Genomic DNA, 226,234 nt, shown 5'->3' with positions numbered 1-226,234 from the left:
CATCCTGAGCCAGGGCCGCGCCCGGCCGCATGAAATCCTGTCGGTGACGTTCACCAACAAGGCCGCGCGCGAGATGAAGCTGCGGCTCGGCCAGATGCTCGGGCAGGCCGTCGAAGGCATGCCGTGGCTCGGCACCTTCCACTCGATCGGCGGACGCATCCTGCGCATCCACGCCGAACTGGTGCAGCTCAAATCCAATTTCACGGTGCTCGACGTCGACGATCAGGTGCGGCTCTTGAAGCAATTGCTGCAGGCCGAGAACATCGACGACAAGCGCTGGCCGGCGCGCATGCTGGCCGGCCTGATCGACGGCTGGAAGAACCGTGGGCTGGCGCCCGGCCAGGTGCCGTCAGGCGAAGCCGCGATGTTCGGCAATGGCAAGGGCGGCAAGCTCTACGCCAGCTATCAGGAGCGGCTGAAGATTCTCAACGCCGCCGACTTCGGCGATCTCTTGCTGGAGAACATCCGGCTGTTCCGCGAAAACCCTGACGTGCTCAGGCAATACCAGAACCGCTTCAAGTTCATTCTGGTCGACGAATATCAGGACACCAACGTTGCGCAGTATCTGTGGCTGCGGCTGCTGTCGCAGGCGCCGTCGCGGCCGGGCGCGCCGCTGTCGGCGATCATTCCGGGGGATATCGAACCCGCCGTCATTCCGGGGCACGCCGAAGGCGTGAACTCCGATGTGCAATTGCACATCGAAGAATCTCGAGATAATGAGGATTCACTTCGAGATTCCGGATCTGCGCTTTCAGCGCATCCCGGAATGACGACGGCAGCGGCCGCTGCGCCTAGCGCTCCACCCAAAAACATCTGCTGCGTCGGCGACGACGACCAGTCGATCTATGGCTGGCGCGGCGCGGAGGTCGACAACATCCTGCGCTTCGAGCATGATTTTCCGGGCGCCAAGGTGATCCGCCTGGAGCGCAATTACCGCTCCACCGGCCACATCCTCGCCGCCGCCTCGCACCTCATCGCGCATAATGAGGGCCGGCTCGGCAAGACGCTCCGCACCGAAGACGTCGACGGCGAGAAGGTCACGGTCACAGGTTCCTGGGATTCGGAAGAGGAAGCCCGCGCCATCGGCGAAGAGATCGAGGAGCTGCAACGGGCCGGCGAGAACCTCAACGAGATCGCGATCCTGGTGCGGGCGTCGTTCCAGATGCGCGAGTTCGAAGATCGCTTCGTCACGCTCGGCCTGCCCTATCGCGTGATCGGCGGTCCGCGGTTCTATGAGCGCGCCGAAATCCGAGACGCGCTGGCCTATTTGCGCGTGATCAATTCGCCCGCCGACGATCTCGCTTTCGAGCGGATCGTCAACGTCCCGAAGCGCGGGCTCGGCGACGCCACCGTGCAGTTGCTGCACGACCATGCCCGCAAGCGCCGCATGCCGTTGTTCGAGGCGGCGCGTGCGGTGGTCGAAACCGATGAATTGAAGCCGAAGGCACGCGGCGCCTTGCGCGACCTCATCCTGCAATTCGACCGCTGGCGCGCCCAGCGCGAGGTGACGGCGCACACCGAGCTCGCCGAAATCGTGCTCGACGAGAGCGGCTATACCGAGATGTGGCAGAAGGACCGCTCGGCGGACGCCGCGGGCCGGCTGGACAACCTGAAGGAACTGGTACGCTCGATGGAGGAGTTCGAGAACCTGCAAGGCTTCCTCGAACACATCTCGCTGGTGATGGACCGCGACGGCGACGCCGGCGACGAGGCGGTGTCGCTGATGACGCTGCATTCGGCCAAGGGGCTTGAATTCGACAACGTCTTCCTGCCCGGCTGGGAAGAGGGCCTGTTTCCGAGCCAGCGCACGCTCGACGAACAGGGCCGCGCCGGTCTCGAAGAGGAGCGCCGCCTCGCCCATGTCGGGCTGACCCGCGCCCGCCGCCGCGCAAAACTCTATTTCGCTACCAACCGGCGCATTCACGGCACCTGGTCGACCACGATCCCGTCGCGCTTCCTCGACGAATTGCCGGCGGCCAATGTCGAGATCACCGAATCGAAAGGCGGCTCCGGCTGGGGCGGCGCCGGCGGCTACGGCCCCTCGCGCTTCGACAATGTCGAATCCTTCGGCTCCAGCTATGCGACGCCAGGCTGGCAGCGCGCCCAGGCCAACCGCAATCGCGGTCAGGCAGGCCGCGGCGGGCAGGCCCGCGGCGGTTTCGAGGAAAGCCAGTCCTCGTTTTCAGGCGGCTTCTCGCGCAACAAGCGCGGCCCGCTGGTGATCGAAGGCGAGTTGGTTGCCAAATCCACCGGCACCGTTTCGGAATTCTCGCTCGACGACCGCGTGTTTCATCAGAAGTTCGGCTACGGCCACGTCGTGAAGATCGACGGCAACAAGCTGACGATCGCGTTCGAAAAGGCCGGCGAGAAAAAGGTGGTGGATAGTTTTGTGGAGCGAGTGTAGGACGCCCTGGGGCAGCTAAGGGCAACTTTACTGATTTGCCGCTGCAGGTCGCCAGTACGCCGAAAAGCAGCAAATTTTTCCACGCGAGATTGCACAAGCAGCATCGCGTTCCTATCTCCCGGTTCCCACCCCCTCCCCGCCTCGACCCGGCCGAAGCGCCGCTTCGATGCTGGCCACATTCCGTTTCAAACTGCCATGCTCGCGCAACCTCCCATCATATCGGTCTCCAATCTCTCAAAGACCTACGGCTCCGGCTTCAAGGCGCTGAAGGGCATCAATCTGGACATCAAGCGTGGCGAGATCTTCGCGCTGCTCGGGCCGAACGGCGCGGGCAAGACCACGCTGATCAGCATCATCTGCGGCATCGCCAATTTGAGCGAAGGCAGCGTGACGGTGGGCGGGCATGACATCAACAAGGATTATCGCGCTGCGCGCTCGCTGATCGGCCTGGTGCCGCAGGAACTGCACACCGACTCGTTTGAAACCGTGTGGGCGACCGTCAGCTTCAGCCGCGGCCTGTTCGGCAAACCGAAGAACCCTGCCCACATCGAAAAGGTGCTGAAGGATCTGTCGCTGTGGGACAAGAAGGATTCCAAGATCATCACGCTCTCCGGCGGCATGAAGCGCCGCGTGATGATCGCGAAGGCGCTGTCGCACGAGCCGCAGATCCTGTTTCTGGACGAGCCGACCGCAGGCGTCGACGTCGAGCTGCGCAAGGGCATGTGGGACGTGGTGCGCGGCTTGCAGGCCGCCGGCGTCACCATCATCCTGACCACGCATTACATCCAGGAAGCCGAGGAGATGGCAGACCGCATCGGCGTCATTAATAAGGGCGAGATCATCCTGGTCGAGGACAAGGCCGGGCTGATGCAGAAGCTCGGCAAGAAGCATCTAAAGCTCTATCTGCAGGGCAAGGTCGATGCGCTCCCCGCCTCGCTTGCCGCCTACAACCTCGAACTAACGGACGGCGGCCGAGCCGTGATCTACGACTACGACACCAAGGGCGAGCGCACCGGGATCACCAGCCTGCTCAGCGACCTCCGCAACGCCGGCATCCATATCTCGGATCTCGACACCACGCAATCTTCCCTCGAAGACATCTTCGTCAGCCTGGTGAGGGCGCCATGAATTATCGTGCGATCCGCGCCATCTATCTTTTCGAAATGGCCCGCACCTGGCGCACGCTGCTGCAGAGCATCGTCTCGCCGGTGGTTTCCACCTCGCTTTATTTCGTGGTGTTCGGCGCCGCAATCGGCTCGCGCATCACCGAAGTCGAAGGCGTCAGCTACGGCACCTTCATCGTGCCGGGTCTCGTCATGCTGTCGGTGCTGACGCAGAGCATCGCCAACGCCTCGTTCGGCATCTACTTCCCGAAATTCGTCGGTACCATCTACGAAATATTGTCGGCGCCGGTTTCCTATATCGAGATCGTGATCGGCTATGTCGGCGCGGCCGCGACCAAGTCCATCATTCTTGGCGTGATCATCATGGCGACCGCGGCGCTGTTCGTGCCGCTGCACATCCACCATCCCTGGTGGATGCTGACCTTCCTGGTGCTCACGGCGGTGACGTTCAGCCTGTTCGGCTTTATCATCGGCATCTGGGCTGACGGCTTCGAGAAGCTGCAGATGATCCCGATGCTGGTGGTGACGCCGCTGACCTTTCTCGGCGGCAGCTTCTACTCGGTCAACATGCTGCCGTCGGGCTGGCGCACCGTCACGCTGCTCAATCCGGTCGTATACCTGATCTCGGGCTTCCGTTGGAGCTTTTACGAGATCGCCGACGTCGGCGTGGGCTTGAGCCTCGGCATGACGCTCGGCTTCCTGGCCATCTGCATGGTGCTGGTGTGGTGGATCTTCCGGACCGGCTACCGGCTGAAGAATTGACGGCCAGCGTCATTCCGGGGCGTGCGAAGCACGAACCCGGAATCTCGAGATTCCGGGTTCGGCTCTACGAGCCGCCCCGCAATGACGACCGCCGTTGCCGCTCGCGAAAATGTCAGCACTTTGCCGCCGATTGCGCCGTCCTGCCGCCTTGTTTGCGCCGCCGGAGGCGTTAACGATTGCGGACGCAGGCCACTGGAACCAGTACCGGTTTCCGGGCATATTCGATGCCGGGGACGGAGAGCCGGCTTTTTAGTACAGGGCCCGGAGGCCAAATGTAAAATGCGTTCCTTCCTCATTGCTGTCACCGCCCTGACGCTGTCTGCATCGGGCGCCGTCCAAGCCAAAGTTGCCATCACCGTCGACAAGGATAACCAGCAGATGACCGTCGCCGTCGACGGCGTCGAGCGCTATCGGTGGCCGGTCTCGTCGGGCATCCCCTCTTATGAGACGCCAAACGGCAGCTTCCGCGCTTTCCGCATGGAAGAGGATCACTACTCCAAGGAATTCGACGACGCACCGATGCCGCACTCGATCTTCTTCACGAAGATCGGTCACGCCATTCACGGCACCGATTCCGTCAACCGTCTCGGCAGCCCGGCTTCGCATGGCTGCGTGCGACTGTCGCGCGAGAATGCCGCGAAGCTCTGGGATCTGGTGAAGCAGGAAGGCGTTCTCAACACCACGGTGACATTGACCGGCTCGTCCCAAGTGGCGCTGGCGCGCAATCCGCGTCGCGGCAATACGGCCGTCGCGCGCCGCGCCCCGCTGCCCCAGTATGAACAGCAATACGACTCGGCGGCCGGCGACCCGGTCGTGATCACGCCGCAACAACAGCGCATGGCGCCGCAAGCGCGGGCCGATGACGGCTATATCTATCCCGCCGATGGTTCTTCGACCGAAACGCGCTATCCGGCCCCGCCGAGCCGCCGCGTCTACGACACGCAGGCCTATCAGCAGCAGCAATATTACGACAACCGCGGCTATGCGCCGGCGCCGCAGGGCTACTACTATCAGCCGCGGCAACAGTACTATCAGCCGCGTGGGATGTTCGGTCAGAACTAGCCAGATGAAATTGGTGCGGTCGCAGAAGGATCTGCGGCCGAGATTTCAGCCGTCCGTCGCGCTCGCCAGCAGGCGCTCGCGTTGCGCGGTCAGCTGCGACATCAGGAGAACGGCGGAAAGCCCGATCAGCACGCCACCGATCGCGGCCGATACGGGAGTGAAATTGGCCATGACGGATCTCCGGTCATTGCAGCACACTCCATCATAGGCGCGCTTCGCCCGGCTGCAACTCGCCTATTCCTCGCCTTTTCTAAGCCGCCGCCAGACGGCGCCCAGCACGTTGGAGTAATCGTCGGTCCAGACCCGCTGGTTGTCTGCGGCTTCCGTCAGGGCCCACTGGTCCGACGACGCCAGCTTGCCGACATCGGTCTCTTCGCGCGCCGAAACCACGACCGAGGTCGAGAAGATGTATTCATTGTCGCGGCCGGAATCCTCGCTATAGACCCAGCTCTTCAGATCATTGGCGTCGGCGATGCCGACAACGACACTCGACAGTTCCAGGTGCCGGTTGGAGACGTGCATCACGACCGCGCCCTGCGGCGCCAGCTTGGACTTGTAGATCTCCATCGCCTCTTCGGTCGCCAGATGAATCGGAATCGCATCCGACGAATAGGCATCGACGATGATCAGATCGTAGACGCCGTCGGGCTCGCGCGCGAAGGTCAGCCGCGCATCGCCGATCACCGGCTCCAGGTTCGGCTCGCAGACCTGGATGTAGGTGAAATATTTCGGATCGCGCGCCGTATCGACCATGGTCTGATCGATCTCGAAGAACTTCCATTCCTCGCCGGGCTCCGCGGCGCAGGCCAGCGTGCCGGAGCCAAGGCCGATGACGGCGACCCGCAGCGGCGCGCCCTTGCGCTCGCGGATCGCAGTGATGGCCTGACCGATGCCGCCGTCCTTGTGGTAGTAGGTGATCGGCTCCGGCTGGCCGGTGACCGGCGTGCCGTCGTCGTTCTTGAACTTCTCGGCGCCGTGGATCGTGGTGCCGTGCATCAGCACGTGATACTGGCCGTTTGACGTCACCAGGATCTTGTGGACGCCGAAAAAGCTGCGCACGGTCTCCACCCGTCCATCGTCGGACGGGTAGGCGCGCAGCAGCACCAGTGCCACCACCACGGTTGCAAAGATCTTCCAGCGGCTGGCGTTGAGCGCCAGCGCCAAAAGCGCGGAGAGCCCGCCAACCCCGCCGATCACCCAGACCCTGTTGGTGTCGAGCCAGTTGAACGTCTTGCCCGTCGACCAGGCCGGCGCGATCAACGCCAGCGCCAGCGCGGCGAGGAATGGCCAGTACCATTGGCTCCAGCGCGGCAGTCGTTCGCCGCCGGCCGGGCGGCACAACGCCGCGAGCGCCAGCAGGATCGGATATTCGGCGACCCATGAGAAGGTGAACGGCGCGATCAGGCCGGCGAACAATCCGCCGACCATGCCGCCGAATGACAGCGCGACATAGAAGCCGGTGAGATATTTCGCTGCCGGACGCGTCCGCGCCAGTTCGCCGTGGCAGGCCATCGCGATCACGAAAAAGCAGAGCTGATGGCCGCCGAGCGTCAGCAGCAGATTCTGCTCGCCACCGACCGCGAGCAGCACCACGACGCCGGCGATCGCCAGCGGTTGCACCAGCAGCATCCATTTATGCGGCAACAGCGGGCGCGACTGGAACACCAGCACCCAGGTCAAGAGATAGAGCGACAGCGGCAGCACCCAGAGCAAGGGCGCCGCGGCGACGTCGGTGGAAATATGCGCGGTCACCGCGATCAACAGCCCCGACGGCACGGCGGCGAGGAATATCCAGCGGGCGCGCAGCAGCCAGGACGGCGCCGGCGCGTCGCTGTCGGCGGCCGACATGTTCAACTGCGCCGCCTTCGCCGGCGAGCGCAACAGCAACACGCCGCAGGTCGCGATCAGCACGACCAGCAGGCCATAGACGCCGGTCCAGATCAGGTTCTGCATGCGCAGCGTGAACATCGGCTCCAGCAAAACCGGATAGGACAACAGCGCCAGGAAGCTGCCGACATTCGAGGAAGCGTAGAGGAAGTATGGATCGGGCCCGTTCGGGTGGCCGGTACGGACGAACCAGGCCTGCAGCAGCGGATTGTTGGCGGCGAGCGCGAAGAACGGCAAGCCGATCGACACCGCGAACAGGCCGAGCAGCCAGAGCGCATAGCCCGATGTCGGCGGATCGCCCCACCCGCTCGCAATCGACAGCGGCAGCGTCAGCATCGCAGCCGCTAGCAGCACGAGGTGAACCGCCACGGGAATCGTGCGGTTGCGGGCCTGCATCAGAAAATGCGCATAGGCGTAGCCGCCGAGCAATAGCGACTGGAAGAACACCATCGCCACCGACCAGACGGCCGGCGAGCCGCCAAGCCGCGGCAGCACCATTTTTGTGAACAATGGTTGCACCGAGAACAGTAGCAGCGCGCTGACGAAAATCGCGGCGGTGTAGACGACCAGCACCAGCCGGTTTCGCGAGGCAGACGGCTCAGAAGTCATGAAAGCTCCGGCTTGGACCCGTCGAGGGGCCGGCGGGATTCCGGCAGATTTATGCCGGAAAGGCGAATTGGAACATATGGCGACATGACGGGCAATGCGGGATAAGGAAGGTCATTCTGGGGCGATGCGAAGCATCGAACCAGGGTATGCAAATGCATACCCGAGAATCTCGAGATTCCGGGTCTGGTCCTTCTGACCATCCCGGAATGACGAATCCCCTCTAATCAAACCTTCTTGAAGCGGACATGAACGAAACCGAAATCGTTATCATCGGTGCGGGGCATAACGGGCTCACCTGCGCGGCCTATCTCGCGATGGCCGGCTTGCGGGTCAAGTTAGTCGAGCGCCGCAAGGCGGTCGGCGGCGCCGCGGTGACCGAGGAATTTCATCCCGGTTTCCGCAACTCAGTGGCCGCCTATACCGTCAGCCTGCTCAACCCGCAGATCATCGCCGACCTGAGGCTTGCCGAACACGGCCTGCGCATCGTCGAGCGCCGCGCGCAGAACTTCCTGCCCGCCCCCGACGGCAGCTATCTGCTGACCGGCGAGGGCCGCACCCGGCCGTCGGTCGAGAAACTAAGCCGGCGCGATGCCGGCGCGATCGATACGTTCTCGCGCGAATTGGAAGCCATCGCCGACGTGCTGCGGCAATTCGTGCTGCGCGCGCCGCCGAACATCGTCGAGGGATTTGGCATCGGCGCGATCCGTGAAGCCTTCAATGCGCTGGGCAGTGCGAGCATCCTGCGCAAGCTCTCACTGGAGCAGCAACGCAGCCTGCTCGACCTGTTCACGCGCTCGGCCGGCGAGATGCTGGACGAGCGCTTCGAGAGTGATCTGGTGAAGGCGCTGTTCGGCTTCGATGCCATCGTCGGCAATTACGCCAGCCCCTACGCTGCCGGCTCCGCCTATGTGATGCTGCACCATGCCTTCGGCGAGGTGAACGGCAAGAAGGGCGTGTGGGGCCACGCGATCGGCGGCATGGGCGCGATCACGCAAGCCATGGCGCGTGCGGCGCGCGGGCATGGCGCCGAGATCGAAACGGAAGCCGGCGTGCGCGAGGTGACCGTCGAGGGCGATCGCGCTACGGGCGTCATCCTCGACAATGGCGAGACCATCCGCGCGAAATACGTCGTCTCGGGCGTCAATCCGAAACTGCTCTATACGCGGCTGGTGCCGTCGGGCGCGCTGGCGCCGGAATTCCTCGCGCGCATCGGGCGCTGGCGCAACGGCTCCGGCACTTTTCGCATGAATGTCGCGCTCAGCGCGCTGCCTTCCTTCACCGCACTGCCCGGCGCCGGCGATCATCTCACCGCCGGCATCATCCTTGCGCCAAGCCTCACCTACATGGACCGCGCCTGGCAGGATGCGCGCAGCCATGGCTGGAGCCGCGAGCCGGTGGTGGAAGTGCTGATCCCCTCCACGCTCGACGATTCCCTTGCTCCCGAGGGGCAGCATGTCGCGAGCCTGTTCTGCCAGCACGTTGCGCCGGAATTGCCAGAAGGAAAGTCGTGGGACGACCATCGCGAGGAGGTCGCCGATCTCATGGTCGCGACGGTGGATAAATTCGCACCCGGCTTCGCAGCGAGCGTGATCGGCCGCCAGGTGCTGTCGCCGCTCGATCTCGAGCGGCAGTTCGGCCTGCTCGGCGGCGACATTTTTCACGGGGCGCTAACGCTCAACCAATTGTTTTCAGCGCGGCCGATGCTGGGCCATGCCGACTACCGCGGGCCGCTGAAAGGCCTCTATCACTGCGGCTCGGGCGCACATCCCGGCGGCGGCGTCACCGGCGCTCCCGGCCACAACGCGGCGCGCGTGATCCTGGGCGATCATCGCGCGCTGTTCGGACAAGGCCGATAAGGCACGCCCGTCGATCAAGCTCTCAAATCAAAGGGCGCTGGCTTCGAGCGGAAAGCGAGATGGCTTGAACGGGACTTTGACCAAGTTCCCATCGCCCAGCTTCGACACGCGAATGCGGATCGGATGCAGGTCATGTGCAAAACCGGTGGATAATGGCGGGAAAAGGCTGTGGATTAATTGTCGAAAACACGGTGCAGCGATTGTGGAAAAAGCCGGTATCTCCCGGCGCATAACCGGATCAGCAATGCTCTCCCGGGCTGGGGATGGCCGGTGGATATTTCACCGCATCAGCTCTGGCCCAAAACGACAGGGACCGAGCGTTTGGCGCGCCCGGTCCCGAAATGCCCCCGAAGCGGGCAATTACTTCAGCGAGCTGCTGATGGTGTTAAAGTTGGTGCTGAGCTGGCTACCGACACCGTTCACGGCGGTGATGATTGCGATCGCGATGCCCGCAGCGATCAGGCCATACTCGATGGCCGTGGCTCCGGATTCGTCCTTGAAGAATGACTTAATGATAGACATGGCTGGTTCCGACCTGGGTTTGTGGATTCTGGAACCCAGGGTTCCCCTGCGGCTCCTATCCGGGAACCTACGAATCCGAATCTAAGGTTGTGCTAACGGCTGGAGCCCAACTTTTCCGGATATTGCGAGATGAAATTTGCTCAAATTTGAACGAAACGCCGCTTTGCTGCAGCTAGGTCCTCCTGCTTTTCTCCAGGTCGCTCAATGACTTCCACCGCCCCCACGTACCGCGTCAGCTTTGCCATCGGCGACGAGCACACAGCCAAAGGCGTTGTCGATGTGCTGACCGAGATTTTTTTTGAAGGCCAGGCCGCGGTCGCCGCGTTCGAACGGCCCGACGGCGGGTGGGATGTCACGGTGCATTTTGCGGAAGCCCCCGATCTACCGCTGGTGCGTGAACTGGTGGCCAATGCCGCCGGCGCTGATATCGCCGCGGGCATCGCCTTCGATACGATCGAGGCCAAGGACTGGGTCAAGGCCAGCCTCCAGGACCTTGTTCCCGTGCCGGCCGGGCGCTTCGTGGTCCACGGCCAGCATGACCGCGAGCGGATCCCGGCCAACAAGCTAGGCATCGAGATCGAGGCGGCGCTGGCCTTCGGCACCGGCCATCACGGCACCACGCGCGGCTGCCTGCTGCTGCTCGATCACGTCCTGAAGGCCTGGCGCCCGCGCCGCGTGCTCGATCTCGGCACCGGCACCGGCGTGCTGGCGATTGCGGCGGCCAAGGCGCTGCATGAAAGGATATTGGCGAGCGATATCGATCCGCCCTCGGTGCAGGTCGCCCGCGACAATGCCAGGCTGAACGTATCGCGGCATCTGGTCCGGGCGGTCCGCGCCACCGGATTCGCGGCGCCGCAATTCGCTCAAGCCGCGCCGTTCGATCTGGTGCTGGCGAATATTCTCGCCAACCCATTGCGGCAGTTGGCACGGCCGATGGCGCGGCATCTGGCGCCGTCGGCGCTGGTCATTCTCTCGGGGCTGTTGACGCATCAGGCGCCCGCCGTCATCGCCGCCTATCGCGCCCGCGGGCTGGTGCCGGTCCGGCATCTGCGCATCGAAGGCTGGAGCAGCCTCCTGCTGCGCAAAGTGAACTGAAATGCTAATCGGCTGGTCTGTGGCGGTTGCGGGCGATGACGCCCTTCTCTCGCTTCAGCGACCGCTTGACGCGCGCTTCCGCGAACCGGTCGAGGATCTGGACGATGACACCGCGCTGCTTCTTGTTGGCGACCGGCGGGACCGGGCCGCGCTTGGCCGGCGGCGAAATCTTCTCAAACGTGAAAGCAGGCATGGTGAATCCCCTCGTCGTTGAGTTGAAACACTCCCTAGAGCTTCTCCCGGTACTTTTTGAGCTGAACGGCTACGCCGCAAATTGCTCCGTCCGACTAGCGCGGATGGACATATTGGAGCACAGATTATGCCAAATTGTGGCCGATAGCTCCGCATTGCGGACCGCTCCGCCCAACCCTAAAGTGACCAGGCGATGTTCGAAGCCCATTTCCAGACATTCGAAGAGCCCGAAGGTGGCGTGGCGCTGACCGCGCGACTGGCCCGCTTCCGCGAGGAACTGGCCCGGCGGAAGCTGACCGGCTTTGTGATTCCGCGGGCCGATCAGCAGCAAAACGAATATGTCCCGGCCTCCGAAGAGCGGCTGGCGTGGCTGACCGGCTTCACCGGTTCGGCCGGCGTGGCGATCGTGCTGAGGCGCGAGGCCGCCGTTTTCGTCGATGGCCGCTATACGCTGCAGGCCGCCAAGCAGGTCGACCGCAAGGCCTGGCATATCGAGCCGCTGGCCGATCCGCCGCCGGAGCACTGGCTGACCAAGCATCTCGTGGCCGGCGACCGCCTCGGTTTTGATCCGTGGCTGCATACTTCGGCGGCAGCCGAGCGTCTGGCCGCCGCCTGCACCAAGGCAGGCGCGGAGCTGATTGCGGTCGAATCCAACCCGCTGGATTCAATCTGGACCGAGCGCCCGGCCCCGCCGCTCGGCCGCGTCGTCACCCACGGGGTGCAGTTTTCCGGCGAGATAGAGGCCGAGAAACTCAAGCGCATCCGGCTGGAGATCAACAAGCTCGGCGTCGATGCGCTGGTGCTGTCGGACAGCCACGCGGTGGCCTGGACCTTCAACATCCGCGGCGCCGACGTCTCGCACACGCCGCTGCCTTTGTCCTACGCGCTGGTGCCCAAGGACGGCCGCCCCCTCATCTTCATCGACCACCGCAAACTGTCCAACCTGACGCGCGACCATCTCGAACAATCCGCCGATGTCCGCGAGCCCGAGGCGCTGGTGTCAGATCTGACCGAGCTCGCCCGCGGCGGCGCGGCGATCGCGCTCGACAGCGCCACCGCAGCGGACGCGCTGAGCCGCCTGATCGCCGGCGCCGGCGGAAAACCGGTGCGCGGCAACGATCCGGTGAGCCTTTTGAAGGCAGTGAAGAACATCACCGAGATCGAGGGCACGCGTACCGCGCACCAGCGCGACGCGGTGGCGCTGACGCGCTTCCTAGCCTGGATCGACCGCGAGGCACCCTCCGGGGCGCTCACCGAGATCGACACCGTCGAGGCGCTGGAAACCTTTCGACGGCAGACCTGCGCACTGAAGGATGTGTCGTTTCCCACGATCGCCGGCACCGGACCGAACGGCGCCATCGTGCATTACCGCGTCACCCGCAAGAGTAACCGGCGGATTTCGCCCGGCGATCTCCTGCTGATCGATTCCGGCGCGCAGTACGAAGACGGCACCACCGACGTCACCCGCACGATCGCGATCGGCAACCCCACCGACGAAATGCGTGACCGCTTCACCCGCGTGCTGCGCGGGCACATCGCGATCGCGCGCGCGATCTTTCCTGACGGCACCACCGGCGCACAGCTCGACAGCTTTGCGCGGCAATTCCTCTGGCAGGCCGGCCTCGATTTCGAGCACGGCACCGGTCACGGCGTCGGCAGCTACCTTTCTGTGCACGAAGGCCCGGCGCGGATTTCGAAACTCGGCACCACGCCGCTGAAGCGCGGCATGATCCTGTCCAACGAGCCCGGCTACTACAAGGCCGACGCCTACGGCATCCGGATCGAGAACCTCGAACTGGTCGTCGGCACCGACATCGCCGGCGCCGAGAAGCCGGTGAATGCGTTCGAGACGCTGACCCTGGCGCCGATCGACCGCCGCCTGATCGCCGTGGGCATGCTGAGCGCAGCCGAGCTGAAGTGGCTCAACGACTATCATGAGCGCGTCAACCGCGCGGTGCGCCCGCACCTCGACGACAGCGCCACGAAACTGTGGCTGGACGAGGCGACGGCAGCGCTGCTGCCGGTTTGATCATTGTTGCCCTCATGCGTTGTCGTCGTCCCCCGCGAAAGCGGGGGACCCGGTACGTCGTGGCCGTCCACTAAAGCGACGCGGCGCGGGCTCCGGACACAAATCGCGAAAACAACCCCATGCAAAGTAGAATCCGGCGGTGCAGCCTCGTGCCCGCCTCCCCAATTCAGCATGGCCGCATGCCAAAACGTCCCCTGTTCGCGCTAGGCCATCTGGTTAAAAGTTCGATCCAAGCAAAACAGGATCTGAACTGAATGCACGGCGTCGTGGGCAAGCCGCCCGACGCGGCGGCGAATGCTGCCGCGATCTCGAAGATCATGCTGCTGATGCTGGTTGCGATGACCGGCGTGGCGCCGATCTCGCTTTACATGCTGGTGCCGGCGCTTCCCGTGCTGGCGACGACGTTCGGCGGCGACATCTCCGTCGCGCAGATGACGGTGTCGCTCTACATGGTCGGCATCGCCTGTTCGCAGCTCATCATGGGGCCATTGTCGGACAAGTTCGGCCGCCGCCCGGTGCTGCTCGCAGGCCTTGCCCTGATGGTGGCGGCGAGCGTCGGATGCTCGCTGGCGCAAACGCTGCCGCAGTTGATCGCCGCGCGCTTCCTGCAGGCGTTGGGCGGCGCGACCGGCATGGTGGTGAGCCGCGCCATCATCCGCGACCTCTACAGCCGCGACCGCATCAGCTCCATGCTCAGCCTCGTGATCGCCGTCATGATGATGGCGCAGATGCTCAGCGCCCTGGTCGGCGGCCTCCTGGAGACCGCATTCGGCTGGCGCGCGATCTTCTATTTCATCACTGCGGCCTCGCTCAGCGTCGCGGTGCTGATCGCCCTTGCGCTGCCCGAGACGCGCCGCAAACGCAGCGCGAGCAGCAGCTTTCGCCACGACGTCGGCAGCCTGATCAGGAACCGCGCCTTCATCGGCTACATGCTGTGCCAGGTGCTGGCGTCGCAGATCATTTTCATGTTCGCCGGCGGCGGCCCCTACATCGTGGTGACGCAGATGGGCCGCACCACGGCCGAATATGGTGCATGGTTCGCGACGACAGGCTTTGCATACCTGATCGGCAATGTGTGCTGCGTCCGCTTCGCGCCGCGCCAATCGCTGGAGCGGCTGATCTGGTTCGGCCTGGCGCTGCAATTCGCCGGCGCCCTGTTGAACCTGATCTTCAGCATCACCGGGACCAACCAGGCGCCGCTTTGGCTGTTCGGTACCCAGATGATCGTGATGGTCGCCAACGCCTTCGTGATGAACAACGCCGCGGCCGGCGCCATCAGCGTCCGCCCCGAGGCCGCCGGCACCGCTTCGGGCGCGATGGGCTTCCTGCAGCAGGGCATCGGCGCGCTGGTCTCGCAATTCGGCGCCTATCTCGGCGGCCACTCCACCACCACGCTGCCGCTGACCGCGGCGATCTTCGCGCTGTCGATCGCCTGTGCGTCGACCATGTTCTTCATCGTGCCGCGGCGAACGGTCAGCGAGGAACTGATGAAGAAGGCGGAGGAGGAAGAATCGGGGATGCTGTAGGAACTTCAAGCAGCAGCGCTCTGCTGCAGGTCACTTTCTTATGCCGTAATGGACTGGCATGCTCGCGTTCACGGCCGGATATGGCCTGCCGAGCGTACATCATGCCTGAATTTCTCAAGATCGCTGCGCTCGCCGGCCTGCTTGTACTTTCGTCCAAGCCGGTCATGGCGATTGATCAGACCTCCGTTACACCGGCGGAGTTCGATTGTTGGGAGCCGGAGCGCATTTTCAAGCAATGCGCGGCGAAGGGCCCCGACGGGCGGCCGCGCCTGAAGCGATCCTATTTGGCTCGACTTCGGTATGACTCTGATGGGCTGGCTTCCGTCTTGTTAATACATCGGACCGACACAAAGCAAAGCCAATGGTTCTATGTTCGACGCGGCCTCGCCCCGGTGCCTGTTGAATCAATGGACAACGGCCCGGACTATTTCAACGATGGTCTCGCGCGCTCGCGGGTCGGAGGCAAGATTGGATACATCGATCGCAAACTCAACCTCGTGATTCCGGCGACGTACGACGGAGCCTACCCATTCGAGGACGGAGTTGCCGTTGTCTGCACGGCTTGCACTCTTGTCTCTGAAAGTGAGCACAGCGAGCATAGCTGGTACGAGGGCGGGCAATGGGGACGCATTGACCGCAAGGGACGTGTGGTTTCGCCCTTCCGGCCTTGGCAGAAAGGTCAGCGCCTCGAATTCAACTGACGGCCGCATCGATAGCTCACCGGAAGGGCGAGGACGTCGACAGGATGCGAAGATTGTGGCTTCGGCGGAACCGTATAGGTGGAACCCGGTGTTTTGAGGCGTCCCACGTCACGGCGATCAATAGGAACATTCGTCGGTTCTCCGCCTTGGTTGCGCGAGCGCCGGGCCGGCAGCGCCGGTCGCGCACTTCTCAGTTGCCTGGCTGAAGACCATAGCCTGCAACGCATACAGGGCATCGAATGATCGGCCCTATCCGGAAGGAGAGACGATATGGCAAGTGCCGAAGAACGACTGATGGAGTGGTTGCGCGACGCACACGCAGCAGAGGTACAGGCCGAGACCATGTTGAGCGGCATGGCCCGGCGGATCGAGAATTATCCGGAGCTGAAGGCGCGGATCGAGCAGCACATAGGCGAGACGCAGCGGCAGGCTGAACGCGTTCGCAAGTGCATCGAGCGGAGGGGGGAGGACACGTCCACAATCAAAGATGCCGGCGGCAAGATGCTCGGGCTCGGCCAGGCGATGAGCGGCCTGTTTGTGGGCGACGAGGTCATGAAGGGTTCCATCGCGTGCTCCGCTTTCGAAGCGATGGAAATTGCGTCCTACCGTATCCTGGTCGATACCGCGAGGCAGGTGGGCGATGAGGAGACGGCCCAGACCTGCGAACAGATTTTGCGGGAAGAGGAGGCGATGGCAAGCTGGCTGGAGCAGAATCTTCCAGTTCTGACTCAGCAATACTTGGCCCGAGAACAAACACCCGGCGCCCGCGCTACGAGCTGACAGGTGCCGCAAGACAGCTCGACCGGCTCCGCAGGCGCGGGGTCAGTGGAATTTCTGCGTCGAGCCGTACGAGGGATCGGATTTCGGCGGCCCGCTGAAACCAGCCCACCGTCTGGAGCCGCAGCGGGCAGGCGCGCCTGGAAACATCATTCAGTGAGCGAGGTCGGCCGGGCATGATCGGGTGTGCCGTCGTGAACAGATCTCGCCAGCACTGGTTAGGAACGTCAAGCGCCGACCCGTGTTGTGGGAGCAGTGATGTGCACCTTTCGGTGCGACCGAACACCCCGAGAAGCTGATGTCAAAGCCCCTCAAACGAAATGTGCTGTTCGCGGCGGCGTTCCTGATTCCAGCCACACTGTTCACTCTGATCGCCGCCTCGGACCCTCTGCCACCAGACGCAACCTACCGACCGCTTCCGACGCGTCCGTTTTCTGCTGTGAAAGCGGATGATGAGGCGCAGAAGCCGCGGGTCATGCTGCGCCAAGCTGACTTGCTCAACCGCCGCTACGACATGTCGGACCGTCCGATTGCAGGCGTCATGATGTCGGCCGCGCGCAAGGCAGTACAGGGTGGCGTCCGGGTCAAGCTGCCGGCGGGGGTTACCTGGGAGAGCCTCGCGGAAATGAGCCCGGACGAGATTCGTCAAAGGGGACTTATGCCGGAGGGCTTTTTGCCGCTTCCCCACGTAAAGCAGGCAACCGGCGGCCAGGTCATTCCCGATCGACACATAGACGAAATCCGCAGACAAGAGGCGCGTGATCTGCGGCGCTTCGATGTCAACTTCGATCTTCCCGATCATCTGACGCCCGAATTTCCGCCACCGGTCTTCCTCACAACCCAGCCGCACCTCGGCGATGTCTCGCGCGGCCAATTGCTGACGATCAAGAATTTTTACGAGTTTATGAACGGGATCATCACTCCGGTCCAAATGGAAGGCTTGCGCCTCCTACTCACGCCATTTCCCCAGGAAGAATTCAACCAAACCGAAGATCGAAAAGTGGCAGAGCAGAGCACCGGGATCAGCTGTCTCGATTGCCATGCCAACTTCCATACGAACGCAGCCTTTCATCTCACCCCCGACGTTCGTCCGCAGGCGGCCCGATTTCGGCTGGATACCACCAGTCTTCGTGGAGTGTTCAACCAGCAAGTCCACGGCTCCAAGCGCTCGCTGAGATCCGTCGAGGACTTCACCGAGTTCGAGCAGCGGACAGCTTATTTCAATGGTGACCATGTCAGCGCGACACGAAAAGGCGTGCACCTGCCAGATCGCACCAACCAAGTCGCGATGATGGCTCAGATGCAGAATATTATCGATTTTCCGCCCGCGCCCAAGCTCGACCCGTTTGGACGCCTCGATCGCACGAAGGCAACGGAACAAGAACTCGCCGGCGAACAAGTATTCTTCGGGAAGGCGCGCTGCGCCGAGTGTCACGTTTCGCAGACTTCGTTCATGGACAATAGCATGCACGATCTGAAGCTGGAGCGCTTTTATCAGATCGGTAATACGAGCAATGATTTCGTGATATTGCCGGATGGTCCAATCAAGACATTTACGTTGCGAGGCATCAAGGACTCGCCGCCTTACCTCCACGATGGTCGGCTTATGACACTGGCGGATACCGTCGAGTTCTTCAATCTGGTACTCGGTCTGAAACTCACACAGCAGGAAAAGGAAGCGTTAGTTGCCTACATGCTGACCCTATGAGGCACGTGTGGGCGACAGGGAAGTTTGATGGTGGCGCTACGGAGACAGCAATGCGGCTTCTGGCTTTGGGATCGACATTGACGATACTGCTCGTATCGTCAGCTTTCGCGCAGATCGGCAACCCGGCGGGGGCCGATCCCGGTACCCGCCAAGCCGCACCCGGAGTGCCTGCGCCGCACCAGACCAATACGCAAGACCAGCTGTTCGCGCAGCAGGTTGGCAGCGGTGGCATGGCCGAGGTCGTGCTCGGAAGGCTTGCCGATCGAAAAGCACAAAATCGCGCGGTGAAGGAATTCGGACAGCTGATGGTCCAGGACCATGGCAAAGCCAACGACAAGCTTGCAGCGCTCGCCAAATCGGCCGATATCCCTCTGCCGAACGAGCCGGATCCCGAGCACAAAGCCGTACAGGCCCGACTTGAGGGGCTAAATGGTGCGGCTTTTGATGTCGCCTATCTGGCGGCCCAGGTGCAGGACCACCAGAAGACTGCGCAGCTGCTACAGTGGGAGATCAACTCGGGCCAAGATGCGCAGCTTCAGCGTTTCGCATCTGAGACGCTGCCAATCGTGCTGAAGCATCTGCGAATGGCCCAGGACCTTGCGGCGCAGACTGCGGGTCAAACACCTCGCGAGTTCGCGCCTGCTACAACGGGAATGGATCATGGCGATGGATCTCGCCGTGTCCGCCAGTGATCGCTGGTCACCCATATGCGGTGACGACGATCCAGCTACGCCCCGATCAGCTTCAGCCACTCATCCTCCGTCAGCACCGGTACGCCGTGTTTCTTGGCTTCCGCGAGCTTTGATCCGGCGCCCGGCCCGGCGACGACGTAGTCCGTCTTCTTCGACACCGAGCCAGCGGCCTTGGCGCCGAGCCGCTCGGCGGTCGCCTTGGCTTCGTCGCGCGTCATCTTTTCCAGCGAGCCGGTGAACACTACGGTCTTGCCGGCGACGGCCGAATTGCTCTTGGGCTTTTCGGCATCGATGATCTCGTTGAGCTCCTTGACCAGCCGCTCGACGATGCCGCGGTTGTGGCTTTCGCCGAAATAGGCCGCGACGCTCTTGATTACGGTATCGCCGATCTGGTCGAGTGCATCCATCTCCGCGATCGCATCCTCGTCGCCCTTGGCGACCTTGAGGCAGGCGTCGTGGAAGGCGTCCCACGAACCATAGCCGCGCGCCAGCGCCAGCGCGGTGGTCTCGCCGACATGGCGCATGCCGAGCGCATAGATGAATCGCTCCAGCGCAATGCGGCGGCGGTTCTCGATCGCGGCAAACAGGTTGCGCACCGAGGTTTCGCCATAGCCTTCGATGTCTTCGAGCTTCAGCCTGGCGTTGCGCTTGGGCAGCGTAAAGATATCGGCGGGCTCCCTCACCCATTCGCGGTCGAAGAAATACTGCAACTGCTTCTCGCCGAGCCCATCAATATCGAAGGCGCGGCGCGACACGAACAGCTTGAGATGCTCGATCTTCTGGAACGGACAGGCGAACTCGCCGGTGCAGCGGGCGCGCGAGCCCTCCTCGCCGGTTGCCGTCTCCTCGCGCACGACGTCGGTGTGCAGAGGGCACGGGCACTTCTTCGGGAAGTGAAACTCCTTCGCGCCTTTCGGCCGCTTGTCGATGATGACGTCGACGACCTGCGGAATCACGTCGCCGGCGCGCTGGATCACGACGGTGTCGCCGATCCTGATGTCGCGGCCCTCGCGCAACTGCTCGCCCTTGTTACCGATGCCCTTGATGTAGTCCTCGTTGTGCAGCGTGACGTTCTGCACGATCACGCCGCCGACGCCGACCGGCTCGAGCTTGCCGACGGGGGTGAACGAGCCGGTACGGCCGACCTGGATCTCGATATCGCGCAGCACGGTCATGGCGCGTTCGGCCGGGAATTTGTGCGCGATCGCCCAGCGCGGCGTGCGCGACACGAAGCCGAGCCGCTCCTGCCAGTCGATCCGGTCGATCTTGTAGACGACGCCGTCGATGTCGTAGTCGAGCTCGCCGCGCTGCTCCTCGATCTTGTGATGGAACGCAATCAAGTGCTCGACGGAGTGACAGAGCTTGGTCAGCGGATTGGTCTTGAAGCCGCAGCGCTCGAACCAGTGGATCATGCCGGTTTGCGTAGCTTCCGGCATCGCACTCATCTGGCCCCAGGAATAGGCGAAGAATCCGAGTGGCCGCGATGCCGTGATGGATGGATCCTTCTGGCGCAGTGAACCGGCCGCTGAATTGCGCGGGTTTGCAAAAATCGTATCGCCCGCGGCCTTCTGGCGCTCGTTCAGTGCGAGGAAGGCCTTCTTGGTCATGTAGACCTCGCCGCGCACTTCGCAGATATCAGGCACGTTGCGGCCCTTCAGCTTCTGCGGCACGTCCTCGAGCGTGCGAATGTTCGCGGTGACATCCTCGCCTTCCGTGCCATCACCACGGGTGGCGGCGGTGACGAGTTCGCCGCCCTCGTATCGCAGTGACATCGAGAGTCCGTCGATCTTCGGCTCGGCGGAAAAGTTGATCTTGTCATCCGGCAGCTTCAGAAATCGCGTGATGCGGCCGACGAAGTCGAGCACGTCCTGTTCGGCAAAGGCGTTGTCGAGCGACAGCATCGGCACCGCATGCCGGACCTTCCTGAAGCGCCCCGACGGCGCGGCGCCGACTTTCTGCGATGGCGATTCCGAGGTGACGAACTCGGGAAACCGCTTCTCGATGGCGTTGTAGCGCGCCCGCAGCGCGTCGTACTCGGCATCGCTGATGCTCGGGGCATCTTCCTGGTAATAGCGCTTATCGTGGCCTTCAAGCTCCAGTGCCAGCCGCATATGCTCGACCTTGGCCTGCGCCTTGGTGAGCTTGGCAACATCGGTGGGGGTTTTTGTCTTGGATTTTGCTATCATGCTGGAAACTAAGTCCCCGTCATTCCGGGGCGCGCGAAGCGCGAACCCGGAATCTCGAGATTCCAGGTTCGATGCTGCGCATCGCCCCGGAATGACTGGTTGTTAATAGGCAATCTGCGACAATCATGAGCTACTACGTCTATATCATCGCAAGCCGCAGAGATGGAGCAATCTACGTCGGCGTGACCAATGACATTGTGCGCCGGATCTACGAACACCGAACGAAGGCCGAGCCCGGTTTCACATCGAAATACAATATCACACGGCTGGTTTGGTCCGAAATCTACGACGACCCGATCTCGGCGATTTCCCGCGAGAAAGAGCTGAAGAAGTGGAGGCGAAGCTGGAAGGTCCAGTTGATCGAGAAGGACAATCCGCAGTGGAATGACTTGTATGAGTCGATCTGCACCTGAGTTTCGTCATTCCGGGGCGGTCCGTTAGGACCGAACCCGGAAGCTCGAGATTCTCAGGGCGCAAGGGCGCCCCATAGTTCGCGCTACGCGCGCCCCGGAATGACCGCTAGGAAGCCGCTCTTAACAGCCGTTCCGCCGCCGCCCTGGCCTCCGCCGTTATCTCCGCGCCGGCCAGCATGCGGGCGATTTCCTCGCGGCGGTGGTCGGCGGCAAGTGCGTTGACGCGGGTGGCGACGCGCTTGCCCTTGTCGAGGGCGTCCTTGGAAATCAGCAAATGCTGGTCGGCGCGCGCGGCGACCTGCGGCGCGTGGGTTACGGCCATCACCTGGACCTGGCCCGCCAACCGCGAAAGCCGCGATCCGATCGCGTCCGCCACCGCGCCGCCGACGCCGGTATCGATTTCGTCGAACACCAGCGTCGGCGCCGAACCGCGGTCGGCCAGCACGACCTTCAACGCCAGCAGGAAACGCGACAGTTCGCCGCCGGAGGCGACCTTCATCAGCGGTCCCGGCTTGGTGCCGGGATTGGTCTGCACCCAGAACTCGACGCGGTCGATGCCCTGCGGCCCCGGCGCGTTCGGGTCGCTTACGATCTGCGTCATGAACTTTGCGCGCTCGAGCTTCAGCGGCGCGAGCTCGGCATTGACCGCCTTGTTGAGCTTCTCGGCGGACTTGGCCCGGGCCGCGGACAGCTTCGCCGCCGCCGCGCCGTAGCGCTGGTCGGCCTCGGCAGAAGCGGCTTCCAGCTTCTTCAACTGTTCCGCACCGGCATCGATCAGCGCCACGTCGGAAGCAAATTTGGCGGCGAGCGCCGCCAGCCCGTCGACCGGCGTCGAATATTTGCGCGAGGCGGCGCGAAGCGCAAACAGACGCTCCTCGATGCGCTCCAGCTCGGCGGGATCGAAATCGGCCGCGACCAGGGCGGCGCTGAGATGCTGGTCGGCCTCTTCCAGCGCGTTGATCGCGATGTCGATCGCCTTCACCGCCGGCTCAACCAGCGCGGGTGAATTGGCGGCGCGGCGTTCGAGGCGGCGCACCGCGGCCGCCAGCGCCGGCACCGGCGAGTTGTTGCCGCCGACCGCCTCCTGCGCCTCGCGCAGGTCGCTGGCGATCTTCTCGCCCTGCATCATGGTGGTGCGGCGTTCGGCAAGCGCTGTCTCCTCGCCGTCCTTCGGCTTCAGCGCCTTGAGCTCGTCGGCGGCGTGACGCAAATAGTCCGCCTCGCGCGCGGCGCGTTCCATGCTGGCGCGGTGCTCGTCGAGCGCCTGATTGGCGGTGCGCCGCGCCTCCCACAGCGCTTCCAGCGCCGCGACTTCCTTCTCCAACCCGGCAAACGCATCGAGCAATTGGCGGTGCGTCGAGGCATCGACCAGTGCGCGCTCGTCATGCTGGCCGTGGATTTCTACCAGCGTCGCGCCGACGGCTTTGAGCGTTTGCACGCTGATCGACTGGTCGTTGATGAAGGCGCGGGTGCGGCCGTCGGCAAGCTGCACGCGACGCAGGATCATTTCGCCGCTATCGTCGAGGCCGTTCTCGGAGAGGATTTTTGTCGCGGGGTGGCCCTTGGGAACGTCGAACGTGGCGGTCACCTGGCCCTGCTCCGCGCCGTGGCGGACGAGGCCGGCATCGCCACGGCCGCCGAGCGCCAGCGCGAAGGCATCGAGCAGGATGGATTTGCCCGCGCCGGTTTCGCCGGTCAGCACCGCGAGGCCGCGGGAGAATTCGATATCGAGCCGTTCGATCAGGACGATGTCGCGGATCGACAGACGCGCCAGCATGCGAAGTAAATTCCTAGTGGTCCGGTTCTAACATTTGCTCCCCGCCCTGGGAGCCACCATTGCGAATGTTAGAATCAAAAGGACCACTAGCAAATACCGAGCTGGTAGTGGAGCTTTACGGATCTGCATTCGCCTCACGAAGTCGCGGCATGGCCCAAGCGAATGTCGAATCCGCCTGGGTTATCCAAGACCCAGCTTCTTGAAGGCCCTGGAAATGTAGGAACCCTTGTTCTCGCTGGGCTCGAGACCGCCCGACTTTACAAGATTATAGGCGTCCTTGTACCAGCGGCTGTCAGGAAAGTTGTGCCCAAGCACAGCCGCCGCCGTCTGCGCCTCGCCGACGATTCCGATCGACATATAGGCTTCCGTGAGCCGCGCCAGCGCTTCCTCGACGTGCCGCGTGGTCTGGTAGCGGGTGACCACGGTCTTGAAGCGGTTGATGGCGGCGGTGTAGTCGCGCCGCTCCATGTAGTAGCGGCCGACATCCATTTCCTTGCCGGCGAGCTGGTCGCGCGCGCCTTCGAGCTTGGCCTTGGCGGAGTTGGCGTATTCGGAGGTCGGGTATTTGCGAATCACCTCTTCCAGCGCCGCGATCGCCTTTTCGGTGCGGCCCTGGTCGCGGGAGATGTCCGGGATCTGGTCGTAATGCGAGGCCGCGATCAGATATTGCGCGTAGGCTGCGTCGGGACTGCCGGGATGCAGCGTGACGTAGCGGGTCGCCGCGCCGATGCAGCTATCATAGTCGCCCTGGTTATAGAAGGAATACGCCGACATCAGGAGCGATTTGCGCGCCCAGTCCGAATAAGGATGCTGGCGATCGACTTCCTCGAATTTCTTCGCCGCCGCCTTGTTATCCTTGCGCTGGTTCATCAGGTACAAGCCCTCATTGTAGAGCTTGTCCGCGGGCTCTTCGTTGAAGGTGTCGTCCTTCTGGGTGAACTTGTCCCAGAGCGCGCCCGTGCCGCAACCGCTCAAGGGGATGGCGAGCGCAATCAGGCCTGCCGCCAGCCGCAGCGATCGCCCCGCGCGAGCGAGACCGGACGCCCCGAGTGAATTGCGTGATTCAAGCGTCATACGCTGTGCCGACATGGAATCTGTGACCTGACGCCCTGTAATGCGACTGATGAGTGAGCCCGCCCGTCCGTGAACCGCAGTCATGGACGTCATATTCCCGATGCCCAATGCGTTTGGTGCCCAATTTGCGTTTGGTGCCCAATTTCTTCAGGGCCCGTGGCGCGTGTGGTGCAACCGCGGGCTTCTGTAGCCGAAAAATGCTCCTTGACCAACCGAATACGCAGCCAATTCGCCCGGATTAAGGCGGCGGAACGGCCGTTGTTACCGATTGTGGTTACTACGGAAAACGCGCCGATGCGGCGCAAAACGGGTCAGAAATGAAGGATAAAGCTGGATATTGCAAAGGCAAAGTCAGGAGACGTCCGGACCATAGGCCGGGGCGATCAAGCCGCCCACCATGCCCGCGCCAGCCTCGACATAACCGCGGGGACGGCGTGCCGGTTCAGCCTCGACCACCCGCCAGGCGCTGCGATCGGCCAACAGCGCGGTCAGCACGGCGTGGTTCAGCTTGTGGCCGGGGCGGATCGAGCGATAGGCGCCGAGCAGCGGCAAGCCGGCCAGCGTGAGGTCGCCGATGGCATCGAGCACCTTGTGGCGAACGCATTCATCGCTGTAGCGCAGCCCTTCCGGGTTGAGCAGACGGTCCTCGTCGAACACCACCGAATTCTCGAACGACGCGCCGAGCGCGAAGCCCGCGCTCCACAGCCGCGCGGTGTCACTCATGAAGCCGAAGGTGCGCGCGCGCGAAACCTCGCGGCGGAAGCTTTCCGGGCTCAGATCGAGCGAATAATTCTGGCGGCCGATTGCAGGCGCGGCGAAGTCGATTTCGACTTCGACGCGGAACCCGCCCGCATGCGGACGCAGTTCGCCAAAGCTGTCGCCAATCGCAACCTGCACCGGCTTGAGGATTTGAATGAAGCGGCGGGAAGCCGACTGGGTGATGATGCCGGCCTGATCAATCGCAGCGACGAAGGCCGCCGCACTGCCGTCCATGATCGGAACTTCGGGACCATCGACTTCGATGATGGCGTTGTCGACACCCATGCCGCGCAAGGCAGCGAGAACGTGTTCGGAGGTAGAAACCAGCGGGCCTTCGCGGTCGCCGAGAACGGTCTGGAAATCGGTCGCGGTGACGGATGCGGCGACGGCGGGAATTTCGCGGTCGGTCTCATCAAGGCCGGTACGGACAAAAACAAGACCCGCATTCACAGGTGCCGGTCCGATGGTCAGGCTCACAGGTAAACCGGAATGAACGCCAACACCCGTGACGGTGGCTTGCGACCGAAGCGTGGTTTGGCGGCTGAATTTCATCGATAACTGCCCACTACCCGACTTAACCTAAAGACGGAACCGGCCGTGTGCGCCGATTCGCGTTCTAGGCATCCCCAAGTCATGGCAGACCATAGTCTTTGCCCTAACGCGCACAACTCACGCTTCTTTACGGATTGTTACCCTATCTCTGCCGCATTCGCGCCAAGGGTTAACCCAATTCCGGCATGGCGGGAGGCGTTCTTAGCCGTAACAGCTGATCACGGAGTGGATAATTAATGATTTAAAATCAGTTGGTTGACCGACCTTCCGAACCTGGCCCCGCCTCAAAGGAAAGGGCCCCGGCTGGTCCAGCCGGGGCCCTTTGGCTCAGGTCGATTGTAACAAAACCTCAGTTGGCCTGACGCCGGAGGAAGGCCGGGATATCAAGATGGTCGTCGCCCTGTGGCGCCGGGGCAACAGGTGCCGGGCGGCCATGAACGTCCAAACCCTGCGGCGCCGAACGCTTTGCATATTCCGATACCGGCTCGTGATTCGCCATTTGCTGGGCGACCGTGCGCTGCGGCTTGCGTTCCGGCAGCGGCGGCAGTGGCGCCATCGCCGGACCGGACGCCCGCGCGGCGATCGGCGGCTCGTTCTCCTCGTCGCGGCGGCCGAGGCCGACATTGGCCAGCCGCTGCAGCAGCGACAGCCGGGTCTTCTGCGGATGCTCCTCTTCGGGCTCACCACGCGCCTGCCGGATCTCGGCCTGCGCCGGCATCGGAAGTTCCTCGAACTTCGGCATCCGCGGCGTGCGGACCGGCGGGCGTTCGGCCGCTTGCGGGATGAAGGTTTCAGGCATCGCCGGCTCGGGCTCGATGCGGGCGGCCTCCTTGTCCGGGAACAGGGTCGGCTTCTGGGCGATCGGGCGAACCGTAACGTCGCCATAGGACGCCGGCTGGATCGGCGCCTGTTGCGGGGGTTCGACGGCGGCGGCGATCGCGGCGAGCGCCGCACGCTCGACATTTCCGCGCTGCGCCTGCGCAGCGGCGGGCGTCGGTGCCGCAGCGGCCACCTGCGGCGCCGACGCCGGCTCGAGCTTCTGGACGCGCTCGGCCAGGCGCGCATTGTCGGCGCGCAGGCGAGCCGTCAATTCAGCCAGACGCGAGTCCGGCGACGCCGTGGCGGCGGGTGCGGTGGCAGGTGCGGCGGCAGCAACCGGCGCAGGCTGGTTGCCGCGCGCGATCTGCGACTGATCGATGCCGGTCGCAACGACGGAGACGCGGATGATGCCGTCGAGCGATTCATCGAAAGTGGCGCCGACGATGATGTTGGCGTCCTGGTCGACTTCCTCACGAATCCGCGTGGCGGCTTCGTCGACTTCGAACAGCGTCAGGTCCTTGCCGCCGGTGATCGAAATCAGCAGACCCTTGGCGCCCTTCATCGAGCTATCGTCGATCAGCGGGTTGGCGATCGCGGCTTCGGCTGCGGTCAGCGCGCGCTTGTCGCCGGTCGCCTCGCCGGTGCCCATCATCGCCTTGCCCATTTCGCGCATCACCGCGCGGACATCGGCGAAGTCGAGGTTGATCAGGCCTTCCTTGACCATGAGATCGGTGATGCAGGCGACGCCCGAGTAGAGCACTTGATCGGCCATCGCGAAGGCGTCGGCGAAGGTGGTCTTTTCGTTGGCGACCCGGAACAGGTTCTGGTTCGGGATGATCAGGAGCGTGTCGACCACCTTGTGCAGCTCGGCAATGCCGGATTCGGCGGTGCGCATGCGGCGCTGGCCTTCAAAGTGGAACGGCTTGGTCACGACGCCAACGGTGAGGATGCCCATGTCGCGCGCGGTCTTGGCGATCACCGGGGCTGCGCCGGTGCCGGTGCCGCCGCCCATGCCGGCGGTGACGAACACCATGTTGGCGCCCGAGAGATGGTCGCGAAGCTCGTCGATGACCTCCTGCGCCGCCGCCGCGCCGACATCAGGCTGCGACCCTGCGCCGAGGCCCTGCGTGACCGCCGTGCCCATCTGCACGATGCGTTGGGCCTTCGACATGGTCAGCGCCTGCGCGTCGGTGTTGGCGACGACGAAGTCGACTCCCTGCAACCCGGCAGTGATCATGTTATTGACGGCATTGCCGCCTGCTCCACCGACACCGAAGACGGTAATCCGCGGTTTCAGCTCGCTGATGTCAGGGGGTGTCAGATTGAGTGCCATGATTGCCTCTCGATTACGACGCGCGCGTTGGTTCGCCCCGGCCGGTGGCCGCGGGATCTGGTGAAAATCGCTTGTTTGCAAGACCGGTCATCAGAAGCCCTCGCGAAGCCATCGTCCGACCCTTCCAAAATAACCGTCCGTCCCTGTCTTGAGTTGCCGCGTATGCCGCGGTTCGACGTGTTCAAGATGAGCGTATTGCGGATAGACCAGGAGGCCGGTCGGCACCGCGAACGAGGCGCTCTTGGCCTCGTTGGGCAGCCGGCCGAACCCGAGCGGACGGCCGATCCGGACCGGCCGGTTGAGAATGCGGGTGGCGAGCTCCACGGTGCCGGTGAGCTGGGACGCCCCGCCGCTCAAAACAACCCGCGCCCTCGGCTCTGCCGCAAAGGGGGAATCCGCGAGTCGGTCCCGGACCATTTCAAAAATCTCCTCGGCACGATGCCGGACGATGTTGGCAATCGTGGCGCGCGAGACGATCTGCGGCGCATCATGTTCTTCGCCCGCAGTCGGTACAGACATCAACTCGCGCGCGTCGGACCCGCCGGTCAGCACGGTGCCATATAACGTCTTGATTCGCTCGGCATCAGCAATGCATGCGCCGACGCCGCGGGCAAGGTCCATCGTCACATGCTGACCGCCGAGCGCAAATCCGCTCGCATGCACGAAACGGCCGCCCGAATAGGTCGCGATTGTAGTCGACCCGGCCCCCATTTCGACCACGGCCGCGCCGAGATCGGCCTCGTCGTCGGTCAGCACGGACAGGCCTGCTACATAAGGACTCGCCGCCATGGCCTCGACATTGAGGTGGCAGCGCTCGACTACCAGCATCAGGTTGCGGGCGACGGTGGCGTCCGCCGTCACCACCTGCATGTCGACGCCGAACTGCCGGGCCACCATGCCGCGCGGATCGCGGATCCCCTTGACGCCGTCCAGCGCGTAGCCGACCGGCAGTGCGTGCAGCACCGTGCGCCCCTCGCCGGTGGCGTGGCGCATGCCGGTGGAGGTCACCCGGGTGACGTCTTCAGCGGTGACCGAGCCGCCTCTGATATCGGCGGCGGCCTCGACAAGCTGGCCTTGCAGCCGCCCGCCGGAAACCGACAGCAATATTGATTCAACGCGGACCTTGGCCATGCGCTCGGCCAGCGCCACCGCCTGGCGCACCGCCTGCTCGCATTCGGCGAGATCGACCACGGAGCCTGCCTTGACGCCGCGCGATTGGATCTGGCTGTAGCCGATCAATTCCACCGCGTGGGTACGTCCGCGCAGCGCCTCGCTCGGCGGCGAGGGCTTCAGCCGCGCGATCATGCAGGCGATCTTGCTGGTGCCGATGTCGAGCGACGCCACCAGCGCCGTACGCTTGTGATCGACGGGCCGCGTCTTCGGGGTCTGGTTGCGATCGAGGCCGGTCATGCGTCACCGGCCTTTTTCTTCGGCTTCTTTTCCTTGAACAGTTCCTCGCGGGCCTTTGCCGCGTCCTCCGACAATTGCACCGTCAGGCGGTCCGGCAGGCGCATGTCGACGGCAACGATATCGCGCGAGAACAGCCGGTCCTCCTTGTCGAGCTTGCTCAACATCGCAAGTGCGTTGCCGACGTCGTTCTCCGGCAGGCGAATGTCGAGGCCGTCATTCAGCCGCAAATTCCAGCGCCGTTCGCCGACGAAAATCGCAGCTTTGGTCACCGAGCGGACCTGCGGATAGCGATCGAGCAGCGCGAGGAAATCACGCGCCTTGACGTCGGCCCCTTTGCCCACCACCAGCGGCAGCGTCGCGAAGCGGCGCGATACATAAGGCTCCAGTATTGCGCCGTCCTCGGAGATCACTGACAACTGGCCGGCCTGCTGCCACAGCGCGAAAGCCGTGCGCTCGACGATGTCGATCTGCAACTGGCCGGGATAAAGCTTCAGGATGGTCGCATCAGCGATCCAAGGATTGGCCTTGAGCCTGTCCCGCACCGTGACCGCGTCGAGAAACAACAGCGAGGAGCGGCCATTGATGCCGCCGATCGCGAGCACCTCGTCCTGACTCAATTGCTTGCGGCCGTTGATGATGACTTCGGTAATGCGGAATCCCGCCGAGTTGGCCAGCGCATTGCGCGTGTCGCTGAGCGCTGCCGTGAATGCGTCGAGGTGACCGCCCTTGACGATGCCAAAGCCGGCACTGCCGAGCAGCATCAGGAAGGTCAGGGCGACGCCGAGACGATTCGGAAGGTAACGTTCGACCAGGAGGACCAGGCGATTCGACGGCTCGCGATCGATCACGGGTCTTGCCGGGACCCGGGCGCGGCGGCCCAGCCGCTCGCGCAGCAACACGACCGCTCCAATAGCAGCCGCTTTCAGGTCAGCCTGGGGCCCCGGCGATCTCGCCGACCCCATGAGGCGTCCTGCACCATCCATTGCACGAGCCTATTCAAGTGTTGTTCCCGCAAAGCTTTTTTGCGAGTCCTGGCTCAAATGACCTCTCGGCCGTGCCGGACTTAAGTGCTGACCTGAAGTCGGAACAGGTACACCCCGGCAGCCAAGCGCCACATGCGCCGCCAGCGTTAACCTTCGGACTTACTGGTAAACAAAGTGTAAAACCGTCGCCCCGACGGCGAGATTTGATACGTGTTTTGAGTAGTTTGCCGCTCAACTGTTAGGATTTTGAAACAATTTTCGGGATCAGGGGCTGGTTCCCGGTTAACAGGGCAGCCGATCAAACCCGTTCCCGGCTCCGCCGCTCCGCCAACGCGATCTGGTCGCGCAGAAAGTCCGCAAATTCGATCCCCTGCACCTTCAGCGCCTTGGGATAGAGCGATGCCGCCGTCAGGCCCGGCAGGGTATTGGTTTCCAGGTAGACCGGCCCCTTCGCCGAGATGATGAAATCGGTCCGGGAATAGCCGGTGCAGGACAGCGCTTTGTGCGCTCGCAGCGCCTGATCCTTCAGGAGCGCACTGATTTCCGGAGAAAAGCGCCCGGGGCAGATCTCCTGCGTCGATTTGAGCAGGTATTTGGCCGTGTAGTCGAAGGTGCCCTCTCCGGGGACGATCTCGATCGGCGGAAGCGACATCAGCGTGCCATCCGATTGCTCCAGCACGCCACAGGTTGCTTCCGTGCCCGCGATGTACGGCTCGATCAGATATTCTTCGGTTTTAGCGGCGTTGCGGACCGCAACGAGGTCCTGCTTCGCGTTGACAAAGATCAGGCCGTAGCTTGAACCATCCCGCGCCGGCTTTGCAATCAGCCTGCCGTATTCGGCAAAGGCCGCGTCGAGATTGTCCAGCTCGATATCTTCCGGCGTAGCGACGCCCGCAATCGCCGCAAAGCGCTTGGCCGCCGCCTTGTCGAAGGCGAGGTTTGACGACGCCGAGCCGGAGCCGGTGAAGGGAATCCCACGCAGTTCGCACATCGCCTGCAGCTCGCCGTTCTCGGCGCGGCCGCCGTGCAATCCGAGTACAAGCACGCGGTCCTCGGCTTTGGCCTTGTCCAGCGCCTTGTTCAGCTCGATGCAGCGGCCAGCCGGCTTGAATTCATCCTCGAACGGGCGCGCGTGCTCCAGCAGCAGGGTCGAGTTGATCTCATGCACGGTGTCCGCCACGGACCAGAACCAGAGATCGGCTTCCGGCAGGGCCCGGTGCAGCGCCTGCGCGCTTGCCACCGAAACCAGACGCTCCTTGTTGGTGCCGCCGAAGAGAATGGTCGTTCGCATTGGCCTCTACCTATCCGTCATTCCGCTATCGGTCATTCCGGCATGCTCCCAAGGAGCAGACCCGGAATCTCGAGATTCTCTGATGTGCAATAGCACATCATAGTTCGATGCTTCGCATCGGCCCGGAACGACGACTAGACCGGAATCCCGATCCGCTTGATTTCCCAGTGTAGCTCTATGCCAGAATTCGCTTTAACCCGCTCGCGCACGGTTTCGCCCAAGATTTCAATATCATGCCCGCTGGCGTTGCCGGTGTTGATGAGGAAATTGCAGTGCATTTCCGAGACCTGCGCTCCTCCCACACGCAGGCCCCGGCAGCCGGCAGCGTCGATCAGTTTCCACGCGCTGTTGCCGGGCGGATTCTTGAAGGTCGACCCCCCGGTTTTTTCGCGGATCGGCTGCGCGGTCTCGCGATGATTCTGAACTTCATTCATCCGTGCGCGGATGGTTTCGGGCGCTGCAGCGGCGCCTTGAAAACGCGCGGAGGTGAAAACGATCGCCGGGTCGACGCCGCTGTTGCGGTAGACGAACTTCATGTCGGCATTGCTGAAAACACGCCTGGTGCCGTCGCGGCCGATACCGGTTGCTTCGACCAGGACATCCTTGGTCTCGCGCCCATTGGCGCCGGCATTCATCCGCAGTGCGCCGCCGATGGTGCCGGGAATGCCGAAGAAGAATTCCATGCCGCCGATGCCGGCCGCGGCGGCGGTCTCCGCCACCCGCTTGTCGAGCGCGGCTGTCCCTGCGCTGACGACATCGCCGGAAGCCGAGGTCTCGCCAAATGCCCGCGGCGACAGGCGAATCACCACGCCCGGCATCCCGCCGTCACGCACGATCAAGTTGGAGCCGACGCCGACCACGTAAGTCGGCAACTCCTTCGGAAGCAGCTTTAAGAAATAGGCGAGATCGTCTTCATCTGCCGGCGTGAACAGCACCTGCGCCGGCCCGCCGACGCGAAACCAGGTCAATTCGGCAAGCGACTGGTTCGCCAAGAGCCGCCCACGCAGCTCCGGCATCGCGGCCTTGAGGTCAGGCGTGAGGTCGGGGAATGTCAAGAATGCTCTCTCATTTCGTCATGGCCGAGCTTGTCCCGGCCATCCACGTCTTGCAGACTATCCGCATGGCAGGTGGCTATGTTTACATTCTGACCAACCGACCGAATGGCATCCTGTATGTCGGGGTGACGAGCGATCTGGTCCGTCGGGTGTTTGAACATCGGTCGGGATTCGTAGACGGTTTCACAAAACGATATGGCCTGAAGCGATTGGTCTATTTCGAATGATTCGACGACATCCGAGACGCTATCCAGCGCGAACACAGTATCAAACATTGGCCCCGCGGCTGGAAGGTTCGCAAGATTGTCGCCATGAATCCGGATTGGGACGACCTTTTTGATACAATCGCGACTTAAGGACGTGGATGGCCGGGACAAGCCCGGCCATGACGAGACTGAGGGCGAAATGCTCATCACCCCAGCGCCTTCAGTTCGCCAGGCAGCGCGTAGGCCCATTGCGTGATGTTGCCGGCCCCCAGGCAGACGACGAGATCGCCTGGATTGGCGATACCGCGCACGACCTTGGCCAGCTCCCCCGAACTCGGCAGCGGGATCACCTCGCGATGGCCATGCGCGCGCAGGCCGAGGACAAAATGGTCACGGTCGATCCCTTCGATCGGCGTCTCGCCGGCCGGATAAACCTCGGCCACAATAACGGCGTCGGCATCGTTGAAGCATGTGCAGAATTCCTCGAACAGCGATTGCAGCCGGGTAAAGCGGTGCGGCTGCACCACGGCGATGATCTTGCCGCCATATGAATCCCGTGCAGCCTTCAGCACCGCCGCGATCTCGACCGGGTGATGGCCATAGTCATCAATGACGGTGACGCCGTTCCACTCGCCGGTGCGGGTGAAGCGCCGCTTGACCCCCCCGAAGCCCGCGATCGCCTGGCGGATCGCGTCGTCGGAAATGCCAAGCTCGTGCGCGACGGCGATGGCGGCCGTGGCATTCGAGGCGTTGTGACGCCCGGGCATCGGCAAGGTGATGTCTGATATCTCGTGGCTGGCGTCGGTCTTGCGATTGCGGATCGCGACCTTGAATTTCGATCCGCCGGCGATCGGCGTCAGCTCCATCAGCCGCGCGTCGGCCTGCGGGTTCTCGCCATAGGTGATGATGCGGCGATCCTCGATCCGCCCGACGATGCTCTGCACCACCGGATGATCGATGCACATCACCGCAAAGCCGTAGAACGGCACGTTCTCGACGAAATTGCGGAACGCGTCCTGGATCGCCTCGAAGGTCTTGAAATGATCGAGATGCTCGGGATCGACGTTGGTGACGATAGCGACGTCAGTCGGCAGTTTCAAAAATGTGCCGTCGCTTTCGTCGGCTTCCACCACCATCCAGTCGCCGGCGCCCAGCCGCGCATTGGTGCCGTAGGCGTTGATGATGCCGCCATTGATCACGGTCGGGTCGAGGTTGCCGCCGTCCAGCAGCGCCGCGACCATCGACGTCGTGGTGGTCTTGCCATGGGTGCCGGCAATCGCGACACAGCTTTTCAGCCGCATCAGCTCGGCAAGCATTTCGGCGCGGCGCACCACCGGGATGCGCTGCGCGCGCGCCGCCATCAGTTCCGGATTGTCGCGCTTGATCGCGGTGGAGACCACGACGACGTCAGCGCCGTCGACATTCTCGGCCTTGTGGCCAACCGAGACCTTGACGCCCTTCTCCCGCAGCCGCGCGACATTGCCGCTTTCGGAAGCGTCCGAGCCCTGCACGGTGTAGCCGAGATTGACGAGCACCTCGGCGATGCCGCTCATGCCGATGCCGCCGATCCCGACGAAGTGAATGGGTCCGATCTCGCGCGGCAGTCTCATGGGTATGTCCTTGGCCGTCATCGCCCGCCTTGTGCGCGATTGCGCACAGGCGCGGGGCGATCCAGTATTTCGCGAAGCCAGTATTCGTAAGAGCCAAGGCTCAAATCAGGCGCCGCAGTATACTGGATGCCCCGCTTTCGCGGCGCATGACAAGGGGCAATTTTGCGAACAATCGCCTAGATTCCGGCCGTTTTCATCACCAGGTCGGCCAGCCGTTCGGCGGCATCGAGCCGGCCTACCCTGCGGGCGGCCTCTGCCATCGCGGTCAGCCGCGCCGGCTCGGTGGCGAAAGCGGAGATTTCGGCCGCCAGCCGGTCGGGTGTGAATTCGGTCTGCGCAATCCGTATAGCCCCGTCCACCTTGGCCAGCACGCCGGCATTGGCGAACTGGTCCTGATCGATCGCGCCGGGCAGCGGCACCAGGATCGAGGGCCGGCCAATCGCGGCGAGTTCCGCGACCGTGCCGGCTCCGGAGCGCGAGACCACCAGATGGCTGGACGCCAGCCGGGCCGGCAGATCGGCAAAGAACGGCGCGAGCTCGGCCTTGATCTGGAGGCGATCGTAGACCGCCCAGACCCGCGCCATGTCTTCCTCGCGCACCTGTTGCGTCAGGACCAGGCGTCTCCAAAGCACCGGCTCGAGCCGCTCGATCGCGCCCGGTACGATGTCGCTCATCACCCGCGCGCCCTGGCTGCCGCCGACCACCAGCAAGCGCAGCGTTCCATTCGGTTCAGGCGCAGCAAACGGCACCGCGGCGGCGGCAAGGATCGCCGGCCGCATCGGCGTTCCGACCGTCGTGGCCTTTCCTGCGAGGGCCGGATCGCGATCCAGCACGCCCGGCAACGAGGTCGCAATTGCATTGACGCGGCCGGAGAGAAAACGGTTGGCGCGGCCGAGCACCGCATTGGCGTCGTGAATGATGCCGGGCACGCCGAGCAGCCTTGCCGCGATCAGCGGCGGCAGCGTCGGGTAGCCGCCGAAGCCAACCACGGCGGCAGGCTTCAGCCGCCGCACGAGGTTAATTGCCACGCCTGTTCCATAGCCGAGCGTCATGACAGTGCGCGCCAGCGATAACGGATTGCGCCCGCGCACCGTCTCGCTCGGCACAACGTCGATGTTGTCAGTGGTGAACAGGCCGCTGTAGCGCAGCGCGCGGGCATCGGTCGCCAGCCGCACGCGGAGGCCGCGTTTGATCAGTTCGACACCAAGCGCTTCGGCCGGAAACAGATGACCGCCGGTGCCGCCGGCGGCCAGCAGAATGAGAGGGGAATTGTCCATCGAGGCCTTTTACAGGCAATCAGCCGTCATTGCGAGCGGAGCGAAGCAATCCATACCTCGGCACGGGGATAGATGGATTGCTTCGTCGCGTTGCTCCTCGCAATGACAAGGAGATGGCATCGCTATTAAGCGTAACCGCGCGCAACGCCGGCCTCGTTCATCGATTCCACCTCGGTGCGCGGGCGCTGTCGCGTCAGCGCCAGCATCATGCCGACGCCATAGGCGAGCGAGATGATCGACGAGCCGCCATAGGAGATGAAGGGCAGCGTCATGCCCTTGGCGGGGATCAGTTGCAAATTGACCGCCATGTTGATGGCAGCCTGCACGCCGAACAGGATGGCAAGTCCCGAAGCCGCAAAGCGCGCGAACATGTCTTCGTTGGCATAGGCGCGGGTCAGCGTGCGGAGCACGATGAATGCGAACAGGGCGACCAGCGCCAGACACAGAATGATGCCGAACTCTTCCGCCGCCACTGCGAACACGAAGTCGGTATGGCTGTCCGGCAGGCTGCGCTTGGCGATGCCCTCGCCGGGGCCGAGCCCGAACCAGCCGCCGTTCCAGAACGCTTCCATCGCCATGTCGACCTGGAAGGTATCGCCGGAGGCCGGGTTCATGAAGCGCTTGATGCGGCCGGCGACATGCGGAACCAGCAGATAGGCGCTGAACAATCCGGCAGCCGCGGCGCCGGCAAGGCCGGCCACCCAGATCATCCGCATGCCGGCGATGAAGAACAGCGTCCCCCATACCATCAGGATCAGCATGGTCTGACCGAAATCCGGCTCCATCACCAGAAGTGACACCAGCGTCAATAGCAGCACCATTGCCATCGAAGTCGCCGGCATTTCCGGCCGCCTGGTGGATTCCGCAAACAACCATGCCGCCATCACGACGAAGGCGGGCTTGGCGGATTCGGAGGCCTGAATGTTGACGCCGAGCAGCGTGATCCAGCGCCGCGATCCCTTCACTTCCGCGCCAAATGCCAGCGTCGCCACGATGAGGATGATGCTCACCACAAAGACCAGCAGCGCCAGCCGGCGGATCTGCTTGGGCGAGAGGAACGACACCCCGATCAGCACCAGAAGCGACGGCAGCAGGAACAGCATGTGCCGGCTGAAGAAGTGAAACGGATCGAGCCCGATCCGGGTCGCCACCGGCGGGCTCGCCGCCAGCGACAGGATCACCCCGCCCAGCATCAGCGCCATGATCGCGCCGAGCAGCAGCTTGTCCACGGTCCACCACCAGTCCGAAAACGGCGTGCGTTGATCACGGGCAAGCATGGACGTCCCCAAATGGCAGAGGTGACGCCCATTGGTGGCGCAGGATGGTTTATGGGGGGTTAATGGGAGGGATAACTTTTGAAATAGCGCGCGGTCGTGCCTCACAACAGATCGTCATACCCGCGAAGGCGGGTATCCAGTAGCAGGGGCCTATCGGATCTATCGCTGATGTCTTTGGAATACTGGATCACCCGCCCCTGTGCGCAATTGCGCACAAGGCGGGTGACGACAGTCCGTGGATGGCTGGAGCGAAGCGATACTCATTATTTCATTTTTGCATCGGCCGCGATCATTTCTCGTCCATTGGTGGTCACGATCGTCAGCCGCACGTGCTCGCCGCTGCCGCCGGCGGGAATCTTCGCCGCAACGCGGTTTCCGCTTTTCATGTCGGGTATCACCGTCTCGTCGAACAATGTCGCATGGCCGTGTTTCAACGCTACGCGCAACGGCGTGGCCGGTTCGATGCTGAAGAACTGAAGTTTTACTTCGGAGGCCGTGGCCGAGAGATTAATCAGGATATTCTCATTCGCATCCGTCACATTGCTCATGCCGACGGTCGGACTGTAGGTCTCCCTAACAGATACTTCACCCCGCGCGGGAAGCCTGGCCCGGTGGAAGAACTGGTCCGACACGCCCGCCCACAATTCAATGTAAGGCCGCGCTTCGCTCGGCTCGTTGCGCGCGTCGGTTTCGTGCGTGAACGACGGAAATCCCCACGTCCACATCTTCAGACCCGGCGTGACTTTATTGTCCGCGATGCGAATGATCCCTTCCTCATTGTCGTGGTTGATCACGCCCCAGAAGTTTCCGCCCTGCATATCGGGCGCCGCATAGGCGATGCCCATCGTCGGCCAGCTCTTGAAATAGCGCAATTTCACAAAACGGCTCCTGCCCGCACCTAGGCTCTCCTCGCCTTCGGACAGATTCTTCGACCAAGCGGGCGTGGTGTAGGCCTCAATCGGCGCGATGATTTCGGCGCCGCCGGTCGCTTTGGGAGTCTTCGCGTCCGACCCCGGCGCGAGCGTCGTGCACGTCCAGTACTCGTAGTCCACGGTTTTGTCGCGCGGGTTTCTCAGAACCACCCGTGTATCGAGCGCGGCGCGATCGGCTTTCAGCGTGACATAGTAGGTCGCTTCGATGCCTGTCGCCCCCTTGAGGAACTGGCTTGGCGCCGCGGAATACGCGAAGTCATCCTTGAGCGACATGGACACGGTCACTTCGCCGGCACTCTCCTCCTCTACCCTGAAATTCCAGGGCTTGAGCCACGTCTTGCCGTGCTCGGGATCCGGGAAGGTGGGGAAGATGCCGCCATACACCATCAACCAGTCGTAATAAAAGACACCGGCCTCCATCCCGTATGGCACGCCTATTTCGGTCCGATAAAGCTGTTCGTGGCCGGTCGGCTTGTAGATGATGGAGAGAATGCGCCCGCCAAATTCGGGGACGAGCGTCGCCTTCAGATAGCGATTCTCGAGCACGTAGGTCTTGAACGTGCGATCGACAATGGTCTTCTTGTCGAGCGATCCGCTGACGAACCCGTTATCCGCAGCGGTCGCGTACTTGACGGTGCTCCATGAAATCGTCGACTCGCTGAGAGATACGCTGTCGGATGCCAGCGCTGCCATGCCTGCGACGGCATGAAGCGCAAAGATCGCCGAATGGACTGCAATCGCAAAACGAACAGGCTTACGTGAGGGAGGATGAATTGCCATTTGCGACGCCCTCGAATGGCAGGAGCGAAGCTGATGGGTTTCGCTGCGCTCTACCCATCCTACAATTAAACCACGGGCTTCTCACCCGGCATTACCATCTGCGCCTTCTGCAACGCCACGATCAATTGTTCCAATTCCTGCCTGCCAAAAAAGACTTCAACATCGCCGCGTCGTTTGAGAGACAATGTAAGTCCGGCGATCTCACCTTGCACACGGACCACGGCTACAGCTTCATCTCCACAATCGCGGTCTTTAAAACAGATTGTTGCAACTTCCACCGCAACTCCCCTACCTGTCACGTCCTCGATGACGGATCAGTGACCGCCTTCCTTCACACCACCGGCTTCACGCCCGGCATGGCCGTGACCAGATCGCGAAACTTGGCGCCACGGATTTCGAAATTGCGGTACTGGTCGAACGAGGCGCAGGCGGGCGACAGCAGCACCACCGGATCGGCGATCCCAGAGGCTTCCGCATCGCGTGCGGCATTGGCGACCGCGACATCGAGCGTTTCGGAAATCTCGTGCGGCACGCGATCGCCGAGCGTACCGGCGAACTCCTGCGCGGCCTCGCCGATCAGGTAGGCCTTGCGGATCCGCGGGAAGTATTCGGTGAGGCCGGTGATGCCGCCCTGCTTCGGCTTGCCGCCGGCGATCCAGAAGATGTCGGCGAAGGACGACAGCGCGTGCGCGGCGGCGTCCGCGTTGGTGCCCTTGGAATCGTTGACGAACAGCACGTTGCCGCGCCGACCGACCTGCTCCATGCGATGCGCGAGCCCAGGAAAGCTGCGCAGGCCGTTTTGCAAAACTTCGGTGGAGATGCCCATCGCCAACGCGCAGGCCGCGGCGCAGGCTGCGTTCTGCGCATTGTGCAGCCCGCGCAGCGAACCGATGCCGCCCAGCCGTGCAACCTCGCGGCGCGCACCGCCGGAGGCCTGCACGATGGTCTCGCGCTCGACATAGATGCCGTCAGGCAGCGGGTTCTTGACGGAGATCCGCACCACGCGTTTTCCCGCCTGGTCGAGCCGGTCGGCGATGTTGCGGCACCAGCCATCGTCGACGCCGACGATCGAGGTGCCCTGCGGCTGGACGCCGGCAACCAGCCGCGCCTTCACGGCGGCATAGTTTTCCAGCGTGCCGTGGCGGTCGATATGGTCTTCGCTGACATTGAGCAGGATGCCGACGGACGGATCGAGCGAGGGCGCCAGGTCGATCTGGTAGGACGACATCTCGACGACATGCACGCGCCCCATCCGCGGCGGCTCCAGCGACAGGATTGCGGTGCCGATATTGCCGCCCATCTGGGTGTCGTAGCCCGCAACCTTCATCAGATGCGCGATCAGGGCCGTGGTGGTCGACTTGCCGTTGGTGCCGGTGATGGCAACGAACGGCGCGTCCGGTGCGTGGCGGCGGCGCTCCCTGCAGAACAGTTCGATGTCGCCGATCACCTCACAGCCGGCCTGCCGCGCCATCAGCGCCGACCAATGCGGCGCCGGATGGGTCAGCGGCGCGCCCGGGGTGAGAATCAGCGCGGAAAAATTCGCCCAGGACACGGTGCGCAAATCGGCCGTGGTAAAGCCGGCCTGTGCCGCCTTGGCGACATTTTCGGCGTTATCGTCGCCCGCGATCACCTCCGCCCCGCCCGCTTTCAGCGCGTAGCAGCTCGCAAGGCCGGAACCACCTAGGCCGAACACCGCGACCGTCTTGTCGGCGAATGAAGTGACGGGGATCATGATGCCTCCGCGGTCATTCCGGAAATCGCGCAGCGATTATCCGGAATCTCGAGATTCCGGATTGCCGCTTCGCGGCCTCCGGAATGACAGCCGTAGGATTGCATCATCATCACCGCAGCTTCAGCGTGGAGAGGCCGGCCAGCGCCAGCATCACCGAAATGATCCAGAACCGGATCACGATCTGCGGCTCGGTCCAGCCCTTCTGCTCGAAATGATGGTGCAGCGGCGCCATCCGGAACACACGCTTGCCCGTCAGCTTGAACGAGGTCACCTGCACGATCACGGAGACGGCCTCCAGCACGAACAATCCGCCGATCACGGCCAGCACGATCTCGTGCTTGACCGCGACCGCCGTCGCCCCGAGCATGCCGCCGAGCGCGAGCGAGCCGGTGTCGCCCATGAAGATCGAGGCCGGCGGCGCATTGAACCAGAGGAACCCGAGGCCGGCGCCGAGCACGGCGCCGCACAGCACCGCGAGCTCACCGGTGCCGGCGACATATCTGATCTGCAGGTAGTCGGAGAACACCGCGTTGCCGGTCAAATACGAGATCATGCCAAAGCTCGCGGCAGCGATCATGACCGGCACGATCGCAAGCCCGTCGAGACCGTCGGTCAGGTTCACCGCATTGCCGGCGCCGACGATGACGAACGCGCCGAAGATCACGAAGAACCAGCCGAAATTGATCACGACGTCCTTGAGGAAAGGGATCGCCAGCGACGTCGATGTCGCGTCGCGGCCGAGCCGCACCAGCGCATAGCAGGCGGCGAGCGCGAGCACCGCTTCGATCAGGAGCCGCAGCTTGCCGGCGAAGCCGCTGTGGCTCTGCTTCGTCACCTTCAGATAGTCGTCGTAGAATCCGACAAAGCCGAAGCCGAGCGTTACCGCGAGCACGATCCAGACATAGGGGTTGAGCGGATTGGCCCACAGCAGCGTCGCCACCACGACGCCGGAGAGGATCATCAGCCCGCCCATCGTCGGCGTGCCTTTCTTGGAGATCAGATGCGATTGCGGGCCGTCGGTGCGGATCGGTTGGCCCTTGCCTTGGCGGAGGCGCAGATGATCGATGATCCACGGCCCGAACAGGAACACGAACAGCGCGCCCGTCACCATCGCCCCGCCAGTGCGGAAGGTGATGTAGCGAAACACGTTGAGCACGCCGCGGAAGATGCCAAAACCGGGGACGGTGTTGGAAAGCTCGATCAGCCAGTAAAACATCCAAAAGGCCCTGTCACGCGGCGTGGTTGCGCCGTCTTTGGCGGAAGCGCTCCGCAAACGCCTTGATAATCGTTTTCATGCTCAAACCAAGCAAATCTTGGTCACGCATGGCATGTATGGGGTATTGACGAATCGCGTCTCACGGCAGCAACGCCCGCCGGGTGCGGCAGTTTAGGCCTTTGCCTGCAAGGCGGCCAGCAGCCTCGGCACAAACTTGTTCACCCAGAACATCTTTTTGCTGCCCTTGATCACGACCACGTCGCCGTCTCGCAGCAATGCGGCGATTTGTTGGGGATCGAGCGTAGCGGGGTCTTCATGCCAGCCGAGCGCCCGCGCCGCCGGCACGAGGTCGTATAGATGGCGCATCAAGGGACCGACGCAGTAGATGCCGTCGATGCCCGGCAGGTCACCAGCGAGTTTTGTGTGATAGGCGGGCGCATCGGCGCCCAGTTCCAGCATGTCGCCGAGAATGGCGATGCGCCGGCCTGCTTTCACCGGCCGCGCCTTCAGGCTGCCGAGCGCGGCCACCATACTGGCGGGGTTGCCGTTAAAGCTGTCGTCGATCACGGTGATGCCGCGGGCCACCTGCTCCACGCCGCGGCCGGTCATGATGCCGACATGGTTTAGCTCTTTGGCCAGCGCCGCGGGATCGAGCCCGGCGGCATGGATCGACGCCAGTGCCGCCAGCGCATTCTGCAGGCGATGTGGCGCGCCGGGCGTCAGGCTGAAATCGATTTCGCGGCCATTCACCTGCGCGGCGACGTTCCAGGTCTCGCCTTCCGCCGCATGATTCAGTTCCCGCACCTCTGACGCCTCGCCGAAGCGAACGACCTTGCCGTTCCATTCCGGCGCCGCGACATCGTCAGGCAACACCAGCACGCCTTGATCAGGCAGGCCTCTTCTAAGTAAGCCTTGCGCGATGCTGACCTTCTCGCGCCGGATCGCTTCCAGGCTGCCGAGCTTTTCCAGATGCACCGGCTGCACGTTCACCACCAGCGCCACCGTCGGCTTGGTCAGATCGCTCAGCCGCGCGATCTCGCCGGTCTGGTTCATGCCCATCTCGACGACCCACACGCTGGCGCGCGGGCTCGCATTGCACAGCGTCAGCGGCACGCCCCAGAAATTGTTGAAGCTGCTCGGGCTGGCATAAGCATTCGGGTACGCGGCAAGGAATTCCTTGGTGCTGGTCTTGCCGGCGCTGCCGGTCAGGCCGATCACCGGACCCGTGAACCGCGCCCGCGCGGCGCGCGCGAGGCCCCACAGGCCGTCGATCAGCGTGTCCTTGACGATCAGCTGCGGAATAGTTACGCCGGCAATCTGATGCGGAACGATCATCGCCACCGCGCCGGCGGCTTCCGCCTTGTCGGCAAATTCCCAGCCGTCGCGCGCGCTGGCGAAACTCGAGATGAAGCCGCCGCTCGGCGTGCCGCTCAACGCCACGAACAGGCTTCCAGGCTTCACCAGCCGGCTATCCTGCGTGACGAAATCGATCGGCGTGTCGGGATACTCACCTGACAGACCGAGCGCGCGCGCAACTTCGGCAATCGTCCACAATGGCGTCGCGCTCATGCCACCCTCGCTGCGAGCGCGGCTGCTACCGCTTCATGATCGCTGAACGGCAGAACCTTGTCGCCGACGATCTGGCCGGTCTCGTGCCCCTTGCCCGCGATCAGAAGCGCATCGCCCTCCTGCAGCGCTGCGATCCCTGCCCTGATAGCCTCGGCGCGATCGCCGATATCGGTTGCACCCTTCGCTGCAGCCAGAATGGCGGCGCGGATCGTGGCTGGATTTTCGCTGCGCGGATTGTCATCGGTGATGATGACGTGATCGGCATTCTCGGCCGCAATCGCGCCCATGATCGGACGCTTGCCGGCATCACGGTCGCCGCCGGCACCGAAGATGACGACTAGTTTGCGCTTGGCATAGGGGCGCAGCGCCTGCAGCGCCTTCGCCAGCGCGTCCGGCTTGTGCGCGTAGTCGACGAAGATGGGCGCGCCATTATGTTCGCCGACGCGCTCCAGTCGTCCCTTGGCGCCTTCGAGATGTTCAAGCGCGGCGAACACGGCATCCGGCTCGCTGCCGGTGCCGATCGCAAGCCCCGCCGCGACCAGCGCATTCTCGATCTGGAATTCGCCGACCAACGGCAGCTTGACCGTGGTGTTGCGGCCGCGATGCGCGAGCGCAAGATTTTGCGCAAATCCTTCGACGGTCGCGCCGACGAGGCGGATGCCCTCGCCCGCGCCATCGGCATTGCGGCCGACGGCGATGACCCGCAAGCCGCGCGCCGGCGCCGCGTCGATCACCTGCTGCGAGACATCATGATCGGCCGAGATCACCGCCGCGCCATCGGGGACGATCAGATCGCGGAACAGCCGCAGCTTGGCTGCAAGGTAATGCGCCTCATCCGGATGGTAGTCCATATGGTCGCGCGAGAGATTGGTGAAGCCGCCGGCGGCGATGCGCACGCCGTCGAGCCGGAACTGGTCGAGCCCGTGCGAGGAGGCTTCAAACGCGAGATGCGTGACGCCGTCGCCAGTGATCTCGTCGAGTTGCTTGTGCAGCGCAATCGGGTCCGGCGTCGTCAGCGAGCCATAGACCGTGCGCTTTTGCGACACCAGACCGATGGTGCCGATGCTGGCGGAGGCATGGCCGAGCCGCTCCCAGATCTGGCGCGTGAAGGCAGCGACGGACGTCTTGCCGCTGGTACCGGTGACGGCTGCGATCGTTGCAGGCTGGCGTGGATAGAATCTGGCCGCCGCCAGCGCCAGCGCGCGGCGCGGGTTCGGCGTGACGACAAAGGGAACGCGGATGGCCGAAGAGGCATGTTCGCCGGCTGCCGCGACCGCGCCCGCCTGAACCGCGGACTCGATGAAGCGCGAGCCATCGGTTTTGGTCCCCGCGAGCGCGAAGAACAAATCACCGGGCTTCACCGCGCGGCTGTCGACCGCCAAGCCCTTCACATCGACAACTTCCGCCTGCGGTTCGATCGCAGCGTCGTCGCTGAAGAGGTCGCGAAGTTTCATCTTGTTCCAGTCCGGCCCGGCGCAGTCTGGCGCGTCTATATTGAGAGCATGATCTTGTCGGAAAACCGGTCTCCACTTTTCCGGATCATGCCCGTCCTACGCCTTACTGGGTTGTCCTCGATGCCGCAAGAATAAGGCGGTCGGACGGCGGCAGGTCGAAGCGGGGCTCGACGCCAAGGAGCGGGGCGATGCGGGCAATCACCTTGCCGCCGGTCGGCACCGCGTTCCAGCCCGAGGTGATGAAGCCATGGGTTTCCGGCAGCGCCTTCGGCTCGTCCAGCATGACCAGCAACTGGAATTGCGGATTGTCGGCCGGGATGATCGCCGTGAAAGAGTTGAGCACCTGTTTCTTGGAATAGCGGCCGTTCACCACCTTTTCCGAGGTGCCGGTCTTGCCGCCGATATAGTAGCCCTTCACGTCAGCCTTCTTGGCGGTTCCAACCTCGGCGTTCAGCCGCATCAGGTAGCGCATCTTCTCGGAGGTTTCGGTTCTCAGCACCTTCTTGGCGATCGCCCGCGCCTCCTCCTCCGACCGCTTGAGGAAGGTCGGAGGAATCAGGAAGCCGCCGTTGATGCAGGCGTTGATGCCCATCACCGCCTGCAGCGGCGCCACCGCGATGCCGTGACCGAACGACGCCGTGATGGTGTTGAGCTCGGTCCAGCGCTTCGGCACGATCGGGGAAGCGCTTTCCGGCAATTCGGTGCGCAGGCGGTCCATCTGGCCGAGCTTCTTGAGGAAGGCCTTGTGGGCCTCGACGCCCTGGGACAGCGCGATCTTGGCGGCGCCGACGTTCGAGGAGAACGTGAACACTTCCGCCAGCGTGATCGAGCGGCCGACCGGATGGGTATCGTGAATGGTGAACTTGCCGAACTTCAGCGCGCCGCGCCCGTCATAGAGCGTGTTGAGGTTGGCCTTCCCCGAATCCAGCGCCATTGCCAGCGTCAGCGCCTTGAAGGTCGAGCCCATCTCGAACACGCCCGTCGTCAGGCGGTTGATGCGGTCGGGATCGTGCGCCTCCTTCGGATTGTTCGGATCGAAATCCGGCAGCGACACCAGGGCCACGATCTCACCGGTCTTGACGTTGGAGACGAGGCCGGAAGCCGCCTTGGCCTTGTACTTCTCCTTGGCCTTCAACAGTTCGTCGCGCAGCGCGTGCTCGACGCGCAGGTCGATCGACAGTTCCACCGGCTTCTGCAGCCGATCGGTGGCAAAGCCCGCGCGATGCAGGTCGGCCAGACCATTATTGTCCAGCCACTTCTCCATCCCGGCGATGCCCTGGTTGTCGATGTTGACGAGCCCGATGAGATGCGCGACCGCGGCGCCGGTCGGATAGACGCGCTTGTTCTCGCGCAGGAAGCCGATTCCGGGAATGCCGAGCTTGTGGATGTCGTGCTGCTGCTTTGGCGAGATCTCGCGCTTCAGCCAGACAAAACCCTTGCGCGACGACAGCCGCGCCCGCGCCTCCGCCGTGTCGAGGTCCGGCAGTGCCGCGGTCAGGAGCTCGATCGCCTCGTCCTTGTCGATGATGCGGCGGGGCTCGCCGAACAGGCTCGGCGCCTTGACGTCGGTGGCGAGCACCTCGCCGTTGCGGTCGACGATATCGGGCCGCGCGGTCGCGATTGCATCCTGCGAGGCGGTGCGGCGTGCGCCATGGCTGTCGGCGCCGACCGCGAACATCACCAGGCGTCCGGCCAGCACCGCATAGATCGCGGCGAACAGCAGGATCGCTAATCCCACCCGCGCCCGCGCCTTGGCAACACGGTCGACATTCCGGCCGTAGAGCAGGCTGCGGATCAGCCGCTGCCGCCACGATTCCGCGGGCTTTCTGGTGTTGGCAAGCGCCCGGCCGGTCATTGCTGATCTCCCGCGGGGGTCACCGACCCGGTCGTGGGCGGTGCATCGGCGGCAGCCTCGATGGTGTTGATCATCGCGCCGATCGGATCGGGCGCCCCCGGCCTTGCAAAGGCCGGCGGCCGTTCCGGCAGATTCTTCAACTGGTCATACTGGGTGGCAACGAGAGGCTTTAGCCCGAGGTGACGGTCGGCCAGCCCTTGCAGCCGCAGCGGCGCATCGAGCTTGGCCCATTCCGCGCGCAGCGCCGCGATGGCGTCGCGCTGCTCGCGGATCTCCGCGTTCAGCCGCAGCACACGCTCGACGCGCGAGGTCGATTCCATCTTGATCCGGTAGACGTAAGCCGCCGCGAACACCAGCACGCCAATGACGAGGAAGTGGATGACCCGCATGGTCAGCCTCCCCCCATCACATCGGCGAGGACAGGCCAGGCCGGCAGCCGGCCTGGCGGATGCGCCGGCGCCGCAGTGCGCTCCGCGGCGCGCAGCTTTGCCGAGCGCGCACGCGGATTGGTTGACACCTCGGCCTCGCTTGGCGCGACCGGGCGCTTGGTCAGGATCTGAAAGCTCGGCGGAACTTGTGCGACTTCGGGCAAGTGCCGCGAGCCGCCCACGGCCTTGCCGCGCGCATTGAGGAAATCCTTGACGATGCGATCTTCCAGCGAATGGAACGACACAACCGCGAGCCGCCCGCCGGGCTTGAGCACGCGCTCGGCCGCCGAAAGCGCCAGATGCAGTTCGTCGAGCTCGGCGTTGACGAAGATTCGCAAGGCCTGGAACGTGCGCGTCGCCGGATGAATTTCGTTCGGCTTGGAGCGCACCACCCTGCCGACGATATCGGCGAGCGCCTGCGTCGTCGTGATCGGGGCCTCTTTCCGTGCGGCCACGATCGCGCGCGCGACGCTGCGGGAATGACGCTCTTCGCCGAAGACGTAGATGATGCGGGCGAGATCAGCCTCCGAGGCCTTCGCCACGACGTCGGCCGCAGTCGGACCGTCATGGCCCATCCGCATGTCGAGCGGACCGCCAAGACGGAACGAGAAGCCGCGCTCGGGCTGATCGAGCTGCATCGAAGAAACGCCGACATCCATCACGACGCCATCGACCAGAGGCGCGCCTTGCGCCGCGCAGATTTCTGCGAGGTTGGAGAATCGGTCCTCGACCAGGGTCAGGCGGCCATCGGACTGCTCGACCAGGTCGAACCCGCCGGTAATCGCCGTCCGGTCGCGGTCGATGCCGATGACCCGGGTTCCCGCGACGGCGAGGATCGCGCGGCTGTAGCCGCCGGCGCCGAAGGTGGCGTCGACATAGATGCCGCCGTCCCGCGGGTCGAGCATCTCGACCGCCTCGCGGCCGAGCACCGGGATGTGGCGCGGCGCAGCCGGACTCATGCGCCATCTCCCGGCATTTCCCAGCCGATGATGCGAAAACTGGACGCGAAGGAGCCCATGGCGCCTCAAATCTCTGCGCTTCGCCGGGTTTGTCCGGCCAACAGGACGCGGCTCGGCACGATTGCCGTTTCCGGCCCGGCCTCGCGCCCGCTCATCTCCAGACGGAATTTGCTGGGTTGCCATGGCACTTCGAGCGCGAAAGAGGGCTTCGGCCGTCCCCAACCCGGTTCGGCTCTTCACTACTTAGTAACGGCACTTAGCGTTAAGAAAGCGTTGACGATCACTCGCGGGTTTTGCGCGCTTTCTAGTCACTGAAAAATGGTGGTGCGCCCCGCACACAGTTCACCAAAATGCGAGGCGGAACCCGGCCGCCAGATTGCGCGCATATGAGGTAAATGAATAGTAAATGATATTGCCACGCAAAACACGATGCCGCCGCTTTCCCGCCCAGTTTGGGTTCAAAAAATGGCTTCAGGATCGTTCACATCTGCTGGTATTGATTCGAGGCGTCAACGCGCCCTCCCGGTTCCCAGGGCCAACGCCGATATGAAAAGCTTTACCCCAGATTCCTCGATTGCGTCCGACGTCATTGCCTCGCCGAACTTTGGCGACCGCAACAACGGCCGCGTCGCCGACATGATCCTGCTGCACTACACCGGCATGCCGGATGTGGAAGGAGCGATCGCCCAGCTCTGCACGCCCGGCACCGACGTCTCAGCCCATTACATCGTGCTGGAGGACGGCCGCATCGTGCAGTGCGTGCCGGAAGCCAAGCGCGCCTGGCATGCTGGAGTATCCTGCTGGGCCGGCGAGGAAGACATCAATTCCTGCTCGATCGGGGTCGAGATCATCAATCGCGGCCACGACTGGGGCTATCCGGATTTCCCCTCGCGCCAGATCGCCGCGGTGATCGCGCTGTGCCGCGGCATCATGCTGCGCCGCAAGGTCCCTGCGCATCGCGTGCTCGCGCATTCCGACGTCGCTCCAGCGCGCAAGAAGGATCCCGGCGAAAAATTCCCATGGCATTTGCTGGCGAATTCCGGTGTCGGCCATTGGGTGCAGCCGGCGCCGATCGTGCGCGGCGAATCGCTCAAGCTCGGCAGCATCAGCGCTGACGTCGCCAGCCTGCAGGCGGCGCTCGCCAAATACGGCTACAACATCCCGACCCACGGCAAGTTCGACGGCCCGACCATGGAAGTCGTCACCGCGTTCCAGCGCCACTTCCGCCCTGCGCGTGTCGACGGCATCGCCGACCACTCGACCATCAGCACGCTGCACGCGCTGCTGACAAGCCTGCCGGCGGAGGCGACGACGGCGGTTGCGGCGAGGTAAGCTATTACTCTCCACCGTCATTGCGAGCGAAGCGAAGCAATCCACCTTCCCCGAGCAGAGAGATGGATTGCTTCGTCGCTTCGCTCCTCGCAATGACGGCTAAACTCCATCCATCTCCGCGATCCTTCGCGCATAGAGCCGCCGCAACGGCCCGAGCTGCGTCGCCTCTGTCGCCTTCAAATACGCCTCGCGCGCGGCGTCGCGACGGCCGAGCCGGCGCAGCAGATCGGCGCGCACGGCCGGCAGCAATTCATAGCCCTTCAGCCCGCCCCGTGCCTCCAATGCATTGACCAGATCCAGCGCCCGCGCCGGCCCGTCGACCATCGACACCGCCGCGGCGTGGTTGAGCTCGATCACCGGCGACGGATTGATCCGCAGCAGCACTTCATAGAGGCCGGCGATCTGCCGCCAATCGGTGTCGTTGTAACTGGACGCACGCGCATGCAGCGCGGCTATCGCCGCCTGCACCGCATAGGATTGCGGCCGCCCCGGCATTCGCAGCGCCTCTTCCACCAGCAGCAAGCCTTCCGCTATTTGTCGCCGATCCCAAAGTGTCCGATCCTGTTCTTCCAGCAGCACGATGTCGCCGCCGGCGGTCTCGCGTCCGGCGCGGCGGGCATCATGCAGCAGCATCAGGGCGAGCAGCCCCTTGATCTCGCCGCGTCCGGGCATCAGCGCATCGAGCAGCCGAGCCAGCCGGATCGCTTCGCGCGCCAGGTCAGGCCGCATCAGATCTTCGCCTGAGGTAGCCGCGTAGCCTTCGGTGAACACCAGATAGATTACGGCGAGCACGCCATTGAGCCGCGGCTGCAGCGCGTCGCGTTCGGGAACTTCATAGGAGATGCCGGCGAGGCGGATCTTCTGCTTGGCGCGCAAGAGGCGCTGCGCCATCGCGTCTTCGCTCGCGAGGAACGCGCGCGCGACCTCGGCTGTCGTCAGTCCGCATACCGTGCGTAGCGTCAGCGCAACCTGCACCTCGGCGGCAAAGGACGGATGGCAGCAGGTAAAGATCAGCCGCAGCATGTCGTCGTCGAGCGTGCTGTCGGCCGGCTCGCACGGAACCGAGGCGTTGAGCAGCAGCTCGTGCGTTAGCTCCTCACGTTTGCCGCGGAACGCGGCGTTGCGCCTGACGCGATCGACCGCCTTGTTGCGCCCGACATTGACTAGCCAGGCGCGCGGATTGGACGGCGGACCGCCGGCGGGCCAGCGTTCCAGCGCCACCGCCACCGCATCCTGCAGCGCATCTTCCGCCAGATCGAAATCCCCGACGAGACGGATCAGCGTGGCCAGCGCGCGGCCCGCCTCGTCGCGGAATATTTTTTCGATCTCGGTGGGTGTCATTGTGCCCCGCGAGGTTGCATCCGTCGTTCCGGAGCGCACGCGCCCTCGCGCGAGCGAACCCGGAACCTCGAGATTCCGGGTTCGTCCTTCGGACGCCCCGGAATGACGATGCGGAAAGGCCTAGTCATAAACCCAGATCGGCCGCACCTCGATCGATCCCAATCTGGCGCTGGGAATGCGCGCGGCAATCGCGAGCGCGGCGTCGAGGTCCGGAGCATCGATCAGGTAATAGCCGCCGAGCTGCTCGCGGGTCTCCGCGAACGGACCATCGGTGGTCAGCGTCTTGCCGTCGCGCACCCGTACGGTGGTGGCTGTCGTCGTTGGCCGCAGGCGGTCGCCCGCCTTGAAGTTGCCGCTCTGGATGATGGACTGGGTAAACGCGCCATATTCCTCCATCATCTTCTGGCTCGTCGCGGGATCGATCTTGGCGTACTCGACCTCGTTCTGATAGATCAACAACAGATACTGCATTTCAAAACTCCTCATGATCGGCTGGATCGCCGACACCAGTCGAACGGGCCTTCCACAAAACGACATCGTCAGGATAATTTATTTTGAGTGGGAACTGTGGGCGGGCAACCGGCGCACGTCGCGCCCCACGGCAAGGAAGCAATCAAGCCTTCCCGCCCGCCGCGGCGAGCCGACGCTTCAAGTCCCTGACCTCCTCAAATCGCTTGGTCACGTCGCGCATGACCGCCACGGTACCCGCGACCTCTTGCCGGTCGTTTCGCAGCAGCACGATGGTGAACTCGACCGAGATGCGCTGGCGGTCCTTGGTCAGCGCTGGCACCGACAGCAAATCGCCGTGGCCGTAACGGCTGGTTCCCGTCGCCATCGTGTGGCGAAATCCTTCCCAATGCCGGGCACGCAAATTCTCGGGAATGATGATGTCGAGCGGTTGCCCGGCAGCCTCGTTCGCCGTGAAGCCAAAGATTCGCTCCGCGCCGGGATTCCAGAACGTGATGCGCCCGTCGCGATCGGTCGCAACGATCGCGTCGGAGGCGCTGCGCAGCAAGGCTTCACCAAGGCCGCCAGGCATGTTCATCGCATATCACTCGCTATCGTCCTGCAAGGCATCAAACGCCGCGATCCTGCCCACGTCAAAGCCCGCCTCAAAGCTCATGTCAAAGTTGCCCACGGAACCCGATTAACCATCGCTTTCACTTGACGCAGGCCGTCGAAGTCCCCATTCGTAAGGTGTCAGTCGGCCGGACGGCCGCTCCCGCAACGGTCGAAAGGCCGCGGGGGAGGAAAGTCCGGGCTCCATCGACATGCGGTGCCGGATAACGTCCGGCGGGGGGAACCCCAGGGAAAGTGCCACAGAGAACGAACCGCTCCCCACCCGAAAGGGAGGGGCAGTAAGGGTGAAAAGGTGCGGTAAGAGCGCACCGCGTTTCCGGCAACGGAAGCGGCATGGCAAACCCCACCGGGAGCAAAACCGAATAGGGACGGCAACGCGGGCAGTTCGCGAAAGCGATAACGCCGCAGGGCGATGTCAGGCCCGTCGTCCGGGTAGGTTGCTCGAGGCGATGCGCAAGCATAGTCCCAGAGGAATGGCCGTCACGTATCATTCGCAAGAATGGTGCCCTACAGAACCCGGCTTACAGGCTGGCTGATATCTTGTGCGAAAGCGTTTTCGAAGAAAACGCGTCTTGCTGAAATGAGGGGCTCGGCGCAAACACGCCGGGCCCCTCGCCATTTGATGTGCCGCTACGTCATTCCGGGGCGCACGCGCAGCGGGCGAACCCGGAATCACGGCGGAGAGATTACGCCGCGATCTTCTGCAGCAGCGCCATCAACGCTTCCGGCGCGGTGACGTTCGGCGCATGGCTGGCGTCGATCTCGTAGTAGCTCCAGGCGGGATCGCTCTTCGTCATCTTCGCAAAACGGCCGAACGTGTCGGCCGGCGTGATGCGGGTGGCGTAGATGTAGCTGCGCGGCAGGGTCAGCGGGGCCGACAGCTTCAGCTTCTGCGCAAAACATTCGATCGGCATGTCGACACGACGCGCGTTGAGCCACGCGACGTCGGCGGGCGAAGTATCCGGCGGCGTCGGGTTCGGCGGCACGCGCCAGCCATCGCCGCTCCTGGCCAGCTCCTGCATCCGCGCGCGAGCGACCTCGTTGAGGTCGAGCAGCGACTGGCCGTCCTGCGGCACGAAGGCGTCGATATAGATGAGCTGTTTGACCTTGTCGCGGGCGCGATCGGCAACGCCGGTCGCAACCATGCCGCCATAGCTGTGCCCGATCAGCACGAGATCGCGCAGGTCTTCATACTTGATGACGTTCAGCATGTCCTCAATATGCGTATCGAGGCTGATCGCCGGATGCGCCAGATGCGCGCGCTCGCCAAGGCCGGTGTAGGTCGGCGTGACCAGGCGATGCCCGGCCGCCTGCATCAGCGGATGCATCTTCTTCCAGGCCCAGCCCGCAGACCACGCGCCGTGACAGACCAGGAAGGTTTTCGAGGCTGCGCTCATCGGCCGTTTCCACCAGGTTATTGTTGAAGGCTCCGATTGCGATAGTACCTGCCTGCCGCCTCGTGTAAACGTCGGCGCAAATCTAGACGTCGTCATTCCGGGATGGTCCGAAGGACCAGACCTCAGATGCGCAATTGCGCATCGGGGAATCTCGAGATTCCGGGTTCGATGCTGCGCATCGGGGAATCTCGAGATTCCGGGTTCGATGCTGCGCATCGCCCCGGAATGACGAGGGAATATAATGACGGGGGAATATTAAGAGTGGACGCATCCACCTACGCCATCCTGTTGGCCGGCGCGCTCGCCGGCGGTTTTGTCTCAGGCCTCTCCGGTTTCGGCACGGCGCTGATGGCGCTGGGGATCTGGCTTTATATCGTGCCGCCGGCGATTGCCGTACCACTGGTGCTGATCTGCTCGGTCAGCTCGCAGATCTCGACGCTGCCGTCGATGTGGAAGGTGATCGACTTCAAGCTGGCCCTGCCCTTTGTCGTCGGCGGTCTTGTCGGCATGCCGATCGGCGTGCTGCTGGTGGCGCGCGCCGATCCGCAAACCTTCAAGCTGAGCGTTGGCGTCATGCTGCTGGTGTTTCCGACCGCGCTCTATCTTATCCGCAAGCCGATGGCGTTCCGGTTCGGCGGCCGCATGGCAGATGCCTGCGTCGGGTTTGCCGGCGGCATTCTCGGCGGCCTCGCCGGCCTGTCGGGCCCGCTGCCGACGCTGTGGGCCAGCATCCGCGGCTGGACCAAGGACCAGCGCCGCGGCGTGTTCCAGGTCTTCAACGGCAGCGTGCTCGGCGCGGCCCTCATCGTGCAGATCGTCAGCGGCTTCATCGATTGGGCCGTGTTCTGGTTTGCCATGCTGGCATTGCCCGGCACGCTGATCGGTGCCCGCCTCGGCATGCGCACCTATCACGCCCTGAACGACCGCAATTTCTATGACGTCGTGCTGGCGCTGCTGTTTCTTTCGGGCGTAGGCCTGGTGTGGAGCAGCATTGCTCCGAGATAGAAGCCGCATAGCCGCCATGTGCTCCGAGTAGATTGCTGTACGCTCCCCGGCAAAGCAGCTAACCAATGCCGTCATGGGCTCCCCTTCGTCGCGCGAACGTCTCGGTCTGTTGCTGGGCTTCATCGGCATGGCGATCTTCGGCGGCACGCTGCCGGCGACGCGGATCGCGGTTGCGGAAATTGATCCGATTGCACTGACTGCGCTGCGCACCGCGATCGCCGGGCTGTGCTCGCTGGCGCTCCTGCTCGCGTTGCGCCGTCCGCTGCCGCCCCGCGCGCTGCGGCCGCAACTCGTCATCGCGATGCTCTGCGTCGCCGTCCTGTTCCCGCTTTTGATGTCGATGGGGATGCGGCGGGTCGACGCCTCCCACGGCGGCGTAGTGCTGGGCGTGCTCCCGATCGCAACCGCGCTCGTCGCCGTCGCCATCACCCATGAGCGGCCGCGGCCGCTATTCTGGATCGCCTCCGTCGCAGGCGCCGCGCTGGTGATCGGGTTCTCGTTAAGGGAAGGCGGCGGCGCGTTCTCGACCGGAGATCTGCTGCTGTTTGCGGCGGTGGGCGTATCCGCGATCGGTTATGCGTTCTCGGGCCGGCTCGCATCACATATGCCGGGCTGGGAGGTCATTAGCTGGATTCTTGTCATCGGCCTGCCGCTCTCAATTCCCGCCGCCGCGCTGACCATGCCGCATGACGTCGGCCAGATTGCGCTCAAGCCATGGCTCGGGCTGCTCTATGTCGCGCTGTTCTCGCAATGGATCGGCTTCTTCGCCTGGAACGCCGGGCTGGCGATGGGCGGCATCGCGCGGGTCTCGCAGGTACAGCTCCTGCAGCCCTTCGTCACCTTTGTGCTTGCGGCCTACTTCAATGGCGAGACCATCACGCTGCAGATCCTGCTGTTCGCCGTCGCCGTCGTAGTAACGGTCGCGATCTCGACGCGGACGCGCGCCACCGCCGCGCCCTCAGAGCCGCGGCGTCGCGAGCCGCCTCAGTTGGCGGCATCCTGATCGATCAGCCCTCTCGATGCCGGAAAATATCTTCCGACATCGATCGGATCCGCAAGAATGCGCTTTACCCCTATTCCGCCGCCGAGATGCGGCCGAACTCGGTCGCCTGCAGTTCGAACAGCCCGCGATAGATGCCGCCGGGCCGCGCCGTCAGCGCCGCGTGCGTGCCTTGCTCGACGATCTCGCCGCGGTCGAATACCAGGATACGGTCGAGGCTGCGCACCGTCGACAGCCGGTGCGCGATCACGATCGAGGTGCGGCCTTTCATCAGCCGCTCCATCGCCTGCTGAATCAGGTTTTCCGATTCCGAATCAAGGCTCGACGTCGCCTCGTCCAGGATCAGCACCGGCGCGTCCGCGAGGAAGGCGCGCGCCAGCGCGACGCGCTGCCGCTCGCCGCCCGACAGCTTGACGCCGCGTTCGCCCACCAGCGTGCCGTAGCCCTTCGGCAGCCGCAGGATAAAGTCGTGGGCGTTGGCCAGCCTCGCCGCCTGCTCGATCGCCGCCATGCTGGCGCCGGGCCGGCCATAGGCGATGTTCTCCGCCAGCGTGCGGTGAAACAGGATCGGCTCCTGCTGCACGATCGCGATCTGGCTGCGCAGCGAGTGCTGCGTGGCTTTCGCGATATCCTGACCGTCGATCAGGATCTTTCCGCCGCCGATATCGTAGAGCCGCTGCACCAGCTTGACGAAGGTGGTCTTGCCGGAGCCGGAACGGCCGACCAGGCCGACCCGTTCGCCGGCGCGGATATCGACCGACAGGCCGTCATACAGCGGCGCGTGATGGCCGCCGTAATGGAACGTCACCTCGTCGAACACGATGCGGCCGCCCTGGATATCGATCGGCTTCGCATCCGGTGCGTCGGCAATGCCGATCGGCTCGGCATGAATCGCGACCAGCTCCTCCATGTCATTCACCGAGCGCTGCAGGTTGTTGATGTGCATGCCGACGTCGCGCAGGTAAGCGTGGATGATGTAATAGCTGGTCAGCACATAGGTAACGTCGCCCGGCGTGGCGCGGCCGGCGATCCACAACAGGATTGCCCCGCCGATCACTGAGGCGCGAAAGCACAGCAACACCCCCAGTTGCGCTGTCGAGGTGTAGTTGTAGCGATACCACGTCCGCCGCACGCGCGTGCGCCATCGTCCGATGACGTCGGCCAGCCGCGCATCCTCGCGCGTTTCCGCGCCGAAGGATTTCACCACGGCGTTGCAGGTCAAGGCGTCCGCCAGCGTACCGCCGACCTTGGTGTCCCAGGCGTTGGAGACGCGTGCGGCCGGCGCGATGTAGTTTACCGAGAATGCCATCGTCATCGAGACATAGATGACTGTGCCGACCGCGATGACCGCGCCGAGCACCGGCCAGTGCAGCCCGAGCAGGATCATCGAGCCGACCAGCACCAATAGCGACGGTAACAGCGCCATCAGGATGGTGTCGTTGAGCAGGTCGAGCGCCCACATGCCGCGCGTGATCTTGCGCACGGTGGAGCCGGCAAACGAGTTAGCGTGCCAGTCGGTCGAGAAGCGCTGCACGCGCGCGAACGCGTCGCGTGAGACGTCCGACATCGTCGTCAGCGTGAACGGCACGATCGCCTGCAAGCCGGTCAGCCGCAGGATCATCGATGTGAGGCCGAGCGCCACGATGGCGCCGAAGGCGGTGAACGCGGCATGCCGCGCGGCCAGATCGGCGGTGCCGCGCGTCAAGGCGTCGACCAGTCGGCCGGAGAAGACCGGCATGAACAGGTCGGCGGCGGTCGCGCCGAGCAGGCCGCCGGCAACGATGGCGGCGCGGCCGGGCTGTTGCAGCCAGTGGCGGAACACGAACGGAATCACCACACGTATCGCCGCGGGGTTGTCTTTATCAGCGGTCATGGCGTCATCCGGCTGCGCATGCGCACACGCCGGCTCCATTAGAGGTTGACGCGGGGGCGGCCTCGGGCCGAACGCAAGCGTCGTGAGAGATCGATTAAGTCGTTGGGAAGCTTGAAGATCGGCGCATCACGCCCGATCAGGGCCGGCGGTGCTCGCGCTCAGCGACGCGATCGAAAACCCACCACGAGCATCGAACGCGAGGATGCGATCTGCGCATACATCGAAATCATGCAAATCTCCCCGGTTCGAGCGACAATGCGCACCTTATAAATGCATCGCGGGTGATTTGCAACATGACAAGGGCGTGATGTACGCGTCGCGCCTGTCAATGCGCATCACCCTCCGCCACAGTCGCGGACGACTTCCTGAGGGTCAGCACCAGCAGGCTGAGGCCGAAATAGAACACGGCCAGCATGAAGAACGCGTCGCCATAGCCCATCACCACGGCCTGGCGGTGCACGATCTGCGACAACTGCTTCATCGCCATCAGCGCGGAATCGCCCATGCCCTGCAGGCGCTGGGTGAGCATGTTGAGCGTCTCGACCGCAGTGGTGTTGCCCCAGGTAACGCGGTCGTGCAGGCGCGAGATGTGGAGGTCGGTGCGCTCGTTCAGCACCTGGTTGATGATGGCGAGGCCCACTGCGCCGCCGAGATTGCGCGTCAGGTTGAACAGGCCCGACGCGTTCTTCACCCGCTCCGGCGCCAGCGTGCCGAGCGCCATCGTGTTGGTCGGCACTATCACCAGCATCAAGCCGGCGCCGCGCAAAATCTGCGGCAGCAGCAATTCGTAAAAATCATACTCTTTCGTGATCCAGGTCATCTGATACGAGCCGAGCGCGAACAGCACCAGACCGATCGCGATCAGATAGCGCGCGTCGTATTTCGCCATCAGCCGCCCCACGATCGGAGCGGTGAGGAACATGGCGACACCGGAGACGAACATGGTCTCGCCGATCATCAGAGGACTGTAGCCGCGCACTTCGGCGAGGTAGCGCGGATACATGTAGGTGAGGCCGTAAAGGCCAATGCCGACGCAGAACGAGATCAGGCAGCAGATGCTGAAATTGCGGTCAGTGAAGGTCCTGAGGTCAACGATTGGCTCTCTCACGCTGAGCACGCGCCAGAAGAACGCGATCGCCGAGATCGCACAGATCGCCGCGCAGACCGCCACCGACGTATCTTCCAGCCATTGCGACTGCGGCCCCTCTTCCAGCACATATTCGAGCGTGCCGAGAAAGCCGGCCATGAACAACAGCCCCCACCAGTCGAAATGCTCGAGCAGGGCGAAATTCGGCCGATCGAAATCACACAGCGCGAGCACGCCGATGGTGATGCCGATGCCGGGAACAATATTGATGAAGAACAGCCAGTGCCACGACATCGTGTCTGTAATGAATCCGCCGACCGTCGGCCCGATGGTCGGCGCCAGCGTTGCGACCAGGCCGATGATCGGAGCGACGATATGGATTTTCGAACGCGGGAACACCGTATAGGCGGACGCGAACACGGTCGGGATCATGCCCGCGCCCAAAAATCCCTGGATCGCGCGCCAGACGATCATCTGCTCGATGGTCGAGGCAAAACCGCAGAAGAAGCTGGCGATGGTGAAGCCGGAAGCGGAGATCGCAAATAGCAAACGTGTGCCGAACGCGCGCGACAGGAAGCCGGATAGCGGGATCGCGATCACTTCGGCGATCAGGTACGAGGTCTGCACCCATGACACTTCGCTGGGACTGGCGGAAAGGCCGGCCTGAATCTGCTGCAGCGACGCCGAGACGACCTGGATGTCCAGGATCGACATGAACATCCCGAACACCATGAAGAGAAACGCAAACAGCCGCCGCGGCGGGATGCGCTCATCGGCCGCGGCATTCATCGTCGAAGGCGATGTGGTGGTGGCGTCGGCCATGATCTACTCGGGAACGGGCGCGTGTTGCCCGTGCTTTGAGAAAAGCTATTTTGGTTGGACAGTCCCCGGCGCATCGAGGTCGGCCTCGCTGTCGGCGTCGCCCGCGCCCTCGCGGGTGTCGACAGTGGTATAGACCGACATGCCGGCGCGCAGCAGGTTCTGTCTCGCGACTTCCTTCGGCACACGAATGCGAACCGGCAGCCGCTGCACGATCTTGGTGAAATTGCCGGTGGCGTTATCCGGCGGCAGCAGCGTGAACACCGAGCCCGCCGCCGGCGAAATGCTGTCGACGACGCCGGCAAACTTGCGGTGGCCATAGGCATCGACCGAGATCTTCACCGGCTGGCCGGGGCGGATCCGCTTGAGCTGGGTTTCCTTGTAGTTGGCGTCGATAAAGACGTCGTCGAGCGGCACGATATTGGCAAGCCGCTGCCCGGCCTGGATGAAATCACCGGCATTGACGAGACGGTTGGAGAAGGTGCCGTCGATCGGCGCCCGCACCGAGGTGAAGGCGAGGTCGCGCTCCGACTTGGCGAGCTGGGTCTGCAATTCCGCGAGCTGCGCGCGCGCCTCGGCTTGCTGCGCTTTCGTCACCTCGACATTGTCGCGTGCCGCATCATAAGCCGCCTGCGCCGACCTCACCGCGGCAATCCCCTGGTCGCGGCTGGCTTCGGAAACCTCGAAGGTGGCGCGCGAGGCAAAGCCCTTGGTGCTCAGCGCCTGCTGTCGTTCAAAATCGAGATCGGCGCGCTTCAGCGCCGCTTCCGCCGAGGTGAGCTGCGCTTTGGTCTGCTCGACCGCGCTTTCCAGCGCCGTGACCTGGCGGCCGATGCGGCCGATGGTGGCCTGCTGGGTCGCGATCCTGCTGCGCGCGGCGTCTACCGCGATGCGATAATCGCCGTCGTCGATCCTGAAAATCACCTCGCCGGCGCGAACCAGCGAATTGTCGCGCGGCAGGATGGCCGCGACATGGCCGGACACCCGCGCGCCGAGCATGGTGTTGTTGGAACGGACATAGGCATCGTCGGTCGAAACGTAGAAGCGGCCGACGAAGACGAAATAGGCGCTGTAACCGATCGCCGCCAGAGCGAGCAGTCCGAGCGCGCCCATCATGACGAATTTGCGCTTCCCCGGTTTCGCCGTCGCCGTGTCGGCAGTCGGCGCTACAGGCTGCTCGGTTGCCGGGGCGGTGGGCGCCTCCGCAGGGCGGCGCCTTATTTCCTCTGCAACGGAGGTGCGCGGCTGGGCCGAGACTTCGGCTTCATCCTCCGCCGTTTCCGGCCCGGCGTGAAGAATACGCGCGGCCTGTTCTCTCGCTCCGGCCATCACTGGCCTCCCCATACAATGTCGTGGCGCCGGCAAAGCCTCGCAGGATCACCATCGAGACAAAATGTAGCATTGACCGAACGGTTCGGTCAACATACCGTCCAATAATATACATCATAAAGCGAAAATAGATGCCTGCCTGCATCATGGGTTGAATTGTCTTGCGAGAAGATAAACCAATGGTTGCATCCAAATCAAATACGGTTCACCCCTTCGGCGAGCAGGACAGTTCGAAGCGCCGCCAGATTTTGGACGGCGCGCGAAAGGTGTTCATGGATCTGGGCTTTGATGGCGCCAGCATGAACGAGATCGCGCGCGCCGCCGGCGTGTCCAAGGGCACGCTCTATGTCTATTTCGCCGACAAGAGCCGGCTGTTCGAAGCCATCGTCGAGGATGAGGCGCTCGAAAAGAGCAAGATCGCCTACAATCTCGATCCCAAGCGCAATGTCGAAACCACGCTGCGGGAATTCGGCCGGGCTTATATCGGCTCGATGTGCCGGCCGGGCGGCGGCTCGTCGATCCGCACGGTGATGGCGATCGCTGAGCGGATGCCCGAGGTCGGACGGCGGTTCTACGAGAACGTGCTCGCGAAGACGATCAACCGTCTCGCCGAATACCTGCAGGCCCGCATCGCGCCGGACGATCTGGCGATCGAAGATAGCGTGCTTGCCGCCGCGCAGTTCATGCAGATGTGCCAGGCGACGCTGTTTCTGCCGTTTGTGTTCCAGGCCGAACCCGCGCCATCGGCGGCGCGCATCGCGCACGTGGTCGACAGCGCGACACAGATATTTCTGGCGACGTATCGGGCGAAGCCGAAGTAGCTGCCTTCCACACCTTTCCTGATCACGTTGGCGCCGAACAACCGATCAAGCAGCCGGCGGGGCATCGTCCGTCATGCGACATCGCATGCAACCGTTTGCCGCGGCCGGCTAGGAACAAATCATGTCGTCCCGAGTCAGGAACCTCATCAATTCCAGGAGGTTCAAATGGGACTTTTCACGAAAGACATCAAAACCATGGAAGACATGTTCCTGCACGGTCTGCAGGACATCTATTACGCCGAGCACCAGATCACCAAGGCATTGCCGAAGATGATCGAGAAGGCCACCAACCGCGATCTGGCGGCCGGCCTCAAATCCCACCTCGAGGAGACCAACACCCAGATCGAGCGCCTGCAGAAGGTATTCCACAAGCTCGGCAAGGAACCGGAGGCAGCGGATTGTCCGGCGATCGATGGCTTGATCAAGGAAGCCGACACGATCACGGCAGAAATCGAGGACAACGCCGTGCTTGACGCCGCCATCATTGCGGGAGCGCAGTCAGTCGAACACTACGAGATCGCCCGCTACGGCACGCTCATCGCATGGGCCGAAGAGCTCGGCCACGGCGACGTCGTGCGCTTCCTGACGACGAACCTCAACGAAGAGAAGGCAGCCAATACCAAGCTGAACACGATCGCACTGCGCAAGGGCGTCAACAGGAAGGCTGTGGCCTAGGAACCAACATTCCGAGTGGGCCATTATCCTCCTCGGCGGGAGACCGGGGATGATGTCTGTAAGACGTGCTCTTCTGTGGCTGGTCAGCATGCCGCTGCCCATCATCCTTCTGCTCGCACTCTTCTTCCTGCACCCCGGCTAACGCGTTCGTCAGCCGCGCTCGCGCCATGGAGCGGTGTCGGACAACCTGCTAGAACGGCAGCCGGCAAACGCTATCCCACGGGTATATCGATGACGGCAGGCTGCCCATCGCTGATCGCTCTCTATCGCAAACTGCGCGAAGCTTGGTCGGCGGAGACGGGCGGAAAGTGGCGGCCCGACAATCCCGCGGCCGGACAATGCTCCGTGACGGCGCTGGTGGTCCAGGACGAACTGGGTGGCGAGATACTGAAAACAGACGTCGACGGCGCCTGGCATTTCTACAATCAGATCGACGGGCGGCGCGTCGATTTCACCATGAGCCAGTTCGACAGCCCGATCGGCTATGACGACCTGCCGAGCAACAGGCAGGACGCATTCAGCGACACCTCCGCAGCGCAATACGAACTGCTTCTCGGGCGGATACGATCAGGTTCGTGACCTCGCGAAAGCTGTGGCTCGTGCCCCGGACGCGAGCGACCACCGTGAAGGATGTTGACGCCAAATGACCCGCATCGTCTTCGTTGTCGCTTTGCTCTTCACCGCGCGGTGGCAAGCAGCCGAGATTGTCGAGGTGAAAGATCGTGGTCCGGTCGACCTCGCGCCGTTCAACTGCCAGGACGTCACCCGCAGCAGTGTCATCAGTCGCGTATGCTACGACCGCGAAGGCCGGCGCATGCTGGTGCAGCGCCGGGCGGCCTACCAGCAATATTGCGACGTGCCGAAGGACACCATCGATGCGTTTGTGAACGCGCCTTCTATGGGCCGCTACTTCAACGCAACCATTGAAACGGCCGGCCGCGAAGGCAATCGGCCCTACGACTGCCGGCCCGGCAAAGTGCCGTCATATCAGTGACGTCGCGCCTGCCATTGTGGCCCGCGCTTTCCTCGCGCCTCCGTGATTTGACAGTTCATCTAACTTTGTCAAATTTGTCAAATGGGCCCGCGTACCCGCATTCTCGATGCCGCGATGCTGGTGTTCCGCCGGCACGGCTTCCGGCGCTCGTCGATCGAGCAGGCCGCCGAGGCCGCCGGCCTGACGCGGCAGGCGCTTTATCATCACTTCAAGTCCAAGGAAGCGCTGTTTCGTGCCGTCATCGAGCGGCTGCATGAGGAAGCGCTCGCTGCCGAAATCGCCGCCGCGGCCGCTGCGGAAAAGGCCGGCGGCAGCCTTGCCGACATTCTCGTCGCTTCGGTCTCCGCCAAGCTCAGGCAGTTGGCCGCGTCGCTCGACGGCTCGCCCCATGTCGAGGAGCTGTTCTCCGAACATCTGCTGCAGGCCCGCGACCTCTACCAGAAATATGCGACCGCCTATGCAGAGCAGCTGGCCGCGACCATCACGCGCGTCTGCCGCAAGCAGGGACTTGTTCTCAACGCCGGCATGACGCCGCGCGAGCTCGCGCGCTGCGTCGAGATGGCGGTCAACGGCACCAAATCCGCCTACCCCGCGATGCAGCCGGTCGACGCCTTTCTGAAGGATCTGGAAACCATGCTGCGCACGCTGATTGCCGGCGCCATTGCTCCTGCGAAACAGCCGCGCGCGGTCAAGCCGAAGCCGGTCAGGAAATCCGCCCGCAAACCTGGAGATCGCAGATGAGCACCATGACGATCAACGGCAAGCTCGCTCCCCTCCCCGACGACCCCGATGCGCTTTTGGTCGATGTCGTGCGCAACGCGCTCGACCTCACCGGCACCAAGCTCGTCTGCGGCGCCGGCGTCTGCGGCGCTTGCACGGTGCTGGTTGACGGCGAGCCCGCTGTGAGCTGCCTGATGCCGGCTCGATCAGCCGCGAACAGGAACATAACGACGGTCGAAGGCATCGGCGCGGCCCGGCTGCATCCGGTGCAGCAGGCCTTCATGGCGCATGACGCCCTGCAATGCGGCTTCTGCACGCCGGGCTTCATCATCGAGGCCGCGGCGTTTCACGACGCCTGGCGCGCAGCCAAGGGAACGGCGATGCCATCGCGCGAGGAAATCGGCGCGGCGTTGTCGGGCCATCTCTGCCGCTGCGGCGCCTATGACGGCATCTTCCGCGCCGTGGCGGATGCCTGTGCCGGCCGCTTCGACGGCGGCGACATTCTGCCGTCGCGCATGGAAGCGCGCGACAAGGTCACGGGATCGGCGAAATATACCGTCGACATCCATCATGACGGCCAGCTCGAGGGCGTGATCCTGCGCTCGTCATTCGCACATGCGCGCATCAGCGAACTGGATCTGGCGCCGGCGCGCGCGATGCCGGGTGTGGGTGCGGCGATCTCGCTGCTCGGCGACGACCGCATCGTCCGCTATGTCGGCCAACCCATCGCCGCCGTCGCCGCGACGGACCGCAAGACCGCGCTCGCCGCCATCGCCGCCATCAGGCCGACCGGCGAGCGGCTGCCGTCGGTAATCGGGCTCGATGAAGCGCGCCGGGCCGATGCGCCGATCGTGTTCGAAAGATCCGCGCGCAAGAAGGCCGGCGACGTCTCCGAGGGCGGCGGTTCGCCGGCCCCCTGGAAGGGCAATGTCCGCGGGCCGACGGCAGCCTTTTCCAAAAAGCCCCGGAAAGTGCGGAACTGGGTCGGGGACGCGCGCGCCGCGAACAATCCATTGCTGGTGGAAAGAACCTTTCGCACCGGCACGCAACAGCATGCCTGCCTCGAGCCGCATGCCGCGGTCGCGCGCTTCGACGGCGACCGACTCACCGTGCATGTTTCAACGCAGGCCGTGTTTCATCTGATGGAGCTGATCGCCAAACGCTACAAGCTCGACCACGACAAGGTGCGCGTGATTGCGGATCATGTCGGCGGCGGCTTTGGCTCGAAGGCTGCGCTCGGCGTGGAAACGACCACCGCGATCGAACTGGCGCGTGAGGCCAAGGCGCCGGTGCGAGTTGCCTACGACCGGCATGAGGAGCTTTCGGTCACCGGTTATCGGCCGGCGGCCGAGATGAAGATCGCGCTGCTGCCGTCGGATGAGGGCGAACTGAAAGCACTGTCGCTGACCGCCTATGCCGACACGGGAGCCGCGACCAACTCGACCATCGCCGCACTCGGCCGCCTGATCTATCCGGCGGAAGCAAAGGAGCTCGCCGATTTCGACGTGATCAGCAATTTGCCGGCCGGCGCTCCGTTCCGCGGCCCCGGCGGCCCGCCGATGGCGTTTGCGCTGGAACAGGCGATCGATGAGGCAGCGCTGCGCATGAACGTCGATCCGATTGCGCTGCGTAAGCGCTGGGATCCCGATCCCAACCGCCAGCGTCTCTATGATTGGGCCTCGAGCCTTGACGTCTGGCGCAACCGGGAGCCTCCCGCGTCGCAGGGCGGCCGTTATCGCCGCGGCATTGGTGTGGCCACCGGCTACTGGCTTTATCTTTGGCAGCCGGGCTCGAAGGTGGAGGTGGCGGTGAAGGGCGGACGGCTGATTGCCAGCACCGCGACGCAGGACATCGGCACCGGCACCCGCACCGTGATCGCCAATACGGTCGCGCGCGAATTCGGGCTGGAGCCGCATGAGATCGAGGTCCGCATCGGCGATTCAAAGCTGCCGGAAGGGCCGGGCTCGGGCGGCAGCCGGGTCACCGCGTCGGTGGTCCCGCCGATGCTGCTCGCGATCGGGCAGTTGAAGACTGCGATCCAGCAGAACGCGAAGCGGAAACCGGCCCCCGGCTCCAACGCGCCATGGCGCGAAATGCTCGCGGCATCGCCCGACCTCTCCGCTTCTGCCGTGCGGCCGGAAGATTCCAGGCCGATGGCGCCGGGAATCCAGTCGCCGCTCAAGCAGGCCGGTTTCATGGGCTGGATCTTCGGCTGGATGATGCGGCGCTTCTCCAACCTTGCGATCGGCGCCGGCGTGCCAAGCTCGGTGCAAATCGTCGAGGTCGAAGTCGACACCTGGCTCGGCCATGTCCGCGTCGTCAACGTCCACACCGGCATCGCGATCGGCAAGATCGTTGCACCCGCGCTGGCGCGAAGCCAGGCCACCGGCGCGGTCATCCAGGGCATCGGCTACGCGCTCTATGAAGCGCGCGAGATCGACACCCGCACCGGCGATGTGCTCAGCGGCGGCATGGAGGACTATCGCATTCCCGGCATCGCCGACACGCCGGTGATCGATGTGCATTTCGACCAGGACGGATTCGATCACGTGCTCGGCGGTGGCGTCGGCATCGGCGAGGTTGCAACGGTGCCGACCTCGCCCGCAGTCGCCAACGCGATTCACCACGCCACCGGCGTTCGGCTGACCGAACTGCCGATCCGTCCCGACCGTCTCATCGCCGCACTCAAAGGGAGGGCCGCCGCATGACACAGACAGCCATGCAAGCCGGCGAATTCCGCGCCGCCGGCACCGATCTCTCCGAGCGGCGCCGCAGCGGCGTCTCGACCGGGCCGCTGATCGATATTGCCGCCGAGCCTGATATGATCGGGATGCATTGGGCTGCCGACGGCAGCTTGCGCCTCGGCGCCTTCTCGACCATTGCCGCCATTGCCGCCGATCAGCGTATCGCCGCGGCGTATCCGGGCATTGCGGCCTCCGCGCAAGGCCTGGCGACGCCGCAGATCCGTCACCTCGCCACGCTTGGCGGCAATCTCGCGCAGCGTTCGCGCTGCTGGTACTTCCGCAACCCTCACATCGCTTGCCTGAAGAAAGGGGGGTCGGATTGTCCGGCGCGATCGGGCAATCATCTCTATCATGTCGCGTTCGACCTCGGCCCCTGCGTCGCGCCGCATCCCTCGACCATGGCGGCAGCGCTGCTGGCCTATGACGGGACGATAGCTACCGACCGCAGAAGTGCACTGACGGTCGGCGACCTCCTCGGCGACGGATCCAACGGCGCCGCCGACAACGCGCTGCAACCGGGTGAGATGATCAAGAGCGTCGAACTTCCGCCTCCGCTGCAGGGCGAGCGCGCACTGTACAGACGCGCGATCAGCCGCACCCATGCCGAATGGCCGCTGGTCGAAGTCTGCGCGCGTGCCGTAGTGAAGGATGGCACGTTCCAGTTCGTCCGCCTCGCCGCCGGCGGCATCGCGCCGGTGCCGCTGCGGCTCGCCGCGGTGGAAGCGGCTTTGCAGGGCAAGACAGCAAGCGAAGCGACCATCGCTAACGCCGCCGAACAAGCGGTTGTTGGCGCCAAGCCGCTGCCGATGACGGCATACAAGCTCGATCTGCTGAAGGGCGTGGTGAAAGATGCGCTGGAGCGGCTGGCGGCATGATGTCGTAGGGTGGATTAGTTAGTAATCCTCTCTACGAATTGGAGCGTCCTAATGATCCTCGAACTCGTCTTCCTCGTTGACCTTGCTGCGGCCCCCGAACCAGCGCGAGATCGACTTCTTGGCGAGTGATCCTGTCGAATAGGGGTCGCGTGATGCGTAGGGGCTGCGCTGGGCGCGCGCGGCGACCTGCTCGCCCGACACCGCCGCCGGCTGGCAGATGGTGCGGCGCGAGGGACGGCGCATCAGGTCGACGTGAATGTGGTCCTCGTGGTGGGAGTTGGAGCCCGGCGCCAGCACGGTGTTGAACTGCTGACAGGCGGCCGCCTGCACGTCGCGCAGAAAGCCCTGCTCTTCCGGCATGCCGCGCCAGCCGCCCCTCACAGTCACGCGCCGGCCGTCGGCGAGCGTGAAGGCGGCGATGTCGAGCGCGTTGCCGAAGGCGTGCTCGGAAATATGCGCGTGCGGATTGCCGTTCATGCCGCGGCAGGAATAGGCGGAGATCTGCTTGATCTCGACGACGCGCACGCCGAACCAGCGCATCGCCGCCGGCTGCACGGAATCGGTAAGCCAGCGGTCGAGCGCGGAGACGATCGGGCATGCCAGCGTCGCCGCCGGCTTCATCGAGACCTGCCCGAAGGCGCTGACCGAATTGCCCTGCGCGGGCCCGAGCCGCGGCGCAGCCGGCGATGGCGAATAGGACGGCTGCGAATACGGTGCAGAAGAAGGCGCAGCGTGACGATCGCGCGGCGGATAGGAAGGTACCGCTACGTAGCCGCCACTCCGCGATCCCGGCGTCCCTTCCGGCGGCAGATCGATGTCATCGTCTTGCGAAGCGACGCCCGGCGCGGACAGCGAGATCGGGCCGTTCGACGGCGTGGCGTAGCTCGGCTGGCGCGGCGCCGGATCCGGATAGGTTCCCGAATAGCTTCCGGAGTTGCCCTGATGATTCCCTTGGTAGTTTCCCTGATAATTTCCTTGGGGCGGAGCCGCTACCGGCGCGCGCGCGATCGGCCAGCGCGGCTGATTGCCGATATTGCCGGGCGGCCGCAGGCTTTCGTCGGCAAAGCCGAAGCTGCTGATATTTTCACCGAGCGCCGCCACCTTCAGCGGGTATTCCGCACCGCACACGCCGGGACCGGAGATCGGATCAATCCGGACCACTTCCGGGCTCTCTTTGACCGCGCCCGACTTCAGGCAAGCGAGTTCGGCCTCGGCGCGCCACGGTTCGCGCTCGGCGGACTGAAAAAATCCGCGGCCACAACCGGCTAGCGAGACGAGGACGAAGGAGCCGACGAGATACAAACGAACTCCGCGCGTCATCGCCCGCAGGTTCAACTAATTTATTTAAGGACTCTTCAACATGTTGATTTAACGAATTTTTTACCATGTTGACGCGGCTTGCAGCCTGTGGAGAGCGGGCGGCACGACAGCAACACTTACTTTTTTAGGTCGGGAACGCTTTGCTAGCGTCGAAGTTAGTTGCGGGCACGACGTGAACCCAGGGAGCTTTCCCAATGGATTTCGTAAGTCCTCTCGTGAGCAGACTTAGCGTTGTAGCCGCGTATGTTGCATTAGCTTTCGTCGGCGCGATTGTGCTCGGCGTGTTCTAGACTTCCCGTGCAGACATGAATCCAGAGCGCCCGGTGGGCCACGTCACCGGGCGTTTTCTACGAGCGCCGCCCGGCGGACGCCTGCCACGACGTGACCAGGCTGTCGGCGCGGCGGTGATGCGGCTTCAGATGTTGCCGGAGCAGTAGAAGCGCAGCAGCGCACAGCGCCCATGCGGCGCTTCGCCGGACTCCCGTGATCTGCATCACAGAACGCGGCGCCGCTCCCGCATAGGGTCTTGCCCACGTTCACAAGCCGCTCGGGAGGTTCTCATGAAAAAACTCTACATCGTCGCCGCATTGTTGATGGCCACGACGTCGGCGAATGCCGGCGGAATCACCTTCCAGATCAATGGCGAGCGCATCCGTGTTGAATCGCCGCGCAACTGCAATGCCCTTTCCTGCATCAAGATCACCGCGCCCGGCTATAACGGCACGCTCGGCAATGTCGATCTCAAGGGCATGGGATCGAAGAGCAAGGACGACGATGACTCCGTCGCGACCGCCCCGGCGAAACCGGCAACACCGGGTCCAGCTCAAGCCGCCGCGCCGCAGCCCGCGGCTGCACCAGCGCCCGCTCCAACGACCACCGCAGCCGCAACGCCGGCACAAACCGAAGCCGCGCCTCCCCCGCCTCCTCCGCCCGCCCCGCTCGCCGCTGCGCCCGCGCCTGCGCCGCAGCCGGCTCGGGCGGCCGCCGCCGCGCCTGCTTCCGATCCGAACTCGCCGCTCGGCGTCTGGGCGACGGAAGAGAACAAGGGCAACGTGCGCATCGAGGAATGCGGCGCCAATCTGTGCGGCTATTCCGTCAACTCCGGCGAACGCATCCTGATCAACATGAAGCCGCAGGGCGGCAAGTGGACTGGCCGGATTCATGATCCCACTACCGGCCGCAATTACGACTCGACCATCGCGTTGAAGGGCAGTGATACGCTCAAGGTTCAGGGCTGCGCCTTCGGCGGCATGTTCTGCGGCGGCCAGACCTGGAAACGCGTGAGCTGACGGTCTTTCCCGAGAGGTTCCTCCCGAGACGTTCCTCCCGAGACTTGGGCCCCGTGAGATTTCACGGGGCCTCTTTTTCTTTTCGTGCGGCGTCAAATGGCTCGGCGGAGCCGGCCACGCGATCCGACGCGCTTCGCCCAGACCTCGTCAGATCATTGCTATCGACTTACCGCGCGGAAACAGCTCGACACTCGGCGGCCATGTTCATCCCGCATTCAGCCGGACGGCGCTGAAATCGCGGCCCCCGCCTTCTGCTCTCCCCGTGAACGGAAATACACTCCCCGATGTCGCGCCATCTTTGCTTCGCGCTCGCGCTGCTGGCCTGCGGCACGATGATCGGCGGCGAGCAGGTTTTCGCAGGCGCTTCAGAGCCGCCGCAACTGGCGCAGGCGCAGACCGATTCTTCGCAGCCCGCCGCGCCGGCGACGCCGACGCCTGACGCGACCGCGACCGCTGGAGACGCGCAGGCGGCGGAGGAGCCGATCGGCAACGTCGCGACCGTGACCGGCAACGCCAGCGTGATTCGCAACGACACGAGCACGCCGCTCAAGGTGAAGGACGACATCTACCTCAACGACGTCGTGCAGACCGGCGCCAATGCGGCGCTCGGCATCACTTTCATCGACAACACCACGTTCAATCTCAAGGCTAACACCAGGATCACCATCGACAATTACGTCTACGAGGATGGCGGCAAGAGCAACGCGGCGATCTTCGACGTCGCCAAGGGCACCGCGGCCTTCGTCGCCGCTTCGGTCGCCAAGACCGGCGACATGAAGATCACGACGCCGACGGCAACGCTGGGCATTCGCGGCACCACCGGCCTCGTCGAGGTGCCGGAAGGCGCCGCCGCCCGCACGCCGGGCAATGTCGCGGTCAAGCTCTATCCCGACGCCGACGGACGGGTCGGCCGCATCGAGGTCAATGACCGCGCCGGTGCGCCACTCGGCTTTCTCACGCAAGGCGCCAGCGGCTTCACCATCCGCGCAGGCATAGGCGCGCGCCTTGCCGCGGTGCCGCTGGTGATCTCGCAGGCGGTGATGGTGCGCGACCAGGGCTTTGTGCACCAGCTTCATTCGACGCAGTCACTCGGCCGTCAGGTAGTGCTTCAGCAGCGCGAATTCCGCCGCGCCAATCCCGGCCTCGTCAATCCGAACCGTCCGATCCGGCAGTTGCAGCCCGGCCAACCGCGGCCGAATGGTCTGCCCGGACCGGTCAGGCCCGGCCAACAGCAGCCTGATCAGCTGAACCGTCCAAATCAGCAATCGCCCGGTCAGCCGCGGCAGAACGGTCTGCCCGGTCAACCCGGTCAGCCGCCACTGCCGACCGCGCCGAACCGTCAGGGGCAGCAGCCCGGTCAGCTCAATCGTCCGGGACAGCCGCAAGCGCCGGGGCGATTGAATCGGCCCGGTCAGCAAGGGCCGGACACGCCGAACCGGCGGGGACAACCGCAACCGGGCGCGCCCAACCAACCCGCCCTGCCGCCACGCGCGGGACAAGCGCAGCAGCCCCCTGTGCCGGCGCAGCCAGCCGCGCCGCGGGAACGGCCGCTACCGAACCGGTTCGGCGGCCCCGGACTGCAGCGCGCCCCGGGCACTCAGGGCGCTCCCGCTCTGCAGCGGCCGGGACTGCCCGCGGCGCCGCGGCGGCCCGCGCCTGCGCCACAACGCGGCAAACCGCCGAAGGATCAGCGCTAGAAAACTGTGCATCGCGCTCCGGACAAGAGCTAGCGAAACAGGCGAAGCAGGTTGCGAAGGAAGCCCGTGCGCTCGGCCTTCTGCATTTCGACAGGCTCCGCCGCCTCCGGCAACGCCGCGCCTGCGATACCGTTTGCCGCGGCAAGCGCGATCGGGCCAACCTGCTGCAGAAACGCGCGCTCATAGCCGCGCGACAGCCGGTCGACCGCTTGCTGAAGTGGCAGCCACTCCACCGCCTTGACGTCGCGCATCAGTCCGCGCGCGGGTGCGTGTTGCGCCTCCATGCGCCAGTAGTGCACCACCTTGGCGCCGCCGCGCGATTCATAGGCCAGCGTGCCCAAAAACTCGTGCACGGCGACGTCGTGGCCGGTCTCTTCCATTACCTCGCGTTCGGCGGCCGCGCGCGGCGTTTCGCCGTCGTCGAGCTTGCCCTTGGGCAGGACCCATTCATTGCGCTTGCGTAAGCGCACCACGGCGATCAGCGGCGGGTTCGCCTGCCGCAGCACAATGCCTCCCGCTGCCAAAACAGGCACCCTCGCCATCTCTCTTCCCGCACTTTCACGACCGCGAGCATATAGAGATTATGGCCGGGATAATCGAGATTGAATGTTCAAGGCTTCCGCAGCAGGGGCTCGCCGGCGCGGATGCGGACGCCTTCCGCGACACGGTCTGCGAATTCGAAATGCTCCGGCGCCAGCACGATGATGGTCGAGCCATGCTCGAACCAGCCGAGCTCGTCGCCCTTGCGCACAGCCGCATCGCAGGCAAACTCCAATGGCCCCCTGCTCTGCGCATTGAGGGTGCGATCGAGGAAATGCAGCCGGATGCTGGCGACCAGAATGGCCGCGACCGGCACCAGCGTTAGCCGCTCGCCCGTCGGCAGCCGCGCCTGCAGCACCGCCCGCTCGTTCTTGCAGAACAGACGCTCGACCCGCTTCAGCGCGATCGGGTTGACGTTCCAGACGTCGCCATGGATGAACGTCACCTTTTCGATGCTCATGTCATAGGGCGCGTGGAAGCGGTGATACATGCTCGATGTCAGCCTGAGCGTCAGGAAGTGGCCGTTACGATGGCTCTCGACCAGCGCCGGATCGCCGAGCAGGTCCAGCAATGAATACGGCGCGCCCTTGATCTGGAATAGCTCGGTATCGGCGATCTTGCCGAACGCGCCGATGATGCCGTCGGACGGACTGGCCACCACGCGCGGATCGGGATCGACCGGCCGCAGGCCCGGACGCAGCTCGCGCGTAAAACATTCATGCAGGCTCTTGAATTCGGTCTTCTTCGCCTCCGACAGGTCGAGATCAGAAAACAGCCGCCAGCACAGAAGCGACAAATCGCGCACCAATGGATTCTCGATCTTGCTGAACCAGCCCATGAAGCGCGTCAGCGCCGCCCGCGGGACGCGGTTGGTCAACAGGAAATTGAGGTCCTCCTGCTCGGTGAAGCGGGCGATCAGGCGCCGGACTGTCATCAATCTGTCAGCAGGATTGGCTAGCGCTTCAGGCATGGATTCGTCCCTTCCGATTCTTTCGCTGTCCGCCGCTGCGGTCGCTAGCGCCGCGGCAGTATTTCCCAAATTGCAGGCGCGGCTGGCGCTGTCGCGCGCCAAGCACCGTTCGCTGACTGGACATTCCAAGATGTCCAAGATGGTCGCGCGGCTGGTGCCGCATTATGAGTTCGATATCGACGATTTCTTCGCCTCCGACGGCGCGCCCAGCGACGTCGCGATGCAGCGTCAGGACGCTTTCTTCCGCCTCGCCTGCCTCTACGAGGAGCGCTATGCCAAGGGCAGGCAAATGACGGCCGAGGCGGCCGAGCACATCTCGGACCTGCAGTTCACCGAAAGCTACCGCGTTCCGTTTCAGTACAGCCGCCTGGTTCGGGAAAATCTCGGCACCGGCGCTTTCATGCAGTCTTCCGCCGGTGTCACCGTCACGGACGTCGACGGCAACGTGTTCTACGACCTGACCGGTTCCTACGGTGTCAACATTTTCGGCAACGATTTCTACAAGGAGTGCATCACGGAAGCCGAAAAGCGCGCCGGCGCGCTCGGGCCTGTGCTCGGCCCCTATCATCCCGTCATCACCGAGAACGTGCGGCGGCTGTGCGAGATCTCCGGCCTCGACGAAGTCTCGTTCCATATGTCCGGGACCGAAGCCGTCATGCAGGCGGTGCGGCTCGCGCGTTACCACACCCGCCGCACCCATCTCGTTCGTTTCGCCGGCGCCTATCACGGCTGGTGGGGCGACGTGCAGCCCGGCGTTGGCAATCCGGTATCGCCGCACGAGACCTACACGCTGGCCGACATGTCGGAGCCGACGCTGCATGTGTTGCGCACGCGCAAGGACATCGCCTGCGTGCTGGTCAATCCCCTGCAGGCGCTGCATCCGAACGCCAACGCACCTGGCGATTCCGCGCTGGTCGATAGTTCCCGCAAGGGTGCGTTCGATCGCGGGGCCTACACCGAGTGGCTGAAGAAGCTGCGCCAGGTTTGCACCGAGCGCGGCATCGTGTTGATCTTCGACGAGGTCTTTGTCGGCTTTCGGCTGGCCGCCGGCGGCGCGCAGGAATATTTCGGCGTCCGTGCCGACATGGTCACCTACGGCAAGAGCCTTGCCGGCGGCCTCCCCGTCGGCGTGGTCTGCGGGCGCAAGGATTTGATGCGGCGCTTCCGCGATGACCGTCCGGCCGATGTCTGCTTCGCCCGCGGCACCTTCAATTCGCACCCCTACGTGATGACGGCGATGGATGAATTCCTCAGCCGTCTCGCCAGCCCGAATTTCAACGCCGTCTATCACGGGCTCGATGAGACCTGGAATGGCCGCGCCAAGGCGTTGAACGGTCGACTGGCCGCCGAGGATCTGCCCGTGCGCGTCAGCAATTTCTCCTCGATCTGGATGGTGCAATATACCGAGCCGTCCCGCTACAACTGGATGCTTCAATACTACCTGCGCGCCGAGGGGCTGGCGCTGAGCTGGGTCGGCACCGGCCGCCTGATCTTCAGCCTCAACTATACGGATGCGGATTTCGCCGAAGTCGCCGACCGCTTTGTCGCGGCAGCCACGAAGATGAAGCGCGATGGCTGGTGGTGGCATGATGCTGCGCTGACCAACAAGACGATCAAGCGGCGGATATTGAAAGAGATGCTGCGGAAGCGGTTTGGCGGAGCCGACCATTAGCGGCGCAATCGCCAAATGCCCGTCATCCTTGCCTCTCTCCGCCTCATTGCGAGGAGCGAAGCAACGAAGCAATCCGTCTACCCCAGTGCTGAGAGGTGGATCGCTTCGCTTCGCTCGCAATGACGTCGATACGACGACGCAAGCGCCCTCCATCGTCATGGCCGGGCTTGTCCCGGCCATCCACGTCTTTGCTATACTCGACATTGCTCGTTGCTGACGGGCTTAAGAACGTGGATGCCCGGGACAAGCCCGGGCATGACGGCGACCATTTTCGGCCACTCACGCCGGCTTGACGTGCTTCTCGAGGCCGGGATCGATCAGTTCGCCCTTCATGAGGTACAGCGGCGCCTTGTAGTACAGCTTCAGGTCGCTGAAGGGATCGGTGAGGATCTTCGTCATCCAGACGAGGCCGGTTTCGACGTCGCGGATGAAGAACAGATGGACCGTGCGGAACAACAATCCGCCGATGCCGACCGCCAACCACACCTTGGCAACCTGCCGCATGAAGTCGGCGTTGGTGGTCCAGGGCTCGACCAGCCCGAACAGCGTCGGACTAAAGTACAGCACCACGGGCGACAGCGCCCAGATCGTCATCAGCACGACCTTGCGCTGCAGATTGTAGCCGACCTTGATCTCTTCCTTATGCTCATGCGTCGCCTGGTTGACATGGTCATAGCCCTTCGGCTCGAAGAAGAAGTGACCGGCCTGCCGCGTCGTCATCGACACCAGCCAGCCGACCAGCGCCGACACCACGGGATCGAAGAACAACATCACATAGGCGAACAGGAAGCTCATTGCGCTGACGAAGTGCAGCGACTGGTTGATGCGGCTGTGATGATAATAGCGATGATCGTCCCAGCGCTGGGTTCGCAGTTCCTGCAGGAAATTCTTGATCATTCTTTACCCCCTCATTCTTTCGGGTGTGACGTTATCGAGATTCGATGTCCGGCATGTGACATCATGAAGTTGACATGTGACAAAGCGCAGCGACGCGATGACGCAATCGGCAACGCTCGCGCGTCAGGCCGCCGCGGCGACGTCGGCTTTACGGAAGCGCACCAGGGAGAAATGTCCGAGCGGCGGGATCAGGCGACGCTCCGCCAGCTCCATGCCGCGCGCACCCGCCAGCCACTGCGCGTATCGCGACCAGGCGAATTCGGCGGTGCGGAAGCCGAGCGGACGGACCACCGGCTGCAGCCGCTGCTCGATGAAGCGCCGCATGCCGGCATCGGCGCTGACGCGGGTCAGGATGATCAGCTCGCCGCCCGGCCGCAGCACGCGGGCGAATTCGTCGAGCGCCTTTTCGGGGTTCGGCACCGCGGTGACGACATATTGCGCCATCACCACGTCGAAGGAATCATCGGGGAATTCGAGGCTTTCGGCGTCCATCACCGCAAGGCCCTCGATATTCTTCAGGCCGAGCTCGTCGACGCGCTTCTTCGCCTTCTGCAGCATCGCTTCCGAAATATCGGTGCCGAAGATGCGCAGATGCGGCGCGTAGAGCGGCAGCGAAATCCCGGTGCCGACACCGACCTCGAGCACGCGGCCGCCGATCTTGTTGGTTGCCGCAATCGCCGCCTTGCGGCCTTTCGAAAACACGCCCCCGAACACGAGGTCGTAAACCGGCGCCCAGCGGTCATAGGCCTGCTCGACCGTTTCGCGGTCGAAATCGAGCTGCCTCGCACCGTCAAGCTTGATGATATCTGCCATGGTTGGTTCTGCCTTCTCGTCTCACGCAAAAGCCTATCTTGAAGATCGAATTTCCCTGCTCAGCCCTGCACGGCGCTGGTAGCGGGCACCCCGAGCACCGGCCGCAGCGTGCGGCTCGGCTGCAGTGCCGTCAGATTGCCGATGAACTGCCGCGCGCTGTTTTCCCAGGAGCGCGAAAGCGCAAAATTCCGGCAGGCCTCGCGCGACATGGTGAGTGCGCGCAGGCACGCGCTGCGCAGGTCAGTATCGATTGCGCCGATCGGATGATCGGCGATGACGTCCTTCGGGCCGGTGACCGGGAATGCCGCGACCGGCGTTCCGCACGCCAATGCCTCGAGCTGCACGACGCCGAACGTGTCGGTCAGGCTCGGAAACACGAAGACATCGGCGGCGGCAAGATGCGCGGTCAGGTCGGCACCCTTTTTCTCGCCGAGGAAGATCGCATCAAGATATTGCCGTTCGAGCTGCGCCTTCTGCGGTCCGTCGCCGACGACGACTTTCGAGCCCGGCAGGTCGAGCGACAGAAACGCTTCGAGGTTCTTTTCCACCGCGACGCGGCCCATGGTCATGAAGATCGGCCGCGGCAGGTCCAGGGTCGCGGGGCCATCCGGGTTGAACAGCTCGGTGTCGACGCCGCGCGTCCAGAAGCCGAGCTTGCGGAAGCCGCGCGCGGAAAGTTCCTGCCGCAGGGAATCGGTCGCGACCATGGTCGTGGAAGCCGCGGCATGAAAGTGCCGCAGCACCGCGTAGCCGACGCTGGCCGGCAGCCCGGTGCGGACCTCGATATATTCGGGAAACCGCGTCGTATAGGAGGTGGTGAACGCGAGCTTGCGGCGGCGGCAATAGGCACGCACCATCCAGCCGATCGGCCCCTCGGTTGCGATATGAATGGCGTCCGGCGCGGCCGCCTCGATCCGGCGCGCAATCTCGCGCCGGTTCGGCAGCGCGATGCGCAGTCCCGGATAGGTCGGCAGCGCCATCGATGGAAATCCGTCCGGGGTGAGGAAGGCGATATCGGCGCCGAGCGCAGCGGCGCTGCGCGAAAGCGAGGTCAGCGTGCGGACGACGCCGTTCACCTGCGGATGCCACGCATCGGTCGCAATCAAGATCTTCATGTCCCGGACCCGAGATTAATGATTCTCAAATCCGACGTTGGGACATGGATATTTCAGGCGTATGACGTCATCGTTCTGTAAGGTTGTTTTTTAAACCCATCTCCACGCTTTTCAGGTAACGTGACAGAACGATGTCAAACGCGAACGACAATCCTGCGCGATCCCGCCGGCGGCGGAGGCGGCAGAGCTATGCTTTGCTGATCCTTGCCGTCGGCATGCTCGCGTTTGGCGTTGCCGCCGGCACGCTGTATTACGTGCTGCGGCCGACCACGCTGCGGATTGCGGTGGGCCCTGCCGGCAGCGAAGACCAGAAACTGGTCCAGCTGATGGCGCAGACCTTTGCCCGCGAGGGCAACTCGGTACGGCTGGCGCCGATCACGACGGAAGGCGCGGTGGAAAGCATCGCGCTGTTCACGGACGGCAAGGCCGATCTTGCGGTGGCGCGCGGCGACCTCAACCTGCCGGCCAATGCCGAGTCGGTCGCCATCCTGCGCAAGAATGTCGTCGTGCTGTGGGCGCCTTCCGGCCTTCCCGCCAAGGGCTCGAAGAAGCAGCCCACGCCGAAGATCAAGAGCCTCGATGAACTGTCCGGCCACCGCGTCGGCGTGATCGGGCGGACGCAGGCCAATGTCGCGCTGCTGCGCGCGATCCTGAAAGAGTCCGGCATCAATCCCGACAAGGTCACGATAAGCCAGTTCGCCACCAACCAGATCGGCGAAATGGCGAAAGATCAATCGGTCGATGCCTTCATGGCGGTCGGCCCGCTCAAGAGCAAGATCACGGTGGACGCGATCGCGGCAACCGCTGCGGCCCGCGGCGAGCCGAAATTCCTGCCGATCGAGGTTGCGGACGCGATCGCCAAGAAAAACCCGATCTATGAATCCGAGGAAATTCCCGCCAGCATCTTCGGCTCTTCGCCGCAGCGGCCGGAAGACAAGGTCGATACGGTGGCCATCAACCACCTGATCATCGCGCCAAAGTCGTTGTCGGACACGGCGGTCGCCGCCTTCGCCCGCCAGCTCTTCACCAATCGCCAGCAATTGGCGCGTGAATTGCCGACCGCCTCGCAGATCGAAAAACCGGATACCGACAAGGACGCAGCGTTACCGGCGCATGCGGGCGCGGCGGCCTATATCGACGGCAACGAGCGAACGTTCCTTGAAAAATATACCGACTACATCTGGTTCGCGATCCTGATCCTTTCGGGCCTCGGATCGGCCGGCGCCTGGTTCAGGCACTACTGGAACAGGGACGATCGTGAGAAGTACATCGCCCACCGCGATCATCTGCTTGAGCTGATTGCGCGGGCAAGGAGGGCCGAGACGCCGGAAGAGCTCGCGGAAATGCAAAGCGCGGCCGACGGCATGTTGCGCGAAACCCTCGATTGCTATGACGACGGTACCGTCGAGGAAGGCGACCTGTCAGTGATCGCGCTCGCCCTCGAACAATTCCACCATGCGATCGCCGACCGCCGCGCCGTGCTCGCCGGCGCCACCGCTCCAGACGCGCCGCGGATACGCGCCGGCCAGGGCTGATCGGTTGTCGGGACAGGCGAAGTCAACGAAACCTTAACGAAACAATTCCCTAACGCCACGAAACCATTTTGGCGATTTCGTGCAAATGTCCTGAAACGGTTCATCGGTAGAGGTTTCCCCAACGACGCGCCGAATGGGTGCGACAAACAGGGGGACGACCATGTCCAATTCATCGAGACTGACCCGCCTCGCGGCTGCCGCCTTCGGGGCGCTGGCGATCGGCGCGACCGCCTTTTCCGCGCCCGCCGCTGCGGCCCCATTGCCGCTGTTTCCGTTTTTCCTGCCGCAGATCGAGACGACCCCGCCGCCGGTCGCGGCTGCGCCGCAGGAAGAAGAGCGCTTCGAGCTGCCGGCCCGCCTGCGCCGCCAGGTCGTGCACTACGATACCCGCGAGGCGCCGGGCACGGTCATCATCGATACCCCGAACACCTATCTCTATCTCGTGCTCGGCAACGGCCAGGCGATGCGCTATGGCATCGGCATCGGCCGCGACGGCTTCACCTGGTCAGGCACCCAGACGATCACCCGGAAGGCCGAATGGCCGGACTGGACTCCGCCCCCGGAAATGATCGCCCGCCAGCCCTATCTGCCGCGCCACATGACCGGCGGCCCGGGCAACCCGCTCGGCGCCCGCGCGATGTATCTCGGCGGCACCATCTACCGCATCCACGGTACCAACGCGCCGGAGACCATCGGCACCCGCGTGTCCTCGGGCTGCCTGCGCCTCACCAATGAAGACGTCATCGATCTGTATTCGCGGGTCAGCGTCGGAACCAAGGTGATCGTGCTGCCGATGACGGATCGCCGCGCCGATCTCGGCCGCACCATCCGCTAAGGCATAAGATTTTCAAAACTAAGATTTTCAAAACGCGAGGAACGGCCCCGGCATTCGCCGGGGCTGTCTTGTATTGACTTGATGTCGTCGCCTCACTGCGCGGTGGCGTCCGCCTCGCCGCCCCTGTAAAACCTTGTGGGGCGATTCATTGGGGTCCGCGGGGACGATGCGTCTGCCGGTGCGAGTCAGGACGATGGCGATCGCGCTTGCGGTGCTCGTCATCTCGTTTGTCGTCAGCCTGAAGGTGTTGGACTTCGTGGCGCCGCGCGCCACGAATCGGCCGCCCGCGCTCGCCGAATTGCCGCCGCTGCCGCCGGCAACGCGCGCATCCACAGTGGTGGCGCCGATTGCGGTGGCGCTCTCGGCAATCCGCGACGCCGCCGATCGCGGTGCGCCACGTTCGTTCGCCGGCAAGGCGGACAATCCGATTTCGCAGATCCTGCAGAACGCCGATATCGGCTGGACCGCCTCGCGCGGGCCGATCAGCACAACCGGCGCGCAGGACGTGCTGTCGCTGGCGACGCCGCTGACGGGCACGCTGAACGTCACCGGCTCGCTGTCGGCCAAGGCGACCGGCGCGGTCGGCGATGCGCTCGCCGGCCTGCTCGGCGGCAACGTCGCCAAGCAGATCGGCAGCGTGAACATCAAGAATCTCAATGCCAGCGCCGAGATCAGGGGCAACGTCGTCATCACCTCAAAGCCGAGGATCACCGAGAACTGGCGCATCGATCCGAACCTCGCAGGCCAGGTCAATCTCGGCGACACCAGCCTCAGCGTCGCGGGCGCGCGCGTCAACGTGCCCGCGCAGGTGAAGCCGCTGATCGATCAGAACGTCGCCGAGCAGATCGCGCTGGTGCAGGCGCGCATGAAGAACGATCCGACGTTCGAACGGAACGCCCGCGCGCAATGGATCAAGGCCTGCCGCTCGATCCCGCTGCAGGGCGCGACCGCGGGCTCGACCATGCCGGCGCTGTGGCTCGAGTTGCGTCCGACGCGAGCAATTGCCGCGCAGCCGCGGGTTGATGCCTCAAACCTGATACTGACCCTGGGCATCGAGGCGGAAACCCGGATCACGCCGGTCGAAACAAAACCGTCCTGCCCGTTCCCCGCTACCATCGCGGTTCTGCCGCCGACGCCGGGCAAGGTCGCGATCGGCGTTCCCATCGACCTGCCCTTTACGGAGATCACAGGGATCGTGGAGGCGCAGTTCGCCGGAAAGACCTTTCCGGAAGACGGTTCGGGCGCGGTCGACGTCACCGTCAAGCACGTCAGCATCGCCGCATCCGGCGACCGCCTGCTGATTTCGCTCCTGGTGAGCGCCAAGGAGAAGAAGAGTTTCCTCGGCCTCGGTGGCGAAGCCAACGTGCATATCTGGGGAAGGCCGGTGCTCGATCAGGCGCAGCAGACACTGCGGCTCGCCGATATCGAACTCGCCGTCGAGTCGGAGGCTGCCTTCGGACTGCTGGGCGCCGCGGCGCGCGCGGCGATGCCGCATTTGCAGAAGACGCTGGCGGAAAAGGCGACGATCGATCTCAAGCCGTTCGCCAGCAACGCGCAGCAGAAGATTGCCGCCGCTGTGGCCGATTTTCAGAAGAACGAGGACGGGCTGCGCGTCTCGGCAGAGATCAGCAAGCTCCGGCTCGCCGGCATCGCCTTCGACTCCAAGACGCTGCGCGTGATCGCCGAAGCCGAAGGCGCGATCAACGTCTACGTGACCGCGCTGCCGGCGCTGTGATGCCTGCACGCCTCTCTCCCCGTCAATTGCGAGCAAAGCGAAGCAATCCATGTATCTCGCTGGAGAGATGGATTGCTTCGTTGCGGAGCCTGTCATCGGGCGCGCATTCGCGCGACCCGTTGGCGCAATGACGACTTAAGACCCTTCGAACTTGAACGACAGGCTCAGCTTGGCGCGGTAGGCTTCGACCTTGCCGCTGGCGTCGAGTTGCAGATCCAGTTTCATCACCTCGGCGACGCGCAGATCGCGCAGCGTCTCTCCCGCGCGGCTGACCGCGCCGGCAGCGGCCTTTTCCCAGGATTCCGTGCTGGTGCCGATCACCTCGATGACCTTGTAAACGCTGTCAGCCATGTCGTCCTCCCGTTGATGCAAGGGTATTTCAAGGCAGGAGGCAGGGGCTCCTGCCGCCTACAAACTAACATCGCCACGCGCGCGCTGATAGGATGCGCCGCACCATTGCGCAGAGAGGCCTCGCGCAAAATCAAATGGCCGGACGGCATCACGCCGTCCGGCCATTTTGAGGAAGTCTGGTCGCTGAGGCCGTGACTTCACTCGGTCGAGTACTTGAACTCCGGCATCGCCTTCAACTGATCCTTGGTCGCGCTGAACACGGCGTGATCGGGATACCACGGGTTCTTCTTGGTGGCAGGCGCCGCCGGTGCGGTCGCGGCACCCGTCGTCGTGCCTGTGCCTGTCGTAGGCCGTGCGCCGCCGGTTGCGGGCTGCGTCGAGGCACCGGTATAGGCAACCGGCTCATCGACGAATTTCAGCTTGTCGAACGATACCGCAACCAGATGCTCGCCGACGCCGAGGAAGCCGCCGACGCCGATCACGGCGGCTTTGATGTCGCCGTTCTTGTCGGTCAGGAGATCATTGATCGACCCGAGGCTTTCGTTGCTGTCGTTGTACACATTCAGGCCGACCAGCTTCGAAGTCCGCCAGTTGCCCTTGAACGACGAGGTATCGGACGCCGCCGCAGGTGCGGCCGTGGTGGCGCGGTCTGTCGTTGCCGACGGAGTTTGCGCGAACGCGACACTCGCCAGCAGCGCGGAAGCCGCGACGCTGGCAACGGCATATTTGGTTAACATATCGGTTCTCCTCAGTTCAGAAACGCCTTGGGAGAACCCGTCACTTCAACAAGTGTTCCATACATTCCGCACGGAACAGGGCATCCGCGCCGCGGTCAGAAGCCGCCCCAATAGGGCGGCATGCCGTAGTAGCGATGCAGCTCGACCTCTTTCGCACGATCGCCCCAGTCGAAATCCTTGTCGGCTCGGAATGACGGCGCGCGCTTCAGCTCTTCATCGTCGATGTTGATTTCGTAGGCTTCGAACTTCGTGTTGTAGCGAAGCCGTCCCCACGGCAGCGGAATAAGATTGGCTCCGATGCCGAGGAAGCCGCCAAAACTCAAGATTGCATAGGAGACTTTACCGGTGATCTTGTCGATCATCAGCCGTTCGATGTGGCCAACCATGTCCCCGTTCGGCCGGCGCACCGCAGTCCCCTCGACGCGGTCGCTCGCGATCAGCGGATGTGGCGTGGCCATGACCTCGCTTGCCATAGCACCCTCCACACGTGGATGAAGGAATCAACGTGGCAGCGGGCGGCTGGTTCCGCTCTGTGGCAACCAGCCTGTCCTATTCGGAAATCACGAAATGCGCAACGCGACCGGCCGAACCCCCACCCGACTCGAACCAATAATGCGGTGGGCAGCAAATGCTGCAGCCTCGAATGAAACTGTGGCCTTCAGGCCGCGAGCGCGTCGGGATCGGCTTCCTCGTAGATTGCGATCGCCTCGAAGCGATAGTCGCAGGCGCGGCAGAACCAGAGGAAGGATGTGCGTCCCGGACTGCTCTCGACCCAATCTGGTCTCGGGATCGGCTTGCCGCACTGGGCACAGGGATTCCCGCGAGGCAGATAGCTGGAGTCGAGTCGAGCCATGGCGCATCTCCCTAGACTTCGGACGTCGTAACGACGTCTCGCTTTTTGAAATGTTGTTGAATGAGACAGATTTGCTGTCGAAATGGATTGGTTTTTGTCCCGGCGTCTTCTTTACACCTTGACTGCGTCTTTTGCACGACATTCCTTGCGCGTCCGCATGACGCAGATTCGCGTCGCTCGACGCGATGCATCGCACGCACAACGTAAGCGTCACGCCGGACGTGTTCGTTAGGACGTGCAGCGGCCGCGGACATCTCGCCGCGATGTCGTCCGTTTTTCGCCACATCTTGGCCCGCCGGTGGAACTAATCGAAAGCGCCCACCGCTCACGTCTCCATCCCACCGGGATCATTTTTATGAAAAGTTTTTCGAAATTCGTCTGGCTCGCCGCCATGGCAGCGTTGCTGGTCTCGCCTTCGGCAATGGCGCAGAGCCGCGCTCAATATGAGAGCATGGTCGCAAGCCATGCACGCGCCAACAACGTCCCGGAAGCGCTGGTGCACCGGGTGATCGTGCGCGAGAGCAAGTATCATCCGAATCTCGTCGGGCGTGGCGGCACGATTGGTTTGATGCAGATCAAGCTGCCGACCGCACGCGGTCTCGGCTATACCGGCGACGCCGCGGGCCTGCGCGATCCAGACACCAACCTCGCCTGGGGTATCAAATATCTTGCCGGCGCCTACCGCGCCGCCAACGGCGATCACGGCCGCGCCATGCGTTATTATGCGAGCGGCTATTATTATGCCGCAAAGCGCCAGCGGCCCGAAAAGCCCCTGCAGATCGCCCCCGTGCTGGCCAGCGATGCGCCGCCGAAAATCGTCGGTGCGCCGACCGCGAGAGCGAAAACACCCGCCGACGCGAATGCGCTACACGCTACAGAATAGCTAAATCTCTTGTCCCGGACGCGGAGCAGGTCGTCCGGAGCACGAGATCGACGCAAGTTCCGCAAACCCGCGTTGACACGCGGGCACATCTGCCTACATTAGCCCTGTTCCGAGGGGTGCTCCGACGAGGAGCTGAGATACCGCAAGCTTGGGCAATTCAGCCTGGGACCGCGGTGACCCTTTGAACCTGATCCGGGTCATGCCGGCGAAGGGACAGGGATGTACCAGAAGTCAGATCTGCGGCGGGATTCTCCCGTTTCCATCATCGGCGCGGGCATTGCCGGCGCATGGCAGGCCCTGCTGTTCGCGCGGGCCGGCCATGCCGTCACTCTGTATGAGCGCAGTGACGCCGATATGACGCTCTCCACCAGCCACTGGGCCGGCGGCATGCTCGCCCCCTATTGCGAGGCCGAGGCCTCGGAGCCGGTGATCGGCCGGCTCGGCCTCCGCTCGCTCGATCTGTGGCGCGAACTTTTTCCCGATACCCCGTTCAATGGCTCGCTGGTGGTGGCGCATGCCCGCGACCGGGCCGATTTCGAGCGCTTTGCAAAGCTCACCACCGGCCACATCAGGTTAGATGCCGGCGGCGTCGGCCAGCTCGAACCGTCGCTGGATGGCCGCTTCCATGACGGTCTGTTCTATGCCGACGAGGGCCATGTCGAGCCGCGCAAGGTGCTGCCCGAACTGCATGCGCGCATCAAGGCGGCGGGCGGCACGATCAAGTTCGACTGCGACGCCGCTGCGGAAGATCTCGACGGCATCGTGATCGACTGCCGCGGGCTGGCGGCGCGCGACGAGCAAAGCAAGCTGCGCGGCGTCAAGGGCGAGATGATCATCATTGAGACGGATGAAGTCGAGCTGTCGCGCCCGGTGCGGCTGATCCATCCGCGCTGGCCGCTTTACGTGATCCCGCGTGGCGACAACAAATTCATGCTGGGCGCGACCTCGATCGAGGCCGAGGACACCGGCGTCAGCGTTCGCTCGGCGCTGGAGCTGCTCGGCGCGGCTTACGCCGTGCATCCGGCATTCGCCGAAGCGCGCATCGTCGAATTCGGCTCGGGCCTTCGCCCCGCCTTCCCCGACAATCTGCCGCGGATCACGATCGGCAAGAACAAGATCGCGGTCAACGGGCTTTACCGCCACGGCTTCCTGCTGGCGCCGGCGCTGGCCGAATTGACGCTCAGATACGTGCAGCGCGGCGCGATCGACAATGAGGTGATGCGATGCGTGTGACCGTCAACGGCGAAGCGCGCGAGATCGCCGCGGTCAGCGTCGACGGGCTGCTCGCCGAACTCGACTACGAAGGCACGCATTTCGCGATCGCGCTGAATTACGACGTCGTGCCGAAAAGCCGCTGGGCGGAAACCATGCTGAAAGCCGGCGACGAAATCGAGATCATCACGCCACGGCAGGGAGGGTGAAGGTGATGATCACGCCGCACACTCCGCTGTCATCGCCCGGCTCGACCCGGCGATCCAGTACGCCGCGGCCGATCGGTTTGATCGAGATGCCTCTGGAATACTGGATCCCCGCTTTCGCGGGGATGACAAGATCATTTGAGGAGATACCGTCCGCATGCTGAACTTCTACGGCAAGACCTTCTCCTCCCGCCTCCTGATCGGCACGGCGCTGTATCCATCGCCGGCGATCATGCAGAACGCGATCCGCGCATCGGGGGCCAACATCGTCACGGTGTCGCTGCGGCGCGAGGCTGCCGGCGGCAAGACAGGCGATGCGTTCTGGTCGCTGATCCGCGAGCTCGATGTGACGGTGCTGCCGAACACCGCCGGCTGCCGCAGCGTGCGCGAGGCGGTGACCACGGCAAAGCTCGCGCGCGAGCTATTCGCCACGCCCTGGATCAAGCTGGAGGTGATCGCCGACAACGACACGCTGCAGCCCGACGTGGTCGGCCTGGTCGAAGCCGCCGGCATCCTGATCAAGGACGGCTTTGAAGTATTCCCCTATTGCACCGAGGATCTTTCGGTCGCGATGCGGCTGATCGATGCCGGGTGCAAGGTGGTGATGCCATGGGCCGCGCCGATCGGAAGTGCAAAAGGCATCACCAACCGCGATGCGCTCAAGCTGATGCGCGAGCGGCTGCCTGACGTGACGCTGGTGGTCGACGCCGGCCTCGGCGCGCCCTCGCACGCGGCCCACGCCCTCGAACTCGGCTACGACGCCGTGCTGCTCAACACGGCGGTCGCCAAAGCCACCGATCCGGTCGCGATGGCGACCGCGTTCCGCCTCGGCGTCGAAGCCGGCCGCACCGCCTACGAAGCCGGCCTGATGGAAGCCCGCGACTTCGCCTCGCCCTCAACCCCTGTGATCGGGACCCCGTTCTGGCATGCCGTATCCTGACCGATTCTATCCCGTCGTCGACAGCGTCGCCTGGGTGGCGCGGCTGGCGCTGCTCGGCGCCGGCACCATCCAGTTGCGCGCCAAGAACCTCGACGACGCCGAGGCGCTGCAGATCGTGACCGACGCGCTCGAAGTCATCAAGGGCACCGAGGCCAAGCTCGTCGTCAATGATTACTGGCGCGCCGCGATCGTCGCCGGCGCCAAACATGTGCATCTCGGCCAGGAAGACCTCGTCGGCGCCGACCTCGCCGAAATCCGCAAAGCCGGATTGACGCTCGGCATCTCCACTCACGACGACGAGGAGCTGGCGACCGCGCTGGCAGCCAAGCCGGACTATGTCGCGCTCGGCCCGATTTTTCCGACCACGCTGAAGTCGATGCGCTTCGCGCCGCAGGGCATTCCAAAGATCACCGAATGGAAAAAGCGCATCGGTGACATCCCGCTGGTTGCGATCGGCGGCATCAAGTTCGAGCAGGCCGCCGAGATCTATGCGGCGGGTGCCGACTCCATCGCCGTCGTCAGCGACGTCACCCAGAACGCCGATCCGGATGCGCGGGTGCGGCAGTGGCTCGGCCAAACCGCAGAGGCAGCGTGATGCACAACTCTCTCCCCGTCATTGCGAGCGAAGCGAAGCAATCCATTGGCGCCGCGAATTCGGCGGCAGTGGATTGCTTCGTCGCTTCGCTCCTCGCAATGACGGAAGAAATTTCCACCGGCGTCATTCCGGAGCGCGCGCAAGCGCGAATCCGGAATCTCGCTCAATAACCTCGAGGTTCCGGATCGGTCCGCTTGGCGGTCCGTCCGGAACGACGCCCATAACACGGAGGATACGGTATGAACATTCGCTCCAATCCCGACACCACCCTGCCCGCCGTCACCACCGGCCCGCTGCCCTCCTCGCGAAAAATCTTCGCCACGCCGGAAGCCGCGCCCGACCTGCGCGTGCCGCTGCGCGAGATCATTCTTTCGGAAGGCGCCGGCGAGCCGAACCTGCCGGTCTACGACACCTCCGGCCCCTATACCGACCCGTCCGTCGTGATCGATGTCAACGCCGGTCTTCCCCGCAACCGTCTTGCCTGGGTCAAGGAGCGCGGCGGCGTCGAGGAATATGAGGGTCGTGAGATCAAGCCCGAAGACAACGGCAATGTCGGCGCGTCGCACGCCGCAAAGGCCTTTACCGCGCATCACAAGCCGATCCGCGGCCTCGACGGCCACAAGATCACCCAGCTCGAATTCGCCCGCGCAGGCATCATCACCAAGGAGATGATCTATGTCGCCGAGCGCGAGAACCTTGGCCGGAAGGCCCAGCTTGAGCGCGCGGAAGCCGCATTGGCGGATGGCGAAAGCTTTGGCGCTGCGGTGCCGGCCTTCATCACGCCGGAGTTTGTCCGCAGCGAGATCGCGCGCGGACGCGCCATCATCCCGTCCAACATCAACCACGCCGAACTCGAGCCGATGATCATCGGCCGCAACTTCCTGACCAAGATCAACGCCAACATCGGCAACTCCGCCGTCACCTCCTCGGTGGAAGAGGAAGTCGACAAGATGGTGTGGGCGATCCGCTGGGGCGCCGACACCGTGATGGACCTCTCGACCGGGCGTAACATCCACACCACGCGGGAATGGATCTTGCGCAACTCGCCGGTGCCGATCGGCACCGTGCCGATCTACCAGGCGCTGGAGAAGTGCGAAGGCGATCCCGTCAAGCTGACCTGGGAGCTCTACAAGGACACGCTGATCGAGCAATGCGAACAGGGCGTCGACTATTTTACGATCCATGCCGGCGTGCGCCTGCCCTACATCCACCTCACCGCCAACCGCGTCACCGGCATCGTGTCGCGCGGCGGCTCGATCATGGCGAAGTGGTGCCTGGCGCATCACAAGGAAAGCTTCCTCTATACCCACTTCGAGGAGATCTGCGACCTCATGCGCAAGTATGACGTCTCGTTCTCGCTCGGCGACGGCCTGCGCCCCGGCTCGATTGCGGATGCCAACGACCGCGCACAGTTCGCCGAACTAGAAACGCTCGGCGAGTTGACAAAGATCGCGTGGGACAAGGGCTGCCAGGTGATGATCGAAGGTCCCGGCCATGTGCCGATGCACAAGATCAAGATCAACATGGACAAGCAGCTCAAGGAGTGCGGCGAAGCGCCATTCTACACGCTTGGGCCGCTGACCACCGACATCGCGCCGGGCTACGACCACATCACCTCAGGCATCGGCGCGGCCATGATCGGCTGGTTCGGCTGCGCCATGCTCTGCTATGTCACGCCGAAGGAGCATCTCGGCCTGCCCGACCGCAACGACGTGAAAACCGGCGTCATCACCTACAAGATCGCCGCCCACGCCGCCGATCTCGCCAAGGGCCACCCCGCCGCGCAACTGCGCGACGACGCGCTGTCGCGCGCAAGGTTCGACTTCCGCTGGACCGACCAGTTCAACCTCGGCCTCGATCCCGATACAGCCCGCCTCTTCCACGATGAGACGCTGCCGAAGGAAGCCCACAAAGTCGCCCACTTCTGCTCGATGTGCGGCCCAAAGTTCTGCTCGATGAAGATCACGCAGGACGTGCGGGATTATGCGGCAACGCTGAACGATCCGGCAAGCGTCGGCATGTCGGTGAGCGGGACCATCGAGGATGGGATGAAGCAGATGTCGGAGAAGTTCAAGGAGATGGGGAGCAGCGTGTATCTGGATGCGGAGAAGGTGAAGGAGAGCAATCGGGTGTTGTGAGCGCTACCCACTCACCGAAACCGCAATGACCGACAGTCTGACCGGTGTCTGGGACGGCACCTTTGTTCAGCGGCAGATCGGAATGGTCACGTTTCTTGCAACGCTCATCGAAACCGGTGGCGCGCTCACAGGAAACGTGACCGAACCGTGCACGGTGCCTGGCTGCCCGATCGGCACCCACAACGCCTCGATTGCCGGTCATCGATCCGGCAGCGCCGTCTCCTTCTTCAAGCATTACGACCCGCCGGGTAATGGCTATGACACCGTCTCCTATGAAGGCACGGTCAACGCCGACGCCACGGAAATCGACGGACGCTGGAAACTGCCGGGCACGGCGGCCTCGGGGACGTTTCTGATGGTGCGATCGGGCAAGCCGGCGGAGGCGGTCGCGGCGGAAGAGCGGGCGAAGGAGCCGACGCGGTAGCGTGTGGCGCTAACCCGTAGAGCTTAGCGCATTCCGCTGCGTTGAGGCATGGGTTGCTTCGCTCTCGCTAAAGCTTCGGCGACAAGTCGCAGCGCGGATAGCGAAACGAACGCGCCAGCGACGCGAGCTCGCCTGCTATCTGCCTGCTGTTGGGCATACACCTCTAGCTGTGGCAAGGCTCCACCAAAACTTTTCCGCGCCCATTAACCTTCCGTTAACCATTCGCGCCCACGCTTCCCGACGGCAGGGGGAGTGTGATTCCTGATGTTTCTGCTCCGCGTTCCGGAGCAGGCGTCGATCGGGAGGTGTTGATGCCCCGGGAGTATGAAGACGTCTACCTTGGCATGGACTGTGTGCCCATGCCCGAGATACCGCTGTCGGTCTCTCAGATACCCTCACCCCATGAGATCGTGCCAATGCTGATCGGCTCGACCGTCGAGGCGATCGAGCGCGAGCTCGTGCTGCAGACGCTGGCGCGCTGCCACGGCAACCGCACCCACGCCGCGCGCGTGCTCGGACTTTCGGTGCGCACGATGCGGAACAAGATCCGGCAGTATGCGACTGATGGCACCGACGTGCCTGGACGTGGCTAGCTAGCGCCGGGGTTAAGCAAAGCGACCTTGCCGCGCCGTAGTTCGAAGAGCGAAGGCGGAAGCGTGCCCACCATCATGAGCACGTTGTGAGGTGGCGGGCACGGTGCTTTGCGCCTTTGCCCACCCGATTACTGTGCCAGCCAAGCCGTCATTGCGAGCGGAGCGAAGCAATCCATGCTTCGGCAGGCGGCGCTATGGATTGCTTCGCTCCGCTCGCAATGACGACGTGGAGGCAGCGACTGCGACAAAACGACTTGCCGGGCAAATCACTTCTGATTTTCAGAAATCGTGTCAAGCCCAGGAATCGATAAGAATCAAAAATATTCCGCTTTCGTTCTCACCCAAATCAGCCGCATAACCCCGGCCATCTCACGGCGACGGAGGGGCGTCGGCCATCGTCACGAACGCGCGGTGAGATGCGATGGACGCGGAAGGCGCGATAGACGTTGCGCGCTGGAGGCGTACGGCGAAGTCGTGTGGTTCTGGCGTCGCGGTGCTGGCGTTAAGTTACGCGGAAATCTCTGCGTAACGACGGAGGCAAAAAAGCCGTCCTCCGGGGAGATCACGTATAAGCCGTAAAGCCATTGCGCAGGGAAGGCCGGGATGCTCCCGCCGAACCTGTATGCTCGTGTGCGCGTTCCTTATGCGCACCTGCACACGAGACCGCGGGTGCGGCGCGCACCCGGTCTTCCCTGCGCCCTCCATGTCAAGGAGGGACAACAGAAGATGCAAACCTCGGACGCAATGCGCCGCGAGAATGCAAACACACAGTCAAATGCGAATACACACTCAATCGTCATCACCCGCGAAAGCGAAAGCGGGTGATCCAGTATTCCAGAGACTGCAGTGACTGAATCGATAGGCCGCGGCGTACTGGATCCCCGCCTTCGGGGATGACGACGTTGTTGCAGCCCCGCACTCGATCGGGCGTTGTAATGCTGCCATTCAAAATTCGAATGTCCGCGCCGCGTCAGGAATATTTTTGTTCACTCGCGCTGACTGAAATGGCGATGACTTATTTTCGACGCAGGAAAAGCCAACAGAAGGGTTGATATCGCGGGCATCGCAATAAAGATAAGAACCGTGGCGGGGGAAGGACTAACGTGGGTGAACTGCTGGGCTCGATAGCCTTTTCGTTGATCGTCATCGCCGTGATCGCGGGCGCGTGGGCCTGGATTTCGTCGCTGTTCAGGAAGGGGGCGATGGCGCTGCTCGGCTTCGATGGGGTCTGCGTCCAGCAGTTCGAGACCGTGCTGCTCTACCGCAACGGGCGTTTCGAAAAAGCCTTGCCCCCCGGCCGCCACCGTATCCGCGCCGGCAGCCGTCAACTGGCGCGGATCGATTTGCGCCCCGAAGTGTTTCGCTTCACGCAAGGCGCCGTTTCCGCAGACCGCTTTGCGGTCAACCTCGTCTATGTTGTCCGCTCCCAGATTGTCGATCCCAGGGCCTCGTTCGAAAGCACGCAGAACTACCGGGACGAGATCTGCATCCGCCTGCAATCGATCGTGAAGGCGGTGTGCAGCCGCAAACCCCGTCTCGAAATCCAGATGGATCACCAGACCTTCAGCAACAGCGTCCAGAAAGCCGCCAATCAGGTGCTTCGCTCGATCGGTTGCGAATGCCTGACCTTCGAGCTGCTGCAGGCGGACCCCGGGGGGCCCATCGTGGAGCTGGACAACCGCCGCATGGGATTTGCCGCGGGCCTGATGAAGGAAGTCTGAGTCAACTTATCCGGCACCGGCAGAGAGATTGTCTATGCTGCGCCGCTGCCGATTTCGAATAAATCATCCTATGCCCGCGCAGACGCCGCTGCGCGACGCCCACCGCACGGCCGACGCCGTGCGCAGCTCGTCTGCGCAAGCCGAATGGCTCGGGCATTGCGTAAATCGGCGCAATGCCCAACTCTTCCCCTATCGTCATCGACCCGGACATCCCAGACATGAGCCAGACCAAACTGTTCGAGCCTTTCAAGCTTGGCCCGATCGCGCTGCCGAACCGCCTCGTGATGGCGCCCTTGACCCGCAACCGCGCGGTGCCGCCCGGCATGGTGCCGAGCCCGCTTGCGGTCGACTATTACGGCCAGCGCGCCTCCGCCGGACTATTGATCACCGAGGCGAGCCAGGTTTCGCAGCAGGGCCAGGGCTATCAGGATACGCCCGGCATCTATTCGAAGGAGCAGGTCGAGGGCTGGCGCAAGATCACCGACCGCGTGCATGAAAAGGGCGGGCGCATCTTCATCCAGATCTGGCATGTCGGCCGCGTCTCGCACACAGCGCTGCAACCCGGTGGCGGCAAGCCGGTGGCGCCAAGCGCGATCCGCGCCAGGGGCAAGACCTTCGTGAACGGCACCTTCACCGAAATTTCCGAGCCACGCGCGCTTGAGCTTTCGGAAATTCCAGGCATCATCGACGACTTCAAGCGCGGCACCGAGAACGCGCTGGCGGCCGGCTTCGACGGCGTCGAGATCCATGGCGCCAACGGCTATCTGCTCGACCAGTTCGCCAAGGACGGCACCAACAAGCGCACCGATGTTTACGGTGGAGGAATCGAGAACCGCGCGAAGCTGATGCTGGAGGTCTCGAAGGCGGTGGCCGCGGTCGCTGGACCCGAGCGCACCGGCATCCGCATCTCGCCGGTGACGCCGGCCAATGACGTTTCCGACTCCAATCCGCAGCCGCTGTTCGATTACATCGTGGACGGGCTCGACGCGCTGAAGCTGACCTACATCCATGTCATCGAAGGCGCCACCGGCGGCCCGCGCGACAACGCGCGGTTCGACTACGCGTCCTTGCGCAAACGCTTCAGCGGAGCCTACGTCGCCAACAACGGCTATGATTTCGACCTCGCGACGAAAGTGCTCGAAGCCGGCGCGGCCGATCTGATCGCCTTCGGCAAGCCGTTCATCTCCAACCCCGACCTGGTCGAGCGGCTGAAGCAGGGCGCGCCTTTAAACGAATGGGATAAGGCAACGTTCTACGGCGGCGGCGCCAAGGGATATACGGATTACCCGACGTTGGCGGCGGCACAGGCGGCGGAATGATCTCGCCGCTGCCGTCATTCCGGGATGGTCCGAACGACCAGACCCGGAATCTCGAGATTCTCAGGTGCGCGAGGGCGCACCGTAGTTCGATGCTTCGCATCGCCCCGGAATGACGGAAAGAAAAAAGGCCGGGATCGCTCCCGGCCTCTCGTTTTCCCTCGTCATGCCCCGCGATGGCGACGGCGGGGCATCCAGTACCCACGGCCATCAGCGATAGAGCCGAAAAGCCGCGGCGTACTGGATCGTCCGGTCAAGCCGGACAACGACGGCGGCGGATCACTTCGCCTCGGCCCGCTTCGGCGGGGTGGCCGGCCACGACTTGATCAGCGCGTCGTAGTCCACCGTCTCGCCCTTCGGCTTCTCGTTGGCGAGCTTGCGGGCCGGCGCGATGGTCTTGTCTTTCTCGGCCTTGGCGAACCAGAACTCGGCCGACTCCTTCTTGTTCAGCTTCGGCCCGCAGGCGCCCTGCACGCCGCTCTTCTCGAGACGTTCGAGCACGGAGTCCTGGGCTGCGGCCAGCGCATCCATCGCCTGCTGCGGCGTCTTTGCACCGGACGACGCATCGCCGATGTTCTGCCACCACAATTGCGCGAGCTTCGGATAGTCAGGCACGTTGTTGCCGGTCGGGGTCCACTGCACGCGCGCCGGCGAGCGGTAGAACTCGATCAGGCCACCGAGCTTGGGCGCACGCTCGGTGAACGACTTGTCCCAGATGTCGGATTCACGCACGAAGGTGAGGCCGACATGGCTCTTCTTCAAGCTGACGGTCTTGGAATTGATGAACTGCAGATAGAGCCAGGCCGCCTTGCGGCGATCGGGCGGGGTCGACTTCAGAAGCGTGGCGGAGCCGGCGTCCTGGTAGCCGAGCTTCATGCCCTCTTTCCAGTACGAGCCGTGCGGCGACGGCGCCATGCGCCACTTCGGCGTGCCGTCGGCGTTGACGACCGCAATGCCGGGCTTCACCATGTCGGCGGTGAAGGCGGTGTACCAGAAGATCTGCTGGGCGATGTTGCCCTGCGCTGGCACCGGGCCTGCTTCGGAGAAGGTCATGCCCTGCGCCTGCGGCGGGGCATACTTCTTCAGCCAGTCGAGATATTTGCTGATCGCGTACACCGACGCCGGACCGTTGGTGTCGCCGCCGCGCTCGACGGAGGAGCCCACGGGGCGGCAGCCTTCCATGCGGATGCCCCATTCGTCGACCGGCAGGCCGTTCGGGATGCCCTTGTCGCCGTTGCCGGCCATCGACAGCCAGGCGTCGGTGAACCGCCAGCCGAGCGAGGGATCCTTCTTGCCATAGTCCATGTGACCATAGACCTTGACGCCGTTGATCTCCTTGATGTCGTTGGTGAAGAACTCGGCGATGTCCTCATAGGCCGACCAGTTCACGGGAACGCCGAGCTCGTAGCCGTACTTGGCCTTGAACTTGGCCTTGTACTCCGGATTGGAGAACCAGTCGTAGCGGAACCAATAGAGGTTCGCGAACTGCTGGTCGGGAAGCTGGTAAAGCTTGCCGTCCGGGCCGGTGGTGAAGGATTTACCGATGAAGTCGTTGACGTCGAGCTGCGGGTTGGTGACGTCCTTGCCCTCGCCCGTCATGTAGTCCGACAGGATCACGGTCTGGCCGTAGCGGAAGTGGGTGCCGATCAGGTCGGAGTCGTTGATCCAGCCGTCATAGACGTTCTTGCCGGACTGCATCTGGGTCTGCAGCTTCTCGACCACGTCGCCTTCCTGGATCAGGTCGTGCTTGACCTTGATGCCGGTGATCTCGGTGAAGGCCTTCGCGAGCGTGCGCGATTCATATTCATGCGTCGTGATGGTTTCCGACACGATGTTGATTTCCATGCCCTTGAAGGGCTCGGCCGCCTTGGCGAACCATTGCAGCTCCTTCATCTGGTCGTCCTTCGACAAGGTCGAAGGCTGGAATTCGCTGTCGATCCATCGTTGATTGACGGCGTCGTCCGCACGCGCAGGCGCGGCAATGGCCACGGAAGCCGCGATCAGCGCGGCCGCGCTGGTCATCGTCAGAAAGCTCTCCTTGGTCAACGGACCGTTCTTTGTTCTCAAGCGTCGCATGTTGGATCCTCCGGTTGCAGCGACAAACACATATTCAGGCCCGGGTTGATCCCGGATCTGCTCTTCTTCACTCGTCAGACGGTGCGGAAAATCGCAACGGCCGAGACGAGCGAAATCACGGTTGCGAGCCACAGGCTCGATACTTCAACGCCCTCCCCGATCGGAAGCGTCAGAAGCGGATCGGTGCCGACAAAGGCAATCCACAGCAAATGAATGACGGCTGACAGCACCAGCGAAATGAACAGCCGGTCGCCGCGCGTGGTCGGAATTCGCAGCACGCCGACGCGTTCGGCCTCGGGGTAGGCAACTCCAAGCCATGTCATCACCCCGAGCGTCAGCGCCAGCATCACGAAGAAGATCGCAGTCGGCAGCGTCCAGGCCATCCATGCGATGTTTTCCATGGCTACACCCTGCCCAGCGCAAAGCCGCGCGCGATATAGTTGCGGACGAACCAGATCACCAGCGCGCCGGGGATGATGGTCAGCACGCCGGCCGCCGCCAAAAGGCCCCAATCCATGCCCGCCGCCGAGACAGTCCGTGTCATGATCGCGGAGATCGGCTTGGCGCTGACCGACGTCAACGTGCGCGCCAGCAAGAGTTCGACCCAGGAGAACATGAAGCAGAAGAAGGCGGCGACGCCGATACCGCTTGCGATCAGTGGCACGAGGATCTTGATGAAGAATCGCGGGAACGAATAGCCGTCGAGGAACGCGGTCTCGTCGATCTCGCGCGGCACGCCGGAGACGAAGCCTTCGAGGATCCACACCGCCAGCGGCACGTTGAAGATGCAGTGCGCCAGCGCGACCGCCCATGGCGTATCGAACAGGTTGATCGCCGAATAGAGATTGAAGAACGGCAGCGCGAACACCGCGGCCGGCGCCATGCGGTTCGACAGCAGCCAGAAGAACAGATGCTTGTCGCCGAGGAAGCGGTAGCGCGAGAAGCCGTAAGCCGCCGGCAGCGCTACCGCGATCGAGATGACGGTGTTGATGATCACGTATTTCAGCGAATTGATGTAGCCGGAATACCAGCTCTCGTCGGTGAAGATCCGCTTGTAGTTTTCCAGCGTCGGCTGGTGCGGCCACAGCGTCATCGTGGTGACGATCTCGCTGTTGGTCTTGAAGCTCATGTTGACGAGCCAGTAGATCGGCAACAGTAGGAAGATCAGGAATAGCGAGATGATCAGGCGGCGTCCGGGAATCGAATGCATCAGGCGCCTCCCTGCTTGGCTGGGCACTCGGCACCGGCATTGGTCATCACGGTGTAGAACACCCAGCATACGATCAGGATGATCAGGTTGTAGACCAGCGAAAGCGCGGCGGCCTTGCCGAGGTCGAACTGCCCGAGCGCAATCTTGACCAGTTCGATCGAGACGAAGGTGGTCGAGTTACCGGGCCCGCCGCCGGTCACCACGAACGGCTCGGTGTAGATCATGAAGCTGTCCATGAAGCGCAGCAGCACAGCGATCAAGAGCACGCGGTTCATCTTCGGCAGCTGGATCGCCTTGAACACCGCCCAGCGCGAGGCGCCGTCGATCTGCGCGGCCTGGTAATACGCGTCGGGTATAGACTTCAGCCCGGCGTAGCACAGCAGCGCAACGAGGCTGGTCCAGTGCCAGACGTCCATCACGATCACGGTGGCCCAGGCATCGAACTCGTTCGAGACGTAGTTGTAGTCGAAGCCGAGACTGTTGAGCGTATAGCCGAGCAGGCCGATGTCGGGCCGGCCAAAAATCTGCCAGATCGTGCCGACCACGTTCCACGGGATCAGCAGCGGCAGCGCCAGGATGACGAGACAGACAGCGACGCTCCAGCCCTCGCGCGGCATCGACAGCGCCACCACGATGCCGAGCGGCACCTCGATCGACAGGATGATGGCGGAGAACAACAGGTTGCGGCCGAGCGAAGCCAGGAAGCGGCCACCGAGGTCGGTCGAGGGATCGAGCAGCTCCTTGAACCAGCCGACGCCGTTCCAGAAGAACTGGTTGTTGCCGAACGTGTCCTGCATCGAATAGTTCACGACCGTCATCAGCGGCAGGATCGCGGAGAACGCGACCACTGCGAATACAGGCAGTACCAGGAACCAGGCTTTTTGATTGATGGTCTTGTCCATCAGGCAACCCCCTCGACCAGACGGCTGTCGGCATAGACGTGAACATGGGCGGGATCGAACACGAGCCCGACCATGTTGTCGGGCACGGAGAAGCCTGGCGGCACGCGCGCGGCAAATTTGGCATCGCCGACGCGCACGCGGGCGAAGCGGGCGCGACCGAGATCGTCGATGCGCTCGATCGTAGCCGACAGCAGGCCAGATGCCGGTGCTGCGATGTTGACGAATTCCGGCCGGACGCCGACTTCGATCTTCGCGCCCGCCGGCAGCACACCGTAATTGCGGTGCAGTCCGATGATATGGCCGTCGATCCGCGCCTCGTGCCCGCTCACCACGGCCGGCACGATGTTCATGCCGGGCGAGCCGATGAAATAACCCACGAAGGTGTGCGCGGGCTTGTCGAACAGTTCGGCCGGCGTGCCGCTCTGCACGACGCGGCCGTCATGCATGACGACCACCGTATCGGCAAAGGTCAAGGCCTCGGTCTGGTCATGGGTGACATAGATCATCGTGAGATCAAGCTCGCGGTGCAGCGCCTTCAGCTTCGAGCGCAACTGCCACTTCAGTTCGGGATCGATCACGGTCAGCGGCTCGTCGAACAGCACAGCGGCCACATCGGAGCGGACGAGGCCGCGGCCGAGCGAAATCTTCTGCTTGGCGTCGGCGGTCAGGCGCGTCGCCTTGCGGTCGAGATAGAATGTGAGGTCGAGCAAATCGGCGATCTGCCTCACCCGCGCTTCGACCTCGGCCTTCGGCACGCCGCGGTTCTGCAGCGGGAATGCGAGGTTCTGCCCGACCGTCATGGTGTCGTAGATTACTGGAAACTGGAACACCTGCGCGATATTGCGCTTCTGGGTTGACAGCGGTGTGATGTCGGCGCCGTCAAACAGGATCTTTCCGCGCGACGGCGTGACGATCCCCGAAATCAGGTTGAGCAGCGTAGTCTTGCCGCAGCCGGAAGGACCGAGCAGCGCATAGGCGCCACCCTGCCGCCAGGTCATGGTCACCGGCTTCAGCGCAAAGGATTCAGGCGCGGCATCATTGCCGCCGTAGGAGTGCGCGAGATCAACGAGGTCAATGCGGGCCATGTCGCATCTCCCTCACATGCTTTTATTTTTCGACGGCGCGGCGACCAGACGGCCGGCGGCGTCAAACACGAAGATATTGTCGGGATCGAGCACCGCATCGAGCAGATGTCCCGGCTCATATTCATGCACGCCCGGGAGCACGGCGACCCAGTTGGAGGCACCGCGATTAAGATGCACGAAGCTCTCCGAACCGGTGATCTCGGTCACGGTGACGGTGGCGTGAAACGCGTGACGGCCAGCGATGCCGTTGGCCACTTCGAGCTGATGGGCGCGGAAACCGACGCGATAAGGTCCATCGGCGAGCGACGCGTAGAGGCCGGTGGCCGGCGCCTGAATGCCGCTGGCATATTGCACGGAGCCGTTCTTCTTTTCGATGCCGACGATGTTGAGCGGCGGATCGGAGAACACCTGCGCCACTCGCAGCGTATCGGGCTGGCGATAGACGTTCGAGGTACCGCCCGCCTGCAAGACCTGGCCTTCCCACATGCAGACGGTGTTCCCGCCGAGCAGCAATGCCTCCGAAGGTTCGGTCGTCGCGTAGACGAAGATCGCGCCCGATGCCTCAAAGATGCGCGGCAGTTCGGCGCGCAACTCCTCGCGCAGCTTGTAATCGAGGTTGGCGAGCGGCTCATCAAGCAGCACCAGGTCGGCACCCTTGACCAGCGCACGCGCGATCGCGGTGCGCTGCTGCTGGCCGCCGGAGAGCTGCAGTGGCGTCCGCTTCAGATAAGGCTCGAGCCGCAGAAGCTTGGCGGCTTCTTGCACGCGCCGGTCGATCTCCTCGCGCGGCCTGCCTTGCACGCGCAACGGCGAGGCAATGTTCTCGTAGACCGTCAGCGACGGGTAGTTGATGAACTGCTGATAGACCATCGCAACCGAGCGCTGCCGCACGTCGGCGCCGGTGACGTCGCTGCCGTCGACTAGCACGCGGCCGGTTGTTGGCTTATCGAGGCCGGCCAGGAGCCGCATGATCGAGGTCTTGCCCGACAGCGTCGGGCCGAGCAGCACACTCAGCGTGCCGCGTTCGAGCGTCAGCGAGACATCGCGAATCGTCGGGATGCCGTCAACCGTTCGCGTGACATGTTCGAGCGTCACGCTCATGGCCGCCCTCCGGCTTCACGCAGCGGACGTTTATCCGAAGCGCGATGGGCTTTGATCCATTCGTCGAGCGCGGCGATTTCGTCGGCCGAGAGGCGCAGGCCGAGCTTGGACCTTCGCCACACGACGTCCTCCGCGGTATGGGCCCATTCATTCAACATCAGGTACTGGACTTCACTTTCGGTCAGGGTAGCGCCAAACGGCTGGCCAAGATCGGCCAATGATTTCGCATTGCCGAGCAATTTTGTCGCACGCGTGCCGTAGGCATGCGCGAGCCGGTTGGCATGCGCCGAGCTCAGGAACGGATATTTCCGCATCAATTCCGCCGTCAGTGCGGTGATCGCCGAAACATCCATGTCGCCGCCGGGCAGCGGAGCCTTGCCGGTCCAGCGTTCTTTCTCCTTTGCGCTGTGCAGATAGGGTGCGAGCCGCTCCAGCGCTTCTTCCGCCAGGCGCCGATAGGTCGTGATCTTGCCGCCATAGATCGACAATAGTGGCGCGCCGCCCGGCGTATCGAGTTCGAACACGTAATCGCGCGTCGCGGCCTTGGCTTCACTGGCGCCGTCGTCATAGAGCGGACGCACGCCGGAATAGGTCCAGACCACGTCCTTGGGCAGCACCGGCCTTTTCAGATACTCGCTGGCGGAGGCGCAGAGGTACTGGATCTCCTCGTCCGAGGCTTTCACCTCGGCCGGGTCGCCGTCGTAATCGCGATCGGTGGTGCCGATCAGGGTGAAGTCGTCCTGGTATGGAATGACGAAAATGATGCGGCCGTCGGCGTTCTGGAACATGTAGGCGCGGTCGTGCTCATAGAGCTTGCGCACCACGATGTGGGAGCCCTGGACCAGCCGCACCTTTGCCCGTGCGTTGACGCCCGAGCCGGAGGACAGCACCTGCTCGACCCATGGCCCGCCGGCGTTGACCAGTGTGCGGGCCTGGATGGTGGTCCGCGTCCCGCTGATCGTGTTCTCGACCGTGACGTGCCAGATGCCCTCGACCTGTCTGATCTCGACCGCGCGCGAGCGGGTATGGATTTCGGCGCCGCGATCGGCGGCGTCGCGTGCGGTAAGGACGACAAGACGCGCGTCATCGACGAAGCAATCGGAATATTCGAAACCGCGTTTGTAGCGGTTGGCGATCAATGGTTTGCCCACCTCGTCATGGATCAGATCCACCGAACGCGTCGGCGGCAGCAGATGACGGCCGCCGATATGGTCGTACAGGAACAACCCTAACCTGAGAAGCCATGCCGGACGCAAGCCCGAGTGGTGCGGCAAAACGAAACGCAGCGGACGGATGATGTGCGGCGCGATCTGCCAGAGTATTTCACGCTCGATCAGCGCCTCGCGGACCAGCCTGAACTCGTAATATTCGAGATAGCGCAGCCCGCCATGCACCAGTTTGGTCGACCAGGATGATGTCCCGCTCGCCAAGTCATTCATTTCGCAAAGGAAAACGGAGTTGCCCCGGCCCGCCGCATCGCGCGCGATGCCGCAGCCATTGATGCCGCCTCCGATAATGGCGAGGTCAAATACCCTGTCCAACGAAACGCATCCCCCGGGCGATCGCCTCTTCATTTCGGCGACTTCGCTTTCGGATGGGGAGTTAATCAGAACCAAAAACGAAAGCAAGTCGAAAGCGAAACGAAGGTTGGAACCGATTGGCAGGGCGGAATGCAAACGCAGAAGTTGCGAAAATCCATGCAGCAACTCTTGGACTCGCTGTGTCACACAGGCGCGATCAGGCTGCGGCAACCGCCTCGATTTCGAGAAGCCAAGCCTCGTCAAAAATCCCGGTTACGACAACCGTTAGCGCGGTTTCCCGATCGCCGAGAATTTCGTTTCGCACGGCGCGGTTGAGGGTCCTGTAGCGGCGATCAGAGAGATACGTTCGATGCATGACCAGATTGTCGAGGGTCATGCCGGCCGCCTTGAGCTGCGCCTCGACGTTACTCCAGGCAAGCCTGCACTGTGATTCAAAATCCTCGGGCACGTGGCCGTCAGCCGCGACCGGAATTTGGCCGCTGATGAAAAGCATGCGTGTGTAGCCGCTGACCTCAAGCGCCTGGCTATAGCCGGTCGTCGGTACGAGAGCTGTTTCGGCATTGATGCGTCGGATTTGCACTCGGTTCTCCTCCATTCCCAGACCTCATCTCGTGCATTGTCGCGCGCTTTTCACGCAAACGATTTTTCCTCGATGGTCGAGTTAGACTTTCTAATCTGCGCGCAATCAACCCGCATGAATGAATCCAGTGAGCTAGAGACTGCGCCCGCTCAACGGACGACGGACCTCCGAGGCCGCGGGTCACCATCTCAGCTTCAAGCTGGTGCGCAGGAGCTTTCAGTAATGCCGGGCGCCATCAGCCAGCAGATCAAACAACTTGAGCAGGTGTTGGGGTCCCGCTGTTTTTCTGAAACAAGGTTGCTGCTCGGCCCGCTCGCCCGATGCACGCTACTTGAGCTGCACCACGGTCGAAGCCGCTTCGTCACCGGGCTCGTCGACATCCGCCGCCGGCTTCTCCATTGCCTCAATCACCTCGATGCCGCGATGGCTGCAGATGCTGGCGAGGCCTGCCGGCAACGGCGCGTCGGTCACAAAGGTCTGGATTTGGCTGAGATGCGCGATGCGTACCGGCGCACTGCGCCGGAGTTTCGTCGAATCCGCGACCAGCATGACGCTGCGGGCGTTGGCGATGATTGCCTGCGCCGCCTGCACCTCGCGATAGTCGAAGTCCAGCAGAGCGCCCTCCTCATCGATCGCGGACGCGCCGATGATGGCGTAATCGACCTTGAACTGGCCGATCAGGCTGATCGCGGTCGAGCCAATCACGGCGCCGTCAGCGCGGCGCACCGCGCCACCGGCCACGATCACCTCGATACGCGGATGCCGGTAGAGCAGCATGGCGACGTTGAGATTGTTGGTGATGACGAGCAGGTCCTCATGCGAGGTCAGCGCACTCGCGACCTCTTCGGTCGTGGTGCCGATGTTGATGAACAGCGAGCAGCCGTTCGGAATCCGTGACGCCGCGGCGATCCCGATCGCCCGTTTCTCCTCCGCCGCAACGAAGCGCCGCGCTTCATAGGCGAGATTCTCGACGCCGGAGGCGATGATGGCGCCGCCATGGATGCGGGTCAGCGAGCGCTGGTCGCAAAGGTCATTGAGGTCCTTGCGAATGGTCTGCGCCGAGACCTCGAACCGCTTGGCGAGATCCTCCACCATCACCCGGCCAAAGGCGCGGGCGATATTGAGGATTTCGGTCTGGCGGTGGGACAGTCCGGCCACGGCTGGCACCCTTGCGGTATGGACTTGGGGCACAAAGTCGCCTTTATCGTGCGGCTGATTGGGGCCGCGGTCAACGAGGGAGATCGGCCGTCCGGCCGGCTGATGCCAGGAAACAACGAATCCTGGTTAAGGCAGCCGCCCCGAAGCCGAACGCGCGGCGCTCGACAAAGCAGTTTGTCGCTGCAACACTGAGGTCACAACCAGAAACGAATGGAGGAAACCATGAACATCGATCGGCGTCAGCTCGCCCTGCCCATGCTTGCACTCGGGCTCACACTTGCGCTCACGAGCGTCGTCCCCGTTTTTGCCGGTGCGGACGAGGATGCCATCGCGAAGAACGTCGAAGCTTTCCGTGCGGCGCAGGCGGCTGGCAACGCCGAGGGCATCGCCTCCCTCTGCGCGGATGAGCTGAGCTACAGCCACTCGAACGCCAAGGTCGATACCAAGGCGTCGCTGCTCGACGGCATCGCCAAGGCCAACTACAAATGGACCTCGCTCGAATACAAGGATCCCACGATCCGTGTTGTCGGCCCGACCGCCATCGTGCGCTTCAACTTCGTCGGCGAGCAGGAGTTTACCGACGGCAAGAAGACGCCGCAGAACCTGCACATCCTGATGAATTGGCAGAAACAGGGCTCGGACTGGAAACTGCTGTCGCGGGCGGCCACCAAGCTCTGAACTACCGGAAACCGGCGCTGGCCGTTATGCCGCCTGTGCCATCCCGCTGGCGAGCTGTCTCGCGGCCCGTTCGGCCTCGCGTGCATTACGAAATATCTGCCCTTCCAGCCGGTTGAAACGGTGCGAGGCGGCAAAGAACCGATAGCCGCCGCCGGGAGCGCGCACGATGATCCCTGCCGGCTGCGAGCCGACTTCAATGATGTAGGTATCGGACATGGCCCTGCCTTTGATTTCGTCGGGCTTCCAACGGGTTGCGCGGCAAATTGTTCCTGCCTCGTGGTTGCGCCATAAGGCCAAACTATGTCAAAGCTTGATCGCGGAACACGCTGGCGAATCGTTCAAATGGCTGGAGAACTGACATGATGCCGAAATTCGCGCTCTCGATGCTGGTTGCCCTTGCGGTTTGCGCGCCGTTCCAGGAGGCGGCGGCCCAGGAAAGCACACTCGGGGGCGCGCTGTTCGGCGGCGCGGCGGGCGCCATTGTCGGTGGCGCGCTCGGTGGCGGCCGGGGCGCGGCTGTCGGCGCGATCGTGGGCGCGACGACGGGGGCCGCGATCGGCGCCCAGGGCGAGCCGCGGCCGGGCGGTTATCGCTGGTATCAGGGCGGCTGCTACATGGAACAGCCCGAGGGCTGGGTTGCGGTTTCCCCGCGCTATTGCGGTGTACAGGCGCAATACGCGCCTCCGCCGCCCCGGTACTATGACGACACGCCGCGCTGCATGCGCTCGCCGAGCTATGACCCGCGCCGCGGCACGTTCATCGGCCGCGACGGCTACGAGCGCCCCTGCCCATAAGGTTCACAGCGTTTTCGAGCGAAGCATGCTCTCGGACTTACTCCGGGGGTGGATACCGGTTCGCATCAAGAAACCGCGTCAAACAAAAAACCTGGGGGTCCAGTTCTGATTCAATCAGAACCGGCACTAGGTCTTGATCACGCCGTCCGGGATGACCGGCTGCGGACGACCGTTGTCATCGATCGAGACGTAGGTGAAGTTGCCATCAGTCACCAGGATCGACTGCAACTCCTTGCGGCGCACGACCCATGCTTCGAGATGCACCGTGATCGAGGTGCGCCCGACCCGCACCAGATTGGCGTAGACCGACACGAGATCGCCGACATAGACGGCCTTGCGGAAATTCATCGCCTCGATTGCGACCGTCACCGTGCGCGACTTGGCGATCTTGGAGGCGAATACGCCGCCGCCGATATCCATCTGGCTCAAGAGCCAGCCGCCAAAAATGTCGCCGTTGGCGTTGGTATCGGCCGGCATCGCCAGCGTGCGGATGCAAAGGTCACCATGTGGCTCGGTCTCGGTGTTGACCGGCGCATGCAGGTGGATTTCGCTCACTTGAAATTCTCCCAGCCGGCATCCGGCGTAAACCGGCCGCCGAATTTGTCGGTCAGGGCATCCAGCGTCGAGACCACGTTCTCCACGCCGCGGGTTCGCGCATAGTTGAGCGGACCGCCGCGGAACGGCGCGTAGCCGGTGCCGAAGATCATGGCGCCGTCGACCACGTCGGCATTGTCGACGATTCCCTCGCGCAGGCACGCGACGCAGACATTCGACATCGGCAGGATCAGCCGGTCGATCATTTCCGCTGACGGCTCCGAGATCGCGGTCATGCCGCCGGTATCGGCCTTGCCGTCCTTCCAGATGTAGAAGCCCTTGCCGGTCTTGCGGCCGAGTTCGCCCTTGGCGACCTTCTCGCGCAACCAGGCTGGCGTTGACGGCAGCGCATCGCCGAATTTCGAGCGCAGCATGTCGCCGACGTCGAGGCAGATATCGAGGCCGACCTGGTCGGCCAGTTCGATCGGGCCCATCGGCATGCCAAACTTTTTCGCAGCGGCGTCAATGACCAGCTTGTCGATCTTCTCGTCCAGCATCAGCATCGCTTCGAGCATGTAGGGCGTCAGCGCGCGGTTGACGACGAAGCCGGGCGACGACTTCACCGGCAACGGCAGGCGGTCGATGGCGCCGACGAAGGCGAGCGCCTGCTTCAGGAGCTGCGCGTCCGTGCCGTCATGGTTGACGACCTCGACGAGCTGCAGCCGCGAGACCGGATTGAAGAAGTGGAGTCCCAGCAGCCGCTCGGGCTTCGAGAGGGTCGTGCGTAGATCCTGCAGCGGAATGCTCGACGTGTTGGTGGCGAGGATCGCGCCCGGCTTCATCTTCGGCTCAAGCCCGGCATAGACCTTCTGCTTCAGCTCCAGCTTTTCCGGCACCGCCTCGATGATGAGATCGGCATTCCGGACGCCTTCGGCCTGCATGTCCGGCATCAGCCGGTCCAGCGCATCGCGCACGGCGGTGCGCTTGCGCAGGATCTTGCCGTAGAGGTCGGCGGCGCGCTTGATCGCGCCGGCGATCGGCTCCGGCTTCATGTCGGCGAGCGTCACCCGCAGGTCCTGAGCGGCGCACCATGCGGCGATGTCGCCGCCCATCGCACCTGCACCGATGACGTGTACATGCTCGATCTTGTTGCCGCTGCCGGCCAGCTTCTTCATCTGCTCGCGCAGGAAGAACACGCGGATCAGGTTTTGCGCGGTCGGCGTCACCATCAGCCGCGCGAACGACGCCTTTTCGGCGTTGAGCATCGCGTGACGGTCGCCGCCGTGCTTTTCCCAGAGATCGATCAGCGCGTAAGGCGCGGGATAATGTTCCTCCCGCGCAGCCTTGGCGGCTTCGCTCCGCATCCGCCCGGCGAGGAAGCTCCTGACCGGGCCGAGGCTGGCAATATTGTTGAGCAGCCCGGGCCGCGCGCGCTGGAGACGTCCGGACACGGCATTTTTGACGGCATTGCGCACGTGGCGCTCCTGCGTCACGGCATCGACCAGCCCGAGCGATTTTGCGCGGCGCGCATCGATGGTCTTGCCGGTCAGCATCAGCGGCATCGCCTGCATCGGACTAACGAGCTGCGTGAAGCGCACGGTGCCGCCAAGACCGGGATGCAGGCCGAGCATCACCTCGGGGAAACCGAACCGCGCGTCCTCGATCGCAATCCGCATCTGGCAGGCCAGCGCCACTTCAAGCCCGCCGCCGAGGCAGAAGCCATGGATCACGGCGACGCTCGGAACCCGCAAGGCTTCGAGCCGATCGATCACGGTATGGGCGCGGCCGATCTCGATCTCCACCGCCGCCGCATCGGTCGCGCCGCGAAAGGCGTTGATGTCGGCACCGGCGATGAAGCCGGACTTCTTGGCGGAGCGGATGACGAGCCCTGTAGGGCGCTGGGTTTCCAATTCCGACAGCACCGTGTCGAGCTCTTCGATCAGGTCGGCCGAAAGCGTGTTGGCGCTGGTGCCTTCGCGGTCGAACAGAAGCCAGGCGACGCCGTCGCTGTCGCGGGTCAGCTTGAAGTTCTTATAGGGGTCTGTGGCACCCGGCGTGGGCCCGAGTTCGAGCACGCGATCGCCGAGAACATTCATAATCCGGCTATCCATGCTCACACCGTCTCTATCAGCATCGCGCCGCCCTGCCCGCCGCCGATACATTCGGTGGCGATGCCGCGCCTGGTGCCCAACCGTTTCATGGCGTTGACGAGGTGCAGCACGATGCGGTTGCCGCTGCAGCCGACGGGATGGCCAAGGCTGATCGCACCGCCGTCGACATTCAATTTGCTCTGGTCAAGTTCGCCGGCCGCGCCGTCGAGGCCGAGAATCTCCTTGCAGAATTTTTCGTCGTTCCAGGCGGCAAGGCAGCCGAGCACCTGTGTCGCAAAAGCCTCGTTCAATTCCCAGGTCTCGACATCGGAAAGCGTCAGCTCGTTTCGCTTGAGCAACTCCGTTGCCGACAGCACCGGTCCCAGCCCCATGATGCCGGGATCGAGCGCCGACCACTGGCTGTCGAGAATGACCGCCTTCGGCGCCAGACCGTGTTTGGCAACGGCTTCTTCGGAGGCGAGGATCACCCAGGACGCGCCGTCGGTGATCTGCGAGGAATTCCCCGCGGTGACCTTGCCCCAGGGGCGTTCGAACACCGGCTTCAGTTTTGCCAGCGACTCCGGCGTCGAATCCGGCCGCACGCCGTCGTCGTGATCGTAGAATTTGCCGTCGCGCGCGAACGCGGTCTCGACCTCGCCCTTGAGCCAGCCTTCGGACTGCGCTTTCGCCAGCCGCTTGTGGCTTTCGGCGGCATAGGCGTCCGACTGCGCGCGCGTGACGCCGAAGAGATGGCCGACCACCTCGGCGGTCTGGCCCATATTGAGTTCAGTGATGGGATCGGTCAGCCCGCGCTCCAGCCCGATGATCGGTTTGAAATAGCCGGGCTTTACCTTCAGCGCCGCCATGATCTTGGCGCCGATGCCTTTGGCGCCGGCGAGGCCGGCAAACCAGCGGACACCCTGTTGCGGCCAGACCAGCGGCGCATGGCTCAGCGCTTCGGCGCCGCCGGCCAGGATCAGATCGGAGACGCCCTCGCGGATATAGCGGTAAGCCGTATCGATCGACTGCATGCCGGAGCCGCAGTTTATCTGCATCGTGAAGGCGACCATCTTCTCGCCCATGCCGAGCCGCAGCGCCGCGACGCGGGCCGGATTCATCTCGTCGGCAATGACGTTGACGCAGCCGAGGATGACCTGATCGAAGGCTGTTGGCGCAAAAGGCTGCCGTGCCAGCAGCGGCCGGCCGCATTGCACCGCGAGATCGACCGGGGTGAACGGGCCTGGCCCGGAGCGCGCCTTCAGGAACGGTGTCCGGCTGCCGTCGACAATAAAGACCGGTCGCGCCATCAGCTTGCCGCCCTCTGCTCACCCAGTTCCTGGAAGAACTGATGCACGTCGGCGCCCCTCCTGTAAATCGGCGACAATGCTTCGGCTGCGAAATCGTCGACCTCGATCACTTTGGCAACGGCCTCATGCGCGGCCTGAAGCTTCTCGCCATCGGCTCGGGTGATGACACCCTTTTTCACCGCTTCCTTCCAGTCATGCAGGCGCGCGGCGCGCATCTGTTTTGCGACGTCCTCCGCTGCCGTGACCAGAAGGAACGCCTTCTCCAGGCGGGCAATGCCGCCATCATCGTCGACCGCGGATAGATCCGCGGTCAACCGGTCACGCGCCGCCGATGGCTCCAGAACGAGCTGCGCGCATTGATGCACGATGCGGTCGGACGGGCCGGTCACCTTGGCGCCAAACGGCTGGATCAGGAATTTCAGGATCACCGCCACGAACCGGTTCGGCAGATTGGCGAGGATTTCGGCAAAACGATTTTCGATGGTGCGGAAACCACTTGCCATGCACCATTCAAGCGCGGCGAAGTCTTCGCGCTGCCGCCCCTCGTCCTGCCAGCGCTTCAGTGCGGCCGACAACAGGTAGAGCTCCGACAGAATGTCGCCGAACCGGGCCGAGAGCATCTCCTTGCGCTTGAGCGCGCCGCCGAGTGTCAGCAGCGCCATGTCGGCGCAGAGCGCAAACGCCGAAGCGTAGCGCGAGAGCTGGCGGTAGAACCGCGTCGCCTCGCCCGCATCGGGCGCGGGCGCAAACAGTCCACCGGTCCAGCTTCTGCCCCAGGCGCGGAACATGGTCTTGAAGCTGTGACCAACATGCGCCCAGAACGCCTTATCGAACGCGTCCAGCCCTTTAGCGCGGTCGGCTTCACCCAGCGCATTCATTTCATCGAGCAGGAATGGATGCGCGCGGATCGCGCCTTGGCCGAACACAATGAGATTTCGCGTGAGGATGTTCGCACCCTCGACGGTGATGCCGACCGGCACCGCGCGATAGAGGCTGCCCATGTAATTCTGGGGACCGTCGATCACGGCCTTGCCGCCATGGATGTCCATGGCGTCGTCGATCACGGTCCGCATCCGCTCGGTGGCGTGCAGCTTCATGATGCCGGAAATGACGGCCGGATGGTGCCCCTGATTGAGCGCGGCGCACGTCAGCCGCCGTGCGGCATCGAGCAGGTAGGCGGTGCCGGCGATACGGGCGAGCGGCTCCTCGATGCCCTCGAACTTGCCGATGGAAATGCCGAACTGCTCGCGGATGCGGGCATAGGCGCCAGTGGTGCGCGCCGCATAGGCCGCGCCGGCGGCCGACAATGACGGCAGCGAGATGCCGCGGCCGGCGGCAAGCGCCGTCATCAGCATCTTCCAGCCCTCGCCCAGCCGCTCCTGTCCGCCGATGATGTAATCCATCGGGATGAAGACGTCGCGGCCCCAGTTCGGGCCGTTCTGGAACACCTGCATCGCGGGCAGATGCCTGCGTCCGATCTCGACGCCGGGCAGATGGGTCGGGATCAGGGCAACGGTGATGCCGAGCTCTTCCTGCTCGCCGACGAGATGATCGGGATCATAAGCCTTGAAGGCGAGACCGAGCAGCGTCGCGACCGGACCGAGCGTGATGTAGCGCTTGTGCCAGTTCAGCCGCAGGCCGATCACGTCGCGGCCCTCGAAATTGCCCCTGCAGATGATGCCGGTGTCGACCATCGAGGCGGCATCCGAGCCCGCTTCCGGACTGGTCAGGCCGAAGCAGGGAATATCGCGGCCATCGGCAAGGCGCGGCAGCCATTGTCGCTGCTGCTCCTTGGTGCCGAAACGCATCAGGAGTTCGCCGGGTCCCAGCGAGTTCGGCACCATCACGGTGACGGCAGCGGTCAGCGAGCGCGAGGAAAGCTTGCGCACCACTTCCGAATGCGCATAAGGCGAGAAACCAAGCCCGCCAAACTCCTTCGGGATGATCATGCCGAAGAACTTGTGTTGCTTGATGAAAGCCCATGCCTCCGGCGGCAGATCGCGCCATTCCCAATTGATCTTCCATTCGTCGAGCATGGCGCAAAGCTCATCGACAGGACCGTTCAGGAACGCTTTTTCCTCGTCGGTCAGTGCTGCCGGCGCCGTCGCCAGCAATTTCGACCAGTCCGGATTGCCGGTGAAGAGGTCGGCATCCCACCAGACGTCGCCCGCCTCCAGCGCCTCGCGCTCGGTATCGGACATCGCAGGCATTGCGCCGCGCGCAAAAGCGAAGAGCGGCTTGCTGATGAAATCGCGGCGGAAGCTCATGGCGACCTCCTCATGATCGGGCGCGGCGTCACGCCTCACCTGTGCCAAACGCGGGTTCATTGTAGCTGAAAAGCGCGGAATTCGGGGCAGTTCGCGCCGGAAAATGAAGCGAAATTGATAAACCAGGAGATAACGGCGGAGCTCCGAACCCGTTCCAGTAACCCTGCATTATCCAGCGCTGGAGACGGCGGACGTCAGGAGATAATCCTGCGGTGCCGCCGGTCCCAACCGGCGGGCGCGCTGGTCCGACGAATCACGCCTGTGGCGTCGTCGTTCGTTGGGGACGAACACCGCGAACACTTCCTTGACACGAACCGCAGGCGTCACGTCGCGGGTGAAGCGAAGCTCCGCGGTCGACCGGGTTTCCTCGACGCGAGGGGCGTAAAGCGCACTGTCATAGAGTGATCCATCAAACCGCAAACTGCTCTCATCGTCGGTGAGGTACGCGTTCGAGATAAACAGGAATACGAGCAGCGTCGAACCTACGACGGTAAAATATTTGAATATGGGCATGAGTATCCAAACCTTCCTTCTTGCGAAGAAGGCTGGACGGTCCGCAATGAAACTAGAGTTTAAGCGCGCCCAGCTTTTGTCGGAGCAGTTGGCTGGCGGTTGCCGATTTGTGACAAATTTTAATGAATCGCTTCGGCGTCATTGCACGGCTCGCTAAGCGAGAGCGCTGCATCCATTCTGACATCAGCCGCTGCGGTCTGACGGATTCCGGGTCTGCGCCCAAGCGGGCGCATCCCGGAATGACGTAGAGAGAAGCAGCGCCTCAGCCGGGCCCCGCGCCTTGCGTGGCGGTGTACACGGCGTAAAGCGACTGGCTCGCGGCCATGAACAGGCGGTTACGCTTGGGGCCTCCAAAGGCGACGTTGCCGCACACCTCAGGCAGACGGATACGGCCGAGCAGCTTGCCCTCCGGCGACCACACCGTCACGCCGCTATAGCCGACCGCACGGCCTGCATTGCTCGAAGACCAGAGATTACCATTGACGTCGCAGCGCAAGCCGTCCGGTCCGCATTTCACGCCATCGATCACGCAATCGGTGAAGCGCTTGTGGCCGGTGAGCTTGTTGTCGGTCCCGACGTCGAACACAAAGATATCGCCCTTGCCGCCCGGACCGGTATCGCCCGGCCCCTTCCCGGTGGAGGCGACATACAGCTTCTTGTAGTCGGGCGAGAAGCAGAGGCCGTTGGGATCGGGCACCTGCTCTTCCGTCACTACGAGATCGACACGGCCGGAGGGATCGATGCGATAGCAGCTGGTCGGCAATTCGCGCCTGCCCGGCACGAAGCCGGCGGGCTGGCCGATCCGCGGATTGAGCTTGCCGGCGGAATTGCTCGGGCCACCGGCAACATCAGGCTCGCCCTCATAGAGCATGCCGCCATAGGGCGGATCGGTGAACCAGTAGCTGCCGTCCGGGTGCGCGACGACGTCGTTCGGCGAGTTCAGCCGCTTGCCATTGTAGGAGTCGGCCAGCACAGTGGCGGTGCCGTCATGCTCATAGCGTACCACGCGGCGGGTGAGATGTTCGCAGGAGAGCTGTCGTCCCTGGAAGTCGAACGAGTTGCCGTTCGAGTTATTGGACGGCGTGCGGAAGACGCTGACGCGACCGTCGTCCTCCGACCATCGCATCTGCCTGTTGTTGGGGATGTCGCTCCACAGGAGATAGCGCCCCTGCGAGCTCCAGGCCGGGCCTTCCGCCCACAACAGGCCGGTATAAAGCCGCTTGATCGCGGTGTTGGGTTGGGCGAGGTCGTTGAAGGACGGATCGACGGCGATGATGTCGGGGTCCCAGAAATAGGTGGTCGGTGCGCCGCGCGGACTGAAATCGCGCGGCGGACTGGTCACTGTGGACGGCGGCGCCACTGGACCGGTCTGGGCGAGCCCGCCGCTGACCCCCGCGACGGTTGCGCCGGCCGCGACCGCAAGACCCTGGACAAGGGTTCGTCGTGAAATCGCGAGTTCCGGATCGCGCTGCTGTTCTGGATCGCGCCGCTCCTGGCGTGTCATCGCTTCCTCCCAATATGTTCGCCGGCCGTTGATCCGGCCTGGCAACCTAAGGTTAACCAAGTCCACACCTGGTTACGAGAGCTGCTTTCTGTTCAAGCTCCCGGGCCCAAGCTTGCAGTCGAAAATGGCATTACCTCGTCCAACCCATAACTGACGAGAGGATCCGCCATGATGGCGGTTGGGACGATTGCCCACGTAGCGGCAGAGTGGGCGGCATGCTACTCGTTCATGAGTTCGCCGAGTTCTCCGGCAATCCGCGTGTCCATGGGCAAGGTTAAACAATGAGAACATTCACTCAAGCGTCATTGCGTTGCACCGCGGCATCGTACGCCGCCCGGCTGTTCGCTGCGGCTCTCTCTCTGGCGATCTCGACCGACATGGCAGCCGCCAATCAGGCGGTCGACATCCGCGCTCCTTCTCCGAGCAAGCTCGAGCGTATCACCGAATTTTTCAACAATGAGGTGGCGACGGGGAAGCTGCCCGGCGCAGTCGTATTGATCCAGCAACACGGCAAGCCGGTCTACCTGAAATGCTTCGGCGTCCAGGATGTCGCGACCAAGGCGCCGATGACATCAGATACGATCTTTGCGCTGCACTCGATGACAAAGCCGATCACCAGCGTTGCGGCGATGATGTTGATCGACGCGGGCAAGCTCTCGCTCGCCGACTCCGCCTCCAAGTTTCTTCCGGCGTTTGCGGACGCGAAGGTGGTTGTCGGCTCTGAAATTCTTGACGGCAAGAACGTCCTAACGCTGGTCCCGGCAGATCGGCCGGTGACCATTATGGATCTGTTGCGTCATACGTCAGGCATCACGTACGATTATATCGGCGGCCAGCTGATCATGAAGGCCTATAAGGATTCTGGCCTTTTCGACGGCAAGTACGACAACAAGGTGTTTGCAGAACGCATTGCCAGATTGCCTCTGGCAAGACAGCCCGGCACGCTTTGGCGATACGGCCATTCCACCGACGTGATCGGCCGCATCATCGAGATCGTATCCGGACAGACGCTCTATCAGTTCGAGAAGCAGCACATCTTCGACCCGCTCGGCATGGCCAGCACCAAATATGTGCTCGAAGGCGCCGACGAACGCGCACGCATGGCGGAGCCGCTGCCCAGCGATACCATCCTGAAGGCTGCGGAGGCTGAACGGCGGGCTCATCCGGAATGGGAGTCCGGCGGCGGCGGGCTGGTCTCGACGCTGAACGACTATGCCCGTTTTGCCCAGATGATCCTCAATGGCGGGCAGTTCGACGGCAAACGCTATCTTAGCCCGGCAGCCTTCAAGGCGATGACCTCAGATCATGTCGGGCCGGGTTCCGGCGTTGCGCGGGATTATTTCTATTTTCCCGGCGACGGCTTCGGCTACGGGTATGGCCTTGCGGTGCGCACCGATCCGGGCAACGCCGTACCGCCGCCGCCGGGCTCGATCGGCGAGCTCAAATGGGACAGCGGCAGCGGCACCTATTTCGGTGTCGATCCGAAGCTGGACATGATCTACATCCTGCTGGAGCAGACCCAGAACGAACGCGGACGCATCACACCCGCGTTCAAGAAGCTGGTTTACGACGCGTTTGCCACAGACCAATGATCTGGTAGCAACCGCGCTACGTCAAACCTTCGTCGGGAATATTCAACACCGTACCGCAGGCCTTGCAGTGAACCGCATCGCTGTCATGGCGTTGTAATCCGCAGGTGGGACAAGCAAACCGCACCTTGTTGGGCGAGAGCAGCGCGCGGGCGAGATTGAAGAACAGTGTTACACCAAAAATCATGATGACAACCGAGATCAAGCGGCCGGTCGTTCCGGGCAAGGTGATGTCGCCGAAGCCGGTCGTCGTCAGCGCGGTGACGGTGAAATAGAGCGCGTCGGCATAGTTCGATATCTGAGGGTTACGGAATTTTTGGGTCTCATAGACGATCGCAGTCATCACGAAGATGAAGACCGCCAGATTGGTCACCGCGAAGATGACTTCCTCGTTGCGCCGGAAGAACGAAATGTCCTGGCGCAGCCGCGCCAGCATCTGATAGTCGCGCAGCAGCCGCAGCGTTCGCAGGATCCGCAGAAAACCACCGGCCTCTCCGGCCAGCGGCGCCAGGAACGAAATGATCGCGACGACGTCCGTCCATGTAGAGAAGCGAGTGAACTCCAGCATTCGATGGCGGCTGACGAGCAGCCGCGCGGAAAAATCCGCCAGGATCACGATGCCGAACAGAACATCGAGTATTTCAGTGATATCATTGGAGGGGAAAAACGACGTCGCGATGATGAATAGGACGGTTACGATATCGAACGTTAGTAGTGCGTAGCGAAAACGGACGCCTTCCGGCGTTGCACCCTCGTAGAGCTGTCGGACATTGTTCTGGAGCGAGGCAAATGACATGGCGCATATTCACCGCTCACATGCGTCGTTGCAAATGATGTTGGTGGCGACCAGGAAAAATTGCGTGCCAGCCCTCCTCCCACCCGAGACGTCACTTCCTGTTGGCCGCCTCGCGCTCGATGAAAGCAACCTCCACGCCCTTCTTCAGTAGCCTGGCCAGCTTGTCGGCGTCCCAATTGGTGAGGCGCACGCAGCCGTGGGATTCCGCCTTGCTTATTTTCGACGGATTGGCCGTGCCGTGAATGCCATAGCCTTCCGCGGAAAGTCCGATCCACTGCGTTCCGACGGGGTTGTTCGGCCCGGGCTTGATCGTGAAGGTACGCCTGGATCTGACTTCCTTGAATCGATAATCCGGGTTGTAGCGGTAGTACGGGTTGGCATCGATCGAGATCACCTTTAGCACGCCGCTCGGCGTCGGTTTTTCGTCGCTTCCGACGGTTGCGGGAAAGAAGGCGATCAGGTCGGAATTCGCGAACGCCTTGACGGTCTGGGAGCTCTTGTCCACCTCGACACGGGTTGCAATTGGTTTCGTCTCTTTCGCGATCACATTGATAACCGATATCGTCTGGTCGGCCTGGTCGAATTTCTTGCCGGGGTTGAGGGCTGTGATCAGCTCCTCGCTCATGTGAAATTTTTCGGCGATGGCCTCACGCGAGCTGGTGTAGTTGAGCGCCTTCAGCCCCTTCATGTCTTCCATCCTGGCGGGCAGCTTCTTCAGGAACGGCCCCTTCACGTCTGCCGCTGCGATCTTGTAGTCGACGACGATGGCATCCGCGCTGGTCGCGATCAAAGCGCTCCAGACCTCCGGCGTCAGCGGGTGCTTGTTGACGATGAGACCTTTGGCTTCGGCGAACGCCCGCAAGGCCTTCTGGGCGTTCTCCCCGAGCTTGCCGTCGATCTCGCCGGGCGAGAAATTAGCGCGGTCGAGCAGAACCTGGGCTTTGATGACGACAGGATCAATCTTGTCGTCGGCCGGCGGCTTGCCCTTGAACTCCGCGTTGTTGATGGCTGCCGCATCGGGACCCGCAACGGACGGCTGAACAAGACAGGCGAGCACGATCAGCCCGGCAAACAAGCGGATCATCAGCAATCTCCGAAATACCGACGATAAGCATTTCGGGGCGCCGGAGTTCCGCCTTGCCGTGGCGATGAGGTGCAGCGAAACGCAATCCGGGCCGCTCTCTCCCAGCAACATCGGATGAGGAAGGTGATCAATCCGGCCGGATCATCTCGAACATGTTTTCCGGCTTGATCTCGAAATAATCGCCGCGGCGGCCGGCGCGGACGATCGGGTGGGCCAGCCCGGTCTGGTAGACCCCGTCCTTGATGAAGGCCCTGTCGATGTGCACGGCGACGACTTCGCCGAAGGTGACCCAGGCCTGGGCTTTATCGCCATTGGCGCCCTGCAGTTGGATGATCTGGGTCAGCTTGCACTCGAATGCGACCGGACTTTCCGCGACGCGAGGCACGTTGACGAGCTTGCACGCCGCAGCCGTCAGGCCTGCGAGCCTGAACTCATCGACATCGCGGGCCACATGCGCCGCCGTCGCGTTCATCTGCTTTGCCAAATCCATGGTCGCGAGATTCCAGACGAACTCGCCGGTGTCCTTGATATTGCCGGCGCTGTCCTTCCAGTTCGTCGACGAGAAGCCGATAATCGGCGGCACGTAGCAGAAGGCGTTGAAGAAGCTGTAGGGCGCCAGATTGACGTTGCCATTGCGGTCGCGGGAGGAAATCCACCCGATCGGGCGCGGCGCGATGATGGCGTTGAAGGGATCGTGCTTGAGGCCGTGGCCATTCTTCGGCTCGTAGAAGTGCAGGTCTTTTTCGGTCACGCTGTGATTCTTCCGTCATTGCGGGGAGCGAAAGCGACGAAGCAATCCATGCCACGTCGCGCGGAGCCAATGGATTGCTTCGCTTCGCTCGCAATGACGGCGGAGTCAAGGGTCGGGTTCAATTCGCCTTGGCGCGCGGGGACAGGCCGGCAATGATGAAATCGATCATTTCGTCGATCGTCGGACCCGGCTTGGTCGCGCATTGAGCGATCATCTGCGGATGGAAAAACCGCATCATGCCGGTGCAAGCGCACATCGCGGCCGTCTGCAGATCGGAGACCTCGAATTCGCCGGTGGCCACGCCTTGGGCGATCACGCTGCCGATGATCTCGGTGACAAGCTGCATATGGGCGACGCAGACTTCCCAGCTCTCTTCCATCGCGATCTCGACCATCTCATGCAGCTTGGAATCGCCGACATAGCGCTCCGAGTTCATACGATGAATGGTCTTCATGAGCTCGCGCAGCCGGGGCGCCGCCGGGCCCGGCCGGTTGGCGATCGACTGCGCCGCCGCCTCGACTTCGCCCATCAAGGTTCGTGCCACGCCCTCGTGGATCGCCTTCTTCGAATCGAAGAAGCGATAGACGTTGGCGGGGCTCATCCGCAGTTCCTTGGCGATGTCGGCGACCGTCGTCTTCTGGTAGCCCATCTGCCTGAACAGACGCTCCGCCACCACGAGAATCTTTTCCCGGGTATCGGTCTCGATGTGTTCAGAAATCAGCGTCATGTCAGCTCTCAATGTTCAATTATTCTGCGGCGTCGGCAAGCGGAATCGCGTGCGGTCCCTTGGGATGCAACTTGGCCTCATGCTGCGCCGCAAGATCGGGCTGCTCGGCCTGGCCGCTTTCTTCCAGGCTTTTCCTGAACCACAGGGCGTAAAGGCCCGGCAGGTACAGCAAGGTCAGGAAGGTTGCAACGAACAACCCGCCCATGATGGTGATCGCCATCGGGCCCCAGAAGGCGGAGCGGGACAGCGGGATCATGGCCAGGATCGCCGCCAGCGCGGTCAGCACCACCGGACGGGCACGGCGAACGGTGGCTTCGACGATGGCTTCTTTGCGCGTCAGGCCCTGGGAAACGTCGGCCTCGATCTGATCGACCAGGATCACCGCATTGCGCATGATCATACCGGCCAGCGCGATCAGACCGAGCAGCGCCACGAAGCCGAACGGCTGGTTGGCGACGTTGAGGCCAAGCGAGGCGCCAACGATGCCGAGCGGGGCAGTCAGGAACACCAGGAACAGGCGCGAGAAGCTGTGAAGCTGGATCATCAGCAGCGTCAGCATCACCATGACCATCACCGGAAACAGTACGAAGATCGAGGCATTGCCCTTGGCGGATTCCTCGAACGCGCCGCCCGGCTCGATCCGGTAGGCCGGCTCGAGTCGGTCGCGGATTTCCTTCAGCTTCGGCCAGATCTGGTTGGTAACGTCCGGGGCCTGGACGCCGTCGACGACGTCGGTACGCACGGTGATGGCCATGTCGCGGTTGCGTCGCCACATGATCGGCTCCTCGTGGGAATATTCGATCTTGGCAATCTGCTGCAGCGGCACGGCGACGCCGTTGCGCGAGGTGACAGTGAGGTCACCGACGCGGCCGAGGTCGAGGCGCTCGGACGGGATCGCACGGGCGACCACGCCGACCTTCTCGATGCCGTCACGGATGGTCGTGACTTGCGCGCCCGAGATCAGCATGGCGAGCGCCTGCGAAACGTCCTGCGGGGTGAGGCCGAGGGCTCGCGCACGATCCTGGTCGACCACGAGCTTCAGGTAAGGCGACTGCTCGTTCCAGTCGAGCTGCGGCTCTACGACGTTGGGATTCTGCTTCATGACGTCGCGCACCTTGTAGGCGATGTCGCGCACGGTATTGGCGTCGGGGCCGATCACGCGGAACTGGACCGGGAAACCGACCGGCGGACCGAAATTGAAGCGATCGATGCGCACGCGCGCTTCGGATAGTTCGCCCTCGCCAACCGCCTTCTCCAACCGCGCCTTGATCCGCTCGCGGGCCTCGACGTCCTTGGAGACGATCACGATCTCGGCAAACGCCTCGTTCGGCAGTTGCGGATTGAGGCCGAGCCAGAAGCGCGGCGAACCTTGGCCGACATAGGCGGTATAGGTCGCGATATCCTTGTCGTCCTTCAACAGCGCTTCGGCCTTCTTTACGGATTTCTCCGTGACGTTGAAGGCGGTGCCTTCCGGCAGGCGTAGTTGCAGGAACAATTCCGGCCGCTCGGACAGCGGGAAGAACTGCTGCTGGACATGGCCGAAGCCCACGATCGAGAGCGCGAACACGCCAACCGTCGCCGCCACCACCTTGATCCGGTGGTCGACACACCACTGCACCACGGCGCGCAAGCCGCGATACATCCGCGTCTCGTAGATCGCGTGCGGATCGTGGTTATGGTGGACGGCGATGTTGGGCAACAGCTTGACGCCGATATAGGGCGTGAAGATCACCGCCACGAACCAGGACGCGACCAGCGCGATCGCCACGATCCAGAATATGCCGCCGGCATATTCGCCGACCGCCGAATTGGCAAAGCCGATGGGGAGGAAGCCAGCGGCCGTGACCAGCGTTCCCGTGAGCATCGGAAACGCAGTTGATTCCCAGGCGAAGGACGCCGCGCGGACACGGTCCCAGCCCTGTTCCATCTTCACCACCATCATTTCGACAGCGATGATGGCGTCGTCGACCAGCAGGCCGAGCGCGATGATCAGCGCGCCGAGCGTGATGCGATGAAGATCGATCGACATCGCATTCATGACGATGAAGACGATGGCGAGCACCAGCGGCACCGACATCGCAACGACAATGCCGGTGCGCCAGCCGAGCGCCACGAAGGAGACGAACAGCACGATCGCCAGTGCCTCGATGAAGGAATGCACGAACTCGCCGACCGCGCGCTCGACCACCTTCGGCTGGTCGGCGATCTGCTCGACCTCGATGCCCTGCGGCACGGCCTTCATGAAGTCGGCGGTCGCCTTTTCGACGTCCTTGCCGAGTTCGAGGATGTTGGCGCCCTTGCTGGTGACGATGCCGATGCCGATGGCAGGCTTGCCTTTCTGTCGTGCGACGAAGGTCGGCGGATCGACGAAGCCATGGGTGACGGTGGCGATATCGCCGAGCCGGAACACGCGGCCGTTGCTCTCGACCGGCGTTTCCGCGACCGCCTTGGCGCCGTCGAGCGCACCGGTGACGCGCAGCGGCACGCGCTGCGCGGAGGTTTCCACCGTGCCTGCGGGCGTAACGTTGTTCTGCTTGGCGAGCGAATCGAACAGGGCCTGCGGCGTGATGCCGAGCGTTGCCAGCTTGGCATGGGAGAATTCGACGAAGATGCGCTCGTCCTGGGTGCCGTAGAGATTGACCTTGGTGACGCCGGCGACCTTCAACAGGCGCTGGCGCATGCCCTCGGCAGCCTTCTTCATCTGCGCGTAATCAGCGCCGTCGCCGGTCATCATATAGAGAATGGAATCAACGTCGGAGAATTCATCGTTGACGTTCGGGCCGAGCAGGCCTGCAGGCAGTTGCCCCTGCACGTCAACGAGCTTCTTGCGTAGCAGATAGAACAGGTAGGGCACGTCCTTTGGCGGGGTCGAATCCTTGAACGTGACCTGGAGCGCGGTGAACGACGGCTTGGAATAGGTCTGCACCTTCTCGAAGAACGGCAATTCCTGCAGCTTCTTCTCGATGGGGTCGGCAACCTGGGTCTGCATTTCCTGCGCGGTCGCGCCGGGCCAGATCGCCGAGACGTTGACCACCTTCACCGTAAAGAACGGGTCCTCGGCGCGGCCCAGCCGCTCGTAGGAGAAGAAACCGGCAGCGCCGAGCACGATCATCAGGAACAGGATCAGGGTCGGATGGCCCACCGCCCAGCTCGAGAGATTGAAGTGCTTCATGTCACTCTCCAACATCGAAATCGTTTGCAGCGTCATTGCGAGCGAAGCGAAGCAATCCACCTATCCACTTGCGGTACTATGGATTGCTTCGTCGCTTCGCTCCTCGCAATGACAGGGGTCAACTCGCAATGACGGGACTAGAACGATAGCGACGACACCACCCGGACCTTCTGCGCCGGGTCGAGCTTCTGCACGCCGAGCGTGACAATCTTGGCGCCCTCGTCGACGCCACCGGAGATCACGACGGCATTGCTTTCGTAGGACTTCACGACGACCGGCTGCAGCTTCACCGCGCCGGCATCGTCGACGACATAGAGCGAGGGATTGCTACCTTGGCTGAACAGCGCCGACAGCGGCAGCTTGGCGACGCGCTCAGTGGCGGCGTCGGCCAGCGTCAGCGTTGCCGTCATGCCGAGCGAGACCTTGTCGTCGGCTTCCGGCAGCGAGAATTTGGCGAGATAGGTGCGCGTCGCCGGGTCGGCGGAAGGCGCGATCTCGCGCAGCTTCGCGGCATATTTTCTCTCCGAATCCGACCACAGCGTCACGGTAGCCGTGCCGGCCTTGGCGCGGCCGACCAGGGTTTCGGGGATCGCGACCACGGCCTCCTTTTCGGCAAAGCGCGCAACACGGACCGCCGTCTGCCCGGAAGCCACGACCTGGCCGGGCTCGATCAGGGTCGCGGTGACGACGCCGCGGGTGTCGGCAATCAGCGTCGCATAAGAGAGAGAATTCTTGGTCAGTTCGACTTGCCGCTCGGCGCGGTTAAAGCGCGCCCGAGCTTCGTCAGCGGCGGCGCGGCTCTGGTCCATCTGCGCATCGGTGGTCCAGCCCTTGGCGCGAAGGTCCTTGGCGCGCTGCTCGGAGGCGCTGGCCTGCGCCAGCACGCCGGTAGCCGCGCGGAACTCGGCCTCGGCCTGCTCGGCCTGCAGCTTCAGATCGACCTCGTCGAGGATAGCGAGCGGCTGGCCGACATCCACGGTCTGGCCGACTTCAACCAGACGCCGGGCGACCTTGCCGGGGACACGGAATCCCATATCGGTTTCGATCCGGGGCCGGATGGTGCCGACGAAACTGCGCTCGGGCGTCTCGGCCGCGTAATGCACAGTAGCCACCAGAACCGGACGTCCGGGCGCGGCGGTTTCCGCCGCCTTTTCATTACAGCCCGCCAGCGCGAATACCGCAAACGCCAGCGATGCTCCAGTCAACAGCCTGTAATAGCTAGAGAAAATGGAACGGGCGAACATCGGTCTCTCCATCGCAACATCGGTGAAGAGTATTGAATGGCGACTGATGAATGTCAATAATCGTCAGAGATCATCAATTCGTGAGGAGACGGTAGGTTAAGAGGTAATTGCCCTTGCTGGAAAAGGTTGTCGTCCCAGCCCTGGCTGGCCGTCATCCGGCCGAAGCGCACAACAATCTGGAAAGGCAGCGCCGAGAAGGGCGTCGGCCGCATTGACTTTCACCCAGCCGGCAGAGGCGCAACTTTGCGCCCGCAATCGCCACGGGCCGTACGGATCAGGTGCGTCGAGCTTTCTTGCGGGTTTTCTTGGTGGCTGTTTTCTTCACGCTTGCCGCCGTCTTGCTGGCAGCTCTCGATTTCCGGCCGCTCGATTTCCTGGCGGCCGACGTCTTCGCCGTCTTTCTTGCAGTTCGAGCTTTGGCAGCTCGCGCCTTGGTAGCTCCAGCCTTGGCACTTCGAGTCTTGGTAGTTCGACGCTTGGCAGTTCGAGCCTTGGCGGCTCCAGCCTTCCTCGGCCTGGTCGGCGGCGCATCTCGTCGTTTGCTGGCAGCCGGCTTCCGCCGCCGGGGCGTAGCTGCTACCGGCGTCACCATCATAGGATCGGAAACCAAACCATCGGCGGCGAGCGGCACATAAGCTGCCGCACGCTCGTCAGCCTTCAACGCCGGCTCGTCGGTCTTCAGCGCCTGGCTTGCGGCTTCCGTCGCGGTGCCGGCGATGTCCTTCACCGTGTCGGTGAACTTCTCCAGAATCGATTTGTCCTTGCCCATGTTGCCCTCCCAGCGATTGTGCAGCATGGAACTAACAAACGCGGCGGTGGCGGGTTCCTGAATGGAAACCCTAATCTGCCAACTGAAACCGCTCGAAACGGTGCAGCTCTTCCTCGATGCGCCGCTTGTAGTCCTTGCGCGCAGCCCTCGCGGCGCCCTTGCCGACCCAGCTCCATTTCTGCATCAGCAGCTTTCCTTTCTGGCGGTCGGTCTTGAGGTCAATGGCTGCGACGATGTCCTCACCGACCAGGACAGGAAGCGCAAAATAGCCGAACACGCGCTTTTCCTTCGGCACATAGGCTTCGAAGCGGTGGCCGTAGCCGAAGAACAACTCGGTGCGCTTGCGCTGGATAACAAGCGGATCGAACGGCGAAAGGATGTGCACCGGGCCGTCGCCCTCGCCCGCCGACGGATTCGCTTCCAGCACTTCCGGCCGCGCCCAATGCTCCTGCTTGCCGGCGCCTTCGAGCGCGACCGGCACCAGTTCCTTGCGCCGCACCCGCGCTTCGACCAGCCGCCGCACCGCAGGCTTGCTCGGCGCGTCGAGATGGCAGATGGAATCAAGGCTGACGACGCCCTGCGAACGCAACGCGCGGTCGAGCAGGTAGGCGGTGATTTCCGCCGATTTGGCCGGCTTCGGCAGCTTGTCCCAGCCGAAATGCCGCGTCATCAACTCGTAGGTCTTGAGCATGCCGGTGCGTTCGGAGATCGTCACCTCACCGCCATAGAAGGCAAGCTGCAGCGCCCGCTTCGAGGGTTTGCGGCTCTGCCACAGATGCTCCTTCTCGGTCAGAACGTCGTCCTCGATGTCGCGGATGGTCAGCGCGCCGTCGCGCCGTAACAGCCGCATCACTTTGCGGGTATCCTCCGGTTTGACGGAAGCAAACCATTTGTGGCCGTTCCGCCGGTGCTCTCTCATTGCCGGAACGAAGAAACGAAAATCCTTCGCGGGCACATAGGACAGCGCATGCATCCAGTATTCGAACACGCTCTTGTCGACGCTCTGCGCCTGGCGCAGGTCGGCACGGGCATAGGCCGGGATCCGGCTATAGAGAATATGATGATGGCAGCGTTCGATGACGTGGATAGTGTCGATCTGGACATAACCGAGATGGTCCACGGCTGCCGCGACCGCCTCCGGCCCGGCGCCGAACGGCTCGCTGGTATCGAGCCGCTGGGCGTGCAGCCAGATTCGCCGGGCCTCGGCTTTGGTCAGGCGGCGTGGTTCAGTCGCGCGGGACATTGCGCGGTAATGTAGCGGGATTCGCGCGCGTGGGGAGTCCCGGGTTCCATGATCGCCGGCCCGCGACGCCAGCTCACCTCACCGCTTCTGCCGCTCTCCGACGCTGCCGGTTGCGATCTCGGCCTCGCAAGAGGCGCGGCCGGGCTGCGGCGCATGGCATTTGTAGACGTGGCCGGTGAGACGATCGACTAGCCACGCGCTCTCCTCCGTCGGGCTTTCTAGCCCGACGTAGCGGCTGCCGAGCGCGCTGATCAGCGTCGACAGCAAAATTGCAGCGGCGATCATCGCCGCGCCGATCAGTGTTGGCATTGAACTTGCGGAACCGGCCGACTCCGATGCGCTTCGATAACCCAGATACTCACGCTGACGTTTGACTGACTGTAACACCGCCCCGCCCGTTTGGTTGCCCCGAACGATTTCTTCTTCAGATTTTTTGTGAGTAGTTTTGCTAGAGAGGCATCTAGCCGATTTGTTGTCCACACATCGGCGCTGGCGCGATGGCCTCGCTTTTTTTGTGAATGAGGAAGGCATCGCGGCGAAGCAGCTTGCACTATCCAGCACCGCAGGTCTTGAGCATCGATGACGGTGAGATAGCGGCCGCTTGAATGGCTGAACATCGCGACTGGCTCCGTGGAATCACGGAGGCGTTTGATGTCCGGACCAATCAAGCGACGCGGATCATCTGATTCTGATCAAGGCAGTTCCTGCCCACATCCGCCATGGACGTCGCGCGGCCGATCTCGATGAAGGCGGTCCACAGCCGCGATTCAGATCACGTGACTAGGTCAGCCGAAAAGCCACTGCAGATGTCGCGACGTTCCCTTCAACCCCTGCAGCACCAATTGAAAGCTGGTAGCCGCCTGGAAAGCCGGGTTTTGCTCTGTGATTTGAGTCACATTGCCTGTTTTGAACCCATCCTATCGTCGCAGCATCAAAACATCATGCACGTCAGTTTGCAGGCGTTAACAGTGAGGACTAGGACGATGACCCGCTCTCATGGAATTTCGATCATGACTATCAGCGCCGCGCTGTCGATGACGGCAGGGCTGGCCGTCGCCGGCGACGCCGTCTCGGCCGACAAAATCCTGGACGCCCTGAAGCCGAAGCCGGGAGTGACCCGGGGCCTCTCGAGTGGTCCGCAGCAGCCGGTGGATGCCGCCGCAAAGGCCAAGGAAGTCGGCTTCGTCGATTCCCTGCGCAACCGCAAGACCCGGTCGCTGTCGCTCGGCGAGCGCCAGGAGATTGCGGAACTCGCCGCAAGCAAGCCGAAGATCGATCTCGAAATCAACTTCGACTACAACTCGGCCGATATCAGCAAGAACTCGGTTTCCGCCGTGCAGGAGCTCGGCAAGGCGCTTTCCGACCCGAGCCTGAAGGGTTCGACCTTCGTGGTCGCCGGTCATACCGATGCGATCGGCAGTGAAGCCTACAATCAGGATCTTTCCGAGCGCCGTGCCGACACGATCAAGAAGTACCTGACCGAGAAATACGGCATCGCCGGCTCCAACCTGGTCACCGTCGGTTATGGCGAGACCAAGCCGAAAGATCCGAATGCGCCGATGGACCCGACCAACCGCCGCGTTCAGGTCGTCAACATGGATACGAAGACCGCGTCAAAGTAAGGTCTTGGAAAATCGAACCGCCTGCCTCTCCGGCAGGCGGTTCTTTCTCTTGCGCCATTGCGAGAAGGATCGATTCAAATCCAGTTCTGGAAGATCATCAGGCGGCTGAACGTCGCCATCGATGTGCCGATGAACGCGGCCGATATCGGTAACATTGCGGCGAAACCGGCAAAGCCGATTGCGACATACGCCCATAACAACCAACCGGGCAGGCTGCCGCGTTTCAAGGCATACACCAGTGCAAAGCTCGCTGTGGTCGCCGCCGGCAGATAGTAATAGATGAAGCCAAGCGTTCGCGGCAGCAGCGCCCATGCGAGGTATGGGCCGAAATAGAACGCCAATATCAGGAAAGCATCAAGCCGTCGCGTGACGATCCAGTCGCGCAGGCAGATCGCCACAGCGATCAGCGCCGGCCACAGGATCAGAGGATTGCCGAGCAGGACCACGGCAGCGATATGGTCTTCGTCGATCTTGTCAAAGAGATACCAGACCGGGCGCATCAGGAACGGCCACGACGGCCATGAACTCATATAGGTGTGGCCAGCAATCGCACTCGTCGTGTTGTCGCTGAAGATCCGCCGTTGCGCTTCCAGAATACCCGGAACCGAAAACCCATAGAGCGGAATGAACGTCGCGAGATAGACAGCGGCCGGAATAAGAAGGAAGCACGCCGCGAAATGCCAGCCGTTGAAGCCTGGCCAGAGATCGGGCCTGTACCAATCGTCGGCCCTCGCATCGGCGAACTGCGTGCGCCAGATCTGCATCAGGCGAATCACCGCAATGATGCCGATGCAGACCGCGAGGACGAAGGCCCCGCTCCATTTGCAGGCGGCCGACAGGCCGAAGCCGATTCCGGCAAGGGCGAACCATAGATGCGGCCGCTTCCTGCGAAAGCCATGCATGAACGCCGTGATAGCGAACAGGCTGAAGGCGAGCGAGAAAATATCCAGCATCGCGATGCGCGATTGCACGAACAGCATCTGGTTGAAAGAAGCCAGCAGGCTCGCCGCGACGGCCGGCCCCTGTGCTCCGAACAGCGCCAGGCCGCACAGATACACCGCTACCACGGCGAGCGATCCGAACAATACGCTCGGATAGCGCCAACCCAGCGGAATGTCGCCGAACCAATGGATCGACAGCGCCATGAACTGCTTGGCGAGCGGCGGATGCATGGGATTGAGCATCGGCTCCCGCATCGCCGCCTCAAGCATCTGCCGCGCCGCCGGGACGTAGTGAACCTCGTCGAAATAGAACTTTTCCGGCGTGGTGACGCCGGTCAGCAGCGCGAAATGCGCAAGCACAAAAAGGATCGCCGCGATGATGCCCGTGCGCATCATCGAACCGGGCAGAACAGAATGTGATGAGGCTGATGGCTTCACGGACAATCTGGCACGGAATCAGGGGCGGAATGATATTGCGGCAAATTGAGTGTGACGGCTCCGGATTTTTATGTCCATCGCGTTGGACGCATTTCACTTCCGCTATGACCAGCCGGTGGGTGAGTAGCCGCGCGCGCCAACCATCATCATGCCTCGCTTCAGGCGGGGCATCCAGTACTCCGCGGCGCCAGTTCCTTCGCAACAATCGGCGGGCGTAGCTTACTGGATCGCCCGGTCAAGGCCGGGCGATGACACGCTGGGGCAAGCTACGAGATGTAGAGATTTACAGCCTGATTGCTGATCTGTTCGACCTGTCAGGCACTGGCGGGCTGCGCGGCGGTGGCGGCCGCGACATCCATCCACATCACTTCCCAATGATGCCCATCGGGATCTTCGAAGCTGCGGCCGTACATGAAGCCATAATCCTGCTTCGGACCCGGATCGGCTCCGCCGCCCGCGCCTTGCGCCTTTCCAACCATATCGTCCACCGCATTGCGGCTGTCAGCGGAGAGGCAGAGCAGGACCTGGCTTGTGGCCTTGGCGTCGGCGATCTTCTTCGAGGTGAACTGGCGGTACTTGGCGTGGGTCAGCAGCATCACGTAGATGGTATCGGAGAACACCATGCAGGACCCCGTGTCGTCGGAGAATTGCGGGTTCTTTTCAGCGCCGATCGCCTGATAGAAGGCTGTGGAGCGGGCGAGATCGCTGACCGGCAGGTTGACGAAGATCATTTTGGCCATAATCGGCTCCTTTTTTGCGGGGTTCATGCCAAGGACGAGCGGGCGAAGGCGGGCCCGACATCCCTTCTCGAATTATTTTTCGTTGCTCGGGAAAGGGTGCGTGGTTCGCTAGAGTCCGGCGACGAATAGACGCTATTTGCCTTTGAATTCCGGCTTGCGCTTTTCGCTGAACGCCTTGACGCCCTCCTTGAGATCCTCGCTGTCCCTGATGGCATCCAGCAGCCGACGCACCTCGGCGACTCCCTCCAGCGGTCCCTTGGGCATCGCGTCGCGGGCCAGCTTCTTCAGGGCACGGACCACCAGCGGCGCATTGGCAGCGACCTTGGCCGCCATTTCCTGCGCGAGGGTGACATGCTGTCCTTTCGGCGCCACCTTGTTGACGAAACCGATCTGGTAGGCGCGCTCCGCGGACATTTCCTCGCCAACCAGCAGAAACTCCATCGCGATCTTGTGCGGCATGCGCGCCATCACCGAGGAGACGCCGCCGGCGGTGGTGCCGATCTTGCCCTCGGGATAGATGAAGCGCGTCGTCTCCGATGCCACGCACATGTCAGCCATCTGGACCAGCACGAAAGCACCGCCGACGACCCACCCGGACGTCGCCGCAATCACCGGCTTGTCCAGTTCGACGCCCAGTCCGGGCACCGCGTGCCACATGTTGGCGGGAAGATCTCTGACGTCGGCGCCGACCGAGAAATATTTCTCTTCGGACGAGGCAAGCACCGCAACGCGGTCATCGCTTTCGTGAAAGCGAAGCCAGGCCTCGCGCAGCTCATCGCATAAGGCGTTGTTGAGCGCATTATGCGCGGACGCACGATCCATCGTGATGGTAGCGACGTGGCCTGCGCTCTCGTAGCGAACAAGCTTCATGGCATTCCCCGCGACACCAGCTCGATGGCGATGATCGATGTTCTTTACTTCTTCACGGCGGGGTCGCGGTGCACCGGATCGACCCACAGCACCGTCTCCGGCTTTTCGACCGGCTCGATGTCGAGATTGATCGCAACCGCCTCGCCGTCGGAGCGCACCAGCACGCATTCCAGCACCTCGTCGGGGCTGGCGTTGATTTCCTGATGCGGCACGTAGGGCGGCACGAAAATGAAGTCGCCGGGGCCGGCCTCGGCGGTGAACTGCAGATGCTCGCCCCAGCGCATCCGCGCCCTGCCCTTTACGACATAGATGATGCTTTCGAGATGGCCGTGATGATGCGCGCCGGTCTTGGCGTCGGGCTTGATCGTCACCGTCCCCGCCCACAATTTCTGCGCGCCGACGCGGGCGAAATTGATCGCGGCCTTGCGATCCATGCCGGCGGTTGACGGCACGTTGGGATCGAGCTGATTGCCTGGAATGACGCGAACGCCGTCATGCTTCCAGCGCTCATCGTGATCGTGGGAATGGGCGTGGTCATGCGTGCCGGTCATTGGGCGCCTTCTCGAAAGATCATTTTTCCCGACGATATCGAAAAGCGCGGCCGCAAACCAGAAAATTAGCGGAGCCGGCTGCGCATAGGCGCCCCGGTTTTCGTCATGGCCGGGCGCAGCCTCAGCCTGTTCAGCGCCGTCTGGACATCACGTCCGGATTGACGACATTCGTCGGCATTCCCGCGGCATAGGCCACAATCTGATCGAAAATATCCGTGAACTGGAGTTCGTGTTCGTCGCGCGATACATAGCCAGATGCGGCGTGCAGACCACGTTTCCATGGTCAGCAGGGGATCGCGCAGCGACTCTTTTTCGTAGAGTCGACCGCCGCCATGCCGGGGCGTCCGGCGCGCAACGCATTCACGAGTGCGTTCGGCTCGATCAGCGGCGCGCGGCTGGTGTTGACCAGGAGCGCCGTGGGTTTCATGCGCGCGAGATCTTCCGCCTTGACGATGCCGCGCGTGGCATCGACCAGGCTCGCGGATCAGGACTACAGCGTGTCGAAATAAGCGTCGCGGATCGAGACCTTCACGCTGCGCCTCGGGTTCAGCTTACTTCACGGCCAGCAATTCGACGTCGAACATCAGCGTAGCGTTCGGCGGGATGACGCCGCCGGCGCCCCGCGCGCCGTAACCGAGCGCAGGCGGAATGATCAGCGTGCGCTTGCCGCCGACCTTCATGGAAGCGACGCCTTCGTCCCAGCCGGCAATCACCTGCCGCTGGCCGATCTTGAACTCGAACGGCTCATTGCGATCCACCGAGGAATCGAATTTCCTGCCCTTCTGGCCATTCTCGTAGAGCCAACCGGTATAATGCATGACGCAGGTCTGGCCGGACGCTGGCGAGGCGCCGGTACCGACCTTGCTGTCGATGATCTGCAAGCCTGAAGCTGTGGTCATGGGTTTTCCTGCGGTTTGGGCCGATGCCATTTGAATGGCAACGGGCGTGGCAACCGCGGCTGCCACGGCGGCAAAGGCGGTCTGGAAGATCGTGCGTCGCGAGAAGCGCATCTGTTGAACCTCTTTCCGGAAACGGAGCTTGTATACGGTCAGTAGCCCAGCGCGCAGCCGTCCTTGCGGGGATCGGAGCCGCCGGTCAGCGTGCCCGTGTCCCAGTCGATCCAGATCGCCTGGCCGCCGCCGAGTGGGCCGACCACGCTCGTGGTCTTGTGGCCGATCTTCTTCAGGCCTTCGACGATCTCGGCCGGCACGCTGTCCTCGAGCTGGTAGACGCCCTCATAATGCAAACCGCGTGGCATATCGATGGCTTCCTGCACGTCGCAGCCATAGTCGAGAATATTGGTCAGTACGTGGGTCTGCCCGACCGGCTGATACTGGCCGCCCATCACACCGAACGGCATCACCGCGCGGCCATTCCTGGTGGCGAGCGAGGGAATGATGGTGTGCAGCGGCCGCTTGCCCGGCGCGATGCAGTTCGGGTGGCCGGGCTGAATGCGGAAGCCGCCGGCGCGATTCTGCAGGAGAATGCCGGTCTTGTTGGAAACGATCGCCGAACCGAACGAATGCGCGATCGAGTTGATGAACGAGCAGACGTTGCGATCCTTGTCGACAACGGTGATGTAGACGGTGGACGGATTCATCGGTGGCGCGACGTTCGGCAGTTCGAGCAGCCGGTCCATCCTGATGTTCTTGATATGCTCCTCGGCGAACCCTTTGGCGAGGATGCCGGCGACGTCGACATGCACCTGTTGAGGATCGCCGATATACTGCTCACGCATCATGTAGGCGATGCGGGCGGCCTCCGCCTCGAGATGGAAGCGCTCGATGCTGAGCGGCGCGAATTTGGTCAGGTCGAAGCGGGAGAGGATATTCAGCATCACCAGCATCGTGATACCCGGGCCGTTCGGCGGGCACTGCCAGACATCATGGCCCTTGTACATGGTGCCGATCGGCGCCGTCGTTTCGGTCGAATGCGCAGCAAAATCTTCCAGCGTGTGCAGGCCGCCAATGCCGCGCAGGGTTTCCACCATGTCGTCCGCGATTTCGCCGGTATAGAACGCATCGCGGCCATTCTTGGCGATGGCGCGCAGCGTCTTGCCCAATTCCGGCTGGCGGATCACGTCGCCGGCCACCGCCGGCTTGCCGTGCGGCAAAAGATAGCGCTCGGTATTAGTGCCGTTCTTCAGCTTCTCGAACTGGTTCTTCCAGTCGAAGGCGATGCGGGGGGCAACGACATAGCCTTCCTCGGCGGCCTTGATGGCGGGCTGCAGCAGGGTGTCGAGGCCCATCTTGCCATGGTCGCGCAGGATCGTATCCCAGGCGTCGATCGCGCCGGGAATGCTCACCGCATGGGCCGAGGTCAGCGGCACTGAATGGATCTTGCGCTCCAGATACCATTCGGCTGTCGCTGCCATCGGCGCGCGGCCGGAGCCGTTATAGGCGACAATCTTGCCCTCGCCTTTCGGCTGGATCAGCGCGAAGCAGTCGCCGCCAATGCCCGTCGATTGCGGCTCGATCACGCCAAGCAGCGCGCAGGCCGCTACCGCGGCATCCGCCGCCGTGCCGCCCGCCTTCATCACCTCGATCGCGGTCAACGCGGCTTCCGGATGTGACGTCGCCACCATCGCGTTCTGGGCATGGACCGTGGAGCGGCCGGCGAAATGGAAATTCCTCATCGCGAGTGCTTTCTTTTCAGCGTTTCTTGAGCATCCCGCGGGAGCATCGGGCGGGTTTATAGGCCGTTCTTTGGCATATTCATCCCCGGCAGGGCAATGGTTGGCATGCCAATGGGGCATCAGAGGCAATGCGCAGAATATGCAGGGCTTTACGGGGTTTCCCCTCCCCGGCCGGCCTGATAAACGGTCGCCATGCCGCTCAAGGTCGCCGCCTTCTATCAATTCGCTGCGCTGCCGGATTTCCGGGAATTGCGCGAGCCGTTGCGTGCCTTTGCGGCGGACCTGGGGTTGAAGGGCAGCGTGCTGCTGGCGCATGAGGGCATCAATGGCACGGTTGCGGGCAGCGATGCAGACATCGACGCGTTCGTTCGTGAACTGCAGCACGGCGCCGTTTTTGGCGGCCGGCTCGACAATCTCGAACTCAAATTTTCAACCGCGTCCGAGATGCCGTTCCAGCAGCTGAAGGTCCGCCTGAAGAAAGAAATCGTTACGCTCGGCGATGCCGACGTCGACCCGACACGGCGGGTCGGCACCTATGTCGAACCGTCGGACTGGAACGAATTGATCGCTGCGCCCGATACGCTAGTCATCGATACTCGCAACGCTTTCGAGGTGGCGATGGGCACGTTCGAGGGGGCGGTCGATCCCGGCATCAAAAGCTTTGGACAGTTCAAGGAGTTCGCCGCGCAGAAACTCGATCCGGCGAAGCACAAGCGGATCGCAATGTTCTGCACCGGCGGCATCCGGTGCGAGAAAGCCAGCGCCTATCTGCTGGCGCGCGGATTTGACGAGATCTATCACCTCAAAGGCGGCATCCTTCGGTACCTGGAAGGTGTCCCGGAAGAGGAGAGCCGTTGGCGCGGCGAATGCTTCGTGTTCGACGAACGCGTGGCGCTCGGCCACGGCCTGCGGGAACGCAAGATGAGCGATGGCTCCCATGAGTGAAGTCAGCGCACTGAGCGAGCGCATCGATGCGCTGGAAATACGCCTGACCTATCAGGATGAGACCATCGAGGTGTTGAACCTCACGATCACGGCGCAGTGGACCGAGATCGACAGACTGACTCGGCAGATCGCGGAATTGAAGGAACGCCTTCGAGAAGCCGAAAACCGCGTGCCCGGCCCTGCAAACGAGCGTCCGCCGCACTACTGAACCCCAAACAGAAACGGTCTCCCTTCAAGGAGGCCGTTTGCCGCTGCAAAACGAATTCGTGCGATCCTTTTTGCGTTAGCGGAACACGGCGCGAACCTTGTCCCACAGCGATGAGTTCTCATGTTCGTGATCGGCTTTTGACGGCGCCGGTTGCGCCGCGCTTACGGGATCGGAGGCTGGAAAAGTATCGACCAAGCCTGCCTCGAGCTTTTCGTGCGTTTCCCGGTCGGCCTTCAGTGCCTCGCGCGGATTTTCGGCGTGCTTGTCATGCGGCGCAGGGTTGAATTTCTTAGCCATAGGGTACCTCCATGCCCGGGATAACGGTCCGGTATTGCGCCAGTTCCTCTCGTTGCGCCCGTATCGCTCCCTAGACATTTGGGAACCTGCGTGTATCAGAAGTCTGTATCAGGCTTGCTGAGGAACTTTGCGTTTGACCCAGAAATCCTTCGTAAAACCCGTTATCGAAGTGCTGTCGGGCCGCAGACAGGCGGTGCCGCCAGCCTGGATGATGCGTCAGGCCGGTCGCTATTTGCCTGAATATCGCGAACTGCGCGCCCGGGCCGGCAGCTTTCTCGATCTCTGCTTCACGCCGGAATATGCCGCCGAGGTGACGCTGCAGCCGATCCGCCGTTTCAACTTCGACGCGGCGATCATCTTTTCCGACATTCTCGTCATCCCCTACGCACTCGGCCGCTCGGTGCGCTTCGAGGCCGGCGAAGGCCCGCGGCTCGATCCGCTGGATACACCGGAGAAGGTAGACACGCTGGCGCGCGATGCCGACTTCGGAAAGCTGGAGCCGGTCTATGAAGCGCTGCGCCGCGTGCGGCGCGAACTTGCGCCAGAGATTGCGCTGATCGGCTTCTGCGGCGCGCCATGGACGGTGGCAACCTACATGGTCGCAGGTCAGGGCACGCCGGATCAGGCGCCGGCGCGGATGATGGCGTACGGCCATCCCGACGTGTTTGCGAAGATCATCGACGTGCTGGTGGAGAATTCCATCCAATATTTGCTCGGTCAGCTCAAGGCCGGCGCGGATTGCCTGCAGATCTTCGATACCTGGGCCGGCGTGCTGCCGCCGCGCGAATTCGAGCGTTGGTCGATCGAACCGGCAAAACGCATAGTCGCCGGGGTACGCGCGCAAGTGCCCGATGCCAAGATCATCGGTTTTCCGCGTGGTGCCGGCGCGCTGTTACCAGCCTATGTGGAAGCGACCGGCCTCAACGCCGTCAGCATCGACTGGACGGCGGAGCCATCATTTATCCGCGAGCGCGTGCAGAACCATGTCGCCGTGCAGGGCAATCTCGATCCGCTGGCGTTGATCGCAGGCGGCGCCGCGCTCGACCGCGCTGTCGACGACGTGCTGGCGAACTATGCGCAGGGGCGGCTGATCTTCAATCTCGGCCACGGCATCCAGCCGGAAACCCCGATCGCGCATGTCGAGCAGATGCTGAAGCGCGTGCGGGCGTATACGGGGTAACAAGGACCGTCATACCCGCGAAGGCGGGTATCCAGTAAGCGCCCGACTTCAGTTTGAATCGAGATGTCACGGAATACTGGATCATTCGCTGTCGCGGATCATGACATCGGTGTTTTGCCGCTGGTGTCGGCGCCTACCGCGCATCCTCCAGAATCATGTCGGACGCCTTCTCGGCGATCATGATCGTCGGCGCGTTGGTATTTCCCGACATCAGGTCCGGCATAACAGACGCATCGACCACGCGCAGGCCTTCGATGCCGCGAACGCGCAAGCGCTGGTCGACGACGGCGAGCGGATCGTTGCCCATGCGGCAGGTCGAGGTCGGGTGATAGACCGTGCTGCCGGTGCGGCGGCAGAAGTCCAGCAATTCGTCGTCGCTCTGCACCTTCGCACCGGGATCGACCTCCGCGACCGCGTAGGCCTTCAGCGCTGGCGCCGCAAGAATTCGGCGCAGGATGCGGATGCCGTCGATGAAGGCGCGGCGGTCGGTTTCGGTCGCGAGATAGTTGATGCGGATTTCCGGCGGCACGGCAGGATCCGCGCTTTTGATGCGTAGCGAGCCGCGGCTTTCGGGACGCAACTGGCAGACCGACGCGGTGAAGCCGGAAAGCGCGTGCAGCTTCTCGCCCATCTTGTCGGTCGAGAACGGCAGGAAGTGAATCTGGATATCGGGCGAGGCCAGCCGCGGGCTGGTCTTGAAGAAAGCGCCCGATGTGCCGGCCGCAATCGTCAGCGGACCCTTGCGCGAGGCGGCATACTGAATGCCCGCCATCATCTTGCGGATCGGATTGTTGACGACATCGTTGAGCGTGCACTTCTGCGAACAGCGCGTGATCAGGCGGACCTGCATGTGATCCTGCAGATCGTTGCCCACGCCGGGCGCATCGAGCAAGATTTCGATGCCGTGCTGTTTTAACAGATCCGCCGGCCCGATGCCCGAGAGCTGCAGCAATTGCGGCGAATTATACGCTCCACTGGAGACCAGGATTTCCTTGCGCGCCCGCGCGGTGCGCGCGTGGCCGTCCTGCTTGTATTCGACTGCCTTGGCGCGGCGGCCTTCGAACAGGATGCGCTGCGCCAGCGCTGACGTCTCGATGTGCAGGTTGGGTCGCTTCCTGGCGGGACGCAGATAGGAGAACGCCGTGCTGGCGCGGCGGCCGCGCCTTGTCGTGGTCTGGAAAAAGCCCGCGCCTTCCTGGGTCGCACCATTGAAGTCGGGATTGGTCGGAATGCCGACCTCCGCAGCCGCGACCACAAATGCTTCCGACAACGGATCATGATGTCGCCAGTCGGATACCGGCAGCGGACCGCCGATGCCGTGATATTTGTCGGCGCCGCGCTGCTGGTTCTCGGCCTTCTTGAAATAGGGCAGCACGTCGTCATAGCCCCAGCCGGCATTGCCACGCTGGCGCCAGCGGTCGTAGTCCTCATGCTGCCCGCGCACATACAGGAGACCGTTGATCGAGCTGGAGCCGCCGAGCACCTTGCCGCGCGGCTGGAACACCTGCCGGCCGTTCAAGCCCGGCTCCGGCTCGGTCTGGTACATCCAGTTGACGGATTTTTCCTTGAACAGCCTTCCGTAACCGAGCGGCACGTGGATCCAGAGGTTGGTATCCTTTGGTCCCGCCTCCAGCAGCAATACGGAATGCCTGCCGTTGGCCGTCAATCGATTGGCAAGCACACACCCGGCTGAGCCGGCGCCGACGATGACGTAATCGAATTCGGAAGCTTCATTGTTCTTGTTCATTTTGTTTCCCCCGCACGCAACCTTAAAACAGGTAGCGGGGCCGCCGCGGGCGGTCAATTGCCTCGAGGTCGCGGGCGGGGAAGAACGCAGTTGCGCGGACTAGCTGGCAAATTTCAGGAAATCCGGCGGACGCCGCTCGGCAAACGCGGCAAAGGCCTCGCGCGCCTCAGCGGTTTTCAAGCGCTCCGCGAATTGCTGGCTTTCTGCCTTGATCTGCGCCAGCAGCAGCTCGGGGTTGCGCATCAGCCGCTTGGTGGTGCTGACAGCTCCTGCCGGTTGCCTGGCGAGGCGGGCGGCGAGAGCCATCGCCTCGCCATCGAGCTTGTCGAGCGGCACAACGCGGTTGGCGAGCCCCCAAGCGAACGCGGATTTGGCATCGACCGCTTCGCCGAGCGCAAACATTTCGTAGGCGCGTGCATAGCCGATGCGAAGCGGCATCAACAGGCTGGAAGCCGCTTCCGGCACCAACGCTAGATTGACGAATGGCGTTGACAGCAGCGCGTTCTCGGCCAGCACGACCAGATCGCAATGCAGCAGCATCGTAGTGCCGATGCCGACGGCACGCCCCTGCACGGCGGCGACCAGCGGGCGGCTCGAATGTGCAAGCGCCTGCAGGAAACGGCCGACGTGCCGCTCGCCCTGAAACGCGCCCGTCGCTATGGCCGCAAATTCGCCGACGTCATTACCTGCGGTGAACATGTCGCCCTCGCCCCGGATCAGCAGGACACGCACGGAAGGATCAGTCTCGGCTGCTTCCATGGCGTCGGCCAGCGCGCCGTACATCGCATTGGTCAGGGCATTCTTCTTGTCGGGCCGCGCCATCGTCAGGCTGAGAATCCCATCACTCTTCTCGATCTTGATATGCTCGGTCATTCGTCTTCTCCTTTGGGAAACTTGCTCTGCAGGCTGGCGAGCCAGCGCGCGACGACATCGATCTCGACTTCGGTGAATCCGTCTGTGAGGCGTGCATTGACTTCGGCGAGCCCAGCTTTTGCCTGCGCCAGCGCGGCGCGGCCGGCCGGCGTCAGCCAGAGCCGCCATGCACGTCCGTCATCTGGATCGGCGCGCCGCCTGATCAGGTTCGCCGCTGCCATCCGGTCCACCAACCCACTGATGCCTGCAGGGCCGAGATCGAGCGCCGCCCCCGCCTCGCCGATCAGCACACCGTCGCGCTGGCCCAGAACAAACAGCAATCCCGACTGCGCGGCTGTGACTCCGCTTCCGTGGGTCTGCGCCGCGATCCAGCGCTGCAGCCGGCGCTGCGCGACATTGAGCAGAAACACCAGACGATGCTCGCGACGGGGATTCATTTAAATACAGGATCCGCGAATTTATTTCGCATGCGAAATATCTATGCCGCTATTGGACGGTTGTCACTCAATTTTCGGAACGACGGTCTCTGAAAAACCTCGGCCGCTCGACCAGGGCCAGAAAATGAAAGTGTATCCAATGCGCTAGAAGAAAAATCGATTTTCGATTGACGTTTTCCCGCTCTCTGGTCAGTCTGCGCCGCCATGAGCAGCATCGGGTTGAGTTTTGCTGAGAACCTTTTGGGCGAACGGCCTCGGAGCCTGACGTCCGCCGTTCAGGAGCGGCTGCGCGCCGACATTCTCTCGACCCGGCTGTCGCCCGGTCAGAAGCTGCATATCGCGGGTCTCGCCAAACAGTTTTCGGTCAGTCTTGCCGCGGTCCGCGAAGCGCTGTCGCGGCTGGTCGCCGACGGACTGGTACAGGCCTCCGACCAGCGCGGCTTTCGCGTCAGTCCGGTATCGCCGGCCGACCTTCGCGACGTGACGCAGACCCGCGTCGATATCGAAGGACTGGCGCTGCGCCGATCGATTGAGCGCGGCGACGCGGGCTGGCTTGCCTCGGTCGAGAAGTCTTTCAGCGCACTTTGCGCGGTGCCCTACACCTACCCTGACGATCCGACGCATCACTACGAGGAATGGGTGGTGCGGCACCGTATCTTTCATCGCACGCTGGTGAGCGCCTGCGGCTCGCAATGGCTGCTCGGCTTTCGCGACGTGCTGCATGAGCAGAGCGAGCGCTATCGGAGGCTCTCGATCCGGCGCGATACTGAAAAATCCCGCGACGTCGAGGCCGAACATACCGCGATTGTGCGCGCCACGCTCAAGCGCGACGCCGATGCCGCGGTCGCGGCCCTCTCCAAGCATTTCATGACGACCATGCATCTCGTCGAGCTCGCCACACCGAAAGCGCCCGGGGTGGCGATTGATTGATCGTTCCAAGACCAACCAATCAAGAAAAGCAAAGGGAAACGTCACCATGAAAATCACGCGATGCCACATATTGGCAACGATCACGGCCGTAACCGTACTAGGCGCATCGGCCATGGCGCAGGCCGCCGACACCGTCCGCATCGGGCTTCCGACCAAGACCTATTGGCCGACAACGATCGCGGAAACAGCCGTGCGGCAAAAACTGTTCGAGAAGGAAGGCATCGCGGCTGAGCTGACGATCTATCGGGGCGGCGCGGAGACCTTCGAGGCGATGGCGGCAGGCGCCGCCGACGTCATTCTCGATGCGACCTCGCTGGTATCGGCCGGACGCAAGAAGGGCGTGAACTCCAAGGTGCTCGCCAATGCCGCCATGGGCTATTATGGTTGGCAGTTGATGACGCTTTCGAAATCGACCCTCGGCGTCAAGGACCTGAACGGCAAGAAGGTTGCAATCACCTCCGCGGGTTCCGGCTCCGACCTGTTGGCACTGTGGACGCAGCAGGACAAGAAGATCGAATTCACCCGCGTGCCGGTCGGCGGCGGCGGCCTGGTGCCCAACCTGCTTGCCGGCAATGTCGATGCGGCGGTGGTCTATTCGCCGCTGAGCTTCCAGATCTCCAAATCGGGCGAGGCCCGCACCATCCTCGACTTCTCCAAGGAAGTGCCGCCGAATCTCGCCGCCGGCTGGATCGCGCTTGACAAATACGTGCAGGATAAACCGCACCTCGTGCAGAAGACGCTGAATGCGCTCTATGGCGCGCTGATGTTCATGCGCGCCAACAAGGACGCCTCTGTCAAGCTGATCACCGAGCTCTATGAAATTCCCGCCGAGATCGCCGCGCTGGAATATGAGAACACGATCATGAAGCTGGAAACCGACGGCGCCATGGACGGGCCGAAGATTCCGGAGCAACTTCAGCTCGCGCTCGACATGGCGAAGGCCGGCGGCATGAAAGATCTTGGGCCCGCCAGCGAGATCATCTCGACGCAGTTCAAGCCGGTTCTGACCAAGTTCTGAGGCCAACGCAATGCAAAGCGGGCTAGGCGTTAAGGCGGCTAGAGTCGCCATCGTGGTGGCGTTGTTTGCGATATGGGAGATCCTGTCGCGAACCGGCATCGTCAATCCGCGCCTGCTTCCTTCCGCCTCCGACACGCTCGCAACGCTTGGCGATCTCCTGCAGCGCGCGAGTGTGCGCAAGGATCTGGCAGTCACAGCCACCGAAGTGGTGACCGCGTTCGCGCTCGCCGTTCCCGTCGGCGCGCTGATCGGCTTCCTGATCGCAGAGAACCGCTATTTTGCGGAAGTAGCAAAGCCGCTGCTGTTCTTCGCGTTCAGCATTCCGAAGTCGATCTTCCTGCCAATGTTCATCCTGGTGTTCGGGGTCGGCTTCTCGCAGAAGGTCGGCTTCGGCTTCTTCTCGACGATATTCATTGTGATCATGTCGACCACGACGGCGGTGGAGTCGGTCAAGGTCGAACATCTCACCGTCGCCCGCTCCTATGGCGCGACGCCGATGCAGACCGCGTTCCGCGTCTACCTGCCGAGCATGCTTCCGGTTCTGCTGGAGGCGCTGCGGATCTCCATGATTTTCAATCTCACCGGCGTCATCCTCGCCGAAATGTACGCCTCGCGCGACGGCATCGGACACCAGATCGCGACCTGGGGCGAGAACTTCCAGATGAAGCAGTTGCTGGCCGGCGTGGTGATGATTGCCGCGATCGCCATTGCTTTCAACGAACTGGTCAGATGGGTGGAAGCACGATGCAGCCATTGGCGAACATAGCCCCGCTGAAGCCGGCCGGCGCGATCGAGGTCCGCAATGTCGGGCAGGTCTTCAAGACCACGACGCAGGACGTCGTCGCGCTCGACAACGTCTCGCTCGACGTCAAGCCCGGCCGCTTCGTCGTGCTGGTCGGCCCGAGCGGCTGCGGCAAATCCACGCTTCTGATGATGATGGCGGGCCTGCGCCAGCAGACCTCGGGCACCATCACCATCAGCGGCGCACCGATCCCGGAGCCGGACCCGAACCGGGTCGGCGTGGTGTTTCAAGAAGCCAGCCTGTTTCCCTGGCTGACGGCGGAAGAAAATGTCGAGTTCCCACTGGCACTGCGCGGTATCAGCAAGAACGATCGCCGCGCCAGGGCGCAGGAGGCGCTGAAGCTGGTCGGCCTCGACGGCTTCGGCAAGCGCCATCCGCATGAGTTGTCCGGCGGCATGAAGCAGCGCGTCTCGATCGCGCGCGGGCTGGTGCAGGACCCGCCGGTGCTGCTGATGGACGAGCCGTTCGCCGCGCTCGACGAACAGACCCGCATGACCATGGGCGACGAGCTGCTGCGGATCTGGGCGGCGACGGGCAAGACGGTGGTATTCGTGACCCATAGCCTGACGGAAGCGGTCTATCTCGCCGATGAGGTGATCGTGATGTCGCCGCGGCCGGGCCGCATCGTCGATCACTTGCAGGTCCCCCTGCCCCGCCCGCGCACCTACGAGATGCTGAGCGGTGATGCCTTCGGTAGCCTGCGCGATCGCATCTGGCGCCATATCCGCAAATCGGCATGAGGCTGGCATGAGCGCGGCGTCCGTTCGCAGATTGATCGTGATCGGCCTGATCGCGCTGTGGGAAATCCTGCCGCGCATGGGCTTCATTCCGGAATTGTTCCTGCCGTCCCTGTCTTCAACCCTGGCAGCCGGCTGGAACGAGGCGGGCGAATACGCTCATGCCCTGGCCGTGACGCTCTACGAGGTCGCGATCTCGATGGCATTCGCCTGCGGCGGCGGCATTTTGCTGGGCGCCGTCGTCGGCAGCCTGCCGCGGCCGCGCATCCTGATCATGCCGATGGTTTCGAGCCTGTATGCGGTGCCGCTGGTCATCCTTTATCCGGTGTTCACCGTCTGGCTCGGCATCGGATCGGAATCCAAGATCGCCTTCGCCTCGATCTACGGCTTCCTGCCGACGATGCTGGCGACGGCGGCCGGCATCCAGACTATCGATCCGCAATTGCTGCTAGCCGCCCGCAGCATGGGCGCGACGCTGAGCCAGCGGCTGGTTCGCGTGATTATTCCGGCGGCAATTCCGACCGTGCTCTCAGGGCTGCGCGTTGGCGGTGCGCTCGTCATCGTCGGTGTCGTCGTGTCGGAAATGCTGATCTCGTCCGCCGGCATCGGCTATTTGATTTCACGCTACCGCACCATCCTCGATAGCCCGCACGTGTTTGCCGGCGTTCTCCTGGTTCTGGCGATGGCGGTCGCCTTCAACGCTGCGATCAAATGGATCGAGGGCAAGGCGGCGATCTGGCAAACCGGTACCCGCGCCGGGCAGAGCGCTGAAGAAATCGCACCGGCCGCCCTGCAGCCGGCGACCTGACGGAGTGGTGGCGTGTTCGACCTGACGCTGACATTCGACAATGGTCCCGAGCCCGGCGTAACGCCGCACGTGCTCGATATCTTGCGCGAGCGCGACATCAAGACGACCTTTTTCGTGATCGGCGAAAAGCTCGGCGATGGCGAACGTCGCAAGCTGGCGGAGCGGGCGCATGGAGAAGGTCACTGGATCGGCAACCATACTTTCACGCACTCTGTGCCGCTCGGACAGCAACGCGCAGCCGATACGGCGCAAAACGAGATCGGCCGGACGCAGGCCGCGATTGGCGACCTCGCGCATGCCAATCGCTGGTTCCGGCCGTTCGGCGGTGGCGGCAATCTCGACGAACGGCTCCTGAAGCCATCCGTGGTCGATTACCTCACGCGTGACAAATATAGCTGCGTGCTCTGGAACACGATCCCGCGCGACTGGGACGATCCAACCGGCTGGGCCGACCGGGCGCTGAAGCAGTGCCGGTCGCGGCCATGGAGCCTGATGGTTCTGCACGACCTTCCGAGCGGCGCAATGGACCACCTCGAACGCTTTGTCGACCGCGCCGAGAAAGCCGGCGCGCGCTTCCGCCAGGACTTTCCGCCCGATTGCGTTCCGATCCGCTCCGGCGAAATCGTATGCCCCATCGAATCCTATGTTTCCTCCATCGAAGAGAGTGCCAAATAATGAAGATCGCGAGTTTCAAGGCAGGTCAGACCGCAACCTACGGCCTGGTGGCAGACGCCGGCATCATCGACGCCGGCAAGCGGCTGAAGCAGTGGCCGACCCTGAAGGCACTGCTCACGAACGGATCGCTCGACGCCCTGAAGGCGCTGCAAAGCGAACGTCCCGACTACGCGCTGGCCGAAATCGAACTGCTGCCGACGGTGCCTGATCCCGACAAGATCTTCTGCATCGGCGTGAACTACGCCACGCACCTCGCTGAAAGCGGTCATCCCACCCCGCCGCACCCGATGATCTTCACCCGCTTTGCCAACAGCCAGGTCGGCGGCGGCCAGCCGATGATCCGGCCACTGGAATCAGAGCGCTTCGATTACGAGGGTGAGATGGCCGTCATCATCGGCAAGGCCGGCCGTCGCATTTCGCGCGAGGCGGCGCTCGCCCATGTCGCGGGCTATGCCTGCTACAATGACGGCAGCATCCGTGACTGGCAGCGCCACACCTCGCAATTCGCGCCCGGCAAGAATTTTGTCGGCACCGGCGCGTTCGGCCCATGGATGGTCACGACGGACGAAATTCCAGATATCAGCCAGCAGACGATTGCGACCCGCCTCAACGGCGTTGAGGTACAGGCCGCACCGATCTCGGACCTCGTCTTCGACGTCCCTGCCCTGATCGCCTATTGTTCGACCTTTACCGAGCTCGTTCCCGGCGACGTCATCGTCACCGGGACCACCGGTGGTGTCGGCGCCTACCGCACGCCGCCGCTCTGGATGAAGGATGACGACGTGGTGGAGGTCGAGATTTCCGGCATCGGCGTGCTGCGCAATCCGGTCAAGGACGAGGCCGCGATGACGGCGACACGCGCGGCCTAAGAATTGAGAACGCAAGAGCAAGGAGACAGCCATGAACCTGCCAAAGCATCTGCTGCCGACCACCGTCGTCGGCAGCTATCCGCAGCCGGAATGGCTGGTCGATCGCGCGATGCTGTCGAAGGTGGTGCCGCGCACGCGCATGCATGCGATGTGGCGGCTGCCCGCCGAACATCTGGAGGAGGCGCAGGACGACGCCACCATCGTTGCCATCAGGGATATGGAGCGCGCCGGGATCGACATCGTGACCGATGGCGAAATCCGCCGCGAAAGCTATTCCAACCGCTTTGCTACCGCACTTGAGGGCGTCAACGACGAAAATCCCGCCATCATTACCTCGCGTAGCGGGCATCAGACGCCCGTCCCACGTGTCGTAGGTCCAGTGAAACGCCGCGGCCCGATCGAGCTGCACGACATGGAATTTCTGCGCCAAAATACCGATCGCGCGGCCAAGATCACCCTGCCGGGCCCGTTCACGATGAGCCAGCAGGCGAAGAACGAGTACTACAAGGACGACGAGGAGCTCGCGATGGCTTTTGCCGAAGCCGTCAACGCCGAGGCGCTCGACCTGCAGCAGGCCGGTGCCGACGTGATCCAGCTCGACGAACCCTGGGTGCGCAACAACCCCGACCTCGCCCGCCGCTATGCCGTGAAGGCGATCAACCGTGCCTTGCAGGGCATCACCGTGCCGACCGTGGTGCATCTCTGTTTTGGTTATGCTGCGGTCGTGCCGGGCTCGACCAAGCCGGCCGGCTATTCCTTTCTCGCCGAACTCGCCGACACCAAGGCCGAGCAGATTTCGATCGAGGCGGCTCAGCCGAAGCTCGATCTCGGTGTGCTCAAGGATCTGTCGTCGAAGAAGATCATGCTGGGCGTGCTCGACCTCGGCAATCCCGAGATCGAACCGGCGGAGGTCGTGGCAGGCCGCATTCGCAATGGCCTGAAGCACGTCGCGGCCGATCGCCTGGTCGTCGCGCCCGATTGCGGCATGAAATACCTGCCGCGCCACGTCGCGTTCGGCAAGCTGAAGGCGATGTGCGACGCGGCAGCGATCGTCCGCAAGCAGATCAGCTAAGCGGCTCGCCGCGCAGCCACGCCGCGCCGCGCGCATACAAGGCCTCGACTTCGGGCCCTTTCAGGCCCGGCATGTCGCGCTTGACGGCGTAACCGATGCGGGTCTGCAAATAAGCGAGGTGGCGGTAGCCCGGCGGAAACTGCTCGAGCAGCGCCTTGTCGAGGACAGGCGTCGCGCCGGGCGTGACCGGGTCCATGCGATCCTTCTCGTAGATCGGCTGGCGCAGCACGATGCCCCAGCGGCCGTCGCGTTTTTCGAGGAAATCGTAGAACCGGCCGGTGCAGAGCACGTCGCACAGCACGCCTTCGACCTCGGCGCGCTGTGAGATCGTCATCTTGGTCTGCGAGATGGAGCGAGGTCCTGCGAGATCGACCGAAATGCCGCCGAGGAAATGCAGGATGCTGACGCCCTTGGCCCAGGCCTGTTTGCTGATCTCGATGAACTCGTCGCCGGTGCCCTGCGTCCAGGTCGCCATCATGCGGCCGTCCGGGTGCCAGACGGTGCGAAAACGCTCCCAGTCGCCGGCATCGCGCCAGACCGCCCAGTTCTGCAACAGTTCCCGTATCAGGCGATCATCTTCAATCTCGGCGTGGCTAGCGGGCATGCGGACGTTTCCTTGATAAATCTCTCAAGCGCCGAGAAGGCATAGCCGCGCCCGCGTCCGCTGCCAAGGCAAGCAAATCGGAAGTTGGCCGATAGCGTCGCGGCTTCACAACAGCTTGGCGCGAACGAACAGTGCACGCAGTGCGTTGGTCGCCTGTACGGTCAGCATCGCATTATCAGCAGCACGTTGCAGCGTATTGACCGCGTCCGCATGCAGCGCGCGGAATTCGATCCATTCGATCGATGAGAGATTGGTGATGAAGCGATAGGCCTGGCCGACGGTGGCAATCGATACCGTCTGGCCGTTCAGGTTGATCTTGAAAACCGCACGCAGCGGCGTGTCGGAATCCGAAGCGTCGCCTGCGACGACCCTCATGACGGAGATGGTGAACGCCGCGACGCGGTCAGGCCTTCGCGCAGGCTCGGCACCACGACGAGCCGCTTGACCTCGCCGTTCCGATACGCCTGCAGGAATCTGTCGTAATCCTTGATCGAAACGCAGCCGTTGGAATCGCCGTTGGGCCCGAGCAGGTAGCTGTGCACGAGCAGGCCGTTTCGCCCGTGCATTTCGTTTTCACCCACCGGCGTCATGCGCAGCGCCGCGACACCATGAAACAGTTTCTCGCGCGGCTTCAAATCATAGACGTTCGGCGGCGTCGCGCCGACCATGCGCTGGTCGACATGTGCCGGATTGTCCATCAGGCTGCCCAGCCCTGAATGCGCCTCAAGCCTGGTGCCATTGGGCAAATACACCGTACGCGCCGAAATATCGTAGACGGCGGTCTGACCGTCATAGCCAAGCGCCGTCAGATCCTTTCGCTCGCCGAGCAGCCCGTCACCCGGCGTCAGCGACGCCAGCGAGAAGCGCATCGGCACCAGATCAGCCAGCTTGTCGAACATCGTGCGGTTGTCGGACGAGACGGTCGGCGGATCGCTCCGCATCGGCTGAAGATTAGCCAGTACCGGGCGTGATCTCGGCAGCGGGATTGCCACTTCGACCGTCGGGGCGGGCGCCGGGGGCGTATCGCTCTGCGCCTCACGCAATTGCCAGCCCCCTAGCTGGCTTTCAATGTGGCCGAACTCCGCATCAAAATCCGCGCGTTGCGAACGGGCGGCCGGCCGCCAGGGGTAGCTCATGGCCAGCGAACGGCGCGCCGAGCTCGGACCAAAGCGCTCGTCGAACGAGGGCGTGGGGCCGACATTAGCGGACGCTGGGTTAATCCAACCGGCCAGATCGAAATCGGTCACCCAGACAGCCAGCCCCAATGCCATGCCGAGCGCCGCGGTGCCGAACGCCGCCTCGCGGAGCAATCGGCTACCACGGCTCGAAGCAAGCCCGCCTGCGCTGGTCTTCGACCTACCCATCTATCCCCGGCTCGGCGCTATGAGATCACGTCTGATTCCCAGGATTCGCCGAATAACCCCACCATAATGCAAACCAAAGTAAGGCATAATCGAGACGAGCGGAAGCCGTCCACCCGTAGGCGGCCCTTGAACTTTACTCCGCTATCGTTCCGCAGAGCGGAAGTCTCGTCAGGGCTGCAGAACCGGATTGGTATTGGGCACCGGCGCCTGCTCCATTTCGGCATGCTCCGGCAATTTGTCGCCGTGTACGGCGAGCGCCGGCCCGATCCAGATCGGGTCGGCCAGGTGGTCGCGGCGCGGATTGGTCGTATTGGGGTGGACCAGAACGCTCAACTTGCCGTGGTTGAGCATGAGCCAGGGCACCAGCTCGGCGAAGATCTCGCGGGCAAAGGCCACCTGGTACATGGCCTGATCGTGCGGCCCGACCTTGACGTCGTGCCACCTTCCGAGCGTGACTGCGAAGCGCTCGCCGATCCAGGTTCGCAATTGTTCGGCGTCAGCCCGCGTCGTCGCCGGATCGTAATAGATGTGGGCGTGATAGCTGGCGATCTCGCGTAGTGGTCGCGGACCGGTGGTTTTCGGCTCATCCGGCATTCAGGCGCTCCACGCCGCCGTTGCTTTTGAACGGTCGATGATCGCGCCAACCGCCCGCGTGGTCAATGCACAGACGAGAGCGCGTTCAATCACTCCGATCGCTTCTTGCCGCCCTCGAGGACGGTCATCCCGGCGGCGGCGTCGAGGTCGATCTCGGTCGCTATCGTCAGGCGGGCCATCGCACGGTCAATTCGCCTTGCCGAACAGCAACGGTAGCTGGCGCGGGCCACGCACGGTCCCTTCCGACCATGTGACCTTGCCGGCGGGATCGAGCCTGAAATCCGGAATCCGCTTCAGCCATTCCTCGATCGCAACCGTCATTTCCATGCGCGCGAGGTTGGAGCCGACGCAGCGATGAATGCCGAGTCCGAACGCGGCGTGGCGGTTCTCCTTGCGGTCAATCACCACCTTGTCGGCATCAGGGAACATGGCGGGATCGCGGTTGGCAGCCGGGAAGGACAACAGCACCATGTTGCCGGGCTTGACCGGGCAGCCGCTGACGGTCGTCTCCTTCATTACCTCGCGCGCCATCGTCACCGGCGAATAGGCGCGCAACAGTTCTTCCACCGCGAGCGGCATCAGTTCCGGCTCCTTGACCAGGCGCTCGCGATCCGCAGGCGTTTTCGCCAGGTGCCACAGCGAGGAGCCGATCGCGCTCCACGTGGTGTCGATGCCTGCGATCAACAGCAGCCGGAGCGAACCCAGCACGTGCTCGTCCGCCAGCGGGTTTCCGTCCTTGTCCTTTGCCTTCATCAAGGTCGAGATCAGATCGTCGGTCGGCTGCTTCTTCCGCTGCTCGAGGTGGCCGGCGAAATAGCCGGTCATCTCCTTCACCGCCTCCATCAGCGCGTTGTCGTCCTTGATGCCGAGTTCGAGGATGCCATGAATCCACTTGATGAAGAGATCGCCGTCCTTTTCCGGAATGCCCAGCATATGCGCGATGGCGCGCACCGGAACATGCTTGGTGTAGCGCGCGGCGGCATCGCATTTGCCGTCGGCAATAAATTCATCGATCAGCTCGTTGCAGATGGCGCGCACGCGCGGCTCGAGCTTCTTCATCGCGTCCGGCGTGAACGGCGGCAGCAGCAATTGCTTGGCAGGCTTGTGCTCTGGCGGGTCGGACGTGATCGGCGGCGCCTTGGCCGTGATTTCGGGGCGAACGTCGCGCACGATGACGCGCCGGGATGAAAAGTGATCGGTGTCGTAGGCGATTTCCTTCACCGCCTGATAGGTAGTCGGCATGTAGCAGCCGAGAAACCGATCGGTGTGAACGACCGGTGAAGCCGCGCGCAATTTTTCCCAGATCGGAAACGGGTCCTCCGTCCATGCCGGATCGGTGTGGTCGAAATCGTTGATCCAGTCGGTGACCGGGGGGTGTTCGGGCATGATGCTGGCGGAATCGGACATCGGAGCAATCCCTCTCTTGGTTCGTTAAGATCCAGGTGGATTAATCGATTTCGGGACCGGACTATTCCTCGGTCACTTCGATAGCAATCTCGGGACAGTTGCTTTGAGCGAGCCAGGCTTTGTCTTCCAGGCCCGCGGGCACGGAGCCATCGCCGACTTCGTGCGCGTTGCCGAATTCGTCGAGATCGAACAGCTCGGGTGCGAGTGATTTACAGCGCGCGTGCCCCTGGCATTTGTCCTGGTCGACGCGGATTTTCAGCTTTCCGGCCATCAGCGTTTCCCCTTTTTTGCGGCACGCATTTGTCTCGCGCTGCCTTTTCGCGACGCGACGGCATAGACCCGCCGGCGCACCGCGAAGTTATATCATATTACATTCGCGGTGCCGTTGTGCTGTCAAGGCAAAAGTTATAGATCATGGAACCGGATGCCGCTTCGACCCGCACGTAAAGCATTGAATGCCTATCACCATGGGGATCTCCGTGATGCCCTGGTTCAGGCTGCGTTGCACGAGGTCGAGCTTGGCGGTCCCGAAGCGATCAGCATCAGCGCACTTGCCAAGAAACTGGGCGTCTCGCAGCCGGCGCCCTACAAGCATTTTGCAGATCGCGAGTCGCTGCTGACGGCTGTGACGGCCGAAGCATTCCGTCAGTTCAGCGCGATGATGCGTGCGGCAATCGAAAAGCCTTCGAAGCAGTCGAAGCTGTCGCGCTTCGCGCAGCTCACGCTTGATTTTGGCCTCCGCCGCAACGGCATTTATCGCCTGATGTTCGCGTCGCGAACCATGGCATGCGCGCCGAAAGGCAGCGAGCTGCACAGCGCCGCAATGGAGACTTTCGAGCTCCTGGTGGAAGCCCTGGAGGCGCCCGCCGTCGGACTGTTGCGCGAGCGCAGCGCCTTGAAGATCTGGGCCTCGCTGCACGGCGTGGTCATGCTCGCCGAACAGGGCCTGCTCACCGGCCAGGTTGCCCATGTCAGCCGGGAAGAACTGGTCGAGGACATCGTGCGAGAAACAAAGCTCGCGCTGTCGGTCGCCATCGAGAAGGCCGGCAAGGCTGGTTCATGACGGACGGCGAGGACCGTCATGACGACGAAGCCACGGCCGGCAGAGTGACGGCAGGAAACCGTTGGCGTCGGCCTAGGTCAATTTGCCCACAAACCGCAAAAGCGCCACACCTGCTGCGATCGAAACCCGCGCAGCGGCCGCTGCTTGTATTCGCCGCGACCAAATGGTCATCTCGGCTGGAAAGGCGGCGTCGATTGAGCACCATTTGTACCAGATATCCCACGCAACGCGGGCCAGCAAGAAGCGTCGCGCTCGGCGTACTGCTGTCGTTGTGCCTTTCCGGCGCAGCCCTTGGAGAGGACGATGGCGACGACGGGGATACGGCCAAAGCAAGACCGGCGCTGCCGAATTTCTACCTCGATATGAGAACCATCTATTCGACGCTGCCATCTGGTTCGCTCTCGATCGGATTCAGCACGCCTCCATTGTTGTCAACGCTGGCGAATCTTTCCTCGCTCGGAACCCGTACCACGCCTTCCAGCCGCAGCATCTCGGTGGACCTCCCGCTGACGGTCGATGTCAACGATCAACTCTCGATCTATGGCGGCGTCAGCGGCGGCTCCTCGCAGACCGGCACCGGTCCGTGGACTGATTTCGCGATCTTCAGCTTTACCGTCGGGTTCCAGGCCGACATCTATCAGCAGAACGGCGGAATGTTCCCGACCATCACCATCCAGTCCAACGCGACGCGATCGATTTCAGACGCGCCACTGGCCACGACCGCCTACAACACCATCCTCGAAGCGGACTACGCGCTGAACGCGGATGAGACGCGCGGCCTGCTCGCTGGTGCGCAATACGCCAGAATCCTCGTCGATACTCCACTCGCGCACGTCAACCCAGACATCATCGGCTACGTCGGCGGCTATTATCAGTGGGACAACAACTGGAAGCTGACCGGCCGCTTCGGCGTGCAATCCTTCGACGGCGCGCAGCTTCTGAACCTGACGCCATTTCCTGCCTTTACGCAGCCGATCGTGCGGTTCGACCTCGACCGCATGGACGATGACGACAACCGTCTGTTCGGCATCACCGCGCAGATCGCATGGACGCCGAAGCCGTCCTACCAGCTCACGCTGCGAACGCCGCTTTATGCGATCAAGAATTAGCAGCGAAGCCGCGGCAGGAACGCAGGCCGATCTTCCAGCAACAGGCGTTTGATCGGCCAGCACCGGCCGACGTTCGGGCCATTCTCAAGCGGGGTGAGATTCTCGTACGGCCGCACTGCGCAGCAGCTTGCTGATCTCCGGCTTGCAGGCGCCGCAATTGGTGCCGGCCTTCAGGCACCGGCCGACGTCGTCGACGCTGGCCGCCCCTTTGACGATTTCGGCGGATATCTGATGCTGGCCGATGCCGAAGCACGAGCAGACGATCGGTCCGATATCCTGACCGGCATCCACTGGCTGCCCTGTTAGCAGCGACATCCGCGCATTCGGCGCGAGGGCCTGCTCCGCAAACAAGCCGGACAGCCACGACCGCGAGACCAGCTTGTGGTCCGGCGCGATGAACACGCAACCCTCCAGCCTGCCGTCTCGAACGGCGGCGTAGCGGAAGCGGCCGACCTTCGGATCGCGATAGGCGATCCATTCGATGTCGTCATCTCCGACGCGGAGCTGTGCCCGCGCCCAATCGCGCCAGCTCGGCGGCCGCTCGTCGAAGGCGAGTTCCATCCGCCAGCAGGTCCCTGATCGCCCACCGACCCAATAACCCGCGGTGGGGCGCTCTATCTCCTGTCGGCTGAGGATGAAGGCGTGCCATTTCGGCAAGTAAGCTGCCGCCTTGACCGGGGTGTGCTTGGACTCAGGCTGTCCGGAGATCGGATCGATCGCTGGATTGACCAGCGCGTTGGCCCGGCCGTCGCCGGCATACTCGCCGTTCCAATGCATCGGCACGAACACGCAGCCGCGCCGCTGCTCAGCGGTGACGACGACGCGCGCCACCATCTCGCCCCAGGTGCTGGTCAGCCGTGCGAGCCCGCCATTTTCAACGCGGGCTATACGCGCATCGTCGGGATGAAATTCTGCGCAAGGCTCGAAAGCATGCGCCAATAGCCGCGGCGATTTTCCGGTCCGCGTCATCGTATGCCATTGATCGCGAACCCGTCCGGTATTGAGCACCAGCGGATAATCGCGGCTCGTCGCGTTTACCGCAGCACGCGGCGTCACCGGCACGAAACGGGCCTTGCGGTCGGCGGTAAAGAATTCGTTGGTCTCGAACATCCGCGGCGTGCCGGTCGGATATTCCCGCGTCACCGGCCACTGGATCGGAGTAAGCGCATCGTAGGCGCGATCGTCGAGCGTCTTCAGCGCGGACAAATCGAAATCGCGCGTTCCCTCGTTCTCGAAACTGGAAAGCCCGGCATGCTCGCGGAAGATCGCGGCAACGTTCGGATAGTCGAAGCCCGAAAAGCCCATGCGCCGGGCGATATCGCAGACAGTCTCCCAATCAGCCCTGGCAAGGCCAGGCGCCGGCAGGAACCGGCGCTGCCGGGAGATGCGGCGCTCCGAGTTGGTGACGGTGCCGTCCTTTTCGCCCCAGGTGAGCGCAGGCAGCAATACATGGGCATGACGCGTGGTGTCGGTATGGCGCATGCAATCGGAGACGACAACGAGCTCGCAAGAATCGAGCGCGCGGCGCACGCGATCGGCATCCGGCAGGCTGACCAGCGGATTGGTGGACATGATCCAGACCGCCTTGATGCGCCGGTCGGCGATCGCGTCGAACATGTCGATGGCCTTGAGGCCCTGCTTGTCAGCGACAACGGGCGACTGCCAGAACCGCTGGACGATGTCGCGGTGCTTCGGGTTCTCGATCTCCATATGGGCGGCAAGCTGATTGGCCAGCCCGCCGACTTCCCGGCCACCCATGGCGTTGGGTTGCCCGGTCAGCGAGAACGGCCCCATGCCGGGTCGACCGATCCGACCGGTCAACAAATGGCAATTGATGATCGAATTGACTTTATCGACGCCGCTGCTCGACTGGTTGATGCCCTGCGAATACAGCGTGACGACCCGTTCGGTCCTGGCAAACCAGTCGAAGAACAACGCCACGGCGCCCTCGGACAGGCCGCAGACATCGGCCGTCTGCGCGACCGTCTGGCCGGCGACTTGTTGAAGCGCCGCTTCGGCGCCGGAGGTGAAACCCTCCACGAAGGCGCGGTCGATGGCGTTACGCGATGCAAGATGCGCGAGCAATCCGTTGAACAGCACCGAATCGCTGCCCGAGCGAAGCGGCAGGTGCAGATCGGCGCCGTCACATGTCGCGGTCCGCCGCGGATCGATCACGACGATCCGGCACGCGGGGTTGCTGGCCTTGGCGGCGGTCATGCGCTGGTAGAGGATCGGATGGCACCAAGCGGCGTTGGAGCCGACGAGCACCAGCAGATCGGCGGTTTCGAGATCCTCGTAACAGCCCGGAACGGTGTCGCTGCCAAATGCGCGCTTGTGGCCCGCCACGCTCGACGCCATGCACAGCCGCGAGTTGGTATCGATGTTGGCGGTACCGATAAAGCCCTTGGCAAGCTTGTTGATGACGTAATAATCCTCGGTCAGGATTTGGCCGGAGACATAGAAGGCGACCGAATCCGGCCCATGCTCGCAGACGATTCTGCCGAATCCCTGCGCGACATAATCGAGCGCCGCATCCCAGTCCGTTTCCTGCCCGTTGACCACGGGCGCAAGCAACCTTCCCTCGAGGCCGATGGTTTCGGCGAGTGCCGAGCCTTTCGCACACAGCCGTCCGAAATTGGCGGGATGAAGCGGATCGCCGCGGACGGTCACCGTGCCGGCGGCATTCCTGTCAGCGATGACGCCGCAGCCGACGCCGCAATACGGACAGGTTGTCTTCACGGGCACGGGCGATCACCCTCACTCGGCAGGCACTGTCGCTGCCGTCTGGACGCAAAGCCAGACGATGCCGTTCTCCACTTTGGTCGGGTGCGCGCGCGTGCATCCCTCGTCCGGCGCAACTGCCATGCCGCTCCTGAGTTCGATGACAAAATTGTGCAGCGGACAGGTGACGCGCTTGTTGTGGACGATGCCCTGCGACAGCGGCCCGCCCTTGTGCGGGCAGCGATCGTCGAGCGCGAACACTTCGTCCTCGCTGGTCCGGAATACCGCGATGTTTCCGGAGGCCGTCCGCACGACACGCGAGCCGAGAACGGGAATATCGTTCAGCGCTCCGATTTCAATCCATTTCGTCATACGAGTTCCAGCTCCGCCAGCGGGGTGAATTCATTGCGGTCGACACCGCGCTCGGCACGCGCCGCCCAGGGATCGCTCTGAGAGAATTGCTGCGAATAGGCAAAGCGGCTGAACAACGCTTTGCGGTTGGCGACGTCGTCGACCACCTGCTTGCGGATGGCGTCGAGACCGACCCGGTCGCACCACTTGTACATGCGCTCCAGATACCAGCCCTGTTCGCGATAGAGCTGCGTCAGCGCGGCGATGATTTCGAGCGTCTCCTCCTCCGTCGCCACCTTGGCCAGGAACTCGGTCCCCTTGATGTGAAGACCGGCGGCGCCGGCGAAATGAATCTCGTAACCGGAATCGACGCAGACGACGCCGACATCCTTGCAGGTCGCTTCCGCGCAGTTGCGCGGGCAACCGGACACCGCGAGCTTTACCTTGGCCGGCGTCCATGAGCCCCACATGAACTTTTCGAGTTTGATGCCGAGGCCGGTCGAATCCTGCGTACCGAAGCGGCACCATTCGGATCCGACGCAGGTCTTCACCGTGCGCAGCCCCTTGGCATAGGCGTGGCCCGATACCATCCCGGCCTTGTTGAGGTCGCCCCAGACCGCGGGCAGATCCTCCTTCTTCACGCCGAGAAGATCGATGCGCTGTCCGCCGGTCACCTTGACGGTCGGAATCTTGAACTTGTCCGCAACGTCGGCGATGGCGCGCAATTCGTTCGGCGTCGTGACGCCGCCCCACATCCGCGGCACGACCGAATACGTTCCGTCCTTCTGGATGTTGGCGTGGACGCGCTCGTTGATATAGCGCGACTGCTGATCGTCGCGATATTCGCCGGGCCAGGTGGCGAGCAGATAATAGTTCAGGGCGGGCCGGCAGGAGTGGCATCCGTTCGGCGTCTTCCAGTCCATGAACTTCATGACGTCGGGGATGGTCTTCAATCCATTCTCGACGATGACGCGGCGGGCGTCATCATGGCTGTGATCGGTGCAGGCGCAGATCGGCTTGACCTTCGGGGCTGCCGAATAATCGCCGCCGAGCGTGAATGCGAGCACCTGCTCGACCAGACCGGTACATGAACCGCACGACGACGACGCCTTGGTGTGGGCACGCACGTCGTCGATCGTGAACAGCTTCTTCTCGCTGATCGCCTTGACGATCGTGCCCTTGCAGACGCCGTTGCATCCGCAGATTTCAGTCTCGTCGCTCATGGCGGCGACCGAGTTCTTGCCGCTATGGCCGCCATCGCCGAGATTGGCGGCGCCGAACACCAGCCGCTCGCGCATGTGCGAAACGTCGGTGCCGTCGCGCAGATGCTGGAAGTACCAGGGGCCGTCGACGGTGTCGCCGTAGAGCACGGCACCGACGATCTTCTTGTCGCGCAGAATGATCCGCTTGTAGACGCCGCGCGAGGCGTCCTGCATCACGATCTCTTCCTTGTCTGCGCCCGGCGCGAAATCGCCGGCGGAGAACAGATCGATTCCGGTTACCTTCAGCTTGGTCGAAACGACCGAGCCGTCGTAGCTGGCGAAGCCTTTCATGGCGAGGTGGTTGGCGCAAACCTTCGCCTGGTCGAACAGAGGAGCCACCAGACCATAGGTCTGACGCCGGTGCTGCACGCATTCGCCGACGGCATAGATGCGCCCGTCGTAGGTCTGCATAGTGTCGGAAACAACGATGCCGCGTTCGCAATAGAGGCCGGCCTTGCGCGCCAGCTCGACATTCGGGCGGATGCCGACCGCCATTACGACCAGGTCGGCCGGGATCTCCTCGCCATCGGCGAAGCGCACGCCGGTCACGCGATCCGTACCCAGGATCGCCTCCGTCTGCGCCGGCATCTTGAAAACCATGCCGCGCTCTTCCAGCGACTTGCGCAGCAAGCCACCTGCGACCTGATCGAGCTGACGCTCCATCAGCGTGTCGAGCAGATGCACGACGGTGACGTTCATGCCGCGCTTCATCAGCCCGTTGGCGGCCTCGAGGCCGAGCAAACCACCGCCGATCACGACGGCATTCTTGTAGCTCGTCGACGCCTGCACCATGTGCTCGACGTCCTGAATGTCGCGAAAGCCAATGACGCCCGGGAGGTCCTTACCCGGAAGCGGCAACATGATCGGGTTCGAGCCGGTGGCGATCAGCAGGCGATCATAAGGCACCCGCGCGCCTTCTCTCGTCACGACTTCACATGTACGCCGATCGATCATCTCGATCATCTCGCCCTTGCGCAGCGTGATACTGTTATCGTCGTACCACTGCTCCGGGTTGAGCATGATGTCGTCGACGGTCTTCTCGCCGGCAAGCACGGGCGACAGAAGAATCCGGTTGTAGTTGCCGTATGGCTCGGAGCCGAACACGGTGATGTCATAAAGATCGGGCGCGCGGTCCAGCAGCAATTCCACCGTGCGAATGCCGGCCATGCCGTTGCCGATCACCACCAATTTTGGCTTGTTCACTTTATTGAGCATGATCTGCCTTCTGATCCAGGTTCCGATGGTCCCGCTCGGCGATGCAGCCCTGCATCGTCCGATCGGCAAGTGGTATTGATGATTGGGAGCGCCCATCGGCGGGCAGAGACTCGTCGACTATGACGATCGAGATTTTACGTATTCAAGAGACGTGCCAACACGGGATCTGTAATTTTTCGGGATGCAGCGCCGGAGTTCGGCCGAAGGATTGTTAGTTGGCGGGCATCTGCACGTTCACGGATGCCCAAAAATCACCCACACGGGCTATCCATTGTGCAGAGCACCAATGCTTAACCATGGTCCGGCATCTACCTGCCCGCGGAACCGGCACTACAAGGGAATGAGGCTATTCCGGCGCGTTTTTCCATCGGTCCGCGGCGCAGCATAATAAAACACCATACTGCACGCCCGAACGGCTGCTTTTGCCAACAAACGGAGCAGCCACCGCATTTGGGCGGTTCCTGCACGCTTGGCAAAGTACTGCAAATGCTTGCGAAGTGGCGCGCTCGTGTCTCTGGCACACGAATTGCTGACGTCGAAATCAGAGTGCGCCTCAACGGCGAGGACGGCTCGCTTCCCAAAACTCATCCCTTTGTGCCGAGATTGCCGTGCGCCACGCGCGGTATCACGCGCCGATGCTCGAGGCTGCTCGATGAAGTTTGCTGAATTCAAGAAGGCCGGCCATTGGCCCACGCTGCTCGCCGCCTTTCTCTATTTCGACATAAGCTTCATGGCTTGGGTCGCGCTTGGTCCGTTGATCGTCTACATCGTCCGCGACATGAACCTTGCCGTCGACGAGAAGTTCACGCTCGTCGCCATTCCGGTTCTCGCCGGCGCACTGCTGCGGGTGCCGATGGGCCTGCTCGCCGATCTGTTCGGCGCCAAGCGGACCGGAATTGTCGCGCAACTCGTCGTCATCGCCGCGACGGCCTGGGTTTGCTATTACGGACTTCCGAGCAAGCTCTCGGTGGAGATATTCGGCCTTGCGCTCGGCATCGGCGGCGCCTCGTTCGCGGTGGCGCTGCCGCAGGCGAGCCGCTGGTATCCGCCGCAGTATCAGGGCGTGGTGATGGGGATCGCCGGCGCCGGCAATATGGGCGTCGTGCTCGACACGATGTTCGCGCCGTCAATCGCCGAGCATTGGGGCTGGCAAGCCGTGTTCGGCGTGCTGCTCGTGCCGATGGTGCTGATCCTCGCCTACTACGCCTATGCCGCCAAGGATGCGCCCGGCGAGCGGAAGCCGGTTTCGCTGAGGGCTTACGGCACGTTGCTGCGCGATCCCGACAGCCGCTGGTTCATGTTCTTCTACTTCATCACGTTCGGCGGTTTCGTCGGACTGGCCAACGCGCTGCCGCTATATTTCACCGTGCAGTATCATGTGTCGGGCGTCGCGGCAGGCCTGCTGGTTTCCTTGATCGTCGCTTTCGGCTCGGGTTTCCGCCCGGTCGGCGGACTGATCGCCGACCGCATCGGCGGCATCCGCTCCCTGTCGATATTCTTTGGCGTCGTCGTGGCGGCATATCTCGTCATCGCCTTGATGCCGGAGGGACCGGCTGCCCCGGCGCCGGCGGGCTGGGCGCTCACTGAGATGCCGCGGATCGCCTGGATGTCGGTACTCTTGTTCTCGATCGGAGTTCTCGCGCTCGGCATGGGCAATGGCGCCGTATTCCAGCTCATCCCGCTCCGCTTCCGGCAGGAGATCGGCCTGATGACCGGCATGGTCGGATGCGCCGGCGGCATCGGCGGCTTCTTCCTTGCCAAGGCGCTCGGCATCGCCAAGGGAATGACCGGCGGCTTCGGCGCGGGCTTCGTGTTTTTCGGCCTGCTGGCGTTGCTTGGCTTTCTCGGACTTGCCATGGTCAAGGTGCGCTGGCGCACCACATGGGGCGCCGTTTCGGGAGCGCGGGTCTGACGACACGCGCAGCTAATCTGAGGCCGCGCGGGTGACGATCGGTTCGCAACGAAATCTCGGGGTTCGCGCCGGCTTCGTCAGCGAGACCGGCAAGCGCTCCGCCAATGAGGATTATGTCGGGACCTGCCTCGGCCGGTCCGGTGTGACCAACCGCGACATTGTCGCCGCCGTCGCCGATGGCGTCGGCGGACACAAGGGCGGGCGCGAGGCCGCCGAACTCGCGGTGCGCTGCTTCATCGATGCCTATTATTCCCTTCCTGAAACGCTCGGCGTGCGCCGCCGGGCATCGCGTTCGCTGGAAGCCGCCAACAGCTGGATCTACACGCAAGGCCGCACCGATCCGCGGCTCAGCGGCATGAGCTGCGCCTTTACCTCGATCATCCTGTCGCGGCGGCTTTGCCACGTCATTCACATCGGCGACACCCGCGCCTATCGCCTGAGCGAGGGACGGCTGGAGCGGCTGACCACGGACCACATCGCCGGACGCGGCGATCTCGCGCATCTGCTCAACCGCGCCATCGGCTTCGAGGACTTCGCGCGTTTCGACTATGCGACCGTAGGCCTGCGCCAGCACGACAGGCTTCTGATCTGCAGCGACGGCGTTCATGGCGTGCTCGCCGATCACCGCCTGCAGCAATTGTTGAGCGAACGCACCTCGCCGGAGGAATCCGCCCGCGCACTGGCCGACGCGGCGCTAGATGCCGGGTCCACCGACAACATGACCGCGCTGGTGCTCGATGTCGTCGACCTGCCGCCCGCGGACCGCGACGAGCTTACCCACTCGATTGCCACGCTTCAGATCCTGGATCTGCCCGAGACGGGCGATGTCATCGACGATTTCACGCTCGGTGAAATACTATCCGATGGCCGCTACAGCCGGCTGTTCAAGGCGGTCGACAAGCGGCAGGGCCGCGAGGTCGTCCTGAAATTTCCGCATCCGCGCGTCGCCAGCGAAGGCTCCTATCGCCTCGCCTTTGTCCGCGAGGCGTGGGTCGCGGCGCGCGTGCGCAGCCTGTGGATCGGCGAGATCATCGAACTGCCGGCCGAACGGCAGACCCGGCTCTACTCGGTGATGCCGCTTTACGAAGGCGAGACGCTGGAACAGCGGCTCGGCCGACCGCCGCAGCTTTCGCTGGCCGAGGGCATCGGGATCGCGACCAAGCTGGCGCGTGCGGTTGCGACGCTGCACCGGGCCGGCATCATCCATCGCGACATCAAGCCCGACAACGTGATCTTGCTAAAGGCCGGTGGATTGCGGCTGGTCGATCTCGGCGTCGCGCGCGTGCCGTTGCTCGAGGATTTCCCCGCCGAGGATATTCCGGGTACGCCGAGCTACATGGCGCCTGAGTTGTTCGGGGGCCGGCCGGGCGATGAGTTCTCGGATCTATACGCGCTCGGCGTCACCGTCTACCGGATGTTCACCGCCGCCTATCCCTATGGCGAGATCGAACCGTTCTCGCGGCCCCGCTTCGGCAAGCCCGCCTATCTCACGCGCTATCGGCCCGACCTGCCGGCCTGGCTGGACGCGGTCATCGGCAAGGCGCTGCACGTCGATCCGGCGCAGCGCTATGGCGACGTCATCGAGTTCTCGCACGAGCTCGAGAACGGCGCGATGTGGGCAAAGCCGGCCGTCACGTCGCGCCGCTCGCTCTATGAGCGCGATCCGCTCGTATTCTGGAAGAGCCTTTCCGCAGGACTGGTCGTGCTCGTGATCCTGCTTCTCGCATGGATCGTAAAAAGCTAGCCCGACGCTCGGGTAGAGCGTCAGGCCATATCATGAGCCAAGCAAATACGTTGGCTTCGCCGCCTGCGTCACACCCCGGTCTGGGTGATGAACTTGGTGTTGAAATAGCCTTCCATCGCCTCGGTGCCGCCCTCCGAGCCGTAGCCGGAATCCTTGACGCCGCCAAACGGGACTTCGGGCAGCGCGAGGCCGAAGCTGTTGATCGAGACCATGCCGGCTTCGATAGCGGCGCCGATCGCGGTCGCCGTCTTGGTCGAGCTGGTGAAGGCATAGGACGCAAGACCGAACGGCAAGCGGTTGGCTTCCTCGGCCACCTCGTCGAAAGTGGAGAACCGCGAGATCAGCGCCAGCGGGCCGAACGGCTCCTCATTCATGGCGCGGGCATCTTTCGGCACATCGCTGACGACCGTCGGCTCGAAGAAGTAGCCCTTGTTGCCGACGCGATGACCGCCGGTCTCGAGCTTGGCGCCCTTGCCCACGGCGTCCTGCACCATGCCTTCGATGGCGGTGACGCGGCGCGGATTGGCGAGCGAGCCCATCTTCGATTCCGGATCGAGGCCATTGCCGACCTTCATCGACTTGGCGCCTTCGACGAACTTGTCGACGAACTCACGGAAAACGTCGTCCTGCACCAGCATCCGCGTCGGCGAGATACAAACCTGGCCGGCATTGCGATACTTCGCCGCCGCCAGGATCTTCGCCGCCGACGTCACGTCTGCATCCTTGAACACGATCGCCGGCGCATGGCCGCCCAGCTCCATGGTCGCGCGCTTCATGTGCAGTCCGGCCAGGGCGGAGAGCTGCTTGCCCACGACGGTCGATCCGGTGAAGGAAATCTTGCGGATCACCGGATGCGGAATGAGATATTCCGAAATCTCCGACGGCACGCCATAGACCAGGTTGATGACGCCGTCAGGCACGCCGGCATCGACGAATGCCTTGATCAGTTGCGCGGGCGACGCCGGGGTTTCCTCGGGCGCCTTGACAATGATCGAGCAGCCGGCCGCAAGACCTGCGGAGAGTTTGCGGACCACCTGGTTGATCGGGAAATTCCAAGGCGTGAACGCCGCGACCGGGCCCACCGGCTCCTTGACCGCGATCTGATAGATGCCTGGACCGCGCGCCGGGATTACCCGGCCATAGGCCCGCTTGGCCTCCTCGGCGAACCACTCGATGACGTCGGCGGCAGCCATGGCTTCCATCTTGGCCTCGGCCAGCGTCTTGCCCTGCTCCATGGTCAATAGCGGCGCGATCTCGTCATTGCGCTCGCGCATGATTTGAGCCGCCTTGCGCATGATCCGGCAGCGCTCGAACGGCGCCACCGCCCGCCAGACCTTGAAACCCTTGGCGGCCGCTTCCAGCGCCTCGTCGAGATCGGCGCGGTCGGCATGGGCCACGGTGCCGATCGTTTCCTCGGTGGCCGGATTGAGCACGGCGATGGTCCTGCCCGACTGGCTCGGACGCCATTTGCCGTTGATGAACAGCTGGGTATTCGAATATGCCACGAGTCTTTCTCCCTGAGCTTATTGATCGCCAAATGGCGCGCGGCGGAAATCAGGCGCCTATATGAGGGAAGCACGATCGAATTGCAAAGCCGGTTCAAGTATATGCGGCCGCGCGATCGGCGCATAGCGCCTCCCGCGGCCCGCGTCATTTCCGGTCCCAGATCGGGTTCGGAACTGCGGCTGAGAACGTGTCCACCGTCACCGTCCATTATCCGTCGTCAGCTCGAACGATTTGATCTCGAAATTGCGTGCAAGTGTCACCAGGAAATCAGCGGGAGGGATCGCCCGTTCGGGACGGCTCCACGCCAGCTCGTAGTCTGCCTTGCGGGATTCCGGATTTAAGACGGTGCTTCAGAAACTGTGCATGACAGCGCATGGGCCAAGCAGCCGGGGTATTTCGTCCAGGATGCCCAGGATGGATCAGACATGACGATCACCCGAGCGCGACGCTCTCGCGGAATTGTCACATCGACCCTTTTGAGCGCCCACAGCGTGATCACTGCGAGGATCGTTGCGATCGTGGCAAACCTCTCCTTCATGATCTCAATGGTGAGAAGCATCAGGACCAGGGATTCCATCGAGACCAAGCTGGTGGCGCAGATGGTTTCCGTCGGTTTCACGATCATCGGTTCGCAGAGGCATTAAATGAAACGTGCGGCGAGCCTTGGCAACTTTCTTTGAACCATCGTTGCGATGTTAGTATGTATCTATAAAATCGAATTGAATCGGTTACGGTGAGAGCAGGCTTTTGATCAAGCTCAAGCGAACCAGCGAAGGCGATCCATTGGAATTCGAGGTCACCATCTGCGCTGGAAACGGCGAGACTCGCCATCACGTCACGATAGCAAGAGAGACTTGCGAACGACTAACGATGGGCATGTACACGCCCGAGCGTTGCATCGAGGCAGCATTCCAATTCCTGCTTGATCGCGAGCCTCAGGAATCGATCCTACGGCGTTTCGACATCGCCGTGATCTCCCGTTACTTTTCCGAGTTCGAGCGCGAGTTGCCACGCTACCTCTCTCAATCCTGATAGCTTCGGCAAAAGGGCAGATTTGGTAGCGGGGGAGCGCTACCGCTTCTCCCCACACCAACCAAACTTACGATATCTCATCCAATCCTTCGCATGAGGCAGTTCGGTGGCTCACAGGGACTCAGCTTTGCTTCAGAGAACCCAGACGCGAGTCTAGCCGCGCCGAGGCTAATGTACGAGCCGCGGCTCCATCATGAGCTATGAGTTCCCGACCTGCAGCGACGCGCATCTGCAGGCCGGCCATGCCCCCCCGCAGGGCGCTGGTCAGAGGCCCTCGATCTCGGTTAGAATAGGTACGGAAACGCTCTGAAGATCGGGAGGGAACGACCCCGGCGTCGCGGCGTGAAATCTGTTGGTCGGTGTGGGTTCTTGTCCGCAGCGCCCCAGGCGGCGATAGCAGAGTTTCCCGACCCGCGATCGCGCAAGGCATTCGTGAGTTCCAGCCCGGTCTCGACCGGAGCGCCCGGGTATCATCGCAACTCAGGAGATACATTTGGTCACGGCTTAATGCGTTCGATGCATTCGGAGCGGTGTCAGCGCTGATGACGCCCTGCGGTTCATTTCGGCGCGGCCAGGTGCCGTAACGACGAACTGAGTGACGGCGCCAGCGTCAAGGGTCCGCGGCAGGTCCGAACGACTGTAGAAAGGAGACCGCTGCTAAGCGGACCAGTTCAATCCCCGGGCACAAAGGAAAAACAATGAAAGGGGTTGTATTCAATTTACTAGAAGCCGTAGTCCGGCGTGACTACGGTGACGACACGTGGGAAGCGCTCCTCGAGGCAGCCAACACCGACGGTGCATATAGCTCGCTTGGCAACTACCCTGATGAGGAGATGATGAAACTTGTCGGCGCGGCATCATCGGCGCTCAAGATGCCCGCCGATGATGTTGTTCGCTGGTTCGGCCGAAACGCCTTGCCGCTTCTTGCGAACAAGCATCCACATTTTTTCGCGGCCCATAAATCGACACGCCCGTTTCTTCTTACCCTGAACGACGTCATCCACTCTGAGGTGCGCAAGCTGTATCCCGGGGCGGACGTGCCAGTATTCTCTTACGACACCTCCTCCTCGGAAGTTCTCCTGATGCACTACAAGTCGCCGCGCAAGCTCTGTGCACTCGCGGAGGGATTCATCGAGGCTACCGCCGCCTACTACGCCGAAGAGCTTTCCCTAGACCAACCGGAGTGCATGAATCGGGGAGACGACAAGTGTGTGCTGCGAGTGTCCGTCAAGAAAGCGAGAGGCTGACGTATGGAGAGCCTCAATGACGCCGATATCCAACTTGCCCGGTTGAAGAAGCGACTGGATCGAGAGCAGCGGGCGCGAGCCGAAAGCGAGGCGATTGCCGAGAAAGCACTCAGCGAGCTTTACACGAAGAAGAAGGAAATTGAACTGCTTCAGCTGATAACAGTCGCCGCAAATGAGGCATCGACCGTGGACGACGCGATGCGAACCGCCCTCGATGGGGTGTGCGCCCATACAAGGTGGCCGGTCGGGCACGTTCATCTCAAGGACTCAGCGGGAGTGCTTGTATCGACGAGTCTGTGGCATCTCGATAATTCTGAACGATACAAAACGTTCCGCAAAGCTACCGAGGCCATGACGTTTGTTCCAAGCATCGGCTTGCCCGGTCGCGTTCTCGAGGAGAGAAAGCCTGCGTGGATCGTCGACGTGACCAAAGACGACAATTTCCCTCGGTCGAAGGCAGCACAAGACACGGGTCTGAGAGCCGGCTTCGCCTTTCCGGTGCTGGTTGGGGAAGAGGTCGCCGCTGTAATGGAATTTTTCTCTGACGAACCTGCAGAGCCGGATGATGCCGTACTGACAATTATGGCCCATGTGGGCAGTCAGCTCGGGCGCGTCATCGAGCGGCGGCGTGCCGAAGACGCGCTCAAGCTTGCGAGCCAACACAAGTCCCAGTTTCTCGCCAACATGTCGCACGAATTGCGCACGCCGTTGAACGCGATCATCGGCATTACCGAAATGCTGCAGGAGGATGCGCGCGACTCGGATCGCGGAAACGAGTTTGAGCCGCTCGACCGCGTCGTTCGCGCGGCCCGCCATCTACTGGCCGTCATCAACGACATCCTCGACCTGTCCAAAATCGAGGCCGGAAAAATGGACCTCCATGTGAGCTCCTTCGAGATCGCGCCGGTCGTCCAGGACGTGGTCAACACGGTCGGGACGCTCGCTGCCAAGAACCAAAACTCTCTCAAGCTCGAGTGTCCTCCTGACATGGGGTTCATGTGCGCGGACCAGACGCGAATTCGTCAGGCGCTGCTCAATCTCATCAGTAACGCGGCCAAATTCACGGAGAACGGCACGGTAACGATCAGCGTCAGTCGTACGATTGCCGAGACTGGCGAGTGGGTTGTCATCTCCGTGTCGGACACTGGTATTGGTTTGACAGCGGAGCAGAAGGGACGGTTGTTTCAGGACTTTGTACAGGCTGATGCTTCGACAACTCGCAGGTACGGAGGCACGGGACTCGGACTCGCGATCAGCCGGCGCTTCTGCCAGATGATGGGCGGCGACATCACGGTCGAAAGCGAGCCTGGACGGGGCTCGACTTTCACGATCCGCTTGCCGGCTCAGGAGACGCAGTCACAAGCGCCGGTGCTGCCCAAGAGCTCTCCGCCAACGCTACGCTCCACAGATTCTCAGCGAGCTCCGCTCATTTTGGTGATCGATGACGACGATGCGGTGCGGAAGGTGACAACACACTTTCTGACGCGCGAAGGGTTTGCCGTGACCACGGCAAGCGGCGGTCGGGAAGGGCTTCGGCTCGCGCGTGAGCTGCAGCCGGCCGCAATCACGCTCGATATCATGATGCCCGATCTCGATGGCTGGACCGTGCTTGCCGCGATCAAGGGCGACCCTGCAACGGCGGGCATTCCAGTGGTCCTGATGACGATCGTGGACGAGAAAAACCGCGGCTATTCGCTGGGCGCCGCCGACTACATGGTCAAACCGGTGGATTGGAGCGGGTTGAGCGGCGTACTGCGGAGCATATGCAAATCGGCTGGGCGGGGCGTGCTAGTCGTTGACGATGACGACGCGATACGATCCGGTTTGCGACGCGCGCTCCACGAAGGGGGCTGGCAGGTGGCAGAGGCCGAGAACGGGCGCGTGGCTTTGGCGCGCCTTGCCGAAGCGCAGCCCGACGTGATCGTGCTCGATCTCATGATGCCCGAAATGGACGGTTTCGAGCTGCTCGACGCGCTGCGGAGCAACCGCGCATGGCGCGAGATCCCGGTATTGGTTCTTACCGCCAAAGATCTGACGGACGACGACCGCGCGCGCCTGAACGGCGGAATTGAGCGCATCCTTCAGAAGCGCGATCGGCAGGAACTGCTAAGCGAAGTCCTCGACGTTCTTGATCGATGCATCGAACGCCGTCGCGGGGAGAGCATTGCCGTGCCATGACCAAGGTCCTGTATGTGGAAGACAACGAAGACAACGTCTATGTGTTGAAGAACCGGCTGACGCGCAAAGGCTACACCGTCTTGGTCGCCTCCGACGGAGCCGAGGGCGTGTCCATGGCCGCGACAGAACAGCCGGAGGTCATCCTGATGGATTTGAGCTTGCCGGTGCTCGACGGCTGGGAGGCAACGCGCCGCATCAAAGCCGGCGAAGGGACCCGGCACATTCCTGTAATCGCACTTTCCGCCCACGCCATGACCGGGGACAGAGAAGAGGCGCTGGCCGCCGGCTGCGACGACTTCGATACCAAGCCAGTGGAGATCCCCCGGTTGATCGAAAAGATCCAGGCGCTCGTCGGGAAAGGCCGCGCCTCGTGACTGTCACCGAGTCCGCTCTTCTGGTCGTCGATGACAATGAGGACAACCGATACACGTTGACGCGCCGTCTTAACCGTGAGGGCTACAAGAAGCTCACAATGGCGAGGAACGGGCGAGAGGCGCTGGACAGACTGAACGCGCAACCTTTCGATCTCGTCCTGCTGGACATCATGATGCCAGACATGAACGGCTATGAGGTTCTCGAACAGGTGAAGGCCACGCCGGCGCTTCGCGATATTCCAATCATCATGATCTCGTCGCTCGACGAAATCGAGAGCATCATCCGCTGCATCGAGCTCGGCGCTGAGGATTATCTCAGCAAGCCGTTCAATCCGACGCTGCTTCGTGCGCGCGTCGGTGCATCGCTCGAAAAGAAGCGCCTGCGAGACGAGGTTCGCAGGAACATGCTACGGCTGGCACAGGAACTGCAGGCGGCGCGCGCATTGCAGCTTGCCATGTTGCCGCGGCAGTTCCCGTTCTGCTCGCCCTCGCATCCGATCGCCGTTCATGCTGTCATGGAGCCGGCAAGAGAAGTCGGCGGAGACCTGTACGACTGCTTCTATGCCGGCGAGCACACGTTCTGCTTTCTGGTCGGCGACGTCTGCGGCAAGGGTGCTTCCGCTGCGATGTTCATGGCGCGAGCCCGCAGTCTCGTGCGGATCACCGTCTCTCTCTGGCGGGAATGGCGCACCGGCGACGTCGATCCTGGAGCGTTGCTGGAAGCAGTCAACCGCGAGCTGTGCCAGGACAACGACGAGTGCATGTTCATCACGATGTTTCTCGGTTTGATCGACACAAGCAGCGGGCTCATTTCGTTCGTGAATGCCGGCCATCCTCGGCCTCATCTGGTTTCGAGCACCGGCGAGACCAAGCAGATCGACTCGAAGCCGGCGTTGCCGCTTGGCGTTCGGCGCGAGGCCCAGTTCCAGACGCGGACGCTTCAAATTCTTCCTGGCGATGCGCTTTTTGTTTGCTCGGACGGTGTATTCGAAGCGATGAACGGCAAAGGAGACCTGTTCTCCATTGAGCGCATGGTGCAGCTCTTGCGTCAGGCCTATGCGGCTGAGCCGCAGGAGATGGTTCGCATCATCAAGGACGCCGTCGATGCGTTCATGGGGAATGCTTCAAGAACAGACGATCTGACAGCGCTGGCGTTGCGGTGGCGGCCTGCCGAGACGACGGCCGAGCGTTCGATCGTGTGATGCGCATGGCCCATGCAGTCGATGTCCGAATCCGCAATGATATTTCGGATATGGGCATCGTTCGCGACACCCTTGATAATCTAGCCCGCGAGTTCCGCATACCTGGGCGCGCCCTGGCGCAATTGCAGGTGGCACTCGACGAGGCCGTCAGTAACGTGATCAAATATTCTTGGGACGACGGGGGGCAGCACGAGTTCCTCGTCCGGATCACCGTGCAGCCTGACAGAGTGGATCTGGAGATTTTCGACGATGGCAGGGAGTTCGATCCGGTGACAACGCTTCTCCCCCACCATGCGCCCCAGGGCCGGCGGCCTCGGCCCGGCGGACTCGGCATTCACCTGATCAACAAGCTAGTCGATCGTTTCGCCTACGAACGCATTGATGGACGCAATCACACCACATTGAGCAAGACATGCGAGGTCGGCATAGCAGTCCAAAGGAGCGAGAAATGAATGCCCTTACTATCGGCCAGACGCGTGCCGGGAGCGTCTGTATCGTGACGCTTTCGGGTCGAATCGACAGCACCAGTGCCAGCGACGTTATGGCTGAGCTCAAGCGCCTGATCTCGTCCGGCGAAAAGTCGATCCTGGTTGATCTGGGCGCGGTGCTGTACCTCACCAGCGCCGCTTTTCGCGCGCTCCTGGTCGCAACCGATGAAGCCGAGCGCAAGGCGGCGAAACTTGCGCTGTGCAACCTTGCCGGACACGTGCGCGAGTTGTTCGAGATGGGCGGGCTACTCGACGTCTTTGCGATTCACAACTCGCGCGAGGAGGCGTTGAAACAGCTGGCCGGACCGCGCGCGCCATGACCCATCCGCCCGGTCTGATCTACGCGGTCGACGATCATCCGCCATGGGCCATTCTGATCGTCTCGGCGTTGCAGCATATCGGGCTTATGGCGATCACGCTGATCTTTCCAATCATCATCGCGCGCGAGGCAAATCTCTCTGGAACGCAGTTCCTCGATCTGGTCTCGCTGTCGATGCTCGGGCTCGGCGTTGCAAATATATGCTTCTGCGTTCGATCGAGATTCATCGGGTCTGGCTATCTTTGTGGGGCTGCCTATACGGCAATCTTCCTCGGCCCTTCACTGTTCGCCCTCCAGCAGGGTGGTCTTGCGCTGGTTTTCGGCATGACGGTCATCGGCGGGTTGGTGCAGATCGCCATCGCGCCGCTGCTCCACCGGTTGCGAGCGCTGCTACCTTCTGAAATCGCCGGTCTCGTGATTGCCGTGGTCGGTCTCACCCTGGCTGGCCTTGGTGTGCGCTATGGGCTTGGCATCAATGCGCAGCAACAGAAGATCAATTCGGACTATGTGATCGTGGCCGGCGTCTCGCTCGTCACCATGACGATGCTGAACATCTGGTCCAGGGGCTATGGCAAGATGTTCTGCGTGCTGATCGGGATGGTGGTCGGATATGCCGTCAGCGCCGGCCTCGGGATATTTGAGCTGGCCAAGATCGTGCCGGAGGGGGGATTGAGTGTTGTACGCTTGCCGCGGCTTCAGCACATGGGCTGGTCATTTGATCCTGTGCTGGTCGCCCCCTTTGTGGTTGCATCGCTAGCCGCCACTCTCCGCGCGATGGGTGACGTGTCGAATGCGCAGCGAATCAACGATGCCGACTGGGTCCGTCCCAACTTCCGATCGCTCGCGGGCGGCGTATCGGCCAACGGGGTGGCTGTCGTGTTTTGCGGGCTGGTCGGCAGTTGCGGCATCAATACCTACAGCTCGACCATCGGATTGTCTGGCGCGACCGGCGTGACCAGCCGAAGTGTCGGCTATGCGATCGGACTCGGGTTCTGCGTGCTCGCCTTCATTCCGCCCATGGCCGTGGCGCTGGCGGCGATGCCACTGCCGGTGATGGGCGCTGCGCTTTTTTTCACGGCCGCCTTCGTGTTCACCAACGGATTGCAGATGATCACAGCGCGCATGCTCGACGCTCGCAAGACGCTGGTCATCGGCTTCTCCTTTGCAATGGCGGTCGTCGCTGATCTCTATCACGATGCGTTGATGGATGTGCCGATCGTTCTGCAGCCAATCTTCGGGAACTCACTTGTGTTGGGCACGGTCTGTGCCGTCGTGCTGAACCTGATCATGCGTATCGGCGTGCGTCAGCAGGTTTCCATCAAGCTGGCGCCCGGCGGTATCAATCGCGAAGCCGTGGAGCGGTTTCTCTCGGAGCAAGGTGCGCGCTGGGCAGCGCGGCGGGACATCATGCATCGGGCAATCTTCGGCGTGGTCCAGGTACTCGAAGTGGTTGGTGATCCGCCTGGCGGCGTCGAGGTCGAGGCGAGCTTCGATGAATTCAACCTCGATATACGAATCCGCTACGTCGGTGCGCCGCTGACCATTCCGGAGCGCAAGCCCTCGCCAAAGGAGATCGTGGAAAGCGAGCACGGCGAGCGGCTGCTTGCCGGCTATCTGCTCCGTCAAAGCGCCGACCACATCAACGCACAGGGAAACGGCGCATCTGTCGAGATGATACTGCACTACGACCATTGAGACGACGGCTCATGGCCTTTCCTCAGGTTTGCGGTTCAAGCCGAATGTCCTCTCCGCGCCGCGAGGTCGCAGTTTGACCCCAGAGCCGACGTGGCAGCTTAGAGGAGCAGGAAAGAAGTCGTTGCCGCGACCGCTACCGTCAGGGATACAAAATCGCAGAAGATCGTAGTTCGGCGGGCAAAATCGTGCCGCTTGGTAGCGGGGGAGGGACTCGAACCCCCGACCCCAGGATTATGATTCCCGTGCTCTAACCAGCTGAGCTACCCCGCCACGGCATCGCAGTCGGCGGCAGGCGATGCCGCGGGTGCGAACGCGCGGCATATAAGGAGTGGGTCAAGCCGCTGTCAAGCAAACCGAACCGGTTCGCCAAGCTCCCGCAAAACCGCGCTATTTCGGCCGGATTGAGGGATCGCCGCCGGGGCTGCCGGGCGGCGGAATCACCGGCGTCTTGCTGCCGTTTGGCGCAGGTGCGTGCATTTCGGGATCTATCCCCGCAGGCGGGCACAATACGCCATCAGAGCGCGCCAGTTTGTCGCCAAGTGGCTCGGCCCGCTGGCCGGTGGTCGTCCCTTCCGGAGCCGTTGTGCTGGAATTCGGCGCTGGCTGCTGCATTGGGGCGCAGTTGGCGGCGTTTGCGGCGCGATCGGGCGATGGCGGCGCGGTCTGCGCGGGCGGCGTCGTCGGCCCGGGCGGAGCCTGGGCGCCTGCCACATTGGTGACCGCCATCAACACACATGAAAGAAGAAGTGCGCGTTGCATTGCCATGCGAAGAAAACGGCCCTCGCGCGCGCTGGTTCCGCAATTAGCGGCGCTTGTCCCTCACGATTTCCGATAACGGATCAGCGAAAAATGCCCCATCGGCGGCATCGGCCGCCGCTCGGTCAAAGTGACGCCGCCATGCTTGGCGGCCCATTTGGTCAGGCGCTGCCACGGGAATTCCGGCCGCCAGCCGAGCCGCCGCGCCAGTGGCGCGAACGCCAGTTCGAAGATGCGGCGGGGACCGTTTTCGGCGCCGATATGATTGACCAGAATGAGCTCGCCGCCCGGCTTCAGCACGCGGATGAAATCGTCCAGCGTCGCTTCGGGATCCGGCACCGCCGTGATGACATATTGCGCCACCACCGCATCGAAAAACGAATCGGGAAACGCCAGGTTCTTGGCGTCCATCACCGCGAGCGTTTCGACATTGGTCAGCCCGAACTCGCGCACGCGCTTGAGCGCCCGCCGCAGCATCGGCTCGGAGATATCAACGCCGCACAATTTCGTGCTGCGCGAATATTCCGACAATGATAGGCCGGTGCCGACGCCGACGTCGAGAACGCGTCCGCCGATCTTGTCGGCTTCTGCAATGGTCGACCGTCGGCCCTCGTCGAACACCTTGCCGAAAACCAGATCATAGACTGGCGCCCAGCGCCCATAAGCCTTTTCGACCCCCTCGCGGTCGATGTCCCCAGCCATTTCCCCTGCCTCGATTTTTTCTTAGGTGCGCATCACCTCGGCGAGCGGCGCAGCCTTTTCCTGCGCCGCTGCCCTCGCCGTCGGATGCCGTGCGCTGGCGCTCTTGATGAAGCCGCCGCCGAGTACGCGCGCCTGTCCCGCAGGCGCATCGTAGAACACACAGGCCTGGCCGGGCGACACGCCCTCTTCTCCGGCAACGAGTTCGACCTCGTAGCCGCCCTCGACCGCCCGCAGCCAGGCCGGCTGCGGCGCGCGCGTCGAACGCACACGAACGAACATTTCGAGGCCGTCGCCGATGACGCGCTCAAGCGCGCCGTCGCCGATCCAGTTGACGTCACGCAACAGGATGCGATCCATCCGCAGCGCCTCGCGCGGCCCCACCACCACGCGGCGGCTGGCCGCGTCGAGCTTGACGACATAGAGCGGCGCCCCGGAAGCGATGCCCAGCCCCTTGCGCTGGCCGACCGTGAAATGAACGATGCCCTGGTGCCGGCCGATCGTGCGGCCTTCGAGATCGACGATATCGCCAGGCTCGATCGCGCCGGGCTTCAGCCGGCCGATAATGTCGGTGTAGCGGCCGGTGGGCACGAAGCAGATATCCTGACTGTCCTGCTTTTCAGCGACTTCGAGGCCGAAGCGCCGCGCCAGTTCGCGCGTCTGCGGCTTGGTCATGTCGCCGAGTGGAAAGCGTAGATAGTCGAGCTGCTCGCGCGTGGTCGCGAACAGGAAATAGCTCTGGTCGCGATCGGCGTCCGCAGCACAGACCAGTGCGCGCGATTCGTCGGCGAGGCGCCGGGAGGCAACGTAATGTCCGGTCGCGAGCGCCTGCGCGCCGAGTTCGCGCGCGGTTGAAAGCAGGTCGCGAAACTTGATCGATCGGTTGCACTCGATGCACGGCACCGGCGTTTCGCCATGCGCGTAGCTGTCGGCAAAATTGTCGATCACGGACTCGCGGAAGCGGCTTTCGTAGTCGAGCACATAATGCGGGATGCCGATCCGTTCGGCGACGTTGCGGGCATCATGGATGTCGCGCCCGGCGCAGCAGGCGCCCTTGCGATGGGTGGCCGCGCCATGGTCGTAAAGCTGCAGCGTGATCCCGACCACGTCGTAGCCCTCGGACTTCAGCAAGGCAGCCGTCACCGAGGAGTCGACGCCGCCGGACATAGCGACCACGATCCGTGTGTCCTGCGGACGCCCTTCGAGATCCAGACTGTTTCGCATGCCAGGGGTCATCGGGTTCAATCGCGAGCGCACCGGGCGGCTCGCGGCCAGGGTTAAAAGGCCTTACATATAAGGGCCTTAAGGCGCAATCCGGCCATACCGGGCCGGATCGTGCGCCGCTCTTTAATATAGGCCGCATTCCCGCGAGGCAATCAGCCGTTCTCCATTTTGGAGCGGGTCCAGAACGGCAAATCTTGCCGCCGGGCAGAAAAGGAAGTCGCAATCGCGCCCCGCGGCCGGGCCATCAGCCCGCATAAACTATTGAAATATAACAATATTCTTTGATGATCCGAATGGCCCGGTCCTTGCTGAGGGATAACCGAGAGCTCAGCGCGAGGGTCCCCGGTGGTTAGTGTCACGTCAGAAGTATCCGCAAACGCATCTTTCCAGAGTGCGGCGGCACGGTCCGCCCGGCCGGATCCCGAGCGTCCCGTCGGAAACGACAGCTTCGCGGCGCTGGTCGACAGCAATGCCGCCTCCAGCCGCAACGACGACCGCATGCAGGACACGGCGTCCGCTCCGCGCCGCTCCGACGACGCGCAAGCCGTCTCCGATAGCCGCGCGCGCGACAACACCGCCGCATCGGACAAGGCAGACAAAGCCGCGCGCGATGATTCGAACAATCGCGACGCCGCCCAAGCCCGTAATGACACAGTCCGCAACGAAAAAGCCCGCAAAGACAAGGCTCGCGACGACGGCAAGGTCGACGCCAGGACCGACAGCGACGGCAAGGGCGACATCGACGTCAAGGCGGCAACGACCGGCCGCACCAAGTCGAAATCCGACGCAGCGAAGTCCGACAAGGCGCAGTCCGATGACACTACACAAGCCTCTTCCGGCGACGCTTCCGCGGTCGCCGACCAGACCGAGACGACACCGGACGGAGCGGCGATCGTAACGGCCGACGCGGTTGCCATGGCGATCCCTGCTGCCGCAGCACCGGCGCCCGCTTCCGCAGCACAAGCAGCCGACAAGGCAACTGCCCCGCTCGCTATCGCAGCGGCGGCGATTGCGGCCTCGGCTTCGCTTGCCGCCGAAACCGCGCCGGCCGCTGCTGCCGCCGATGCCGCCGACACCGCAACATCCCCCGCGCAGGCGAACGCCAGGCCCAGCGCGCAGGACGGCGTCGGCCAGGCCGTCAGCGCCCAAGCTACTTCCGCCGATCCATCCATCACAACCGGCATCGCTCAGGCTGCCGCAATCGTCGCAGCGACACCCGCCGCCGGCAAATCCGCGCTGCAACTCAAGAGTCCCGATCTCGCCAGAAAAAGCGCCACGACCGCGGTCGAGCGGGCCGGCACCACCGACACCGGCGACATTGCCGCGCCCGCGGCACCTGCCGCGGACAGCATTGTGCCCGCCGTCGCGCCGACGACCGACGCCGCGGGCAAGCCGAAGTCCGAGATCGGCATCGCCGACGCTGCGAAAGTCGATGCATCGGGCAATGCCATCGCGCCATCGGCCACCCCCGCCAACACCAACGCGCATTTTGCTGCCCCTGACGTCGTCGGCCAGACGCCGCTCAACTCGTCCGGCAACGGCCTGCAGGCTCCCGGCGCGATCCAGACGCAGCAACCGGCCGCTCCCATCACGACATCGTCCGCCTCTACTCACCTCACCGCTACGGCTGCCACTAGCGCCGCGGTACCAGTGAGCGGGCTTGCGATGGAAATCGCCGCCTCCGCGAAGAGCGGCAAGACCCGGTTTGAAATCCGGCTCGATCCCGCCGAGCTTGGCCGCATCGATGTCCGCGTCGACGTCGACCGTCACGGCCAGGTGACGTCGCATCTGACTGTCGAACGGCCGGAAACGCTCTCGATGCTGCGTCAGGACGCCAACCAGTTGCAGCGCGCACTCGACAATGCCGGACTCTCGACCGGCAATGGCGGCCTGCAGTTCAGCCTGCGCGATCAATCCTCGCAGGGCCAGAACGACGGCAACCAGTCCAATCCGAACGCGCACCGCCTCGTCGTCAGCGAGGAAGACAGCGTGCCGGCCGTCGTCGCCGGGCGCAGCTATGGCCGCATGCTCGGCGCGAGCGGCGGCGTCGACATCAGAGTTTAAGGGAGATCGCCATGGCAGTTGATGCAACCATGCCGACAACGGTCGTCTCGGCGCCCGGAACAGGTACTGCGACGAGCAACAAGACCGCATCGGACAAAACCACCGGGATCGCGGATAACTTCCAGACCTTTCTGACGCTGCTGACCACGCAGCTTCAGCACCAGAATCCGATGGATCCGCTCGACACCAACCAGTTCACCCAGCAGCTCGTGCAGTTTGCCGGCATCGAGCAGCAGCTCAAGTCGAACGAACAGTTGAAGGCGCTGGTGGACATTGAAAAGAGCGCGCAGGCTACCCAGGCGCTGGTCTATGTCGGCAACACCGTTGCCGTCGACGGCAGCAAGGCGCAGTTCGACAAGTCCGCGACCTGGAATTTCAATTCCGAGAAAGACACCACCGCGACGATCACGATCACCAATTCGGCGGGACAGACGGCGTACACTGGCAACTTTGCGTTGAAGAAGGGCGGCTCCAGTTTCGTTTGGGATGGCAAGGGCAACGACGGGGTGCAGTGGCCGGCCGGCACCTACACGTTAACCGCCACCGGCAAGGACAGTACCGGCAACAACGTCGCGATCTCCACCGAAGTCCAGGGCATCGTCGACTCGGTCGATTTGACCTCCTCGCCGCCGCTGCTCTCGATCGGCGGAATGAGTTACACCACCGACAAGGTCAAGCGGGTGGTACGCCCCAGCACTTCGAGCTAGCCCTCGGCCCTACAGCTTGCCTGCATCAGCGTTCCCGGCCCGATCCCCAGCGACGCAAAAGGCGTTCCCGGTGGCCGGGCCACGGCCATTTCGGGTCATTTTCAAGGAGATTCGTATTGAAGGCGTGGGCTTAGGTAAATTTTAAGCCGACGGGCGTAGGTTGGTCCGGTGAGTTCAGTGGTTGAGAGTTTGTGAGTACGCCATGACAGAACCCCATCGCCCGAGGGTGAAATACGTCATCGGGCCTGACGGCAGTCCGTTAACAATTGCTGACCTGCCCGCGCCCGGCACCAAACGGTGGGTGATCCGCCGCAAGGCCGAAGTTGTCGCCGCGGTCCGTGGTGGCCTGCTCTCCCTCGAAGAGGCTTGTAGCCGCTATACGCTGACGGTGGACGAATTCCTCTCCTGGCAGTTTTCGATTGACCAGCATGGCCTGGCAGGCCTCCGGACCACCCGGATCCAGCAATATCGCCAGTAAGCTCGCCCGAACCGAAAGATTTGATGAAAACCGGCCTCGTTTTGCGAAGCCGGTTTTTTTCATGCTGGAACTAATCGGGGCGGCTTTAACGGTTGTTAACCATATGGAAACCATCCCCTAGGCAATAATTGCCCAGTCGGTCCCTGGGGCCGAATCCCTGGGGGCAGTTGGTGCAAAGTCTCGTTGCTTTCTTGAAAGGCCTGGGCGCGGCGCGGCTGATGGCCATGGTTGCCGTGACGACCGCGCTGATCGGCTTCTTCGCCTTCGTCATCATGCGCGTCACCACGCCGCAAATGACCACCCTGTTCACCGATCTGTCCTACGAAGATTCCTCCAGCATCATCAAGGATCTGGAACGCCAGGCGATCCCCTTCGAGCTGCGCAATGAAGGCGCGGTCATCATGGTGCCGAAGGACAAGGTCACGCGGCTGCGGATGAAGCTGGCCGAAAGCAATCTGCCCAAGGGCGGCGGCGTCGGCTACGAGATTTTCGACAAGTCGGACGCGCTCGGCACCACCAGCTTCGTCCAGAACATCAATCATCTGCGCGCGCTGGAGGGCGAACTTGCCCGCACCATCCGCGCCATCGACCGCATCCAGGCCGCCCGCGTCCATTTGGTGCTGCCGGAGCGCCCGTTGTTCGCACGCGAGGCGCCCGAGCCGTCGGCCTCGATCGTGGTGCGGGTGCGCGGCAGCCTCGAACCCCAGCAGATTCGCGCCATCCGCCACGTCGTCGCCTCCGCCGTCAATGGGCTGAAGCCGCAGCGGGTGTCGATCGTCGACGAAGCCGGCCGGCTGCTGGCCGACGGCGCCGCCAAGGATGCCGAAGTCGCCATCGGCGACGAGCGTCGCACCGCCTTCGAGAAGCGCATGCGCAACGAGGTCGAGGCGATCGTCTCCTCGGTGGTCGGCCAGGGCCGCGCCCGCGTCCAGCTCACCGCCGACTTCGACTACAACAAGGTCACCCAGACCTCGGACAAGTTCGATCCCGAGGGCCGCGTGCTGCGCTCCAGCCAGACCCGCGAGGAATCCTCCGCCAGCGCCGGCGACGGCGGCCAGGTGACCGTCAACAACGAACTTCCCGGCAACCAGGCCAACAGCAGCACCACCGCCCGCGACCAGAGCAAGAAGAGCGAAGAGACCAACAACTACGAGATTTCCCGCACCACCAAGACCGAAGTCACCGAGGCCGGACGGGTCAACCGGATCTCGGTCGCGGTGCTGGTCGACGGCTCCTATACCAAGAACGAAAAAGGCGAGATGGTCTACCAGGACCGCAGCAAGGAGCAGCTCGACCGCATCGCCACGCTGGTGCGTTCGGCGATCGGCTTCGATCAGAAGCGCGGTGACCAGGTCGAGGTCGTCAACCTGCGCTTTGCCGAAGCGCCGGCTGTGCCCCCGGTCGTTGAGCCGACCGGCCTGCTCGGCCTGCTGCAGTTCACCAAGGACGACGTGATGTACGTCATCGAACTCGGCGTCATGATGCTGCTCGGCCTCGTGGTGCTGTTCCTGGTGATCCGCCCGCTGGTCAAGCGCATCCTGGCCGCCGAAGTCGTTCCCGCTTTGGCCGAACCGGCGCCCGCCCTGATCGAGGGCAGCGGGCCAAACGGAGAGCTCGGACCCAATCAGGCCCTGGTCACCGGCACCAGCGGCACCGCCCAGTTGATCGACGTCGCCCAGGTTCAGGGCCAGGTCCACGCCCAGGCTGTGCACCGCGTCGGCGAACTGGCCGAACGCAATCCGAACGAGACCGCCTCCATTGTTCGTCAATGGCTGAGCGAACCCGCCGAGAGCTGATATGGCCGCCGTACCGCAAACCTCCAACGCCAACGACATCACCACCGTCATCTCGGCGCTGGCGAGCCGTCAGAGCAACCGGCCCAAGGGCAAGCCGTTGAGCGGCCCGAAGCGCGCCGCGATCCTGATGCTGGCGCTGGGTGAACAATATGGCGGCAAGGTGTGGTCGCTGCTCGATGACGACGAGGTCCGCGAGTTGTCGATCCACATGTCGACGCTCGGCACCGTCGAGGCCGAAGTGGTCGAGGACCTCCTGCTCGAATTCGTCTCGCGCATGTCGGCATCCGGCGCGCTGATGGGCACGTTCGACGCCACCGAGCGGCTGTTGCAGCAATACCTGCCCGCCGAGCGCGTCACCGGCATCATGGATGAAATCCGCGGGCCCGCCGGCCGCAACATGTGGGAGAAGCTCTCCAACGTGCAGGAAGAGGTGCTCGCCAACTACCTCAAGAACGAATATCCGCAGACGATCGCTGTGGTGCTGTCGAAGCTCAAGCCGGAGCACGCGGCCCGCGTGCTGGCAATTCTGCCCGAGGACCTCGCCCTCGATGTGGTCGGCCGCATGCTGAAGATGGAAGCGGTGCAGAAGGAAGTTATCGAGCGCGTCGAGCAGACGCTGCGCACCGAATTCATGTCCAACCTGTCGCAGACCCGCCGCCGCGACGCGCATGAGGTGATGGCCGAAATCTTCAACAATTTCGATCGCCAGACCGAGACCCGCTTCATCACCTCGCTGGAAGAGGAAAACCGCGAGTCCGCCGAGCGCATCAAGGCGCTGATGTTCACCTTCGACGACCTCATCAAGCTCGACTCCGCCTCGGCCCAGACCCTGATGCGCAACGTCGACAAGGACAAGCTCGGCATCGCGCTGAAGAGCGCCAACGAGGAAGTGCGCGCCTTCTTCCTCGGCAACATGTCTTCGCGCGCCGGCAAAATGCTGCTGGACGACATGGCCGCGATGGGACCGGTGCGGCTGCGCGACGTCGACGAGGCGCAGGCGCTCCTGGTCAACCTCGCCAAGGACATGGCTGCCCGCGGCGAAATCACCCTGACCAAGAACCGCGCCGACGACGAGCTGGTGTACTGATGGCCGCGCCCGCAAAATTTCTGTTCGACACCGACTTCGCGGCGCCCGACAAGGTGCGCGAGCGTGCCGCCACGGCCGCTGAGATCGCGCAGAAGGTCGCGGAGGCCGAGGCACGCGCCTACCGCGCCGGCTACGAGGCGGCGCAGCACGAGGCCAAAGTCGAGAGCGACCGCCGCTCGGCGCTGGCGCTGGAAGAGATCGGCATCGCCATCAAAGGCATCGCCGCGCGCTTCTCCGGCATCGAGGCCAGGATGGAAACCGAGGCCGTCGATGTCGCGGTCGCCGTGGCGCGCAAGCTGTGTAGCGAGCTGATCGCCCGCGAACCGCTCGGCGAGGTGATGGCGCTGGTCAGCGACTGCTTCTCGCACCTGGTTGCCACGCCGCATCTCGTCGTTCGCGTCAACGACCAGCTCTACGAGGCGGCGCGTGAGAAGATCGAGCGACAGGCGTCGCAAAGCGGCTTCGCGGGCAGGCTGGTGATCCTGGCCGAGCCCGGCATCGCGAACGGCGACTGCCGAATCGAATGGGCCGACGGCGGCGTGGTGCTGGAACGCGCCGCGATCGAAGTGAAGATCAGCGAACTCGTCGGGCGCTATCTGGCGTCCCGCGATCAGGCCGGAATGTGAAGGCCATGAGGACTGAACCATGAGTGACACCGACGCACAGGTACCGCTTCCCGATCTCAATGCCGCGGACGCACCGCCGGTCGATGATCTGGCCTACAACGAGGACGAACAGGCTTCGCGCGTCGCGGCCGACCTCGAGGCCGTGTTCGACGTGCCCGTACAGGTCTCAGCGGTGCTCGGCCGCTCCAAGATGGACGTCGGCGAGCTATTGAAGCTTGGACCGGGCACCGTGCTCGAACTCGACCGCCGCGTCGGTGAAGCCATCGACATCTATGTCAACAACCGCCTGGTGGCTCGTGGCGAGGTCGTTCTGGTGGAAGACAAGCTCGGCGTGACCATGACGGAAATCATCAAGGCGGAACGCAGCTAACAATTTTGGCGATACGCGCGTGAGGCGCGAACAGACGGACAGGAGACAGACATGCGGCTTCTCATCGTTGGCACATTGAAGGGCCAACTCACGACCGCCACCAAGATCGCGATGGCAAACGGGGCTTCCGTGACCCATGCCGAGGCAACCGAACAGGCGGTGGCCGTGCTGCGCGGCGGCAAGGGCGCCGACCTCCTGCTGGTCGACGTCGGCCTCGACATCCGCGACCTCGTGATGCGGCTGGAAGCCGAACATATTCACGTGCCGATCGTGGCTTGCGGCATCTCCAACGATGCCCGCGCGGCGGTCGCCGCGATCCACGCCGGCGCCAAGGAATACATCCCGCTGCCGCCCGATCCGGAACTGATCGCCGCCGTGCTCGCTGCCGTCGCCAATGATTCACGTGACCTGGTCTATCGCGATGAAGCCATGGGCAAGGTGATCAAGCTGGCGCAGCAGATCGCGGGCTCCGACGCCTCCGTGATGATCACGGGCGAATCCGGAACCGGCAAGGAAGTGCTGGCCCGTTATGTGCATTCCCGCTCGGCCCGCGCCAAGCGGCCGTTCATCTCGATTAATTGCGCGGCAATTCCCGAGCACCTGCTGGAATCCGAGCTGTTCGGCCACGAAAAGGGCGCCTTCACCGGCGCGGTCGCCCGCCGCATCGGCAAGTTCGAGGAAGCCACTGGCGGTACGCTGCTGCTCGACGAAATCTCGGAAATGGACGTGCGGCTGCAATCCAAGCTCTTGCGCGCGATTCAGGAACGCGTGATCGACCGCGTCGGCGGCACCAAGCCCGTGCCGGTCGACATCCGCATCATCGCGACCTCGAACCGCAACCTTTCCGAGGCCGTGCGCGAAGGCACCTTCCGCGAGGACCTGCTGTTCCGCCTCAACGTCGTCAACCTGAAGATCCCGCCGCTGCGGGACCGTCCGGCCGACATCCTTGAGCTGGCGCAGCATTTCGCCAAGAAATACGCCGACGCCAACGGCGTGCCGCTGCGCGCCATTTCCGCCGATGCGCGGCGGGTGCTGACGTCAAACCGCTGGCAGGGCAACGTTCGCGAGCTGGAAAACACCATCCACCGTTCGGTGCTGATGGCGCAAGGGGACGAGATTGGGCCTGAGGCTATTCTGACCCCCGATGGCGACCGCCTCGACCTCGCCAAGACCGCGCCTGCCGTGGCCCACGCCACCTTCGCCGCCGAACAGGTGACCCGCGCCCTCGTCGGCCGCACGGTCGCGGACGTGGAGCGCGACTTGATCCTGGAGACGCTGAAGCATTGCCTCGGTAACCGGACGCACGCCGCCAACATCCTGGGCATCTCGATCCGCACGCTGCGCAACAAGCTCAACGAATATGCCGACGGCGGGATACCGATCACGCCGGCCGGCTCTGGCGAGCACCAGCGGTTTATGACGGCAGGGTAAGCAAGACCCTCGCCGTCATTGCGAGCCGAGCGAAGCAATCCATGGCGCCACAAGCGGAGGGGTGGATTGCCTCGCTACGCTCGCAATGACCTTGAAAGCGCGGAATAACTCGGCGCATCGGGCTTGCGAAAGATGTGAATGGGATCGCCAGGCTGCAGATCGCGCCCGGTAAAAACCGCATAGGCGTACAGCGCGAGATAGGCGATCGCGATCGCGCCCACGCCGTAAAATGCCCAAACTGCAATGCGCTTCATCCGTCACCGCACCGACCGACGCCAAAAGCGAAGCTGCCATATCGGCCGGATCAGGCGCAACCGCTATTCCGCCGCCACCTTCTGCGCCGGCGCGACATTGATCGCGAGCTTGCCGTAGCGATCCGTAAAGGCCTCGGTGTCGATCTCCTCGAGCTGGATCGCCCCGCTCATCACGCCCTGCTTCCAGGCGTCGTGTTCGGGGTCGTTCTGGAATTCGGGCATCACCTCTTTGGCGAACAATTCCAGCGACTCGCAGATGTGCTCATGGGTATTCTTTCCCGCCTGATTGAGCAGGATCACCTGGTCGATGTGGGACAACCGGAATCGTCTTAGCTTCTTGCGGATGGTTTCCGGCGACCCGATCAGGCCGCCGCGCAGCGCCGCCTCCTGTGCCTCCGGGTTGTCGTGCTTCCATTTGTTGTACTCATCCCACATGTTGACGGTGCCGGGATCGGGACGCTGCCGGTTCTGCGCGGCGCCATAGTAGCGTAACGCGAACTGGAAGAAGGTGGCGCCATCGGCGCGGCGGCGCGCCTCTTCGTCGGTCTTCGCGCACATGAAGAACGACACCAGCGCCATGTTCGGGTTGATCTCGTAATCGGCAAGCTTCTTCAGCCGCCTGGTGATCGCGTTGTAATAGGCGTGCACCCAGGCATGCGCGGCGTCCGCGCTGACGAACTGGAATCCCAGCGCGCCAAAACCGTTCCGGCCGGCGCGCTCGATGGTCGGGAGCTGCGAGCACGCCATCCACAGCGGCGGGTGCGGCTTCTGCACCGGCTTCGGCACCACGTTGCGCAAGGGAATGTCGAAATGTTTGCCGTGATGCTCGGTGCCGACCTTGGTGAACATCGGGAAGATCGCCTGCACAGCTTCCTCGAACACCTCGCGCTTGGTTTCCATATCGCGGCCAAATGGCGTCAGTTCGGTGATGGAGGCGCTCTCGCCCATGCCGAATTCGCAGCGGCCGTTGCTCAGAAGATCGAGCACCGCGACACGTTCGGCGACGCGCGCGGGATGGTTGGTGGTGAGCTGAAAAATGCCGTGGCCGAGCCGGATATTCTTGGTTCGCTGGCTGGCGGCGGCGAGAAAGGATTCCGGCGCGGGCGAATGCGAATATTCCTCCAGGAAGTGATGTTCGACGACCCAGGCATAATCATAGCCGAGCCGGTCGGCGGTCTCGAGCTGCGTCAGCGCGTTCTGGTAGAGCCGAAGCTCGTCGCCTTCTTGCCACGGGCGCGGTAGTTGCAGCTCGTAGAAGATACCGAATTTCATGACGCCTCTCCCAAGGACCGCTTCTTGTTTTTCGTCAGTGTATTCTTCGCAAATCGCAAGTCCAGCCTCGGTAGCGAAATGGCAATTCCGCGTCACGGAAGTTGTCTTGCATGGAACGCGCGAATGGTTAGCTTTACGCTTCCGTCTGAGTCGCGGCCTTCCGCCCGCGCCTCTCTCGATCTGGACCCCATGACCACTTTTACGCCGCATCAGGATTCCGCGCTGAAGGCCGTTGCCGACTGGCTGAAGGCCAGGCCTGGCCGCAACGGCACGCCGCCGGTATTCCGTCTGTTTGGTTATGCCGGCACCGGCAAGACGACGCTGGCGAGGCATATCGCCGAGGGCGTCGACGGCGAGGTGAAATATGCCGCCTTCACCGGCAAGGCGGCGCTGGTGATGCGCAACAAGGGTTGCGACAACGCCTCCACCATCCATTCGCTGATCTATCGTGCCAAGGAATCCGGCGTCGAGCAGCCGAGCTTTGAACTCTGGGACGATGCACCGGCCTCCAAAGCGAAGCTGATCGTGATCGACGAGTGCTCAATGGTCGATGCCGAGCTCGGCCGCGACTTGATGTCGTTTGATTGTCCACTGCTCGTACTCGGTGATCCCGCGCAATTGCCGCCGATCCAGGGCGGCGGCTTCTTCACCAATTGCGAGCCCGATGCGATGCTGACGGAAGTGCATCGCCAGGCGCAGGACGACCCGATCGTGCGGATGTCGATGGACATCCGCGAAGGCCGCGAGCTGGAGATCGGCCGCCGCGGCGAAAGCGAGGTGGTGCGGCGCAACGAACTCGATCCGGACCGCGTGATGAGCGCCGATCAGGTGCTGGTTGGCCGCAACAACACCCGTCGCGCCTACAACATGCGGATAAGGCAGAAGCAGAACATCGAGGATCCCTTGCCGGTCGCCGGCGACAAGCTGGTCTGCCTGCGCAACAACCGCAAGAAGGGCCTGTTCAACGGCGGGCTGTGGCGGGTGAAATCGCGCACCCAGCCGCGATCAAAATCGCAGATCCTGACCATGCGGCTGTCGCCCGACGAGGAATTCGGCCACAAGGTGACCAAGGTCTCCGTGCGGCACGACTGCTTCGAAGGCGGCATAGAGGCGATCCCGTGGGAGCAGCGCAAGCCCTATGACGAGTTCGACTACGGCTATGTGCTAACCGTGCACAAGTCGCAGGGCTCGCAATGGGACGACGTAGTGCTGTTCGACGAGAGTTTTGCGTTCCAGGACAGCCGGGCAAGATGGCTCTATACGGGCATCACGCGCGCGGCGAAAAGACTGAGCGTGGTGGTGTAGCGCAGCCCTCATTGCGCGAAGCGAAGCAATCCAAAGGGCCGCATGCGGCTGTATGGCGAGAAACGACTATCCGAAAGCAAGATGGCAAGGCTCTTGAGAGTGTCGAGTTGCCCCGTGCAATCACGAGACAACGGCGAACCGAGGCCGCGCGGACTTGCCCCGGAACTTAGACGCGCATGAAATACGTCATCGCCTCGCTGTTCGGCGCGTTGCTACTGTTCGGTTTCATCGCCTTCGGTGGCGCTGGCCACGGGTGGATCGCGGGCGCGTTCAGTTGCCTGCCATTAGCTCCTATCTCGTTTGCCGCTTGGCTCAACGCACTGCGCACTAAACCTTCACTCCATATCGCTATTGGACTGCTTGTTACCGCAGCCGTCGTGCTCGCGGCTACCGCATATGCAACGCTATCCGAAGGCACGCACTACTTCTTTAATTATTGGCGCTTGCAAGGTCCCCTAGCCGGGTCGATTATCGCTCTCATCTATTTCAATTGGGTCTTCGCTTGCGGGCTCGCGTGGTGGCGCCGCCGCGCAGAAACTTAGCTTTACATCGAGCCCGTCGTGACCGCGACCCCTGGTCACAAGTTCGCAAAGAAGGGCTTCGCCGGCGGCATGCGCGCGGCCGGCGGCGGCAAGCATGACGAGACCCAACAACACGGCCCGCAACATCCGCGGAACGCTCCGGTGCATGGATTTGGTCGCGGCGCACGACCACGGGTTCATTGTGGAAAAACAGGCCCGCGCCGGTCAAGCGCGACCGATCGCCCTCCCTAAGGCCTTGTGCGGGCGCAGCTTTATTCACGAACTCGTGTGGCGCGCGCCGTAACAATCGCCAGCCCGTGCCGTATTTTGGGCATCAGAGAATTGAGCCGATTTGCGAAACGCAGGTCCCGCTCTAGACTGCCCCAACCATTGCCGAAAGAGGAAACCATGTCCCCTCGCCATTTCAGCCGCCTGTCGCTGTGCGCCGCCGCCATCGGCGCGCTGGCCATTGCCGCTGTTACCATCAGCCCCTCGCGGGCCGCCGAGGAAGCCGTCATCATTCCGCCGCCCGCCGTCGACGTTCAGCCGGCTGACGGCATCCAGACCGCCGTGCTCGCCGGCGGCTGCTTCTGGGGCGTCCAGGGTGTCTACCAGCATACCGCCGGCGTGCTCAACGCGGTGTCCGGCTATTCCGGCGGCAGCAAGATGACGGCGAACTACACCATGATCGGCACCGGCACGACGGGACACGCCGAGTCCGTCGAGATCAAGTACGACCCGAAGAAGATCAGCTACGGCAAGATCCTGCAGATCTTCTTCTCCGTCGTGCACGACCCGACGCAATTGAACCGCCAGGGTCCTGATGTCGGCACGCAATATCGCTCGGCGATCTTCACGACCAATGACGAGCAGAAAAAGGTGGCAGAAGCCTATGTCGCCCAGCTCAACGCTGCAAAGGTCTACAAGAAGCCGATCGTCACCAAGATTGGCCCGCTGCAGGCATTCTATGCGGCGGAGGACTATCATCAGGATTACCTGACGCTGCACCCGAACCAGCCCTATATTGTCTTCAACGACATTCCGAAGATCGAAAACCTGAAGAAGATCTTCGCGGAGAATTACATCGAGAAGCCGACGCTGGTGAGCAACGCCAAGGCTACCAATTAAGAAGGCTAGCAGTAGAGGGAGACTCCATGTCCGACACCAAAACATCCGGCAAGGTCGTCAAGAGCGACGCGGAGTGGCGCCGCGAACTGACGCCGATGCAATATGCCGTGCTGCGCGAGAAGGCGACCGAGCGGCCGTTCACGGGCGAATATGAGCACGAGCACCGCAAGGGCACCTACATCTGTGCCGGCTGTGGCCAGACACTGTTTGAGTCCGATGCCAAGTTCGATTCCGGCTGCGGCTGGCCGAGCTTTACCGCGCCGGCGGTGGATAGCCATGTCGACGAAGAGCGCGATTTCAGCCACGGCATGATCCGCACCGAAGTGCTATGCTCGAAATGCAACGGGCATCTCGGCCACGTCTTCAACGACGGCCCCGGCCCGACCGGCCTGCGCTACTGCATCAATTCGGCGGCATTAAAGCTGCAGCCGAAGTAGCGCTGCATTCTCCACTTGTGATGCGCGGGCTTGACCCGCGCATCCATCGCTTTCTTTGAGGTGATGCATTGCCGGGTCACGCCCGGCAATGGTGGGGAGACGTCGTTCCAACTTTTTTTCGAACCTGACTTTAACCCCGTGCGACCAAGGGCTGGTCGCGCGGGGCTTTTTTGTTGATGGGATGCTTCCGACCCGGCGCCCAGACAAGGATGAATTTCGATATGCCCATTTCCAAACGCCTGCTGCTCGGTCTCGGGCTTGCCACCTTCATGATGGAGAGCGTTGTGATCCAGCCTGCCCGCGCCGCCGACAAGGTTTCGCTATTCAAGGTCATCACCACCAAGGACGAAATCGTAATCGGCGTCAGCGAGGCCGATCTCGCCCAGATGGAAGGCCAGAACGCCGGCGGCATCGCCAAAATGCTGGTCGCCAAGGGCTCGATGAGCGCGTGGCAATACGCGGTGCGCAAATCGTCCAGCGGCGATCTCGAACAAGCGCCACTGCACAAGATCGGTCTGATCGCTAGCGACTCGCTTCGAGTCGAGCCCTATGCGACGCCGCTGAAAGTGCTACCGATCGACGAGACGAAGGAGTGACGACATAGGCGTCATTCCGGGACGCAAAGCGAACTCTGGTGCGCAATTGCGCACCTGAGAATCCCGAGATTCCGGGTCTGGTCCTTCGGACCATCCCGGAATGACAATCTCCAACTGACCTTGTCGGCGGATCGACCAAGGACTCGCTTCCCGGAATGTGCTTTGATCCGGCTTTCTCGCCGCCCGCGGGCCTTTTGGGGAGCGCGCCATGTCCTTGGGGACGATACTCGTCATCATCCTGATCATCGTCCTGCTGGGCGGCTTCTCCGGCCGCATCCGGGGCTATGGCTACGGTTATGGCCATTCCGGCATGGGGCTGGTTGGGGTGATTTTGATCGTGCTCCTGATCCTGCTGCTGCTCGGCAAGATTTGATGCGCCTTAAGCTATTGAAAAGACTTGATTAAATTTTGGTTCCCCGCAGCCATGCGTGGATTCATCATCACCCCCGATGACGGGCTTCAGGGGTTCGCATTTCTGTCAGAGAGGCTTATATTAGGCCTTGAAATGACGTGCACGGCGCGCCGCCCCTGTGGCCCACCGTCATCCAATCCCCATTGCTCACACGAAAAGAGCCGAAAAAGATTGAGGTCACCGACCATGCGTCCATTCAGCTACAACACCGCCGCCGAACTGTTTCCCGCCGCGATCCGCAAGAAAAAGCGGGCGGGCTTTGCCTATCGGCGTTTTGGCACCGCGGCGGAAGCGGTTCGCTTCGCGATCGAGGAGCTGCCGGCGGACTCGCTGAACGGCGCCTATCTCCAGGTCGAGGAAGCCCGCTTCGACCAGAGCGGCATCCGCTCGCTCTATGAAAGCGACGCCTTCCCGCTGCCGCGCCGCCCGCGTCCGGCCGCTAGGACCGACGACAAGGCCGACGCGGCCTGAAGTCTCCATATCTTCAAACAGCGCGCCTCCGGACTTCATCCGGGGGCTTTTTTTCTTGATCCTTCTACGTGACCTGATCCGAAAACCGGTCGCCACTTTGCACTAGAGTAACGCGGCCCTGCGGGTCGGGCTCACGCGCGCGGTTGCCGGTCGAGCCAGCGCTTGAGCATGCGCACGTTGCGGACGTTGGCGCGGAACATGACGTCGAAGGCATCGCCCGCCACCGGCACCAGCCCGACCGCGCCGTCGAGTGCGACATTGGCGAGCATTCGCGCCGTGATGTACCAGGGCGCGCCCAGCGCGCGCGCCTCGCGCACCAGCCACAGCGAAATCGCCGTCGTGATGATGTCGCCGACCACCGGGATCAAGCCGATCAGCCCGTCGATGCCGTAGCGGAAATTGGTCCCGGGCACGATGAAGGCGACATCCAGCAATTTTGCGATGGCATCGAGCCGCGCCAGCCGCTGCTCGCGCGTCAATTCGCCGAACGGATTGGCGGCGGCATGACCGAAATCGAATCGCGTTCCCTCGAATCTTGTATGCAGATCTGGCTCGGGAAGCTCGCGCCCCTCCTGGTCGATGACCGGGCCGCGCCCGGGCGCACGCGTCCGGAAAGATTGCCCGGAGCGTGAGCGGGGCGGTGTGTAGATATCGTCGTCTGGCATGGTCATCAGATGGTAACGCAAAAGCGAGGCGCAAGTTGCGTCACGCCGTCGCTGCTTTCGTGGATCGGATCCGGAAGGTTTAAGGCAACGCTGTTATCGCCGCCAACAGATCGCGCGAAAGTCTCACGTCGAATGCGCTGCCTGCGGTTCGTCCGCGTATCGGTGCACCACCCACGACGACAACATCGCAGGCACCATGCCGACGAGACCGTAGAGCACAAACTGCAGCGCACCGGTGTCCGGCCCGCGCGAGCCATAGAGCAATGAGGCAGCCGCAAAGCCGATCGCGGCCACGATCAGGATCCGCACCGCCGGCGCGATGCGCTTGACGTGATAGAGAATGTCGTCGATCGCGCCGACCATCAACGCCGGCACGATGCCGAACAAATAGCTATATTGCAGCGTCTTGACGAACGCGCCGAGGAATTTCCCGATCTCCGTCCAACTGGTGTCGGTCCAATATCCCGAGGCCACCGTGGTCGCCAACAGCATCAGGAAACCGCCGACGAACGGGCCGATCGCTCCAAAGATCAGATAACGCTTCATGGAACTGTCTCCTGGCGCCACCTACTGCAATACAGCAGCCCAGGGGCCAAGTAAATTTGTCCGGCCTTACGCTCCCGAGCGCGCCGCCAGCACCAGCAGCCGCCAGCACGAACATCTGAATCAGGTTGCGCCAAAGCGCGAATGAACAAACGTTCAGCAATGCTGCTCCGACCCTATCCTGTGCCAAGCTAAAGCAACTTCCGGGCAGTTCCCGACTTATTGCTGGTGGGAAAAAGTGGCACGCCCCTGCGAAGGGGGAAGCCATCATTGGCAACGATCGGCCGGTTGGAAAGTTGTCCGGCCGGCAAAGCGATTTCGCAGATGCGCTGAAACCTGCGAACTGCAATGCGAGCGTGCCGAGATTTGGAAAGAACGAGGCGGCATTGCCGCGATGCGAGAACCGTAAAGGCGACACTTCGATGTCCATGCAGACTTCCGCCGTTCAACGGTCCACCCTCGGGCTTCACACGCTCGAACAATACGAGGCGCTGATCGGCGCTGCGGCGGCCGAGCGCATAGCGGCAAAGGCAGATCGGGTGCGCACGATGCGCGTCGCCCATATCAGTTCGACGTTCTATGGCGGAGGCGTTACCGAACTGCTCACGCCGCTCACGCTCATGATGAATGCGACCGGCATCGAAACCGACTGGCACTTGATTCAGGGAACGCCGGGCTTCTTCGGTTGCACCAAGAAGCTGCACAATACGCTGCAGGGCACCAGCTCGGAATTTTCCGAGGCTGAAAAGACGATCTACGAACAGGTCGTGTTCGAAAATGCCACGCGGCTTCATCTCGACGACTGCGACGCAGTCATCGTGCATGATCCTCAGCCTCTGCCGCTCATCAGGCATTTTTCCGATCGGGAAATGCCGTGGCTCTGGCAATGTCACGTCGATCTGTCGTCGCCGCACGCGGCCGTATGGAATTATCTGCGCCAATTCGTCGAGCAGTATAACGCAGCGGTCTTCTCGCTACCGGAATACGGCCAGCATCTTCGGGTCGGCCAGCATTTCATCACGCCGGCGATTGATCCGTTCTCGGCCAAGAACCGGGAGATGTCCGACCGGGAGCGACGAGAATTCCTTGGTAACTACAAGATTCCGACCGATCGTCCATTGGTGACGCAGATTTCCAGGTTCGACCGGTGGAAAGACCCGATGGGCGTGATTGAGGCTTTCCGCAAGGCGAGAGAGCAGGTCGACTGCACGCTCGTGCTGGTCGGCAACAATGCCTCCGACGATCCCGAGGGCGGAAAAATTCTCGAGCAAATCGAGAGCGCCGCCGATGAAGGCATCATTGTTCTCAGCGTCGACGATCCGACCCTGGTGAACGCACTGCAGCGCTCGGCCGCCGTGGTCCTGCAGAAGTCGACCCGCGAAGGATTCGGCCTCACGGTCACCGAGGCGATGTGGAAGGGCGCTGCCGTCATCGGCGGCAATGTCGGAGGCATCCGGCACCAGATCAAGGACGGATGGAACGGATTTCTGGTGAACACGCCCGATCAGGCGGCAGCGAGAATCGTCGAGCTCTTGAAGAATCCGAACCTGCGGAAGGAGCTCGGCGCGCGGGCGAAAGAAAGCGTGCGGCAGAACTTTTTGATGAGCCGACTATTAGAGGATTGGCTCGACCTGCTGTCCAAATACGAACGGCCGGTGGTTTGACGGTTGGGTTCGATCTCGATGGTAGAAAGCCCATGCGGATTGCCCAGATAGCGCCTCTGGCCGAAAGCGTTCCTCCCAGGCTTTACGGCGGCACGGAGCGGGTGGTGGCGTGGCTGATCGATGAGCTGGTGAGCCTGGGACATGAGGTGACGCTGTTTGCCAGCGGAGATTCAAGGACGAGCGCCAAGCTCCATGCCGTCTGGCCTCGGGCGCTTCGCCTTGGCCGCCCGCGAACGGACCCGATGGTGGCGCAGGCGGCGCTTTTGGAGGCGGTGGCGCGGCACGCGAGCGAATTCGATGTCATTCACGCGCATATCGATTGGCTGCACCTGCCACTCCTGAGCCGGCTCGGCGTTCCGTTTCTGACCACCTGCCACGGGCGCATGGACTTGCCTGGCTTTCCGGACGTGGTCCGCAGCTTTCCCAACGCGCCGTTCGTTTCGATATCGGACAATCAGCGCATTCCCCTAAGCGAGGCCAACTGGATCGGCACCATTTATCACGGCTTGCCGGCCGACCTGTTTCGACCTTCGTTCGAGGCCGGCTCCTACCTTGCCTTCCTGGGCCGGCTGACGGCGGAGAAGGGACCGGAAGCCGCCATCCGGATCGCGCGCGCCGCCAAAATGCCGCTTCGTATTGCCGCAAAGGTGCCGCGCGGGGATAGAAACTACTTCAAGGACCAACTCGAGCCGCAGATCGATGGCGAGCAGGTCCAGCTCACCGGCGAGGTCAATGATGAAACGAAGCGGCAGTTTCTGGCGGGCGCCGCGGCACTATTGTTTCCGATCGATTGGCCAGAGCCGTTCGGGCTCGTCATGATCGAGGCCTTGGCGTGCGGCACGCCCGTCATTGCCTTCAAATCAGGTTCGGTGCCTGAGGTCATCGACGACGGCATTACCGGCTTCGTCGTCACCGGCGAAAGGGAGGCGATCGAGGCGATCGGAAGACTCCCCGAACTCGATCGGAGCCAGGTGCGCAAGCAATTCGAGAAAAGGTTTACCGCAAGGCGGATGGCACAGGAGTATCTCCACCATTACACCGCACTGGCTCGCGACCGCACCAGTGAAGCTATCCCGGCATGACGTGGGTGGCCGGGCATAGGCGAGCAGAAACGACGCCGTCCTCCAGACGGCTATGCCCGGCTATGACGATGCGGTCACTTTCGACCGGCAGCCGCTACAGCCGTCACCGGCTCGTTCTTCTTTCCGAGAATCCGGTCCGACCCAAAACGAATGGTCCATTGCGCCACTGACAGCAGTAACGATTCATAGATCGCCACGCACTGTTCGAGCTCGCGATCCGTTGATGGCGGACAATCGGGGCGGTTGCGGACGATCATCGTCGTCGTCGACCAGCTCAGCCGCGCCGCCTTGCAGGCGACGATCAGGCCATACACCCGCTCGGGTTCGAGGAAGGGCTCGATCGCCTCGACCTTGACGTCCGCCTTCAGGGCAAGGGCGGCGACCACGAGGTCGTATTCACCCCTCACCGCAAACCGGTTCACGGTCATGTCGTTGAGCTTGCCGGTCCGATTGAGCGCCACAACCTCGCTCTGCGCTTTGGTGTAGTCAATCGCCTTCCGGGGCACGCTGTTCTGCGCGGCAACAGCCGCAGAACCCTGGGTCTTCTTCCGGGCGACGGGTCGCGACGCCGTCAGGAACCGCGCGCGAACCACGTCGGCGACCTTGACGATCAGCTCGCGCAGCAGATTGCCGGGAATGTCCAGGCGAAGGCCGAGCTTTTCGGCGAGGTCTTCGTCGCGCTCCGCCCTGCCGACCAGCGTTGCGTAACCGCATTCGGAGAAGCGCGCGCCCGTGTTCCGGGCCAGCGCGTTGGACACATTGACGTCGCCAAACCGCATCAAGGCGTCCGTCAGCGCTTCGTTGAGCGCCTTTCGGTCGGAGATCGCCAGCAGATGCTGCTGGCTGCGGCTCCGGGCGATTTCAAGCAGGTCCTCTTCCGACAGACAGACAGAGTGTCTCAAGACCGGTCCGGCGACCAGAACGTCATCGTGAAAGGCAAGGTTGCGGACGGTCCGGCGCGGCGCCGCCACGATCGTGGACACCGCTTCGCTGAGCGGGACCAGGGTCGCCGCGGCCACCCGCTCGACCAGCGGGGCGAGGACGCCATCGACGGCAGCGATCTGGGATTCGCTGAGCCGATCGACGTTGTCGAGGAACAGGTCCGTCACCTCCCCGAAGATCTGGGCGTCGTGCTCAGGTCCGCCCTTTTCGGCGCCGTTCAACTCCGCGCGCAGGCTGGACGATGCGGCAGACATAGCTATAGCGCCTCCGTCAGGATCGTTCCGGCGCGCCGCAACGCCATCGGCAGCGGCCATTCCATCGCGCGGATGGCCGGCATTTTCGTGGATCCATCGGCAGCGGTAGGAACAAGCATGTGAGCGCCACTCGAAAGGCCGGCTTCGGCAGCCCTTTCACTCCAACGAAAGCAATAAGACGCGCGCGAGCTATAACGGCCAATCGTACTCCGTCTTCCCTAACGGGTGGTTGTTCCGGAGCGTGGATTTTCCGCATTTATACGGAGTTTTAAGAATTGGACGGCGACCTCGGCTGCGGCCGGTAGCCCGGCGGCCTTGTGCGAGCTCACTCGGGGGCAGAGCGCCACATCCGTCCATCTCTCAAAGCCCATCGACATGACAAAGAAGCGCACTGCCAGAGTCGAATTGTCTTCGCGCCCGCGCTTCGGTTGACGTGGCGCACTCGCAACAGTCGAGAGAAGTGTTGATGCAAACATTGCAGCTTCACAGCATTCGCGCATAATTCGCGGCGGGGTGGCGCAGCACTTTTCGATTCGGACATCGGCAGAAATCGAGCAACCACACCGGGCGAGTTCCCGGTGATGGACGACGCGTGCGGCAGCGCAAACCGCGTGCAGCGCCTCCAGTGAAGAGCGGCCAGCACCGCGCGCAACCCTTGGGGAACGGCTCAATGACCATCCATCATACAAGCAAGATCGCACTTCTCTTCGCCATCGCCTTTGCGGCGACGGCACTTTCCGCACGCCCAAGCCTCGCCTTCTCGGAGGCGCAGCAGATGTGCACCGGCGACGCCATGCGGCTATGCGGCCATGAAGTGCCCAACGTGCAGCGAATCACCGCTTGCATGGTCAAGCACCGCGCGCAGCTCAGTCCGGGTTGCCGTGCCGTGATGGAGCGCGAAGGCGCCGCGCGGCGGCGAGCCGCCGCCGCCGCGGAGTAACGGATCGCTTCACCCGATCACGAATGCAAAAGGCCTCAGCAGCTTCCGCTGCTGAGGCTGTTTTCTTGGTTAGAACGCTTTGGCTACGCCGGAGGCGAGGCTTACTCCCCCCACGCCGCAAATGCGTCGTTGAACGCGCGTTCGCCGGGAGAGCCCTTTTCGATCGCGATGATGGCGCGGCGCTGGTTGACGTAGACCAGCGGCACATCGAACCATGAGCGCTCCTTCAGGAGCTGCAGATTGCGCGAGCGGTCGGAATCAACGTTGGAGAGGCCGACCAGGAAGAAGCCGTCGGTGACCTTCACGGCGAGGCCGGCCAGCGGGGTGCCGCGGGCCTGCTCGTTGGACTTCATCAGGATGCCCGGCACATTGCCGACGCCGCCGCCGGAGAAATCCTGCGGCAGGATGAAAGTCAATTCCGCGGTGTGGCTCGCCGGCAGCGAGGAGTCGGTATTGCGGCGGAACGACATCGTCATCTTGAACTTGCGGTCGGGAATCTCGATGTCGGCACGCACGGCGATATCCGGTTTCTGGTTGCCGCTCGCCTTGATCGGTTCGGTGCGCCAGATCACCGAGCCGACATATTGCTTGCCCTTGGGGTCGGACGGGTCCTCGTCATACAGCACGACGCGCTGCGCCACTGCCGCTACGTTGTCGCTCGACGAGGGCTGGCCGACGCGATCGGGGATCTTCGGGCGCGACTGCGGCGCGGCCTGGTCCTTCGGCGCTTCCACCACGGGCGAGGATTTGAACAGGCCGCTGAAGGCCGTCACAAGCGACTTGCCCCACAGGATGCCGGCGCCGACCAAAATGAGCACGATGCCGACGGCAATCGCGCTCTTGAACGGAAACGCAGCGCCGGCGCGCTTCTTCGGGGGCTCGCGATCCTGCGAGAGCCGCGGACGGTCGCGCAATGGCGGCGGCGGGTAGCGGTCGGCCTCCGCCAGCGACTCGTCATACGAATAAGGCACCTCGGGATCGCCGCCACGATTTTCCATGCTGGGCTCAAGCCGGTCGAATTCCGGCGAGGGCGACGGCACGTTGGCATAGGTCTTTCGCGCGTTGCGGTTGGCCTGGGCGGCGGCGCGGCCGAGATCGTCGGCGTCGGCTGCGATGTCGCGGAAGCCGCGCATGCCCGGCGGCTGCGGGGGCGTCGGCGGCGGGCCGCCGTTCTCAGGGCCGCGGCGGGGGCCAGCGCCGCGCTCGCGGGGCGGCGGTGGCGGCAGGCCCGCATCCTGCGTCGGAATCTGTGGCGGCTGCGGCCGCGGCGCGCCGGGCGGCGGCGCATCGGCGCGCAGGTTGCGCTGCGGGCGCGGCTCCTCGCCAAGCGGCGGACGGCCTTCGCGCGAGGGGGGCTGCGAAGCGGGACGCGGCCGCGGCGGCGCGCCAGAAGAAGGCGCTGCTTCCGGCGGGCGGGCATTGGCACGACGGAAGGGTTCGCCGGAAGTGCGCGCAGGGCCGCCCGGCCGCGAGGCCTCGCGGGCGCGCTGGGCGGCTTCGGATTCGACCTTGCGCACAGCCTCTTCCAGCGACAGCCGCTCGCGGGTGATTTCCGACTCGGAAAGCGGCGGCTGAACGCTGCGCAACTGCGCGATCAGCGCGGTGCGGGCCCGCTCATAAAGCGCACGGCGGCTCTCGCCTGGAGCATTGGGATCCAGGCCGGCGATAGCACGTGCGATCAGCGGGTAATAATCAGCCATTTCTCTTCAATACTGCAGCTCTATTTAGGAGTCTTGGCGGTAACATCCCGTTAAGCCTCGAACGGGTTCTGTACCAGAATAGTATCCTCGCGTTCGGGGCTGGTGGAAAGCAATGCAATGGGACAACCCACGAGTTCCTCGACCCGGCGGACATATTTAATCGCCTGGGCCGGCAAGTCCGCCCAGGAGCGGGCATTGGCGGTCGGCTCCTTCCAGCCCTCGATGGTCTCGTAGATCGGCACCACCCGTGCCTGGGCACCCTCGCCCGCCGGCAGATGGTCGATTTCCTTGCCGTCCAGCATGTAGCCGGTGCAGACCTCGATGGTGTCGAAGCCGTCGAGGATGTCGAGCTTGGTCAGCGCCAGCCCGGTGATGCCGCAGGTACGGACCGTCTGCCGCACCAGGGCGGCATCGAACCAGCCGCACCGGCGCGGGCGGCCGGTGTTGGTGCCGAACTCGCGGCCACGCTCGCCGATTTTGCGGCCGATCTCGTTGTCCTGCTCGGTCGGGAACGGGCCCTGGCCAACCCGCGTCGTATAGGCCTTGCAGATGCCGAGCACATAGCCGACCGCGCTCGCGCCCATGCCGGTGCCGGTCGCGGCCTGTGCGGCCACCGTGTTGGACGAGGTGACGTAGGGATAGGTGCCGTGATCGACATCCAGCAGCGCACCCTGCGCACCCTCGAACAGGATGCGCTTGCCTTCGCGGCGCTTGAGGTCGAGCAGCCGCCATACCGTTTCGGCATAGGGCAGGAGCTTCGGCGCCAGCGCGGTGAGCTCTTTGAGAATGCCTTTGCCGTCGATCTCCTCAAGATTGAGGCCGCGCCGCAGGGCATTGTGGTGCGCCAGCAGGCGGTCGATCTTGTGCGGCAGAGTGTCGAGATCGGCGAGATCCATCAGGCGAATCGCACGGCGGCCGACCTTATCCTCGTAGGCCGGGCCAATGCCGCGCCGGGTGGTGCCGATCGCGGTGACGGCGTTACTGGATTCGCGCAGTGCATCGAGGTCGCGATGCAAGGGCAGAATCAGCGTGACATTTTCGGCAATGCGCAGGTTTTCCGGGCCGACGGTGACGCCCTGGCCCTTCAACCGCACCACCTCGTCGAGGAAGGCTTGCGGATCGAACACCACGCCATTGCCGATCACGGCAAGCTTCGACGGCCGCAGCACGCCTGACGGCAAAAGCGCCAGCTTGTAGGTCTCGCCGTTGATGACCAGCGTATGGCCGGCATTGTGGCCGCCCTGGAAGCGCACGACGATATCGGCCTGCTCCGACAACCAGTCGACGATCTTGCCCTTCCCTTCGTCGCCCCATTGGGCACCGACGACGACAACATTGGCCATTTTTAAGGTGTTCCCTGCAAATCTCTTGGTTCCAGCATGACTTCACCGGAGAACCGATATCTACGTTTCCGGACCATGCTCTAGCTCGCCCAGCCAAAATCACGGCCGGGGCCGCTCGCGTGCAGGGCGCCCCACCGGATAAAGGAAGCAGGTGATCTAGGCAAGCAAGAAGGCGGCTTTAAGGGGGCGTTAGAACCGCTCCAACCCATTGATATGCCCATAAAATCTGTGACCATCTGAGGCCGGCGGTCGCACGATTGCATTAACATTTGGCCATGACGGAAAGGCGATGTCGAAAACCACCCGTGCGACGCAAGCGCTGGACAAGCTTGGCGTGAAATTCACTCTGCACGCCTACGACTACGATCCGGGTGCGGCGAGCATCGGGCTGCAGGCGGCGGAGGCGCTCGGCGTAGAGCCGGCGCGCGTGCTTAAGACGCTGATGGCCGAGGCCAACGGCAAGCCGGTTTGCGTCGTGGTGCCGTCGGATTGCGAAGTCAGCATGAAGAAGCTCGCAAGCGCCTTCGGCGCCAAGGCGGCCAGGATGATGCGGCCGGCGGATGCCGAACGGCTGACCGGCTATCATGTCGGCGGCATCTCGCCGTTCGGGCAGAAAAAGCCCGTGCCGGTCGCGATCGAGGAATCCGCGCTCGGCCATGCAAGCGTGTTCCTCAATGGCGGCCAGCGCGGCCTGCAGGTCGAACTCGACCCCAATGACGCCGTGAAGGCCGCGGGCGCGATCGCGCGGCCGCTTGTGGCATGAGCGGCCTTCGCTCGGACCGCGCGCTACCTGGCGAGTTTGGGCCGCATCTGCGCCCATAGCATTGCCTCGATGATAGCCTCGCGCAGTTTCGGGCGCTGCTCCTCATCGCATTCGATGAACGCCAGAATGGAATTGGCGCGAACGGCGAATTGCTGACGTGTTTCGGCTTCTTCGGCCGATGTCGGCTTGCTCAAGGAATGACCCATCATCTCTAGAAATTCGACCTCACGCTCGGAGCAAGCTGCGATGAACGCAACTGCCTTTCAGCCCGTGGTCCCAACAATCGAAAGGACGCTTCGCTAGTAAAAATAACCCAGCACAATCGCACGCCACCTCGGAAAACAAACGAAGGTTGGGTTGCGTGAATCACTCGTCCTTTGATTGCATATTTGCCTCGCGGCTGGCAACTCCAATCGGCAGGCACGCAACAGGCAAGGCGCGCTGCATGGTCGCGATGCATCCTGCACCATTGATGAGCGCCGCAAATCCGTGTCTGTGACGGAAGCCGGGCACATTCCGGCCCGGCGATGCCAGCCGGGCGGGCCGCGGCGCCATGAAACAGGCCCTGTCCCTCGAATGCCGGCTTCCGAATCCACCGCACCCGCCCCATCGGGGAACTGGCTCACCAACCAGCCCTATCTCCTGCTCAGCATCACCGCGCTGTGCTGGGCCGGCAACGCCATCGTAGGAAGGCTCGCCGCCGGCCACATTGCGCCGGTGACGCTGTCGTTCCTGCGCTGGTCGTTCGCGTTCCTGATCATCCTGCCGTTTGCCTGGAAGTACCTTAAGCGCGACTGGGACGCGATCCGAAAGCGCCTCGGCCTCATGATCGTGCTCTCGATCACCGGCATCGGCGCCTTCAACACCCTGCAATACTGGGCGCTCGAACATACCCAGGCGCTGAACACGCTGCTGCTGCAGTCGGCAGGCCCGCTGGTTGTCGCGATCTGGTCGCTGCTGCTGCTCGGGGTGCGGCTGACGCTGGCGCAGGCGGCGGGCGTTCTGCTGTCGACGGCCGGCGTGCTGGTCATCCTGATGCATGGCGACCTCACCAAGCTGTCCAATATCGAGTTCAACCGCGGCGACCTGATCTTCATCGTGGCGCTGGCGATCTTCGGGCTCTATTCGGTTCTGTCGCTGAAGCGGCCGGCGATCCATGCGCTGTCGTTCGTCGCCTTTACCTTCGGCGTCGGTGCGGCCTGCCTGATCCCGCTGTTCATCTGGGAATTGTTCACGCGGCCGCTGATGCAGATCGACACCGCGAACCTCCTGACGCTCGCCTATGTCGCCCTGTTTCCCTCGACGATCGCCTATCTCTGCTTCAATCGCGGCGTGCAACTGATCGGTGCCAACCGCGCCGCGCCGTTCTTTCACGTGGTGCCCGTGTTCGGAACCATCATGTCGATCGCCTTTCTTGGCGAACACCCGCAGGTGTTCCACTTCGTCGGCTTCGCGCTGGTGCTGACGGGAGTGTTCGTGGCTTCGCGGAAGCCTCAAACTAATTGATACGGCGCACGAGCTGAAGCGGCAGGACTATTGATCCAGCCGCGTTAGTTGTGTGTGCGAACGCTACAGCGCCTCAGCGGGGAGCAGGAAGAAGGGCGGGGAAACTTGCGATTGCAATCATACCGGCATGGCTCCGCCGGTTTCGTGCAACGCGAATTCCCGATGCTGTTACAAGCAAAGTCTGGCACGCTTACAGTGCAAGTGTTGCCGCTCGCTGTTGTGCAGTTGCAGTAGCAGAGCGCGTAGCCCTCAGACGGCAACGCCATCGCAAGGAATGTTGTGAGCAAGATTATGCATGATTTGACCGACATTATTCCTCCATCATTGGTTGCAAGTTGTCGTTGACGAATTGCGGCACAAGCGCGATCCTATTAAGCGGCCCGATGAGATGACTTTTCTGGTGAAAGGAATTTGGGGCATCGCATGAGCCTCGGTGCCGTGATTCATCTGAGTAATTTATTGCCGCGTTGCAACAACACGAAAGATGACCCCGGTAATCACGCGAGCCATATTAGGAGTTTCCCATGCAGAGGTCGATTTTGGGAATTGCTTCGATCGTACTTGCGGCAGTCACGCTGACCCTTGCTACACCTGGAGAAGCCAAAAGCCGAAAAGCTCATTGGTGCTCCAAAATCGAGGGAAAATTGCACTGCAGCTACTACACCCAAGAGCAATGCCAAGCTTCAGTCAGCGGAAGAATGGGGTATTGCGTACATCGCCCCTGAGTCACCGTTAACATTCTAGATTACGGATTTAGGACGAGCAGTTTGTGCAGTGAGACCTGTGTGGACTGGAGGTTCCAATGCGTCAAAACACCCGACACTCTGAGGCTTGCAGTTGTTTCGGCCGCCGGAAATTTTTCGGGATAACAGCTTCAGCGACGATGTTCGCAATGGGCAGTGGCGGTCTCCTTTTTTCGGACGATGCGCGCGCAGACGCTCTCACCCGGGAGCAACGCGACAGGTTCACGCCGGAGCAGATCATCCAGGCGATGAAAAAGGGAAACGAGCGCTTTCGAAAAGGCGAAAGGAAAGATCGCAACTATCTGCGAGAACAACGGGCAAGCGCAGCAGGGCAGTATCCGGCGGCAGCGTTGCTCAGTTGCATCGATTCGCGCGCGCCGGCCGAAGTTATTATGGATCTTGGCATCGGTGACATCTTCAACAGCCGGGTGGCGGGCAATATCGAAAATCCAGATATTCTCGGCAGCCTGGAGTTCGCCTGCAAGCTTGCGGGAGCCAAGGTCGTGCTCGTGATGGGCCATACCGCCTGCGGGGCGATCAAGGGTGCAATCGACAATGCTGAACTCGGCAATTTGACGGGATTGCTCGCGAGGATCAAGCCGGCCGTCGACGCGACGACCTATACCGGCGACCGATCGGCGAAGAACTATGCATTCGTCGATGCGGTAGCGCGCAAGAACGTCGAGCTGACGGTCGCGAACATTCGGAAAGATAGCCCCGTCTTGGCCGAATTGGAATCCAAGGGCAGCATCAAGATTGCTGGCGCGATGTACAATCTCGAAACGGGCGCGGTCGAATTCTTTGGCTGAGGCTTCCGTAAGGCAGGTGATCGGAGTGACAAAGCTGCGCGCGGCCTCGAGGACTGCAGTCAGCGGCGACGCGATGCTTGCGGCCCTCGCAACGGGACGCTTGCCACGATGGTTGCGCGTAGCTGTCGTATTCGGCCTTGTCGTTCTGGCATGCGCAGCCGGCCTTCTCGCCTATCGCCATGTCACTCAACCGACCGTGCTAACCGTGGCTACCGGCTCAATTGGCGGCGACGTCACGCGGTTAATGTCACTCATCGCAACCCGGCTGGCCGCCAATGATGCGCCGGTACAACTCAGGATCATCGACTCAGCGTCCCAGGGCAGCCGTTTAGGGCTTCTGACGCGCGCTACAGCTATGAAGAAATCCTCAAGCGGCTTCCGGGCGACGGCGTTGCGACCGCGATGATCGCCGCATGCAATGCGGCGGGTCCCGAGCCAATGCGAAGGGTGATGGCCGTGTCATGAATTTAGCTGTGGGTTTCGTGGCAGGCAGAATTGTTAAGGGCTGGGTTCCAAAACGCCCTTGCAGGTTCTTCACTATCAAGCAACACTTGGGGTTGCGCTGATTTCCGGGAGGGGAGTACCGGCCATGAGCGAACAGCTTCATCCGACAGCACCTCATCATCTGCCATTCTTTATCACCGGGCCGAATGCATTGGACGGCCTGACGGTGTTCACAGGCCTTCTTCTGGTGGCAGCGATATTTTCAGTGGGCATACTGTATTGGAAGCTGCACAGTCTGCCGGAGCGCATGGCGCACAAGTCCCAGAAGCTTCAGTTCGAGATCGTGGCCGTCCTCGGCCTGATATCGCTCTTTACCCACATGCATATCTTCTGGATCGCCGGGCTGCTGCTGGCCTTGATCGACCTGCCGGATTTCGGCACGCCGCTGCGCGGCATTGCCGGATCGGTCGAGAAGATTGCCGGCGCCGTACCCGAGAGCCATGTCACGGTCGCGCCAGCGGCTCCAGCAACTGACCGCGCGAAAAGCTCGTCCGCCCAGAACGAGGAGGTGCAAGGCCATGCTTGAGCTCATCCTCTGCTCGCTCGTAACGATACTGCCCGACTATCTGTATCGCCGCTATCGGCAGGGCAAGCGGCTCGGCAAGGAAATCACTTTCTTTTCGGTGTGGTACGAGCTGCGGTGGGGCATTACGGGCTGCCTGATGCTCACCGTCGCGTTGATCACCGTGATTTTCTATTATCATCCCTCGACCACAGCGGCGGCGTTGTACTTCCGGACCGTGCCGATCCTGCCGGAGAGTTCGGGCCGCGTGGCTGAAATCAATGTCGGCTTCAGTCAGGCTGTGAAGGAAGGTGACGCTCTGTTCAGGCTGGATAGCTCGCGGCAGGAGGCCGCCGTCGAAGCCGCCAAACGCAAGATCGCCGAGGTCGACGCCGCGTTGCACGCGGCCCAGGCCGATCTCGTCAAGGCCGAGGCCCAGATCAGCGAGTCAAAAGCTTCCCATCAACAGGCCAAGGACGAACTCGATGCGAAGTCGGAATTGCAGCGCCGCAATCCCGGTATCGTGCCGCAGCGTGATATCGAGAAGCTGCAGGTCCTCGTCAACGGAAGGCAAGCCGGCATCGACGCCGCACTTGCCGCAAAGCAAGCGGTGACGTCACAGATTTCCACGATGCTGCCCGCCCAAAAGGCTAGCGCTGAGGCTGCTTTGGCGCAGGCTCAGGTCGATCTTGACAAGACCTATATCCGCGCCGGCATCAATGGTCGCGTGGAGCAGTTCGCGCTGCGTGTCGGCGACGTCGTCAATCAGGCGATGCGGCCCGCCGGCATCCTTATCCCGGAGGGCGCAGGCCAGCAGGCCCTGCAGGCGGGGTTCGGACAAATCGAGGCGCAGGTCATCAAGCCGGGGATGGTGGCGGAGGCGACTTGCATCTCAAAACCTTGGGTCATCATCCCGATGGTCGTTGTCTCTGTGCAGGACTTCATCGCCGCCGGCCAGTTCCGAAGCGGCGAGCAGTTGATCGATCCCCAGAGCCTGCGGCAGCCGGGGACGATCGTAGCGTACCTCCAGCCGCTCTATCAGGGCGGTCTCGAAGGAGTTACGCCAGGCTCAAGGTGTGTAGTCAATGCCTATACAAGCAACCACGATGTGATCGCCGCCAAGGAAACGAGCTGGGGCAAGGCCCTCGCCCTGCATGCTGTGGATGCGACGGCGGTCGTGCATGCGGTGCTGCTGCGCGTCCAGGCGCTGCTGCTGCCAATCCAGACGCTGGTGCTGAGCGGGCACTGACATGGTGAAGTGCGCCAATTGCCTTCCGATAGCTTTGATCGCTCCGCCTGCATCGTCGTCCTCATGGCACCGTTGCCGCTTGGGGAGCTTGCTGTTGCGCATGCGATATGGCGACGGCCGCGTTGCGCTGTCGTTGCTGTGTTGAAACATGACGGCTAAGAAAAGCACATGGTGGACATGGGCGTGGCCCTTATTCTCGTGGGTCGTTCTGCTGCTGGCATTCGTTATCGATGGAGGTGGGCTCGTCGCTGCAATCGCCAGCATCACGCTATTCGGTGCCGTGTTCACAGCAGTGTACCACGCAGAAGTCATTGCGCACCGCCTCGGCGAGCCGTTCGGCACGCTGGTCCTGGCATTGGCCGTCACGGTCATCGAGACCGCGCTGATTGTTTCAGTCATGATCGCAGCTCCAGCCGATAAAGCAGGTCTGGCGCGCGATACCGTCTTCGCCGCAGTGATGATCGTGTGCAACGGAATTGTAGGATACTGCCTGCTCATCGGTGGCGCGCACCATCGCGAGCAGGGATTTCAGCTCCAGGGAGCAAGCGCCGCACTCGCCGTGCTGGCTGCACTTACTTTCCTCGCCCTCATCCTTCCCAACTACGCAGCCACCGAGCTTGGATCGGCCTACAGCACGCCGCAGCTCGTCTTCGCCGCGCTCGTGTCGTTGGTACTCTATGGCGCGTTCCTGTTCATCCAGACGGTGCGACATCGCGACTTCTTTCTTCCAATCCAGGCTGACAACGAGGAGATGCACGAACTTCCACCATCCAGCGGAACCGCTGCCTTCAGCGCAGCCCTTCTCCTTGTCTCGCTGGTTGGCATCGTCGGCCTCGCCAAGTTGTTGACGCCGACGGTTGAATTCGCTGTCGCCCGCCTTGACGTGCCGAAAGCAGTGGTGGGCATCATCATTGCCGCGTTGGTGCTGCTCCCTGAAGCTTTGGCGGCTTCAAGGGCTGCCCAGATGAATCGGCTGCAAACCAGCTTGAACCTGGCTTTGGGATCGGCACTGGCCACGATCGGTCTGACAATCCCGGCAGTTGCGGCGGTTTCAGTTGTTCTCGGGCAACGTTTGCAACTCGGCCTCGATACGAAAGATCAGGGCTTGCTGGCCGCGACGCTGCTTCTCAGCGTGATTACATTAGGCACGGGCCGGACTACTGTTCTACAAGGCGTTGTCCATCTGGTAACCTTTGCAGCCTTCATGTTTTTCGCTCTGGTGCCGTGAAGCAGCAGTGGCCTTGTGAAGCAACGGATGTCGGCTAGTGGCTGGAGATGCCGGCAGACCGCGGCGATGGCTGCTCGCCAGGGAACGGCAGAATCGCGACCCGCGATCTGGACAACCGACCATATCCCTCAGTTTCGCGTGCTGGGCGCGGTGACTTGCCGTCATAAATCCGTTATCACTCAGACCTGTTTCGTCTGGATTTTCGATGAAAGTTCGCGCCACTAATCTGATGATCGGCACGCTGACCTTGGCCCTGATCGCCGGGTCGCTCACGGCGTGGCTTAGCTATCAGAAGCTCGCCGGGATCAAGCAAAGGGTGCCGTTCCGCGTGATCTTCGAAGGCTCGGCGTCCGGCCTGCGCAATGGCGGCAGCGTGAACTTCGCCGGCATCCGGGTCGGCGAGGTGGTGTCGCTGAAGCTCGACCATCCGCGCCGCGTGGTGGCGCTTGCCATGATCGACGGTGACACGCCGGTGAGGAGCGACACCCAGGTCGGTCTCGAATTCCAGGGCCTGACGGGGATCGCGGCGATCTCCTTCACCGGCGGCTCGGACGAGGCGCCGCCGCCGCAAAAGGGACCTGACGGCATTCCCGAGCTCACCGCCGATCGCGAAGGCACGCTCAACACCCAGGAAAAAATCCGCGTGGCGCTGCGCAATGTCGATCGTGTGATTGCCGACAACGAAGTGGCGATCAAGGATACTTTACGGAATTTCGAGACGTTCACCGCGTCGCTGTCGGGCAATGGCGACAAGATCACGTCCATCATCGCGACAGCCGAATCGGGCGTCAGCGCCGTCGACGGCGCGATGGACAAGACCAAGGATTTCCTCGGCCGCCTCGCCAGCGACAAGTATGGCGGCGAATTGCTGCCGACCGTGATCTCGATGCGCGAATTGATCGAAAGTTTTGACAAGAAATCCGGACAGGTCTTAGCTGACGCGCGAAAGATGCTCGGCGAGGTCAGCGCCGCTATCAACAAGTCGGACCCGAAACCTGCCGCACCACCGCCCCGCCGCCGCTGAGCTCTCCCGCATCACAACAACAATGGAACGCCCGACGTGCTCGACAAATCTGCGGCCCTGACCGCGCCGCCGCCGACCGTGACCCGCACCGAGAGTACGGTGCCGCAAGCGTTGCAGAAGTATCTCGCGCTCGATGATTTCGAATCCGTGGCGCGGCGCCGGCTTCCGAAATTTCTCTACGGCTATATCTCCGGCGGCGCCGAGACTGACGCTGCGATGCGCGACAACCGCAAGGCGTTCGACGAATACGGCTTCGTGCCGCGCGTGCTCAACGACGTCTCCAGCCGCGACCAGACCACGACCTTGTTCGGCAAGACCTATGCCGCGCCGTTCGGCATTCCGCCGATGGGCTCGTCCGCGCTCGCCGCCTATCGCGGTGACATCGTGCTGACACAAGCCGCTAAGGCTGAGAACGTGCCGATGATCTTGAGTGCCTCCTCGCTGATCACGCTGGAGGATGTGCGCGCCGCCAATCAGGCCGCGTGGTACCAGGCCTATCTCGCTGGTCTTCCCGAGCGGATCGAGCCGTTGGTCGATCGCGTGGCGGCTGCCGGTTACGACACCTTCGTCGTCACCGCCGACGTGCCGGTGCCGCCAAACCGCGAGAACAACATCCGCAACGGCTTTCAGGTGCCGCTCGCGATCACGCCGCGCGTATTCTGGGACACGGTCACGCATCCGCACTGGCTGTTCGGCACCTGGGCGCGCACCGTGATCAACCATGGCATGCCGCATTTCGAGAACATGGACGCGCGGCGCGGCCCGCCGGTGCTGGCGAAAAACCTGATGCGCAACATCGGCGCCCGCGACCAGCTCGCCTGGAAGCACGTTGAGCTGATCCGCAAGCGATGGAAGGGCAAGCTCGTGGTCAAAGGGCTGGTCTCGCCGGCGGACGCGAGAATCGCGCGGGAGAGCGGCGTCGACGGCGTGATGCTGTCCAATCATGGCGGCCGCCAGCTGGACTACACGATGTCGGGCCTGCGCATGCTGCCGGAGATCGCGGCCGAAGCCAAGGGCATGACGGTGATGGTCGACGGCGGCATCCGCCGCGGCACCGACGTGATCAAGGCGCTGGCGCTCGGCGCGCATTTCGTCTGGATCGGCCGTCCGTTCCTCTATGCCGCGATCGCCGGCGGCGAGGCCGGCGTGCAGCGCGCGATCTCGCTCTTGAAAGCCGAGATCGATCGCGACCTCGCGCTATTGGGCATCCGCAAGCTCAGCGAGATCACACCGGACCTGGTGCGGAAGTTTTAGAGCAACCAAGTTTTCGGCACCAGACTGTCGTCACGCGCGAAAGCGGGTGACCCACGCAAGGCATTGTAGCATTGCGTGCGCGGGGCTTGTCGCGTGGCGGAAAATCCGGCCCTATTCGGCCCCGCGACATGACCAAGCCCGCACCAGCGCCGCCCGCCCACCGTCCGGTCCGGTGGCTGACCAACCAGCCTTATCTGCTGCTGAGCCTGACCTCGCTGTTCTGGGCCGGCAACATCGTGCTGGCGCGCCATGTCGCCGGCCACGTGCCGCCGCTGACGCTTTCCTGCGTCCGCTGGATCGGCACCTTCCTGATCCTGCTGCCCTTTGCCTGGCCGCATCTCAAGCAGGACTGGCCGGTGCTGCGCGCGCATATGCCGATGATGCTGTTCCTGTCGCTGGTCGGATTCGCCTACAACAATGCGATTTCCTACTGGGCCCTGCAATATACCGAGGCGCTGAATGCGCTTCTGATCCAGTCGGCGGGACCACTGTTCGTCGCGCTGTGGTCGCTGGCGCTGTTCGGCGTCCGCCTGACGGGTGCGCAGCTTGCCGGCATTACCATCTCGCTTGCGGGTGTCCTCACCATCATCCTGCGCGGCGATTTCGGCGCGCTTGCCGGCATCAGCTTCAACCGAGGCGACCTGATGTTTGCGAGCTCGCTGGTGTCGTTCGGCCTCTATTCGGCGCTGATTCCACGCCGGCCGGTAACGCATGCGCTGTCCCTGATTTCATTCACCACCTGCTGCGGCGCCGTGATGCTGCTGCCGTTCTCGATCTGGGAATTTTCGACCGGCGCGACGCTGAAGTTCGACATGATCTCGATGGCGACGCTGGGCTATGCCGTGATCTTCCCCTCGACGCTGGCGTATCTGTTCTTCAACCGCGGGCTGGCGCTGATCGGGCCCAATCGTGCCGCGCCGTTCTTCCATCTGGTGCCGGTATTCGGCTCGGCAATGGCGATCGTTCTGCTCGGCGAGCAGTTGCGGTTATTCCATCTGGTGGGCTATGCGCTGGTGCTGGCCGGCGTGGTGATCGCCTCAAGGCGGGCGTCAGCCAAGAAAACTTAGCAACCCCTGCGGCTTAGCGACATACCGGCTTCCACTTTATCCCCCGGCAGGCTAGCTTGCCGGCCAATCCAACATAACAACAAACGAGGAAACGATTAAATGTTCGCGTTATTGAAGCGGTACCGGCACGTCGCAGCGGCGGCGCCCCTGATGCTGGCGATGATCGCCACGGCAGCCGCGCAGGCGCCCTACCCGAACCGCAACATTACGCTGGTGCTGCCATTCGCCGCCGGCAGCGGCACCGATACCACGACGCGCATCATTTCGAAGGAGCTCGGCACCGCGCTCGGCACCGGCATGGTGATCGAGAACAAGGCCGGCGCCAACGGCTCGATAGCAGCGAGCTATGTCGCGCGCTCCGCGCCCGACGGCTATACGCTGTTCGTGACCACCAACACGTCGCATTCGGCCAATCCGTATCTGCTCAAGAATATGACCTACGATCCGGTCAAGGATTTCACGCCGATCGCGCGGACCGGCGACCTGCCCTTCATGCTGGTGATTCATCCGGACATTCCGGCCAATTCGGTGGCCGAACTGATCGCGCTCGCCAAGAAGGAGCCGGGCAAATACACCTACGCCAGCGGCAGTTCGGCGGCGATCGTCGCCGGCGCGACGTTTGCCCGCCTCGCCGGCATCGACCTCCTGCACGTGCCCTACAAGAGCTCGCCGCCCGCGCTGACCGACCTGATCGCCGGCCGCGTCTCGATGATGTTCATCGACGTGCCGACCGGCCTGCCGCATGTCAACGCCAAGGCGCTGAAGGCGCTGGCGGTGACGACCAAGAAGCGCTCGGCGCTGCTCCCTGATCTGCCGACCATGGACGACACCGTGAAGGGTTTTGATATTACCTCATGGCAGGGCTATTTCGGCCCGGCCAATATGCCGAAGGATATCGTCACAAAGTTAAACGCAGAAATCCGCAAGGTCGTGGAACGGCCCGACATCAAGAGCCAGCTCGCCGAGCGCGGCATGGAAGCCTTCTCCGGCACGCCGGAAGAGTTCGACGCCTTCGTGAAGGAGCAGCTCGTGGTATGGGAAAAGCTGATCACCGCCGCGGGGATTGAGAAGCAGTAGGGAGAGCAAGCGCTCTTTCCCCGTCATTGCGAGCGAAGCGAAGCAACCCATGTCTCGTCACGGGCAAAGATGGATTGCTTCGTCGCTGCGCTCCTCGCAATGACGGATGGATACAGCAACGACCCTCTCCCCGTCATGGGCGAGCTTGATGACCGGTAGAACAGCGCGAGCTTCTTACGCCGCTCTCATCTTCCCCAAAAATTCGTCCACCGCGCTGCGCAGCATGCTGGACTGGGTGTCGAGTTCGCGGGCGCTAGCCAGCACGTCGGACGCTGCCTTGCCGGTTGCGGCCGCCGCCGTGGTGACGCCGCCGATATGGGCCGAGATTTCGTTCGATCCGGCCGCCACCGACTGAATGTTGCGCGCGATTTCGCGGGTGGCGCCGCCCTGCTGCTCGACGGCAGTCGAGATCGAGACCGTAATCTCGCTCATCTGCGCGATGGTTTCAGTAATGCCGCCGATCGAGGCCACGGCCTCGCTGGTAGACGCCTGCATGGCGGCCACCTGGGAGGAAATTTCCTCGGTCGCCTTCGCGGTCTGGTTGGCCAGCGCCTTCACTTCCGATGCGACCACCGCGAAGCCGCGGCCGGAATCGCCGGCGCGCGCCGCCTCGATGGTGGCGTTGAGCGCGAGCAGATTGGTTTGCGCCGCGATCGAGTGGATCAGCTTGACCACTTCGCCGATCTTCTCGGCGCCGGTCGAGAGCGCGCCGACGGTAGCGTTGGTGCGCTCGGCGTCGCTGACTGCTTTCGCAGCGATCTCGCTGGAGCGCGTCACCTGACGGGAGATCTCCGTAACCGAGCTGGAGAGCTCTTCCGCGGCCGATGCCACCGTGCCGACATTGTCGGACGAACGCTGCGATGCCGCGCCGACGGTCGCCGCCCGCGCGCTGGCGTCGCTGGCGGTCGTGGTCATGGACTGCGCGGTGCTCTGCATGCCCGCGGCCGCCGTCGAAACCGTGCGGACGATACCGGTGACGCTGCGTTCGAAATCACTGGCGATGCTTTCCATCGCCGCCCGCCGTTCCGCCTCGGCGCGCGCCTGCACCTCGGCTTCCTTCTGCTCGAGCCCGCGGATACGCACCGCATTGTCCTTGAAGATCTGGACGGTCGCGGCCATCGCGCCGATCTCGTCGCCGCGGCCGATGCCGGGAATTTCGCCGTCGAGCCGGCCTTCCGCGAGGTCCTGCATCCGGGCGCCGAGTTGGCTGAGCGGCTTCGAAATGCTGCGGCCGATCATCCAGGCGATGCTGCCGGCAACCAGCGCAATGCCGATAACGGCAAGCCCGAGCAGCGTCGCCAGCGGCTTCATCTTGGCGTCGAGATCGTCGAGGTAGGCGCCGGTTCCGACGAACATGTCCCAGCCGGGGATCGGAACCGCGTAGGAGAATTTACGGATCAGCTCGTCTTGTCCGGGCTTACGGAATTCATAGCGCAGCATGACTTCGCCGTTGGCCGCGACGCCGTCGCGCAGTTCGCGCACCAGCTTGCGACCACCGGTGTCGATATCCATGCGGTTCTGGCCGATTTGGCTGGGAACCGGCGCCAGCACGGCGACGCCGTCCATCGTGTAGGCGAACACGTAGCCGTTGCCATTGTCGAAGGTCAGCGTATTGCCGCGCTTGCTGAACTCGGCAATTGCCGCCTCCTTGGTCATCTGGCCCGCGGCAACCTGCTTCTGCAAGCCCAGCGCCATGTTGCGCGCCATGTCGACGATCGCCTTGGTCTGCTCGATCCGCGCATTGAGCATCTCACGCTGCATCAAATAGCCTGCGAGCACGCCGGCGGCGCACAGGCCGAGCAGGGTCACGCCCACGAGAATGCCGAGCTTGGGGGTGATCTTGAGGTTGGTCAGCTTCACGGGGGTCTCCGAAATGGGCGCGTGGCACGCGATTTGGCCGATTGATTTGGCGCACAATATCGTGAGACCCTTTAGCGCTTTGTTACGAAGTCCGGCTGCAGACGGCGCTTTTCGAATAGAGAGGCAACCGGCGATTGTAGCCGGACCTCGTCCTGTCGCGTAAAAGGTGAAGTTGCGTAGGAAAGTGGCGGCGGACTGCCGTCCCAAACCAACACCGAAGTTAAATCGGGAGAGCAGGAAATGCCGAAATTCAGGGTAGTCACGCCGAAGGGAGCAAGCTTCACGGTCGCCGGAGGCGGCTACGACTATGAGAAGGAAGCACTCGACCCGATCGGGGCCGAAATCATCGAGGCCCCCGCCAACGAGGCCGAATTCATCGCCGCCGCAAAGTCCGCGGACGCGATCTACGCCAAGGGCATGCCGATCACCAAGGCGATCATCGACGCGCTGGAGAACTGCAAGGTGATCACGCTCGGCAGCGTCGGCGTCGACTCGGTCGACGTCAAGGCTGCCACCGCTCGCGGCATTCCCGTCACCAACATTCCCGATACCTTTATCGAGGAGGTCGCCGACCACGCCATGATGCTGCTGCTGGCCGGTTTTCGGCGCCTGGTCGAGCAGGACAAGATGGTGCGCACCGGCCGCTGGTCGGAAGGCCGCCCGGCGCTATTGAAAATTCCGCGGCTGATGGGGCAGACGCTCGGCTTCATCTCCTTCGGGCGCGTGGCGCGCGCGGTTGCCAAGCGCGCCGCCCCCTTCGGCCTGCGCATGATGGCCTACGATCCCTTCATCCAGGAAACGCTGATGTACGATCACGGCGTGATCCCGGCAACGCTGTCCGAGGTGCTGCAGCAGTCGGATTTCGTCTCGATGCATGCGCCGGCCCGGCCCGAGGTGCATCACATGCTGACCGAGAAGCATTTCCGCCAGATGAAAAATTCCGTCATCTTCATCAATACCGGCCGCGGCGCCACGGTGGACGAGGAAGCGCTGATCAAGGCGCTGCAGGAGGGCTGGATTGCCCATGCCGCCCTCGACGTGCTGGAAAAGGAGCCGCCGTCGCACAACAATCCGCTGCTCTCGATGGAAAACGTCACCCTGACCGCCCATGTGGCGTCGGCCTCGGCACGTTTTGACGAGGCGCGCAAGCGCCGCGTGGGCTACGAATTGTCACTGGTCCTGTCCGGCATGTGGCCGGTAAGCTGTGTCAATCCGTCGGTGCTGCAAAACACCTCGCTCCGCCGCTGGCAACCCGTCAGCATGGACCGAGGGCCCAACAGCTAACACGGCGAAAGCGTTTCGAACGAGAGGGTTCACCGGCGATTCAACGCCGGGAACCGATACAGGGAGAGAAGCATGAACGACATCACCCGTCGCGATGCGTTGGCTTTGGGCGTTTCCGCCGCGGCGCTGGCCGTGACCGGCGCATCCGCGCAAACCTCGTCCAACATCAAGGCCGCCGACGTCCCGGACCCGAAGTTTGCGATCGAGAAAGGCGCGAGCCTGCGCATGCTGCGCCCGGTCCGTTTCGTGCAGGCCGACGAAGACGTGTTCCGCGCCAATGCAAAGGCCTTCAGCGACAGGACTGGCGTCGAGGTGAAGGTCGACTTCGTCGGCTGGGAGGACATCAACCAGCAGACCGCAGTGACCTCGAATTCCGGCGCCGGCCCTGACATCATCATCGGCTTCTCCGACGCGCCGCACATCTACATCGATAAGCTGGTCGAACTCACCGATGTCGCCGACTATCTCGGCAAGCGCTATGGCGGCTGGCTGCCGCTGGCGCAGAAATACGGCATGCGCAACAAGAGCAGCGCCTGGATCGGTTTGCCGTTCGGCGCCACCGCCGGCCCGCTGATCTATCGCAAATCGGTGCTGCAATCGGTCGGCTTCGACAAGGTCCCGGAAGACCACGCCGGAGTTGTGGACCTGTGCCGCAAGCTGCACAAGGCCGGCAAGCCGGCCGGCTTTGCGCTCGGCAACGCCAAGGGCGACGGCAACGGCTTTGCCAATTGGGCGCTGTGGTCGCACAACGCCTCCCTGCTCGATGAGGAGGGTAATGTCGTCATCAACAGCAAGGAGACGATCGCCGCGCTGAACTGGGTGAAAGAACTGTACCCGACCTTCATCGCCGGCACCTCGTCGTGGAACGACGTCAGCAACAACCGCGCCTATTCCTCGCAGGAAATCTCGCTGACCGCCAACGGCGTCTCGCTGTATTTCTCGCTGAAGAACGATCCGGCGACGCGCGCGATCGCCGAGGACAGTGAGCATCAACTCTTGCCGAAGGGCCTCGCCAAGGTTTCGCCGATGGCCGGGCTGACGTTGAACGCGATGCTGTTCAAGCACAGCCAGTATCCCAACGCTGCGAAAGCGTTCCTGCAGTTCATGCTGGAAAAGGAACAATACGAGCCGTGGCTCAACGCCAACTCCGGCTATTGGTCGCAGCCACTCGCCGCCTATGCCGAAGCCGCCGTCTGGTCGAGCGATCCCAAGGTCTCGATCTTCAAGGACACGATGAAGAGCACCTACTACGACGGCTACAAGGGCCCGATCTCGACGGCAACGGGCGCAGTCAGCGCCGACTACGTGCTGATCCAGATGTGCGCAGCGGTTGCAACCGGTGCCTCGACGCCGGAAGCCGCGGCCGCGGAAGCGGAGCAGCGCTGCAAGCGGTATTTCCGGCGGCAGGGGCGGTAGGGCCGAGCGACGCGGTCATTTGCGAGTGCGATCGACACATCGTCATTCCGGGGCGATGCGTAGCATCGAACCCGGAATCTCGATATTCCGGGTCTGGTGCTTGCGCACCATCCCGGAATGACGTTCAAAATCAGACCGGGAAAGGATCTGATGTCTGTAACAACAATTCCGGCCCGCACCTATGCCCTCCGGCAACCCGGCTGGATCGCGCGTCTGCTCGACTACAAGCCGTTCCTGATCGTGATGTGCCTGACGCCGGCGATCGGGCTTCTGACGGTGTTCCTCACCTATCCGCTTGGCCTCGGCGTCTGGCTCGCCTTCACCGACACCACGATCGGCCAGCGGGGCATCTTCATTGGCCTGGAGAACTTCCAGTATCTGCTCAAGGATCCCCTGTGGTGGAACGCGGTGTTCTACAGCATCTTCTACACTGGTATTGCGACCATCGGAAAATTCGCACTCGGCTTCTGGCTGGCGCTCCTGCTCAACAACCACTTTCCGCTCAAGAGCCTGCTCCGCGCCATTGTGCTGCTGCCGTGGATCGTGCCGACCGTGCTGTCCGCGCTGGCGTTCTGGTGGATCTACGATCCGCAGTTCTCGATCATTTCCTATCTCCTGGTCGACGTCTTGCACATCCGCTCGACCAACATCGACTTCCTCGGCACGCCCTGGCCGGCTCGCTTTTCGCTGATCGCCGCCAACATCTGGCGCGGCATTCCCTTTGTCGCGATCTCGCTGCTGGCGGGCTTACAGACCATCTCGCCCTCGCTTTACGAAGCCGCGATGCTGGATGGCGCCAGCGCCTGGCAGCGCTTCCGCTACATCACCTTCCCGATGATGATGCCGATCCTGGCGATCGTGATGACGTTCTCGATCATCTTCACCTTCACCGATTTCCAGCTCGTCTACGCTATCACGCGCGGCGGGCCGGTCAACTCCACGCATCTGCTCGCAACGCTGGCCTTCCAGCGCGGCATCGCCGGCGGCGAGCTCGGCGAGGGCGCGGCGATCGCGGTGTCGATGATCCCGTTCCTCGTATTCGCGACGTTGTTCAGCTACTTCGGCCTCGCGCGCCGCAAATGGCAGCAGGGAGAAGCCAATGACTGACGTAGCCGCTCAACCGGGCAACAGCAATGTCGCCAGCGCCACGCGCGACACGATGGCGTGGGATTCGCGTGCGCGGCGGGTAATGATGATCTACCTGCCGCTGGCCTGCTTCGTGCTGATCCTGCTGTTCCCGTTCTACTGGATGGCGATCACCTCGTTCAAACCGAATGCGGAGCTTCTGAATTACAAGGAACACAATCCGTTCTGGATCTCCTCGCCGACGCTGGCGCATATCAAGCACCTCCTGTTCAACACCGCATATCCGACCTGGCTGAAGACCACGATGTTCGTGGCTGTTGGATCCACCTTCCTGTCGCTGTTCGCTTCGACGCTCGCGGCTTACGCGATCGAGCGCTTGCGCTTCCGTGGCAGCCCCTATGTCGGCCTCGCTATCTACCTGGCCTATCTGGTGCCGCCCTCGATCCTGTTCATACCGCTGGCGACCGTAATCGTGCAGTTCGGCCTGTTCGATAGTCCGATGGCGCTGATCCTGGTGTATCCGACTTTCCTGGTACCGTTCTGCACCTGGCTCCTGATCGGCTATTTCAAATCGATCCCTTATGAGCTCGAGGAATGCGCGCTGGTCGACGGCGCGACCCGGCTGCAGATATTGCGGCGGATCACGCTGCCGCTCGCGGTGCCCGGGCTGATCTCGGCCGGCATCTTTTCCTTCACGCTGTCCTGGAACGAGTTCATCTACGCGCTCGCCTTCATCCAGAGCGGCGCCAACAAGACGGTCCCGGTCGCGATCCTGACCGAGCTCGTCACCGGCGACGTCTATCAGTGGGGTGCGCTGATGGCAGGTTCGCTCCTCGGCTCGCTGCCGGTCGCGCTGTTCTACTCGCTGTTCGTGGACTACTACGTCTCGTCGCTGACGGGGGCGGTGAAGGAGTAAGACAATCCCGCCTACCGCACAGTGAACGCCACCGGTGCGCTGAAGGGCATCGAGGATTGCTTCACGTCCGCAGGAAACGCGGGGAATGGCTGGGCGCGGCGCACCATGGCGAGCGTCTCGGCATCCAGCGCCGCATAACCGGACGAGCCGCCAAGACTGACTGACGTCACGCTGCCGCTTCGGCTCAGCGTGAAGCTGACGCGTGCGGTGCCCTGCTGGCCCGCGGCCTTGGCGGCCGGAGGGTATTGCTTGAAGCGTTGCAGATGCGCGGCGACCATCTGCCGGTAGGAAGCGAGCGCCGCGGCCGATGCGCCGGCGGCAGCGGATGCAGCGGGTGCCTGCCGCTCGGCCTTGGGCGAGGCCGCCGTGCGCGGCGCAGGCGGCGCGTCGCTCGGCTTCCTCGCCTCCGCGCGGACCGCCTTCGGCTTGACCGGCGATGGCTTCTTCTCAGGCTCGACCTTGGCCGGCTCCATTTTGGGCGGGGTCGGTTCGCTCTTCTGCTCCGGCGGCGCGACGACCTCGGGCTTTTCCTGCGGCGGTGTCGGCGCGATCTGCTCCTTCACAACCTCCTGCTGCGCGGCCTCGGGCGGCGGCGAGGCATCGGCCTGCTGCATCACCGGCCCCGGCGTGAGATCCATTTGCGTCGGCTGCGGCGCCGACGACACCGGCGCCATGTCGATCATGATCACCGGCACCGAGACGCCGGGTACCGGCCGCTGCGTCATCCAGTTCATCGCCAAGGCGACCAGCGCGGCATGCACGGCAAGAATTGCAAACGCCGAAACGCCCCAGCGCCGCAATACGGCCTGGTCGGAGGCGTCATGAAGCGCGAACGCGTTCATGGGTGCTAGCTCCGGCCGTCGAGGCCGACCAGCGCGATCTTGAGATAGCCGCCGTTGCGCAACAGGTTCATCACCTCCATCAGATCGCCATAGCTCACAGCCTTGTCGGCGCGCAGATAAATACGCTCGTTCTTGTCACGCTTGGTGGCGGCGTCGATGGTGGCGGTCAACGTATCCCGCGCGATGACATCCTCGCCGACCGCGACCGAAAGATCCGGCTTCACGGTGACGAATACCGGCTGGTCCGGACGCGGCGACGGCTCGACCGCGCTGGCCGGGAGATTGACGCCGAGATCGACCGTTGCGAGCGGGGCGGCGACCATGAAGATGATCAGGAGCACCAGCATCACGTCGATGAACGGCGTGACGTTGATCTCGTGATTTTCGACAAGATCGTCGCTGCCGCCGCGCGCCCGTCCGCCGACAACATGTCCGAGCTTTGCGCCCATCGCATCACTCCGCGGCGCGCGCGAGACGGAACGAACCGCGGTCACCCTCGCGGCTGATGAGCAGCAGCACCAGCGCCGAGGCGTCGCCGAGCAGCGCCCGATGCGCTGAAATCGTGCGGGTGAGATGGTTGTAGATCACGACCGCCGGGATCGCTGCGACCAGACCGAGCGCGGTCGCGAGCAGGGCTTCTGCAATGCCGGGCGCGACCACGGCGAGATTGGTGGTCTTGGCTTCGGAAATGCCGATGAACGAATTCATGATGCCCCAGACCGTGCCGAACAGGCCGACGAACGGTGCGGTGGCGCCGATGGTCGCGAGCACGCCGGTGCCGCGCGCGATCTGCCGCGACATCGCCGCCTCCACCCGTTCCAGCCGCAGCGCGACCCGCTCCTTGAGGCCGTCGTCAAAATGACCGCCGGAGAGGCTGGCCTCGCGCGCGGCGGACTGGATGATCTGCGCGACGGCATCGTTGCCGCTTCGGCATTCCTGTTCCGCCTTGGCCAGCACCGTATCGGTCTCCAGCATGTTCAGGCGCCGCTTCGCAGTCGCCGTCTTGCGCCGGATTTCGATGGTCTTGGCGAGCCAGATCGTCCACGTCACCAGCGAGGCGAAGGCCAAGCCCACCATGACCGCCTGCACCACGATGTCCGCATTCACGAACATGTTCCATGGCGACAGGTTGCGCGGCAGCAACGCGACATCGGTGGCGGCGCGCGCCGGCCCCGGCGAAACGGTCACGGCGGCCGCGCCACACCAACGGATCATAACGTCCAGCACTCTGCGCTGCATGGTCGTCTCCCGGGCTGACAATACAGATCGGCTACGCCGCGCCGGCGGGCGCGATCCTTTCCGCCAACGCATGAAAGCGCTGCAACTGATCCACGCGCAGCGCGCGCTGCTCGTCGCGGCCGACGAACACCTTGAACATGATGCCGCCGTCGACATTGATGAACGCGATGAAGGCTGACGACTTGCCCATGAAGGGCCGCTCGACAAAGGCAATGGCTGCACAACGCTCGTGCCGGAGATGTCCGTGCAGCCCCTTCGGCTGCATCAGGTTGAAATAGCCGCGGCCCACTTCGCCCGCCGGGATGCTGCCGGTGAATTCGAAGATCGCATCATCGGTATGAACAATCATCGTCACCTCGCCCCATTGCGCGACATCGTTCATTGCGGCGGCGAACTCGCTGCCGGGGCCGACGCGCACCATCGTGTCCGGCAATGCCTCAAGCACCGCGCGCGGGGTGACTTTGCGCTCCCGCGCGACGTCCTCGATAACGGCGCCGGGATTCTCCGCCATATAGGCCTTGAGGTCGGCAATATCCGTGCTCAACATCGCACCCCTCCCATCAGGCAGCGGCGCTGGACTTGCGCTCGCTCAGGATCACCTCAAAGCCTTCGAACTTGGGATGGCCGAGGTAGAGGCTTTCGCCGGTCTTGTTGTCGGCGCGGGCATGCGCGCGGCGGAATTCTTCCGATTTGGTCCAGGCTTCGAACGCGGCCTTGTCGACCCAGACGGTGTGCGACGAGTACAGCGTGTGATCCTCGGCGACCGGCCCCTTGAGCAGGTGAAATTCGACAAAGCCGGCCATGTTGCTGAGATAGGACTCGCGCGAGCGCCAGACATTCTCGAAGGCCGCTTCGGAGCCAATCTTCACCTGGAACCGGTTCATCGCGATAAACATTTGAAATCTCCTTGCTGGGTTGCTGGGGTGCGTCTGGCGTACCGTTTGGGTTAGATGGAAACATGAAACGCGCCGAAGCCGCGCTGGAGCATCAGCGCGGCCGGGCAACTTTGTTGGTTTGTCAGCTCGTCGAACTACGCTCCACCAAAGTGAATCTTCAAGCCGGCCTTGTAGACCCGGCCCGGTCCGGGGCTCGACCACAACACGTCGTTCTGCGTGGTGCCGTCGGTGGAACTGCCGGGTATCGCATAGGGCCGGTAGTACTGGTTCAAGAGATTGTCGATGGACGCCGAGAACACGATATCCTTGGCCGCGTTCCAGGTCAGGTAGAGGTTGACCAGTTCATAGCCAGTGGCGGGCAGATAGCCGGCCGGCACATCGTTGTTAGCGCCGAACGAGGACCATTGCGCCGCTAGAGTCAGCCTGCGGTCGAGCAGCCGCACGCCGCCGGTCGTGGTGATCTTGCGCGGCGTGATGGTCGCGAGCCCGACATTGGTGTCGACGTTCTTGCCTTGGATCAAGTGACCGGAAAATCCGACATACCACAGGCCGGCGTCGTACGCCGTTTCCCACTCGAAGCCTTCGATTCGGGCATGTGCAATGTTCTGGTACTGGAAGAACTGGTTGACCGTCCCAAACATCGTTACGACGGGGCCAAACGAGACGCCGTCGATGTAATTGACGACGTCATTGCGGAACACATTGAACTTGCCCCGGAAGCTGTCCTCGGCGGCAAAGATGTCGTTATATTTCAGATTGACGCCGGCCTCCTTGTTCTTGCCCACCTCTGGCCGCAGGTTCGGATTGGGCAGGAAGCAGAACAGGCCGGTCTTGCCATCTGGGCAAGGCAAGTTGAAAGGGCTGCCGCCGTTGGCGTGGGCACCCGAGACCAACGTCTCCGTGATCGAAGGCGCACGATAGCCCTCGGCATAGCTGATATAGGGCGTAAAGCCCGCCACCGGCGTCACACCGATGGTGATCTTCGGTGAGAACCGGTCGCCACCACCGCCGGTGGCCACGAACGGCGAATGAAGATCGTAGCGGTCGTAGCGGATCGCACTGACGGCCTCGAACCACGTCGAGTAATTCTGCTTCAATTGCGCGAACCCGCCGGAAACCGTACGCAGACCGCCGGGCGTGGTAACGTTTGAATTGCCGCGGCTGTCGAAGGTGGACACGTCGTCCTGGAACGCATCAAGACCGAGCGTCACCGCGTTGCGCCAATCGCCGACATTGAACCGCGTCGTGTTGTGGACGTCTATTCCGAGCGTGTTGAGCTGATAGCCACGCTTGTCACCGACACAACCCGAAATGTTATTGCCGGGATTACCCAGCGTACACACGCCGCCGCCGGTGGTGATGCGGTTGTTGTAGGTCTTGACCTGGTCGTTGTCGGTCCGGTTGCCGTAGAGTGACAGATTCCAGTCCCACAGATTGTCATCCGGCCTAGCGTATTTCCAGGTCAGCGTTCCCGTGTAATTCTTGGCATCCGATGCATAGACTGAGGAGCCGGCGATTGCCGCTGCCGGCGCTGACGTCGTCGTCGGCCCGCGATTGAACTGGCCGATGTTGTACTGGTAGTCCTGGAAGATGCCGCCGAGCTTGATCTCATGGCCTTCCGCCGGCCGCACCATCACCTTCATCAGGCCGGCCGCGATCTCGTTGCCGGTATTGCCGATCTCGGTGCCGTTGCCGTCCTTGTAATTGCCCTGCGTGCGGTAGACCGCACCGCCGAAAACGTCGACGTTGGGTGTTGCGCGCACGCCGCCAAAAATCGACCCCATGCCACGCGCATTATTGGTGCCGCCGGAGCCGGTCATGTCGACGCCCCAACGCTCGCCCGGGCGCACGACGTCGTCAATATCCTTGGTGCGGAACGAGACCACGCCGCCGATCGCGCCGGAGCCGTAAATATTGGCGGTCGGCCCCCGCACGATATCGACACCGCCGACCAGTTCGGGATCGAGGAAGAACGAGCCATTGGCGTTATGGCCGCTACGCTGGTAGTTCTGCCGCGCGCCGTCGACGACGACAGCGACGCGGCCGAAATCCTGCAGGCCGCGAATGTTGATGACGGTGGAAGGATCGTCGCCGCGCTCCTGGAACGACACGCCGGGCACATTATAAAAGACATCAGACAGCCGGTTTGGCTGCAGGCCCTGGATCTGCTCGAGCGTCACCACGCTCACGGGCGCCAGCGCATCGATCGCGCGCTCCTCAGTCCTCGAGGCCGCCACTGTGATCGTATCGAGCGACTGCACCGGCGCAGCTCCAATCTGCGCCCGCGCGTTCATCACGGGCGCTGCGGCCTCTCGATCCTGCGGCGGTTTTGCGGGCTTGCGCTGCGGCTGCTTCTGGCGCTGGGACGCACCGCTCGCGGCCTGCGTATCCGCCGTCTGCGCGTTGCCGGCTTCCCCACCCAGCAATGCAATTGAAAACACCGACGCACCCAATAAGAGGGCGCGCGAAATCCTAGCCCCGTCAGCCATACAACCCCAACCCCGATATCTGTCTTTGGGTCTGGCTGGCGGGCGCTGCGCGTAACTCGCAAGCTGCTTGCTGGCTGCCACATTCACGACGCACGCACTGCGCCTGCATCGTGTCATGCTTGGTTACGTGGCGGGTTCCAGACGGTCAAGAACCGCTTTTGGCACTTTATATCAATTGTAAATTGCCACAGTTGGATTGCGGCGCACCGCAACTGTACAAACATGGCACCGACGGAACTTCTCGGGGCGCCACAAACGACATGTCTGCAGCAAAAGGAGAGAAATTCGGAGGCCCCCGGACGCAAGCCGGCAATCTCGCATCCAGCGCCAGGTCGCTTGCCTTCAATGGCAACCGCATCGACAGCCGCGAGCTGTTTGCGACCGAGCGCGAGATCATCATCGCGCATGGCGAGGAGAATTATCGCCTGCGGCTGACGTCGCAGAACAAGCTGATCCTGACCAAGTGACCGACCAAGTACCGACCAGGTGAACCGGCAATGACATTTTGTCGCACGCTCGCATTGACGGCCGCCGCCTGCCTGCTCGGCGGCGCAGCGGTCGCTGCGGGCATTACCGTGCACGATGCCCGCAACCGCGACGTCGTGATCGGCGATGCCGCTCGGATCGTCTCGATCGGCGGCGCGATCACGGAAATTCTCTATGCGCTTGGTTTCGAGGATCGTCTCGTCGGCGTCGATTCGACCAGCCTCTATCCCGCCGCGGCGCGCGAGAAACCCGATGTCGGCTACATGCGCCAGCTTTCCGCCGAAGGCGTGCTCGGGCTCAATCCCTCCCTCGTGCTGGCGGCGCAAGGATCCGGTCCGAAGGAAACCATGGACGTGCTGGAGGCCGCTAAGGTGCCGCTGGTGCTGGTGCCCGAAAGCTTTTCGGAAGCCGGCCTGCTCGAAAAAATCAGGCTGGTCGGCCATGCGATGGACGCGGACAAGCGCGCCGAATGCCTGATTGCGGCGGTATCGGACGATCTGGCGCAACTGCGCGAGCTGCGCGCCAAGGTGACGAAGCCGGTGCGCGTGATGTTCGTGATGTCGCTATTGAACGGCCGGGCGATGGCGGCCGGGAAAAACACCGCGGCGAACGAGATCATTGCGCTCGCCGGCGGCGTCAACGCGATCGATGGCTATGACGGCTACAAGATCATCAACGACGAGGCGATCGTTGCGGCGAAGCCCGACGTGGTGCTGTCGATCCAGCGCGGCAAGGACTCGGTAGAGGCGGAGGCCGTGTACGTCCATCCGGCTTTTGCGCTGACCCCGGTCGCTGCCAACAAAACCTTCATCTCCATGGAAGGCCTCTATCTGCTCGGCTTCGGACCACGCACGGCAGCCGCCGCGCGCGACCTCTCAATCAAGCTCTATCCGGCGCTGGCGCCGCAGGCCGAGAAATTCAAGCCGGCGGCGTTCGTCGCGAACTGCCGGACATGACCGTTCTGACCGAGGCAAGCGCAAAGCGCCGCAGCGGATATGCATTCCGGCCGCCCGCTTCGCTCACCCTTATCTGTCTCTTCATCGCGCTTGCCGGCGCCGCGCTGATCGCGCTCACGGTTGGCGCCGCCGGCATTCCGCTCGCGCGGTTGCCGGCCGCGCTCGGCTTATGGGGCGAGGGTTCTGCGGGCCCGAGCCTTGCGCGCGACCAGCTCGTGCTGTGGTCGATCCGGATGCCGCGGATTGGCGCGGCGGCGATGGTCGGCGCGCTGCTTGCGGCATCGGGCGCCATCATGCAGGGGCTGTTTCGCAACCCCCTCGCCGATCCCGCGCTGGTCGGCGTTTCCTCCGGCGGCGCGCTGGCAGCCGCCGCCGCGATCGTCTTCACCGATAGCCAGATCGGCCAGAACGTCCGCTTCATGCAGCATCAATTGCTGCCGATTGCGGCCTTCGCCGGTTCGCTGCTGACGACGATCATCCTCTATTCGATCGCGAGCCGTTCGGGGCGGACGTCGATTGCGATCTTCCTGCTGGCGGGCATCGCGATTGCGGCAATAGCCAATGCCGGCACCGGGTTGCTGGTGTTCATCGCCGACGATCGGCAGCTCCGCGACATCACGTTCTGGATGTTGGGTTCGCTGAGCGGCGCCACCTGGCCCAAGCTAGCTACGCTGGCGCCGGTGCTGGTGTGCGCCGCGATCGCCTGCCTCTCGATTGCGCGCGGCCTCGATGTCCTGGTGCTCGGCGAGGCCGAGGCGTTTCACAGCGGCGTCGACGTCGAACGCCTGAAGCGGATTTCGATCGTGCTGGTGTCGGCGATGACCGGGGTAGCGGTTTCGGTCTGCGGCATCGTCGGATTTGTCGGCATCGTGGTGCCGCATCTGTTGCGGCTGGTGATCGGACCGGCGCACCGGCTGCTGCTGCCGGCCTCCATGCTGCTCGGCGCGGTGCTGCTGACGGGCGCCGACACCCTGGCCCGCACCATCGTGGCGCCCGCGGAAATGCCGATCGGCATCCTCACGGCGGCGATCGGCGCACCATTCTTCCTCATCATGCTGTTGCGGCAACGTGGGCTGGTCTCGCTATGAGCGCCATTCTCGAAGCGGAGTCGGTCTCAATGACGGTCGGCGGCGCCACGCTGGTCGACGGCATCGCTTTGCGCGTCAAAGCCGGCGAGATGGTTGCGATCGTCGGTCCCAACGGTGCCGGCAAGTCGACGCTATTGCGGATGCTATCAGGCGATCTTCGCCCGACGAAGGGCCGCATCGAGCTGAAGCAGCGCGACATTCACCTCTATGCGCCACGCCTTCTCGCCCATCACCGCGCGATGCTGTCGCAGCATGTCAACGTCACCTTCCCATTCACGGTCGAGGAAATCGTCCATATGGGCGCGGGCGATGTTGGCCGCGCTGCCGCGCAGCGGCTGGTCGATGCGGCGCTCACCGAGGTCGATCTGGCGAATTTCAGCCACCGGCAATTGCCGACGCTCTCCGGCGGCGAGCAGCAGCGAGCGCATTTCGCCCGCGTGCTGGTACAGCTCGCCTGCGGTGAAGAACAGCACGGCCCCGGCCTTCTGCTGCTGGACGAACCGACCTCCAGCCTCGACATGCGCCACCAGATCGATCTGGTGGAGACAGCGAAGCGGCGCGCGCAGAATGGCACCGCCGTGATCGCCGTGCTGCATGACCTCAATCTCGCGATGCGCTTTGCCGACCGGATCGTGCTCCTGCATCGCGGCAAGCTCGCCGTCGACGGCGGCCGCAGCGAGGCGATCACCGCCGAGACCATCCGCCGGATCTTCGAGGTGGATGTGAAGATCGACTACACCGATCAGGGCGTGCCGTTCCTGTTGCCGCAGACCATGCGGCCGGCCGGCGCGCCGGCGGCATAGCGCCGCAACGCCTTATCCCACGGCGTCACACGCCGTTCATGAAACTGTCAGTCGGCTGTAACAGCCGCTCCGCAAGACACGGCGCATCGTTCATTCATCAGGAGATCCGCCATGCGCGTGTCGTTGCTCTGCTCTGTCGTATCAGTCGTTCTGGCCGGCGCTGCCTTCGCCCAAGGCGAAGGCGAATTTCCCGCCACGCTGAAGGGGCATGCCGTGCTGCCGGCCGAGAGCTTCATCGACGCGCCGGCGGACGCTCCCGACGATCTGAAGACTGCGGGCAAATACACCACCGGCAAGCGAGTTGATGCCGCCGGCAGCGTGATGGGTAAATCCTACGAGCGGCCGACCGGCGTGTCACTGCCATTCAAGGGCCAGCCGCTGCAGGGCCATTCCGGCATCAAGGTGATGGCGGATGGTTCGTTCTGGGTGCTGACCGACAATGGCATGGGCTCACGCTACAACTCGGCCGACTCGATGCTTTATCTCAACCGGCACAAGATCGACTGGGCGAGCGGCAAGATCGAGCGGCAGGAAACCATTTTCCTACATGACCCGGACAAGAGAGTGCCGTTCCGCATCCTGCATGAGGACACCGCCAAGCGCTATCTCACCGGCGCCGATTTCGACACCGAGGGTTTTCAGCTCATCGACGACACCTTCTGGATCGGCGACGAGTTCGGCCCCTACGTGCTGAAGGCCGACAAGACCGGCAAGATCCTCGCCGTGTTCGAGACGGCCGCCGACGGCAAGCCGGTGCGCTCCCCCGACCACTGGTCGGTGCAGTCGCCGGCAGCTCCAGGCGCGACCTACACCGCGGTGAATTTGCGCCGCTCCAAAGGATATGAAGGCTTTGCCGCCTCCAAGGACGGCAAGTTCCTGTACGGCCTGCTCGAAGGCCCCCTGTGGGACGCCGAGAAGAAGGATTGGGAGAAGGTCGACGGCAAGGAAGCTTCGCGGATTCTCGAATTCGATGTTGCCGCGGAAAAATTCACCGGCCGCTACTGGCGCTATGTGTTCGAGCAGAACGGCAACGCCATTGGCGATTTCAATATGATCGATGCCTCGCATGGCCTGATCATCGAGCGCGACAATGGTGAAGGCACCGCCGACAAGGCCTGCCCGCAGGGCCAGCGCGGCGAGAACTGCTTTGCCGATCTCGCCAAGTTCAAGCGTGTCTACAAGGTCGAGCTCTCAGACGCCAATGTCGGCAAGCCCGCGCGCAAGATCGGCTATATCGACCTGATGAAGATCAGGGACCCCGACAAGAAGGCGCGCAAGCCGCTCAATGACGGCGTGCTGGCGTTCCCGTTCTTCACCATCGAGAACGTCGATCGCGTCGACGACACGCATATCATCGTCGGCAACGACAACAATCTGCCGTTCTCGTCGAGCCGCGATCCCAACAAGGCCGACGACAACGAGTTCGTGCTGCTGGAAGCGGGGGAATTCCTGAAGGCGAAGTGACGGCGCCACTCCCTCTCCCCGCCCTTTCGCGGGGAGAGGGTTGGGTGAGGGGCGCTATCCGCGTAATCACTGCATCATCGAATCCGTGGAGACAGCCCCTCCCCCCGCCCTCTCCCCGCGAAGGGCGTGGAGAGGGAGCAGAGAAGAGCGCTACGGCATCACCGTCTTGCGCCGGCTGAGCGCATTCGACCGCGCCATCCATTCCGGCAGCGGCGCACCATCCCGATGGCGGCCGCCGGCACAGGCGGCGGCCCAGGCGGCTGCGGCGCCGAGTAGGATCGCGGTCGCGACCGAGAAGGCGAGAATGATGCTGCTGCGACGTGACTTCGCAATCGCAGTCTTGGCGCTGGCAACGACGCTATCGACCCGCCGCTCCGCATCCGGCGCGGAAAGGCCGGTAAGCGCGCCGACCTGCTGGATCAGATAGGTGCGGTCGTCCGCGCTGAGGCCGCTGTGACTTGAAGTCGTAAGCAGGATGCGACCCGCTTCGGCACGTTCTGCGCCGAGATCGACATTGGGCGCGCGGCGGCCGGCGCGAAACAGCCGGTCCAGTTCATAGCTCAACAACGGCTCGGCGGCGCTTGCCTGGGCAGGACCACGCATCGAAGGCGTCCGGTTGATCGTGGCCGCGCCGATCAGGGCCGCGAGGATGGCGCCCATGACCACAGCCAGCGCCCAGGTACCGAGGCCATGCGCGCCGTCAACGTGCTCGGTTTCGTCCACCGAAGCGGTGCCGGCCGGGGTGCGGCTATGTCCGGCGATGTAGCCGCCAAGCCCGAAGCTGAGCACCGCCTGAATGATCAGATAGAGACCCGACAGGATTGCGAGCGCTGCGGACGCATCGCGCCAGGTCGGCGCCGTCGAGCTAACGCCGAGACCGATCGTGGCGCCAAACGTCAGCAGCACAGATGAAAGCGCCGTCGCCGCAAACGCGCCGAGCACGATCGGCGACCATTGCAGGAAGCGCGGCGTGGTATCGCTGCGCACCGCAGGAGAGACGTTTTCCATCGACCCCTCCATGCGCTAGCGAAGGCCGAAGAAGGACAG

212 protein-coding genes, 1 tRNA gene, 1 other RNA gene, 2 pseudogenes and 1 riboswitch (1 of these 217 running past the window's edge) are annotated in these 226,234 nt (G+C 63.1%); of the genes and pseudogenes, 106 read left to right on the top strand and 110 right to left on the bottom strand.

Annotation, left to right across the window (positions count from 1 at the left end):
* The 4 genes from HCN50_RS14610 to HCN50_RS14595 form a co-directional block, all read left to right on the top strand.
* On the top strand, positions 1–2,404 hold the 3' portion of the coding sequence (locus HCN50_RS14610; RefSeq protein ID WP_171710357.1) for an ATP-dependent helicase. 218 nt of this gene lie to the left of the window's left edge; only the last 2,404 of its 2,622 coding nucleotides appear in the window; its start codon lies beyond the left edge, outside the window; its stop codon occupies positions 2,402–2,404.
* Positions 2,405–2,599: 195 nt separating this feature from the next.
* On the top strand, positions 2,600–3,532 hold the full coding sequence (locus HCN50_RS14605) for an ABC transporter ATP-binding protein (RefSeq protein ID WP_171710356.1): 933 nt from the start codon (positions 2,600–2,602) through the stop codon (positions 3,530–3,532).
* Positions 3,529–4,290 (top strand): ABC transporter permease, encoded by a 762-nt coding sequence (locus HCN50_RS14600; RefSeq protein ID WP_171710355.1) that lies wholly within the window; start codon positions 3,529–3,531, stop codon positions 4,288–4,290. The genes HCN50_RS14605 and HCN50_RS14600 overlap by 4 nt, the downstream gene beginning before the upstream one ends.
* A 279-nt stretch (positions 4,291–4,569) precedes the next feature.
* A complete protein-coding gene (locus tag HCN50_RS14595) occupies positions 4,570–5,352 on the top strand; it encodes a L,D-transpeptidase (RefSeq protein ID WP_171710354.1) in 783 nt (260 codons plus the stop codon).
* Positions 5,353–5,397: 45 nt separating this feature from the next.
* On the opposite strand, the gene HCN50_RS34255 is transcribed toward HCN50_RS14595, so the two are convergent.
* Entirely contained in the window at positions 5,398–5,523 is a 126-nt protein-coding gene (locus tag HCN50_RS34255) for a hypothetical protein (protein WP_283812080.1), read from the bottom strand.
* Between the two features lie 63 nt (positions 5,524–5,586).
* Positions 5,587–7,848 (bottom strand): fused MFS/spermidine synthase, encoded by a 2,262-nt coding sequence (locus HCN50_RS14585; RefSeq protein ID WP_171710353.1) that lies wholly within the window; start codon positions 7,846–7,848, stop codon positions 5,587–5,589.
* Between the two features lie 245 nt (positions 7,849–8,093).
* On the opposite strand from HCN50_RS14585, the gene HCN50_RS14580 reads away from it, so the two are divergent.
* Entirely contained in the window at positions 8,094–9,704 is a 1,611-nt protein-coding gene (locus HCN50_RS14580; RefSeq protein ID WP_171710352.1) for a phytoene desaturase family protein, read from the top strand.
* 360 nt (positions 9,705–10,064) lie between these two features.
* Here HCN50_RS14580 and HCN50_RS14575 read toward each other — a convergent pair whose 3' ends face one another.
* A complete protein-coding gene (locus tag HCN50_RS14575; RefSeq protein ID WP_171710351.1) occupies positions 10,065–10,226 on the bottom strand; it encodes a Flp family type IVb pilin in 162 nt (53 codons plus the stop codon).
* Between the two features lie 204 nt (positions 10,227–10,430).
* On the opposite strand from HCN50_RS14575, the gene HCN50_RS14570 reads away from it, so the two are divergent.
* Entirely contained in the window at positions 10,431–11,321 is an 891-nt protein-coding gene (locus tag HCN50_RS14570) for a 50S ribosomal protein L11 methyltransferase (RefSeq protein ID WP_171710350.1), read from the top strand.
* A 4-nt stretch (positions 11,322–11,325) separates the two neighbouring features.
* On the opposite strand, the gene HCN50_RS14565 is transcribed toward HCN50_RS14570, so the two are convergent.
* Positions 11,326–11,514 (bottom strand): hypothetical protein, encoded by a 189-nt coding sequence (locus tag HCN50_RS14565; RefSeq protein ID WP_171710349.1) that lies wholly within the window; start codon positions 11,512–11,514, stop codon positions 11,326–11,328.
* Positions 11,515–11,706: 192 nt separating this feature from the next.
* Here HCN50_RS14565 and HCN50_RS14560 point away from each other — a divergent pair, with 192 nt between their 5' ends.
* From HCN50_RS14560 to HCN50_RS14535, 6 genes are all read left to right on the top strand, one after another.
* Complete coding sequence (locus HCN50_RS14560) at positions 11,707–13,542, top strand: aminopeptidase P family protein (protein WP_171710348.1); 1,836 nt, start codon at positions 11,707–11,709, stop codon at positions 13,540–13,542.
* A gap of 254 nt (positions 13,543–13,796) precedes the next feature.
* Positions 13,797–15,068 (top strand): multidrug effflux MFS transporter, encoded by a 1,272-nt coding sequence (locus HCN50_RS14555; protein ID WP_171710347.1) that lies wholly within the window; start codon positions 13,797–13,799, stop codon positions 15,066–15,068.
* Positions 15,069–15,169: 101 nt separating this feature from the next.
* The gene (locus HCN50_RS14550) at positions 15,170–15,769 is read left to right on the top strand and encodes a WG repeat-containing protein (RefSeq protein ID WP_235976968.1); all 600 of its coding nucleotides are present in this window, start codon (positions 15,170–15,172) and stop codon (positions 15,767–15,769) included.
* 270 nt (positions 15,770–16,039) lie between these two features.
* Positions 16,040–16,549, top strand: a complete 510-nt coding sequence (locus HCN50_RS14545; protein ID WP_171710346.1) for a ferritin-like domain-containing protein — start codon at positions 16,040–16,042, stop codon at positions 16,547–16,549.
* Positions 16,550–16,844: 295 nt separating this feature from the next.
* Positions 16,845–18,254, top strand: a complete 1,410-nt coding sequence (locus tag HCN50_RS14540; RefSeq protein WP_171710345.1) for a cytochrome B6 — start codon at positions 16,845–16,847, stop codon at positions 18,252–18,254.
* 50 nt (positions 18,255–18,304) lie between these two features.
* Positions 18,305–18,946 carry a DUF4142 domain-containing protein gene (locus HCN50_RS14535; protein WP_171710344.1) on the top strand — a complete coding sequence of 214 codons (642 nt, stop codon included), beginning with the start codon at positions 18,305–18,307 and terminating at the stop codon, positions 18,944–18,946.
* 35 nt (positions 18,947–18,981) lie between these two features.
* Here HCN50_RS14535 and ligA read toward each other — a convergent pair whose 3' ends face one another.
* Positions 18,982–21,132, bottom strand: coding sequence for an NAD-dependent DNA ligase LigA (gene ligA / locus HCN50_RS14530; RefSeq protein ID WP_171710343.1), 2,151 nt, complete (start codon positions 21,130–21,132; stop codon positions 18,982–18,984).
* Between the two features lie 125 nt (positions 21,133–21,257).
* Here ligA and HCN50_RS14525 point away from each other — a divergent pair, with 125 nt between their 5' ends.
* On the top strand, positions 21,258–21,545 hold the full coding sequence (locus HCN50_RS14525) for a GIY-YIG nuclease family protein (protein ID WP_171710342.1): 288 nt from the start codon (positions 21,258–21,260) through the stop codon (positions 21,543–21,545).
* Positions 21,546–21,651: 106 nt separating this feature from the next.
* On the opposite strand, the gene recN is transcribed toward HCN50_RS14525, so the two are convergent.
* The 8 genes from recN to murB form a co-directional block, all read right to left on the bottom strand.
* Positions 21,652–23,322, bottom strand: coding sequence for a DNA repair protein RecN (recN, locus tag HCN50_RS14520; protein WP_171710341.1), 1,671 nt, complete (start codon positions 23,320–23,322; stop codon positions 21,652–21,654).
* 180 nt (positions 23,323–23,502) lie between these two features.
* Complete coding sequence (locus HCN50_RS14515; RefSeq protein WP_171710340.1) at positions 23,503–24,411, bottom strand: outer membrane protein assembly factor BamD; 909 nt, start codon at positions 24,409–24,411, stop codon at positions 23,503–23,505.
* Between the two features lie 336 nt (positions 24,412–24,747).
* Complete coding sequence (lpxC, locus tag HCN50_RS14510; protein ID WP_171710339.1) at positions 24,748–25,707, bottom strand: UDP-3-O-acyl-N-acetylglucosamine deacetylase; 960 nt, start codon at positions 25,705–25,707, stop codon at positions 24,748–24,750.
* Positions 25,708–26,056: 349 nt separating this feature from the next.
* On the bottom strand, positions 26,057–27,859 hold the full coding sequence (gene ftsZ, locus HCN50_RS14505) for a cell division protein FtsZ (RefSeq protein ID WP_171710338.1): 1,803 nt from the start codon (positions 27,857–27,859) through the stop codon (positions 26,057–26,059).
* Between the two features lie 90 nt (positions 27,860–27,949).
* Complete coding sequence (gene ftsA, locus HCN50_RS14500; RefSeq protein WP_171710337.1) at positions 27,950–29,269, bottom strand: cell division protein FtsA; 1,320 nt, start codon at positions 29,267–29,269, stop codon at positions 27,950–27,952.
* Positions 29,266–30,252 carry a cell division protein FtsQ/DivIB gene (locus HCN50_RS14495; protein ID WP_171710336.1) on the bottom strand — a complete coding sequence of 329 codons (987 nt, stop codon included), beginning with the start codon at positions 30,250–30,252 and terminating at the stop codon, positions 29,266–29,268. Before HCN50_RS14495 ends, ftsA begins: the two co-directional genes overlap by 4 nt.
* A 298-nt stretch (positions 30,253–30,550) precedes the next feature.
* The gene (locus HCN50_RS14490; protein WP_171710335.1) at positions 30,551–31,543 is read right to left on the bottom strand and encodes a D-alanine--D-alanine ligase family protein; all 993 of its coding nucleotides are present in this window, start codon (positions 31,541–31,543) and stop codon (positions 30,551–30,553) included.
* Between the two features lie 134 nt (positions 31,544–31,677).
* Positions 31,678–32,598: a UDP-N-acetylmuramate dehydrogenase gene (murB, locus tag HCN50_RS14485; RefSeq protein ID WP_171710334.1), complete on the bottom strand. Its 921-nt coding sequence runs from the start codon at positions 32,596–32,598 to the stop codon at positions 31,678–31,680.
* A gap of 20 nt (positions 32,599–32,618) precedes the next feature.
* Here murB and HCN50_RS14480 point away from each other — a divergent pair.
* Positions 32,619–32,954 (top strand): annotated as a pseudogene (locus HCN50_RS14480) (GIY-YIG nuclease family protein).
* 56 nt (positions 32,955–33,010) lie between these two features.
* On the opposite strand, the gene murC reads toward HCN50_RS14480, so the two are convergent.
* The 12 genes from murC to rsmH form a co-directional block, all read right to left on the bottom strand.
* Entirely contained in the window at positions 33,011–34,414 is a 1,404-nt protein-coding gene (gene murC / locus HCN50_RS14475; RefSeq protein ID WP_171710333.1) for a UDP-N-acetylmuramate--L-alanine ligase, read from the bottom strand.
* 176 nt (positions 34,415–34,590) lie between these two features.
* Positions 34,591–35,691: an undecaprenyldiphospho-muramoylpentapeptide beta-N-acetylglucosaminyltransferase gene (murG, locus tag HCN50_RS14470; RefSeq protein WP_171710332.1), complete on the bottom strand. Its 1,101-nt coding sequence runs from the start codon at positions 35,689–35,691 to the stop codon at positions 34,591–34,593.
* A 125-nt stretch (positions 35,692–35,816) separates the two neighbouring features.
* A complete protein-coding gene (gene ftsW / locus HCN50_RS14465) occupies positions 35,817–36,968 on the bottom strand; it encodes a putative lipid II flippase FtsW (protein WP_171710331.1) in 1,152 nt (383 codons plus the stop codon).
* Between the two features lie 263 nt (positions 36,969–37,231).
* Positions 37,232–38,680: a DUF5107 domain-containing protein gene (locus HCN50_RS14460; protein ID WP_171710330.1), complete on the bottom strand. Its 1,449-nt coding sequence runs from the start codon at positions 38,678–38,680 to the stop codon at positions 37,232–37,234.
* 65 nt (positions 38,681–38,745) lie between these two features.
* Positions 38,746–38,958: a hypothetical protein gene (locus tag HCN50_RS14455; protein ID WP_171710329.1), complete on the bottom strand. Its 213-nt coding sequence runs from the start codon at positions 38,956–38,958 to the stop codon at positions 38,746–38,748.
* Between the two features lie 53 nt (positions 38,959–39,011).
* Positions 39,012–40,412 (bottom strand): UDP-N-acetylmuramoyl-L-alanine--D-glutamate ligase, encoded by a 1,401-nt coding sequence (murD, locus tag HCN50_RS14450; RefSeq protein WP_171710328.1) that lies wholly within the window; start codon positions 40,410–40,412, stop codon positions 39,012–39,014.
* 109 nt (positions 40,413–40,521) lie between these two features.
* Positions 40,522–41,628 carry a phospho-N-acetylmuramoyl-pentapeptide-transferase gene (gene mraY, locus HCN50_RS14445; RefSeq protein ID WP_171710327.1) on the bottom strand — a complete coding sequence of 369 codons (1,107 nt, stop codon included), beginning with the start codon at positions 41,626–41,628 and terminating at the stop codon, positions 40,522–40,524.
* 171 nt (positions 41,629–41,799) lie between these two features.
* On the bottom strand, positions 41,800–43,197 hold the full coding sequence (locus HCN50_RS14440) for a UDP-N-acetylmuramoyl-tripeptide--D-alanyl-D-alanine ligase (protein ID WP_171710326.1): 1,398 nt from the start codon (positions 43,195–43,197) through the stop codon (positions 41,800–41,802).
* Positions 43,194–44,651 carry a UDP-N-acetylmuramoyl-L-alanyl-D-glutamate--2,6-diaminopimelate ligase gene (locus HCN50_RS14435; RefSeq protein ID WP_171710325.1) on the bottom strand — a complete coding sequence of 486 codons (1,458 nt, stop codon included), beginning with the start codon at positions 44,649–44,651 and terminating at the stop codon, positions 43,194–43,196. Before HCN50_RS14435 ends, HCN50_RS14440 begins: the two co-directional genes overlap by 4 nt.
* 103 nt (positions 44,652–44,754) lie before the next feature.
* Positions 44,755–46,506 (bottom strand): peptidoglycan D,D-transpeptidase FtsI family protein, encoded by a 1,752-nt coding sequence (locus tag HCN50_RS14430; RefSeq protein ID WP_171710324.1) that lies wholly within the window; start codon positions 46,504–46,506, stop codon positions 44,755–44,757.
* Positions 46,503–46,895: a cell division protein FtsL gene (ftsL, locus tag HCN50_RS14425; RefSeq protein WP_171710323.1), complete on the bottom strand. Its 393-nt coding sequence runs from the start codon at positions 46,893–46,895 to the stop codon at positions 46,503–46,505. Before ftsL ends, HCN50_RS14430 begins: the two co-directional genes overlap by 4 nt.
* A gap of 2 nt (positions 46,896–46,897) precedes the next feature.
* Complete coding sequence (rsmH, locus tag HCN50_RS14420; protein ID WP_171710322.1) at positions 46,898–47,893, bottom strand: 16S rRNA (cytosine(1402)-N(4))-methyltransferase RsmH; 996 nt, start codon at positions 47,891–47,893, stop codon at positions 46,898–46,900.
* Positions 47,894–48,358: 465 nt separating this feature from the next.
* Between rsmH and HCN50_RS14415 the strand changes: the two genes are divergently transcribed.
* Positions 48,359–49,225: an N-acetylmuramoyl-L-alanine amidase gene (locus tag HCN50_RS14415; RefSeq protein ID WP_171710321.1), complete on the top strand. Its 867-nt coding sequence runs from the start codon at positions 48,359–48,361 to the stop codon at positions 49,223–49,225.
* A gap of 99 nt (positions 49,226–49,324) precedes the next feature.
* Here HCN50_RS14415 and HCN50_RS14410 read toward each other — a convergent pair whose 3' ends face one another.
* From HCN50_RS14410 to HCN50_RS14400, 3 genes are all read right to left on the bottom strand, one after another.
* Entirely contained in the window at positions 49,325–50,566 is a 1,242-nt protein-coding gene (locus HCN50_RS14410) for an RNA polymerase sigma factor (protein ID WP_171710320.1), read from the bottom strand.
* A 120-nt stretch (positions 50,567–50,686) separates the two neighbouring features.
* A complete protein-coding gene (locus tag HCN50_RS14405; RefSeq protein WP_171710319.1) occupies positions 50,687–51,037 on the bottom strand; it encodes a YciI family protein in 351 nt (116 codons plus the stop codon).
* A gap of 142 nt (positions 51,038–51,179) precedes the next feature.
* A complete protein-coding gene (locus HCN50_RS14400; protein ID WP_171710318.1) occupies positions 51,180–51,611 on the bottom strand; it encodes a PAS domain S-box protein in 432 nt (143 codons plus the stop codon).
* 155 nt (positions 51,612–51,766) lie between these two features.
* Here HCN50_RS14400 and rnpB point away from each other — a divergent pair.
* Positions 51,767–52,186, top strand: an RNA gene (rnpB, locus tag HCN50_RS14395) — RNase P RNA component class A.
* Positions 52,187–52,332: 146 nt separating this feature from the next.
* Here rnpB and HCN50_RS14390 read toward each other — a convergent pair.
* Positions 52,333–53,043, bottom strand: a complete 711-nt coding sequence (locus HCN50_RS14390; RefSeq protein ID WP_171710317.1) for an alpha/beta fold hydrolase — start codon at positions 53,041–53,043, stop codon at positions 52,333–52,335.
* Between the two features lie 261 nt (positions 53,044–53,304).
* Between HCN50_RS14390 and HCN50_RS14385 the strand changes: the two genes are divergently transcribed.
* Together HCN50_RS14385 and HCN50_RS14380 are read left to right on the top strand one after the other, a co-directional pair.
* Positions 53,305–54,048: a sulfite exporter TauE/SafE family protein gene (locus HCN50_RS14385; protein ID WP_171710316.1), complete on the top strand. Its 744-nt coding sequence runs from the start codon at positions 53,305–53,307 to the stop codon at positions 54,046–54,048.
* A 73-nt stretch (positions 54,049–54,121) separates the two neighbouring features.
* Positions 54,122–55,051: a DMT family transporter gene (locus tag HCN50_RS14380; protein WP_171710315.1), complete on the top strand. Its 930-nt coding sequence runs from the start codon at positions 54,122–54,124 to the stop codon at positions 55,049–55,051.
* Between the two features lie 70 nt (positions 55,052–55,121).
* Here the strand turns inward: HCN50_RS14380 and HCN50_RS14375 are convergent, their stop codons facing one another.
* The 3 genes from HCN50_RS14375 to HCN50_RS14365 form a co-directional block, all read right to left on the bottom strand.
* Entirely contained in the window at positions 55,122–56,921 is a 1,800-nt protein-coding gene (locus HCN50_RS14375) for an ABC transporter ATP-binding protein (protein ID WP_235976966.1), read from the bottom strand.
* Positions 56,922–57,246: 325 nt separating this feature from the next.
* Positions 57,247–58,830 carry a DHA2 family efflux MFS transporter permease subunit gene (locus HCN50_RS14370; protein ID WP_171710313.1) on the bottom strand — a complete coding sequence of 528 codons (1,584 nt, stop codon included), beginning with the start codon at positions 58,828–58,830 and terminating at the stop codon, positions 57,247–57,249.
* Between the two features lie 45 nt (positions 58,831–58,875).
* On the bottom strand, positions 58,876–60,156 hold the full coding sequence (locus HCN50_RS14365; RefSeq protein ID WP_171710312.1) for an HlyD family secretion protein: 1,281 nt from the start codon (positions 60,154–60,156) through the stop codon (positions 58,876–58,878).
* A gap of 179 nt (positions 60,157–60,335) precedes the next feature.
* Between HCN50_RS14365 and HCN50_RS14360 the strand changes: the two genes are divergently transcribed.
* The 7 genes from HCN50_RS14360 (at position 60,336) to HCN50_RS14330 (ending at position 66,985) form a co-directional block, all read left to right on the top strand.
* The gene (locus tag HCN50_RS14360; protein ID WP_171710311.1) at positions 60,336–60,977 is read left to right on the top strand and encodes a TetR/AcrR family transcriptional regulator; all 642 of its coding nucleotides are present in this window, start codon (positions 60,336–60,338) and stop codon (positions 60,975–60,977) included.
* Between the two features lie 165 nt (positions 60,978–61,142).
* A complete protein-coding gene (locus HCN50_RS14355) occupies positions 61,143–61,652 on the top strand; it encodes a YciE/YciF ferroxidase family protein (protein ID WP_171710310.1) in 510 nt (169 codons plus the stop codon).
* Positions 61,653–61,883: 231 nt separating this feature from the next.
* Positions 61,884–62,231 carry a YunG family protein gene (locus HCN50_RS14350; protein WP_171710309.1) on the top strand — a complete coding sequence of 116 codons (348 nt, stop codon included), beginning with the start codon at positions 61,884–61,886 and terminating at the stop codon, positions 62,229–62,231.
* Between the two features lie 64 nt (positions 62,232–62,295).
* Positions 62,296–62,646 carry a KTSC domain-containing protein gene (locus HCN50_RS14345; RefSeq protein ID WP_171710308.1) on the top strand — a complete coding sequence of 117 codons (351 nt, stop codon included), beginning with the start codon at positions 62,296–62,298 and terminating at the stop codon, positions 62,644–62,646.
* Positions 62,647–62,727: 81 nt separating this feature from the next.
* Positions 62,728–63,387, top strand: a complete 660-nt coding sequence (locus HCN50_RS14340) for a TetR/AcrR family transcriptional regulator (RefSeq protein ID WP_171710307.1) — start codon at positions 62,728–62,730, stop codon at positions 63,385–63,387.
* Positions 63,384–66,074 (top strand): molybdopterin-dependent oxidoreductase, encoded by a 2,691-nt coding sequence (locus tag HCN50_RS14335; protein ID WP_171710306.1) that lies wholly within the window; start codon positions 63,384–63,386, stop codon positions 66,072–66,074. Before HCN50_RS14340 ends, HCN50_RS14335 begins: the two co-directional genes overlap by 4 nt.
* Complete coding sequence (locus HCN50_RS14330; RefSeq protein ID WP_171710305.1) at positions 66,071–66,985, top strand: FAD binding domain-containing protein; 915 nt, start codon at positions 66,071–66,073, stop codon at positions 66,983–66,985. The genes HCN50_RS14335 and HCN50_RS14330 overlap by 4 nt, the downstream gene beginning before the upstream one ends.
* A 48-nt stretch (positions 66,986–67,033) precedes the next feature.
* Here the strand turns inward: HCN50_RS14330 and HCN50_RS14325 are convergent, their stop codons facing one another.
* Complete coding sequence (locus tag HCN50_RS14325; protein WP_171710304.1) at positions 67,034–68,305, bottom strand: extensin-like domain-containing protein; 1,272 nt, start codon at positions 68,303–68,305, stop codon at positions 67,034–67,036.
* A 560-nt stretch (positions 68,306–68,865) separates the two neighbouring features.
* Here HCN50_RS14325 and HCN50_RS14320 point away from each other — a divergent pair.
* Positions 68,866–69,594, top strand: coding sequence for a DUF2147 domain-containing protein (locus HCN50_RS14320; protein WP_171710303.1), 729 nt, complete (start codon positions 68,866–68,868; stop codon positions 69,592–69,594).
* Positions 69,595–69,878: 284 nt separating this feature from the next.
* Positions 69,879–71,291, top strand: a complete 1,413-nt coding sequence (locus HCN50_RS14315) for a FecR family protein (RefSeq protein WP_171710302.1) — start codon at positions 69,879–69,881, stop codon at positions 71,289–71,291.
* Positions 71,292–71,320: 29 nt separating this feature from the next.
* Here the strand turns inward: HCN50_RS14315 and HCN50_RS14310 are convergent, their stop codons facing one another.
* Positions 71,321–71,833, bottom strand: coding sequence for an NUDIX hydrolase (locus HCN50_RS14310; protein ID WP_171710301.1), 513 nt, complete (start codon positions 71,831–71,833; stop codon positions 71,321–71,323).
* Positions 71,834–71,901: 68 nt separating this feature from the next.
* Entirely contained in the window at positions 71,902–72,765 is an 864-nt protein-coding gene (gene asd, locus HCN50_RS14305) for an archaetidylserine decarboxylase (protein ID WP_171710661.1), read from the bottom strand.
* Positions 72,766–72,799: 34 nt separating this feature from the next.
* On the opposite strand from asd, the gene HCN50_RS14300 reads away from it, so the two are divergent.
* Positions 72,800–74,473: an aminotransferase class III-fold pyridoxal phosphate-dependent enzyme gene (locus tag HCN50_RS14300; RefSeq protein WP_171710300.1), complete on the top strand. Its 1,674-nt coding sequence runs from the start codon at positions 72,800–72,802 to the stop codon at positions 74,471–74,473.
* A gap of 279 nt (positions 74,474–74,752) precedes the next feature.
* On the opposite strand, the gene HCN50_RS14295 is transcribed toward HCN50_RS14300, so the two are convergent.
* From HCN50_RS14295 to HCN50_RS14285, 3 genes are all read right to left on the bottom strand, one after another.
* On the bottom strand, positions 74,753–75,370 hold the full coding sequence (locus tag HCN50_RS14295; RefSeq protein ID WP_171710299.1) for a hypothetical protein: 618 nt from the start codon (positions 75,368–75,370) through the stop codon (positions 74,753–74,755).
* Positions 75,371–75,493: 123 nt separating this feature from the next.
* Positions 75,494–76,183 carry a class I SAM-dependent methyltransferase gene (locus HCN50_RS14290; protein ID WP_171710298.1) on the bottom strand — a complete coding sequence of 230 codons (690 nt, stop codon included), beginning with the start codon at positions 76,181–76,183 and terminating at the stop codon, positions 75,494–75,496.
* Positions 76,184–76,242: 59 nt separating this feature from the next.
* On the bottom strand, positions 76,243–77,298 hold the full coding sequence (locus HCN50_RS14285) for a glycosyltransferase family 4 protein (RefSeq protein ID WP_171710297.1): 1,056 nt from the start codon (positions 77,296–77,298) through the stop codon (positions 76,243–76,245).
* Positions 77,299–77,492: 194 nt separating this feature from the next.
* On the opposite strand from HCN50_RS14285, the gene HCN50_RS14280 reads away from it, so the two are divergent.
* The 3 genes from HCN50_RS14280 (at position 77,493) to HCN50_RS14270 (ending at position 81,403) form a co-directional block, all read left to right on the top strand.
* Entirely contained in the window at positions 77,493–78,833 is a 1,341-nt protein-coding gene (locus HCN50_RS14280; RefSeq protein WP_311968046.1) for a TAXI family TRAP transporter solute-binding subunit, read from the top strand.
* Between the two features lie 160 nt (positions 78,834–78,993).
* Positions 78,994–79,668 carry a L,D-transpeptidase gene (locus tag HCN50_RS14275; protein ID WP_171710295.1) on the top strand — a complete coding sequence of 225 codons (675 nt, stop codon included), beginning with the start codon at positions 78,994–78,996 and terminating at the stop codon, positions 79,666–79,668.
* Between the two features lie 166 nt (positions 79,669–79,834).
* On the top strand, positions 79,835–81,403 hold the full coding sequence (locus HCN50_RS14270) for a DUF4403 family protein (RefSeq protein ID WP_171710294.1): 1,569 nt from the start codon (positions 79,835–79,837) through the stop codon (positions 81,401–81,403).
* A 135-nt stretch (positions 81,404–81,538) separates the two neighbouring features.
* Here the strand turns inward: HCN50_RS14270 and HCN50_RS14265 are convergent, their stop codons facing one another.
* From HCN50_RS14265 to HCN50_RS14250, 4 genes are all read right to left on the bottom strand, one after another.
* Entirely contained in the window at positions 81,539–81,754 is a 216-nt protein-coding gene (locus HCN50_RS14265) for a dodecin family protein (protein WP_171710293.1), read from the bottom strand.
* A gap of 197 nt (positions 81,755–81,951) precedes the next feature.
* On the bottom strand, positions 81,952–82,491 hold the full coding sequence (locus HCN50_RS14260) for a PRC-barrel domain-containing protein (RefSeq protein ID WP_171710292.1): 540 nt from the start codon (positions 82,489–82,491) through the stop codon (positions 81,952–81,954).
* A gap of 95 nt (positions 82,492–82,586) precedes the next feature.
* On the bottom strand, positions 82,587–82,964 hold the full coding sequence (locus tag HCN50_RS14255) for a PRC-barrel domain-containing protein (RefSeq protein ID WP_171710291.1): 378 nt from the start codon (positions 82,962–82,964) through the stop codon (positions 82,587–82,589).
* A 185-nt stretch (positions 82,965–83,149) separates the two neighbouring features.
* Complete coding sequence (locus HCN50_RS14250) at positions 83,150–83,344, bottom strand: hypothetical protein (RefSeq protein ID WP_057854958.1); 195 nt, start codon at positions 83,342–83,344, stop codon at positions 83,150–83,152.
* Between the two features lie 355 nt (positions 83,345–83,699).
* Here HCN50_RS14250 and HCN50_RS14245 point away from each other — a divergent pair, with 355 nt between their 5' ends.
* The 10 genes from HCN50_RS14245 (at position 83,700) to HCN50_RS14200 (ending at position 93,375) form a co-directional block, all read left to right on the top strand.
* Entirely contained in the window at positions 83,700–84,227 is a 528-nt protein-coding gene (locus tag HCN50_RS14245; protein WP_171710290.1) for a transglycosylase SLT domain-containing protein, read from the top strand.
* A gap of 102 nt (positions 84,228–84,329) precedes the next feature.
* Positions 84,330–84,459: riboswitch (TPP riboswitch) on the top strand.
* Positions 84,447–85,460 (top strand): FAD-dependent oxidoreductase, encoded by a 1,014-nt coding sequence (locus tag HCN50_RS14240; protein WP_171710289.1) that lies wholly within the window; start codon positions 84,447–84,449, stop codon positions 85,458–85,460. (Overlaps the previous riboswitch by 13 nt.)
* A complete protein-coding gene (gene thiS / locus HCN50_RS14235) occupies positions 85,451–85,648 on the top strand; it encodes a sulfur carrier protein ThiS (RefSeq protein WP_171710288.1) in 198 nt (65 codons plus the stop codon). The genes HCN50_RS14240 and thiS overlap by 10 nt, the downstream gene beginning before the upstream one ends.
* A gap of 154 nt (positions 85,649–85,802) precedes the next feature.
* A complete protein-coding gene (locus tag HCN50_RS14230; RefSeq protein WP_171710287.1) occupies positions 85,803–86,585 on the top strand; it encodes a thiazole synthase in 783 nt (260 codons plus the stop codon).
* The gene (locus HCN50_RS14225; protein ID WP_171710286.1) at positions 86,572–87,180 is read left to right on the top strand and encodes a thiamine phosphate synthase; all 609 of its coding nucleotides are present in this window, start codon (positions 86,572–86,574) and stop codon (positions 87,178–87,180) included. The genes HCN50_RS14230 and HCN50_RS14225 overlap by 14 nt, the downstream gene beginning before the upstream one ends.
* Positions 87,181–87,419: 239 nt before the next feature.
* Complete coding sequence (thiC, locus tag HCN50_RS14220) at positions 87,420–89,318, top strand: phosphomethylpyrimidine synthase ThiC (RefSeq protein ID WP_171710285.1); 1,899 nt, start codon at positions 87,420–87,422, stop codon at positions 89,316–89,318.
* A gap of 25 nt (positions 89,319–89,343) precedes the next feature.
* Positions 89,344–89,742: a hypothetical protein gene (locus tag HCN50_RS14215; protein WP_171710284.1), complete on the top strand. Its 399-nt coding sequence runs from the start codon at positions 89,344–89,346 to the stop codon at positions 89,740–89,742.
* A 359-nt stretch (positions 89,743–90,101) separates the two neighbouring features.
* Positions 90,102–90,335 (top strand): helix-turn-helix domain-containing protein, encoded by a 234-nt coding sequence (locus HCN50_RS14210; protein WP_171710660.1) that lies wholly within the window; start codon positions 90,102–90,104, stop codon positions 90,333–90,335.
* A gap of 1,103 nt (positions 90,336–91,438) precedes the next feature.
* The gene (locus HCN50_RS14205; RefSeq protein WP_171710283.1) at positions 91,439–92,056 is read left to right on the top strand and encodes an SPFH domain-containing protein; all 618 of its coding nucleotides are present in this window, start codon (positions 91,439–91,441) and stop codon (positions 92,054–92,056) included.
* Between the two features lie 218 nt (positions 92,057–92,274).
* Positions 92,275–93,375, top strand: coding sequence for an alkene reductase (locus tag HCN50_RS14200; protein WP_171710282.1), 1,101 nt, complete (start codon positions 92,275–92,277; stop codon positions 93,373–93,375).
* Between the two features lie 276 nt (positions 93,376–93,651).
* Here HCN50_RS14200 and HCN50_RS14195 read toward each other — a convergent pair whose 3' ends face one another.
* The 9 genes from HCN50_RS14195 to HCN50_RS14155 form a co-directional block, all read right to left on the bottom strand.
* Complete coding sequence (locus tag HCN50_RS14195; protein WP_171710659.1) at positions 93,652–95,394, bottom strand: ABC transporter substrate-binding protein; 1,743 nt, start codon at positions 95,392–95,394, stop codon at positions 93,652–93,654.
* Positions 95,395–95,522: 128 nt separating this feature from the next.
* Positions 95,523–95,849: a DUF2160 domain-containing protein gene (locus tag HCN50_RS14190; RefSeq protein WP_171710281.1), complete on the bottom strand. Its 327-nt coding sequence runs from the start codon at positions 95,847–95,849 to the stop codon at positions 95,523–95,525.
* A 2-nt stretch (positions 95,850–95,851) separates the two neighbouring features.
* Positions 95,852–96,658 (bottom strand): carbohydrate ABC transporter permease, encoded by an 807-nt coding sequence (locus HCN50_RS14185; protein ID WP_171710280.1) that lies wholly within the window; start codon positions 96,656–96,658, stop codon positions 95,852–95,854.
* Positions 96,658–97,560 (bottom strand): carbohydrate ABC transporter permease, encoded by a 903-nt coding sequence (locus HCN50_RS14180; protein WP_171710279.1) that lies wholly within the window; start codon positions 97,558–97,560, stop codon positions 96,658–96,660. The genes HCN50_RS14185 and HCN50_RS14180 overlap by 1 nt, the downstream gene beginning before the upstream one ends.
* Positions 97,560–98,645 (bottom strand): ABC transporter ATP-binding protein, encoded by a 1,086-nt coding sequence (locus HCN50_RS14175; protein ID WP_171710278.1) that lies wholly within the window; start codon positions 98,643–98,645, stop codon positions 97,560–97,562. Before HCN50_RS14175 ends, HCN50_RS14180 begins: the two co-directional genes overlap by 1 nt.
* Before the next feature lie 12 nt (positions 98,646–98,657).
* Complete coding sequence (locus HCN50_RS14170) at positions 98,658–99,746, bottom strand: ABC transporter ATP-binding protein (RefSeq protein ID WP_171710277.1); 1,089 nt, start codon at positions 99,744–99,746, stop codon at positions 98,658–98,660.
* Entirely contained in the window at positions 99,743–101,320 is a 1,578-nt protein-coding gene (glpD, locus tag HCN50_RS14165; RefSeq protein WP_171710276.1) for a glycerol-3-phosphate dehydrogenase, read from the bottom strand. The genes HCN50_RS14170 and glpD overlap by 4 nt, the downstream gene beginning before the upstream one ends.
* 163 nt (positions 101,321–101,483) lie before the next feature.
* Entirely contained in the window at positions 101,484–101,867 is a 384-nt protein-coding gene (locus HCN50_RS14160; RefSeq protein WP_311968045.1) for a RidA family protein, read from the bottom strand.
* A 327-nt stretch (positions 101,868–102,194) separates the two neighbouring features.
* Positions 102,195–103,025, bottom strand: coding sequence for a DeoR/GlpR family DNA-binding transcription regulator (locus HCN50_RS14155; RefSeq protein ID WP_171710274.1), 831 nt, complete (start codon positions 103,023–103,025; stop codon positions 102,195–102,197).
* 222 nt (positions 103,026–103,247) lie between these two features.
* Between HCN50_RS14155 and HCN50_RS14150 the strand changes: the two genes are divergently transcribed.
* A complete protein-coding gene (locus tag HCN50_RS14150; RefSeq protein WP_171710273.1) occupies positions 103,248–103,703 on the top strand; it encodes a nuclear transport factor 2 family protein in 456 nt (151 codons plus the stop codon).
* Between the two features lie 24 nt (positions 103,704–103,727).
* Here the strand turns inward: HCN50_RS14150 and HCN50_RS14145 are convergent, their stop codons facing one another.
* A complete protein-coding gene (locus HCN50_RS14145) occupies positions 103,728–103,919 on the bottom strand; it encodes a hypothetical protein (RefSeq protein ID WP_171710272.1) in 192 nt (63 codons plus the stop codon).
* Positions 103,920–104,062: 143 nt separating this feature from the next.
* Between HCN50_RS14145 and HCN50_RS14140 the strand changes: the two are divergent.
* A pseudogene (locus HCN50_RS14140) lies at positions 104,063–104,362 on the top strand (YMGG-like glycine zipper-containing protein); the annotation flags it as partial.
* A gap of 261 nt (positions 104,363–104,623) precedes the next feature.
* Here the strand turns inward: HCN50_RS14140 and HCN50_RS14135 are convergent.
* The 6 genes from HCN50_RS14135 to HCN50_RS14110 form a co-directional block, all read right to left on the bottom strand.
* Positions 104,624–104,974 carry an acyl-CoA thioesterase gene (locus HCN50_RS14135; RefSeq protein WP_235977008.1) on the bottom strand — a complete coding sequence of 117 codons (351 nt, stop codon included), beginning with the start codon at positions 104,972–104,974 and terminating at the stop codon, positions 104,624–104,626.
* Positions 104,975–105,048: 74 nt separating this feature from the next.
* Entirely contained in the window at positions 105,049–107,142 is a 2,094-nt protein-coding gene (locus HCN50_RS14130) for a 3-hydroxyacyl-CoA dehydrogenase NAD-binding domain-containing protein (RefSeq protein WP_171710269.1), read from the bottom strand.
* 2 nt (positions 107,143–107,144) lie between these two features.
* Positions 107,145–108,428 (bottom strand): acetyl-CoA C-acetyltransferase, encoded by a 1,284-nt coding sequence (locus HCN50_RS14125; protein WP_171710268.1) that lies wholly within the window; start codon positions 108,426–108,428, stop codon positions 107,145–107,147.
* Entirely contained in the window at positions 108,428–110,695 is a 2,268-nt protein-coding gene (locus HCN50_RS14120) for an acyl-CoA dehydrogenase (protein ID WP_171710267.1), read from the bottom strand. Before HCN50_RS14120 ends, HCN50_RS14125 begins: the two co-directional genes overlap by 1 nt.
* Positions 110,696–110,863: 168 nt before the next feature.
* Positions 110,864–111,208, bottom strand: a complete 345-nt coding sequence (locus tag HCN50_RS14115; RefSeq protein WP_210264920.1) for a hypothetical protein — start codon at positions 111,206–111,208, stop codon at positions 110,864–110,866.
* A gap of 262 nt (positions 111,209–111,470) precedes the next feature.
* Complete coding sequence (locus tag HCN50_RS14110) at positions 111,471–112,712, bottom strand: SMP-30/gluconolactonase/LRE family protein (RefSeq protein ID WP_171710266.1); 1,242 nt, start codon at positions 112,710–112,712, stop codon at positions 111,471–111,473.
* A gap of 377 nt (positions 112,713–113,089) precedes the next feature.
* Between HCN50_RS14110 and HCN50_RS14105 the strand changes: the two genes are divergently transcribed.
* Positions 113,090–114,304 (top strand): serine hydrolase domain-containing protein, encoded by a 1,215-nt coding sequence (locus tag HCN50_RS14105; protein WP_171710658.1) that lies wholly within the window; start codon positions 113,090–113,092, stop codon positions 114,302–114,304.
* Between the two features lie 16 nt (positions 114,305–114,320).
* Here HCN50_RS14105 and HCN50_RS14100 read toward each other — a convergent pair whose 3' ends face one another.
* From HCN50_RS14100 to HCN50_RS14055, 10 genes are all read right to left on the bottom strand, one after another.
* On the bottom strand, positions 114,321–115,097 hold the full coding sequence (locus tag HCN50_RS14100; protein WP_171710265.1) for a potassium channel family protein: 777 nt from the start codon (positions 115,095–115,097) through the stop codon (positions 114,321–114,323).
* 91 nt (positions 115,098–115,188) lie between these two features.
* Positions 115,189–116,181: a L,D-transpeptidase family protein gene (locus HCN50_RS14095; RefSeq protein WP_171710264.1), complete on the bottom strand. Its 993-nt coding sequence runs from the start codon at positions 116,179–116,181 to the stop codon at positions 115,189–115,191.
* A 127-nt stretch (positions 116,182–116,308) separates the two neighbouring features.
* A complete protein-coding gene (locus HCN50_RS14090) occupies positions 116,309–116,932 on the bottom strand; it encodes a flavin reductase family protein (protein WP_171710263.1) in 624 nt (207 codons plus the stop codon).
* 118 nt (positions 116,933–117,050) lie between these two features.
* The gene (locus tag HCN50_RS14085) at positions 117,051–117,659 is read right to left on the bottom strand and encodes a TetR/AcrR family transcriptional regulator (protein ID WP_171710262.1); all 609 of its coding nucleotides are present in this window, start codon (positions 117,657–117,659) and stop codon (positions 117,051–117,053) included.
* Positions 117,660–117,678: 19 nt separating this feature from the next.
* Positions 117,679–120,831, bottom strand: coding sequence for an efflux RND transporter permease subunit (locus HCN50_RS14080; protein ID WP_171710261.1), 3,153 nt, complete (start codon positions 120,829–120,831; stop codon positions 117,679–117,681).
* Positions 120,832–120,968: 137 nt separating this feature from the next.
* Positions 120,969–122,075, bottom strand: a complete 1,107-nt coding sequence (locus HCN50_RS14075; protein ID WP_171710260.1) for an efflux RND transporter periplasmic adaptor subunit — start codon at positions 122,073–122,075, stop codon at positions 120,969–120,971.
* 53 nt (positions 122,076–122,128) lie between these two features.
* Positions 122,129–122,287, bottom strand: coding sequence for a hypothetical protein (locus HCN50_RS14070; protein WP_171710259.1), 159 nt, complete (start codon positions 122,285–122,287; stop codon positions 122,129–122,131).
* 62 nt (positions 122,288–122,349) lie between these two features.
* The gene (locus HCN50_RS14065; RefSeq protein WP_171710258.1) at positions 122,350–122,844 is read right to left on the bottom strand and encodes a hypothetical protein; all 495 of its coding nucleotides are present in this window, start codon (positions 122,842–122,844) and stop codon (positions 122,350–122,352) included.
* A gap of 70 nt (positions 122,845–122,914) precedes the next feature.
* Positions 122,915–124,087, bottom strand: a complete 1,173-nt coding sequence (locus HCN50_RS14060; RefSeq protein WP_171710257.1) for a winged helix-turn-helix domain-containing protein — start codon at positions 124,085–124,087, stop codon at positions 122,915–122,917.
* Between the two features lie 78 nt (positions 124,088–124,165).
* Positions 124,166–124,396, bottom strand: a complete 231-nt coding sequence (locus tag HCN50_RS14055; protein ID WP_171710256.1) for a hypothetical protein — start codon at positions 124,394–124,396, stop codon at positions 124,166–124,168.
* Positions 124,397–125,070: 674 nt separating this feature from the next.
* On the opposite strand from HCN50_RS14055, the gene HCN50_RS14050 reads away from it, so the two are divergent.
* A complete protein-coding gene (locus HCN50_RS14050) occupies positions 125,071–125,709 on the top strand; it encodes an OmpA family protein (RefSeq protein WP_171710255.1) in 639 nt (212 codons plus the stop codon).
* Between the two features lie 74 nt (positions 125,710–125,783).
* On the opposite strand, the gene HCN50_RS14045 is transcribed toward HCN50_RS14050, so the two are convergent.
* The 7 genes from HCN50_RS14045 to ggt form a co-directional block, all read right to left on the bottom strand.
* A complete protein-coding gene (locus HCN50_RS14045; RefSeq protein ID WP_171710254.1) occupies positions 125,784–127,046 on the bottom strand; it encodes a phospholipid carrier-dependent glycosyltransferase in 1,263 nt (420 codons plus the stop codon).
* A gap of 356 nt (positions 127,047–127,402) precedes the next feature.
* Positions 127,403–127,828 carry a VOC family protein gene (locus HCN50_RS14040; RefSeq protein ID WP_171710253.1) on the bottom strand — a complete coding sequence of 142 codons (426 nt, stop codon included), beginning with the start codon at positions 127,826–127,828 and terminating at the stop codon, positions 127,403–127,405.
* 132 nt (positions 127,829–127,960) lie between these two features.
* A complete protein-coding gene (locus HCN50_RS14035) occupies positions 127,961–128,698 on the bottom strand; it encodes an enoyl-CoA hydratase/isomerase family protein (protein WP_171710252.1) in 738 nt (245 codons plus the stop codon).
* Between the two features lie 44 nt (positions 128,699–128,742).
* A complete protein-coding gene (locus HCN50_RS14030) occupies positions 128,743–129,249 on the bottom strand; it encodes a cupin domain-containing protein (RefSeq protein WP_171710251.1) in 507 nt (168 codons plus the stop codon).
* 283 nt (positions 129,250–129,532) lie between these two features.
* On the bottom strand, positions 129,533–129,724 hold the full coding sequence (locus HCN50_RS33625; protein WP_283812085.1) for an NAD(P)-dependent oxidoreductase: 192 nt from the start codon (positions 129,722–129,724) through the stop codon (positions 129,533–129,535).
* Positions 129,725–129,800: 76 nt separating this feature from the next.
* Complete coding sequence (locus HCN50_RS14020) at positions 129,801–130,259, bottom strand: FKBP-type peptidyl-prolyl cis-trans isomerase (RefSeq protein ID WP_235976962.1); 459 nt, start codon at positions 130,257–130,259, stop codon at positions 129,801–129,803.
* A gap of 38 nt (positions 130,260–130,297) precedes the next feature.
* Complete coding sequence (gene ggt / locus HCN50_RS14015) at positions 130,298–131,884, bottom strand: gamma-glutamyltransferase (RefSeq protein ID WP_171710249.1); 1,587 nt, start codon at positions 131,882–131,884, stop codon at positions 130,298–130,300.
* 192 nt (positions 131,885–132,076) lie between these two features.
* On the opposite strand from ggt, the gene trhO reads away from it, so the two are divergent.
* Both trhO and HCN50_RS14005 read left to right on the top strand, forming a co-directional pair.
* Positions 132,077–132,829: an oxygen-dependent tRNA uridine(34) hydroxylase TrhO gene (gene trhO, locus HCN50_RS14010; RefSeq protein WP_171710248.1), complete on the top strand. Its 753-nt coding sequence runs from the start codon at positions 132,077–132,079 to the stop codon at positions 132,827–132,829.
* Positions 132,822–133,037: a SlyX family protein gene (locus HCN50_RS14005; protein ID WP_171710247.1), complete on the top strand. Its 216-nt coding sequence runs from the start codon at positions 132,822–132,824 to the stop codon at positions 133,035–133,037. Before trhO ends, HCN50_RS14005 begins: the two co-directional genes overlap by 8 nt.
* Before the next feature lie 75 nt (positions 133,038–133,112).
* On the opposite strand, the gene HCN50_RS14000 is transcribed toward HCN50_RS14005, so the two are convergent.
* Positions 133,113–133,334: a hypothetical protein gene (locus HCN50_RS14000; RefSeq protein WP_171710246.1), complete on the bottom strand. Its 222-nt coding sequence runs from the start codon at positions 133,332–133,334 to the stop codon at positions 133,113–133,115.
* Between the two features lie 133 nt (positions 133,335–133,467).
* Between HCN50_RS14000 and hemE the strand changes: the two genes are divergently transcribed.
* Positions 133,468–134,514 (top strand): uroporphyrinogen decarboxylase, encoded by a 1,047-nt coding sequence (gene hemE, locus HCN50_RS13995; RefSeq protein WP_171710245.1) that lies wholly within the window; start codon positions 133,468–133,470, stop codon positions 134,512–134,514.
* Between the two features lie 133 nt (positions 134,515–134,647).
* Here hemE and HCN50_RS13990 read toward each other — a convergent pair whose 3' ends face one another.
* The 3 genes from HCN50_RS13990 to HCN50_RS13980 all read right to left on the bottom strand — a co-directional run bounded on the left by HCN50_RS13990 (position 134,648) and on the right by HCN50_RS13980 (position 137,571).
* Positions 134,648–136,261, bottom strand: coding sequence for a GMC family oxidoreductase (locus HCN50_RS13990; RefSeq protein WP_171710244.1), 1,614 nt, complete (start codon positions 136,259–136,261; stop codon positions 134,648–134,650).
* A 99-nt stretch (positions 136,262–136,360) separates the two neighbouring features.
* Positions 136,361–137,134: an enoyl-CoA hydratase-related protein gene (locus HCN50_RS13985; RefSeq protein ID WP_171710243.1), complete on the bottom strand. Its 774-nt coding sequence runs from the start codon at positions 137,132–137,134 to the stop codon at positions 136,361–136,363.
* On the bottom strand, positions 137,131–137,571 hold the full coding sequence (locus HCN50_RS13980; RefSeq protein WP_171710242.1) for a MarR family winged helix-turn-helix transcriptional regulator: 441 nt from the start codon (positions 137,569–137,571) through the stop codon (positions 137,131–137,133). The genes HCN50_RS13985 and HCN50_RS13980 overlap by 4 nt, the downstream gene beginning before the upstream one ends.
* A gap of 240 nt (positions 137,572–137,811) precedes the next feature.
* Between HCN50_RS13980 and HCN50_RS13975 the strand changes: the two genes are divergently transcribed.
* The 8 genes from HCN50_RS13975 to HCN50_RS13940 are packed head-to-tail and all read left to right on the top strand — an operon-like array spanning position 137,812 to position 144,482.
* Positions 137,812–138,501 (top strand): GntR family transcriptional regulator, encoded by a 690-nt coding sequence (locus HCN50_RS13975; protein ID WP_235976960.1) that lies wholly within the window; start codon positions 137,812–137,814, stop codon positions 138,499–138,501.
* Between the two features lie 46 nt (positions 138,502–138,547).
* On the top strand, positions 138,548–139,519 hold the full coding sequence (locus HCN50_RS13970; protein ID WP_171710240.1) for an ABC transporter substrate-binding protein: 972 nt from the start codon (positions 138,548–138,550) through the stop codon (positions 139,517–139,519).
* A gap of 10 nt (positions 139,520–139,529) precedes the next feature.
* Complete coding sequence (locus tag HCN50_RS13965; protein ID WP_171710239.1) at positions 139,530–140,285, top strand: ABC transporter permease; 756 nt, start codon at positions 139,530–139,532, stop codon at positions 140,283–140,285.
* Positions 140,264–141,061 (top strand): ABC transporter ATP-binding protein, encoded by a 798-nt coding sequence (locus tag HCN50_RS13960; protein WP_235976959.1) that lies wholly within the window; start codon positions 140,264–140,266, stop codon positions 141,059–141,061. The genes HCN50_RS13965 and HCN50_RS13960 overlap by 22 nt, the downstream gene beginning before the upstream one ends.
* A 7-nt stretch (positions 141,062–141,068) precedes the next feature.
* A complete protein-coding gene (locus HCN50_RS13955; protein WP_171710237.1) occupies positions 141,069–141,866 on the top strand; it encodes an ABC transporter permease in 798 nt (265 codons plus the stop codon).
* 12 nt (positions 141,867–141,878) lie between these two features.
* Positions 141,879–142,541: a polysaccharide deacetylase family protein gene (locus tag HCN50_RS13950; RefSeq protein WP_171710236.1), complete on the top strand. Its 663-nt coding sequence runs from the start codon at positions 141,879–141,881 to the stop codon at positions 142,539–142,541.
* Positions 142,541–143,410, top strand: a complete 870-nt coding sequence (locus tag HCN50_RS13945; protein ID WP_171710235.1) for a fumarylacetoacetate hydrolase family protein — start codon at positions 142,541–142,543, stop codon at positions 143,408–143,410. Before HCN50_RS13950 ends, HCN50_RS13945 begins: the two co-directional genes overlap by 1 nt.
* Before the next feature lie 31 nt (positions 143,411–143,441).
* The gene (locus HCN50_RS13940; RefSeq protein ID WP_171710234.1) at positions 143,442–144,482 is read left to right on the top strand and encodes a uroporphyrinogen decarboxylase family protein; all 1,041 of its coding nucleotides are present in this window, start codon (positions 143,442–143,444) and stop codon (positions 144,480–144,482) included.
* Here HCN50_RS13940 and HCN50_RS13935 read toward each other — a convergent pair.
* From HCN50_RS13935 to HCN50_RS13905, 6 genes are all read right to left on the bottom strand, one after another.
* A complete protein-coding gene (locus tag HCN50_RS13935) occupies positions 144,475–145,086 on the bottom strand; it encodes a nuclear transport factor 2 family protein (RefSeq protein ID WP_171710233.1) in 612 nt (203 codons plus the stop codon). The genes HCN50_RS13940 and HCN50_RS13935 overlap by 8 nt on opposite strands.
* Before the next feature lie 105 nt (positions 145,087–145,191).
* The gene (locus HCN50_RS13930) at positions 145,192–145,461 is read right to left on the bottom strand and encodes a hypothetical protein (protein WP_171710232.1); all 270 of its coding nucleotides are present in this window, start codon (positions 145,459–145,461) and stop codon (positions 145,192–145,194) included.
* On the bottom strand, positions 145,458–146,450 hold the full coding sequence (locus HCN50_RS13925) for a DUF2778 domain-containing protein (RefSeq protein WP_171710231.1): 993 nt from the start codon (positions 146,448–146,450) through the stop codon (positions 145,458–145,460). Before HCN50_RS13925 ends, HCN50_RS13930 begins: the two co-directional genes overlap by 4 nt.
* A 168-nt stretch (positions 146,451–146,618) precedes the next feature.
* Positions 146,619–147,044 (bottom strand): DOPA 4,5-dioxygenase family protein, encoded by a 426-nt coding sequence (locus tag HCN50_RS13920; RefSeq protein ID WP_171710230.1) that lies wholly within the window; start codon positions 147,042–147,044, stop codon positions 146,619–146,621.
* A 186-nt stretch (positions 147,045–147,230) separates the two neighbouring features.
* The gene (locus HCN50_RS13910) at positions 147,231–148,451 is read right to left on the bottom strand and encodes a cytochrome P450 (RefSeq protein WP_171710229.1); all 1,221 of its coding nucleotides are present in this window, start codon (positions 148,449–148,451) and stop codon (positions 147,231–147,233) included.
* Positions 148,452–148,512: 61 nt separating this feature from the next.
* Entirely contained in the window at positions 148,513–148,722 is a 210-nt protein-coding gene (locus tag HCN50_RS13905) for a ferredoxin (RefSeq protein ID WP_057853801.1), read from the bottom strand.
* Positions 148,723–148,875: 153 nt separating this feature from the next.
* Between HCN50_RS13905 and HCN50_RS13900 the strand changes: the two genes are divergently transcribed.
* Positions 148,876–149,514, top strand: a complete 639-nt coding sequence (locus HCN50_RS13900) for a TetR/AcrR family transcriptional regulator (RefSeq protein WP_171710228.1) — start codon at positions 148,876–148,878, stop codon at positions 149,512–149,514.
* A 194-nt stretch (positions 149,515–149,708) separates the two neighbouring features.
* On the top strand, positions 149,709–150,623 hold the full coding sequence (locus HCN50_RS13895) for a hypothetical protein (RefSeq protein WP_235976958.1): 915 nt from the start codon (positions 149,709–149,711) through the stop codon (positions 150,621–150,623).
* A gap of 84 nt (positions 150,624–150,707) precedes the next feature.
* Here the strand turns inward: HCN50_RS13895 and HCN50_RS13890 are convergent, their stop codons facing one another.
* The 3 genes from HCN50_RS13890 to nirB are packed head-to-tail and all read right to left on the bottom strand — an operon-like array spanning position 150,708 to position 156,172.
* Positions 150,708–153,368 carry a nitrate reductase gene (locus tag HCN50_RS13890; protein WP_171710227.1) on the bottom strand — a complete coding sequence of 887 codons (2,661 nt, stop codon included), beginning with the start codon at positions 153,366–153,368 and terminating at the stop codon, positions 150,708–150,710.
* 12 nt (positions 153,369–153,380) lie between these two features.
* Positions 153,381–153,716 (bottom strand): nitrite reductase small subunit NirD, encoded by a 336-nt coding sequence (nirD, locus tag HCN50_RS13885; RefSeq protein WP_171710226.1) that lies wholly within the window; start codon positions 153,714–153,716, stop codon positions 153,381–153,383.
* On the bottom strand, positions 153,713–156,172 hold the full coding sequence (gene nirB / locus HCN50_RS13880; RefSeq protein WP_171710225.1) for a nitrite reductase large subunit NirB: 2,460 nt from the start codon (positions 156,170–156,172) through the stop codon (positions 153,713–153,715). Before nirB ends, nirD begins: the two co-directional genes overlap by 4 nt.
* A gap of 652 nt (positions 156,173–156,824) precedes the next feature.
* Here nirB and HCN50_RS13875 point away from each other — a divergent pair.
* Positions 156,825–158,084: an MFS transporter gene (locus tag HCN50_RS13875; RefSeq protein WP_171710224.1), complete on the top strand. Its 1,260-nt coding sequence runs from the start codon at positions 156,825–156,827 to the stop codon at positions 158,082–158,084.
* Between the two features lie 31 nt (positions 158,085–158,115).
* Positions 158,116–159,828 (top strand): bifunctional protein-serine/threonine kinase/phosphatase, encoded by a 1,713-nt coding sequence (locus HCN50_RS34470; RefSeq protein WP_311968044.1) that lies wholly within the window; start codon positions 158,116–158,118, stop codon positions 159,826–159,828.
* 68 nt (positions 159,829–159,896) lie between these two features.
* Here HCN50_RS34470 and HCN50_RS13865 read toward each other — a convergent pair whose 3' ends face one another.
* Both HCN50_RS13865 and HCN50_RS13860 read right to left on the bottom strand, forming a co-directional pair.
* A complete protein-coding gene (locus HCN50_RS13865) occupies positions 159,897–161,333 on the bottom strand; it encodes an NAD-dependent succinate-semialdehyde dehydrogenase (RefSeq protein WP_171710223.1) in 1,437 nt (478 codons plus the stop codon).
* A gap of 338 nt (positions 161,334–161,671) precedes the next feature.
* On the bottom strand, positions 161,672–161,959 hold the full coding sequence (locus HCN50_RS13860; protein WP_171710222.1) for a hypothetical protein: 288 nt from the start codon (positions 161,957–161,959) through the stop codon (positions 161,672–161,674).
* Between the two features lie 122 nt (positions 161,960–162,081).
* Here HCN50_RS13860 and HCN50_RS13855 point away from each other — a divergent pair, with 122 nt between their 5' ends.
* From HCN50_RS13855 to HCN50_RS13820, 8 genes are all read left to right on the top strand, one after another.
* On the top strand, positions 162,082–162,366 hold the full coding sequence (locus HCN50_RS13855; protein WP_171710221.1) for a hypothetical protein: 285 nt from the start codon (positions 162,082–162,084) through the stop codon (positions 162,364–162,366).
* A 698-nt stretch (positions 162,367–163,064) separates the two neighbouring features.
* The gene (locus HCN50_RS13850; protein ID WP_171710220.1) at positions 163,065–163,613 is read left to right on the top strand and encodes a heme NO-binding domain-containing protein; all 549 of its coding nucleotides are present in this window, start codon (positions 163,065–163,067) and stop codon (positions 163,611–163,613) included.
* Between the two features lie 3 nt (positions 163,614–163,616).
* Positions 163,617–165,791, top strand: coding sequence for a hybrid sensor histidine kinase/response regulator (locus tag HCN50_RS13845; protein ID WP_171710219.1), 2,175 nt, complete (start codon positions 163,617–163,619; stop codon positions 165,789–165,791).
* The gene (locus HCN50_RS13840) at positions 165,788–166,165 is read left to right on the top strand and encodes a response regulator (protein WP_171710218.1); all 378 of its coding nucleotides are present in this window, start codon (positions 165,788–165,790) and stop codon (positions 166,163–166,165) included. The genes HCN50_RS13845 and HCN50_RS13840 overlap by 4 nt, the downstream gene beginning before the upstream one ends.
* Positions 166,162–167,367, top strand: a complete 1,206-nt coding sequence (locus HCN50_RS13835; RefSeq protein ID WP_171710217.1) for a PP2C family protein-serine/threonine phosphatase — start codon at positions 166,162–166,164, stop codon at positions 167,365–167,367. The genes HCN50_RS13840 and HCN50_RS13835 overlap by 4 nt, the downstream gene beginning before the upstream one ends.
* Positions 167,368–167,372: 5 nt before the next feature.
* Complete coding sequence (locus HCN50_RS13830) at positions 167,373–167,819, top strand: ATP-binding protein (RefSeq protein WP_171710216.1); 447 nt, start codon at positions 167,373–167,375, stop codon at positions 167,817–167,819.
* The gene (locus HCN50_RS13825; RefSeq protein ID WP_171710215.1) at positions 167,816–168,175 is read left to right on the top strand and encodes an STAS domain-containing protein; all 360 of its coding nucleotides are present in this window, start codon (positions 167,816–167,818) and stop codon (positions 168,173–168,175) included. The genes HCN50_RS13830 and HCN50_RS13825 overlap by 4 nt, the downstream gene beginning before the upstream one ends.
* A complete protein-coding gene (locus tag HCN50_RS13820; protein ID WP_171710214.1) occupies positions 168,172–169,869 on the top strand; it encodes a uracil-xanthine permease family protein in 1,698 nt (565 codons plus the stop codon). Before HCN50_RS13825 ends, HCN50_RS13820 begins: the two co-directional genes overlap by 4 nt.
* Positions 169,870–170,062: 193 nt before the next feature.
* Here HCN50_RS13820 and HCN50_RS13815 read toward each other — a convergent pair.
* The 4 genes from HCN50_RS13815 to mnmA form a co-directional block, all read right to left on the bottom strand.
* Positions 170,063–170,139: transfer RNA gene (locus HCN50_RS13815), tRNA-Met, on the bottom strand.
* A gap of 117 nt (positions 170,140–170,256) precedes the next feature.
* A complete protein-coding gene (locus tag HCN50_RS13810) occupies positions 170,257–170,595 on the bottom strand; it encodes a hypothetical protein (protein ID WP_235976957.1) in 339 nt (112 codons plus the stop codon).
* Between the two features lie 93 nt (positions 170,596–170,688).
* Entirely contained in the window at positions 170,689–171,327 is a 639-nt protein-coding gene (locus HCN50_RS13805) for a class I SAM-dependent methyltransferase (protein ID WP_171710212.1), read from the bottom strand.
* A 21-nt stretch (positions 171,328–171,348) separates the two neighbouring features.
* On the bottom strand, positions 171,349–172,548 hold the full coding sequence (gene mnmA / locus HCN50_RS13800; protein ID WP_171710211.1) for a tRNA 2-thiouridine(34) synthase MnmA: 1,200 nt from the start codon (positions 172,546–172,548) through the stop codon (positions 171,349–171,351).
* Positions 172,549–172,893: 345 nt separating this feature from the next.
* Between mnmA and HCN50_RS34465 the strand changes: the two genes are divergently transcribed.
* The 8 genes from HCN50_RS34465 to flbD all read left to right on the top strand — a co-directional run bounded on the left by HCN50_RS34465 (position 172,894) and on the right by flbD (position 181,107).
* Complete coding sequence (locus HCN50_RS34465) at positions 172,894–174,612, top strand: flagellar hook-length control protein FliK (protein ID WP_171710210.1); 1,719 nt, start codon at positions 172,894–172,896, stop codon at positions 174,610–174,612.
* 11 nt (positions 174,613–174,623) lie between these two features.
* Entirely contained in the window at positions 174,624–175,319 is a 696-nt protein-coding gene (locus tag HCN50_RS13790) for a flagellar hook assembly protein FlgD (RefSeq protein WP_171710209.1), read from the top strand.
* A gap of 202 nt (positions 175,320–175,521) precedes the next feature.
* Positions 175,522–175,797, top strand: a complete 276-nt coding sequence (sciP, locus tag HCN50_RS13785) for a CtrA inhibitor SciP (protein ID WP_002714638.1) — start codon at positions 175,522–175,524, stop codon at positions 175,795–175,797.
* A 170-nt stretch (positions 175,798–175,967) separates the two neighbouring features.
* Complete coding sequence (gene fliF, locus HCN50_RS13780; protein ID WP_171710208.1) at positions 175,968–177,593, top strand: flagellar basal-body MS-ring/collar protein FliF; 1,626 nt, start codon at positions 175,968–175,970, stop codon at positions 177,591–177,593.
* Position 177,594: 1 nt separating this feature from the next.
* Positions 177,595–178,680 (top strand): flagellar motor switch protein FliG, encoded by a 1,086-nt coding sequence (gene fliG / locus HCN50_RS13775; protein ID WP_171710207.1) that lies wholly within the window; start codon positions 177,595–177,597, stop codon positions 178,678–178,680.
* Entirely contained in the window at positions 178,680–179,306 is a 627-nt protein-coding gene (locus HCN50_RS13770; RefSeq protein ID WP_171710206.1) for a FliH/SctL family protein, read from the top strand. Before fliG ends, HCN50_RS13770 begins: the two co-directional genes overlap by 1 nt.
* Positions 179,307–179,325: 19 nt before the next feature.
* Positions 179,326–179,676 carry a flagellar motor switch protein FliN gene (fliN, locus tag HCN50_RS13765; protein ID WP_171710205.1) on the top strand — a complete coding sequence of 117 codons (351 nt, stop codon included), beginning with the start codon at positions 179,326–179,328 and terminating at the stop codon, positions 179,674–179,676.
* A gap of 51 nt (positions 179,677–179,727) precedes the next feature.
* Positions 179,728–181,107 carry a sigma-54-dependent transcriptional regulator FlbD gene (flbD, locus tag HCN50_RS13760; protein WP_171710204.1) on the top strand — a complete coding sequence of 460 codons (1,380 nt, stop codon included), beginning with the start codon at positions 179,728–179,730 and terminating at the stop codon, positions 181,105–181,107.
* A 74-nt stretch (positions 181,108–181,181) separates the two neighbouring features.
* On the opposite strand, the gene HCN50_RS13755 is transcribed toward flbD, so the two are convergent.
* Positions 181,182–181,361, bottom strand: coding sequence for a hypothetical protein (locus HCN50_RS13755; protein ID WP_171710203.1), 180 nt, complete (start codon positions 181,359–181,361; stop codon positions 181,182–181,184).
* Positions 181,362–181,424: 63 nt separating this feature from the next.
* Positions 181,425–182,633, bottom strand: coding sequence for an LLM class flavin-dependent oxidoreductase (locus HCN50_RS13750; RefSeq protein ID WP_171710202.1), 1,209 nt, complete (start codon positions 182,631–182,633; stop codon positions 181,425–181,427).
* 189 nt (positions 182,634–182,822) lie between these two features.
* On the opposite strand from HCN50_RS13750, the gene HCN50_RS13745 reads away from it, so the two are divergent.
* From HCN50_RS13745 to HCN50_RS13715, 7 genes are all read left to right on the top strand, one after another.
* Positions 182,823–183,938 carry an ATP-dependent DNA helicase gene (locus tag HCN50_RS13745; RefSeq protein ID WP_171710201.1) on the top strand — a complete coding sequence of 372 codons (1,116 nt, stop codon included), beginning with the start codon at positions 182,823–182,825 and terminating at the stop codon, positions 183,936–183,938.
* Positions 183,939–184,114: 176 nt separating this feature from the next.
* Positions 184,115–184,480 (top strand): hypothetical protein, encoded by a 366-nt coding sequence (locus HCN50_RS13740; protein WP_171710200.1) that lies wholly within the window; start codon positions 184,115–184,117, stop codon positions 184,478–184,480.
* Positions 184,481–184,867: 387 nt separating this feature from the next.
* Complete coding sequence (gene msrA, locus HCN50_RS13735) at positions 184,868–185,587, top strand: peptide-methionine (S)-S-oxide reductase MsrA (RefSeq protein ID WP_171710199.1); 720 nt, start codon at positions 184,868–184,870, stop codon at positions 185,585–185,587.
* A 26-nt stretch (positions 185,588–185,613) separates the two neighbouring features.
* On the top strand, positions 185,614–186,024 hold the full coding sequence (gene msrB / locus HCN50_RS13730) for a peptide-methionine (R)-S-oxide reductase MsrB (protein WP_171710198.1): 411 nt from the start codon (positions 185,614–185,616) through the stop codon (positions 186,022–186,024).
* Positions 186,025–186,245: 221 nt separating this feature from the next.
* Complete coding sequence (locus HCN50_RS13725) at positions 186,246–186,620, top strand: hypothetical protein (RefSeq protein WP_235976956.1); 375 nt, start codon at positions 186,246–186,248, stop codon at positions 186,618–186,620.
* Between the two features lie 208 nt (positions 186,621–186,828).
* Positions 186,829–186,993, top strand: coding sequence for a DUF3309 family protein (locus HCN50_RS13720; protein WP_171710197.1), 165 nt, complete (start codon positions 186,829–186,831; stop codon positions 186,991–186,993).
* 225 nt (positions 186,994–187,218) lie between these two features.
* Complete coding sequence (locus HCN50_RS13715) at positions 187,219–187,503, top strand: hypothetical protein (RefSeq protein WP_171710196.1); 285 nt, start codon at positions 187,219–187,221, stop codon at positions 187,501–187,503.
* A 131-nt stretch (positions 187,504–187,634) separates the two neighbouring features.
* On the opposite strand, the gene HCN50_RS13710 is transcribed toward HCN50_RS13715, so the two are convergent.
* Together HCN50_RS13710 and HCN50_RS13705 are read right to left on the bottom strand one after the other, a co-directional pair.
* Positions 187,635–188,174: a DUF4112 domain-containing protein gene (locus HCN50_RS13710; protein ID WP_171710195.1), complete on the bottom strand. Its 540-nt coding sequence runs from the start codon at positions 188,172–188,174 to the stop codon at positions 187,635–187,637.
* Between the two features lie 117 nt (positions 188,175–188,291).
* Positions 188,292–188,714 (bottom strand): DUF5413 family protein, encoded by a 423-nt coding sequence (locus HCN50_RS13705; protein WP_171710194.1) that lies wholly within the window; start codon positions 188,712–188,714, stop codon positions 188,292–188,294.
* A 419-nt stretch (positions 188,715–189,133) separates the two neighbouring features.
* On the opposite strand from HCN50_RS13705, the gene HCN50_RS13700 reads away from it, so the two are divergent.
* Positions 189,134–190,375: a glycosyltransferase gene (locus tag HCN50_RS13700; protein WP_210264919.1), complete on the top strand. Its 1,242-nt coding sequence runs from the start codon at positions 189,134–189,136 to the stop codon at positions 190,373–190,375.
* Between the two features lie 32 nt (positions 190,376–190,407).
* Positions 190,408–191,457: a glycosyltransferase family 4 protein gene (locus tag HCN50_RS13695; RefSeq protein WP_171710193.1), complete on the top strand. Its 1,050-nt coding sequence runs from the start codon at positions 190,408–190,410 to the stop codon at positions 191,455–191,457.
* A gap of 74 nt (positions 191,458–191,531) precedes the next feature.
* Here HCN50_RS13695 and HCN50_RS13690 read toward each other — a convergent pair whose 3' ends face one another.
* Positions 191,532–192,653, bottom strand: a complete 1,122-nt coding sequence (locus HCN50_RS13690; protein WP_171710192.1) for a DUF2336 domain-containing protein — start codon at positions 192,651–192,653, stop codon at positions 191,532–191,534.
* Positions 192,654–193,323: 670 nt separating this feature from the next.
* On the opposite strand from HCN50_RS13690, the gene HCN50_RS13685 reads away from it, so the two are divergent.
* Positions 193,324–193,593 carry a hypothetical protein gene (locus HCN50_RS13685; RefSeq protein WP_210264918.1) on the top strand — a complete coding sequence of 90 codons (270 nt, stop codon included), beginning with the start codon at positions 193,324–193,326 and terminating at the stop codon, positions 193,591–193,593.
* A 101-nt stretch (positions 193,594–193,694) separates the two neighbouring features.
* On the opposite strand, the gene HCN50_RS13680 is transcribed toward HCN50_RS13685, so the two are convergent.
* Both HCN50_RS13680 and HCN50_RS13675 read right to left on the bottom strand, forming a co-directional pair.
* Positions 193,695–195,293, bottom strand: a complete 1,599-nt coding sequence (locus HCN50_RS13680; RefSeq protein ID WP_171710190.1) for a hypothetical protein — start codon at positions 195,291–195,293, stop codon at positions 193,695–193,697.
* A 50-nt stretch (positions 195,294–195,343) separates the two neighbouring features.
* Positions 195,344–196,636 (bottom strand): adenylosuccinate synthase, encoded by a 1,293-nt coding sequence (locus HCN50_RS13675; RefSeq protein WP_171710189.1) that lies wholly within the window; start codon positions 196,634–196,636, stop codon positions 195,344–195,346.
* Positions 196,637–196,925: 289 nt separating this feature from the next.
* Between HCN50_RS13675 and ybaK the strand changes: the two genes are divergently transcribed.
* Entirely contained in the window at positions 196,926–197,399 is a 474-nt protein-coding gene (gene ybaK / locus HCN50_RS13670; RefSeq protein ID WP_171710188.1) for a Cys-tRNA(Pro) deacylase, read from the top strand.
* Positions 197,400–197,422: 23 nt separating this feature from the next.
* Here ybaK and HCN50_RS13665 read toward each other — a convergent pair whose 3' ends face one another.
* Positions 197,423–197,593, bottom strand: a complete 171-nt coding sequence (locus HCN50_RS13665) for a hypothetical protein (protein ID WP_171710187.1) — start codon at positions 197,591–197,593, stop codon at positions 197,423–197,425.
* A gap of 382 nt (positions 197,594–197,975) precedes the next feature.
* Between HCN50_RS13665 and HCN50_RS13660 the strand changes: the two genes are divergently transcribed.
* The 10 genes from HCN50_RS13660 (at position 197,976) to HCN50_RS13615 (ending at position 208,362) form a co-directional block, all read left to right on the top strand.
* Positions 197,976–198,905, top strand: a complete 930-nt coding sequence (locus HCN50_RS13660) for a DMT family transporter (protein WP_171710186.1) — start codon at positions 197,976–197,978, stop codon at positions 198,903–198,905.
* Positions 198,906–199,429: 524 nt separating this feature from the next.
* Positions 199,430–199,630, top strand: coding sequence for a DUF3551 domain-containing protein (locus tag HCN50_RS34775; protein ID WP_171710185.1), 201 nt, complete (start codon positions 199,430–199,432; stop codon positions 199,628–199,630).
* A 77-nt stretch (positions 199,631–199,707) separates the two neighbouring features.
* Positions 199,708–200,457: a carbonic anhydrase family protein gene (locus HCN50_RS13650; protein ID WP_171710184.1), complete on the top strand. Its 750-nt coding sequence runs from the start codon at positions 199,708–199,710 to the stop codon at positions 200,455–200,457.
* 589 nt (positions 200,458–201,046) lie between these two features.
* A complete protein-coding gene (locus HCN50_RS13645; RefSeq protein WP_171710183.1) occupies positions 201,047–201,487 on the top strand; it encodes a hypothetical protein in 441 nt (146 codons plus the stop codon).
* Positions 201,480–202,712: an HlyD family secretion protein gene (locus tag HCN50_RS13640; RefSeq protein WP_171710653.1), complete on the top strand. Its 1,233-nt coding sequence runs from the start codon at positions 201,480–201,482 to the stop codon at positions 202,710–202,712. The genes HCN50_RS13645 and HCN50_RS13640 overlap by 8 nt, the downstream gene beginning before the upstream one ends.
* Before the next feature lie 148 nt (positions 202,713–202,860).
* The gene (locus tag HCN50_RS13635) at positions 202,861–203,940 is read left to right on the top strand and encodes a calcium:cation antiporter (RefSeq protein WP_171710182.1); all 1,080 of its coding nucleotides are present in this window, start codon (positions 202,861–202,863) and stop codon (positions 203,938–203,940) included.
* A 205-nt stretch (positions 203,941–204,145) separates the two neighbouring features.
* The gene (locus HCN50_RS13630) at positions 204,146–204,964 is read left to right on the top strand and encodes an MlaD family protein (protein WP_171710181.1); all 819 of its coding nucleotides are present in this window, start codon (positions 204,146–204,148) and stop codon (positions 204,962–204,964) included.
* 78 nt (positions 204,965–205,042) lie between these two features.
* A complete protein-coding gene (locus HCN50_RS13625; RefSeq protein ID WP_376700290.1) occupies positions 205,043–206,218 on the top strand; it encodes an alpha-hydroxy acid oxidase in 1,176 nt (391 codons plus the stop codon).
* Positions 206,219–206,346: 128 nt separating this feature from the next.
* A complete protein-coding gene (locus HCN50_RS13620; RefSeq protein WP_171710180.1) occupies positions 206,347–207,285 on the top strand; it encodes a DMT family transporter in 939 nt (312 codons plus the stop codon).
* A 150-nt stretch (positions 207,286–207,435) separates the two neighbouring features.
* On the top strand, positions 207,436–208,362 hold the full coding sequence (locus HCN50_RS13615; RefSeq protein ID WP_376700289.1) for a Bug family tripartite tricarboxylate transporter substrate binding protein: 927 nt from the start codon (positions 207,436–207,438) through the stop codon (positions 208,360–208,362).
* A 174-nt stretch (positions 208,363–208,536) separates the two neighbouring features.
* Here the strand turns inward: HCN50_RS13615 and HCN50_RS13610 are convergent, their stop codons facing one another.
* Positions 208,537–210,222, bottom strand: coding sequence for a methyl-accepting chemotaxis protein (locus HCN50_RS13610; RefSeq protein ID WP_171710178.1), 1,686 nt, complete (start codon positions 210,220–210,222; stop codon positions 208,537–208,539).
* Positions 210,223–210,462: 240 nt separating this feature from the next.
* Here HCN50_RS13610 and HCN50_RS13605 point away from each other — a divergent pair, with 240 nt between their 5' ends.
* The 4 genes from HCN50_RS13605 (at position 210,463) to HCN50_RS13590 (ending at position 214,924) form a co-directional block, all read left to right on the top strand.
* A complete protein-coding gene (locus HCN50_RS13605) occupies positions 210,463–211,506 on the top strand; it encodes a C-terminal binding protein (RefSeq protein WP_171710177.1) in 1,044 nt (347 codons plus the stop codon).
* 72 nt (positions 211,507–211,578) lie between these two features.
* Positions 211,579–212,922: an ABC transporter substrate-binding protein gene (locus HCN50_RS13600; protein WP_171710176.1), complete on the top strand. Its 1,344-nt coding sequence runs from the start codon at positions 211,579–211,581 to the stop codon at positions 212,920–212,922.
* 150 nt (positions 212,923–213,072) lie between these two features.
* Positions 213,073–214,029 (top strand): carbohydrate ABC transporter permease, encoded by a 957-nt coding sequence (locus tag HCN50_RS13595; protein ID WP_171710175.1) that lies wholly within the window; start codon positions 213,073–213,075, stop codon positions 214,027–214,029.
* Positions 214,022–214,924 (top strand): carbohydrate ABC transporter permease, encoded by a 903-nt coding sequence (locus HCN50_RS13590; protein WP_171710174.1) that lies wholly within the window; start codon positions 214,022–214,024, stop codon positions 214,922–214,924. Before HCN50_RS13595 ends, HCN50_RS13590 begins: the two co-directional genes overlap by 8 nt.
* 11 nt (positions 214,925–214,935) lie before the next feature.
* Here HCN50_RS13590 and HCN50_RS13585 read toward each other — a convergent pair whose 3' ends face one another.
* The 6 genes from HCN50_RS13585 to HCN50_RS13560 all read right to left on the bottom strand — a co-directional run bounded on the left by HCN50_RS13585 (position 214,936) and on the right by HCN50_RS13560 (position 220,390).
* On the bottom strand, positions 214,936–215,766 hold the full coding sequence (locus HCN50_RS13585; protein ID WP_171710173.1) for a TonB family protein: 831 nt from the start codon (positions 215,764–215,766) through the stop codon (positions 214,936–214,938).
* Between the two features lie 5 nt (positions 215,767–215,771).
* The gene (gene exbD / locus HCN50_RS13580; protein WP_171710172.1) at positions 215,772–216,215 is read right to left on the bottom strand and encodes a TonB system transport protein ExbD; all 444 of its coding nucleotides are present in this window, start codon (positions 216,213–216,215) and stop codon (positions 215,772–215,774) included.
* Between the two features lie 4 nt (positions 216,216–216,219).
* Positions 216,220–217,005, bottom strand: a complete 786-nt coding sequence (gene exbB, locus HCN50_RS13575; protein WP_171710171.1) for a tonB-system energizer ExbB — start codon at positions 217,003–217,005, stop codon at positions 216,220–216,222.
* Between the two features lie 31 nt (positions 217,006–217,036).
* Complete coding sequence (gene hutX, locus HCN50_RS13570; protein WP_171710170.1) at positions 217,037–217,552, bottom strand: heme utilization cystosolic carrier protein HutX; 516 nt, start codon at positions 217,550–217,552, stop codon at positions 217,037–217,039.
* Positions 217,553–217,565: 13 nt separating this feature from the next.
* Entirely contained in the window at positions 217,566–217,901 is a 336-nt protein-coding gene (gene hmuQ / locus HCN50_RS13565) for a heme-degrading protein HmuQ (RefSeq protein ID WP_065743486.1), read from the bottom strand.
* Between the two features lie 134 nt (positions 217,902–218,035).
* Entirely contained in the window at positions 218,036–220,390 is a 2,355-nt protein-coding gene (locus HCN50_RS13560) for a TonB-dependent hemoglobin/transferrin/lactoferrin family receptor (protein WP_171710169.1), read from the bottom strand.
* Positions 220,391–220,650: 260 nt separating this feature from the next.
* On the opposite strand from HCN50_RS13560, the gene HCN50_RS13555 reads away from it, so the two are divergent.
* From HCN50_RS13555 to HCN50_RS13535, 5 genes are all read left to right on the top strand, one after another.
* Complete coding sequence (locus HCN50_RS13555) at positions 220,651–220,857, top strand: hemin uptake protein HemP (RefSeq protein WP_171710168.1); 207 nt, start codon at positions 220,651–220,653, stop codon at positions 220,855–220,857.
* Positions 220,858–220,887: 30 nt separating this feature from the next.
* On the top strand, positions 220,888–221,832 hold the full coding sequence (locus HCN50_RS13550) for a heme/hemin ABC transporter substrate-binding protein (protein WP_171710167.1): 945 nt from the start codon (positions 220,888–220,890) through the stop codon (positions 221,830–221,832).
* A complete protein-coding gene (locus tag HCN50_RS13545) occupies positions 221,829–222,920 on the top strand; it encodes a FecCD family ABC transporter permease (RefSeq protein WP_171710166.1) in 1,092 nt (363 codons plus the stop codon). The genes HCN50_RS13550 and HCN50_RS13545 overlap by 4 nt, the downstream gene beginning before the upstream one ends.
* Positions 222,917–223,723 carry a heme ABC transporter ATP-binding protein gene (locus tag HCN50_RS13540; RefSeq protein WP_171710165.1) on the top strand — a complete coding sequence of 269 codons (807 nt, stop codon included), beginning with the start codon at positions 222,917–222,919 and terminating at the stop codon, positions 223,721–223,723. The genes HCN50_RS13545 and HCN50_RS13540 overlap by 4 nt, the downstream gene beginning before the upstream one ends.
* Before the next feature lie 111 nt (positions 223,724–223,834).
* The gene (locus HCN50_RS13535) at positions 223,835–225,187 is read left to right on the top strand and encodes an esterase-like activity of phytase family protein (protein WP_171710164.1); all 1,353 of its coding nucleotides are present in this window, start codon (positions 223,835–223,837) and stop codon (positions 225,185–225,187) included.
* 150 nt (positions 225,188–225,337) lie between these two features.
* On the opposite strand, the gene HCN50_RS13530 is transcribed toward HCN50_RS13535, so the two are convergent.
* On the bottom strand, positions 225,338–226,195 hold the full coding sequence (locus tag HCN50_RS13530) for a hypothetical protein (protein WP_171710163.1): 858 nt from the start codon (positions 226,193–226,195) through the stop codon (positions 225,338–225,340).
* Between the last annotated feature and the right edge of the window lie 39 nt (positions 226,196–226,234).

This window comes from Bradyrhizobium archetypum (assembly GCF_013114835.1).
Lineage (GTDB): Bacteria > Pseudomonadota > Alphaproteobacteria > Rhizobiales > Xanthobacteraceae > Bradyrhizobium > Bradyrhizobium archetypum.
This window is presented reverse-complemented; position numbering and strand designations above follow the sequence as displayed.

What these genes read in the sequence shown, in the direction of transcription:
- HCN50_RS14605 (WP_171710356.1), top strand. Translation starts at nt 2,600, where the DNA reads ATGCTCGCGCAACCTCCCATCATATCGGTCTCCAATCTCTCAAAGACC.
- HCN50_RS14600 (WP_171710355.1), top strand. Translation starts at nt 3,529, where the DNA reads ATGAATTATCGTGCGATCCGCGCCATCTATCTTTTCGAAATGGCCCGC.
- HCN50_RS14595 (WP_171710354.1), top strand. Translation starts at nt 4,570, where the DNA reads ATGCGTTCCTTCCTCATTGCTGTCACCGCCCTGACGCTGTCTGCATCG.
- HCN50_RS34255 (WP_283812080.1), bottom strand. Translation starts at nt 5,523, where the DNA reads ATGGCCAATTTCACTCCCGTATCGGCCGCGATCGGTGGCGTGCTGATC.
- HCN50_RS14585 (WP_171710353.1), bottom strand. Translation starts at nt 7,848, where the DNA reads ATGACTTCTGAGCCGTCTGCCTCGCGAAACCGGCTGGTGCTGGTCGTC.
- HCN50_RS14580 (WP_171710352.1), top strand. Translation starts at nt 8,094, where the DNA reads ATGAACGAAACCGAAATCGTTATCATCGGTGCGGGGCATAACGGGCTC.
- HCN50_RS14575 (WP_171710351.1), bottom strand. Translation starts at nt 10,226, where the DNA reads ATGTCTATCATTAAGTCATTCTTCAAGGACGAATCCGGAGCCACGGCC.
- HCN50_RS14570 (WP_171710350.1), top strand. Translation starts at nt 10,431, where the DNA reads ATGACTTCCACCGCCCCCACGTACCGCGTCAGCTTTGCCATCGGCGAC.
- HCN50_RS14565 (WP_171710349.1), bottom strand. Translation starts at nt 11,514, where the DNA reads ATGCCTGCTTTCACGTTTGAGAAGATTTCGCCGCCGGCCAAGCGCGGC.
- HCN50_RS14560 (WP_171710348.1), top strand. Translation starts at nt 11,707, where the DNA reads ATGTTCGAAGCCCATTTCCAGACATTCGAAGAGCCCGAAGGTGGCGTG.
- HCN50_RS14555 (WP_171710347.1), top strand. Translation starts at nt 13,797, where the DNA reads ATGCACGGCGTCGTGGGCAAGCCGCCCGACGCGGCGGCGAATGCTGCC.
- HCN50_RS14550 (WP_235976968.1), top strand. Translation starts at nt 15,170, where the DNA reads ATGCCTGAATTTCTCAAGATCGCTGCGCTCGCCGGCCTGCTTGTACTT.
- HCN50_RS14545 (WP_171710346.1), top strand. Translation starts at nt 16,040, where the DNA reads ATGGCAAGTGCCGAAGAACGACTGATGGAGTGGTTGCGCGACGCACAC.
- HCN50_RS14540 (WP_171710345.1), top strand. Translation starts at nt 16,845, where the DNA reads ATGTCAAAGCCCCTCAAACGAAATGTGCTGTTCGCGGCGGCGTTCCTG.
- HCN50_RS14535 (WP_171710344.1), top strand. Translation starts at nt 18,305, where the DNA reads ATGCGGCTTCTGGCTTTGGGATCGACATTGACGATACTGCTCGTATCG.
- ligA (WP_171710343.1), bottom strand. Translation starts at nt 21,132, where the DNA reads ATGATAGCAAAATCCAAGACAAAAACCCCCACCGATGTTGCCAAGCTC.
- HCN50_RS14525 (WP_171710342.1), top strand. Translation starts at nt 21,258, where the DNA reads ATGAGCTACTACGTCTATATCATCGCAAGCCGCAGAGATGGAGCAATC.
- recN (WP_171710341.1), bottom strand. Translation starts at nt 23,322, where the DNA reads ATGCTGGCGCGTCTGTCGATCCGCGACATCGTCCTGATCGAACGGCTC.
- HCN50_RS14515 (WP_171710340.1), bottom strand. Translation starts at nt 24,411, where the DNA reads ATGTCGGCACAGCGTATGACGCTTGAATCACGCAATTCACTCGGGGCG.
- lpxC (WP_171710339.1), bottom strand. Translation starts at nt 25,707, where the DNA reads ATGAAATTCAGCCGCCAAACCACGCTTCGGTCGCAAGCCACCGTCACG.
- ftsZ (WP_171710338.1), bottom strand. Translation starts at nt 27,859, where the DNA reads ATGGCACTCAATCTGACACCCCCTGACATCAGCGAGCTGAAACCGCGG.
- ftsA (WP_171710337.1), bottom strand. Translation starts at nt 29,269, where the DNA reads ATGACCGGCCTCGATCGCAACCAGACCCCGAAGACGCGGCCCGTCGAT.
- HCN50_RS14495 (WP_171710336.1), bottom strand. Translation starts at nt 30,252, where the DNA reads ATGGATGGTGCAGGACGCCTCATGGGGTCGGCGAGATCGCCGGGGCCC.
- HCN50_RS14490 (WP_171710335.1), bottom strand. Translation starts at nt 31,543, where the DNA reads ATGCGAACGACCATTCTCTTCGGCGGCACCAACAAGGAGCGTCTGGTT.
- murC (WP_171710333.1), bottom strand. Translation starts at nt 34,414, where the DNA reads ATGAGACTGCCGCGCGAGATCGGACCCATTCACTTCGTCGGGATCGGC.
- murG (WP_171710332.1), bottom strand. Translation starts at nt 35,691, where the DNA reads ATGGACAATTCCCCTCTCATTCTGCTGGCCGCCGGCGGCACCGGCGGT.
- ftsW (WP_171710331.1), bottom strand. Translation starts at nt 36,968, where the DNA reads ATGCTTGCCCGTGATCAACGCACGCCGTTTTCGGACTGGTGGTGGACC.
- HCN50_RS14460 (WP_171710330.1), bottom strand. Translation starts at nt 38,680, where the DNA reads ATGGCAATTCATCCTCCCTCACGTAAGCCTGTTCGTTTTGCGATTGCA.
- murD (WP_171710328.1), bottom strand. Translation starts at nt 40,412, where the DNA reads ATGATCCCCGTCACTTCATTCGCCGACAAGACGGTCGCGGTGTTCGGC.
- mraY (WP_171710327.1), bottom strand. Translation starts at nt 41,628, where the DNA reads ATGTTTTACTGGCTGATCGAGCTTTCCAACACCGTCCCCGGTTTTGGC.
- HCN50_RS14440 (WP_171710326.1), bottom strand. Translation starts at nt 43,197, where the DNA reads ATGAGCGCGACGCCATTGTGGACGATTGCCGAAGTTGCGCGCGCGCTC.
- HCN50_RS14435 (WP_171710325.1), bottom strand. Translation starts at nt 44,651, where the DNA reads ATGAAACTTCGCGACCTCTTCAGCGACGACGCTGCGATCGAACCGCAG.
- HCN50_RS14430 (WP_171710324.1), bottom strand. Translation starts at nt 46,506, where the DNA reads ATGACCGGCCGGGCGCTTGCCAACACCAGAAAGCCCGCGGAATCGTGG.
- ftsL (WP_171710323.1), bottom strand. Translation starts at nt 46,895, where the DNA reads ATGCGGGTCATCCACTTCCTCGTCATTGGCGTGCTGGTGTTCGCGGCG.
- rsmH (WP_171710322.1), bottom strand. Translation starts at nt 47,893, where the DNA reads ATGAGTCCGGCTGCGCCGCGCCACATCCCGGTGCTCGGCCGCGAGGCG.
- HCN50_RS14415 (WP_171710321.1), top strand. Translation starts at nt 48,359, where the DNA reads ATGGCTTCAGGATCGTTCACATCTGCTGGTATTGATTCGAGGCGTCAA.
- HCN50_RS14410 (WP_171710320.1), bottom strand. Translation starts at nt 50,566, where the DNA reads ATGACACCCACCGAGATCGAAAAAATATTCCGCGACGAGGCGGGCCGC.
- HCN50_RS14405 (WP_171710319.1), bottom strand. Translation starts at nt 51,037, where the DNA reads ATGCAGTATCTGTTGTTGATCTATCAGAACGAGGTCGAGTACGCCAAG.
- HCN50_RS14400 (WP_171710318.1), bottom strand. Translation starts at nt 51,611, where the DNA reads ATGAACATGCCTGGCGGCCTTGGTGAAGCCTTGCTGCGCAGCGCCTCC.
- HCN50_RS14390 (WP_171710317.1), bottom strand. Translation starts at nt 53,043, where the DNA reads ATGAGCGCAGCCTCGAAAACCTTCCTGGTCTGTCACGGCGCGTGGTCT.
- HCN50_RS14380 (WP_171710315.1), top strand. Translation starts at nt 54,122, where the DNA reads ATGGGCTCCCCTTCGTCGCGCGAACGTCTCGGTCTGTTGCTGGGCTTC.
- HCN50_RS14375 (WP_235976966.1), bottom strand. Translation starts at nt 56,921, where the DNA reads ATGACCGCTGATAAAGACAACCCCGCGGCGATACGTGTGGTGATTCCG.
- HCN50_RS14370 (WP_171710313.1), bottom strand. Translation starts at nt 58,830, where the DNA reads ATGGCCGACGCCACCACCACATCGCCTTCGACGATGAATGCCGCGGCC.
- HCN50_RS14365 (WP_171710312.1), bottom strand. Translation starts at nt 60,156, where the DNA reads ATGGCCGGAGCGAGAGAACAGGCCGCGCGTATTCTTCACGCCGGGCCG.
- HCN50_RS14360 (WP_171710311.1), top strand. Translation starts at nt 60,336, where the DNA reads ATGGTTGCATCCAAATCAAATACGGTTCACCCCTTCGGCGAGCAGGAC.
- HCN50_RS14355 (WP_171710310.1), top strand. Translation starts at nt 61,143, where the DNA reads ATGGGACTTTTCACGAAAGACATCAAAACCATGGAAGACATGTTCCTG.
- HCN50_RS14350 (WP_171710309.1), top strand. Translation starts at nt 61,884, where the DNA reads ATGACGGCAGGCTGCCCATCGCTGATCGCTCTCTATCGCAAACTGCGC.
- HCN50_RS14345 (WP_171710308.1), top strand. Translation starts at nt 62,296, where the DNA reads ATGACCCGCATCGTCTTCGTTGTCGCTTTGCTCTTCACCGCGCGGTGG.
- HCN50_RS14340 (WP_171710307.1), top strand. Translation starts at nt 62,728, where the DNA reads ATGGGCCCGCGTACCCGCATTCTCGATGCCGCGATGCTGGTGTTCCGC.
- HCN50_RS14335 (WP_171710306.1), top strand. Translation starts at nt 63,384, where the DNA reads ATGAGCACCATGACGATCAACGGCAAGCTCGCTCCCCTCCCCGACGAC.
- HCN50_RS14330 (WP_171710305.1), top strand. Translation starts at nt 66,071, where the DNA reads ATGACACAGACAGCCATGCAAGCCGGCGAATTCCGCGCCGCCGGCACC.
- HCN50_RS14325 (WP_171710304.1), bottom strand. Translation starts at nt 68,305, where the DNA reads ATGACGCGCGGAGTTCGTTTGTATCTCGTCGGCTCCTTCGTCCTCGTC.
- HCN50_RS14320 (WP_171710303.1), top strand. Translation starts at nt 68,866, where the DNA reads ATGAAAAAACTCTACATCGTCGCCGCATTGTTGATGGCCACGACGTCG.
- HCN50_RS14315 (WP_171710302.1), top strand. Translation starts at nt 69,879, where the DNA reads ATGTCGCGCCATCTTTGCTTCGCGCTCGCGCTGCTGGCCTGCGGCACG.
- HCN50_RS14310 (WP_171710301.1), bottom strand. Translation starts at nt 71,833, where the DNA reads ATGGCGAGGGTGCCTGTTTTGGCAGCGGGAGGCATTGTGCTGCGGCAG.
- asd (WP_171710661.1), bottom strand. Translation starts at nt 72,765, where the DNA reads ATGACAGTCCGGCGCCTGATCGCCCGCTTCACCGAGCAGGAGGACCTC.
- HCN50_RS14300 (WP_171710300.1), top strand. Translation starts at nt 72,800, where the DNA reads ATGGATTCGTCCCTTCCGATTCTTTCGCTGTCCGCCGCTGCGGTCGCT.
- HCN50_RS14295 (WP_171710299.1), bottom strand. Translation starts at nt 75,370, where the DNA reads ATGATCAAGAATTTCCTGCAGGAACTGCGAACCCAGCGCTGGGACGAT.
- HCN50_RS14290 (WP_171710298.1), bottom strand. Translation starts at nt 76,183, where the DNA reads ATGGCAGATATCATCAAGCTTGACGGTGCGAGGCAGCTCGATTTCGAC.
- HCN50_RS14285 (WP_171710297.1), bottom strand. Translation starts at nt 77,298, where the DNA reads ATGAAGATCTTGATTGCGACCGATGCGTGGCATCCGCAGGTGAACGGC.
- HCN50_RS14275 (WP_171710295.1), top strand. Translation starts at nt 78,994, where the DNA reads ATGTCCAATTCATCGAGACTGACCCGCCTCGCGGCTGCCGCCTTCGGG.
- HCN50_RS14270 (WP_171710294.1), top strand. Translation starts at nt 79,835, where the DNA reads ATGCGTCTGCCGGTGCGAGTCAGGACGATGGCGATCGCGCTTGCGGTG.
- HCN50_RS14265 (WP_171710293.1), bottom strand. Translation starts at nt 81,754, where the DNA reads ATGGCTGACAGCGTTTACAAGGTCATCGAGGTGATCGGCACCAGCACG.
- HCN50_RS14260 (WP_171710292.1), bottom strand. Translation starts at nt 82,491, where the DNA reads ATGTTAACCAAATATGCCGTTGCCAGCGTCGCGGCTTCCGCGCTGCTG.
- HCN50_RS14255 (WP_171710291.1), bottom strand. Translation starts at nt 82,964, where the DNA reads ATGGCAAGCGAGGTCATGGCCACGCCACATCCGCTGATCGCGAGCGAC.
- HCN50_RS14250 (WP_057854958.1), bottom strand. Translation starts at nt 83,344, where the DNA reads ATGGCTCGACTCGACTCCAGCTATCTGCCTCGCGGGAATCCCTGTGCC.
- HCN50_RS14245 (WP_171710290.1), top strand. Translation starts at nt 83,700, where the DNA reads ATGAAAAGTTTTTCGAAATTCGTCTGGCTCGCCGCCATGGCAGCGTTG.
- HCN50_RS14240 (WP_171710289.1), top strand. Translation starts at nt 84,447, where the DNA reads ATGTACCAGAAGTCAGATCTGCGGCGGGATTCTCCCGTTTCCATCATC.
- thiS (WP_171710288.1), top strand. Translation starts at nt 85,451, where the DNA reads ATGCGTGTGACCGTCAACGGCGAAGCGCGCGAGATCGCCGCGGTCAGC.
- HCN50_RS14230 (WP_171710287.1), top strand. Translation starts at nt 85,803, where the DNA reads ATGCTGAACTTCTACGGCAAGACCTTCTCCTCCCGCCTCCTGATCGGC.
- HCN50_RS14225 (WP_171710286.1), top strand. Translation starts at nt 86,572, where the DNA reads ATGCCGTATCCTGACCGATTCTATCCCGTCGTCGACAGCGTCGCCTGG.
- thiC (WP_171710285.1), top strand. Translation starts at nt 87,420, where the DNA reads ATGAACATTCGCTCCAATCCCGACACCACCCTGCCCGCCGTCACCACC.
- HCN50_RS14215 (WP_171710284.1), top strand. Translation starts at nt 89,344, where the DNA reads ATGACCGACAGTCTGACCGGTGTCTGGGACGGCACCTTTGTTCAGCGG.
- HCN50_RS14210 (WP_171710660.1), top strand. Translation starts at nt 90,102, where the DNA reads ATGCCCGAGATACCGCTGTCGGTCTCTCAGATACCCTCACCCCATGAG.
- HCN50_RS14200 (WP_171710282.1), top strand. Translation starts at nt 92,275, where the DNA reads ATGAGCCAGACCAAACTGTTCGAGCCTTTCAAGCTTGGCCCGATCGCG.
- HCN50_RS14195 (WP_171710659.1), bottom strand. Translation starts at nt 95,394, where the DNA reads ATGACCAGCGCGGCCGCGCTGATCGCGGCTTCCGTGGCCATTGCCGCG.
- HCN50_RS14190 (WP_171710281.1), bottom strand. Translation starts at nt 95,849, where the DNA reads ATGGAAAACATCGCATGGATGGCCTGGACGCTGCCGACTGCGATCTTC.
- HCN50_RS14185 (WP_171710280.1), bottom strand. Translation starts at nt 96,658, where the DNA reads ATGCATTCGATTCCCGGACGCCGCCTGATCATCTCGCTATTCCTGATC.
- HCN50_RS14180 (WP_171710279.1), bottom strand. Translation starts at nt 97,560, where the DNA reads ATGGACAAGACCATCAATCAAAAAGCCTGGTTCCTGGTACTGCCTGTA.
- HCN50_RS14175 (WP_171710278.1), bottom strand. Translation starts at nt 98,645, where the DNA reads ATGGCCCGCATTGACCTCGTTGATCTCGCGCACTCCTACGGCGGCAAT.
- HCN50_RS14170 (WP_171710277.1), bottom strand. Translation starts at nt 99,746, where the DNA reads ATGAGCGTGACGCTCGAACATGTCACGCGAACGGTTGACGGCATCCCG.
- glpD (WP_171710276.1), bottom strand. Translation starts at nt 101,320, where the DNA reads ATGAAGAGGCGATCGCCCGGGGGATGCGTTTCGTTGGACAGGGTATTT.
- HCN50_RS14150 (WP_171710273.1), top strand. Translation starts at nt 103,248, where the DNA reads ATGAACATCGATCGGCGTCAGCTCGCCCTGCCCATGCTTGCACTCGGG.
- HCN50_RS14145 (WP_171710272.1), bottom strand. Translation starts at nt 103,919, where the DNA reads ATGTCCGATACCTACATCATTGAAGTCGGCTCGCAGCCGGCAGGGATC.
- HCN50_RS14135 (WP_235977008.1), bottom strand. Translation starts at nt 104,974, where the DNA reads ATGCCGGCCGATACCAACGCCAACGGCGACATTTTTGGCGGCTGGCTC.
- HCN50_RS14130 (WP_171710269.1), bottom strand. Translation starts at nt 107,142, where the DNA reads ATGGATAGCCGGATTATGAATGTTCTCGGCGATCGCGTGCTCGAACTC.
- HCN50_RS14125 (WP_171710268.1), bottom strand. Translation starts at nt 108,428, where the DNA reads ATGGCGCGACCGGTCTTTATTGTCGACGGCAGCCGGACACCGTTCCTG.
- HCN50_RS14120 (WP_171710267.1), bottom strand. Translation starts at nt 110,695, where the DNA reads ATGAGCTTCCGCCGCGATTTCATCAGCAAGCCGCTCTTCGCTTTTGCG.
- HCN50_RS14115 (WP_210264920.1), bottom strand. Translation starts at nt 111,208, where the DNA reads ATGCCCATATTCAAATATTTTACCGTCGTAGGTTCGACGCTGCTCGTA.
- HCN50_RS14110 (WP_171710266.1), bottom strand. Translation starts at nt 112,712, where the DNA reads ATGACACGCCAGGAGCGGCGCGATCCAGAACAGCAGCGCGATCCGGAA.
- HCN50_RS14105 (WP_171710658.1), top strand. Translation starts at nt 113,090, where the DNA reads ATGGCAGCCGCCAATCAGGCGGTCGACATCCGCGCTCCTTCTCCGAGC.
- HCN50_RS14100 (WP_171710265.1), bottom strand. Translation starts at nt 115,097, where the DNA reads ATGTCATTTGCCTCGCTCCAGAACAATGTCCGACAGCTCTACGAGGGT.
- HCN50_RS14095 (WP_171710264.1), bottom strand. Translation starts at nt 116,181, where the DNA reads ATGATCCGCTTGTTTGCCGGGCTGATCGTGCTCGCCTGTCTTGTTCAG.
- HCN50_RS14085 (WP_171710262.1), bottom strand. Translation starts at nt 117,659, where the DNA reads ATGACGCTGATTTCTGAACACATCGAGACCGATACCCGGGAAAAGATT.
- HCN50_RS14080 (WP_171710261.1), bottom strand. Translation starts at nt 120,831, where the DNA reads ATGAAGCACTTCAATCTCTCGAGCTGGGCGGTGGGCCATCCGACCCTG.
- HCN50_RS14075 (WP_171710260.1), bottom strand. Translation starts at nt 122,075, where the DNA reads ATGTTCGCCCGTTCCATTTTCTCTAGCTATTACAGGCTGTTGACTGGA.
- HCN50_RS14070 (WP_171710259.1), bottom strand. Translation starts at nt 122,287, where the DNA reads ATGCGGCCGACGCCCTTCTCGGCGCTGCCTTTCCAGATTGTTGTGCGC.
- HCN50_RS14065 (WP_171710258.1), bottom strand. Translation starts at nt 122,844, where the DNA reads ATGGGCAAGGACAAATCGATTCTGGAGAAGTTCACCGACACGGTGAAG.
- HCN50_RS14060 (WP_171710257.1), bottom strand. Translation starts at nt 124,087, where the DNA reads ATGTCCCGCGCGACTGAACCACGCCGCCTGACCAAAGCCGAGGCCCGG.
- HCN50_RS14055 (WP_171710256.1), bottom strand. Translation starts at nt 124,396, where the DNA reads ATGCCAACACTGATCGGCGCGGCGATGATCGCCGCTGCAATTTTGCTG.
- HCN50_RS14050 (WP_171710255.1), top strand. Translation starts at nt 125,071, where the DNA reads ATGACCCGCTCTCATGGAATTTCGATCATGACTATCAGCGCCGCGCTG.
- HCN50_RS14045 (WP_171710254.1), bottom strand. Translation starts at nt 127,046, where the DNA reads ATGATGCGCACGGGCATCATCGCGGCGATCCTTTTTGTGCTTGCGCAT.
- HCN50_RS14040 (WP_171710253.1), bottom strand. Translation starts at nt 127,828, where the DNA reads ATGGCCAAAATGATCTTCGTCAACCTGCCGGTCAGCGATCTCGCCCGC.
- HCN50_RS14035 (WP_171710252.1), bottom strand. Translation starts at nt 128,698, where the DNA reads ATGAAGCTTGTTCGCTACGAGAGCGCAGGCCACGTCGCTACCATCACG.
- HCN50_RS14030 (WP_171710251.1), bottom strand. Translation starts at nt 129,249, where the DNA reads ATGACCGGCACGCATGACCACGCCCATTCCCACGATCACGATGAGCGC.
- HCN50_RS14020 (WP_235976962.1), bottom strand. Translation starts at nt 130,259, where the DNA reads ATGCGCTTCTCGCGACGCACGATCTTCCAGACCGCCTTTGCCGCCGTG.
- ggt (WP_171710249.1), bottom strand. Translation starts at nt 131,884, where the DNA reads ATGAGGAATTTCCATTTCGCCGGCCGCTCCACGGTCCATGCCCAGAAC.
- trhO (WP_171710248.1), top strand. Translation starts at nt 132,077, where the DNA reads ATGCCGCTCAAGGTCGCCGCCTTCTATCAATTCGCTGCGCTGCCGGAT.
- HCN50_RS14005 (WP_171710247.1), top strand. Translation starts at nt 132,822, where the DNA reads ATGAGTGAAGTCAGCGCACTGAGCGAGCGCATCGATGCGCTGGAAATA.
- HCN50_RS14000 (WP_171710246.1), bottom strand. Translation starts at nt 133,334, where the DNA reads ATGGCTAAGAAATTCAACCCTGCGCCGCATGACAAGCACGCCGAAAAT.
- HCN50_RS13990 (WP_171710244.1), bottom strand. Translation starts at nt 136,261, where the DNA reads ATGAACAAGAACAATGAAGCTTCCGAATTCGATTACGTCATCGTCGGC.
- HCN50_RS13985 (WP_171710243.1), bottom strand. Translation starts at nt 137,134, where the DNA reads ATGACCGAGCATATCAAGATCGAGAAGAGTGATGGGATTCTCAGCCTG.
- HCN50_RS13980 (WP_171710242.1), bottom strand. Translation starts at nt 137,571, where the DNA reads ATGAATCCCCGTCGCGAGCATCGTCTGGTGTTTCTGCTCAATGTCGCG.
- HCN50_RS13970 (WP_171710240.1), top strand. Translation starts at nt 138,548, where the DNA reads ATGAAAATCACGCGATGCCACATATTGGCAACGATCACGGCCGTAACC.
- HCN50_RS13965 (WP_171710239.1), top strand. Translation starts at nt 139,530, where the DNA reads ATGCAAAGCGGGCTAGGCGTTAAGGCGGCTAGAGTCGCCATCGTGGTG.
- HCN50_RS13960 (WP_235976959.1), top strand. Translation starts at nt 140,264, where the DNA reads ATGCAGCCATTGGCGAACATAGCCCCGCTGAAGCCGGCCGGCGCGATC.
- HCN50_RS13955 (WP_171710237.1), top strand. Translation starts at nt 141,069, where the DNA reads ATGAGCGCGGCGTCCGTTCGCAGATTGATCGTGATCGGCCTGATCGCG.
- HCN50_RS13945 (WP_171710235.1), top strand. Translation starts at nt 142,541, where the DNA reads ATGAAGATCGCGAGTTTCAAGGCAGGTCAGACCGCAACCTACGGCCTG.
- HCN50_RS13940 (WP_171710234.1), top strand. Translation starts at nt 143,442, where the DNA reads ATGAACCTGCCAAAGCATCTGCTGCCGACCACCGTCGTCGGCAGCTAT.
- HCN50_RS13935 (WP_171710233.1), bottom strand. Translation starts at nt 145,086, where the DNA reads ATGCCCGCTAGCCACGCCGAGATTGAAGATGATCGCCTGATACGGGAA.
- HCN50_RS13930 (WP_171710232.1), bottom strand. Translation starts at nt 145,461, where the DNA reads ATGAGGGTCGTCGCAGGCGACGCTTCGGATTCCGACACGCCGCTGCGT.
- HCN50_RS13925 (WP_171710231.1), bottom strand. Translation starts at nt 146,450, where the DNA reads ATGGGTAGGTCGAAGACCAGCGCAGGCGGGCTTGCTTCGAGCCGTGGT.
- HCN50_RS13920 (WP_171710230.1), bottom strand. Translation starts at nt 147,044, where the DNA reads ATGCCGGATGAGCCGAAAACCACCGGTCCGCGACCACTACGCGAGATC.
- HCN50_RS13910 (WP_171710229.1), bottom strand. Translation starts at nt 148,451, where the DNA reads ATGTCCGATTCCGCCAGCATCATGCCCGAACACCCCCCGGTCACCGAC.
- HCN50_RS13905 (WP_057853801.1), bottom strand. Translation starts at nt 148,722, where the DNA reads ATGGCCGGAAAGCTGAAAATCCGCGTCGACCAGGACAAATGCCAGGGG.
- HCN50_RS13900 (WP_171710228.1), top strand. Translation starts at nt 148,876, where the DNA reads ATGCCGCTTCGACCCGCACGTAAAGCATTGAATGCCTATCACCATGGG.
- nirD (WP_171710226.1), bottom strand. Translation starts at nt 153,716, where the DNA reads ATGACGAAATGGATTGAAATCGGAGCGCTGAACGATATTCCCGTTCTC.
- nirB (WP_171710225.1), bottom strand. Translation starts at nt 156,172, where the DNA reads ATGCTCAATAAAGTGAACAAGCCAAAATTGGTGGTGATCGGCAACGGC.
- HCN50_RS13875 (WP_171710224.1), top strand. Translation starts at nt 156,825, where the DNA reads ATGAAGTTTGCTGAATTCAAGAAGGCCGGCCATTGGCCCACGCTGCTC.
- HCN50_RS13860 (WP_171710222.1), bottom strand. Translation starts at nt 161,959, where the DNA reads ATGATCGTGAAACCGACGGAAACCATCTGCGCCACCAGCTTGGTCTCG.
- HCN50_RS13850 (WP_171710220.1), top strand. Translation starts at nt 163,065, where the DNA reads ATGAAAGGGGTTGTATTCAATTTACTAGAAGCCGTAGTCCGGCGTGAC.
- HCN50_RS13845 (WP_171710219.1), top strand. Translation starts at nt 163,617, where the DNA reads ATGGAGAGCCTCAATGACGCCGATATCCAACTTGCCCGGTTGAAGAAG.
- HCN50_RS13840 (WP_171710218.1), top strand. Translation starts at nt 165,788, where the DNA reads ATGACCAAGGTCCTGTATGTGGAAGACAACGAAGACAACGTCTATGTG.
- HCN50_RS13830 (WP_171710216.1), top strand. Translation starts at nt 167,373, where the DNA reads ATGGCCCATGCAGTCGATGTCCGAATCCGCAATGATATTTCGGATATG.
- HCN50_RS13825 (WP_171710215.1), top strand. Translation starts at nt 167,816, where the DNA reads ATGAATGCCCTTACTATCGGCCAGACGCGTGCCGGGAGCGTCTGTATC.
- HCN50_RS13820 (WP_171710214.1), top strand. Translation starts at nt 168,172, where the DNA reads ATGACCCATCCGCCCGGTCTGATCTACGCGGTCGACGATCATCCGCCA.
- HCN50_RS13810 (WP_235976957.1), bottom strand. Translation starts at nt 170,595, where the DNA reads ATGGCGGTCACCAATGTGGCAGGCGCCCAGGCTCCGCCCGGGCCGACG.
- HCN50_RS13805 (WP_171710212.1), bottom strand. Translation starts at nt 171,327, where the DNA reads ATGGCTGGGGACATCGACCGCGAGGGGGTCGAAAAGGCTTATGGGCGC.
- mnmA (WP_171710211.1), bottom strand. Translation starts at nt 172,548, where the DNA reads ATGCGAAACAGTCTGGATCTCGAAGGGCGTCCGCAGGACACACGGATC.
- HCN50_RS13790 (WP_171710209.1), top strand. Translation starts at nt 174,624, where the DNA reads ATGGCAGTTGATGCAACCATGCCGACAACGGTCGTCTCGGCGCCCGGA.
- sciP (WP_002714638.1), top strand. Translation starts at nt 175,522, where the DNA reads ATGACAGAACCCCATCGCCCGAGGGTGAAATACGTCATCGGGCCTGAC.
- fliG (WP_171710207.1), top strand. Translation starts at nt 177,595, where the DNA reads ATGGCCGCCGTACCGCAAACCTCCAACGCCAACGACATCACCACCGTC.
- HCN50_RS13770 (WP_171710206.1), top strand. Translation starts at nt 178,680, where the DNA reads ATGGCCGCGCCCGCAAAATTTCTGTTCGACACCGACTTCGCGGCGCCC.
- fliN (WP_171710205.1), top strand. Translation starts at nt 179,326, where the DNA reads ATGAGTGACACCGACGCACAGGTACCGCTTCCCGATCTCAATGCCGCG.
- flbD (WP_171710204.1), top strand. Translation starts at nt 179,728, where the DNA reads ATGCGGCTTCTCATCGTTGGCACATTGAAGGGCCAACTCACGACCGCC.
- HCN50_RS13755 (WP_171710203.1), bottom strand. Translation starts at nt 181,361, where the DNA reads ATGAAGCGCATTGCAGTTTGGGCATTTTACGGCGTGGGCGCGATCGCG.
- HCN50_RS13750 (WP_171710202.1), bottom strand. Translation starts at nt 182,633, where the DNA reads ATGAAATTCGGTATCTTCTACGAGCTGCAACTACCGCGCCCGTGGCAA.
- HCN50_RS13745 (WP_171710201.1), top strand. Translation starts at nt 182,823, where the DNA reads ATGACCACTTTTACGCCGCATCAGGATTCCGCGCTGAAGGCCGTTGCC.
- HCN50_RS13740 (WP_171710200.1), top strand. Translation starts at nt 184,115, where the DNA reads ATGAAATACGTCATCGCCTCGCTGTTCGGCGCGTTGCTACTGTTCGGT.
- msrA (WP_171710199.1), top strand. Translation starts at nt 184,868, where the DNA reads ATGTCCCCTCGCCATTTCAGCCGCCTGTCGCTGTGCGCCGCCGCCATC.
- msrB (WP_171710198.1), top strand. Translation starts at nt 185,614, where the DNA reads ATGTCCGACACCAAAACATCCGGCAAGGTCGTCAAGAGCGACGCGGAG.
- HCN50_RS13725 (WP_235976956.1), top strand. Translation starts at nt 186,246, where the DNA reads ATGCCCATTTCCAAACGCCTGCTGCTCGGTCTCGGGCTTGCCACCTTC.
- HCN50_RS13720 (WP_171710197.1), top strand. Translation starts at nt 186,829, where the DNA reads ATGTCCTTGGGGACGATACTCGTCATCATCCTGATCATCGTCCTGCTG.
- HCN50_RS13715 (WP_171710196.1), top strand. Translation starts at nt 187,219, where the DNA reads ATGCGTCCATTCAGCTACAACACCGCCGCCGAACTGTTTCCCGCCGCG.
- HCN50_RS13710 (WP_171710195.1), bottom strand. Translation starts at nt 188,174, where the DNA reads ATGACCATGCCAGACGACGATATCTACACACCGCCCCGCTCACGCTCC.
- HCN50_RS13705 (WP_171710194.1), bottom strand. Translation starts at nt 188,714, where the DNA reads ATGAAGCGTTATCTGATCTTTGGAGCGATCGGCCCGTTCGTCGGCGGT.
- HCN50_RS13700 (WP_210264919.1), top strand. Translation starts at nt 189,134, where the DNA reads ATGTCCATGCAGACTTCCGCCGTTCAACGGTCCACCCTCGGGCTTCAC.
- HCN50_RS13695 (WP_171710193.1), top strand. Translation starts at nt 190,408, where the DNA reads ATGCGGATTGCCCAGATAGCGCCTCTGGCCGAAAGCGTTCCTCCCAGG.
- HCN50_RS13690 (WP_171710192.1), bottom strand. Translation starts at nt 192,653, where the DNA reads ATGTCTGCCGCATCGTCCAGCCTGCGCGCGGAGTTGAACGGCGCCGAA.
- HCN50_RS13685 (WP_210264918.1), top strand. Translation starts at nt 193,324, where the DNA reads ATGACCATCCATCATACAAGCAAGATCGCACTTCTCTTCGCCATCGCC.
- HCN50_RS13680 (WP_171710190.1), bottom strand. Translation starts at nt 195,293, where the DNA reads ATGGCTGATTATTACCCGCTGATCGCACGTGCTATCGCCGGCCTGGAT.
- HCN50_RS13675 (WP_171710189.1), bottom strand. Translation starts at nt 196,636, where the DNA reads ATGGCCAATGTTGTCGTCGTCGGTGCCCAATGGGGCGACGAAGGGAAG.
- ybaK (WP_171710188.1), top strand. Translation starts at nt 196,926, where the DNA reads ATGTCGAAAACCACCCGTGCGACGCAAGCGCTGGACAAGCTTGGCGTG.
- HCN50_RS13660 (WP_171710186.1), top strand. Translation starts at nt 197,976, where the DNA reads ATGCCGGCTTCCGAATCCACCGCACCCGCCCCATCGGGGAACTGGCTC.
- HCN50_RS34775 (WP_171710185.1), top strand. Translation starts at nt 199,430, where the DNA reads ATGCAGAGGTCGATTTTGGGAATTGCTTCGATCGTACTTGCGGCAGTC.
- HCN50_RS13650 (WP_171710184.1), top strand. Translation starts at nt 199,708, where the DNA reads ATGCGTCAAAACACCCGACACTCTGAGGCTTGCAGTTGTTTCGGCCGC.
- HCN50_RS13645 (WP_171710183.1), top strand. Translation starts at nt 201,047, where the DNA reads ATGAGCGAACAGCTTCATCCGACAGCACCTCATCATCTGCCATTCTTT.
- HCN50_RS13640 (WP_171710653.1), top strand. Translation starts at nt 201,480, where the DNA reads ATGCTTGAGCTCATCCTCTGCTCGCTCGTAACGATACTGCCCGACTAT.
- HCN50_RS13635 (WP_171710182.1), top strand. Translation starts at nt 202,861, where the DNA reads ATGACGGCTAAGAAAAGCACATGGTGGACATGGGCGTGGCCCTTATTC.
- HCN50_RS13630 (WP_171710181.1), top strand. Translation starts at nt 204,146, where the DNA reads ATGAAAGTTCGCGCCACTAATCTGATGATCGGCACGCTGACCTTGGCC.
- HCN50_RS13620 (WP_171710180.1), top strand. Translation starts at nt 206,347, where the DNA reads ATGACCAAGCCCGCACCAGCGCCGCCCGCCCACCGTCCGGTCCGGTGG.
- HCN50_RS13615 (WP_376700289.1), top strand. Translation starts at nt 207,436, where the DNA reads ATGCTGGCGATGATCGCCACGGCAGCCGCGCAGGCGCCCTACCCGAAC.
- HCN50_RS13605 (WP_171710177.1), top strand. Translation starts at nt 210,463, where the DNA reads ATGCCGAAATTCAGGGTAGTCACGCCGAAGGGAGCAAGCTTCACGGTC.
- HCN50_RS13600 (WP_171710176.1), top strand. Translation starts at nt 211,579, where the DNA reads ATGAACGACATCACCCGTCGCGATGCGTTGGCTTTGGGCGTTTCCGCC.
- HCN50_RS13595 (WP_171710175.1), top strand. Translation starts at nt 213,073, where the DNA reads ATGTCTGTAACAACAATTCCGGCCCGCACCTATGCCCTCCGGCAACCC.
- HCN50_RS13590 (WP_171710174.1), top strand. Translation starts at nt 214,022, where the DNA reads ATGACTGACGTAGCCGCTCAACCGGGCAACAGCAATGTCGCCAGCGCC.
- HCN50_RS13585 (WP_171710173.1), bottom strand. Translation starts at nt 215,766, where the DNA reads ATGAACGCGTTCGCGCTTCATGACGCCTCCGACCAGGCCGTATTGCGG.
- exbD (WP_171710172.1), bottom strand. Translation starts at nt 216,215, where the DNA reads ATGGGCGCAAAGCTCGGACATGTTGTCGGCGGACGGGCGCGCGGCGGC.
- exbB (WP_171710171.1), bottom strand. Translation starts at nt 217,005, where the DNA reads ATGCAGCGCAGAGTGCTGGACGTTATGATCCGTTGGTGTGGCGCGGCC.
- hutX (WP_171710170.1), bottom strand. Translation starts at nt 217,552, where the DNA reads ATGTTGAGCACGGATATTGCCGACCTCAAGGCCTATATGGCGGAGAAT.
- hmuQ (WP_065743486.1), bottom strand. Translation starts at nt 217,901, where the DNA reads ATGTTTATCGCGATGAACCGGTTCCAGGTGAAGATTGGCTCCGAAGCG.
- HCN50_RS13560 (WP_171710169.1), bottom strand. Translation starts at nt 220,390, where the DNA reads ATGGCTGACGGGGCTAGGATTTCGCGCGCCCTCTTATTGGGTGCGTCG.
- HCN50_RS13555 (WP_171710168.1), top strand. Translation starts at nt 220,651, where the DNA reads ATGTCTGCAGCAAAAGGAGAGAAATTCGGAGGCCCCCGGACGCAAGCC.
- HCN50_RS13550 (WP_171710167.1), top strand. Translation starts at nt 220,888, where the DNA reads ATGACATTTTGTCGCACGCTCGCATTGACGGCCGCCGCCTGCCTGCTC.
- HCN50_RS13545 (WP_171710166.1), top strand. Translation starts at nt 221,829, where the DNA reads ATGACCGTTCTGACCGAGGCAAGCGCAAAGCGCCGCAGCGGATATGCA.
- HCN50_RS13540 (WP_171710165.1), top strand. Translation starts at nt 222,917, where the DNA reads ATGAGCGCCATTCTCGAAGCGGAGTCGGTCTCAATGACGGTCGGCGGC.
- HCN50_RS13535 (WP_171710164.1), top strand. Translation starts at nt 223,835, where the DNA reads ATGCGCGTGTCGTTGCTCTGCTCTGTCGTATCAGTCGTTCTGGCCGGC.
- HCN50_RS13530 (WP_171710163.1), bottom strand. Translation starts at nt 226,195, where the DNA reads ATGGAAAACGTCTCTCCTGCGGTGCGCAGCGATACCACGCCGCGCTTC.